Origin of the sequence: Eubacterium sp. 1001713B170207_170306_E7, from assembly GCF_015547515.1 — a bacterium.
GTDB lineage: Bacteria > Bacillota > Clostridia > Eubacteriales > Eubacteriaceae > Eubacterium.
Map to the genome: position 1 here is coordinate 112,280 of NZ_JADMVE010000004.1, position 230,686 is coordinate 342,965.

Annotated in this window: 225 protein-coding genes, 1 tRNA gene, 1 other RNA gene, 1 riboswitch and 1 other annotated feature (2 of these 229 cut by a window edge); of the genes, 50 read left to right on the forward strand and 177 right to left on the reverse strand. The window is 48.9% G+C overall.

The features are described from left to right. The 8 genes from I2B62_RS11105 to I2B62_RS11140 form a co-directional block, all read right to left on the reverse strand. On the reverse strand, positions 1-253 hold the beginning of the coding sequence (locus I2B62_RS11105) for an ABC transporter ATP-binding protein (protein WP_195269153.1). Its footprint begins 1,988 nt before the window's first position; only the first 253 of its 2,241 coding nucleotides appear in the window; the start codon lies at positions 251-253; its stop codon lies off the left edge, out of view. 15 nt (positions 254-268) lie between these two features. Further along, the gene (locus I2B62_RS11110; RefSeq protein WP_243259498.1) at positions 269-784 is read right to left on the reverse strand and encodes a MarR family transcriptional regulator; all 516 of its coding nucleotides are present in this window, start codon (positions 782-784) and stop codon (positions 269-271) included. Positions 785-1,131: 347 nt separating this feature from the next. Then, the gene (locus I2B62_RS11115) at positions 1,132-2,019 is read right to left on the reverse strand and encodes a fructose bisphosphate aldolase (RefSeq protein ID WP_195269154.1); all 888 of its coding nucleotides are present in this window, start codon (positions 2,017-2,019) and stop codon (positions 1,132-1,134) included. A gap of 230 nt (positions 2,020-2,249) precedes the next feature. After that, a complete protein-coding gene (locus I2B62_RS11120) occupies positions 2,250-3,344 on the reverse strand; it encodes a glycerol dehydrogenase (protein ID WP_195269155.1) in 1,095 nt (364 codons plus the stop codon). A 183-nt stretch (positions 3,345-3,527) separates the two neighbouring features. Beyond that, positions 3,528-5,435, reverse strand: a complete 1,908-nt coding sequence (locus I2B62_RS11125; protein ID WP_195269156.1) for a 5'-nucleotidase C-terminal domain-containing protein — start codon at positions 5,433-5,435, stop codon at positions 3,528-3,530. A gap of 128 nt (positions 5,436-5,563) precedes the next feature. Further along, positions 5,564-6,616 carry a BMP family ABC transporter substrate-binding protein gene (locus I2B62_RS11130; protein WP_195269157.1) on the reverse strand — a complete coding sequence of 351 codons (1,053 nt, stop codon included), beginning with the start codon at positions 6,614-6,616 and terminating at the stop codon, positions 5,564-5,566. Next, positions 6,613-7,545, reverse strand: a complete 933-nt coding sequence (gene trxB, locus I2B62_RS11135) for a thioredoxin-disulfide reductase (RefSeq protein WP_195269158.1) — start codon at positions 7,543-7,545, stop codon at positions 6,613-6,615. The genes I2B62_RS11130 and trxB overlap by 4 nt, the downstream gene beginning before the upstream one ends. Continuing rightward, on the reverse strand, positions 7,545-9,260 hold the full coding sequence (locus tag I2B62_RS11140; RefSeq protein ID WP_195269159.1) for a Na/Pi cotransporter family protein: 1,716 nt from the start codon (positions 9,258-9,260) through the stop codon (positions 7,545-7,547). The genes trxB and I2B62_RS11140 overlap by 1 nt, the downstream gene beginning before the upstream one ends. A 188-nt stretch (positions 9,261-9,448) precedes the next feature. On the opposite strand from I2B62_RS11140, the gene I2B62_RS11145 reads away from it, so the two are divergent. Then, entirely contained in the window at positions 9,449-10,834 is a 1,386-nt protein-coding gene (locus I2B62_RS11145; RefSeq protein WP_195269160.1) for a glycine--tRNA ligase, read from the forward strand. Between the two features lie 48 nt (positions 10,835-10,882). Here I2B62_RS11145 and I2B62_RS11150 read toward each other — a convergent pair whose 3' ends face one another. After that, the gene (locus tag I2B62_RS11150; RefSeq protein ID WP_195269161.1) at positions 10,883-11,161 is read right to left on the reverse strand and encodes a TfoX/Sxy family DNA transformation protein; all 279 of its coding nucleotides are present in this window, start codon (positions 11,159-11,161) and stop codon (positions 10,883-10,885) included. 40 nt (positions 11,162-11,201) lie between these two features. Continuing rightward, entirely contained in the window at positions 11,202-12,887 is a 1,686-nt protein-coding gene (locus I2B62_RS11155) for an FAD-dependent oxidoreductase (RefSeq protein WP_195269162.1), read from the reverse strand. Between the two features lie 253 nt (positions 12,888-13,140). Between I2B62_RS11155 and I2B62_RS11160 the strand changes: the two genes are divergently transcribed. The 4 genes from I2B62_RS11160 to I2B62_RS11175 all read left to right on the forward strand — a co-directional run bounded on the left by I2B62_RS11160 (position 13,141) and on the right by I2B62_RS11175 (position 17,705). After that, complete coding sequence (locus I2B62_RS11160) at positions 13,141-13,800, forward strand: response regulator transcription factor (protein WP_195269163.1); 660 nt, start codon at positions 13,141-13,143, stop codon at positions 13,798-13,800. 3 nt (positions 13,801-13,803) lie between these two features. Further along, positions 13,804-14,820 carry a HAMP domain-containing sensor histidine kinase gene (locus I2B62_RS11165; RefSeq protein WP_195269164.1) on the forward strand — a complete coding sequence of 339 codons (1,017 nt, stop codon included), beginning with the start codon at positions 13,804-13,806 and terminating at the stop codon, positions 14,818-14,820. Between the two features lie 103 nt (positions 14,821-14,923). Then, positions 14,924-15,700, forward strand: a complete 777-nt coding sequence (locus tag I2B62_RS11170) for an ABC transporter ATP-binding protein (RefSeq protein WP_195269165.1) — start codon at positions 14,924-14,926, stop codon at positions 15,698-15,700. Then, entirely contained in the window at positions 15,690-17,705 is a 2,016-nt protein-coding gene (locus tag I2B62_RS11175) for an ABC transporter permease (protein ID WP_195269166.1), read from the forward strand. Before I2B62_RS11170 ends, I2B62_RS11175 begins: the two co-directional genes overlap by 11 nt. Positions 17,706-18,021: 316 nt before the next feature. On the opposite strand, the gene I2B62_RS11180 is transcribed toward I2B62_RS11175, so the two are convergent. From I2B62_RS11180 to lepA, 12 genes are all read right to left on the reverse strand, one after another. Beyond that, positions 18,022-18,915 (reverse strand): polyprenyl synthetase family protein, encoded by an 894-nt coding sequence (locus I2B62_RS11180; protein WP_195269167.1) that lies wholly within the window; start codon positions 18,913-18,915, stop codon positions 18,022-18,024. Continuing rightward, complete coding sequence (xseB, locus tag I2B62_RS11185) at positions 18,912-19,133, reverse strand: exodeoxyribonuclease VII small subunit (RefSeq protein WP_195269168.1); 222 nt, start codon at positions 19,131-19,133, stop codon at positions 18,912-18,914. Before xseB ends, I2B62_RS11180 begins: the two co-directional genes overlap by 4 nt. Continuing rightward, positions 19,115-20,335 carry an exodeoxyribonuclease VII large subunit gene (xseA, locus tag I2B62_RS11190; RefSeq protein WP_195269169.1) on the reverse strand — a complete coding sequence of 407 codons (1,221 nt, stop codon included), beginning with the start codon at positions 20,333-20,335 and terminating at the stop codon, positions 19,115-19,117. Before xseA ends, xseB begins: the two co-directional genes overlap by 19 nt. An 11-nt stretch (positions 20,336-20,346) precedes the next feature. Further along, complete coding sequence (locus tag I2B62_RS11195) at positions 20,347-21,306, reverse strand: peptidase M22 (protein ID WP_195269170.1); 960 nt, start codon at positions 21,304-21,306, stop codon at positions 20,347-20,349. Between the two features lie 5 nt (positions 21,307-21,311). After that, positions 21,312-21,758, reverse strand: coding sequence for a transcription antitermination factor NusB (gene nusB, locus I2B62_RS11200; RefSeq protein ID WP_195269171.1), 447 nt, complete (start codon positions 21,756-21,758; stop codon positions 21,312-21,314). A gap of 76 nt (positions 21,759-21,834) precedes the next feature. After that, entirely contained in the window at positions 21,835-22,179 is a 345-nt protein-coding gene (locus tag I2B62_RS11205; RefSeq protein WP_013381753.1) for an Asp23/Gls24 family envelope stress response protein, read from the reverse strand. Positions 22,180-22,191: 12 nt separating this feature from the next. Beyond that, positions 22,192-22,644, reverse strand: coding sequence for a CD1247 N-terminal domain-containing protein (locus tag I2B62_RS11210; RefSeq protein WP_207735997.1), 453 nt, complete (start codon positions 22,642-22,644; stop codon positions 22,192-22,194). 5 nt (positions 22,645-22,649) lie between these two features. Further along, entirely contained in the window at positions 22,650-23,207 is a 558-nt protein-coding gene (gene efp / locus I2B62_RS11215; protein WP_058695353.1) for an elongation factor P, read from the reverse strand. A gap of 106 nt (positions 23,208-23,313) precedes the next feature. Continuing rightward, positions 23,314-24,177, reverse strand: a complete 864-nt coding sequence (prmC, locus tag I2B62_RS11220) for a peptide chain release factor N(5)-glutamine methyltransferase (RefSeq protein ID WP_195269172.1) — start codon at positions 24,175-24,177, stop codon at positions 23,314-23,316. A gap of 58 nt (positions 24,178-24,235) precedes the next feature. Next, positions 24,236-24,442, reverse strand: coding sequence for a 50S ribosomal protein L31 (rpmE, locus tag I2B62_RS11225; RefSeq protein WP_013381757.1), 207 nt, complete (start codon positions 24,440-24,442; stop codon positions 24,236-24,238). A 103-nt stretch (positions 24,443-24,545) separates the two neighbouring features. After that, positions 24,546-26,399 (reverse strand): transcription termination factor Rho, encoded by a 1,854-nt coding sequence (gene rho / locus I2B62_RS11230; RefSeq protein WP_195269173.1) that lies wholly within the window; start codon positions 26,397-26,399, stop codon positions 24,546-24,548. A 182-nt stretch (positions 26,400-26,581) separates the two neighbouring features. After that, the gene (lepA, locus tag I2B62_RS11235) at positions 26,582-28,387 is read right to left on the reverse strand and encodes a translation elongation factor 4 (RefSeq protein ID WP_195269174.1); all 1,806 of its coding nucleotides are present in this window, start codon (positions 28,385-28,387) and stop codon (positions 26,582-26,584) included. 169 nt (positions 28,388-28,556) lie between these two features. Between lepA and rpsT the strand changes: the two genes are divergently transcribed. Beyond that, a complete protein-coding gene (rpsT, locus tag I2B62_RS11240; protein ID WP_195269175.1) occupies positions 28,557-28,823 on the forward strand; it encodes a 30S ribosomal protein S20 in 267 nt (88 codons plus the stop codon). Between the two features lie 133 nt (positions 28,824-28,956). On the opposite strand, the gene holA is transcribed toward rpsT, so the two are convergent. Genes holA through I2B62_RS11255 form a run of 3 tightly spaced genes read right to left on the reverse strand, consistent with a single transcriptional unit; the run spans position 28,957 to position 33,065 of the window. Beyond that, complete coding sequence (holA, locus tag I2B62_RS11245; protein WP_195269176.1) at positions 28,957-29,970, reverse strand: DNA polymerase III subunit delta; 1,014 nt, start codon at positions 29,968-29,970, stop codon at positions 28,957-28,959. A gap of 21 nt (positions 29,971-29,991) precedes the next feature. Then, on the reverse strand, positions 29,992-32,307 hold the full coding sequence (locus I2B62_RS11250) for a DNA internalization-related competence protein ComEC/Rec2 (protein WP_195269177.1): 2,316 nt from the start codon (positions 32,305-32,307) through the stop codon (positions 29,992-29,994). Between the two features lie 47 nt (positions 32,308-32,354). Next, positions 32,355-33,065, reverse strand: a complete 711-nt coding sequence (locus tag I2B62_RS11255) for an MBL fold metallo-hydrolase (RefSeq protein ID WP_195269178.1) — start codon at positions 33,063-33,065, stop codon at positions 32,355-32,357. Positions 33,066-33,212: 147 nt separating this feature from the next. Between I2B62_RS11255 and I2B62_RS11260 the strand changes: the two genes are divergently transcribed. The 3 genes from I2B62_RS11260 to I2B62_RS11270 all read left to right on the forward strand — a co-directional run bounded on the left by I2B62_RS11260 (position 33,213) and on the right by I2B62_RS11270 (position 36,277). After that, positions 33,213-34,451: a patatin-like phospholipase family protein gene (locus I2B62_RS11260; RefSeq protein ID WP_195269179.1), complete on the forward strand. Its 1,239-nt coding sequence runs from the start codon at positions 33,213-33,215 to the stop codon at positions 34,449-34,451. After that, positions 34,445-35,374, forward strand: coding sequence for an alpha/beta hydrolase (locus tag I2B62_RS11265; RefSeq protein WP_195269180.1), 930 nt, complete (start codon positions 34,445-34,447; stop codon positions 35,372-35,374). The genes I2B62_RS11260 and I2B62_RS11265 overlap by 7 nt, the downstream gene beginning before the upstream one ends. Before the next feature lie 126 nt (positions 35,375-35,500). Next, positions 35,501-36,277, forward strand: a complete 777-nt coding sequence (locus I2B62_RS11270) for a class II glutamine amidotransferase (RefSeq protein ID WP_195269181.1) — start codon at positions 35,501-35,503, stop codon at positions 36,275-36,277. 44 nt (positions 36,278-36,321) lie between these two features. Here I2B62_RS11270 and I2B62_RS11275 read toward each other — a convergent pair whose 3' ends face one another. Next, positions 36,322-36,771, reverse strand: coding sequence for a SoxR reducing system RseC family protein (locus I2B62_RS11275; protein ID WP_195269182.1), 450 nt, complete (start codon positions 36,769-36,771; stop codon positions 36,322-36,324). A 63-nt stretch (positions 36,772-36,834) separates the two neighbouring features. Beyond that, entirely contained in the window at positions 36,835-38,610 is a 1,776-nt protein-coding gene (gene aspS / locus I2B62_RS11280) for an aspartate--tRNA ligase (RefSeq protein WP_195269183.1), read from the reverse strand. 208 nt (positions 38,611-38,818) lie between these two features. Between aspS and I2B62_RS11285 the strand changes: the two genes are divergently transcribed. Together I2B62_RS11285 and I2B62_RS11290 are read left to right on the forward strand one after the other, a co-directional pair. Then, positions 38,819-39,475: a Crp/Fnr family transcriptional regulator gene (locus I2B62_RS11285; RefSeq protein ID WP_195269184.1), complete on the forward strand. Its 657-nt coding sequence runs from the start codon at positions 38,819-38,821 to the stop codon at positions 39,473-39,475. Positions 39,476-39,633: 158 nt separating this feature from the next. Beyond that, positions 39,634-41,013 carry a uroporphyrinogen decarboxylase family protein gene (locus I2B62_RS11290; RefSeq protein WP_195269185.1) on the forward strand — a complete coding sequence of 460 codons (1,380 nt, stop codon included), beginning with the start codon at positions 39,634-39,636 and terminating at the stop codon, positions 41,011-41,013. Positions 41,014-41,075: 62 nt separating this feature from the next. Here the strand turns inward: I2B62_RS11290 and I2B62_RS11295 are convergent, their stop codons facing one another. The 34 genes from I2B62_RS11295 to I2B62_RS11460 form a co-directional block, all read right to left on the reverse strand. Next, a complete protein-coding gene (locus tag I2B62_RS11295; protein ID WP_347707817.1) occupies positions 41,076-41,330 on the reverse strand; it encodes a TfoX/Sxy family protein in 255 nt (84 codons plus the stop codon). Further along, positions 41,330-42,148 (reverse strand): nitroreductase family protein, encoded by an 819-nt coding sequence (locus I2B62_RS11300; RefSeq protein ID WP_195269186.1) that lies wholly within the window; start codon positions 42,146-42,148, stop codon positions 41,330-41,332. Before I2B62_RS11300 ends, I2B62_RS11295 begins: the two co-directional genes overlap by 1 nt. A 99-nt stretch (positions 42,149-42,247) precedes the next feature. Then, positions 42,248-42,955 carry a hypothetical protein gene (locus I2B62_RS11305; protein ID WP_195269187.1) on the reverse strand — a complete coding sequence of 236 codons (708 nt, stop codon included), beginning with the start codon at positions 42,953-42,955 and terminating at the stop codon, positions 42,248-42,250. After that, complete coding sequence (locus I2B62_RS11310; RefSeq protein ID WP_195269188.1) at positions 42,952-43,626, reverse strand: ABC transporter permease; 675 nt, start codon at positions 43,624-43,626, stop codon at positions 42,952-42,954. The genes I2B62_RS11305 and I2B62_RS11310 overlap by 4 nt, the downstream gene beginning before the upstream one ends. Then, positions 43,623-44,468 (reverse strand): ABC transporter ATP-binding protein, encoded by an 846-nt coding sequence (locus tag I2B62_RS11315; protein ID WP_195269189.1) that lies wholly within the window; start codon positions 44,466-44,468, stop codon positions 43,623-43,625. Before I2B62_RS11315 ends, I2B62_RS11310 begins: the two co-directional genes overlap by 4 nt. After that, a complete protein-coding gene (locus tag I2B62_RS11320) occupies positions 44,461-45,063 on the reverse strand; it encodes a TetR/AcrR family transcriptional regulator (RefSeq protein WP_195269190.1) in 603 nt (200 codons plus the stop codon). The genes I2B62_RS11315 and I2B62_RS11320 overlap by 8 nt, the downstream gene beginning before the upstream one ends. A gap of 126 nt (positions 45,064-45,189) precedes the next feature. After that, a complete protein-coding gene (locus tag I2B62_RS11325; RefSeq protein ID WP_195269191.1) occupies positions 45,190-45,630 on the reverse strand; it encodes a GNAT family N-acetyltransferase in 441 nt (146 codons plus the stop codon). Between the two features lie 26 nt (positions 45,631-45,656). After that, on the reverse strand, positions 45,657-47,102 hold the full coding sequence (gene hemZ, locus I2B62_RS11330; protein ID WP_195269192.1) for a coproporphyrinogen dehydrogenase HemZ: 1,446 nt from the start codon (positions 47,100-47,102) through the stop codon (positions 45,657-45,659). 3 nt (positions 47,103-47,105) lie between these two features. After that, entirely contained in the window at positions 47,106-47,735 is a 630-nt protein-coding gene (locus tag I2B62_RS11335) for an MBL fold metallo-hydrolase (RefSeq protein ID WP_195269193.1), read from the reverse strand. Positions 47,736-47,745: 10 nt separating this feature from the next. Then, entirely contained in the window at positions 47,746-48,198 is a 453-nt protein-coding gene (gene dtd, locus I2B62_RS11340; RefSeq protein WP_195269194.1) for a D-aminoacyl-tRNA deacylase, read from the reverse strand. A gap of 8 nt (positions 48,199-48,206) precedes the next feature. After that, the gene (locus tag I2B62_RS11345; RefSeq protein ID WP_133967615.1) at positions 48,207-50,384 is read right to left on the reverse strand and encodes a bifunctional (p)ppGpp synthetase/guanosine-3',5'-bis(diphosphate) 3'-pyrophosphohydrolase; all 2,178 of its coding nucleotides are present in this window, start codon (positions 50,382-50,384) and stop codon (positions 48,207-48,209) included. An 84-nt stretch (positions 50,385-50,468) separates the two neighbouring features. Continuing rightward, entirely contained in the window at positions 50,469-50,987 is a 519-nt protein-coding gene (locus I2B62_RS11350; protein WP_195269195.1) for an adenine phosphoribosyltransferase, read from the reverse strand. Between the two features lie 26 nt (positions 50,988-51,013). Continuing rightward, entirely contained in the window at positions 51,014-53,086 is a 2,073-nt protein-coding gene (gene recJ, locus I2B62_RS11355; RefSeq protein ID WP_195269196.1) for a single-stranded-DNA-specific exonuclease RecJ, read from the reverse strand. Between the two features lie 63 nt (positions 53,087-53,149). Further along, positions 53,150-54,094: a protein translocase subunit SecF gene (gene secF / locus I2B62_RS11360; RefSeq protein ID WP_195269197.1), complete on the reverse strand. Its 945-nt coding sequence runs from the start codon at positions 54,092-54,094 to the stop codon at positions 53,150-53,152. A 15-nt stretch (positions 54,095-54,109) separates the two neighbouring features. Next, complete coding sequence (gene secD, locus I2B62_RS11365; RefSeq protein WP_195269198.1) at positions 54,110-55,369, reverse strand: protein translocase subunit SecD; 1,260 nt, start codon at positions 55,367-55,369, stop codon at positions 54,110-54,112. 34 nt (positions 55,370-55,403) lie between these two features. Beyond that, positions 55,404-56,888 (reverse strand): glutamate--tRNA ligase, encoded by a 1,485-nt coding sequence (gltX, locus tag I2B62_RS11370; RefSeq protein ID WP_195269199.1) that lies wholly within the window; start codon positions 56,886-56,888, stop codon positions 55,404-55,406. 69 nt (positions 56,889-56,957) lie between these two features. Continuing rightward, positions 56,958-57,905, reverse strand: coding sequence for a tRNA epoxyqueuosine(34) reductase QueG (gene queG, locus I2B62_RS11375; protein WP_195269200.1), 948 nt, complete (start codon positions 57,903-57,905; stop codon positions 56,958-56,960). Positions 57,906-57,971: 66 nt separating this feature from the next. Continuing rightward, entirely contained in the window at positions 57,972-58,553 is a 582-nt protein-coding gene (gene yihA / locus I2B62_RS11380; protein WP_195269201.1) for a ribosome biogenesis GTP-binding protein YihA/YsxC, read from the reverse strand. Next, the gene (gene lon, locus I2B62_RS11385; RefSeq protein ID WP_195269202.1) at positions 58,550-60,934 is read right to left on the reverse strand and encodes an endopeptidase La; all 2,385 of its coding nucleotides are present in this window, start codon (positions 60,932-60,934) and stop codon (positions 58,550-58,552) included. Before lon ends, yihA begins: the two co-directional genes overlap by 4 nt. Before the next feature lie 86 nt (positions 60,935-61,020). Further along, complete coding sequence (gene clpX / locus I2B62_RS11390; protein ID WP_195269203.1) at positions 61,021-62,286, reverse strand: ATP-dependent Clp protease ATP-binding subunit ClpX; 1,266 nt, start codon at positions 62,284-62,286, stop codon at positions 61,021-61,023. 11 nt (positions 62,287-62,297) lie between these two features. Continuing rightward, positions 62,298-62,879 (reverse strand): ATP-dependent Clp endopeptidase proteolytic subunit ClpP, encoded by a 582-nt coding sequence (clpP, locus tag I2B62_RS11395; RefSeq protein ID WP_195269463.1) that lies wholly within the window; start codon positions 62,877-62,879, stop codon positions 62,298-62,300. 19 nt (positions 62,880-62,898) lie between these two features. Continuing rightward, the gene (gene tig / locus I2B62_RS11400; RefSeq protein WP_195269204.1) at positions 62,899-64,185 is read right to left on the reverse strand and encodes a trigger factor; all 1,287 of its coding nucleotides are present in this window, start codon (positions 64,183-64,185) and stop codon (positions 62,899-62,901) included. A 258-nt stretch (positions 64,186-64,443) separates the two neighbouring features. Continuing rightward, positions 64,444-65,148, reverse strand: a complete 705-nt coding sequence (locus I2B62_RS11405; protein WP_195269205.1) for an ABC transporter ATP-binding protein — start codon at positions 65,146-65,148, stop codon at positions 64,444-64,446. Between the two features lie 10 nt (positions 65,149-65,158). Continuing rightward, complete coding sequence (locus tag I2B62_RS11410) at positions 65,159-65,917, reverse strand: ABC transporter ATP-binding protein (RefSeq protein ID WP_195269206.1); 759 nt, start codon at positions 65,915-65,917, stop codon at positions 65,159-65,161. Then, positions 65,917-66,924: a branched-chain amino acid ABC transporter permease gene (locus I2B62_RS11415; RefSeq protein WP_195269207.1), complete on the reverse strand. Its 1,008-nt coding sequence runs from the start codon at positions 66,922-66,924 to the stop codon at positions 65,917-65,919. Before I2B62_RS11415 ends, I2B62_RS11410 begins: the two co-directional genes overlap by 1 nt. 3 nt (positions 66,925-66,927) lie before the next feature. Then, the gene (locus tag I2B62_RS11420; RefSeq protein WP_038352836.1) at positions 66,928-67,803 is read right to left on the reverse strand and encodes a branched-chain amino acid ABC transporter permease; all 876 of its coding nucleotides are present in this window, start codon (positions 67,801-67,803) and stop codon (positions 66,928-66,930) included. 109 nt (positions 67,804-67,912) lie between these two features. Further along, on the reverse strand, positions 67,913-69,079 hold the full coding sequence (locus tag I2B62_RS11425) for an ABC transporter substrate-binding protein (RefSeq protein ID WP_195269208.1): 1,167 nt from the start codon (positions 69,077-69,079) through the stop codon (positions 67,913-67,915). Positions 69,080-69,176: 97 nt separating this feature from the next. Beyond that, positions 69,177-69,818 (reverse strand): endonuclease III, encoded by a 642-nt coding sequence (gene nth / locus I2B62_RS11430; RefSeq protein ID WP_195269209.1) that lies wholly within the window; start codon positions 69,816-69,818, stop codon positions 69,177-69,179. Further along, on the reverse strand, positions 69,811-70,173 hold the full coding sequence (locus I2B62_RS11435; RefSeq protein WP_195269210.1) for a cupin domain-containing protein: 363 nt from the start codon (positions 70,171-70,173) through the stop codon (positions 69,811-69,813). Before I2B62_RS11435 ends, nth begins: the two co-directional genes overlap by 8 nt. A gap of 13 nt (positions 70,174-70,186) precedes the next feature. After that, a complete protein-coding gene (locus I2B62_RS11440; protein ID WP_195269211.1) occupies positions 70,187-72,364 on the reverse strand; it encodes a transglycosylase domain-containing protein in 2,178 nt (725 codons plus the stop codon). A 15-nt stretch (positions 72,365-72,379) separates the two neighbouring features. Further along, a complete protein-coding gene (locus tag I2B62_RS11445; protein WP_195269212.1) occupies positions 72,380-73,294 on the reverse strand; it encodes an RluA family pseudouridine synthase in 915 nt (304 codons plus the stop codon). Between the two features lie 118 nt (positions 73,295-73,412). Continuing rightward, on the reverse strand, positions 73,413-74,117 hold the full coding sequence (radC, locus tag I2B62_RS11450; RefSeq protein ID WP_195269213.1) for a DNA repair protein RadC: 705 nt from the start codon (positions 74,115-74,117) through the stop codon (positions 73,413-73,415). Between the two features lie 139 nt (positions 74,118-74,256). Continuing rightward, positions 74,257-74,727: a MarR family transcriptional regulator gene (locus tag I2B62_RS11455; RefSeq protein WP_195269214.1), complete on the reverse strand. Its 471-nt coding sequence runs from the start codon at positions 74,725-74,727 to the stop codon at positions 74,257-74,259. A 110-nt stretch (positions 74,728-74,837) separates the two neighbouring features. Further along, positions 74,838-77,348, reverse strand: coding sequence for a YhgE/Pip domain-containing protein (locus I2B62_RS11460; protein WP_195269215.1), 2,511 nt, complete (start codon positions 77,346-77,348; stop codon positions 74,838-74,840). 248 nt (positions 77,349-77,596) lie between these two features. Between I2B62_RS11460 and I2B62_RS11465 the strand changes: the two genes are divergently transcribed. Next, entirely contained in the window at positions 77,597-77,845 is a 249-nt protein-coding gene (locus I2B62_RS11465; RefSeq protein WP_195269216.1) for a hypothetical protein, read from the forward strand. Here the strand turns inward: I2B62_RS11465 and dhaS are convergent. The 6 genes from dhaS to hemW all read right to left on the reverse strand — a co-directional run bounded on the left by dhaS (position 77,842) and on the right by hemW (position 84,626). Beyond that, positions 77,842-78,408 carry a dihydroxyacetone kinase transcriptional activator DhaS gene (gene dhaS, locus I2B62_RS11470; protein WP_195269217.1) on the reverse strand — a complete coding sequence of 189 codons (567 nt, stop codon included), beginning with the start codon at positions 78,406-78,408 and terminating at the stop codon, positions 77,842-77,844. The two genes, I2B62_RS11465 and dhaS, sit on opposite strands and share 4 nt — an antisense overlap. Before the next feature lie 67 nt (positions 78,409-78,475). Then, complete coding sequence (gene dnaJ, locus I2B62_RS11475; RefSeq protein ID WP_195269218.1) at positions 78,476-79,645, reverse strand: molecular chaperone DnaJ; 1,170 nt, start codon at positions 79,643-79,645, stop codon at positions 78,476-78,478. Positions 79,646-79,775: 130 nt separating this feature from the next. Next, entirely contained in the window at positions 79,776-81,611 is a 1,836-nt protein-coding gene (dnaK, locus tag I2B62_RS11480) for a molecular chaperone DnaK (RefSeq protein WP_195269219.1), read from the reverse strand. Positions 81,612-81,716: 105 nt separating this feature from the next. Beyond that, positions 81,717-82,268, reverse strand: a complete 552-nt coding sequence (grpE, locus tag I2B62_RS11485) for a nucleotide exchange factor GrpE (RefSeq protein WP_195269220.1) — start codon at positions 82,266-82,268, stop codon at positions 81,717-81,719. Positions 82,269-82,276: 8 nt separating this feature from the next. After that, the gene (gene hrcA, locus I2B62_RS11490; protein ID WP_195269221.1) at positions 82,277-83,311 is read right to left on the reverse strand and encodes a heat-inducible transcriptional repressor HrcA; all 1,035 of its coding nucleotides are present in this window, start codon (positions 83,309-83,311) and stop codon (positions 82,277-82,279) included. A 175-nt stretch (positions 83,312-83,486) separates the two neighbouring features. After that, positions 83,487-84,626, reverse strand: a complete 1,140-nt coding sequence (gene hemW, locus I2B62_RS11495; protein WP_195269222.1) for a radical SAM family heme chaperone HemW — start codon at positions 84,624-84,626, stop codon at positions 83,487-83,489. A gap of 119 nt (positions 84,627-84,745) precedes the next feature. On the opposite strand from hemW, the gene I2B62_RS11500 reads away from it, so the two are divergent. Further along, the gene (locus tag I2B62_RS11500; protein WP_195269223.1) at positions 84,746-85,714 is read left to right on the forward strand and encodes a tyrosine-protein phosphatase; all 969 of its coding nucleotides are present in this window, start codon (positions 84,746-84,748) and stop codon (positions 85,712-85,714) included. 51 nt (positions 85,715-85,765) lie between these two features. Beyond that, a complete protein-coding gene (locus tag I2B62_RS11505) occupies positions 85,766-86,659 on the forward strand; it encodes a YafY family protein (RefSeq protein WP_195269224.1) in 894 nt (297 codons plus the stop codon). A 17-nt stretch (positions 86,660-86,676) separates the two neighbouring features. On the opposite strand, the gene I2B62_RS11510 is transcribed toward I2B62_RS11505, so the two are convergent. From I2B62_RS11510 to I2B62_RS11575, 14 genes are all read right to left on the reverse strand, one after another. Continuing rightward, positions 86,677-87,321 (reverse strand): sigma-70 family RNA polymerase sigma factor, encoded by a 645-nt coding sequence (locus tag I2B62_RS11510; protein ID WP_195269225.1) that lies wholly within the window; start codon positions 87,319-87,321, stop codon positions 86,677-86,679. Continuing rightward, on the reverse strand, positions 87,305-87,877 hold the full coding sequence (locus tag I2B62_RS11515; protein WP_195269226.1) for a replicative helicase loader/inhibitor: 573 nt from the start codon (positions 87,875-87,877) through the stop codon (positions 87,305-87,307). The genes I2B62_RS11510 and I2B62_RS11515 overlap by 17 nt, the downstream gene beginning before the upstream one ends. After that, positions 87,874-88,338 carry a hypothetical protein gene (locus I2B62_RS11520; protein ID WP_195269227.1) on the reverse strand — a complete coding sequence of 155 codons (465 nt, stop codon included), beginning with the start codon at positions 88,336-88,338 and terminating at the stop codon, positions 87,874-87,876. The genes I2B62_RS11515 and I2B62_RS11520 overlap by 4 nt, the downstream gene beginning before the upstream one ends. Beyond that, positions 88,328-88,858: a hypothetical protein gene (locus I2B62_RS11525; protein ID WP_195269228.1), complete on the reverse strand. Its 531-nt coding sequence runs from the start codon at positions 88,856-88,858 to the stop codon at positions 88,328-88,330. Before I2B62_RS11525 ends, I2B62_RS11520 begins: the two co-directional genes overlap by 11 nt. Next, positions 88,851-89,339, reverse strand: coding sequence for a hypothetical protein (locus I2B62_RS11530; RefSeq protein ID WP_195269229.1), 489 nt, complete (start codon positions 89,337-89,339; stop codon positions 88,851-88,853). The genes I2B62_RS11525 and I2B62_RS11530 overlap by 8 nt, the downstream gene beginning before the upstream one ends. 251 nt (positions 89,340-89,590) lie before the next feature. Continuing rightward, on the reverse strand, positions 89,591-89,896 hold the full coding sequence (locus tag I2B62_RS11535) for a type II toxin-antitoxin system RelE/ParE family toxin (RefSeq protein WP_195269230.1): 306 nt from the start codon (positions 89,894-89,896) through the stop codon (positions 89,591-89,593). Continuing rightward, positions 89,886-90,152: a type II toxin-antitoxin system Phd/YefM family antitoxin gene (locus I2B62_RS11540; RefSeq protein WP_195269231.1), complete on the reverse strand. Its 267-nt coding sequence runs from the start codon at positions 90,150-90,152 to the stop codon at positions 89,886-89,888. Before I2B62_RS11540 ends, I2B62_RS11535 begins: the two co-directional genes overlap by 11 nt. Positions 90,153-90,433: 281 nt before the next feature. Next, a complete protein-coding gene (locus I2B62_RS11545; protein WP_195269232.1) occupies positions 90,434-90,778 on the reverse strand; it encodes a hypothetical protein in 345 nt (114 codons plus the stop codon). Between the two features lie 108 nt (positions 90,779-90,886). Continuing rightward, a complete protein-coding gene (locus tag I2B62_RS11550; RefSeq protein WP_195269233.1) occupies positions 90,887-91,471 on the reverse strand; it encodes an accessory gene regulator B family protein in 585 nt (194 codons plus the stop codon). A gap of 317 nt (positions 91,472-91,788) precedes the next feature. Next, complete coding sequence (locus I2B62_RS11555) at positions 91,789-92,118, reverse strand: hypothetical protein (protein ID WP_195269234.1); 330 nt, start codon at positions 92,116-92,118, stop codon at positions 91,789-91,791. A gap of 94 nt (positions 92,119-92,212) precedes the next feature. Continuing rightward, positions 92,213-92,365: a cyclic lactone autoinducer peptide gene (locus I2B62_RS11560; protein ID WP_195269235.1), complete on the reverse strand. Its 153-nt coding sequence runs from the start codon at positions 92,363-92,365 to the stop codon at positions 92,213-92,215. Between the two features lie 109 nt (positions 92,366-92,474). Further along, positions 92,475-93,782, reverse strand: a complete 1,308-nt coding sequence (locus I2B62_RS11565) for a sensor histidine kinase (protein WP_195269236.1) — start codon at positions 93,780-93,782, stop codon at positions 92,475-92,477. A 1-nt stretch (position 93,783) separates the two neighbouring features. Next, positions 93,784-94,500, reverse strand: coding sequence for a LytTR family DNA-binding domain-containing protein (locus I2B62_RS11570; RefSeq protein WP_195269237.1), 717 nt, complete (start codon positions 94,498-94,500; stop codon positions 93,784-93,786). A gap of 161 nt (positions 94,501-94,661) precedes the next feature. Then, positions 94,662-95,165 (reverse strand): hypothetical protein, encoded by a 504-nt coding sequence (locus I2B62_RS11575; protein ID WP_195269238.1) that lies wholly within the window; start codon positions 95,163-95,165, stop codon positions 94,662-94,664. Between the two features lie 398 nt (positions 95,166-95,563). Here I2B62_RS11575 and I2B62_RS11580 point away from each other — a divergent pair, with 398 nt between their 5' ends. Next, positions 95,564-95,719, forward strand: a complete 156-nt coding sequence (locus I2B62_RS11580) for a DUF4177 domain-containing protein (protein ID WP_195269239.1) — start codon at positions 95,564-95,566, stop codon at positions 95,717-95,719. Positions 95,720-95,965: 246 nt separating this feature from the next. Here the strand turns inward: I2B62_RS11580 and I2B62_RS11585 are convergent, their stop codons facing one another. The 39 genes from I2B62_RS11585 to I2B62_RS11775 all read right to left on the reverse strand — a co-directional run bounded on the left by I2B62_RS11585 (position 95,966) and on the right by I2B62_RS11775 (position 125,500). Next, the gene (locus I2B62_RS11585; protein ID WP_195269240.1) at positions 95,966-96,238 is read right to left on the reverse strand and encodes a hypothetical protein; all 273 of its coding nucleotides are present in this window, start codon (positions 96,236-96,238) and stop codon (positions 95,966-95,968) included. A gap of 23 nt (positions 96,239-96,261) precedes the next feature. Then, on the reverse strand, positions 96,262-96,780 hold the full coding sequence (locus tag I2B62_RS11590; RefSeq protein WP_195269241.1) for a hypothetical protein: 519 nt from the start codon (positions 96,778-96,780) through the stop codon (positions 96,262-96,264). Between the two features lie 25 nt (positions 96,781-96,805). Then, positions 96,806-97,219 (reverse strand): hypothetical protein, encoded by a 414-nt coding sequence (locus I2B62_RS11595; protein WP_195269242.1) that lies wholly within the window; start codon positions 97,217-97,219, stop codon positions 96,806-96,808. Between the two features lie 36 nt (positions 97,220-97,255). Continuing rightward, a complete protein-coding gene (locus I2B62_RS11600) occupies positions 97,256-97,501 on the reverse strand; it encodes a hypothetical protein (protein WP_195269243.1) in 246 nt (81 codons plus the stop codon). Between the two features lie 62 nt (positions 97,502-97,563). Further along, the gene (locus I2B62_RS11605; protein ID WP_195269244.1) at positions 97,564-97,827 is read right to left on the reverse strand and encodes a hypothetical protein; all 264 of its coding nucleotides are present in this window, start codon (positions 97,825-97,827) and stop codon (positions 97,564-97,566) included. Further along, a complete protein-coding gene (locus I2B62_RS11610) occupies positions 97,824-98,195 on the reverse strand; it encodes a hypothetical protein (RefSeq protein WP_195269245.1) in 372 nt (123 codons plus the stop codon). The genes I2B62_RS11605 and I2B62_RS11610 overlap by 4 nt, the downstream gene beginning before the upstream one ends. A gap of 262 nt (positions 98,196-98,457) precedes the next feature. After that, entirely contained in the window at positions 98,458-98,991 is a 534-nt protein-coding gene (locus tag I2B62_RS11615; protein WP_195269246.1) for a hypothetical protein, read from the reverse strand. Between the two features lie 79 nt (positions 98,992-99,070). After that, positions 99,071-99,610, reverse strand: a complete 540-nt coding sequence (locus I2B62_RS11620; protein WP_195269247.1) for a DUF2284 domain-containing protein — start codon at positions 99,608-99,610, stop codon at positions 99,071-99,073. 12 nt (positions 99,611-99,622) lie between these two features. Further along, positions 99,623-100,339: a hypothetical protein gene (locus I2B62_RS11625; protein ID WP_195269248.1), complete on the reverse strand. Its 717-nt coding sequence runs from the start codon at positions 100,337-100,339 to the stop codon at positions 99,623-99,625. After that, positions 100,339-101,670 (reverse strand): hypothetical protein, encoded by a 1,332-nt coding sequence (locus I2B62_RS11630; protein ID WP_195269249.1) that lies wholly within the window; start codon positions 101,668-101,670, stop codon positions 100,339-100,341. Before I2B62_RS11630 ends, I2B62_RS11625 begins: the two co-directional genes overlap by 1 nt. A gap of 2 nt (positions 101,671-101,672) precedes the next feature. Further along, positions 101,673-102,257: a hypothetical protein gene (locus tag I2B62_RS11635; protein WP_195269250.1), complete on the reverse strand. Its 585-nt coding sequence runs from the start codon at positions 102,255-102,257 to the stop codon at positions 101,673-101,675. 1 nt (position 102,258) lies between these two features. Beyond that, positions 102,259-103,710 carry a proline--tRNA ligase gene (gene proS / locus I2B62_RS11640; RefSeq protein ID WP_195269251.1) on the reverse strand — a complete coding sequence of 484 codons (1,452 nt, stop codon included), beginning with the start codon at positions 103,708-103,710 and terminating at the stop codon, positions 102,259-102,261. A 137-nt stretch (positions 103,711-103,847) separates the two neighbouring features. Then, complete coding sequence (gene rplL / locus I2B62_RS11645; protein WP_013381848.1) at positions 103,848-104,228, reverse strand: 50S ribosomal protein L7/L12; 381 nt, start codon at positions 104,226-104,228, stop codon at positions 103,848-103,850. Between the two features lie 95 nt (positions 104,229-104,323). Continuing rightward, entirely contained in the window at positions 104,324-104,851 is a 528-nt protein-coding gene (gene rplJ / locus I2B62_RS11650; RefSeq protein ID WP_058695431.1) for a 50S ribosomal protein L10, read from the reverse strand. A gap of 32 nt (positions 104,852-104,883) precedes the next feature. After that, positions 104,884-105,020 (reverse strand) — a sequence feature (ribosomal protein L10 leader region). A gap of 47 nt (positions 105,021-105,067) precedes the next feature. Then, positions 105,068-105,757: a 50S ribosomal protein L1 gene (gene rplA, locus I2B62_RS11655; RefSeq protein WP_013381850.1), complete on the reverse strand. Its 690-nt coding sequence runs from the start codon at positions 105,755-105,757 to the stop codon at positions 105,068-105,070. Positions 105,758-105,819: 62 nt separating this feature from the next. Beyond that, positions 105,820-106,245 (reverse strand): 50S ribosomal protein L11, encoded by a 426-nt coding sequence (rplK, locus tag I2B62_RS11660; protein WP_038352880.1) that lies wholly within the window; start codon positions 106,243-106,245, stop codon positions 105,820-105,822. 45 nt (positions 106,246-106,290) lie between these two features. Beyond that, on the reverse strand, positions 106,291-106,830 hold the full coding sequence (gene nusG / locus I2B62_RS11665; RefSeq protein WP_195269252.1) for a transcription termination/antitermination protein NusG: 540 nt from the start codon (positions 106,828-106,830) through the stop codon (positions 106,291-106,293). Between the two features lie 15 nt (positions 106,831-106,845). Then, positions 106,846-107,220 carry a preprotein translocase subunit SecE gene (gene secE, locus I2B62_RS11670; RefSeq protein WP_195269253.1) on the reverse strand — a complete coding sequence of 125 codons (375 nt, stop codon included), beginning with the start codon at positions 107,218-107,220 and terminating at the stop codon, positions 106,846-106,848. A gap of 22 nt (positions 107,221-107,242) precedes the next feature. Beyond that, positions 107,243-107,392 (reverse strand): 50S ribosomal protein L33, encoded by a 150-nt coding sequence (gene rpmG, locus I2B62_RS11675; RefSeq protein WP_013381854.1) that lies wholly within the window; start codon positions 107,390-107,392, stop codon positions 107,243-107,245. Positions 107,393-107,595: 203 nt separating this feature from the next. Further along, complete coding sequence (locus I2B62_RS11680; RefSeq protein ID WP_195269254.1) at positions 107,596-108,120, reverse strand: GNAT family N-acetyltransferase; 525 nt, start codon at positions 108,118-108,120, stop codon at positions 107,596-107,598. 11 nt (positions 108,121-108,131) lie between these two features. Then, positions 108,132-108,317, reverse strand: a complete 186-nt coding sequence (locus I2B62_RS11685) for a hypothetical protein (protein WP_195269255.1) — start codon at positions 108,315-108,317, stop codon at positions 108,132-108,134. A gap of 90 nt (positions 108,318-108,407) precedes the next feature. Then, positions 108,408-108,953, reverse strand: coding sequence for a hypothetical protein (locus tag I2B62_RS11690; protein WP_195269256.1), 546 nt, complete (start codon positions 108,951-108,953; stop codon positions 108,408-108,410). A 23-nt stretch (positions 108,954-108,976) separates the two neighbouring features. Beyond that, complete coding sequence (locus I2B62_RS11695; protein WP_195269257.1) at positions 108,977-109,837, reverse strand: NAD(P)-dependent oxidoreductase; 861 nt, start codon at positions 109,835-109,837, stop codon at positions 108,977-108,979. Between the two features lie 84 nt (positions 109,838-109,921). Beyond that, positions 109,922-109,998: transfer RNA gene (locus tag I2B62_RS11700), tRNA-Arg, on the reverse strand. 52 nt (positions 109,999-110,050) lie between these two features. Continuing rightward, positions 110,051-110,806: an AIR synthase related protein gene (locus tag I2B62_RS11705; RefSeq protein ID WP_195269258.1), complete on the reverse strand. Its 756-nt coding sequence runs from the start codon at positions 110,804-110,806 to the stop codon at positions 110,051-110,053. Between the two features lie 47 nt (positions 110,807-110,853). Beyond that, positions 110,854-111,642 carry a M15 family metallopeptidase gene (locus I2B62_RS11710; RefSeq protein ID WP_195269259.1) on the reverse strand — a complete coding sequence of 263 codons (789 nt, stop codon included), beginning with the start codon at positions 111,640-111,642 and terminating at the stop codon, positions 110,854-110,856. Positions 111,643-111,815: 173 nt separating this feature from the next. After that, positions 111,816-112,034, reverse strand: coding sequence for a hypothetical protein (locus tag I2B62_RS11715; RefSeq protein ID WP_195269260.1), 219 nt, complete (start codon positions 112,032-112,034; stop codon positions 111,816-111,818). A 25-nt stretch (positions 112,035-112,059) separates the two neighbouring features. Beyond that, complete coding sequence (locus I2B62_RS11720; RefSeq protein WP_195269261.1) at positions 112,060-112,473, reverse strand: DUF3842 family protein; 414 nt, start codon at positions 112,471-112,473, stop codon at positions 112,060-112,062. A 1-nt stretch (position 112,474) separates the two neighbouring features. Then, complete coding sequence (locus I2B62_RS11725) at positions 112,475-112,675, reverse strand: CooT family nickel-binding protein (RefSeq protein ID WP_013381863.1); 201 nt, start codon at positions 112,673-112,675, stop codon at positions 112,475-112,477. A gap of 164 nt (positions 112,676-112,839) precedes the next feature. After that, positions 112,840-113,232 carry a zinc transporter gene (locus I2B62_RS11730; RefSeq protein ID WP_195269262.1) on the reverse strand — a complete coding sequence of 131 codons (393 nt, stop codon included), beginning with the start codon at positions 113,230-113,232 and terminating at the stop codon, positions 112,840-112,842. A gap of 129 nt (positions 113,233-113,361) precedes the next feature. Then, the gene (gene acsB, locus I2B62_RS11735) at positions 113,362-115,509 is read right to left on the reverse strand and encodes an acetyl-CoA decarbonylase/synthase complex subunit alpha/beta (RefSeq protein WP_195269263.1); all 2,148 of its coding nucleotides are present in this window, start codon (positions 115,507-115,509) and stop codon (positions 113,362-113,364) included. A gap of 62 nt (positions 115,510-115,571) precedes the next feature. Further along, on the reverse strand, positions 115,572-116,354 hold the full coding sequence (locus tag I2B62_RS11740; protein ID WP_195269264.1) for a carbon monoxide dehydrogenase accessory protein CooC: 783 nt from the start codon (positions 116,352-116,354) through the stop codon (positions 115,572-115,574). 38 nt (positions 116,355-116,392) lie between these two features. Continuing rightward, positions 116,393-118,288 (reverse strand): anaerobic carbon-monoxide dehydrogenase catalytic subunit, encoded by a 1,896-nt coding sequence (cooS, locus tag I2B62_RS11745; protein WP_195269265.1) that lies wholly within the window; start codon positions 118,286-118,288, stop codon positions 116,393-116,395. Between the two features lie 204 nt (positions 118,289-118,492). Beyond that, entirely contained in the window at positions 118,493-119,278 is a 786-nt protein-coding gene (gene acsE, locus I2B62_RS11750; protein ID WP_013381869.1) for a carbon monoxide dehydrogenase/acetyl-CoA synthase methytransferase subunit, read from the reverse strand. A 122-nt stretch (positions 119,279-119,400) separates the two neighbouring features. Then, the gene (gene acsC, locus I2B62_RS11755) at positions 119,401-120,747 is read right to left on the reverse strand and encodes an acetyl-CoA decarbonylase/synthase complex subunit gamma (RefSeq protein ID WP_195269266.1); all 1,347 of its coding nucleotides are present in this window, start codon (positions 120,745-120,747) and stop codon (positions 119,401-119,403) included. A gap of 19 nt (positions 120,748-120,766) precedes the next feature. After that, entirely contained in the window at positions 120,767-121,702 is a 936-nt protein-coding gene (gene acsD, locus I2B62_RS11760) for an acetyl-CoA decarbonylase/synthase complex subunit delta (RefSeq protein WP_195269267.1), read from the reverse strand. A 311-nt stretch (positions 121,703-122,013) separates the two neighbouring features. Next, entirely contained in the window at positions 122,014-122,670 is a 657-nt protein-coding gene (locus I2B62_RS11765; protein WP_195269268.1) for a DUF3786 domain-containing protein, read from the reverse strand. Positions 122,671-122,683: 13 nt separating this feature from the next. Then, positions 122,684-124,609 carry a corrinoid activation/regeneration protein AcsV gene (gene acsV, locus I2B62_RS11770; protein WP_195269269.1) on the reverse strand — a complete coding sequence of 642 codons (1,926 nt, stop codon included), beginning with the start codon at positions 124,607-124,609 and terminating at the stop codon, positions 122,684-122,686. 120 nt (positions 124,610-124,729) lie between these two features. Next, positions 124,730-125,500 (reverse strand): AAA family ATPase, encoded by a 771-nt coding sequence (locus I2B62_RS11775; protein ID WP_195269270.1) that lies wholly within the window; start codon positions 125,498-125,500, stop codon positions 124,730-124,732. Between the two features lie 350 nt (positions 125,501-125,850). Here I2B62_RS11775 and cls point away from each other — a divergent pair, with 350 nt between their 5' ends. Next, positions 125,851-127,329 carry a cardiolipin synthase gene (cls, locus tag I2B62_RS11780; protein ID WP_195269271.1) on the forward strand — a complete coding sequence of 493 codons (1,479 nt, stop codon included), beginning with the start codon at positions 125,851-125,853 and terminating at the stop codon, positions 127,327-127,329. Positions 127,330-127,369: 40 nt separating this feature from the next. On the opposite strand, the gene I2B62_RS11785 is transcribed toward cls, so the two are convergent. From I2B62_RS11785 to uvrC, 8 genes are all read right to left on the reverse strand, one after another. Continuing rightward, positions 127,370-128,641, reverse strand: coding sequence for a dicarboxylate/amino acid:cation symporter (locus I2B62_RS11785; RefSeq protein WP_195269272.1), 1,272 nt, complete (start codon positions 128,639-128,641; stop codon positions 127,370-127,372). 13 nt (positions 128,642-128,654) lie between these two features. Beyond that, positions 128,655-129,521, reverse strand: a complete 867-nt coding sequence (gene rfbD, locus I2B62_RS11790) for a dTDP-4-dehydrorhamnose reductase (protein ID WP_195269273.1) — start codon at positions 129,519-129,521, stop codon at positions 128,655-128,657. Positions 129,522-129,558: 37 nt separating this feature from the next. After that, complete coding sequence (gene pepT / locus I2B62_RS11795; protein ID WP_195269274.1) at positions 129,559-130,776, reverse strand: peptidase T; 1,218 nt, start codon at positions 130,774-130,776, stop codon at positions 129,559-129,561. Between the two features lie 102 nt (positions 130,777-130,878). Further along, entirely contained in the window at positions 130,879-131,952 is a 1,074-nt protein-coding gene (gene prfA / locus I2B62_RS11800; RefSeq protein ID WP_195269275.1) for a peptide chain release factor 1, read from the reverse strand. A gap of 29 nt (positions 131,953-131,981) precedes the next feature. Beyond that, positions 131,982-132,842, reverse strand: coding sequence for a DegV family protein (locus I2B62_RS11805; RefSeq protein WP_195269276.1), 861 nt, complete (start codon positions 132,840-132,842; stop codon positions 131,982-131,984). A 146-nt stretch (positions 132,843-132,988) separates the two neighbouring features. Further along, a complete protein-coding gene (locus tag I2B62_RS11810; RefSeq protein ID WP_195269277.1) occupies positions 132,989-133,744 on the reverse strand; it encodes a phosphatase in 756 nt (251 codons plus the stop codon). Further along, complete coding sequence (gene hprK, locus I2B62_RS11815; protein WP_195269278.1) at positions 133,741-134,736, reverse strand: HPr(Ser) kinase/phosphatase; 996 nt, start codon at positions 134,734-134,736, stop codon at positions 133,741-133,743. Before hprK ends, I2B62_RS11810 begins: the two co-directional genes overlap by 4 nt. Continuing rightward, positions 134,733-136,631: an excinuclease ABC subunit UvrC gene (gene uvrC, locus I2B62_RS11820; protein ID WP_195269279.1), complete on the reverse strand. Its 1,899-nt coding sequence runs from the start codon at positions 136,629-136,631 to the stop codon at positions 134,733-134,735. The genes hprK and uvrC overlap by 4 nt, the downstream gene beginning before the upstream one ends. 125 nt (positions 136,632-136,756) lie before the next feature. Here uvrC and I2B62_RS11825 point away from each other — a divergent pair, with 125 nt between their 5' ends. The 3 genes from I2B62_RS11825 (at position 136,757) to I2B62_RS11835 (ending at position 138,967) form a co-directional block, all read left to right on the forward strand. After that, positions 136,757-137,011, forward strand: coding sequence for a hypothetical protein (locus I2B62_RS11825; protein ID WP_038352903.1), 255 nt, complete (start codon positions 136,757-136,759; stop codon positions 137,009-137,011). A gap of 141 nt (positions 137,012-137,152) precedes the next feature. Further along, positions 137,153-137,809: an HAD hydrolase-like protein gene (locus I2B62_RS11830; RefSeq protein ID WP_195269280.1), complete on the forward strand. Its 657-nt coding sequence runs from the start codon at positions 137,153-137,155 to the stop codon at positions 137,807-137,809. A gap of 93 nt (positions 137,810-137,902) precedes the next feature. Then, positions 137,903-138,967 (forward strand): DUF2776 domain-containing protein, encoded by a 1,065-nt coding sequence (locus I2B62_RS11835; protein WP_195269281.1) that lies wholly within the window; start codon positions 137,903-137,905, stop codon positions 138,965-138,967. Positions 138,968-139,063: 96 nt separating this feature from the next. Here I2B62_RS11835 and fsa read toward each other — a convergent pair whose 3' ends face one another. Then, positions 139,064-139,717 carry a fructose-6-phosphate aldolase gene (fsa, locus tag I2B62_RS11840; protein ID WP_195269282.1) on the reverse strand — a complete coding sequence of 218 codons (654 nt, stop codon included), beginning with the start codon at positions 139,715-139,717 and terminating at the stop codon, positions 139,064-139,066. 335 nt (positions 139,718-140,052) lie between these two features. Between fsa and malQ the strand changes: the two genes are divergently transcribed. From malQ to nrdG, 6 genes are all read left to right on the forward strand, one after another. Further along, positions 140,053-141,576, forward strand: a complete 1,524-nt coding sequence (gene malQ / locus I2B62_RS11845) for a 4-alpha-glucanotransferase (RefSeq protein ID WP_195269283.1) — start codon at positions 140,053-140,055, stop codon at positions 141,574-141,576. 115 nt (positions 141,577-141,691) lie between these two features. Next, complete coding sequence (locus I2B62_RS11850) at positions 141,692-143,269, forward strand: ABC transporter substrate-binding protein (protein WP_195269284.1); 1,578 nt, start codon at positions 141,692-141,694, stop codon at positions 143,267-143,269. Between the two features lie 229 nt (positions 143,270-143,498). Then, a complete protein-coding gene (larA, locus tag I2B62_RS11855) occupies positions 143,499-144,773 on the forward strand; it encodes a nickel-dependent lactate racemase (RefSeq protein ID WP_195269285.1) in 1,275 nt (424 codons plus the stop codon). 179 nt (positions 144,774-144,952) lie between these two features. Then, positions 144,953-146,575 (forward strand): hypothetical protein, encoded by a 1,623-nt coding sequence (locus I2B62_RS11860; protein WP_195269286.1) that lies wholly within the window; start codon positions 144,953-144,955, stop codon positions 146,573-146,575. Between the two features lie 298 nt (positions 146,576-146,873). Beyond that, complete coding sequence (locus tag I2B62_RS11865; RefSeq protein ID WP_195269287.1) at positions 146,874-149,198, forward strand: anaerobic ribonucleoside triphosphate reductase; 2,325 nt, start codon at positions 146,874-146,876, stop codon at positions 149,196-149,198. Continuing rightward, positions 149,176-149,640 (forward strand): anaerobic ribonucleoside-triphosphate reductase activating protein, encoded by a 465-nt coding sequence (nrdG, locus tag I2B62_RS11870; RefSeq protein ID WP_195269288.1) that lies wholly within the window; start codon positions 149,176-149,178, stop codon positions 149,638-149,640. Before I2B62_RS11865 ends, nrdG begins: the two co-directional genes overlap by 23 nt. Positions 149,641-149,690: 50 nt before the next feature. Here the strand turns inward: nrdG and cysK are convergent, their stop codons facing one another. Next, positions 149,691-150,623 (reverse strand): cysteine synthase A, encoded by a 933-nt coding sequence (gene cysK / locus I2B62_RS11875; RefSeq protein WP_195269289.1) that lies wholly within the window; start codon positions 150,621-150,623, stop codon positions 149,691-149,693. Positions 150,624-150,848: 225 nt separating this feature from the next. Between cysK and I2B62_RS11880 the strand changes: the two genes are divergently transcribed. Then, positions 150,849-151,982 carry a PLP-dependent aspartate aminotransferase family protein gene (locus tag I2B62_RS11880; RefSeq protein WP_195269290.1) on the forward strand — a complete coding sequence of 378 codons (1,134 nt, stop codon included), beginning with the start codon at positions 150,849-150,851 and terminating at the stop codon, positions 151,980-151,982. 9 nt (positions 151,983-151,991) lie between these two features. Next, positions 151,992-153,167 carry a MalY/PatB family protein gene (locus I2B62_RS11885; RefSeq protein WP_195269291.1) on the forward strand — a complete coding sequence of 392 codons (1,176 nt, stop codon included), beginning with the start codon at positions 151,992-151,994 and terminating at the stop codon, positions 153,165-153,167. Between the two features lie 485 nt (positions 153,168-153,652). On the opposite strand, the gene I2B62_RS11890 is transcribed toward I2B62_RS11885, so the two are convergent. Further along, complete coding sequence (locus I2B62_RS11890; protein ID WP_074616631.1) at positions 153,653-153,946, reverse strand: helix-turn-helix transcriptional regulator; 294 nt, start codon at positions 153,944-153,946, stop codon at positions 153,653-153,655. Between the two features lie 150 nt (positions 153,947-154,096). Between I2B62_RS11890 and I2B62_RS11895 the strand changes: the two genes are divergently transcribed. Together I2B62_RS11895 and I2B62_RS11900 are read left to right on the forward strand one after the other, a co-directional pair. Then, entirely contained in the window at positions 154,097-154,384 is a 288-nt protein-coding gene (locus I2B62_RS11895) for a hypothetical protein (protein WP_195269292.1), read from the forward strand. Between the two features lie 103 nt (positions 154,385-154,487). Further along, positions 154,488-154,946, forward strand: a complete 459-nt coding sequence (locus tag I2B62_RS11900) for an FxLYD domain-containing protein (protein WP_195269293.1) — start codon at positions 154,488-154,490, stop codon at positions 154,944-154,946. A gap of 571 nt (positions 154,947-155,517) precedes the next feature. On the opposite strand, the gene I2B62_RS11905 is transcribed toward I2B62_RS11900, so the two are convergent. Next, positions 155,518-156,096, reverse strand: coding sequence for a recombinase family protein (locus I2B62_RS11905; protein ID WP_195269294.1), 579 nt, complete (start codon positions 156,094-156,096; stop codon positions 155,518-155,520). A 202-nt stretch (positions 156,097-156,298) separates the two neighbouring features. Here I2B62_RS11905 and I2B62_RS11910 point away from each other — a divergent pair, with 202 nt between their 5' ends. Continuing rightward, positions 156,299-157,225 carry a DEAD/DEAH box helicase family protein gene (locus I2B62_RS11910; protein WP_195269295.1) on the forward strand — a complete coding sequence of 309 codons (927 nt, stop codon included), beginning with the start codon at positions 156,299-156,301 and terminating at the stop codon, positions 157,223-157,225. Between the two features lie 1,650 nt (positions 157,226-158,875). Here the strand turns inward: I2B62_RS11910 and I2B62_RS11915 are convergent. Then, positions 158,876-159,172, reverse strand: a complete 297-nt coding sequence (locus I2B62_RS11915; RefSeq protein ID WP_195269296.1) for a helix-turn-helix transcriptional regulator — start codon at positions 159,170-159,172, stop codon at positions 158,876-158,878. Positions 159,173-159,307: 135 nt separating this feature from the next. Between I2B62_RS11915 and I2B62_RS11920 the strand changes: the two genes are divergently transcribed. From I2B62_RS11920 to I2B62_RS11955, 8 genes are all read left to right on the forward strand, one after another. Beyond that, the gene (locus I2B62_RS11920; RefSeq protein ID WP_195269297.1) at positions 159,308-159,787 is read left to right on the forward strand and encodes a hypothetical protein; all 480 of its coding nucleotides are present in this window, start codon (positions 159,308-159,310) and stop codon (positions 159,785-159,787) included. A gap of 38 nt (positions 159,788-159,825) precedes the next feature. Beyond that, a complete protein-coding gene (locus I2B62_RS11925) occupies positions 159,826-160,368 on the forward strand; it encodes a hypothetical protein (protein WP_195269298.1) in 543 nt (180 codons plus the stop codon). A gap of 269 nt (positions 160,369-160,637) precedes the next feature. Further along, on the forward strand, positions 160,638-161,012 hold the full coding sequence (locus tag I2B62_RS11930; RefSeq protein ID WP_195269299.1) for a helix-turn-helix domain-containing protein: 375 nt from the start codon (positions 160,638-160,640) through the stop codon (positions 161,010-161,012). Positions 161,013-161,076: 64 nt separating this feature from the next. Further along, positions 161,077-161,649, forward strand: a complete 573-nt coding sequence (locus tag I2B62_RS11935) for a hypothetical protein (RefSeq protein WP_195269300.1) — start codon at positions 161,077-161,079, stop codon at positions 161,647-161,649. Then, positions 161,622-162,359, forward strand: a complete 738-nt coding sequence (locus tag I2B62_RS11940; protein ID WP_207735998.1) for a site-specific integrase — start codon at positions 161,622-161,624, stop codon at positions 162,357-162,359. Before I2B62_RS11935 ends, I2B62_RS11940 begins: the two co-directional genes overlap by 28 nt. A gap of 111 nt (positions 162,360-162,470) precedes the next feature. Further along, on the forward strand, positions 162,471-164,093 hold the full coding sequence (locus I2B62_RS11945; RefSeq protein ID WP_195269302.1) for a putative manganese-dependent inorganic diphosphatase: 1,623 nt from the start codon (positions 162,471-162,473) through the stop codon (positions 164,091-164,093). Between the two features lie 104 nt (positions 164,094-164,197). Then, complete coding sequence (locus I2B62_RS11950; RefSeq protein WP_195269303.1) at positions 164,198-164,998, forward strand: hypothetical protein; 801 nt, start codon at positions 164,198-164,200, stop codon at positions 164,996-164,998. 140 nt (positions 164,999-165,138) lie between these two features. Then, positions 165,139-165,510 (forward strand): helix-turn-helix domain-containing protein, encoded by a 372-nt coding sequence (locus I2B62_RS11955; RefSeq protein WP_013381903.1) that lies wholly within the window; start codon positions 165,139-165,141, stop codon positions 165,508-165,510. 336 nt (positions 165,511-165,846) lie between these two features. Here I2B62_RS11955 and I2B62_RS11960 read toward each other — a convergent pair whose 3' ends face one another. From I2B62_RS11960 to I2B62_RS12115, 32 genes are all read right to left on the reverse strand, one after another. After that, positions 165,847-168,222: a homocysteine S-methyltransferase family protein gene (locus tag I2B62_RS11960; protein WP_195269305.1), complete on the reverse strand. Its 2,376-nt coding sequence runs from the start codon at positions 168,220-168,222 to the stop codon at positions 165,847-165,849. 10 nt (positions 168,223-168,232) lie between these two features. After that, positions 168,233-168,946 carry a UPF0280 family protein gene (locus tag I2B62_RS11965; protein ID WP_195269306.1) on the reverse strand — a complete coding sequence of 238 codons (714 nt, stop codon included), beginning with the start codon at positions 168,944-168,946 and terminating at the stop codon, positions 168,233-168,235. Positions 168,947-168,950: 4 nt separating this feature from the next. After that, positions 168,951-169,352, reverse strand: a complete 402-nt coding sequence (locus I2B62_RS11970; RefSeq protein WP_195269307.1) for an NIL domain-containing protein — start codon at positions 169,350-169,352, stop codon at positions 168,951-168,953. Continuing rightward, the gene (locus I2B62_RS11975) at positions 169,352-170,512 is read right to left on the reverse strand and encodes a homocysteine biosynthesis protein (RefSeq protein WP_195269308.1); all 1,161 of its coding nucleotides are present in this window, start codon (positions 170,510-170,512) and stop codon (positions 169,352-169,354) included. The genes I2B62_RS11970 and I2B62_RS11975 overlap by 1 nt, the downstream gene beginning before the upstream one ends. 61 nt (positions 170,513-170,573) lie before the next feature. Next, positions 170,574-170,677: riboswitch (SAM riboswitch) on the reverse strand. 187 nt (positions 170,678-170,864) lie between these two features. Next, a protein-coding gene (gene prfB / locus I2B62_RS11980) for a peptide chain release factor 2 (protein ID WP_195269309.1) occupies positions 170,865-171,966 on the reverse strand; the annotation gives its coding sequence in 2 pieces (ribosomal slippage) (positions 170,865-171,890 and positions 171,892-171,966; 1,101 coding nt in all). Positions 171,967-171,984: 18 nt separating this feature from the next. After that, positions 171,985-174,540 carry a preprotein translocase subunit SecA gene (gene secA, locus I2B62_RS11985; protein ID WP_195269310.1) on the reverse strand — a complete coding sequence of 852 codons (2,556 nt, stop codon included), beginning with the start codon at positions 174,538-174,540 and terminating at the stop codon, positions 171,985-171,987. A gap of 149 nt (positions 174,541-174,689) precedes the next feature. Next, positions 174,690-176,414, reverse strand: a complete 1,725-nt coding sequence (locus tag I2B62_RS11990; protein WP_195269311.1) for a DUF5317 family protein — start codon at positions 176,412-176,414, stop codon at positions 174,690-174,692. Positions 176,415-176,562: 148 nt separating this feature from the next. Next, a complete protein-coding gene (raiA, locus tag I2B62_RS11995; protein ID WP_195269312.1) occupies positions 176,563-177,096 on the reverse strand; it encodes a ribosome-associated translation inhibitor RaiA in 534 nt (177 codons plus the stop codon). A gap of 462 nt (positions 177,097-177,558) precedes the next feature. Further along, positions 177,559-177,726: a hypothetical protein gene (locus tag I2B62_RS12000; RefSeq protein WP_158501375.1), complete on the reverse strand. Its 168-nt coding sequence runs from the start codon at positions 177,724-177,726 to the stop codon at positions 177,559-177,561. 228 nt (positions 177,727-177,954) lie between these two features. Continuing rightward, positions 177,955-179,304, reverse strand: coding sequence for a thioether cross-link-forming SCIFF peptide maturase (gene scfB / locus I2B62_RS12005; RefSeq protein ID WP_195269313.1), 1,350 nt, complete (start codon positions 179,302-179,304; stop codon positions 177,955-177,957). 89 nt (positions 179,305-179,393) lie between these two features. After that, positions 179,394-179,534: a six-cysteine ranthipeptide SCIFF gene (gene scfA / locus I2B62_RS12010; RefSeq protein ID WP_013381915.1), complete on the reverse strand. Its 141-nt coding sequence runs from the start codon at positions 179,532-179,534 to the stop codon at positions 179,394-179,396. Between the two features lie 26 nt (positions 179,535-179,560). Continuing rightward, entirely contained in the window at positions 179,561-180,007 is a 447-nt protein-coding gene (gene yajC, locus I2B62_RS12015; protein ID WP_195269314.1) for a preprotein translocase subunit YajC, read from the reverse strand. Between the two features lie 12 nt (positions 180,008-180,019). Further along, positions 180,020-181,135 (reverse strand): tRNA guanosine(34) transglycosylase Tgt, encoded by a 1,116-nt coding sequence (tgt, locus tag I2B62_RS12020; RefSeq protein WP_195269315.1) that lies wholly within the window; start codon positions 181,133-181,135, stop codon positions 180,020-180,022. A gap of 91 nt (positions 181,136-181,226) precedes the next feature. Then, entirely contained in the window at positions 181,227-183,122 is a 1,896-nt protein-coding gene (locus I2B62_RS12025) for an extracellular solute-binding protein (RefSeq protein WP_195269316.1), read from the reverse strand. A gap of 12 nt (positions 183,123-183,134) precedes the next feature. Then, complete coding sequence (locus I2B62_RS12030) at positions 183,135-185,648, reverse strand: response regulator (RefSeq protein WP_347707818.1); 2,514 nt, start codon at positions 185,646-185,648, stop codon at positions 183,135-183,137. Between the two features lie 291 nt (positions 185,649-185,939). Further along, positions 185,940-186,974, reverse strand: a complete 1,035-nt coding sequence (gene queA, locus I2B62_RS12035; RefSeq protein WP_207735999.1) for a tRNA preQ1(34) S-adenosylmethionine ribosyltransferase-isomerase QueA — start codon at positions 186,972-186,974, stop codon at positions 185,940-185,942. A 10-nt stretch (positions 186,975-186,984) separates the two neighbouring features. Further along, positions 186,985-188,013, reverse strand: a complete 1,029-nt coding sequence (ruvB, locus tag I2B62_RS12040; protein ID WP_195269317.1) for a Holliday junction branch migration DNA helicase RuvB — start codon at positions 188,011-188,013, stop codon at positions 186,985-186,987. A 10-nt stretch (positions 188,014-188,023) separates the two neighbouring features. Continuing rightward, positions 188,024-188,635: a Holliday junction branch migration protein RuvA gene (gene ruvA / locus I2B62_RS12045; RefSeq protein ID WP_195269318.1), complete on the reverse strand. Its 612-nt coding sequence runs from the start codon at positions 188,633-188,635 to the stop codon at positions 188,024-188,026. A 102-nt stretch (positions 188,636-188,737) separates the two neighbouring features. Then, a non-coding RNA gene (gene ssrS / locus I2B62_RS12050) (6S RNA) lies at positions 188,738-188,916 on the reverse strand. A 122-nt stretch (positions 188,917-189,038) separates the two neighbouring features. Further along, positions 189,039-190,400: a DNA repair protein RadA gene (gene radA / locus I2B62_RS12055; protein ID WP_195269319.1), complete on the reverse strand. Its 1,362-nt coding sequence runs from the start codon at positions 190,398-190,400 to the stop codon at positions 189,039-189,041. Between the two features lie 10 nt (positions 190,401-190,410). Further along, the gene (locus tag I2B62_RS12060; protein ID WP_243259501.1) at positions 190,411-190,899 is read right to left on the reverse strand and encodes a VanZ family protein; all 489 of its coding nucleotides are present in this window, start codon (positions 190,897-190,899) and stop codon (positions 190,411-190,413) included. Positions 190,900-190,964: 65 nt separating this feature from the next. Then, a complete protein-coding gene (locus I2B62_RS12065; protein WP_195269320.1) occupies positions 190,965-192,014 on the reverse strand; it encodes a PTS sugar transporter subunit IIC in 1,050 nt (349 codons plus the stop codon). 219 nt (positions 192,015-192,233) lie between these two features. Further along, positions 192,234-192,875 carry an acetolactate decarboxylase gene (locus I2B62_RS12070; protein ID WP_195269321.1) on the reverse strand — a complete coding sequence of 214 codons (642 nt, stop codon included), beginning with the start codon at positions 192,873-192,875 and terminating at the stop codon, positions 192,234-192,236. A gap of 7 nt (positions 192,876-192,882) precedes the next feature. Then, positions 192,883-193,803: a CobW family GTP-binding protein gene (locus I2B62_RS12075; RefSeq protein WP_195269322.1), complete on the reverse strand. Its 921-nt coding sequence runs from the start codon at positions 193,801-193,803 to the stop codon at positions 192,883-192,885. Positions 193,804-193,861: 58 nt separating this feature from the next. Further along, positions 193,862-195,211, reverse strand: a complete 1,350-nt coding sequence (locus I2B62_RS12080; RefSeq protein WP_195269323.1) for a uroporphyrinogen decarboxylase family protein — start codon at positions 195,209-195,211, stop codon at positions 193,862-193,864. A 198-nt stretch (positions 195,212-195,409) separates the two neighbouring features. After that, positions 195,410-196,489 carry a GTP-binding protein gene (locus I2B62_RS12085; protein ID WP_195269324.1) on the reverse strand — a complete coding sequence of 360 codons (1,080 nt, stop codon included), beginning with the start codon at positions 196,487-196,489 and terminating at the stop codon, positions 195,410-195,412. A gap of 229 nt (positions 196,490-196,718) precedes the next feature. Further along, a complete protein-coding gene (locus I2B62_RS12090) occupies positions 196,719-197,342 on the reverse strand; it encodes a 5-methyltetrahydrofolate--homocysteine methyltransferase (RefSeq protein ID WP_243259502.1) in 624 nt (207 codons plus the stop codon). Positions 197,343-197,390: 48 nt separating this feature from the next. Beyond that, positions 197,391-197,882 (reverse strand): prolyl-tRNA synthetase associated domain-containing protein, encoded by a 492-nt coding sequence (locus tag I2B62_RS12095; protein WP_195269326.1) that lies wholly within the window; start codon positions 197,880-197,882, stop codon positions 197,391-197,393. 2 nt (positions 197,883-197,884) lie between these two features. Next, positions 197,885-198,772 carry a DMT family transporter gene (locus tag I2B62_RS12100; RefSeq protein WP_195269327.1) on the reverse strand — a complete coding sequence of 296 codons (888 nt, stop codon included), beginning with the start codon at positions 198,770-198,772 and terminating at the stop codon, positions 197,885-197,887. Between the two features lie 38 nt (positions 198,773-198,810). Beyond that, complete coding sequence (locus I2B62_RS12105; protein ID WP_195269328.1) at positions 198,811-200,562, reverse strand: sigma 54-interacting transcriptional regulator; 1,752 nt, start codon at positions 200,560-200,562, stop codon at positions 198,811-198,813. Positions 200,563-200,667: 105 nt separating this feature from the next. After that, positions 200,668-202,329, reverse strand: a complete 1,662-nt coding sequence (locus I2B62_RS12110) for a BCCT family transporter (RefSeq protein ID WP_195269329.1) — start codon at positions 202,327-202,329, stop codon at positions 200,668-200,670. 101 nt (positions 202,330-202,430) lie between these two features. After that, positions 202,431-203,933, reverse strand: a complete 1,503-nt coding sequence (locus I2B62_RS12115; RefSeq protein WP_279354788.1) for a trimethylamine methyltransferase family protein — start codon at positions 203,931-203,933, stop codon at positions 202,431-202,433. A gap of 547 nt (positions 203,934-204,480) precedes the next feature. On the opposite strand from I2B62_RS12115, the gene I2B62_RS12120 reads away from it, so the two are divergent. The 4 genes from I2B62_RS12120 to I2B62_RS12135 all read left to right on the forward strand — a co-directional run bounded on the left by I2B62_RS12120 (position 204,481) and on the right by I2B62_RS12135 (position 209,323). Beyond that, positions 204,481-205,524: an ornithine cyclodeaminase family protein gene (locus I2B62_RS12120; RefSeq protein ID WP_195269331.1), complete on the forward strand. Its 1,044-nt coding sequence runs from the start codon at positions 204,481-204,483 to the stop codon at positions 205,522-205,524. Positions 205,525-205,565: 41 nt separating this feature from the next. Then, positions 205,566-206,186 (forward strand): corrinoid protein, encoded by a 621-nt coding sequence (locus tag I2B62_RS12125; RefSeq protein ID WP_195269332.1) that lies wholly within the window; start codon positions 205,566-205,568, stop codon positions 206,184-206,186. Between the two features lie 66 nt (positions 206,187-206,252). Then, positions 206,253-207,758: a trimethylamine methyltransferase family protein gene (locus I2B62_RS12130; protein ID WP_279354789.1), complete on the forward strand. Its 1,506-nt coding sequence runs from the start codon at positions 206,253-206,255 to the stop codon at positions 207,756-207,758. A 302-nt stretch (positions 207,759-208,060) separates the two neighbouring features. Next, the gene (locus I2B62_RS12135; RefSeq protein WP_195269334.1) at positions 208,061-209,323 is read left to right on the forward strand and encodes a helix-turn-helix domain-containing protein; all 1,263 of its coding nucleotides are present in this window, start codon (positions 208,061-208,063) and stop codon (positions 209,321-209,323) included. A 12-nt stretch (positions 209,324-209,335) separates the two neighbouring features. On the opposite strand, the gene I2B62_RS12140 is transcribed toward I2B62_RS12135, so the two are convergent. Continuing rightward, on the reverse strand, positions 209,336-209,860 hold the full coding sequence (locus I2B62_RS12140) for a hypothetical protein (protein WP_195269335.1): 525 nt from the start codon (positions 209,858-209,860) through the stop codon (positions 209,336-209,338). A gap of 86 nt (positions 209,861-209,946) precedes the next feature. On the opposite strand from I2B62_RS12140, the gene I2B62_RS20520 reads away from it, so the two are divergent. Together I2B62_RS20520 and I2B62_RS20525 are read left to right on the forward strand one after the other, a co-directional pair. Next, positions 209,947-210,204 (forward strand): hypothetical protein, encoded by a 258-nt coding sequence (locus I2B62_RS20520; RefSeq protein WP_243259504.1) that lies wholly within the window; start codon positions 209,947-209,949, stop codon positions 210,202-210,204. Between the two features lie 63 nt (positions 210,205-210,267). Next, the gene (locus tag I2B62_RS20525; RefSeq protein WP_243259506.1) at positions 210,268-210,564 is read left to right on the forward strand and encodes a hypothetical protein; all 297 of its coding nucleotides are present in this window, start codon (positions 210,268-210,270) and stop codon (positions 210,562-210,564) included. 111 nt (positions 210,565-210,675) lie between these two features. On the opposite strand, the gene I2B62_RS12150 is transcribed toward I2B62_RS20525, so the two are convergent. From I2B62_RS12150 to I2B62_RS12185, 8 genes are all read right to left on the reverse strand, one after another. Then, entirely contained in the window at positions 210,676-211,314 is a 639-nt protein-coding gene (locus I2B62_RS12150; protein WP_195269336.1) for a 5-methyltetrahydrofolate--homocysteine methyltransferase, read from the reverse strand. Between the two features lie 28 nt (positions 211,315-211,342). Continuing rightward, positions 211,343-212,227, reverse strand: coding sequence for a DMT family transporter (locus I2B62_RS12155; protein WP_195269337.1), 885 nt, complete (start codon positions 212,225-212,227; stop codon positions 211,343-211,345). Positions 212,228-212,247: 20 nt separating this feature from the next. Continuing rightward, the gene (locus I2B62_RS12160) at positions 212,248-213,036 is read right to left on the reverse strand and encodes an aspartate/glutamate racemase family protein (protein ID WP_195269338.1); all 789 of its coding nucleotides are present in this window, start codon (positions 213,034-213,036) and stop codon (positions 212,248-212,250) included. Further along, positions 213,029-213,457 (reverse strand): DUF126 domain-containing protein, encoded by a 429-nt coding sequence (locus tag I2B62_RS12165; protein ID WP_195269339.1) that lies wholly within the window; start codon positions 213,455-213,457, stop codon positions 213,029-213,031. Before I2B62_RS12165 ends, I2B62_RS12160 begins: the two co-directional genes overlap by 8 nt. After that, a complete protein-coding gene (locus I2B62_RS12170) occupies positions 213,442-214,746 on the reverse strand; it encodes an aconitase X catalytic domain-containing protein (protein WP_207736000.1) in 1,305 nt (434 codons plus the stop codon). Before I2B62_RS12170 ends, I2B62_RS12165 begins: the two co-directional genes overlap by 16 nt. A 123-nt stretch (positions 214,747-214,869) precedes the next feature. Further along, positions 214,870-215,496, reverse strand: coding sequence for a cobalamin-dependent protein (locus I2B62_RS12175; protein ID WP_195269340.1), 627 nt, complete (start codon positions 215,494-215,496; stop codon positions 214,870-214,872). A 38-nt stretch (positions 215,497-215,534) separates the two neighbouring features. Next, on the reverse strand, positions 215,535-216,386 hold the full coding sequence (gene panB, locus I2B62_RS12180) for a 3-methyl-2-oxobutanoate hydroxymethyltransferase (protein ID WP_195269341.1): 852 nt from the start codon (positions 216,384-216,386) through the stop codon (positions 215,535-215,537). A 169-nt stretch (positions 216,387-216,555) separates the two neighbouring features. Continuing rightward, positions 216,556-217,770 carry an NAD/NADP octopine/nopaline dehydrogenase family protein gene (locus I2B62_RS12185; protein WP_195269468.1) on the reverse strand — a complete coding sequence of 405 codons (1,215 nt, stop codon included), beginning with the start codon at positions 217,768-217,770 and terminating at the stop codon, positions 216,556-216,558. Positions 217,771-218,405: 635 nt separating this feature from the next. On the opposite strand from I2B62_RS12185, the gene I2B62_RS12190 reads away from it, so the two are divergent. Further along, a complete protein-coding gene (locus tag I2B62_RS12190) occupies positions 218,406-218,801 on the forward strand; it encodes a 4Fe-4S binding protein (RefSeq protein ID WP_013381949.1) in 396 nt (131 codons plus the stop codon). A gap of 177 nt (positions 218,802-218,978) precedes the next feature. Here the strand turns inward: I2B62_RS12190 and I2B62_RS12195 are convergent, their stop codons facing one another. Then, complete coding sequence (locus I2B62_RS12195; RefSeq protein WP_195269342.1) at positions 218,979-220,382, reverse strand: trimethylamine methyltransferase family protein; 1,404 nt, start codon at positions 220,380-220,382, stop codon at positions 218,979-218,981. A 21-nt stretch (positions 220,383-220,403) separates the two neighbouring features. Beyond that, positions 220,404-222,050: a BCCT family transporter gene (locus I2B62_RS12200; protein ID WP_195269343.1), complete on the reverse strand. Its 1,647-nt coding sequence runs from the start codon at positions 222,048-222,050 to the stop codon at positions 220,404-220,406. Positions 222,051-222,377: 327 nt separating this feature from the next. Between I2B62_RS12200 and I2B62_RS12205 the strand changes: the two genes are divergently transcribed. Then, a complete protein-coding gene (locus I2B62_RS12205; RefSeq protein ID WP_195269344.1) occupies positions 222,378-223,823 on the forward strand; it encodes a sigma 54-interacting transcriptional regulator in 1,446 nt (481 codons plus the stop codon). 113 nt (positions 223,824-223,936) lie between these two features. On the opposite strand, the gene I2B62_RS12210 is transcribed toward I2B62_RS12205, so the two are convergent. Next, positions 223,937-225,583: a BCCT family transporter gene (locus tag I2B62_RS12210; protein ID WP_195269345.1), complete on the reverse strand. Its 1,647-nt coding sequence runs from the start codon at positions 225,581-225,583 to the stop codon at positions 223,937-223,939. Between the two features lie 609 nt (positions 225,584-226,192). Here I2B62_RS12210 and I2B62_RS12215 point away from each other — a divergent pair. The 4 genes from I2B62_RS12215 to I2B62_RS12230 all read left to right on the forward strand — a co-directional run. Continuing rightward, the gene (locus I2B62_RS12215; RefSeq protein ID WP_195269346.1) at positions 226,193-226,972 is read left to right on the forward strand and encodes an aspartate/glutamate racemase family protein; all 780 of its coding nucleotides are present in this window, start codon (positions 226,193-226,195) and stop codon (positions 226,970-226,972) included. A gap of 135 nt (positions 226,973-227,107) precedes the next feature. After that, complete coding sequence (locus tag I2B62_RS12220; RefSeq protein ID WP_243259507.1) at positions 227,108-228,538, forward strand: trimethylamine methyltransferase family protein; 1,431 nt, start codon at positions 227,108-227,110, stop codon at positions 228,536-228,538. Positions 228,539-228,565: 27 nt separating this feature from the next. Beyond that, on the forward strand, positions 228,566-229,981 hold the full coding sequence (locus tag I2B62_RS12225; RefSeq protein WP_195269348.1) for a trimethylamine methyltransferase family protein: 1,416 nt from the start codon (positions 228,566-228,568) through the stop codon (positions 229,979-229,981). 122 nt (positions 229,982-230,103) lie between these two features. Further along, positions 230,104-230,686, forward strand: the 5' portion of a protein-coding gene (locus tag I2B62_RS12230) for a sigma 54-interacting transcriptional regulator (RefSeq protein ID WP_195269349.1). It continues 863 nt past the right edge of the window; the window shows 583 of its 1,446 coding nt (coding positions 1-583); its start codon is at positions 230,104-230,106; its stop codon lies beyond the right edge, outside the window.

Genomic DNA, 230,686 nt, shown 5'->3' on the forward strand with positions numbered 1-230,686 from the left:
CGACCAGCGTGTAGGCGTCTGCCACCTCCGCTTTCTGCTCCTCGGTCATAAAGCGGGTCATAAAGTCATAGCCCTGCGCGCTGATGGCGTCCGGCGCGGCGTGCTCGATCCCATTCTGCTGAATCCCCACATTGACAATGTCGGACATGAAATTTGGCAGGTTCAAATCCGACATGGCCTGGACAAACAGCAGAACAAAAGCCAGCAAAATCGAACCGATATAGGGTTTGAGATACTTTGCTAATTTTGTCATAATTGCTTCCTTTCTTTAATGTCTTACTCCGGTTTCATTGTTTTCGGCATTCAGCCGCTCGATGGTCTCGGAAAACTCATCCATCAGGGCGATGAACTGCCGGGTCTTTTCCTCTCCCATTTCCTCCGTCGTCCGGGTCAGCAGGGTGAGCATAGGCCTCGGCGCGGTTTCCAGCAGAACCCGTCCCGCCTCGGTCACATTGACATAAACCACGCGGCGGTCCTTTTTGGTGGTAATCCGCTCCACATAGCCGGCGTTCTCAAGCGCATTAATCATCTGCGACACCCCCGGCATGGAGCTGTTCGTGGCCTTGCTCAGGGTTGAGATCCGCACCCCTGGCAGCAGGGCCGTTCCACTTTTCAAATGCTCGTGCTCCTGCTCTTTGCAGTGGTTGGCAATGCGCATCAGCATAAAAAACTCGCTTTGGCGCAGGCCGTCCACCCGCTGCTTGCTCATGATGTGCAGTAAATTCTTTTTAACCTGGTTTAAACTGGCCAGAAACGTTTCCCCAAGGCTTTTTTCATGATCCATGACGAACTCCTTCCCATTTGGGAGCCAGACCCTCCGCAGCCACCGGAGCCTCGGCCTCCATTTTTCTTTCGCTATCTTAATTATTACCCAACATAATAGTTAAGTAACTTAAATATTATTATAGCCCTTTTCGCCAGGACTGCAAGAGAAAAATGAAACCCGCAAACGATTTTCATATTTTTTTCATTCCAAACAGGCTGTATCAGGGGCTTTTAAAACCTGTATGCTTTCTTAAATAAAAAAAAGACCAGCTTTTCTGGTCTTGGATGATGAAATCTCCTGAGCCCTGCCAGAATACCAAAAAAGCCGTATCTGAATATTTTCAGATACGGCTTTTTAATACGCTTTTATTGAATGGAGGCCTCGTATATGCTCTTGATGGAGGCTGCCAGCATGGCGTTAAAGGCTTCGTCGCTCTGGTCCGCGCTCAGGCCCTCCGACAGCGCTCTTGAAAAGCTGGCGATAAGGCCCGGGTTCTGGGCCAGCAGGGCGTTTGATTCCTCACGGCTATAGCCGCCGGACAGGGCCACCACGCGCACCACATGCCCATCGGCAATGAGGTCGCTGTAGAAGCCGTTTTCGGATGGCAGGCTCAGCTTGAACATCAGGCGGACACCGCTGTCCAGGGCGTTCAGATGCTCCAGAAGCTCAGCCTTCAGGATTTTTTCAGCCGCTGCCTTGTCCGGGCTCTTGATGTTAACCTCCGGCTCCAGTATGGGCACAAAGCCAGCCGCTGCGATTTTCAGCCCCACCTCAAACTGCTGGTCCACAATCTGTTTGATGCCCACTGGATTGGCAGATTGGATGACCGAGCGCATTTTGGTCCCGAAAATATGGCGTTCGGCCGCGCGCTCAAGCAGGTTTTCCATATCCGGGATGGGCTTCATCAGCTGGACGCCGTCCTTTTCTTCGGCCAGTCCCTTATCAACCTTTAATATCGGCAGGATTCCCTTCTTGTCCCAGAGGTAATCCGCGGTGTAGACACCGTCGATGGTGCGGTCCATGGTCTTTTCAAAGAGAATCGCGCCCAGAATATACTCAGCGGTAAAGGCCGGGCTCTTGATGATCCTTGTGCGCATGGCGTGCACCAGATCAAACATTGCATCGTCGCCGTGGTAGCGGTCCTCGGCGATGCCGTACAGTTTCAGCGCCTTCGGCGTGCTGCCGCCGCTCTGGTCCAGCGCCGCGATAAACCCTTTGCCCTCTGCCATTCTTTCCAGTTGCTCTTGCTTCATTGTATAACCTCCTGATCGGATCGTTGATACCGGTCCTGTTAAATATTGATATTGGGATCAAACCGATCCCACCTCCTTTAGTGTAACCCTTTTCCTCAAAAAGATCAAGTGTTGTTTTTAATCCCGATGGGTTGAATAAGGTCCCGCAAGCGCGCGGGTATCCGGCTGTAGCACCGCCAGGACAGCTAAAAAGCCCCGGCGTAACGCCGGGGCTTTCGCATTTCATCTTCCTAAGCCAGGTATTCCTTACCCAGACTGTCCGCAACCATGATCGCCGCGTATACCGAATCCGCCGTAACCTCAAAAGGCATATTGTGGATGGATTCATCCGGAACCGTGGAGGCCTCAGCCACCGCGCGGATCTTTTCTTCTGTAACATCCTCAACGCCGAGCTCTTTAAGGGTAACCGGCAGTCCCACCGACAGGCAGAATTCCAGCACTTCCTCGATTTCTTCCATGGGCGCGTCCTCCAGCACCAGCTGTACCAGCGTGCCGAAGGCTACCTTTTCGCCGTGATACATATGATGGCATTCCGGCAGCACGGTAAAGCCGTTGTGGATGGCGTGGGCGCCAGCTAAGCCGCCGCTCTCAAAACCGATGCCGCTGAGCAGCGTATTGGCTTCAATGATCTTTTCAAGGGACTTGGTGCAGCAGTTGTTATCCGCTGCCAGCTTGGCCATAAAGCCCTCCTCAATCAGGGTGTCATAGCAGAGCTCCGCCAGATTCTGGGCCGCCATGGTGGTGGTTCCGGCCGCGCAGGTCGAGGCGTTGCTGGCTTCGCAGGCGCGGGCTTCAAAGTAGGTGGCCAGAGCGTCGCCCATGCCGGCAACCACCAGACGTGAGGGTGACTTGGCGATGATATCCGTGTCGACCAGCACCAGGTTCGGGTTTTGTTTTAAGAACAGATAGCTTTCAAACACACCATCCTCGGTGTAGATAACCGACAGGGCGCTGCAGGGCGCGTCGGTGGAGGCAATGGTCGGGACAATCACCACCGGCAGGTCATGGTAGTAGCCAACGGCCTTGATGGTGTCAAAGGTCTTGCCGCCCCCCACGCCAATCACAACGTCAATGCCTTTTTCCTTGCAGATCGCGCCGATCCGGTCGATTTCCTTTTTACAGCATTCGCGGTTAAAGGCTTCATAATCAACCGATACGCCGCTGCCCTCAAAGCTCTTGTCCAGTACCGCCTGGTTACGCTTCAGGCCGCTGTCTGTAATCAGGCAGAGCGCCTTTTTCCCCAATGCGGAAACATACTCTCCTAAACGGTATAATTCGCCGGACCCCTGAACATATTTGCTTGGTGAAATTAAAATCTGAGCCATAATTACCTCCTCATATTTAAAAAATTAGAAAATAAGCTGTTATTATCAGCCCTTCTTTACCTCGTATTATAAAGGATTTTTCTTAATACTTCCACACCGTTTTTCTCAATAACCTTTTTTTACTATTTATCCTCTAATTTTTACAGGTATTTCCCACGCCTGCTTGTAAAACAGGCCCTTCATCTATTTTCCCCGGTTCTGCTGCCGGTAGTCGCTTTCGTGCTTAAACACCGCTGCTGACAGCACCAGCACCGCCAGCGCTGCCACAGCGAAGATGGCCGCCCCGGCCTTGTTCTCAAACACACCCGTCGGAGCGTTCTCGCCCGTTCCGGTAATATTCTGGATGTCTGAGGCGCGGTTCTGCGCTTCCGCCTCTGCCGTCCCGGTCATGGGCTTCTGGTCCTCCTGGGCACCGCTGCCCGGCGTGGCTTCGGGCCCGGCGCCGCCCGCAGCTTTCAGGTTCGCTTCATTCATCAGAGCTGTCCACTCGGCCTTGCCCGAATGGATTGTGATATAGCGGGCCACGGCCTCCTCGGCCGCGCCGTACTCATTGGTCTCAGGCTTGCCTGAGAGCTCAGGGTATTTGGAGGCGTTTGAGGCCACAAACTGGTTGGTGACCACCGTGTAGACAGCGTCAAGATCCAGCGGCGAACCGCCAATGTCCACCGACACCAGCCGGCTGTCCAGCGACTTGGACGGGTCATAGGTGACCTTCATCCCGCCGATCTGCAGGTAGGAGCCGCCGCCGTCCGCAGGCCACTCATGCTTGCCCTCCTGGTAAGCCTTCAGGTTATTCGCCCCCATCTCAAGGGATTTTTCCAGAATACTCCTCAGGTCCGCTCCGCTGATTTTTTTGGTCACCAAATAATTGCCAAAGGGCGAAACCCCGATGATATCTCCCCTGGTGATGTTTCCGGCCGCCACCGACGCGCGGATGCCGCCGCAGTTCTCAAAGGCGACATCGGCCCCCGTGGCCTCGAGATAGGCCGCGGTGACCACCCGTCCCAGGTTGGTCTCGCCGGTGTAGGTCTTGACCGCGCTGCCCTCCAGGGCCACGTCGGTTTTGCCCACCACCTGGCTCAGCACGGGCTTCTGGCGTTCCTCGATGTCCGAGATGGTTTTTGAAACCTGCCAGTCCGACTCATAGGCTACGGCGTCAGCGGCCGGGACGGGACGGCCCACCGTATTGACAATTTTTCCGGTATCCGGATTGTAGAAAATTTTCACAATGCCAGTATTGCTGAAATAAGCGCCCGTCTGGGCAATGAACGTGCCGCCCACCATCTCGTCATACTGGGCGTGAGTGTGCCCGTCGATGATAACATTGATCTCCGGCACGGCCTGGGCGAGGGCCTTGCTGCTCAGCGTACCCTCCTTCTCAGTCATGCCGATATGGGCCAGCGCGATGATGATATCGCATTTTTCATCCTTCTGAAGCTTGTCCACGGTCTTTCTGGCCGCGGCTACCGCGTCCTCAAACCGCACGTCCTTCACGTTTTCCGGCGCTGTGGCGCTGTAAAGATCCGGGTTGATCAGGCCGAAAACCCCAATCTTCACTGAGACCGAGTCCCCGCGCGTCACGGTTTTGGTCATGTAGGGCTCAAAATAGTTCTGCCCGTCCGACGCATTGACCACGTTGGCGTTAATCAGTTTAAAGCCCTGCTGTCCGCCAGCCGGATCGTCCGGTTCCCCGGCTTCCGCGGCTGGCTCCCCGGTGCCCAGTGCTTTGAGCGCTGCCGCGCCGTAATTAAAATCGTGGTTGCCCGGGCACACGGCGTCATAGCCAACCGCCCGCAGCAGCTCCGCGGTGCTCTTGCCCTGCTCCACCGTGGCAAAGGGCATTCCGTGAAAGGTATCGCCCGCGTCCAAAATCAAATCCGCCTGCTCCTCATCCGCGATGGCCTTAACCTTTTCAAAGCCAACGGTGCTGGCGCTGTTTTTATACTGGCCGTGGGTATCATTGGTGTGCACAACCGTCAGCGTGATGGTGCCGTCCGGCGGATGATACGTGTCCTCCTGGGCAAAAGCAGGATTGATGCCGGCCAGGCACAGCATGACCGTCAAAGCAAAAGCAACTATTTTCTGATACATGATCGTCTCCTCGTTATCCAGGTTCCTTATTTTAATCCATTTCAAATATGATTATATTATACCATGCTTTCCCCTTAAAATAAATTTAAAAAGAGATGATGCGGCGTTTCGCCGTATCATCTCTTTTCTCATTCCGCTTCGCTTTCAGCGCTCACGCCAAAGGCGTCCAGCTCCGCCTGGGTTTCAGGCACCCTGATGCTTCCGTCCGCCACTGCCTTCTGCCATGTGTCATAGACGGCCTGAAGCTCTGGGGTAATGTTGCCACCGGCGCTGCCCAGGGTGATGCCCCCGTTGCCCACGCCATACTCGGCGATACCGCCTTTGAAGCTGCCGTCCATCTGCATTTTCGCGGCGTCATAGGCCGCGGTATCAACATTTTTAACCATCGAGCACAAAATCGTCGGCGCGAACTGCGGATAAACGACCGCCTGGTCCTGATCCACACCGATGAACCAGTAGCCCCCAGCTGCGGCGCTTTCGATCACGCCGATATTCGAGCCGCCCGCGAAGCCAAAGACCACCCCGGCGCCCTGGCCGCGCAGCTCTCCTGCCACCTGCCCGGCCCTCTCAGCGTCGTCAAAGCTGCCGACCGTGCCGCTCACCACCGTGTTGCCCGGCGCCACTGCCTTGACCCCGGCCCGGTAGCCGATCTCAGCGCTTTTGACCACTGGAAGGTCCATACCGCCGATAAAGCCCTGAACACCGTCCGTGTCATCGGCCGACGCCGCCAGAACACCCATCAGAAAAGCGCCCCCGGCATTGTCAAAGTTCATCGAGACAAAATTCGCGGGCAGGTCCGTCTCCGCGCTTTTAGGGGTGTCCCCGTCAATCAGCGCGAAGTGGATGTCCGGGTTCTGGGCTGCCGCGGCCAGCAGCTGGTCGCTGTGGCCCGTGACGCCAATGATCATGGCCGGCTTTGCCTGGATCGCCGCCTTGAGGTTGTCCTCATACTGAGCGTCCGTTGCGCTCTGGAGAATCTTGAGGTCATACTTGAGCTCCCGCGCGCCCTTGCGCAGACCGTTGATGATGCTGCTGTTAAAGGAGCCGTCCTCAATGCCGCCCACGCCGGCTGCGAACATGATCACCGGCTCCTCACTGGCTGTTCCGCCGCCCCTGGACTGGCAGCCGCCAAAGCCGAGGGCCAGGGCCAGTATGAGGACCGCTGCGGCCAGCCGTCTCATGACCCGGCCGCCTCCGAGTAATCCTCAATGTATTTGATGGCACTCACCGCCGCGATGGCGCCGTCGCCCGCCGCGGTTACCACCTGGCGCAGGGATTTCCGGCGCACGTCGCCTGCCGCAAAAACCCCCGGGATGTTGGTGTACATGTCCTCATCGGTGATGAGGTAATCCCGTGCGTCCTTTTCCAGGGTGCCAACAAAATACTGGGTGTGTGGAATCTGCCCCACATAGACAAAGACCCCCTGCACCGGAAGCTCGGTCATCGCGCCGTCCTTCACATTTTTGACCACCATGCTCTGCACCAGGCCGTCGCCCTTGATTTCCTCGACCACGCTGTCCCATATAAAATGGATTTTTTCATTTTCCATGGCGCGCTCCTGCAGCACCTTGGCGGCCCGCAGCTTGTCCCGGCGGTGGATCACCGTGACCTTGGAGGCGAATTTGGTCAGGTAGATGGCCTCCTCGATGGCGGTATCGCCACCGCCGACCACAGCGATCTCGAGATTTCTGAAGAAATTGGCGTCACAGGTGGCGCAGTAAGAAACACCCAGTCCGCGGAACTCGAGCTCACCCGGGCAGCCCAGCAGCTTTGGCTGCGCACCAGTCGCCACGATAATCGTCCTGGTCTGGTAAACCGTGCTGCTGGTGGTGACCTCAAAGGTTTGGCCTGTTTTTTCAAAATATTTGAATTCCTCGGTCTGGAACTCAACGCCAAAATTAACACACTGCTCCTTCATCCTCTCGGTGAGGGAAGGACCCGTGGTGTCCGCCGGCGCGCCGGGATAATTTTCGACCTCCCAGCTTGTGGCGATCTGCCCGCCAAGGCCGCCCTTTTCCAGAATCAGGGTACGCATCTGCCCTCTGGCGGCGTAAAGACCGGCAGACAGGCCGGCCGGGCCGCTTCCAATGATAATAATATCGTAAAGCATCAGTAGATTACCTCCTCAATTTTGTTAACGCTGCGCTGCTCCTTCAAGTCCAATATGTCGTTGGCAATATTGGAAGCATGGTCGCCGACGCGTTCAATGTTCGCCAGCAGATCAAGGTAGACCACGCCCGCGTAGGCGTTGCACTGTCCCTTGTTCAGGCGGCGGATATGTTCATTCTTGAGCTTATCGGTCAGCGTATCAATCTGGTCCTCCTCGCTCAGGACCCGTTCGCAGAGGCTTCTGTCCTCTGTCTCAATCATCTGGGTCACATCGCTCAGCGTCCGGTTGGTGTACTCGATGAGGTTTTCCAGATCCGCTGTGGCCACATCGCTCAGTGTAATTTTTTCACGGTTTTTCATTTCGGCCAGCTCGCTGATGTTTTCAGCGTGGTCGCCGATACGTTCGAGGTCGTGGCTCCCCTTCAGGTAGAAAGCCAGACGGTCATTTTCCTGCTCCGACACGTTCATGTTTGAAAGCCTGACGGTAAAGTCCATGATACCATGCTCGAACTCGTCGATCCGCTCCTCGCGCTCGACAATCTTTTCAATCAGCTTTTCATCGCCGGTCATCACCGCGTCGCAGGCGGTTTTAAAGTTTTTCTTTGCCATCTCACTCAGCCGGATAACCTCCTTGCCAACCTGGCCAAGGGCAACCGACGGGTTGTTGAGCAGACGTTCGTCCAGCTGCAGGCCTTTTTCCTCCTCGGCTGTCGGAAACATTTTTTCCAGCAGCGCCACAAAGCGGTCGATAATGGGCAGCAGCACAATGGTGTTGGCCACGTTAAAGAAGGTATGCGACATGGCGATCTGGCGCGCGACATTGGGCAGCACCTGGCCGGTTTCGGTGATGGTGGTTCCGGAAATATTGACAATCAGCTCATAGATCGGATTCACAACCGCAACGGCGTCGATAATACCCAGTACTATCATTACCCAGACCGCGCCGAAAATATTCACGAACAGGTGGATAAAGGCCGCGTTTCTGGCAGCGGTGGACGTGCCGATGCTGGACAGAAGGGCAGTGACACAGGTCCCGATGTTGGTCCCGATCATGATGGGGATACAGATCTGCACCGCGTCTGTTCCGCCCACGCCGGCAAACACGCCGGAGATGGCCAGGGCCTGCAGGAGGCCGAGGGTCGCGCCGGAGCTCTGCATGATCCCGGTGATCACCGTGCCCAGCAGCAGGCCAAAAATCGGGTTTTTGCCGTAGGTGGTCAGCAGCCTTATGAACTCGGGGCTGTCGTTCAGCGGCTCCATGGTCGAGGACATCAGGTTAACGCCAAAGAACAAAATCCCAAAGCCCAGCAGGATACTGCCCAGATCGCGGGCGCTTTTCTTTTTGGCGAACAGGGCCATAAAGGTCCCGACCCCGATAAAGAAGGGTGCGACCGCAGTCACGTTAAAGGCGATGAGCTGGGCCATGACGGTGGTCCCGATGTTGGCCCCCAGAATAATCCCAGCCGCCTGGGTCAGCGTCATCAGCGACGCGTTGACAAAACCAACCACCATAACGGTCGTGGTGCTGGAGCTCTGGACCATAATGGTGACAATGATCCCGCACAGCACCGCCTTGAAGCGGTTGTTCGTCAAAATCTCCAAAAGATGCTTCATCTTATTACCGGCAACAATCTTTAAGCCCTCACTCATGAGATGCATCCCGTAGATAAACATCCCCAGGCCCCCAAAAAGACCAATAAACATCGATAATGTCATACTTTCCTCCACATAAGCATAATCTCGTTTTCTGTACTTTTGCTTAAACACACTTATAGCTATTTTAACACTAAACGTACTATTTTTTAACAACAAATTTACTTTTTCAGAAATTATTTTTAGGCACTGTTTTTTGAGAGAAACTGTGGTAAAATAATAGGATAAACGAAAATTTGTAGGAGGATACTATGTCTGCATTCACAATGAATGAAATTGTCAGCCTGGCAAAAATGAGAGGAATCGTTTTTCCGGGGTCTGAAATTTATGATGGTCTCGCCAACAGCTGGGACTACGGCCCGATCGGGGTCGAAATGAAAAATAATGTAAAAAAAGCCTGGTGGAAGAAATTCGTCCAGGAATCACCTTATAATGTCGGCCTTGACGCCGCGATTCTGATGAATCCTAAAACCTGGGTCGCGTCTGGCCATGTGGGCGGCTTCAACGACCCGCTCATGGACTGCAAGAGCTGCAAAACCCGTTTCCGCGCCGATAAGCTGATCGAGGATTATTTCCACGAAAAGGGCGAGGACACCGTCGTGGACGGCTGGTCCAACGAAAAAATGATGGACTTTATCCGTGAAAACCACATCAAGTGCCCCGAGTGCGGCGCTGAGGATTTTACCGATATCCGCCAGTTTAACCTGATGTTTAAAACCTTCCAGGGCGTTACCGAGGACAGCTCATCCGAGATTTACCTGCGGCCCGAAACTGCCCAGGGTATTTTCGTCAACTTTAAGAATGTACAGCGCACCACCCGCAAAAAGATCCCCTTCGGGATCGGACAGATCGGTAAATCCTTCCGCAACGAGATCACCCCCGGGAACTTCATCTTCAGAACCCGTGAGTTTGAGCAGATGGAGCTTGAGTTCTTCTGCGAGCCTGGCACCGACCTCGAATGGTTTGCCTACTGGAAGGACTTCTGCCGCGACTGGCTGTACGCCCTGGGCATGAAGGAAGAAAACCTCCGCTTCAGAGACCACGAAAAAGAGGAGCTGTCCCACTACTCCAACGCCACCACCGACGTCGAGTTCCTGTTCCCCTTTGGCTGGGGCGAGCTCTGGGGTATCGCAGACCGTACCGACTTCGACCTCACACAGCACCAGAATGTTTCCGGTAAGGATATGCAGTACCAGGATCCGGTAACCAATGAAAAATACCTGCCCTACGTCATCGAGCCCTCCCTGGGCGCTGACCGTATGTTCCTGGCCTTCCTGTGCAACGCCATGGAAAAGGAAACCCTTGAAAACGGCGAGGAACGAAACGTCATGAAGATTCACCCGGCCCTTTCCGCCTACAAGGCCGCAGTGCTTCCGCTATCCAAAAAGCTCAGTGAAAAGGCCACTGAGGTCTACGCCGAGCTGGCCAAGCACTTCATGGTGGATTACGACGAAGCCGGCAGCATCGGCAAGCGCTACCGCCGCCAGGATGAAATCGGCACTCCGCTCTGCATCACCGTCGACTTTGACACCCAGGAGGACAACGCCGTCACCCTGCGTGACCGGGACACCATGGAGCAGATCCGTCTGCCCATCTCCGAGGTGGTGGGTTATATCGAACAGAAAATGGCTTTCTAGCTTTTAAAAAAAAGAGATGATACGGCGTTTCGCCGCATCATCTCTTTTTTAAAGCTCATAGGTCATGTAAAATTCTTCCATATCCTCTCTGGTCGGCTCGTCCAGGGCATATTTTTTTATGTTTCGGATCGCCCCCTCCAGGGCCGCCAGCTTATTGAGGTTCAAATTCTGGACACCGCCCCGTTTAAGACGGAGGAAAGCTTCCTTGCTGCCCAGCTTGCGCAGATCGTCCGGGGTGTTGATTCCCACTTTTTTCAGGTCCTTTTCAAAGCCAAGACCGATGTTTAACATGTCGTGTAATTCTTTAATCTGATCCAGTTCGTTCATTTTTGTTCCTCCATTTATATCATCGATTATTCAAATTTCATTACGCGTCCGGCTGGTATCGGCCATCGCAATAGGTGGCGTAACCGCCGGATAAAAGATAAAGGTTATTATAACCGCAGCCCCGCAAAAGCCGGATCGCCGTATAAGCGCGCTGCCCGGCCAGGCAGTACACATACAGCGGCAGCTCACGTTCCTGGGGCAGCTCATCAAGGCGTTCCCGCAGCGCGTCCAGCTCAATGTTGACCGCGCCGTCGATATGGCCGTTTTCATACTCCTGCGGCGTCGTTACATCCAGCAGAAAACCGCCTTCTGCCACCACACCGTCCACCTCATCCCAGCCAATGGTTTTGTAGATACCCTCGCTGATATTCCCGGCGATGGTGCCGAGAATGTTCACAGGGTCCTTGACTGTGGAATAGGGCGGCGCGTAGCAGAGCTCCAGACAGGCGAGATTCCTAATGGTTGCGCCCAGGCGCATAGCCGTCGAGATCACATCGATCCGTTTGTCGACTCCCTCTTTCCCCACTGCCTGCGCACCGAGGATTTTGAGGGTTTTGGGATCATAGATAAGCTTCAGATCAATGAGCGAGGCTCCGGGATAATAACCTGCGTGGCACAGCCGGTGCGCGTGTACCTCCTGATAAGAAATACCCATTTTTTTAAGACGGGCAACATTATTTCCCGTCACAGCGGCTGTCTGATCAAAAATTTTGAGGATGGAAGTTCCCTGGAGGCCATTGTTGACTGTAGGCAGACCTGCCAGATGGTCCGCGAGCACGCGTCCCTGCCGGCTGGCCGGTCCCGCGTGCGCCGCCGCGTAGGGCTGCTTGTCCACAAAGTTCTGTACCTGGATGGCGTCGCCGATGGCGTAAATGCCGTCCACCGGGGTCAGCAGGTCCGCGTCCAGGGCAGCGTAGGTCTGGGTGGTGACAATGTAGCCGGCCTCGTTGACTCTGAGGCCCGCCCGCCGGGCCAGTCCGCTTTCAGGCTTCACCCCCGTGGTCAGCACTGCCAAATCACACTCCAGCGCACGTCCCGACTCCAGCACCAGGATTCTGCCCTCATTCTCGAAGCGGCTTGCGCCATCCTCCAGAATAATGCCCACGCCGTGGGCATTGAGCGTGCGGTGCAGTATCTGGGCCATTTCAAAATCAAAAGCTCCCAGAAGCTGCCGTCTTTTTTCGACAATGGTCACCGCCAGGCCCAGCCGGCTCAGGTTTTCAGCCATCTCAACGCCCGCGAAGCCGCCGCCGATCACGACTGCGCGCTCAGGGGCGAGGGCTGCGCACGCTTTCTTAAGCGCGTCGGCGTCCCGGACCTCCTTCAGGGTAAAGGCGTTGTCCGCAGCGTCCATTCCCGGCAGCTCCGGCACAGCCGGCCGGGACCCGGGCGAGAGGATCAGCTTGTCATAACGTTCCTCATAGGTCTCGCCCGTCTCCAGGTTTTGTACCAGCACGCTCTTGTTGTCCCGGTTGATGGACAGCACCTCACTGCCACAACGGATATCCAGACGGTAACGCTTCGCAAGCCCTGGGGCTGTCTCGGCAAACAGCGCCTGCCGCCGACCGATAACGTCCCCGATGTAGTACGGAAGGCCGCAGCCAGCATAAGAAATATGCCCGCTCCGCTCAAACAGGATGATCTCATCCTCCTCGCTCAAACGTCTCAGCCTCGCCGCGGCCGAAGCACCGCCGGTCATCCCGCCGATGATCAGTATTTTCTTCATCTAACTTCCTCCTCAGAAGTGCGTTCCCATGTCGAGATTATGACATGGTTATTGAACTTATGACACTTTTATACCCAACTTTACTGCAAATAAAAACAAGTTGCTATTTTTTCATAATATGCACATTATACGTTTAAAAGAAACATCTGTCAATGTGAGCCGCCGCTTTTCCAAAGTAATTGAAAAAAGTTAATGAAACCCGGCCAGTGTTCATGATAAGATAAAAAGACCAATGATCTTAAGGAGGCTTTGTATGAGAATTATGATCATCGAGGATGATCCCAAAATCCGCCGGGAGCTCAGCGAGTTTCTGAGCCGCTATGGCTATGAGCCTGTCCTTCCGGACAGCCTTGACCACATTGTGGAATCCACCCTGGCAGACCTGCCGGACCTCATCCTGCTGGACATCAACCTGCCCGTTTACGACGGGTACTACATCTGCCGCGAAATCCGAAAGCAGTCCGAGGTACCCATCATCATCGTTACCAGCCGGGACAGCGAGTTTGATGAGCTCATGAGCATGAACCTGGGCGCGGACGACTATATTACCAAGCCCTACAACACACAGATCCTTCTGGCGCGCATCGCCTCTGTGCTCAAAAGAGCCAATCCGGCCGGGGGCTCCACCATGACCCATAACGGCCTCACCCTGGACCTCTCCCGCAGCGTGATCCTGTCCGCCGGCGGCGAGACCGAGCTCACAAAGAACGAAGCCGGGATACTGAGGCTGCTGCTGTCCCACAAGAACGAAATCGTCTCCCGCGAGGCCATCATGAACGCCCTCTGGCAGTCCGACGCCTTTGTGGACGACAATACCCTCACGGTTAACATCAACCGCCTGCGCCGCAAGATCGGTGAAATCGGGCTGAAGGACTACCTGGTAACCAAGCGCGGCCAGGGCTATATGGTGTGAGCCATGCGTTTTCTGGATTATGTCAAGGACAAGCTTCTGTTTTTGGCGGTTTCGGCTGTACTGCTGCTCTTTATGGGCTTCAGTCTGGAGCTGCTGCGGGTGGACAGGGGCTCCCGGCTGTACCTCATGCTGGTGCTCGGCTTTGCCCTGGCCCTTATTTTTCTGGCCGAGTATTTCATGAAAGCCCATTTTTACAAGGATGTCTGCCAAAAGCTGGACCGGCTCGACAAAAAATACCTTTTGTCCGAGCTGATCAGCCGGCCCGCCATATACGAGGGCCGTATTCTGTACGACGTCCTGAAAGCGGCCAGCAAGAGCATGAACGACGAGATCGCCGTCTACCGCCACAGCTCAAACGCGTACCGGGAATACATTGAGACCTGGGTGCACGAGGTCAAAACCCCCATCGCCTCCGCCGGGCTCATCATCGAGAACCACCAGAATCCCGTGACGCTCTCCATCGGCGAGGAGATCGACCAGATCGAGGGCTATGTGAACCAGGCCCTCTTTTACTCCCGCAGCAGCGGCGTCGAAAAGGACTACGTGATCAGGCGGACCCTGCTTCAGGACCTGGTAAACCCGGTCCTCCGGAAGACTGCCAAAACCTTTATCAGCCGGAAGATCAGGCTTTCCACCAGCGGGCTGGACCGGACGGTCTTTACCGATCCCAAATGGACTGATTTTATCCTCGGCCAGCTTCTGGACAATGCCTTAAAATACCTGGACGAAAATGCCCAGGCCCCGCCGGAGATCACCATCTCAGCTATGTCCGGCAGCGCGGAGATTATTTTATCCATCACCGACAACGGGATCGGCATCCCGCCGGAGGACATCGACCGGATATTTGATAAGGGCTTCACAGGCAGCAACGGCCGCCAGGGCAGCTCCAAGGCCACCGGGATCGGCCTCTACCTCTGTAAAAAGCTCTGCGGGAAGCTGGGCCTGGGCCTGAGCGTCGAATCCCAGCCCGGCCGCGGCACCACAGCCGCCATTCACTTTCCGGTCCATGAGCAAATGTGACAAAAATGTAAGCTTTCCGTAAGCCATTTCGATGGTTCGCAGCGCGGCATGGCAGTATACTATAACCATCAAAGCAAAGCCAAGTGCTTGAAGGAGGTTCCTTATGGAAAAAACAGCACCGATCCTGTCGGTACAGCATATCGAAAAATATTATGGAAACAACGGCAATATCACCAAGGCCGTGGACGACATCAGCTTCGATGTCCTCAAGGGCGAATACATTGGAATCATGGGCGCCTCGGGCAGCGGCAAAACCACACTGCTCAACTGCGTATCCACCATCGACTCCGTGACCGCGGGCCACATTCTTATCCAGGACCGGGACATCACCGAGCTGCGCTCACGCCAGCTCTCAAAGTTCCGCCGCGAGCAGCTGGGCTTTATCTTCCAGGATTTCAACCTGTTAGATACTCTCAACGCCTACGAGAACATCGCCCTGGCCCTGACGATCCTCAGGGTTCCGGCCGCCACCATCGACAAGCGGGTGCGCAGCGTTGCCAAACGCCTGCAGATCACCGATATTCTGGAAAAATATCCCTACCAGATCTCCGGCGGGCAGAAGCAGCGGGTTGCCAGCGCCCGGGCCATCATCACCAAGCCGGCGCTCATTCTGGCCGACGAGCCCACCGGCGCGCTGGATTCCAAATCCGCCCGCATGCTGCTCGAGGCCTTTGACACCCTCAACGAACAGCTCCATGCCACCATCCTCATGGTCACCCACGACGCCTTTACCGCCAGCTACTGCAAGCGTATCCTCTTTATAAAGGACGGCAAAATCTTCAATGAGCTTGTCCGCGGCGACGACAGCCGCAAGGTGTTCTTCAAGCGTATCATTGACGTGGTCAGCCTTCTGGGAGGAGGGAACAGCGATGTACTCTAAACTGGCTTTCCGCAATGTACGGCGCAGCGTCCGGGACTACACCATCTATTTCCTGACCCTCACCTTTGGCGTGTGTGTGTTCTATGTCTTTAACGCCATCGAGTCCCAGCAGGCCATGATGAGCATCAGCACAAGCGACGAGCAGGCCCTCCAGAGCCTGACCATGATCATGAGCTACGTCTCGGTGTTCATCTCGGTTATCCTGGGCTTCCTGATCCTCTATGCCAATAAGTTTCTGATCAAGCGGCGGAAAAAGGAACTGGGCGTCTATATGACCCTGGGCATGGACAAAAGCAAAATGTCCTGGATTTTGATGCTCGAAACGCTCCTAATCGGCATTGTCTCTCTGACGGTGGGGCTGTTTCTGGGCTTTCTGCTCTCCGAGGGCCTGGCCGTGGTAACGGCCAAAATGTTTGAGGCCGCCTTTACCGAGTTCAAATTTGTGTTTTCGCCTGCTGCCTGCGGCAAGACCGTGCTCTATTTCAGCCTGATTTTTGTCATGGTCATGCTGTTCAACAGCCTGTCCATCTCGAAGTACAAGCTCATCGACCTGCTGAGCGCCGACAAGAAAAACGAAACCTTTAAAATCAAAAAGCTCTGGCACTCAGTGGTGATCTTCATCGCCGCCCTCATCCTGATCGGCGCCGCTTATTACCTGATCATCGACAACGGTCTCATGAACATCAACGCTCAGTTTGCGGCCGCGCTGGTCTGCGGCTCCGTCGGGACACTGCTGTTCTTCATGTCCCTGTCCGGCTTCCTGCTGCGTCTGGTTCAGTCCAACAAAAAGCTGTACTTGCGGGGGCTCAATATGTTTGTGCTCCGCCAGCTCAACAGCAAAATCAACACCACCTTTATTTCCATGACCGTTATCTGTATCATGCTGCTGTTTACCATCGGCACCCTGTCCAGCGGTATCAGTCTGGCCGATGTGCTCACAAGCTCGGCAGAAAAGACAACGCCTTTTGACGCCACCATCACCAGCGGTCCGGAAAACCCCGCCCTGGAGGACGAGCCCATCTATGAGGACATCGCGGCGGCGCTGGCCGCCCAGGGCGTCGACCTGAGCCGCTTCGCCCGCGAAACCAGCCAGATCATCTACCGCAGCAGCGACGTGCCCAACGCCGTCCTGTTTGAGTACTCGACAGAGGGAATTAAAAACATGCTGACCGGAGAGGCCTTCGAGCGTTTTAAACAATTCCCCATTTCGGTCGTTTCACTGTCCGACTTCAACGCCCAGATGGCCCTGCTCGGCAGGGATCCCATCACCCTGGAGGACGGCCAGTTCCGGCTCTTTTACGACATGCCTCAGGTTACCCCGTCGGTTGACTCCTTCCTTGAGCAAAACGGAAAGGTCATTCTCAATGGCACAGCCCTTGAAAGCGCCGGCCCGGCCCTTGACTGTACCATCGGCACCAGCTTCGCGTTCAGCAACAGCGGTACCTTCGTCGTAAACGACGAGCTGGCCCAAGGCCTGCCCTTTTACAGCGCGCAGCTCAACATAAATTATAAAGAGCCCGCCGCCGCTTCGAGCGAAGCCTTAATGCAGTACGATGGGCTGCTGACCCCGCAGAACGGTTTCTTTACCATCACCAAAGAAGACATGTACGCCCAGGGCACCACCATGAAAATCACCACCTCCTATGTGGGGATTTACGTCGGCATTATTTTCCTGATCGCCAGCGCCGCCATCCTGGCGCTTCAGCAGCTGTCCGAGGCCTCGGACAACACCGAGCGCTACGCCCTGCTCCGCAAGATCGGGGCCGACGACAAAATGATCCGCCACGCCCTGTTCATCCAGATTGCCATCTACTTCCTGATGCCCCTGGCCCTCGCCATCATTCACGCCATTGTGGGCCTCAAGGTCGCTAACGACTTTATTGCCTTCTTCGGCCATGTCAATGTCGCGGGCAACACCAGCGTCACCGCGCTGATCCTGGTGCTTATCTACGGCGGCTATTTCCTGGCCACCTATTTCGGCAGCAAAAATATGATTAAGGCTTAAACGCAAAAAGAGATGATGCGGCGAAACACCGTATCATCTCTTTGCGTATCCGAAAATCTTAAGGGACGAAGCCTTTTACCTAAGGAAGAAAAGGTTGTCCTGCGGGCACTGTCCCTGAAACTGTATCTTCTTCACAAAAGCTTATGTGATCTTTCGTGAATGTCCGGCTGAACCGGCAAATCCCCACGGTTCCCGGCCGTTTACAAAAGCGCCTGGACACCTTTTCTTATCTGGATAAAAGGCGCAGTCCCGGACAGTGTCACACCTTTGACAGCCTGAGAGATGATGCGGCGAAACACCGCATCATCTCTTTTTATCAGTTTTCCCTCTGGCAGATGTATTTCGCCATCTCCTCTAAAAATGAGGTGTCGTGGTCAATGGTTGCCAGCGCGTCCAGCGCGCCGTTTTCCAGCTCGCGGATTTTTTCCTGTGAAGAGGCCATGCCGTAGAGCGAGACAAAGGTCGATTTGTGGTTCTTTTCATCGCTGCCAATGGGTTTTCCCAGGGTCTTTTCATCTCCGGTCACATCCAAAATGTCGTCGACAATCTGGAAAGCCAGGCCGATTTTTTCGCTGTAGGTTTCCAGCGCGTCCCGCTCCTCGCCCGTAACCTTCGCGACAAACCCGCCACAGAGCACAGCCGCCTTCAGCAGCGCGCCCGTCTTATGCGCGTGAATGTAGTACATCTTTTCCTCATTAATGGCCTCATTCTCGCTGAGAATATCACCCGTCTGTCCGCCGATCATGCCGTTTACGCCCGACGAATGGGCCAGATAGCTGAGGGCACGGGTGTAGTGAAAGGTTTTGGACGGGTCCACTGGAATACCCGCGATGGCGGTTTCCATGGCGTAGTTCAAAAGCGCGTCCCCTGCCAGGATCGCCATATTTTCACCGTAAACCTTGTGGTTGGTGGGCTTTCCACGGCGCAGGTCATCGTTGTCCATGGCCGGCAGGTCGTCGTGGATCAATGAGTAGGTGTGAATCATCTCAATGGCACAGGCCAGCGGCTTGGCGTCCGCCGGGTCGCCCCCCAGGCACCGGCAGGTTTCCTTCATCAGAATCGGCCTTAAACGCTTGCCCCCCGCGAAAAGACTGTATTTCATGGCGCTGACAATAATGTCCGGCGTATCAAATTTCCGGTCAAAGCAGGCGAGCAGCTCGTGGTCCGTTTCCTTTACTTTTTCCGACAGGATTTCTTTAAATGGTCTCATTCCTCTATCTCTCCTTCATAAGGCGTCTCCTGGTTATCGGCTGTCAGAATCATGACTTTTTCCTCAATGCCGTCCAGGTCGCTGCCGCATTCCTTTACCAGCTTCATGCCCTCCTCAAAAAGGGCCAGTGATTTCTCAAGATCTAGATCATTCTGCTCCAGGGCTTCCGCAATGGTCTCGAGCCGCGTAATTTTTGTTTTTAACTTTTTGGTTGCCATTCAGGCTCCTCCTTTATCACAGAAACGATGACCTCGCCATCGTGAAATTTAAGTCTCATGGTTCCGGCGGCCTCCGCCCCCGAAGCCGAACGGACCAGACGGCCGTCCTTATCCTCGGCCAGAACATAGCCGCGCTTCAGCACATTGGCCGGGTTCAGAGCGTCCAGCCGCAGAGCGGCCGATTCCAGCTTGCCGCGCTGACGCTCGATTTCCAGCCGCATACTCCGCTGCAGGCGGTCCTGAAGCGCATCCAGGTACAGGCGGGTATCCGCCACCTGGCTTTCCGGCCCGCTTCTCAGGAGACGGGCAGCCGCCTGCGCCAGAGACGCGCGGCTGCTTTCAATGTGGCGGTTCATGGCCCGCAGCAGCCGGGATTCCAGCTGGGTCAGCGCTCCTGCCCACTCCAACAGGTTCTCGGCCACCAGCTCCCCGGCCACCGATGGTGTGGGCGCGCGCAGATCCGCCACAAAATCAGCGATGGTAAAATCGGTTTCATGCCCTACCGCAGAGATGATCGAAATCTGTGATGCATGCACCGCCTCACCCACCATTTCCTCATTAAAGGCCCACAGGTCCTCCATGGATCCGCCGCCGCGGCCGATGATGATCACGTCCACACTGCCGAGATGGTTAAAGGTCTCGATTCCTCTGGCAATGCCCTCGGCCGCGCCGTCTCCCTGCACCAGCGTCGGGTAGATGACAATGTGGATCTGAGGATTCCGCCGCCGGATAACCGAGATCATGTCCCGGACCGCCGCCCCGGTGGGCGAGGTGACAATCCCAACCCGGTGGATATACTCCGGCAGCGGCTTTTTCTGACTGGCGTCCAGCCAGCCTAGCGCCTCATATTTCGCCTTGAGCTGCTCAAAGGCCTTGTACAGCGCCCCGACTCCCTGAGGCTCCATGGAGCGGACATAAATCTGATACTGCCCGTTGCGTTCAAAAACTGAAATTCCACCCTTAATGGTGATCTTCATGCCCTCCTCCGGCCGGAATTTCAGGTTTTGGACATGGTTTCGGAACATCACACAGGCAATGCGGCTCTGGCTGTCCTTTAATGAAAAGTACACATGGCCCGAGGAATGGAACTTCAGATTGGAGATCTCTCCCTCGACCATCAGGTTTTTCAGCACGCTGTTTCCATCCAGCATGGTTTTGATAAAATGATTGACTTCTGTAACGCTAAGCGCTCGGGTAATCATAGGAACCCCCTTTATGTCATGGTTTCAATGCCCAGCAGCGCGTTCCCGGCAGCGTTGTCGGTGGCGTAGCAGGGCTGTGTAAAGTGCAGGCGCAGACGCTTGCGGTCAAGCTCTTTTTCGATAAGCGCCCGGATGATCTGGTTCGACATCACCCCGCCGGAGAACAGAACATCCTGCGCTCCGTAGACCGCCGCCGCCCGGGCAATAGCCTTTGACAGCGTTTTGGCAATACAGCGGTGCAGCCCATAGGCCACCTCCGCCGGCGGAACGCCCGCGTCCAGCAGCGCGGCCGCTTTGTTTTCCTGTCCCGAGAAATGAAAATCTGTTTTTTCAACCCTGGACGGAATAACGCAGTCGTGCGCCACGGCCTCCCGCGCCAGCTGCTCCAGCGCCCGGCCCGCCGGAAAGGCGTAGCCCAGCCGCACCCCCACCCGGTCAATGAGCTGTCCGGCGTTCAAATCAAGGGTTGCGCCCACTATTTTACAGTCATACCCGCTTTTTTTGGTATCTACCAGCAAGATCTCTGAAGTGCCACCGGAAAAATGCGTGGCCAAAAGCGGAAAGCGTAAGGCCTCCGGCTTTGCGCCGCTGCCGTAAATGGCGCTGCGGATATGGTTTTCCTGATGGCTCACCGCCAGGGTGGGCACACCAAACAGGCTGCCGATGGTCTTTCCGCAGCCGATACCCGCGCGAAAAACCGGCATGTAGGAATCCTCCAGGGGCCGCGGCCGGTCCGAGTAGCACACCACCTGCAGCCTCTCCCGCAGCCTCAGATGTTCAGGCAGCTTCTCAAAAAGCGCCGGCAGGTTTTTAACGTGCTGGTACAGGGCCTCTGACTGGCGCAGGCCGCGCTCACCGGGCTTTACCTGAAGCAGGATTCCCGCCTCGTAAACCACGTCTCCGGCGGCGTCCGCCACCGCGATGGAGGTCGTGTAGTTACTGGTGTCAATTCCCAGAGCTAAACCGTCCATGCGCGTCAGTCCTTTGATAGCTCATCTGCGTGTTCAACCGCCACCTTATTGAGAATGCCGTTGATGTAGGTTTTGCTTTCCTCCGAGGCGTACTTCTTGGCCAGCTCTACCGCCTCGTTTATAGCGACCTCCTTGGGTACCTTGGTGTACAGAAGCTCGGTCACGCCCAGGCGCAGAATCGCCTTCTCCATTTTGGGCACACGGCTGAAATCCCAGGTTTCCTTTAAATGGTCGGCAATCAGCGTATCAATGGCCGGCTGGTTTTCGATGGCCGCGTCGATAACCTTTCTTGCGTAGCCGCCTGTCATGCCCGCCACTTCATCCTCAGGGTCACCCTGTCCTGCCAGCTCAAAGAAATTTTTGAGACTGGTGTCCAGCTCCGCGTCTTCAGCGTGAAAGTCAATTTGAAAAATCCCGCGCAGGGCCAGCTCTCTCTCTTCTTTTCGATTCATTTTTCGACTCATAGTTACCTCTATCTTACAGTATAAAAGGCCGCAAGAATACTCTCACAGCCTTTTCAATGCTCTTTTAATATTTTCCGCTGCCTTCTACGTGAACGTTCACCTGCGCCACCTGATTGCCGGTCATGATCTCAACCGATTCCTTGACCTTGATCTGGGTTTTTCTGGCGATCTGGGGAATATCAATTCCCAGTTCTGTGATCACATGCACGTCGATATGGTAGCCATCCTCCTGGCGCACAACCTTTACGCCCTTTGAAACAGCGGAAGGATAGATCATATCCAGGATTTCATCAGACATACGCATAAACATTTTGTCGATGCCGTCCACCCCCAACGCGGCCAGGTTCGCAATGGAACAGACCATTTCGTTCGAGATTTCCTGAGGGTTTAATTTTTGGTTTTCATCCATTTTCCACACCACCTATTCGTGATGATGTCCGCACTGACACCCTTCGCCATGGGTTAACTCCTCAACGACTTTTTCTTCAAGATGAAACTGCTCGCCGCACTCAGGGCAGAACACCTCATCATCGTCAAAGGACTGGAAATCGGTTATATAGACCGTTCCGCATTTTGGACAGATCACTTCGTAATAGTCGTCGTCTTCGTCAATGTCCGCATCGTCAAAATCATACGAATCAGCCCAGTCCTCATCCAGAATAAATTCCTCAAGCTCGGTCAGGTCATCATCAATCATTTCTGTGTAATCTTCCAGCTCATCCTGAGCCTCTGCCAGACCCTCCAGCGCGTCGGTCATATCGCCCAACACGTCGATAATCCGGTCAAGCACCTTGCCTTCCTTGGTTGTAAGATCTAACTCAAGGCCTTCTACCAGGCCCTCAATAAAGGCGACCTTTTCACGGATATATTTCATATGTATTATACACGTTCCATGTATTCACCAGTTCTGGTGTCCACACGGATCGTATCTCCTTCTTCTACAAATAACGGAACGGTGATAACCGCGCCGGTTTCCAGTGTTGCCGGTTTATTGGCGCCTGTAGCGGTATCGCCCTTAAAGCCCGGTTCTGTTTTTGTGATCAACAGTTCAACAAAGTTCGGAGCCGCCACTGAGAAAGCCTCGCCCTTGAAGAAACGGATGGTCGCATTGTCGTTTTCCTTTAAGAACTTCAGCGCGTCCTCTACCTGATCGTAGTTCAGCGGAATCTGTTCATAGGTTTCAAGATCCATAAAGTAGTACAGCTCGCCGTCTGCGTATAAATACTGCATTTCCTTTGTATCAATATGGGCCTTCGGGAATTTTTCAGTCGGGTTGAATGTTTTTTCAACCACTGCCCCTGTCAGCACATTTCTGATTTTAGTACGGACGAAAGCAGCGCCCTTGCCTGGTTTTACATGCTGGAACTCCACAATCATGAAAACACTTCCGTCCATTTCAAAGGTTACGCCCTTTTTAAATTCACCTGCTGATATCATCTATAAAATACCTCCAAATATTAAATCCTGTTTCTTAGTCGTATAGCTTCTTTTATTCTATCATAAAAGTTTTTGGACTTCAAATTCAACTTCAATTTTTTTGTTTTTATTCTTTCCAGGCGGCCACACCGCGCACTGCGCCCGTCAGGTCCGGGATCATCTCAACGCCGCCAAAGCCCTGCTCCACCAGGAGCTCCGCGACCCTGGCCTCCTGGCCGTTGCCAACCTCCAGCACCACGGCGCCGCCCTTTCTTAAAAAGCGACCGGCCTCCCGCGCGATGCGTTCATAGACAGCGTATCCGTCCGCGCCGCCCGAAAGCGCCAGCACCGGCTCGTAATCGGCAATATCCCGCTGCAGCGTCGGGATAATCCGGTCGGGAATATAGGGCGGGTTGGACACAATCAAGTCAAAAGGTTCCTCTGAGAGAAGCTCCTCAAAAAGATCGCTCTCAACCATGTTAATGTCCGAAAAGCCCAAATTCCGGGCGTTTTCCGCCGCTACCCTCAGGGCCTTTCCAGAAATATCACTCAGTGTGAGCGCCGCGTCCGAAACAAAGTATTTCAGCGAAAGCCCAATGGCGCCGCTGCCTGTACACAGGTCCAGCACACACGGGTGCCCGGTGTCCTTCCGTATCCGTGGGATGATTTTTTCAATCACCGTCTCTACCAGCGATTCCGTATCCGGTCTGGGAATAAGCACATCCGGCGAAACCTGAAAAGACAGTCCCATAAATTCCTTTTTTCCGATAATGTAAGCCACCGGCTCAAGCCGGGCCCGCCGCTCAATACACTCGCGGTACTCCGCGGCCGCCTCAGGGCTTACCGCCCTTTCCGGATCGCTGTAAAAGAGAATACGGGGACAGTCCAGCACCCATGACAGCAGCACCTCTGCATCCAGTCTTGGGGTTTCGCTGCCGCACTGCGCGAGCCTTGTGCGCCCCACTTCTATGAGTTCTTTAATAGTATTCATCCTGTTTTTCACAATAAAAAAGTCGGTTACCAGGAAACCGGAAACCGACCTTCATTCATTATTCGCCTTTTTTGCCGTATTTTCTGTTGAATCGTTCTACACGGCCACCTGTATCTACTAATTTCTGTTTACCAGTAAAGAAAGGATGGCAAGCTGAACAGATTTCAACCTTCAGTTCCGGTTTGACAGAACCTGTTTCAAATGTATTACCACATGCGCATTTAACAACGGATTTACCGTATTCTGGGTGGATACCTTTTTTCATCGAATTCACCTCATTTCGTTCTCGTATTTATATATATTGATACATATATTTTTTTCAACTAAGTTAGTATAACAGATTCTCTCAAGAAACGCAAGTCATTTTGTCAGGATTTAGACTTCTGCAGGATCTTTTTAAGAAAATCATCGTTATCCGTGGTGCGTTCAAGCGTATTGATGATTTTGTCTGTCAGCTGCACCGGGCTGTTGCCTGCGTACAGCTTGCGGATCTGATAGCTGACCTTCAGCTCATCCGGCGTCAGCAGCTTTTCCTCGCGCCGTGTCCCGGATTTGTTCAGGTTGATGGCCGGGAATATCCGGCGTTCGGCCAGCTCGCGCTCAAGGTGCAGCTCCATATTGCCCGTGCCCTTGAACTCCTCAAAAATAATATCGTCCATCCGGCTTCCGGTGTCCACCAGCGCGGTTGCCAGTATGGTCAGGCTGCCGCCCCCCTCGATGTTTCGGGCCGATCCAAAAAACTTTTTCGGAAAATACAGCGATTCGGGATCAAGGCCGCCGGTCAGGGTTCTGCCCGAAGGCTCGACCACCAGGTTATTGCCCCGGGTCAGGCGCGTCAGGCTGTCCACCAGCACCACCACGTCCTTGCCCTGCTCGACCAGTCTTTTACCGCGTTCCAGAACAATTTCCGCAACCCGGATATGGTTTTCGGGCGGCTGGTCAAAGGTGGAATAGGCAATATCCGCGTCGATGGAGCGCTTCATGTCGGTTACTTCTTCTGGCCGCTCGTCGACCAGCATGATGATCAGCTCAATCTCCGGATGGTTGGCGCGGATCCCCAGGGCAATTTCCTTGAGCAGCGTTGTTTTACCGGCCTTTGGCGGCGCGACAATCATACCTCTCTGCCCCTTGCCCATGGGTGAGAAAATATCAATGATACGGGTCGATACAATGTCCCTGTCGGTTTCAAGGGTAATGCGTTCCTCCGGAAACACAGGCGTCAGACGCTCGAACCGGGGGCGGCTCGCGATCTTCTCGGGAATATCGCCGTTGACGGTCTCGACGTAGAGCAGCGCGTCGAATTTCTCGCCCTCGTTAGGCATACGGATCTTACCCACGATCTTATCCCCGGTTCTCAGGTTAAAACGGCGTATCTGATTAGGTGCGACATAGATATCATTATCGCCCGAGGTATAATTGTTCATCCTCAGAAAGCCAAAGCCGTCGGAATTTAAGTCTAAAATCCCCTCCTGAGAATTTTTAAAGCGGTCAAGGTTCTTTTTGTCGTCAGCATAGAGCATGCTGTTGATTTTATTGATAATATCCGAGGTCTGAGTTCCATTGACCATCTCTAAAAACAGCATGGCCGCGTACTTCTCGCCCGGCTTGGCTTTGCGCACCTTACCGCCGACAATATCGCCTGTTTCCAGCTTGAATTTCTGAATCTGGGAACCCGACACGTAGACCCATTCCTGCTGGGATTTCATTTCCGGAGTCTTGATAAAGCCAAAGCCCTCGGGCAGTACCTCCAGCGGCCCGGCCATTTCGATACTGTCCTCAATGTTGTCCTTGATTTTTGCGTAGCGGTGGTTATTGTAACCGCCATGGCTGTTGTGGTGCTGCTTTTCCACAGGCTGGGGCAGAGCGCTGCGCTCCTGTTTGGATTTATCCACCAGGGCCCGGTCGTTGGTTTTGGCCTCATGCCTTTCCTTCCCCGCTGTTTTCCCCTCGTTCTTTTTATCCGCAGCCTTCCGTTCGCCCTGCTTTTTATCACTGGCCTTCTGCGTTTTGCTCCCGGTCTTTTCCGTATCGGCCGTCTTTGATACCGCCGCTTCCTTTTGGGGCTTTTCCGCCTTTTTAACCGCTTCCTCTTTCTGCCCGGCGGCTGTGATCATATCAATGAGCTCCTGTTTTTTCTTCTTGCTCAGTCCGCTAAAGCCCAAGCCCTCCGCTTCCTTGCGCAGGTCTGCCACGGTCAGCTTTTCAAGATTTGTCGTGTCCAATAGATTCCTCCAGAATGTAAAATTTGATTGCAAAACTTATAAATGTAGATTTAAAAGTAAAGATAAATAGTTATAATTACTAATTTTAGCACATCTGGCGAAAAAAAACAATAAAAATAAAAACCGCCGTCAAAGCCGTAAAAACCGGCTTTGTAACAGCGGTACAATCTTTTTGCCATCGCCTATGAATCCAGTTTCAGCACTGCCATAAAGGCCTCCTGCGGCACCTCTACGCTGCCCACTTGGCGCATACGCTTTTTCCCCTCCTTCTGCTTTTCGAGCAGCTTGCGCTTACGGCTGATGTCCCCGCCGTAGCACTTGGCCAGAACGTCCTTGCGCAGGGCGCTGATGGTCTCGCGCGCGATAATCTTGTTGCCGATGGCCGCCTGGATGGGAATTTCAAACATCTGCCTCGGGATGGATTCTTTGAGCTTCTTGGTGATGGCCCGTCCCCGGCCCACAGCCTTTTCCTCATGCACAATAAAAGACAGGGCGTCTACCAGCTCGCCGTTTAACAGAATATCCAGCTTCACCAGCTTGGCCGGACGGTATTCCCTGATCTCGTAATCCAGCGACGCGTAGCCACGGGTTCTTGACTTGAGAGCGTCAAAGAAATCGTAGATAATTTCGTTGAGCGGCAGCTCATAATGCAGGGACACACGCGTTTCCTCGATGTAATCCATATTGATGTAGGTTCCCCGCCGTTCCTGGCAGAGCTCCATCACCGCGCCCAGATACTCAGACGGCACCATGATTGTCGCGTCGACGATCGGCTCCTCCATGGTGTCAATCTCAACCGGGTCTGGCAGGTTGGTGGGGTTGTCCACCCAAAGCTCTGTGCCGTCGGTTTTAATGACCTTGTAGATAACGCTGGGCGCTGTGGTCACCAGGTCCAGGTTAAATTCCCGTTCCAGCCGCTCCTGGATAATTTCCATATGCAGAAGCCCTAAAAATCCACACCGGAACCCAAAGCCAAGGGCGATGGAGGTCTCCGCCTCATACAGCAGCGATGCGTCATTAAGCTGCAGCTTGGCAAGAGCTTCCTTCAAATCCTCGTAGCGCGCGCCATCCGCGGGGTAGATCCCGCAGAACACCATCGAGGTCACCTTTTTATAGCCCGGAAGCGGCTCGGCCGCCGGGCGGTCCGCCGCGGTGATGGTATCGCCGACACGGGTATCCCGGACGTTTTTAATGCCGGCGTTCACATAGCCGACATCACCAGCGGACAGCTCGTCCACGGGCAGCAGACCCTTGGCGAAAATACCGACCTCATCCACCTCAAAGTCCTTGCCGATGGCCATCATCCGGATCTTCATCCCTGCCCTGATTTTCCCCTGGACGACCCGCACCGAGGCGATCACCCCGCGGTACTGGTCGTAGTAGGAGTCAAAAATCAAGGCCTGGAGCGGCTCGGCCGCATCGCCCTGCGGCGCCGGAACCTCATGCACAATGGCTTCCAGCACGTCCTCAATGTTGATACCGGCCTTGGCTGAGATCAGCGGGGCGTTCTCCGCGTCCAGACCAATAACATTCTCAATTTCAGCTTTCACCTCATCGGGACGGGCGCTGGCCAGGTCGATTTTGTTGATCACCGGCACCACCTCCAGATCGTTGTCCAATGCCAGATAGACGTTGGCGATGGTCTGGGCCTCGATCCCCTGGGAGGCGTCCACCACCAGAATGGCCCCCTCGCAGGCGGCCAGGCTTCTGGAAACCTCGTAGTTAAAATCCACATGGCCCGGGGTGTCGATGAGATTCAAAATATACTCCTCACCGTCCTTCGCGTTGTAAATAAGCCGTACTGCCTGCAGTTTGATGGTGATCCCGCGTTCTCTTTCAATATCCATATTGTCGAGAATCTGGTCCTCCATATCCCTCTTGCTCAAAAGTCCCGTTTCCTCGATCAAACGGTCCGCCAGGGTTGATTTACCGTGGTCGATATGGGCAATAATCGAAAAGTTTCGGGTTCTTTCCTGTCTTGTTAACAAAGTAATTCCTCCAATGTGTAAGTCTATTCGATAAAACACGCCAAGTGTTCATTATTTTTGTGCTACAGATTATTCTATCAAGAAAAAATTTTTTTGTCACGTTTTTTGTTGTAAATTTATTTTCAATGTGTTACAATCAATACGTTATAAATAAATGAGGAGGTACTCCATGGCTAACATTAAATCAGCTATTAAGAGAGCTAAAACAAATGAAAAGGCAAGATTGCGCAACAAGGCGGTAAAAACAAATTTAAAGACATCCATCAAAAAATTTGACGCTGCGGTTGCAGAAGGCGATCAGGCCAAAGCAGAAGAAGCTTTTCGTTTAGCAGTTAAAAAACTGGATATGGCCGTTACTAAACACGTCATCCACAAAAACGCTGCTTCCAGAAAGAAAAGCACTTTAGCAAGAACCTTAAACGGAATGACCGAATAACCTCATTGTTTATATATTCCCAAATTTAAACCCGTGTCTCAAGGGTGGGCGCACAGTTGTTAGTGCGCTTTTTTTATTTTTTGAAGGGTGAAGGAGATGATGCGGCGAAACGCCGCATCATCTCCTTCATGCCCTACAGCTTAAGCACAAACCACTCCAGGCCAAACTCGGGATCGATCTGTCCAGTTTTCATTTTGAGGTCCAGCTCCGCCGCCTCAATCATGGTGCGCTTAAGACCTGCCACCCGGTAGCGGCGGCCGTTCTGCAGGACCTTTTTGACCACAAAGGGGGCCAGCTTGGCTTCCTTGGCGATGGTGTCCGGGGACATACGTTTTTCCGAGAGCAGCTTGACCATCAGCATAATGCGGATCTGTCTCAGCAGGAGCCCGAAAACGCCGAAGGGGCCTTCTCCCTCAAGGTAAAACTGGTTGAGCATCTTAAGGGCCGCACCCTTATTGCCCCCCATGGCGTAATCCACCATCTTAAACACATTGTCCTCAACGGACTTGGGCATAACGGTTTCCACGTCCTCCAGGGTAATGGTATCGCGCCCGCCTGCGTAATCAATGATTTTGTTCAGCTCATTGTCGACCATTTCCATATTTTTATTGTCATTTTCAAGGTACAGGGTATCCATGACAAACTGCTCCACCACCCGCTGGCTTGTCCGCTTGCCCGCCAGCTTAAGCCGGCGGCCGATCCATTTTTCCAGGTCAATTTTGTTCAGCTTGTCATAGTCCACAATCGCGCCCTGGTCCTTGAGGGTCTTGTAAATTTTCTTGCGCTTGTCCGGGCTGCTGTCACACAGAATAAGCACCGTGCTGTCGGATGGCCTTTTGATGTATTTATTCAGCGCCTCCACTGTTTTCTTATCACTCGTTTTGGTCAGTCCCGTACTCTCCCGGACAATGACCACCCGCTTCTCACTCATAAGCGGCAGGGTCTCACACACAGACAGAATCTCCGTAATGTCCGGGCTTTTGTCCTCAAACACCGCCAGGTTCAGCTGCTCCAGCCCGGGCGCGATCATGGTCTCTACCAGCGTGTGCTCAACCATTCCCCCGATGTATTGCTCCGGACCCGCAAAAAGGTACACCGGGCGCACCTGCTTTTGCTTTATGGCCTTCATTAATTCCTGATATTTCATGGCAACCTCTTATCCATTCTTTTAATCTTTATCGATACAGCTTCGTATTTTCAGGTTCTCTCCGTCCGTCCATACCTCCACTGCACCGTTTTTATCTGTTCTTTTGCAGACAGCCCCAACGGCTCCGATATTTTCCAGCACTTCGTCTGTCGGGTGTCCAAAACTATTATAACGGCCAACCGAGATTACAGCAAGGGATGGATTAAGCTTTTTTAAAAACTCCGGCGATGTGGAAAAACGGCTGCCGTGATGCCCTACCTTCAGCACATCGGTTTCAGGCAGGTTCCGGACAACCGCCTGCTCCACCGGAAAGCCTGCGTCTCCCGTAAACAGGAAGGAACGGCTTCCGTAGCGCAGGCGCAGCAGCATCGACGCGTCATTCTGCTCCTCGTCAGCCAGCGCCTCCCTTTTGCTTTCCGGCCAGAGCACCTCAAAGGCCAGGCCATCGCCGCTTTCCAAAGTGCTGCCCTTTGACAGGACCTGGACCGGAATTTTATTCTGGCTTAAGAGCGCCTCATTGTTATATTTGCTGGAGACATAAATCTGACCAACCGGAATTTCTGCGAGAAGCTCCTCAATCCCCTGGGCGTGGTCCGCGTGGTTGTGTGAGATAAAAACCCCGTCAATCCGCCGGATATTTTTGGCGTACAGCACCGGCAGCAGGACACTCTCAGAAATAGGCGTTCGTTCTCTCTGCGGTGCGTCGCCATAAGTTTCGTAACCACCGCCGTCAATGAGGTAAACGCCGCCCGCCGGGGTCTCAACGAGCGCACTGTCCCCCTGGCCCACGTCCAAAAAGGTCACGCGCAGGGGCTGCCGGGCCACCGACGCGCCTAAAATAACCAGAAGCAGCAGCGGCAAAGAGACGCCGACAAAATACCGGGCTGTTTTTTTGTTTAAGTTGAAATATCCAGCAAGCAGAAAGGCGGCGAGCGCCAGCAGCAAAAGCTCAGCCAGCGTCAGCGCTCCCCGATGCAGCGCCAGCCAGCTGAATTTTGAAAAAAGACCGGTCAAAAACAAAACACCGTCCGCCAAAAAGGCCGCCGGAAGACAGATCAGCCTGCCCGCCGCCGGAAACAGCGCCGCAAGAGGCACCCCGGCCAAAGCCAGAACCAGCAAAAGTCCCACCAGCGGTACAATCAATAAATTAGAGATCAAAGCTACCAGATTCAGGGTATGAAAATGGTACAGGCTGGCCGGCATGGTCCCCAGAGTCGCGCAGAAGGTTAAAATCAGGCTGGACGCCACCGCCCCCGGCGCTTTAATCCGACGCCCGTATTCGTACATCAGCGGTCTGTAGAACAAAATAATGGCCAGCACAGCGGAAAAGGAAAGCTGAAACCCTGCCATAAAGAGCTGGGCCGGCTGCAGCAGCAAAATGACAATACCCGCCAGACATAATCCGTTTAAGGCGTCATAGGTTTCCGCCATGCCCCTGCCGCCCACCAGCGCCAGGCACATCAGCGCCGCCCGGATGACCGACGGGCTGAAGCCTGTCAGCGTGATGTAAAACAGCAGACAGACCGCCAGAACAGGCAAATGGTAACGCCGCCGCACACCAATCAGAGTCAGAAGCCCAAGCACCAGCGCGTACACATAGCCCACATGCAGGCCGGATATGGCCAGTACATGCGAAACACCCGCATCCCGGAAGGATGCCTTAGCCTCATCCTCCATGGCGCTGTCCCCCAACAGAATTCCCCTGATCAGGCCGCTCTGGGCTGGCGTAAAGAACTGGTCACAAACGGCTGCCAGACACTGTTTCACGCTGTAAACGGCGTATACAGGGCTGGCAGAGCCGGGCGCCACTGTTACATTCTCTCCGTTTTTCAGATAGACCTGTCCGTCAATACCCTTTGCCTTTAAATAGAGCGCATAGTCAAAGCCGCCCGGATTCCGTCTTCCCGCCGGCTCACTGATCTCACCCTTAAAGCTTAAAACAGCTCCCGGGGCATCGTCCATGCCGCCCTGTGCCACAGTCACCATCACCTTTCCGGAAACAGGCGTGTGGTCAATTTCCTGAAGCTTCAGCACAAAACGGGTTTTCTCTCCCTCCCGGGACGGAACACTGTCCACAAGGCCCACCATTGATACCGGACGCTCAAGGTAATCCTCAAAGGGGCTCCCGCCGTCTAATACCGGAACCGCAGCGGCACAGCCCAGCAGGTAAACCACCAGTACCAGCCCCACGCTCACCGGCTTTACTTTTTTAAAGACCAGGGGCAAAGGCAGCAGCACGACTGGCAAAAGGGCATAAAGAAAAAGGGGCGCCCCAAAACCAGCCAGCAGGATTGCGCAGCACAGAGCTGCAAGCGCGTAAATCAGCGGTCGTTTCATTTGGGCCCCCTCTTGTTTTTATTGGTTCTGCCAAAAGCAGCTATTGATCAGATCGTAAAGTTTGCCATGATCTCAGCCTTGGAAAGCCGTCCGTTAAAACGACCGTTTCCGATTTCATAATAGCGCTGCGGCGAAATCTCAGGGCTGAAATGCGTGAGAATAAGCCGGCGGACCCCGGCGTTGTTCGCATTCTGAATGGCTTTCTCCATGGACAGGTGTATGGCGGAGTCCACATCATCCAGAAAGGCGGAGTCACACAGCAGCACATCCACGCCCTTGCTGAATTCCTCCAGCGCCTGGCACATGGCCGTATCGCCAGTATACATGAACGTGGATTTTCCGTCATAGGCCTTAATCGCAAAATCCTTAAGCGGGTGGCGCATTTCCATAAAGCTAAAGGACATACTGCCGATTTCCAGCTTCAAATCCTCCGTGATGGGCGTGATGTCAAAAGCATTTTTGTATGCCAGACGGTCAAACTCCTTATCGGGGCTGTCCGGAGCGTAAAGCGGAATGGTCATTCCCCGCATCTCAAGGGCATAACGCAGCACAAACAGATCCGAAATGTGGTCAGGATGGAGGTGCGAGCAGACCACTGCGGTAATATCCTCAATGTCACAGATGGTTCTAAGGTTGGCCAGTGTGCCGTTGCCCATGTCCAGCACGACCTTGGCATCTCCGTTTTCGAGTAAATAGCCCGAGCAGGCGCCGCCTGCCTTTGGGTAGGGTCCTGTATTGCCTAATACGGTTAATTTCATTTCAAAAAACCTCCAGTTTTTCGTTGATTAAAGTTCATTTTAATGGTTAAATGATATAGTGATACAGTTATTATACACCATATTTACAGATTATCCCACGATAATCCAATCTTTTTAAATACACTGACATCAAAACGGAGGTTCAGCATGAATAAACCAGGCTTGGTCTTATCTGGCGGCGGAAGCCGCGGCTCCTATCAAATCGGGGCTTATCGGGCATTGAGAGATAACGGTATTGAAATCTGCGCGGTTGTAGGCACCTCCATCGGGGCCATCAACGGCGCCTATATTGCCCAGGGCGATCTGGATCTGGCCTGCGATGTCTGGGAGCACATAGATTACCACACTGTCTTTGCCGAAACCAGGGGGCTGTTAATGGATGTGGAGCCTCTGCGGGCGCTCTTAAACGAGACCATTGATGAAGACGCTGTAAGGCGCTCCCCCATCCGCTATGGCCTTACCACCTACAATTTGAGCGATATGAAAATGGAGTACCTTTTTATTGAGGATATCCCAAAGGGGAAGCTGGTAGACTTTATTATGGCCAGCTCCAATGTCCCCATTTTTAAACGAGTGGTAATCGACAATAAGCGCTATCTGGACGGCGGCGTTTACGATCCGCTTCCCCGCAAAATGCTCTACGATACCGGCTGCCATAACATGATCACGGTCATGATCGACATCAACCCCATCAGCGCCTCAGACCGTGTGAAATACGAAAGTCTCGACGAGCTCCGCATTACCCACTCCGCCGACCTCGGCCACTTTCTGAGCGTGGATCCGGCGGTGATCCGGCAGAATTACGACATGGGCTATTATGACGCCCTGCGTGCCCTGAGTCACTATGAGGGCGGCTACTATTACCTTATTCCTAAAAATTACCGGTCGGTGCCTCTGGCCCGGGCCTTTAACAAAAAAGATATCCGCCCTCTGATACAGGACCAGACAGCCCGTTCCATCCTCAAGGGCGGCATGACCCTTCGGCGGCTGTTCGTTCACCTCACCCTGACCCGCTATTGGAAGTCTGCCTATGCCATGACCTGGAACGAGCTTTTCACAGCCTGTGCCGAGCTTACAGGGGAGCTCTTATCCATTCCCAGGTACAATGCCCTTACGCTTTACGAGCTTATTAAACAAATACTCAACAGCACAGATTTTATCGAAGCCTCTGACAGCTACCAGAAGCATGACCACGCGTCGCTGGGTGAGCTGATTTTCACAGGCCAGACTGACTTTATACGAAAAGAGTACGTATCCGTAGCCCTTGCCGAAAACCACCCGGCGATTACAGCCCTGCTGCCAGCGCTGATTCTGGCAGTGCCCGACGTGGTCATTGCCGCCCTCTTTTTAAAAGTCATTAAAAACAGAAGGAGAACACAATGCTAAAACTTGATCCCAAATATTTTGAAGCGACCGACGGCGCCCGGATCTACTACTACAGTACTCCGCGCAATCTGGATACCAGAGCCGCCCTCATAATTGTTCACGGAATGGCCGAGCACGCCGTCCGTTATATCGAATTTGCCGATTTTCTCTACCGCCGCGGCATCATCGTCTATGCCATTGACCAACGCGGCCACGGCATGACCGGCACCTTTGACGGTACCCTGGGTTATTTTGACGACGTAGACGGCTGGCAGCGCATCACCGAGGACGTCCATGATCTGACCGACCGCGTGCGTGAGGAAAATCCCGATCTGCCACTGTTTATTCTCGGACACAGCATGGGCTCTGTCGTTACACGCACCTGCCTCATTGACTTCGGCGGTCTGTTTAAAGGCGGTATCATTGTCGGAACTACCATGGGCGTCAGCAAAGCTGTTCGGTCCTTCGGTAAAGCCCTTGCCAAAGCAGAGATCGCCAAATATGGCCCGACGCATCCCTCCGAGCTGCTGACCAAAATGTCCTTTGGCGGCTACAATAAAAAATTCGCTCCCAACCGAACCGAGTACGACTGGCTATCCGTCAACGCCCAGAATGTGGACGCCTATCTGAAAGACCCGCTGTGCGGCTTTACCTGTACCTCGGCCTTTTTCTATGACCTCTTTACCGGTCTGGATTACACCAACGATCCGCGCAATATTTTCAGAATGCCCGCTGATCTGCCCATTTACCTGCTTTCCGGCGGCAGCGACCCGGTCAGCAGCATGGGCAAGGAGGTTCGCGCGCTGTATCAGCGTTTCAAAAAAGCCGATATGAAAGATGTCTCCATGACACTGTACCCCGGAAAGCGCCACGAAATCCTGAACGAAACGAACCGCCGGGAGGTTTATCAGGACATTCTGAGCTTTATACAAAAACATTTTTAAGAGGCTTTGGCCTCTTTTTTATTGCCTTCAGGCAGAGCGCCTTGACTTTTTCATCCCTTTACATTATAATACATATTAATCATATTTATTTTGTATGATTAATATGTATTCAGAAAGGAAAATACCATGTGCGAACTCTATGGAATGACCGGCGACACCCCTGTGCGTGCTAACAGCATGCTTAAGGAATTTTACGCCCACAGCCCCAGACACCCCCATGGGTGGGGAATCCGCTATTTTGACAAGGACGGTGATGCCTCCATGTGTAAAGAAGCTGTCAGTGCGCACAGCAGTCTGGTTCTGCCGCAGCTCCTGAGTCATGAGATCAAGGCCTCTGCTCTTATCGCCCACATCCGCTTTGCCACCATCGGGTCCATTGCCGAGCACAACAGCCATCCCTTTATCACCCGGGATAATACCGGCCGTGAGTGGACACTGGCCCATAACGGCAACATCTATTCCGGTATGGAGCTGCTGCCTTATCTGGATACGCAGGCTGGTGAAACCGACAGCGAGCGCGTGCTGCTTTATCTGACCAACGCCATAAATGAGGCCGCCAGCAAGGCCTCCCGCCCTTTGGACGCAGTTCAGCGGGCAGCTCTGCTTGAGAAAAAGCTTGCCGCCATTGCCAAACGCAACAAGCTTAATCTGCTTATCTACGACGGTGAAACCTATTACGTGCATACCAATATCATCGATACCCTTTATTCCAGCCGGGGGGACGGTCATATCTGCTTCTCCACCCATCCCCTTTCCAAAAACGGCTACCACTGGCAGAAGGTTCCGCTGGCCCGGCTTTTTGCCTATAAGGGCAGCCAGCTTATCTACGCCGGGCAAAGCCACGGTCATATTTTTAAACCTGCCAAGCTTCCAGAACACGACTCCGGAAGCTTTGTAATATAAAAAAGCCTCCCGGGCTTTATACCCGGAAGGCTTTGATTATTTTTCTATTCCACGGTCGGCGGCAGTTCCTGTGCCTCGACCTCGATCTCTGTGATCACCGGCTCATATTTTGAATTAAACTTACCCTTTTTATCAAAAACCCGGATAACCAGGTAGGCGATAACCGTCAGCAGTATACCGGTGAAAAAAGGCACAAGCACCAGATCCAGGGTCAGGGCAAGAGCGGCAAAGTACCCCGCCGCACAGCCTGCAACAAAGGCAATAAGCGGAATCCCATACATGATGGAGGTGGCCTTGATAACATTGGCAAACTCCATTTCCACCGATACTGTATCGCCCACCTGGGCACCGGCCGCATTCCGGGCAGTGGCTTCCATGGTCATTTTTTCCTTACCGACCTGGCAGGCTCCACAGTCACCGCAGGCGGCGTGGCGTTTAATCAGGACCTTTGCATTTTTCCCCTTTAATTCTTCGACGATTCCAATTTCTTTCATCGCAGTTCACTTCCTTAATGGTTGCTTTTTTCCTTTTATACCCTGTCCGGCATTCTTAAAACCCTACAGTATTTCGTCGATGCTGATTCCCAGATCAATGAGCTGATCAAGCTGGGCTTCCGCCGGTGCGTCAGTCATCAGGCAGCTGTGGTTTTGTGTTTTCGGGAAAGCGATAACGTCGCGGATATTATCAATATCCATGAGCATCATGATAAGACGGTCAAGGCCAAAGGCCAGTCCGCCGTGCGGTGGTGTTCCATATTTCAGGGCCTCCAGCAGGAATCCAAACTGCTTCCAGGCGTCCTCCATGGTAAAGCCAAGGGCTTTGAACATTTTCTCCTGCACATCCTGATTATGGATACGGATGGAGCCGCCGCCCAGCTCAACGCCATTTACAACCATGTCGTATGCATCGGCGTGTACCTGGGACGGGTCTGTTTCCAGAAGCGGCAGGTCCTTATCCAGCGGGGCTGTAAATGGATGGTGCTTGGCCATATAGCGGCCCGCTTCCGCATCGTACTCAAGCAGTGGGAAGTCGATAACCCAGAGGAAGTTAAACTTGCCGCTCAAATCAAATTCGAGCTTCTTAGCCAACTCCAAACGCAGCTGTCCGAGAGCTGTACAGACAATCTCATCGGTATCGGCTACAATAAAGATCATATCGCCGGGTTCTGCGTCCATCCGTTCAAAGATAGCGTTCTTTTCAGCTTCAGAAATAAACTTGAGGATCGGCGATTTCATTTCGCCGTCAGATACATCGATCCAGGCCAGACCCTTTGCCTTGTAAATCGCTGCAAATTTTTCGAGATTTTTGATGGTCTTTTTGCTGAGCTTGCCCTGGGCGTCCTTGGCGTTAATGGCACGGACAGAGCCGCCCTTTTTAACGGCGCCTGAGAATACCTTGAACTCGCTGTTTTCAACAATATCGGAAATATTGGTCAGTTCCATGCCAAAGCGTGTATCCGGCTTGTCTGAGCCAAAGCGGTCCATTGCTTCCTGATAGGTCATACGGATAAACGGTGTTTCCAGCTCAACGCCGCGGATTTCTCTGAAGATTTTAGCGATCATGTTTTCCATGATGGGCAGGATATCGTCTTTGGTGATAAACGACATTTCCATATCGATCTGGGTAAATTCCGGCTGGCGGTCCTGACGGAGGTCCTCGTCACGGAAGCATTTCGCAACCTGATAGTAACGGTCAACGCCGGAGATCATCAGGATCTGTTTAAAAAGCTGCGGGCTCTGTGGCAGGCCAAAGAATTTTCCCTTCTGTACACGAGAAGGCACCAGGAAATCGCGGGCGCCCTCCGGCGTCGGCTTGCCCAAAATCGGTGTCTCAATTTCCAGAAAACCTTCGTCGTTTAAGAAGTTGCGGGCAATGCTTGCAACCTGGGCTCTTGTTTTTAACATCTTCTGATTTTTAGGCTTGCGAAGGTCTAAATAACGGTATTTCAGCCGTACGGCTTCATTGCTTTTGTCGTCGTCTTCTACGTAAATCGGCGGTGTATCGGCCGTATCGAGTATGGTCAGGCTTTTAACCATGACTTCAATCTCACCGGTTGCCATTTTGGGGTTCACGTTTTCCGCATCGCGGTTAACAACTTCCCCTTCAATACAGAGCACATACTCGTTGCGTACCTTTTCGGCTTGGGCAAAGGCTTCAGCGCTGACTTCCTCGTTGACAACCAGCTGCACCTTGCCGCTGCGGTCCCTCAGATCAATAAAGAGCACGCCTCCAAGGTTTCTTCTGGTGTCTGTCCAGCCGCATAATTTAACGGTCTGGCCTACAAATTCCGTATTCAGTTCGCCGCAGAGGGCGTTTCTATAGGTGGTTTTCATCTTTCCTCCTGTTATGTTATCTATGCGTATTTTAACTTTTTCATATCTTATTATTATATAAAAGGCGTCCCCTTTATGTCAAGTGGCTGGGCGCTTTTTCTGGGCTTTATCCAATAACTTTACATAAAGCAGTTCAGGCGCAGTATTAAGCAATTATGAACAAAAACATGATATACTAACTTAAATCAGAATTAGAGAGGAACTTTCAATGCACCTGCAATATTATTTCGGCAACGATTTTAAGCCGTTTGAGGACTATCTTTCGTCCATTGAGCACACTGTTTTTGAATGTAAAAAGGATACGCCGCTCAGCGGCGTGGGCGCGCCACTGGATAAGGAATACTACGTGCTGGATGGAATGATCCGCACCTCCTTTCTCCACGAAAGCGGTCATATCAAGGCGTTTGCTTTTTATGGTCCCTACACCTTCGCGCCGCTTTACTACCCGGGGGATTATAAAATTGAAAGCTCTCTAATCTTTACAGCTGCTACAGAGCTCAAGGCCCTGGCCTTTGACCGCAAGCTTTTAGGACACTATCTTAACAAAAATCCCGAGCTGAATCAGGCCATGTACGACGCCTATATGCGGCTGGTTGTGCTGCTGATCGAGGACAATATCAACCAGCTCTTTTCAACCGGACTTGAGAAAATCGCGCATTTCCTGTACAGTGCTGTTGTCAACAGCGACGATCCGGTCGTTCTGATCTCCCAGGATGATCTCGCCAGCTTTGTAGGTATGAACCGGGCCAACGTGGCAAAATACCTGAAGCAGCTGCGTGAGGAAGGGATCATTGAAACCGCCAGAAACCGAATCATCGTAAAAAACATCAAAAAGCTACAGGAACGCGGCCCATATACGGGCTAATTCTTTTATTTTTCCTTAAAATTTTATTATTTTAATATTTTATAGGGCTGTTATGTCTTTTAAAAGATATACAGTCTTTTTTATTGTGCTATAATCGGCTTATATTTGAAATCGTTACAGGCCTGTTTTTCAAAGCAACAAAAGAGAGGTGTTTTTCAATGAGTGATAATAAGAAATTACAAGAAAACCGGATTAAAAATTTCCACGATTTTTATAACAACCGAATTCCCGATCATGTACCCACCGGCTATATGATTTCTCACTATCTGGTAGCAGAATACGGCGGACAAAACCTTTTCGACTATCAGTATGATTATGGGCGCCTGCGCGAGCCTGCCCTGGCATTGGAGAAACGAATTATCTCAGATGTAACTCCGATCCTCCCGTGCAGCCAGGTTCTTAACCGTCCGGCAGAATTTTACCAGATCCTGGGCTCTCAGTCTTTTGTGATGGGAAAGAACGGTGTTGTCCAGCATCCTGAAGTTGTCGGCATGCAGCCTGACGAGTACCGTGCCCTGATCGACGATCCCTTTACCTTTTTAATGGAGACGGTTATTCCCCGCCAGTATAAAAATCTTGATCCCGCAGATGGATTCAAAACCGCCGCGACGATTATGAAGGCTCAGTCAAGCCTTAACAAATCAATCGACGCCTCACTGCCCTGGTTTATGGAAATGACCGAACAGGGCGGCCACTATCCCGGCGCTCCGGCCGGTTCCTCGGGCATGACAGAGGCTCCCTTTGATTTTATCGCCGACCAGCTCAGAAGCTTCAGCGGTGTGAGTATGGATATACGCCGCCACCGCAGTGAGCTTAAGGAAGCCTGTGAGGCGCTTCTGCCAGTGCTGTTTGAGTGGGGCCGCCCACCGGTTCCAAACGCCGAAGGCTCCGTCTTTATTCCGCTGCATATGCCAACCTTTATGCGCGAAAAGGATTTCCTTGACCTGTGGCTGCCGACCTTTAAAACCATGATCGAGCAGTACGCCGCCCTTGGCGTACGGTGTAATATTTTCTGTGAGGATGACTGGACACGCTATCTGGATGTTCTGCAGGATTTCCCTGCCGGGACACAGATATGGTTTGAGTTCGGCGATCCTCAGCTGATTAAGGATAAGCTGGGCGATAAGATGATTATCCAGGGGCTTTTCCCTGTTTCAGCTCTTCGTGGCACCAAGGAGGAGGTCGTGAGCAAAGCCAGAGAGCTGCTCGACATCATGATGCCTGGCGGCGGCTACTACTTCCACTTTGACAAAAACCCATTCCTCCTGAACGAAGTCAACATTGATAACTGGGCTGCCTTATCCGAAACGGTTGCGCAATATGGTGTCTATAAAAACGCTGGCGAAGCCTGCGGCACCCCGCTGAACGCAGAGGGCTTTGTCTTTGATCCGGCTAATTTCAGACCGATCGAGTCTAAATACCTGACCACCTGGGAAGCTTTTAAAGCCGAAAACCCACTGGTTCCTGAGATTGCCAGAGGGAACCTGTCACAGCTTAACAACGAGCTGATCAATTTCTTTATGTACCTTCTCGTCTGAGACGGCAAAGCGCCGCGAAACTCTGTTTCGCGGCGCTTGTTATTTTCTATATAGCGAAGGCTCTACAGGCTGTTAAACCAATCCTTAAGCTCCTGTTTCACTTCATCGGGTAAATCATATTTCCGAACGCCCTGAATCGCACCCTCCAGTCCCATAAGCTTATGCAGACAGGAGCCAGGATCGTTCTGCTTTAATTTTAGAAAGGCCTCTCTGGTCCCAGCTTCCCGCAGCTTCTCCGGGGTATCAATCCCGACTGCCTCCAGCTCTCTGGCCACCACTTTTCCAATGTTTGGCAGCTTCTCCAGTTGTGACATCATTACACTTCCTTTCTTATCCAGGACATGGTATAAAATCCATTGTCGGGCGTATGCTCAACGGCATCCGGTATTACTTCCAGCGCTCCGTCAAGGCCAAGTTCCTGACAGGCCAGATCGAAATGGCACAGGGCAATGCCCATGTCAATGCGGTTCAGGCTGCGCGGCGCCAGGCGGTAAAAGTGTGCGCCCTCAGGCGTGACAAGTACCTTCCAGGGCTGACAGTTTCTTGAGGATGGCGCCAGGCGCACCATCTCCAGCGGTACGCCAAAATCACCTGCGCTCTTCTGGGTGAGCGGAATGTTCCAGTTGTCTGTAAAAAAGATGGTCTCAAAGGGTTTCCGGGAGCGCTGTTTTGTCACCCGGCTCATGGTTTTGGATACCATGGACGGCTTGGCTGAGGCCTGGCCGACCGGGGATACGATGGGCAGCATTTCATCGGCCCTCAGCTGAACAGCATCGGCAAAGGCGCCCTTGTTAAAGGTTCCGCCAATCCAGCAGGTACCCAGCCCCAGCTGTGTGCTTTTAAGCACGACCTTCTCAAAGGCGTAGCCCAGGGCCTCCTCCGCAAAATCGCTCCGGTCACAGCACACGGCAAAAAAAGCCTGTGCATTTTTAATGACTCCATAGGTGCCTAACCGATGACTTCCGGGGTATTCACCGGTTTTAATTAACTCTACTCTTATTCGTGCATCAAAGGGATGCTCAATATGCCGCAGATAATCCTGAAGCTGTCCCTCTGCTGCGTGGTGCATGGGACGCTTGCTGTAGCTGCGTATCGAACGGCGGACTTTCATCGCCTCTATTACCGATTTTTTCATCCTTACCACCTCTCCCTGGCATCCGTGTTTGATATGATACCAAGTGTTGCTCTTAGAATACCACCAACCGGGAAAAATTTCAAGTTTTAGCCCCATGCGCTAAGTCAGCTTTAATGCAAAACGACGCCACAAGGCCCAAAAACAAAGGACGGATGTGACAATGAATAAGAGAAAGGGATAAATGTCCGGTGCCACGGCCCACTGGGCAATCCAGAAGGATGGCAGCAGGCTAAAAAAATACTTCTCGTTTCCCTTAAGCACAAAGGGAACCACCATCCCAAACAAAATCAGGCCTGACAGCTTGCTGATCGCCATCCCCTCCACCTTGTTGGAGGCCAGGCTGACAATCAGCATGGCTGCCAGCATTCCCAGAATTGCGGACTGCAAAGCCATACCGGCCATTAACAGAACTGAATCCACAGCCAGTCTGAAAACCGCCAGCACAAAGAAGGAGGCCAGAGCAGAAAGTGCCGCGGGAAAAACCAGCCGTGAAGCCAGATAGCCCTTTTTACCAATCGGCGTGACACAGAGGTAAGTGCTCATATGGCTGTCGGCCTCGCTCAGAATAACCATGGCGGATACAAAGCACAGCATATAAGGCGTAACACTGGAAAGAAACAGATCCATCAGCAGATAATAGGGCTTAAGACCGAAGCCAAACCATTGTATCAGCAGCGGCTCCATCGCCGGAAGGCCGAAGCGGAAAAAAATGCCGCAGAACAGCGGCGCCGCACATACCAGAATCAGCATCCGATCTGCCGCAATCTGACGAATAAAGCAGGAAAACGAACGGCTCAGTGCTCTCATAGCGTTACACCCCCAAGGCTTTTCGTCATCTTGATATAAGCCGCCCTTGCCATAACAAAGGCAGCTGCCAGCCATAGCAGCAGACTGAGGGCCGTCCAATCTGGATTGCCGCTTATGAGCTGGTAAACAGCCACACCCGGATGCAGACCCAGCATCCGGGGCCGGTAACCGGTCCCCCACAAAACCGCTGGGCCCAAAATCAGGAGCTCAATGGGCACGGTCAGCACGATAAACTGGTTGAGCGTTGAAATCCTGGTTGCTGCCGTCAGCCCTACCATACTAAAAAGCATCGCACCGGTAAATGTGCCGATGCATAAAAGCGGCAGGCTCGGACTGCCTCCCACCATACCCAGCACAGCTGCGGTCAGGGTGCCGATCAGAGACAGTGATACCACTTTTGAGAAGATGTATTCCTCTGGCCGCACGGGCGAAACCGTCAGAGATTCCAGTACCCGCTGGCTCCTTTCCAGAAGAATGACAGCACCCATAAAGAACAGCCCCAGCGCCGCCGGGTCTGAAAAGATAATTAACGCAGTGCCGGCCTCCCGCCAGTCTGGCGGCAGTACGGACAACACACCGGCATAGATCACTGTCAGAATCAGGTACAGCGCGTAGAATCCATATTTCCACTGCTGTCGGATGTCTCCCCTCAGCAGGCCCACGATTCTCATTGCAGCGCCCTCCCTGTCATTTCTATGAAAATATCGTTGAGTGTCGGTTCGCTGCTGTGGATAGACAACAGGCGGTTGCTTCTGATCAGTCCCGCCAATAAAGAATCGTCTGACAGAGCATCCAGAGGACAGTCCGCACTTTTTTCACCGCCGTCCATATAGGTGTAGGTGACCCTGGCGGCGCCCTTTGACATGATCAGGCGGTGGGGCGTGTCCACTGCTTTCATTTCACCATCGACAATAAAGGCGACCCGGTCACAGAGCTCTGTGGCATCCTGCATATTATGGGTGGTCAGAATAATGGCTTTGCCCTGACTGCGCTGTGCTTTAATCATCTCCTTCATATGGCTGCTGCTTACAGGATCCAGGCCGCTTGTGGGCTCGTCTAAAAACAGAATATCCGGATTGTGCCGGATCGCTTTGACAAAATTAAGCCGGGATTTCATTCCCTTGGAATAAGCCGACACTTTCTTACTCCCATCCTTTTCCAGGCCAACGCATTCTAAAAGCTCCTTAATTGGCAGCAGGGGGCCTTTATAAAGAGATCCAAAAAATTCAAGGTTTTCACGTCCGGTCATTTTTTCATAGAAGCTCGGAAATTCAAAATCCACGCCAATCTGCTCATAAAAGCTGTTGTTATGCTCCCTTACCTCTTTCCCGTTGACCACAGCACTGCCGCCATAGCCGGGCAGCACCCCCGTCAGTATTTTCTGTAAAGTACTTTTTCCCGCGCCAGACGGACCTAAAAATCCAAATATTTCCCCTCGGCCAACCTCAAAGCGGATTGACTTGATAAATGGCTTATGGGTGTAGCTGAAGCTTAAATTTTCTACCTTAATCATTTTTCACCTCAAAAAGTTGGAGCGCCACGCCGCGCAGCAGTGTTTTCATAACGTCGTCAAATATCGGAGAACCAATCTCCCTTTTATGCAGAATCAATAAAAATACTGCTCTTAAGGCGCCGCTGAAAACCTCAAGGGTTTTCCCCTCCATGCCGGGCAGCATTGCTGTCAGCTGTTCGACGCTGAAATCGTCCTGGGCGTGGTGCTCTTCCACCACCTCATCGGGCAGCTTGCGCATGAGCAGTTCCAGGTCTCCATTTGCGATCATCGGCATGAGAATGCTTTCATCTGTCATTTTGTAAAATCTGAAGAGCAGTTCTGTCAGAGCCTCCGGGGTCATATCGCCCTTCAGCGCTTCCACTGCCGTTAAAACCTCTGTGTGTATCGTGTCATGGAATTCCTTCATCACCTCGAAAAAAAGCATTTCCTTCGAGGGGTAAAACAGGTAAAAGGTTCCCTTTGGGATATTGACCCGGCGCACCAGCTCATCGACAGACGTCTTGCGCATTCCAAACTGCCTGATACATAACCCCGCCTCCTCGCGGAGTCTACGGCGGATATAAGCCCGCTCCTGCTCTGAATAAGCCTTCGGCATTTTTATCTCCTTTTTATTTATTTGACTATTTTAATTTTATTAGTCAAATAATAACACGCATTGCATATTCTGTCAAGAAAATAAAAAAACGACCTGCCGTTTGTCTGCCGGCAGGTCGTATCATCTCTACAGCTCTTTGTGCATCATCAGCCATTCATCTACATCGGAATAGCCGAGATTTTTATAAAACTCATGGGTTTCCGGCGCTCTCAGGGTCATTAAAATGATTTCCTCAACACCGTTCTTTTTTACATGTTCGGTCATTTCAGCCAGGAGCCTTGTGCCTATTCCTTTGCCTTTGTGTCTGACATCAACGCAGAACTCCTTAATCTGAAAGGCCATTCTGGTATCTTCGTACTCATAGTCCCCCAGAATCATTCCGACCATGTACTCATGTTCATCAATGGCTACCATTGCGCTAGCGCTGTTGTTTGAGAGCATCAGCTCCAGGCGTTTTTCGGCACGTTCGGGTGTCCACTTGTCCTTCCAGGGCGGTGTGCTGAAGGCTCTGGCAAAAAGCTTTGAGGCTTCCTTTAAATGTTTTTCTGTCATTTCAATAAAAATCATATTCTTCACTTCCATTTTTAATTGTGTTATACCCTTTCATCGAAAAAAGCTTCATACTGCGCCATCTTTTTTCCCACAATCTCTTCGGTGCGTTCGTTGTAGGTCTTAACATCCTTCACAGTAAAAATCCGGTCAAAACGGTCGATTTCCGGTATATAGAGCTTTCCCGAGGAGCCTGCGCCAATACCAATAATGGACTGTTTCTCTGCCATCATCAGGATATTGTAAATACCTTCCCTGCTCTCCAGACAGTAGCCGATATTCTCGCCGTTACCCTGGGTATATTTTTGCCGGTACAGATAATAGGGATGATACCCTCTTTCCCCCAGCTCTTCCCGGACGTTGGTGCAGAAGGCCCGTGAATAAAGATTTTCAACCTGCCGGCCGGTGGCTGTTTTAATGGCAGAGCCCTTTTTCACAGCCAGACAGTGCACAGTGATGTTTTCGGGTTTTAAGGCAATAACCTGGTCTAACGAGCGCATAAAGGCTTCCTCGCTTTCGTGGTTCAGGCCTAAAATCAAATCCATATTTACACTTTCAAACCCCACCTGGCGGATGGCGTCATAGGTCTCTAAAATGGCCTGCGGCGGGTAGTTCCGGTTAACCGCAGCCAATGTGTCCGCGTTCATGGTCTGGGGATTAAGGCAGACTCTGTCCACACCGTGGGCCTTGAGTATTTCCAGCTTACGGAGACTGGTGGTCTCAGGCCGTCCGGCTTCAAAGGTGTATTCCCTGAGGCGGCTCAGGTCCAGCGACTCATCAAGAGCGGCCAGCAGATTTTCCAGCTGCTCCTCATCCAAAATCGAAGGGGTTCCTCCGCCAATATACAGCGTATCGGCCACAATGCCCTTATCCTTGAGAAAACGGCCGGTACGGCGGACCTCATACAGCAGATTTTTTAAATATTCAGCCACAATGGTTCGTTTTTTATCCGCCACCGTTGAGATAAAGGAGCAGTAAGCACATTTGGCAATACAAAGAGGAATCCCTAAGTATACGCTCACTTTCTGCTGGCTGAGAGGATAAATAATATCCATCTCTCCCTGCGCGATGCCTGTTATCAGCTCAATTTTCTCTTCTGAGGCCTGATATTTTTCCATCAGGCTCTGCTGCACCTGCTCAGGCTTTTGTCCTGCCTTCAGCAGGTTATGGGCCATTTTGACCGGTTTGATACCGGTCATGGTTCCCCAGTCCAGAGTATGTCCAAATAATTCACATAGAAATAGATAAAGAAACCCTTTGAAGGATTGCTTATCCAGGGGTTTCTTTTCATAATCGTATTCTTTTTGCAGAATGGTTTCGCCTTTTTCCACAGCGGTGAGCACCAAACTCATGTCATTTAAATCCACGTCAATCCGGTCCTCCAGGGCCTCGTTAAACACGACGGGAACCTCAGGCCTGAACTGCTGGTACAGCTCGAAGCAGGGATATTCGTAAAGGCGGTCTGCCAGGGTAAAGCTTAGCTTTTCCAAGGGCTAACCTCTGGCAATAAAAGGATTACGCGCTCTCTCGTAGGCGATATCGGTATTTTCACCATGGCCCGGCAGCACGGTCATTTCGTCGTCATAGGTCATGAGCCGGCTCAGAGACTTCATCATATCCTCATAGCTGCCTCCCGGAAAATCGGTCCGGCCGATGGAGCCCTCAAACAGCGTATCTCCAGAAAAAATCACATCCTCGCCCACAAAGCAGCAACTGCCAACAGTATGGCCCGGTGTGTGGATCGTGGTCAGTTTTAGCTCCGGGCTGATTTCCACTTCGTCACCGTCCTTTAGCAGTACGTCTGCCGGCCCCGGAGTCAGGGGCCGCCCCATCATAGTGGACAGGTTTTTACCTGCAGAGGTCAGGGTATCGGCGTCATCCGCGTAGATATAAACCTTGGCGCCCGTCTGGGCCTTTGTTTTTTCCAGGCCGCCGATGTGGTCAAAATGACCGTGGGTCAGCAGGATTTTTCCTACCTTCAGACCGTGCTTTTCCACAGTCTCCATAATACGGTCGTCCTCAAAGCCCGGGTCGATAATAACGGCGTCCTTGGTGTCTTCATCCCAGGCGATATAGCAGTTGGACGCCATTGGCCCAACCATTAATTTTACTATTTTCATCATATTTTTTCTCCTAAAACTGTTTTTCGCTGTCTAACAGAAGCGTTACCGGACCGTCATTGATAATGGATACTTCCATCTCTGCCTGAAACACTCCGGTTTCTATTTTGACGACCGGTTCCTTCCTCAGCTTTTCCAGAAAGAGCTCGTATTTTTCCTTTGCCGCGTCCACAGGACCGCTTTTGGAAAAGCTTGGCCTGCGTCCTTTACGGCAGTCCCCGTAAAGGGTAAACTGCGAAACCACCAGCAGCTCGCCGCCCACGTCCAGCAGGGAAAGGTTCATCTTTCCCGCTTCATCCTCAAATACACGCAGGTTAACGGTCTTCTGGATGATGTAGTCCATGTCCTTTTCTGTGTCGTCTTCCTTTATACCCAACAAGAGGTTAAAGCCACGGCCAATGGATCCGATCACCTGGTCCCCAACCTTGACTTCTGATGCTTTTACACGTTGAATAACTGCTCTCATGTTCGCTCCTATACACGGTGAATGCTGATAATTTCCGGTATTTTATTCAAGTTTTTTATGAGAAGATTGAGTTCTCTCCTTGTCTTGACCTCAAAGGTCGCGGAGAAATAGTCAAACTCGCCCTTTTCATTCCTGGCGGTTAAGGCAGTGAGTGGGATATTCATCTCAAGGAAAATCTTGGAAATCTCAATGAGCAGTCCCTGTTTCTCGCGGGCCTTAATCTGTATTTCGGCTGTAAAGCTGCCGCCAATGCCAAATTTGTTCCACTCAACGTCGACAATGCGGCTGGGGTCTGTCATTCCCAGCACGTTGGGACAATCGGTCCGGTGGACGGAAATTCCCCGGCCAACGGTGATATAGCCCACAATTTTATCTCCCGGTACTGGGTTGCAGCATTTTGAAAAACGCACGTCGATTTCGTTGTGTCCCGCCACAATAACACTGCTGTTGGATTTCTTAAGCTTGGCGGTCTTTTTAATAACCACTTCTTCCTCGGGCTCTGGAAACTCTTTGGGGAAAAGCAACCGCATTTTTTGCAGAACGGTTCCTATTTTCACGCCACTGTAGCCAATGGCAGCATAAAAGTCGCTGAGGGTCTTATAACCCATTTTATCGCTGACCACTTCCAGCTCGCTCGTGCTCAGAAGCTTTGTATCCTGGAGGCCTTCGCGCTTGATTTCGCGCTCGAGCATGGTCTTGCCCTTGGCGATGTTTTCTTCTTTTTCTTCCTTCTTAAAATACTGCCGTATTTTATTCCGGGCGTGGGCACTCTTGGTAAAGTTCAGCCAGTCCCGGCTTGGGCCGTTGGAGTTTTTTGAGGTCATAATCTCCACAATGTCCCCATTGTTCAGGGTGTAATTGAGGGGAACGATCTTCCCGTTGACCTTGGCCCCGACGCAGGAGTTCCCGACATCGCTGTGGATACGGTAGGCAAAATCCAGGGGGCAGGAGCCCATTGGCAGCTCAACCACCTTGCCCTGGGGCGTAAACACATAAACCTCCTCGTTGAGCAGGTCGACCTTGATGGTTTCCACCAGGTCATTGGCGTTGTCCAGCTCCTTCTGCCACTCAAGAATCTGGCGGAGCCAGGACATTTTATTTTCATACCGGAGCTCCTTGTTGTTACTGTCGGTAATACCTTCTTTGTATTTCCAGTGCGCGGCAATCCCGTACTCTGCTGTCTCGTGCATTTCCTTGGTCCGGATCTGGATCTCGAAAGGATCCCCGTTTGGCCCGATGACCGTGGTATGGATCGACTGGTACATATTGGGCTTGGGCATTGCAATGTAGTCCTTAAAACGTCCGGGAATGGGCTTCCACTGGGTGTGGACAATGCCCAGAACGCCGTAACAGTCCTTTACACTGTCCACAATCACACGCACGGCAATGAGGTCATAGATCTCGTCAAAGTTTCGGTTCTGAGCCTTCATCTTCCTGTAAATGGAATAAAAATGCTTGGACCGGCCATAAATTTTAGCCTCGATGCCCACCTCATCAATCTTTTTCTCCAAAATCTTAATGACCTTGTTGATGTATTCCTCTCGGGACTGCTTTTTCATCTTGACCTTTTTAACAAGGTCATAATAGCCGTCTGGATCCAGATATTTCAGAGCAAGGTCCTCAAGCTCTGCCTTAATGGTCTGTATCCCCAGGCGGTTGGCAATGGGCGCGTATATGTCCAGCGTTTCTCTGGATTTTTCAATCTGCTTGGACTCCTTCATATACTCCAGAGTCCGCATATTGTGCAGACGGTCGACGAGCTTGATCAGGATAACACGGATATCCTTAGACATGGCAAGAACCATTTTACGGAGGTTCTCGGCCTGGCTTTCTTCCTTTGACTGATACTCAATCTTACCGATTTTGGTAACGCCCTCAACCAGGTCTGCTACCTGTTCGTTGAACATTTCTTTGATATCGTCATAAGTATATGAGGTATCCTCGATCACATCGTGCAGAATGGCAGCAACTATGGTTTCCGTATCCATTTTATACTCTGCTAAAATATACGCAACCGAAACAGGGTGAATGATGTAGGCTTCGCCTGACAGGCGCTTCTGGTCCTTATGGGCCCCGTCTGCCAGATGATATGCTTTCAGGATCATCTCAGTGTCTGCGTCCGGATTGTTCTTTTTCACAAGTTCGATTAAACTATCAATTTTATGTTCTATTGCTTCGTTTGCCATGGTTCTGCCCACCTTTATTTCTATAAGTGCCTACACTGGATAGAGAATGACCGAAGCTAAAAAGCCCCGGCCATTCTCAGTGTTTTATACCGGATACTGTACTAAGCTGGATACAAAATAATCCTTGAGATTTTCCCGACCCTTCAGCTCCGTCAGTTCTATTAAAAACAGTGCGCCGCAGACCTCGCCGCCGAGCTTTTCTACCAGGTCGATGGCCGCCTTCATGGTCCCGCCGGTTGCCAGCAGGTCGTCAATGATAACCACACGGTCCCCGGGCTTGATAGCGCTTTTCTGAATTTCGACGGTATTGGTGCCGTATTCAAGGTCGTATTCCTCTGCTACCACCTCGCCTGGCAGCTTGCCGGGCTTACGCACCGGAACCAGTCCAACGTTCAGGAGATAGGCCAGCGGCGTCCCAAAAATGTAGCCCCTTGCCTCTGGAATACAGACCAGGTTGACGTCCAGCGCCCTGGCAATTTTGTGAAATTCGTCAATGACAAATCTAAATGCCTCCGGGTCGCGGATCAGACTGTTAATGTCCTTAAAACTGATTCCTTCCTTTGGAAAACCTTCAAAAATATCGATTTTGCTCTTAATATCCATTTCGTATCCTTCTCTTTTCTTATTAATCATTCATAATCAAGATATGTTCTTAATTTTACCATTAACGGCGCCTTTTGAATATCCTTTTTTCCATTTGACGCAAGAATTTCACAAAAAACCACGCCCTTTTTAAGCCTGAAACGGATAAGCTCAGACTCCTGAAGAATATTCAGACCTGCCAGCAGCTTAAAGACATTGAGCGTCTCAAATTTCCGAACAATCTGATCGACTGCGGCTCCCTTTAATTGCACCTGGCGCATCAGGGTGTAGATCAGCTTCAGGTCTTCCCGGGTAAGGTTCATGGCTTCCCGGTCAAGCGCTGTCAGTCCAAGCTCCGGCAGTTCTGCCGCCGGCGCGTTTTTAATCTGCTCAATCAGGTTGTAGGCAGACTGGTTATGGTAAAAAGGCGACCGTTTAATATCTTTTAATAATAATTGTACGCTTTTTTTGTCTCGAAAGCAATTAATTTCTGGTTTACATAGGATAGAAAATTGACCGTCGGTTCCATTGTCCAGAGCCGCCCCCATTCCAAAGCCCACACAGCGGTAGGGTGGTATGGAGAACATGAGGTGTGTTTTGTCACTCCCCATTTTCCGGGCGTCCTGGGGCTTCAGGCCTTCCATCAAAAATACCGGACCGGGGTTGCCTACGCCATAGGGTTCAAACTGGTCAAGCTCCTCGACCAGTGTTTCGCTCACCTCGTCAATTTCCATAACGCCGTCGTAATACATTGTTTTGGTCAGAAGGCGGCTGACGCCCTTTTCCGCAGCATAGGCATTGACCTTTTCTGCAAAGGCCGGAATATCCTCCGCCAGAATGCTCAGCCCGGCCGCCTGTTCGTGGCCGCCAAAGCTGGGGAAAAACTCAGAACAGCTCTGGAGCGCCTCAAAAATATTAAAGCCCTCCACACTCCGGCAGGAGCCCTTGCCCATTCCCTCTTCATCGATCCCGATGACAACAACAGGGTGGTACCAGCTCTCCTGAAGCTTGCTGGCCACAATACCAATGACACCGGGATGCCAGCCGTCGCCGGCCACGACCATAATCCCCTGCGCATCAAGGTGCTGCTCCTCGACCTGTGCTTTAGCCAGTTCTAAAATTTCCTGCTCAATGTCCTGCCGTTTCCGGTTTTCCTGGCTCAGATATGACGCGATTTCTGCCGCCTGGGCTTCGTCCTGTGTCAGGTAAAGCTCAACCACCTTGCCCGCTTCGCCCAGACGCCCTGCCGCATTAATCTTTGGCGCAATAACAAAACCGATATTTCCGGCGTTGACCCGTTTGACCTCACTGACCTCGATCAGCGCGCGGATTCCAGGATTGACCGGGTGGGTGTTCAGGTAATCAATTCCCAGGGATGCAATGATACGGTTCTCGCTCCTCAGCGGAACAATATCCGCCACAGTGGCAATGGCCGCACATTCGATATACTCCTGCAGGTCTGTATCCAGCCCCAGCACGCGGTCCAGTGCCATTACCATTTTCAGCGCCACCCCAGCGCCGCAGAGCTCGGAAAAGGGATAGGCAGAATCCTCACGCTTTGCGTCCACAACAGCCAGGGCATTAGGGACATCCCCCTGACACTCGTGGTGGTCGGTTATGATCACATCTATGCCCTTACCGTTGCAGAAATCCACCTGTTCGTGGGCAGCGATACCGTTATCCACACTCACGATCAGGCTGGCTCCGTCCTCAATCACTGCCTGAAGCGCCGGAATATTCATTCCGTAGCCCTCCTCCAGACGGTTGGGAATCCGGTAAAAAGCTGTGATGCCAATGGCTTTAAAATAGCGCATCAGGATGGATACGGCCGTGGTTCCGTCTGCGTCGTAATCGCCGTAGATACAGACCTTTTCACCCTGCTCTCTGGCCTCCAGAAGCCGGTCGACGGCCTTCTGCATATCCGGCAGCCCAAAGGGATCATAAAAATCCGAAAAATCCGGATCCAGATAGGCCATTGCCTTATCGGCAGTATCGTATCCACGCTTAACCAGCAGTCTGGCCGACAGGGGCGTCAGACCGCATTCCTCCATCAGCTCGCCGATGGCCTCTGGGTCTGCTTCTGTTTTACTTTTTCGTTCTTTCCAAATTGTATTTACCATATGCTTCCTCTATACAAAGAAACCGGCTGCTCAACCGTGCAGCCGGCTCCTGGTTTCTCACTTTTATACCTGCGGCTGTTTATTTCTACCCTTATTGGTATTTGAAACCGCTTTTTTCTTATTCTTTTTATTGCTCTTAGAGTTGGGGAACCGTCTCTGAAACTGTACCCACAGCGGGCTGGCTACAAAAATTGATGAGTAGCAGCCGCTGACAATCCCGACGATTAACGGCAGGGCAAAGCTTCTGATGGCATCGACACCAAAGATATACAGGGCCAGAATGGCCAGCAGTGTCGTTACAACCGTGTTGATGCTTCGCTTCAGGGTCTGCGAAATACTCACATTAACCAGCTCGTCAATGTCACGCATACCGATCCGGGTTTCATTTTCACGGATACGGTCAAACACTACGATGGTATCGTTGATGGAATACCCCAGAATGGTCAGAATAGCCGCAATAAAGGGCGCGTTGACCTGAATCTGGAACAGGGCGTAAACCCCGATAACAATGGTAATATCGTAGATCAGGGCAATTACCGCGGACAGGCCGAAATAGAACTCGAACCGGAAGGTAATATAGATCAGCATGAGCAGAACGGCTACCGCGGAAGCGATGACCGCGTTGCGCGCGGTTTCTGAACCAACGGTGGCTGTGACCGTGTCAACGGAGATCAGGTCACTGTCCTCAAGACTGTATTTGTCCTTAAACTGATTAAACAGCTCCTTGCGCTGATCGGTGTCCAGGCTTTCCTTGGTACTGATAACAATACGGTCCTGTCCATCGCCGGCGTAGGTGATTTCCGCGCTTTTGTCGTACTGATCCGTAATCTGGCGCGCATCGTCGGTATTGAACTGTGTGTGCAGGTCAATAGTGACAATGGTACCGCCCACAAAGTCGATCCCGAAATTCAAGCCTCTTACAAGCATGGAACCTACGCTGATAAGAACCAGAACGATTGCGATGCTGAACCAGATTTTACTTTTTTCAACTAGTTTTAATGTCTTCATCCTTCTGCTCCTCCCTTAGATTCCATAGAACTTACCGCTGCCAAACAGATGCGTACCAATGACGAGCTTGGTCAGATGCTTGGTAATGACAACTGCGGTCAGTAAGCTCACGATAATACCGAGAATCAGCGTTACAGCAAAGCCCTGAACGCTGCCGCTGCCCATAAAGAACAGTACAAAGCCTGCGATGAGCGTCGTGACGTTGGAGTCAATAATGGTGCCCATGGCCCGCTTAAAGCCCGCGTCAATGGCAGCATTGATGGATTTTCCGGAGCGTGACTCGTCTTTAATACGTTCAAAGATAATAACATTGGCATCGACAGCCATACCCACGGAAAGAATTATCCCAGCAATCCCTGGCAGGGTCAGCGTGACATTGGCAAAAACCATCAGGATTAAGTCAAGCATGATATAAACAATCAGGGCCATGTCGGCGATAAAGCCAAGGCCTCTGTACATAATAAGCATAAATACCAGAACAGCCGCGATACCGATGGCGCCGGCGATCAGACTCTGGTTCAGGGAATCCTGCCCAAGGGTCGGCCCGATAGTAGTAACTTCAATGGGGCTCAGCTTAACTGGAAGCGCGCCGCCGCGGATGAGCTCAGCCAGATTTCCGGCCTCTTCCATATCCGCCATTCCCTCGATCACTGCCTCGCCATTGGTAATGGCCACATTGACCTTGGGACTGCTGATAACCTCGTCATCCAGCTTGATGGATATCTGCTGGTTCAGGTACTTCTGTGTCGCGTCGGCAAAAAGCTGGGTGCCCTCGTCGTTAAATTTCAGGGTAACCACTGCTTCTTCCAGGCCGCTGCTCGTTTTCTGCTGAACAGCTTTGGAATCCACAACGTCCTTACCGGTCAGAATGACCTCGCCGTCCGGACCCACAAATTCCAGCTGAGCGGTTTTACCGATCATATCCAGAGCCTGCTGCTGGTCCTGTACTGAGGGGATGGACACTCGGATACGGTCCTCACCCTGTTTTGAAACCTGGGCTTCGCTAACGCCCATGGAATCCACACGTTTTTTTATGGCAGCGACGGTACTGTCCATTTTTTCAGACGTAATACCGCTGTCGTCTGTCGCTTCAGCTTGAAGCACGACATTGACCCCGCCGGTCAAATCCAGTCCATAATGTACATGGTCCCCGATTTTTCCAATGTCATAAATCCCCACGCTGATGCCATGAAACAGCGTGTAGCCGCAAAACGCAAGAATTGCAATAAAAATAACCAGTGTGATGGTCTTTTTAGTATTAACCTTTTCTTTCACACACTTTCCTCCTCTACTTAACCATTCGTCGTTTCTAATGGATCATGCTGCGCATTCTCTCAAGGCGCAGTAACAGCTCTTCCTTGCCCAGTACATCCATAATCAGTGTCAAATCCGGGCCGTGCATCTCTCCGGTCAGCATGATACGGGTAGGCATGTAAAGCATTTTCCCTTTAATTTTTTCTGCTTTGTGTTCCTTCTGGATTTCCTTCAAGATCGCTTTGGCCCGTTCGGTATCCACCACGTCGCTTTCTGTGATTTTTTCGACCAGGGCGTTAAAAAGCACCGGAACCGTTTCTTCCTTTAAGATATCAAGGCTTTCCGGGTCTGTAATCTCAAAGCCGCGGTCAAAGAGCATTTTTGTCTCCTCGGGCACCTGCGCAAAATAGCTGAGACGCTCACGCATGAGCTCGCCAACCTTTTCCAGCCACGGCATGCGGCTCTCAACATCCGCCTGAGTGATGTAGCCAGCCTCCAGCAGGTATGGGATCATACGTCCGGTCAGTTCCCCGATGGGCAGCTCCTTAATATAGTGGGCGTTCATCCAGTCCAGCTTTGCCCGGTCAAACACTGCGCCGGATTTATTGATTCTGGACAGGTCAAAGGCTTCAATCAGTTCATCCATTGAGAAAATTTCCTGCTCGTTCTCAGGGCTCCAGCCCAAAAGGGCCAGGAAGTTGATCAGAGCCTCAGGCAGATAGCCTTTTTTCAGGAAATCCCCGACGGATACGTCGCCCTGGCGTTTGCTGAGCTTTTTATGATCGTCGTTCAGGATATTGGACAGGTGGACGTACTGAGGCTGTTCCCAGCCGAAGCATTCGTACAGATACACATGCTTGGGTGTGGAGGGAAGCCACTCCTCGCCGCGGATAACATGGGTAATGCCCATGAGGTGGTCGTCGATGACAACGGCGAAATGGTAGGTTGGAAAACCGTCGGTTTTAATCAATACCTGGTCGTCCAGATCGTTGGTGTTAATCTCAATTCTGCCGCGGACTGCATCGTCAAAGGCGACGACATGGTCTTCCGGCAGCTTCAGGCGGATAACATAGGGTTCACCCGCTGCGACACGCGCTTCCACTTCCTCTTTTGGCAGATTGCGGCAATGTCCGTCATAGCGCGGTGTCTCGCCGGCTGCCTTCTGCTTTTCGCGCACCTCGTCCAAACGCTCCTTGGTACAGAAGCAGTAATAGGCCTGGCCGTTTTCCAGCAGCTGGTCGATATACTTTTTATAAATATCCAGACGTTCGGACTGGATATACGGGCCGCAGCCGCCCTTTTGCACAATTTTACCGTCCTCCTCAAAAAGCCCTTCGTCCGGTACCACACCGGTTACCATCAGGGCGTTGAGCAGATTCTCCACCGCCCCTTCTTCGTAGCGGGTACGGTCCGTATCTTCAAGGCGCAGTAAAAACTGTCCATTATTCTTTTTGGCAAACAAATAATTGTATAAGGCGGTTCGCAAGCTGCCCACATGCACATTGCCAGTGGGGCTTGGAGCAAAACGATCTCTAATCATTCAATTCTCCTTCTAAACTGATATCGATAATCAAGGTTCTATAATTATTACACGCTAACTATTATAGCATTAATTCTTGTCTTTAGCATGATTTTTTCGGTTATTTTTAATAATTCTTGCATTTCGGGCAAGGATTTCCCGACCGCGCCAGGCGGCCGCTGTTTTTCCAAACTGCTTTTCAAAATCCTCCGCACTGACTGCTTCGGTATCCTCCAGTGACGGATAAACACTTTCCAGTTTTATTCCGGGCCAGCCCGCCCTGCCTTCCAGGCTTTTTTTGTTCCAGGGACAGGCCCGCTGGCAGTCGTCACAGCCGTACAAATAAACCGTGCCCAGAAGCTTTTCTTCATCTGCCGAAAGCTTTTTCTTTTGGGTCAGATAGGATACGCACCGCTCTGGCTCCAGCGTATAGCCTTCTCCCAGAGCCTGGTTCGGGCAGGCCAAAAGACAGCGGCGGCAGGAACCGCAGCGGCTTTCCAATGGTTGGACAGGCTCAAAGTCGATGGGACTGTTTACCAGTATCTGTCCGATGAAAAAGAAGCTGCCGTATTGTGGATTGATCAGCGTGTTATTTTTTCCAAAAAAGCCCAGTCCTGCCCGCCAGGCCGTTGCCCTGTCCAAAAGCCGGCTGTTGTCCACATAGCAGCGGTAGTCAAGCGACGGAGCGCTTTCCTTCAGCCGCGCCATCAGGCCGTGCATTTTTTCTGTGACCCTCTCATGATAATCCTGTCCCCAGGCGACCGCCGCTAGCTTTCCACGGGCCGGACTCTCCCCGGGCTCCGGCAGCTCCGCGCAGTAAGGCAGACCGATAACGATGATTCCCTCTACCTCTGGAAAGGCCTGAGCGTAGTCAATACGCTTGGCTGGCGGCGTGCGCTCAAAGCTTGTGAGCCTTCCCTGTTCCCTGCGCTTTTCGAGCGGCTCCAGCCACTCTGTCAGGGGGTTCGGCTCTGCAAAGCCGATCATTTTAATTCCGGCCGCTCTGGCGGCTTGTCTGATTTCCTCTTCCTTCAGCATCTTTTTCCTCCGGCAGCTAAAATAAAAAGCAGGCTTATGTTCTGCAAGCCTGCTTTTACTTAAAATTTAAAGCCGTTCTTCAATTACTTCCCAGGCTTCTTCTTTACCCAGCTTAGTAGCTGCTGAAAACAGAATAACATCACTCCGTTTTCTTGGCCGCAGGGTATTAAAAATATTGTCCACAGCCTTTTTCTGGCGTACCTTTGAAATCTTGTCGGCCTTTGTCGCAATGATAACCGGATCAAGGCCGTAATAGGTCAGCCAGTCGTACATGAGACGGTCATCCTCTGTGGGCTCGTGGCGGCTGTCTACCAGCAGCAGTACCAGCACCATGTTCTCACGCTTCTGCAGGTATTCCTCAATCATAACGCCCCATTTTTCGCGTTCCTTTTTAGAAACCTTGGCGTAGCCATAGCCTGGCATGTCCACAAAATAAAAGGCTTCGTTGATCTTATAGAAGTTCATCGTCTGGGTCTTTCCAGGCTGGGAGCTGGTACGGGCCAGCCCCTTTCTCTGGATCAGTGTGTTAATAAAGGAGGATTTGCCGACATTGGAGCGCCCCAGCAGGACGATCTCGGGCAGTTTATCCTCGGGATATTGGGCTTGCTGGACCGCGCTGATGACGATCTCGGCTTGGGTTACTTTCATTTAAGCTCCTCGAATACAATTTTTGTAACTTCTTCCATTTTGCTGACCGGGTGGATATTGAGGGCATCCAGCACCATATCCGGCACTTCCTCAAGATCCTTCTGGTTTTCCTTCGGCAGGATAATTTCCTTGATGCCTGCGCGGTGCGCGGCGGTCAGCTTTTCACGCAGTCCGCCGATGGGCAGTACGCGGCCTCTCAGGGTAATCTCACCTGTCATGGCCAGATTCTGCGGTACCGGCTTGCCGGTAAGGGCAGAGATCAGCGCTGTGGTCATGGTAATCCCTGCGGATGGACCATCCTTTGGCACTGCACCTTCGGGCACATGGAGATGAATATCGTTCTTTTCGTAAAAATCCTCGGCAATGCCCAGCTCTGATATTTTGGAACGGATATAGCTGATGGCGGCCTTGGCAGATTCCTGCATAACGTCGCCAAGCTGACCAGTGATCACAATCTTGCCGGTCCCCTTGACAACGACCACTTCAATCTGAAGGGTTTCGCCGCCCACAGAAGTCCAGGCAAGCCCGTTGACCAGGCCCACCTCCTTGACATTGTTCATGGTGTCAAAGGAGTAACGTTCCATGCCCAAGAACTTGTCCAGATTCTTCTGCGTAACAGAGACGCTCTGCTTGCCGTTTTCCACAATTTCCTTGGCGGCCACACGGCACACACGGGCAATCTGGCGTTCCAGCTCACGGACACCGGACTCACGGGTATAATAGCTGATAATATTCTGTAAGGCTTTCTGGCTGATCTTGCAGCTGCTGGCCTTTAAGCCGTGGATTTCCAGCTGCTTTGGAATCAGGTAGCGTTTGGCGATTTCCAGTTTTTCTGTTTCCACATAGCCGTTGACCTCGATAATTTCCATACGGTCGAGCAATGGTCTCGGAATGGTGGAGAGGGAGTTGGCTGTGGTCAGGAACATGACATGAGACAAATCAAAGGGAAGCTCCAGATAATTGTCCGTAAAGGTACTGTTCTGTTCCGGGTCCAAAACCTCCAGAAGCGCTGACGCCGGGTCCCCTCGGAAATCCTGGCTGAGCTTGTCAATTTCGTCCAGCAGGAACAGTGGATTCATGGCCTCTGCTTGTTTCAAATGATAAATAATCCGTCCCGGAATCGCGCCCACATAGGTTCTGCGGTGTCCGCGGATTTCCGCCTCATCCCGCATGCCGCCTAAGGACATGCGCACATAGGGGCGGTTCAGCGCCCGCGCAATGGACTTGGCGATGGAGGTTTTACCAACCCCCGGCGGTCCCACCAGACACAGGATCGGTGATTTTAAAGATTTTGACAGCTGAAGCACTGAAATGTATTCCAGAATACGCTCCTTGACCTTTTCCAGCGCGTAATGGTCGTGATCGAGAATTTTTCTCGCTTCCACCACGTTGAGGGTTTCCTCTGTCATAATATTCCAGGGCAGATCGAGAACCCACTCGATATAGCTTTCAATTACGCCTGCCTCCGATGAGCCTGCCGGGATTTTATTCAGCCGGTTAATCTCATTGGTGACCTTTTCCCGGACCTCGTCGCTGACGTCCATCGCTGCCAGGCGTTCACGGTAATCCTCGATCTCGTCGATGACATCGCCCTCGCCGAGCTCTTCCTGGATAACCTTGATCTGTTCCCTGAGCACATACTCACGCTGGTTTTTATCCAGCTCAGATTTTACCTTCGCGTCAATATTCTGTTCGATCCGCAGCATTTCCAGCTCGCTGACCAGCACCTCGTAGGTGATCATCAGGCGTTTTTCCACATCAGTTTCCTGCAGAATACGCTGGGCGTCCTTGCTTTCCAGCACCAAGTTGGCGCAGATCAGGTCAATGAGATTGTCCGGATTATCCACAAGATCCAACGAGGCCAGCAGGTCTGTGGCCATCTTCCGGGTCATAGTCATATAGGTCGCAAAGGCCGAACGGATCATACGGATCAGCGCCTGATTTTCTTTGGTGTCGTAGTAAATGCTCTGAACCGGCTCGTAGAGCACTTCAAAAAAGGGCTCGTACTGAATATACTCGATAATTTTCGCCCTTTCCTGGACCTCTACGAGAATTCTGGTGAGGTTGTCCGGCATTTTAAGCATCTGCTTAACCTTAGCCACACAGCCAACACTGTAGATATCTTCCGGTTCCGGGTCTTCGATTTTTATATCCTTCTGCTCGGTCAGAAATACAATCTGATCCCTTGTCATGGCTGTCTCAAGGGCCTGAATGGATTTGTCCCGGCCGATATCGAAATGAACCACCATTCCCGGAAACACGCTCATACCGCGCATGGGAATCATGGGCAGACCCTTCTGCTCATCCTTAATATCTTCGGACAGGCCGACTGGGTTTTGGATATGATTATTTAAAGTCATTTCATCATTCTCAATGTTCATTTTATTGCTCCTTTCTAAGAGATAAAAGGGGATGTCTTTCAGTTATAAAAAAAGCAATCCCATAAGATTGCTTTTTTACAGGTATTCTAAGATACACTGGTCGTCTTTTCTTCGCTGGCTTTCGGCTGTGTTTCCACTACGGGCGCTTCCAGCTGTTCGACCACATCTTTCGTGATAATAACCTTTGACACGCCTTCCTCAGAAGGAATGTCAAACATAATGTCTGTCATGATATTTTCAATAATACCACGGAGGCCTCTGGCGCCGGTACCATTTTGCAGGGCTTTTTCGGCAATGGCCTTTAAAGCATCTTTTTCAAATTCCAGCGTTACGCCTTCGATTTCAAACATCTTTTTGTACTGCTTGACCAGGGCGTTTTTAGGTTCGGTCAGGATATTGATCAAGGCCTCTTCGTCTAAATTCTGAAGGGTGGCAATGACCGGGATACGGCCGATAAACTCAGGAATGAGGCCGTATTTCAGCAGATCCTGAGGTTCGATATTGTCGAGAAGCACCTCTTTGGCTTTTTCGTCAGTGGTTTTAATGGTTGCACTGAAGCCCATGGAGCCCTTTTCCATTCTCCGCTCAATGACCCCGTCCATGCCGTCAAAGGCACCGCCGCAGATAAAGAGAATGTTGGAGGTATCCAGCTGAATAAATTCCTGATGCGGGTGTTTTCTGCCGCCCTGGGGGGGCACATTGGCAACGGTTCCCTCGAGAATTTTCAGCAGGGCCTGCTGCACACCCTCGCCGCTGACGTCGCGGGTGATGGACGGGTTGTCGCTTTTTCGGGAGATCTTATCAATTTCATCAATATAGATGATCCCCTTCTGAGCGCGTTCAACGTCCATATCGGCTGCCTGAAGCAGCTTGAGCAGGATATTTTCAACATCTTCGCCTACATAGCCGGCTTCTGTCAGAGAGGTGGCATCCGCAATGGCAAAGGGTACATCCAGCACCCGCGCCAGTGTCTGGGCCAGCAGGGTCTTGCCAGAGCCTGTAGGTCCGATTAAAATAATATTGCTTTTCTGTAATTCGACATCATCATCAGCGTCCAGCATGGCGTTAATACGCTTGTAGTGATTGTAAACCGCTACGGCCAACGAACGCTTTGCCCGATGCTGGGAGATAACATATTCGTCAAGCATTGCTTTAATCTCACGGGGCGTCGGTACATTTTCAAAATCAATTTCCTTTGGCACGTAGTCATTGGCAATGATTTCTTCACACAGGGCCACACATTCATCACAAATGTAGACGCCTGGTCCTGCAACCATCCGCTTTACCTGAGACTGGCTCTTTCCGCAGAAAGAACAGCAAACCTGTTTGATTCCATCTTTTTCGTTTGACATATTAATTCCTCTTATCTGGAACTGACGATTTGATCGATCAGACCATATTCTAACGCTTCCTCAGCGGACATAAAATTGTCGCGGTCAGTATCCCTTGCGATAACGTCAATGGGCTGGCCGGTTTTATCACTGAGAATTTCATTGAGCTTTTCACGCGTTTTAATCAAACGTTTGGCATATATTTCCACATCGACACTCTGGCCCTGGGCGCCGCCCAGAGGCTGATGGATCATGATCTCACTGTTTGGCAGCGCCCTGCGCTTGCCTTTGGCACCGGCCGCCAGCAAAAAAGCGCCCATGGATGCCGCCATGCCCACACACATGGTGGAGACATCGCATTTGATAAAGTTCATGGTATCGTAAATGGCAAACCCGGAGCTGATTGAACCGCCCGGGCTGTTAATATACATCTCAATATCTTTGTCTGGATTATCCGCTTCTAAAAAGATTAACTGTGCTACGATCAGACTGGATGTTGTATCATTTATTTCCCCGTCAAGGAAAATAATCCGTTCTTTCAGCAAACGTGAATAAATGTCAAAAGAACGTTCCCCCCGTCCCGTCTGTTCAATAACCATAGGGACAAGATTCATATTCATTGTTATACCCCTATTATTTAACCTGTGCGGCGTCGACTAAGAAATCGATGGCTTTTCTGCGTTTGATATCGGTCTTCATGTAACCTTCCATCGTTTCGTTCACTGTCTTTTTAAATTCTTCAAAATCCTGCTGCATGGAAGCGGCATATCGTTTGATTTCTTCTTCCATTTCTTCTTCTGTTGGCTCCAGCTTTTCAGCTTCGGCAATTTCAGTTAAAACAAAATCTGCTTTGATATTGCGTTCAACATCTTCTTTCATGCTTTCTCTGAACTGTTCAACCGTTGAGCCCATGTAGCCCAGATAATCTTTCAGGCTCAGGCCCTGGCCGCTTAACTGACGGTCATATGTATCCAGGGTTCGGTCCAGCTCTTCTACAACCATCAGGTATGGAATGTCAATTTCTGCATTCTGAACCGCAAAGTCAATGACCTTGTTTTCCGCGTTTCTGCGCAGTTCTGTTGTTTTCTGTTCTTTTAATCTTTCAGCAACACTGACTTTCAGCTCGTCCAGGGTATCAAATTCACTGACATCTTTTGCAAATTCGTCGTCAATTTCCGGCAGCTCTTTAACCTGTACTTCTTTAACAGTTGTCTTGAATACAGCGTCCTTACCGGCAACATCTTCCTGCTGGTAGTCTTCCGGGAAACTAACCTTTACATCAATTTCTTCGCCGGCTTTTGTGCCTATCAGCTGATCCTCAAAGCCTGGGATAAAGACATTGCTGCCCAGCTCCAGTGTATAGCCTTTGCTTGCGCCGCCGTCAAACGGCACGCCGTCAATGCTTCCAACAAAATCAATGATTACTGTATCGCCTTTTTTGGCTTCAGTGTTTTCGTCAGTGATAATGCGGGCGTTCATACCCGCCATACGGGTGAGCTCTGCATCGATATCTTCGTCGGTAATAACCGCTTCAAGGGATTCAATTTCCGCGCCCTTGTATTCACCGAGCGTCGCAGCTGGTTTCAGGCCGATATTTACAATAAATACCGCGCCGTCTTCGCTGGCTTCCTTAACTTCCTGTAATTCCGGACGGGTTACAGGTTCAAGCTTCAATTCGTCCAGCGCGTCTTTGTATGCGTCCGGGAAAGCGAAATCAATGGCGTCTTCATAAAATACGCCTTTGCCATAGTGTGCTTCAATGAGTTTTCTGGGCGCTTTGCCCTTTCTGAAACCCTGAATGGTGAAATGTTTTTTATTCTTGTTGTAAGACTGTTTAATTGCTTTTTGAAAGTCTTCAGCTGATACTGTAATCTCAACTGATACTATATTTTTTTCATTACTTAATTCTTTTGCGCTCATATTATCCTCCACATAGCTCTAATTATAAACATTCTCAATTTCCTAAGTATAACATAGGAATTATGCCATATCAAGCGTAGAAACGCTTTGTTTTAAAAATTTTCGGCTTTTATAACGCATTTTTAAGGTAGACTTCAAGATTTCAGGCCTGAATTGCAAAAAATCAGGCCCAAGTTGCCGATTTTGCCTGTCATATAAAAACCCCGGGATTAATAATCCCGGGATTCGATGGTGAATTACTATTTTAATCAGGCTCTGTCAGCCGCCCAGATATGCGGTGCGTACCTCGTCGTTGGCCAGCAGCTCTTCTGACGTTCCGTGCAGTTTGATTTTACCGGTTTCCAGCACATAGCCGCGGTTGGCGATCCGCAGGGCTTTGTTGGCGTTCTGCTCGACCAGCAGAATAGTGGTTCCGGCGCTGTTGATGGTCTGGATCATACTGAAAATCTCATCGACCAGAATCGGGGCAAGCCCCATGGACGGTTCGTCCAGAAGCAGAAGCTTCGGTCTTGTCATCAGCGCCCGGCCAATGGCCAGCATCTGCTGCTCGCCGCCGCTCAGGGTGCCGGCGATCTGCTTGGAACGCTCCTTCAGACGTGGGAAATAGTTAAAGACCATTTCCATATCCTGCGCGATCTCCCGCTTGTCCTTCCGGATAAAAGCGCCCATTACGAGATTCTCGTACACAGTCATTTCTGCAAAGACCTGACGGCCTTCGGGTACATGGGCGATGCCTAGATCTGGAATCTGGTAAGGTTTTACCTTGCTGATGTCTTCTCCCTGAAAGGAGATAATCCCCTTTTCCGCCCTCAGCAGCCCCGACACGGTCTGAAGGGTGGTGGTTTTACCCGCGCCGTTGGCGCCGATCAGGGTGACAATCTCACCGTCGTTCACCTCAAAGGTAATGCCCTTGATGGCGTGGATTTTTCCATAATATACATTAAGATCTTTTACTTTTAACATCAAACCCCTCCTAGTCTCCGAGATAAGCCCGGATTACATCAGGATTGTTTTTTATCTCGTCCGGTGTTCCCTCTGCAATGGTACGGCCATAGTCGACCACCACAATCCGCTCGCAGATCCCCATGACCAGTTTCATATCGTGCTCGATCAAAAGAACGGTAATATTAAACTTATTCCGGATAAAATGGATGGTTTCCATCAGCTCTTCGGTCTCGTTGGGGTTCATCCCCGCTGCCGGCTCATCCAGCATCAGAACCTTTGGGTCCGATGCCAGAGCCCTTGCAATTTCAAGCTTACGCTGCTGGCCATAGGGCAGGTTTTTTGCCTTGGTCTGTTCGTATTCGCCCATGTCAAAAATTTCAAGAAGCTTTTTACATTCCTCATAGGCCCTTTGCTCTTCCTTCCAGAATTTTCTGGTACGGAAAAGGCCCTGGGCCAGATTGTAATTGACAAAATTGTGGTAGGCGATTTCGACATTTTCGATGGCGGTCAGGTCCTTAAACAGGCGGATGTTCTGAAAGGTACGGGCCGCGCCCATTTTAACCACTTCGTGAGGCGATTTTCCCACAATGCTCTTGCCCTCAATGCTGATGTTTCCCTCGGTCGGCACATAGACGCCGGTAAGGGTATTAAAGATCGTGGTCTTTCCTGCGCCGTTCGGGCCGATCAGCCCGACCAGCTCATTGGAACCCAGGGTGAGATTAAATTTATCGACAGCGGTCAGACCGCCAAAACGCATGGTTACATCCTTCGCTTCAAGAATTGGCATTATGCGTCACCTCCATCCACTGAATTCTTTGTTGTATTCTTTCGGTTTTTCAGGTTTTCAAAGAACCGCGTGAGCGAGAACTCGTAACGCCCCAGCATGCCCTGGGGTCTGAAAATCATCATAATGATCAGCGCCAGTGAGTAGACCAGCAGCCGGTATTCTGAGAACTGACGCAGAAGCTCCGGCAGAACGGTCAGCACAATGGCAGAAAGAATGGAGCCGGTCACACTGCCCAGTCCGCCCAGTACGACAATAACAAATATTTCAATCGAAAACATGAACTGGAACTTATTCGGATCCAGATAGCCCTGGTAGTGCGCGTAAAGGGAGCCGCCGATACCTGCAAAAAACGAGGAGATGGTAAAGGCCATGACCTTGTACTTGGTGGTCGGAATTCCGGCGGCTTCGGAGGCAATCTCATCCTCACGAATGGACATAATGGCCCGGCCGAACTTGGAGCGTCCCAGTGTAAAGATCAGCAGAATCACTACGATCATAATCCAGTAAACATAGCCGAGGGTCGCAATACGGGGAATCCCCTTCAGGCCCTGGGCGCCGCCGGTCGGCTGGAAGTTTACAAAGAAAATACGGATAATTTCGGCAAAGCCGATGGTCACAATCCCGAGGTAGTCCCCGCGGAGACGCAGGCTCGGTGTCCCGATCACAATCCCGACAATCCCTGCGGCAACCCCGCCGGCCAGCGAGGCGATGATCAGCACCAGAAGCGCGGGCAGCGAATCGTTCCCGTTTGTGATGGCAATGGACACACTAGCAGCGGTATAGGCCCCAATGGCCATAAAGCCCGCGTGGCCCAGGGCCATTTCGCCCAGGAAGCCTGCGACAATATTTAAGCTTGTCGCCATAATGATCATAATACAGGTCAGAATGACAATCCCGCCAAAATAGTTGGTAACAACCTTAAAGGTTACAAGCGAGTAAATCACTGCAAAGATTACGATCATTGAGATTGCGTTGACAATGTACGATTTTTTCAGTTCTTTGGTCATGTCTTACACCTTCTCTCTCGTATTCTTGCCGAGGATACCGGTCGGCTTAAACAGAAGCACAACGATCAGCACTAAAAAGACAATGGCGTCTGCCCAGGTCGATGAAATGTAGGCTTTGGTCATGGTTTCAATCATCCCGATGATAAAGCCGCCCAGCATGGCGCCCGGCACACTGCCGATACCGCCCAGTACCGCGGCCACAAAGGCCTTGAGTCCAGGCATGGTGCCCATAGTCGGCGCAATATTCAGATAGGCGGTACTGTATAAAATCCCGCCCAAGGCGCCTAAGGCAGAGCCGATTAAAAATGTCAGTGAAATAGTTCTATTCACATTAATTCCCATTAAAATAGCGGCATTCTGATTTTCTGAAACGGCGCGCATGGCGCGGCCCTGTTTCGTTTTCTGTATAAATAATTCCAATAAGATCATAAAAAGCACAGAAAGACCAATAGTAATTAATGTAATAGAATTAATTTCCAGACCTCCCACATGGAATACTACCTGCGGAAAAATCTTTGGCATAACCTTTGGATCTGCTCCAAAGATCATGAGTGCCAGGTTCTGTAAAAACATACTTACGCCAATGGCTGTAATGAGTGCGGATAATCTCGGCGCGTTTCTCAATGGCCGGTAAGCGATAAATTCAATGACTACACCCATCACCGCGGTTAAAATCATTGAAAATGCAATAACCGCCCAGAAGGGCCAGTTCAGTGTCGTAGCGGCAATAAACGCAAAATAGGCTCCAAACATCATGATCTCGCCGTGGGCGAAGTTGATGAGCTTAAGGATCCCGTAAACCAACGTATAACCGATGGCGATCAATGCGTATATACTGCCTGAATTCAGTCCGTTAATGAACTGCTGCAAAAATACCACAAGCCGTTACCTCCCTTTCAAATATTTTAATTCACCATATTGTATAAACAGATATAGAAGAGCCGAGGCTCTTCTATATCTGTTATTTTAATCCATTTGTAATTTCGATTTAGTTGTCACCCTGTACAGTGGTCACAAATTTCAATTCGCCATTATCAACCTGAATGATTGTAATGTCCTTACCCTTTGGATTACCTTGTTCATCAAATGTGAAATGACCGGTTACACCGTCAAAATCAATTTTCTGCAGTGCGTCAACAACTGCCTGAGAGTCTGTGCTGCCTGCATTTTTGATCGCTTCAGCCATAACGTTCATGCCATCGTAGCCTAAGGCTGCGAAGGAGTTGGCTGCTTCACTGTATTTGTCCTTGTAGGAGTTGATAAAGCTCTGTACTGCTTCCTTCGGGGAATCTGCAGCATAGTGGTTTGCAAAGTACTGGCCCTGTGCAGCGTCAGCGTAGTCGACCTGAACGCTGTCCCAGCCGTCGCCGCCGACAAATTTAGCGGTAATGCCCATTTCTTTGGCTTTCTGCATAATCGGACCAGCTACGTTGTAGTAGTCAGGAATATAGACGACTTCTGGGTTCAGCTCTTTGATTTTGGTCAGCTGAGCGCTGAAGTCTTTATCTTTATCTGCGTAGGATTCGCTGCCGACAACCTTGCCGCCCTTGGCTTCAAAGGTCGTTTTAAAAGCGTCCGCTAACCCCTGGGAATAAGCGCTGCCTGAGTTTACCAGCATCGCGGCTGTTTTAGCGCCCAAGCCGCCGTTTTCAGTGCTCACTGCAAAATTCGCACCAGCGTTGCCCTGATATTCATCAAGGTAGCATACGCGGAAGCTGTTTGGAGCGTCAGCGGTAACGTCCGCCGCAGTGGAGGTCGGGGTTAAGATTGGCATATTGTCATCCTTAGCCATTTCTTTGATTGCCATGCTTTCGCCGGTCAGTACGGAGCCGACAATGGCGACAACGCCGTCCTGGTCGCGCAGACGATTGTACGCGTTGACTGCTTCGGTGGAGTCACCCTTAGTATCGTAGGAAACGACTTCGACCTTTTTGCCGTCGATGCCGCCGTTTTCATTGATCTGTTCTGCGGCCAGCTCGATCCCGTTTTTAGCTGCCACACCATACATTGCGGTGTCGCCGGTGTATGGGCCTAAAGCACCGATCTTGATGGTATCTCCACTGCTTCCGCTTCCGGATGAGCTGCAGCCAGCAAAGGCGAAAACGGATACACACATAACGCCAACCATTAGAGCACTCATGATTTTTTTCTTCATTTTCTCTTCCTCCTGAAAAAATAATTTTAAACTTTTACTCATTTTAATATATCCCGGAGAAAATATCAAGGAATATCTGGGTTTTGTATACAATTTTTTATTTTTTCTTGTTCCGTTTTTTGTAATCGTCACAGTAAGGATTGATCGCGCAGCTCTCACACTTGGGGTTTCTGGCCGTACACAGCCGCCTTCCGTGCCAAATCAGCCAGTGGTGCGCCCGGGACCAGTAGTCCCTGGGAATATTTTTCATCAGCTCTTTTTCGACCTGGAGCACATTATTGCCTTTTGCCAGGCCAATGCGCCGTGACACCCTGAACACATGTGTATCCACCGCGATGGCCGGCACATCAAAAGCGTTGCTCATAACCACATTGGCGGTTTTCCGGCCAACGCCCGGAAGCTTCGTGAGCTCCTCCATGGTCTCGGGCACAATGCCATTGTGCTCCTCGAGAAGCATGTGGCAGGTCAGCAGAATGTTTTTAGCCTTGGTATTGGACAAGCCGCAGGATTTGATTTTTTCGCGCAGCTCTCCCTCATTTAGGGTCAGCAGCTTCTCCGGCGTATTGTACTCCTTGAACAGCTCGCTGGTCACAATATTTACCCGCACATCGGTACACTGGGCCGACAGCATGGTTGCAATCAGCAATTCAAAAGGGCTGGTAAAATCCAGCCCGCATTTTTCTGTGCCGTAGAGCCTCTCGAGCTCCTCCAGCACCTTTTTTCGATTTTCTTTATTCATGCTTCTCGTCTCCGTAAAGGATCAGTGCCATCATTTCCAGATTAACGGCTCCGGTATTTTCGACCGCGTGGGCGCTCCCGTGTCCTGTTACCAGAACGTCCCCGGGATTCAAAATCCGTTTTACACTGTTGTCTGTCACCTGGGCCTGACCGCTCAGCACATAAAATATTTCCTTTTCGTTCACATGCTCATGACTACCGATGGAGCACCCTGGCTCCACGGTAATCTGCGCATACAATCTTCCCTTGTCGCAGAGAACGTCCTGATCCACAACATGCTTGATGTGGATCGTTCCGTTTCCTCCGCGCATTTCTAACTTATCATCAATGGTATGTTCTTCATTTTTGATCAGCATTTTGTTCCCTCGATTATTCTTCCTCAGTGGAAGGCGTTGACGGTTCACTGGGTTCTTCCGGTTCTACAGGCGTTTCCGGTTCGTCTGTGTTGTTATTATTATTATTGACACTGGGCGTTGTCGGTACAGGGGTTGCCTCAACCGTTGCTTCGGGTGTCGGAACCGGGGTAGCTGCCGGTGTCGGAGTGGTTATGGGTGTTGTGTCAGTAGATTCTTCCGGTGTGGCGAACTCGGAAACCAGGTCATTATTGATGAGTGACCGGACATAGGTGCCATAGATACCTGCCGGGATATAACTCCCTGTGCCGACCGGTTCATGCTCAAGGTTGCCGACCCATACCGAGGTGGTAATGTTCCCGGTCATACCGGTGAACCATAAATCCTCTTCGTTGTCCGTCGTCCCGGTTTTACCCGCTGTCGGGTAAGCCTGGGCCGCGCGTCCGCCGGTACCGCTGGTGACAACCTGCTGCAGGATGCCCCACATGGAGCTGGCAGTATCTTCAGACATAACCTTTCTGGAGGTCAGGCCAAGCTGGCTCTTGTCAAAGACCTGCTTGCCGTTGGTCTGTTCAATCTTAACAATTTTGTACGGTTCGTTATAAACACCACCGTCGTTAAAGCAGTTAAAAGCAGCTGCCATTTCGATGGGCTTGATTCCTTCTGTGAGGCCGCCGAGGGCACTGGCCAGGTTGTAGTCGTCCGCGCCGTCGTCCCGGTCTCCGGGATTGACAAAGGTGGTGATTCCCAGTGTTTTCATCCAGTCCATGGCATTTTCAATACCAAAGGTATTAAAGACCTTAACCGCTGGAATATTCAGAGAATTGACGAGAGCCTGGGTAATGGTGACATTGCCGCTGTAGCCGCCGCCGTAGTTCTTCGGTGAATAGCCGCCAATGTTGATGGGTTCGTCCTTAATGGTCGAAGAAGGAGAGAACACACCCTTTTCAATGGCGCCGCTGTAGTAGAGCGGTTTGATATTGGAACCGGGCTGTCTCGGTGAGTCGGCCATATCAATATCGGTATTTCCTGCGTAATAGCCCAGAACCGCACCGTCCTTATCGACGGTGACAATGGAACCGGTATCCCCGCTTTCCTGGCTGAAGCCAGCATTGTCGAGGCCATTTTCCATGGCGGAAATGGCTGCGTCCTGATAGCCTGTGTTGATGGTAGTGTAGACACGGTAGCCGCCGTTCGCAATGTTTTCACGAATCTGCTTGATGGCTTCTTCCTCGTCCACGCCTTTTTGCTTCATCACGCTCGGAGCCATGGCTTCGGCGTATTCCTGAAGAGCGGCGCTGATAAAGGAGCCGTAGCCCTCCCGAATATCATCGTTGGTCTGTTCTTCGGACCAGGGCATAATGGTGATTTCCGTTGCGGTTGCCTGGTCGGCCTGTTCCTGGGTAATGTAGCCTTCTTTTACCATACGGGCGAGCACCTGGGCCTGACGGTTTTTAGCGGCCTCAAAGTTGGCGTTCGGCGCGTAAGCGGACGGCGCCTGGGGCAGGCCTGCCAGCATGGCGCATTCGGCCAGATTCAGGTCGGAGACATTTTTGCCGAAATAAGTCTGGGCGGCTGCCTGCACACCGTAGGAGGCGGAACCAAAGTAATATTCATTCAGGTACATTTCAAGGATCTGATCCTTGGTGTATTTTTCCTCCAGCTGTCTTGAAATGGAGATTTCCTTCATTTTACGGTTGACAGAGTCCATAAAGCCGGGCTCTGCAACATCAAGATCCCACAATACTCTGGCGAGCTGCTGGGTAATGGTACTGGCGCCCTGGCCTGTACTGTTGCCGCTGAACACATTGGAGACCAGTGAACGCATGATCCCGTAGTAGTCTACCCCGCTATGTGTATAAAAACGGGAGTCTTCGGTTGCGATCAGGCCGTTCTGCAGATCCTTTGGAATCTGGTCCAGCGACACGTAGGTCCTGTTCTCGGCTGCCATTTCGGCAATGACCTGATTATCTGAGGAGAAAATCTGTGTTTTTTCCTTCTGCTGGTAAGTAAAATCTGAAATATCCTGTCGGTTGGCCGCGTAGACTGAAAAGCCTGTCACGACGCCGGCAACAAGCAGAACCGCCAGTACAATCAGGACGATCTTCCACGTTGCCATTCTTTTCTTTTTCTTTTTCGGCAGCCCTTTTCTGGACGCCTTGGGAGCAATTTTCTTTGCTTCTTCTTTACTCATAATTCCACCTTCTTTTTATTCTTTCCTCAATGCTTCTTGAAGTGTTGTTAAATCTTCAGTTAATCCTGCGGAAAGTTCCAACTCACCGCTTTTGGGTAAGGTTAAGTTTAACTTTGCAGCGTGCAGGGCCTGTCGGGCCATGCCATAGCTCGGATTCCCATCATGATTGTACAGACTGTCGCCAATGATGGGGCAGCCAATATATTTTAAATGGACTCTGATCTGGTGGGTGCGTCCGGTTTCCAGCACCAGCTCCACCATGGCAGCGTCCCTGTAGCTTTCCAGTACTTTGAAATGCGTGACCGATTCCTTGCCATTTTCCATGACAATTCGCTCCAGACTGTCCTCAGACGGACGGCCAATGGGCACGCGGATACAACCCTCCTTCTCCTTTGGAACATGGTTCACAAAGGCGATATAGGTCTTTTTAACCACGTCGGTCTTCATTCGCGATTGGATATAATGATGCACATATTTATTTTTCGCGATCACGACAAGGCCGGTGGTGTCCCGGTCCAGCCGGTTGACAAAGCGGATTTTTCCGGGAGTACCTCTCTGCTCCCAGTACCAGGCCACACGGTTGGCCAGGGTATCCAGCTGGTGGCTTTTGGTGGGATGGGTCACACAGTCCGCATCCTTGTTGACCACAAGCACCTCGTCATCTTCATAGACAATATCTAAAGGTCCTCTGACGGCCTCGATGTCAAACCGTTCCTCCGGAAAGGCAATGACCACCTGGTCTCCTTTGCGCACCGGATCCGTCAGCCAGCAGTCCCTGCCGTTGAGGGTAATGCTGCCGTTCCGCTTGAGCTGCCTGAGCAGCCGGCTGGAATAGTCATAATGGTTGGTCAACATGTCCTTCAAAGAACCACTTTTTACATCTCCTACTATATAATGATATACAAATTGTCCCTCCTCGGGCATAATCATTACATCACCTCTTCCAATCATTCACAATCTCAACTATTTATTTTATTGTAAAATAAGAAAATAATCAATCTAATTTTAACACAAATTCATAAATAATGCCAAAAAACATAAAAGAACCTTAGATATAGCCGGATTCTTTAAAGCTGAAATAATCCGCTCCGCCGATCACCACATGATCGAGGACCGGAATGCCGAGCAGCTCACCGGATTCCTGCAGCCGTTTGGTCATGGCCCTGTCCTCCGCGCTTGGCTTCGGGTCGCCAGACGGGTGGTTGTGGGCCAGAATCACCGCAGCGGCATGCTGCCGGATGGCCTTGACAAAAACCTCTCTCGGATGCACCAGAGACGCGTTGATGGTCCCGATGGAAATGGTCTCGGTCTTAATGACCTTGTTCTTATTGTCCAGCAGCAGGATCATAAAATGTTCCTGCTTCAGGTAACGCAGCTCTTCTGTCAGCAGCGCGGCCGCATCCCCCGGAGAGCCGATTCTCGGCTGCTCGGGCGGAGGGGTGTTCACACGCCGTCCAAGCTCGATGGCTGCCTTAATCTGGCAGGCCTTTGCGGGGCCAATGCCCTTGAGCAGCTCATTGCGGTCGAGCTCTTCAATGCTCATGCCGAAAAAGGCCGACAGGTCGTTGTCAAAGGCCCTCAGAATACGCTGGCCCAGCTCCACCGCTGTCGCGTCCTGGCATCCTGTCTGAATGATAATGCCGATGAGCTCCGCATTACTGAGACTATGGACGCCGTGTTTTATCAGCTTTTCGCGGGGACGCTCATCTTTCGGCATCTCCCGGATTGCCATATGGTCAGTATTTTCGGCCATAGGTCACCTCCTCGCACGGTTCTCTTTATTCTAACAGATTTCAAATTGCCTTTCCTAAATAAATTCCTAACTTTATGTAATGTTTTGTAACTGAATAATAAACAAAACATTAAAAAAGCCCCAAAAGGGGCTTTTCCGCTTATTTTTCTTTCAAATCCTCCAGCTGTCCGTTAAAAAAGGAAGTAAGCTGTTTTAAAGCAATTATTAAGTTTTCCAACCCCTCCTCTGTCAGAACCTCACCGACATTTGAAACCATATTCTCATGGAATATCCGGTGGTGCATCTCGGCCCGCATGCCTTTCTCTGTTAAATAGATCCGTACCACACGGCGGTCCTTCTCGGAACGCCTGCGGGACAGGTACTCTTTTTTGACCAACACATTCACCGCTGTGGTCAGGGCGCCGACTGTGATCCCAACCTTTGCGGCTATTTCCGTCATCGTGTTTTTTTTGTCTCTCTGTAAAATACTGACTGCTTCGATGATATGTAATTCCTTGACAGAAAGATTCTCAATGCTGCTTTTTAAAAGGGTTTGTTCTTCCAACGACAGGATTCTATTGAAGGTATCGACAAAAAAGGTGTTCAAAGTATCTCTTTGTTCATCATTCATGATTGACCTCTTAAATCTTGTATCTTTTTAAATTCATTTTATGTTAAAAGTATCCAAATGTCAATAAAAATGCAAGGGCCGCAGCAAATTTCAGCTGCGGCCTTAAATATTTATGATTGTTCTGTTATTTGCGAGGTCCTGCGCGCCTGTGCCTTATTCTGGAAATAGGTAAACAAAACCGTAAGGGCCATGAACACAATCAGGATACCGATAAGCACCAGACTGTTCTGATCCACTCCCATGGTACCGGTGCCGCTGATCGCGTCCTTAAAAAGCCCGACGGAATAGGTCATGGGCATAAAGGGATACAGAATATTGAAAAACTTCGGTACTGTCTCCATCGGGAAAGTCCCTCCGCAGGAGGTCAGCTGAAGAATCAGCAGTGCTATGGCCAGGAATTTTCCCACATCCTTTAAAAAGACAACCAGGAACTGGACAATGGCGATAAAGACCATGGATACCAGGCAGCAGGCCAGGTAAAAGGCCAGCAGGTGGTTAATCTGAAGTCCCAGGCCAAACTGGAGCACCGCCGCCAGAAGCACTGCCTGCATGAGCCCGATCGCCAGGTAGGAAAAGCTCCGGATAACGCGCTTTTCCGAGCGTCTGGACAGCAGCACGAATTTTTCGTCCGCGTCCAGGTAGATACCAAAGAAAATAATGAGTGCGCCCACCCATAAGGATAAGGAGAGAAAGTAAGGCGCGAAGGCGGTTCCGTAGTTTGGCACCGGGTCGATGGCATCGGTATTCACATTGACCGGGTCGGCCGCGTAGCTGTCCAAGCCGTTCAGGGGCTTGAGCTGGTCCCGGACCTCAGTCAGGTTGTCATCCACGCCTGTCTTGGCGGTCTGCAGGCCGTCCTTAAGCTGGACGGAGCCATCCCGCAGCTTGACAACACCGGATCCGAGCTCCTGGGCGCCGCCCACAAGGGTAGTGGTTCCGCTGTTCAGCGCTGACGCGCCGGAATCCAGGGCCTGAGCTCCGGCGTTTACCTGATCAACCCCGGCACCTGCCTGGGCGGTACCGTCCGCCAGAGCTCCTGCGCCGTCACTGACCTGCCCGGCGGCCGCGTTAACCCTGCCCGCTCCTGCGTCAAGGCTTTGCGCGCCGCTGTCGGCCTGGCTGGCCCCGGCGGCCACCTTGTTGGCCCCGCTGTCCAGTGTATCGGCACCGCCGACCAGCTGTCCTGTCGCAGCGTCGAGGCCGTCCATTCCCTGCTGAAGGCTGCTGGTGCCGTCGGCCAGATTTTGAGAGCCGGCCTGGGCGGTCTGGGCTCCGGCAATGAGGGCCGGAATCCCCTGCTGCGGATCGTTAAGGGCGGTCTGTCCCTCTTTAATCTCGGCAGAAAGGGTATCGAGGCCTTCGCCCACTGCTTTGCCGCCCGCCTGTAAGGCTGCGGTCTGGTCCGGATCTGTCGCCGCTGCCTGATCGTAAAGCGCTTTAAAATATGGATTATTCAGCAAGTCCGGGTCACTTTGGGCTGCCGCCACAATACCACCGACCAGCTGGCCGGAGTTTGAGATGAGCTGGTCCACACCGTCCTGATAGCCGCTAAAGCCGGTTTGCAGCTGCCCGACGCCGCTGTCCAGAGCGGTCATGCTACTGTTCACCTTCTGGCTCAGCAGGTTCAGGCCGCCGGAAAGCTGGGTAATCCCATCGCTCAGTGAGGCTGCGCCTGCTGCCACCTGGTCTGCGCCGGATTTAGCCTTCTGTTCGCCCTGCTGGTATTCCCGGACCTTGGAGCTGAACGCACCGGTCCCGGCGGCCAGGTCACCCGCTCCCTGGTTTAACGCGCCGGTGCCGCCTGCCAGGGCAGAGGCGCCGTCGGCCAGATCAGCCGTGCCGTTTTTCAGTGCTGCTGTCCCGTTCGCCAGTGTGTCCGCGCCCTCCTGAAGGCTCTGGGCGCCCTGGGCCAAGCTGCTGGTACCGTCCGCCAGGGCAGACGCGCCCTGGGCCAGAGCGGCTGCTCCGTCGTTCAGGTCTGCCGCCCCGTTTAAAAGCGTGCCGGTGCCATCGGCCAGAGTACCGGTGCCGTCGCTCAGTGTGTCCGCGCCGTCCTTCAACTGTCCAAGACCATCCTGAAGGGTTTCCAGCTGGCCGGGCACCTCGTAAAGCTTACCGCTGAGCTGGGCCACCAGCTCCTTATCCACGCTGGCCTGGGTTGATTTTTCAACCTCCAGCACTGCCTTGCTGAGGATCTGGCTGGCCAGATAATTCCGTTTTTCGTTGGGAGAATAGTAGATTTCTGCCTCGCGTTTATTCTGGGTACCGGCAGAGGCGATGTCTGAGGAGAAATTTTCCGGTATCCGGATCAGGGCATAGTACTGGCTGCCCTCGGTTCCCTTAACGGCATCGTCCTCATCGGTCAACACGAATTTAAGGGTGCCGTCCTCTTCCAGCTTGTCACACATTTCCTTCCCGAGGTTCCGGGACTTGCCGTCAATGACTGCGCCTTTGTCCTGGTTAACCACGGCCACCGGCAGGGTATCCAGCCTGGAGTACGGATCCCAGAAGGCGTCCAGATAGAAGAAACTGTACATAAGGGGAATGATGATTACGCCCAGGATAACGATCCAGGGCATCCACTTTTTAAAAAATGATTTTTCTGACCTTTGCTGTTCCATTTGTTTTGATTGCTTCCTTTCTACCGCGATAATGGGTTCTTGGCGTTGGTTCTTTACATAATGTGAAAGTATACCAAAGGATATACCCTCTGTAACCCGACAAACACCAGCCATTGTCCTGTTTTCTGACAAAATAAAAAATCTGTCAGGTAGTCTGACAGATCCGGGTTTTTGTCTATACTCAACCAGTCCGCTGGCTGATATGCTTAAAGCAGGTATCAATCCGCCCAAAACGAAAGGAGCAGACCATGAAATCTCTGGAAATCCGATTAAAAAACGCGGTGCTGGATGTAAAGCTTGACCATATCCTGAGAGGCATCGCCAAATCACCGGAACGCTGCGCCCGCAGCCTCGTGGATCTTGGAAAAAGCATTTCCCCAAAAGAGCTGACCCGAATCGAGTCCAGGCTGCTCTACAGCGAGTTTTTAAAGCTGTGCGCCTCCTCGGATATCGAGGGGACGAAAAAGAATTTCTTCCGGCATTTTATCACGCGTTAGAGCGCGTTTAAGAAACGCTTTACCGCCAGATTTTTACTGTCCAGCACCAGATTTTCAAAACGCTCCCTCAAGAATTCCGGGCTTTCCCGCATTCCCTCCTGCGCCCAGGCAACAATGATCCCCACTGTTCCGTAGGAAAAAAACGAAGCGATAAAATCCATATCCTCAGGTTTGATTTCCCTGCCGCCGCTGAGGTTTCCGATGATCTCCTTAAACAGCTCCTTGGCCACTGAAAAAAGGTAGGCCTCAAACTCCTTCTGGCCCGAGGCTTTAAAGGCATTAATGTAGAAATAGTCCTCTTTTTTCATCTGTGTCAGCATCCTGTAAATGCGGGAGCTCCAGTTTTCAAAGGTCAGATCCTCTGTCATGACAGAAATCGCCTCGTTGTAATAAATCCAGTCCAGCAGCTCATACTTGTCCTGAAAATGGTAGTAAAAGGTCTGCCGGTTCAGCCCGCAGCTTTTGGCAATATCCGAAATGGTAATCTTATCAAAGCTTTTAACACGCATTAAGCCCTTAAAGCCATCCGCGATGGCCTGCTTTGTGATCAGTGATTCTGACATGATTTTTTCCTCCCTTATGCTGAAAAAAACCGGTGCTGCAAAGGCAAGCACCGGTTTTTTAAAAATTCTATTGAAAGGCATTTTTTACCTTGGACCAGAATTTTTTACCTTCCTGGTGATTGTCGTTGCCTGTTTCTTTGTCAAAAGCTTTCAATAATTCTTTTTGTTTCTTATTCAGTTTGCGCGGTACCTCGACCCTGACGGTAATGTACTGGTCGCCGCGTCCGCGTCCGTTGACGTTCGGCACACCTTTGCCCTTGAGCCTGAAGACCTTGCCGGTCTGGGTGCCTTCTGGCACCTTGAGCTTAACCTTGCCGTCCACAGTCGGTACGACCAGCTCAGCGCCCAGGGCGGCCTGCGCAAAGGTCACAGGGATTTCCAGATAAACGTCGTCTTCCTCACGCTTGAAGATCGGGTCTTCCTTCACGCTGATATAAACGAAAAGGTCGCCCTTTCCGCCGCCGCGCGCGCCGGTGTTGCCCTCGCCGCGAAGCGGGAGAATGGAGCCGTTGTCCACACCTGCCGGAATCTTGATATTGATGGTCCGTTCCTTTTCCTGGATACCGGAGCCATGACAGGTATGACACGGGTCGTCGATGATTTCACCCTCGCCGTGGCACTTGTCGCAGACCGTGGTCTGCTGGATGGTGCCAAAGGGGGTCTGCTGACGGATATAAATCTGTCCGGAGCCACCGCACTTGTCACAGGTATGGGCTTCACTGCCCGGTTCCGCGCCGGAGCCGTGGCAGGTCGGACATTCTTCCTGACGCTTGATTTTAATCTTCTTCTCGGTTCCAAAAACGGCTTCCTTAAATGAAAGATTGATATTAATCTTCATATCCGAGCCGCGGCTTGGACCGCGGCGTCCGCCGCCGCCTCCTCCAAAACCGCCGAAGCCGCCAAAACCGCCGCCTCCGCCGAAGGAGCTGAAAATATCGCTGAAAATATCCTCAAAGCCGCCTCCGCCGAAGCCGCCGTAAGAGCCGCCGCCTCCGCCGCCAAAGCCGCCTTCCATGCCCGCGTGACCATACTGGTCATAGGTCGCACGCTTGGTTTCGTCGCTTAAGACTTCGTAGGCTTCGTTGGCTTCCTTGAATTTTTCTTCAGCCTCTTTATCGCCCGGGTTCTTATCCGGGTGATATTTCATGGCCATCTTACGATAGGCCTTTTTTATTTCATCTGCGCTGGCGCTTTTTTCAACGCCCAGCACCTCGTAGTAATCTCTTTTTTCACTCATGCTTCTATTCACCTCGCCTCATATTGTAACCTAAAAGGCCCAGTCTGTAAAGAATCATTATTAAAGATGGCAGCCATTACAGCTGCCATCTCCTAAAGTCTATCTTATTGTCGGGCTCACAGTGAAGGGCTTACTTGTCGTCATCGCTGACTTCTTCGTATTCAGCTTCTACAACATCATCGTCGCCCTTCTGGTCAGCGGACTGTTCTTCGGCAGTCTGCTGCTGAGCGGTCTGTTCGTACATTTTCTGAGCGATCGGATATAAAGCTTCGTTTAATTCTTCGATGGCTTTATTGATAGCTTCAACGTCTTCGCCTTCACCTGCGGTTTTTAACTTATCGATGGCAGCGTTAACCTTGCTCTTTTCGTCGTCGCTGATCTTGCCTTCCATGTCCTTCAGAGACTGTTCTGCCTGGTAAGCGGTGGAGTCTGCGTTGTTCTTGGCTTCGATCAGGTCTTTTGCCTTTTTATCTTCGGCTGCGTGCTGTTCAGCTTCTTTTACAGCCTTGTCAATGTCGTCTTCACTCATGTTGGTGGTGGATTTGATCACAACATTCTGAGATTTACCGGTGCCTAAATCCTTGGCGGATACGTTAACGATACCGTTGGCGTCAATGTCAAAGGTTACTTCGATCTGTGGAATACCACGTCTTGCAGCCGGGATACCGGTTAACTGGAAACGTCCCAGTGTCTTGTTGCCAGAGGCCATTTCACGTTCACCCTGTAATACATGGATGTCTACAGCGGTCTGGTTGTCGGCAGCGGTAGAGAATACCTGGCTCTTCTTGGTCGGGATGGTGGTGTTGCGTTCGATCAGTTTTGTGAACACGCCGCCAAGGGTTTCGATGCCTAAGGAAAGCGGAGTAACGTCGAGTAACAGAACATCGTTGACTTCGCCGGCCAGTACACCACCCTGGATGGCTGCTCCGATGGCAACACATTCGTCAGGGTTAATTCCCTTGTAGGCTTCTTCTCCAGTTAAGTTCTTAACCGCATCCTGGACTGCCGGGATTCTTGTGGAACCACCAACCAGGATAACCTTGTTCAGTTCGTTTTTGCCCAGGCCTGCGTCGCCCATTGCTTTGGAGACAGGTCCTTCGGTTTCTCTTACAAGACCAGAGGTTAATTCGTCGAATTTCGCTCTTGTCAGGGAGAGTTCAAGATGCTGCGGGCCTTCTGCGGTCGCAGTGATGAACGGCAGGTTAATGTCTGATTTCATAACGCTGGAAAGTTCGATTTTAGCTTTTTCAGCTGCTTCTTTCAAACGCTGTAACGCCATTTTATCAGATTTCAGGTCGATGCCGTGGGATTTTTTGAATTCATCTGCCATCCAGTCGATGATCTTGTCATCAAAGTCGTCGCCGCCCAGGTTGTTGTTCCCGTTGGTCGCCTTAACTTCAAAAACGCCGTCGCCTAATTCCAGGATGGATACGTCGAAGGTACCGCCGCCAAGGTCATAAACCATGATTTTCTGGTTGTCTGCCTTGTCCAGGCCATAGGCCAGTGAAGCTGCGGTTGGTTCGTTGATGATACGCAGTACGTCTAAACCGGCAATCTTACCGGCGTCCTTGGTTGCCTGTCTCTGAGCGTCGCTGAAATAAGCCGGTACCGTGATAACTGCCTTGGTTACAGTTTCGCCAAGGTAGGCTTCTGCGTCTGATTTTAATTTCTGCAGGATCATCGCAGAGATTTCCTGTGGTGTGTAGCTCTTATCGTCAATGTTTACCTTATAGTCGGTGCCCATGTGTCTCTTGATGGAAGCGACTGTGCGGTCCGGATTGGTAACAGCCTGGCGTTTAGCCACCTGGCCGACCAGTCTTTCACCGTCTTTTGTAAACGCGACGACGGACGGGGTTGTACGGTTCCCTTCTGCATTTGGGATAACAACCGGTTCGCCACCTTCTAAAACAGCTACACAAGAGTTTGTAGTACCTAAGTCAATACCAATAATTTTTTCTTTACCCATAATATATGTCCTCCTAATGATTCGAAAGTTTGTTTTCTAGATTTAAATGCCGGCCGGATGACCGGACTTTGCGTCGATTCCAAAACGCCGACGCCGGACGTTTTTTTACTTCTGGTTAACCTTAACCATCGCTGGTCTTATGACCTTATCCTTAAAAGTATAGCCCTTCTGGAAAACCTCCAGAACAATCTGGTCCTCTTTTTCAGGATCCTCGCCAACGGCTACGCCGTGGTGGAAGTTCGGATCAAAGGCTGTGCCCACGCAGTCAATTTCCTGCAGGCCCTCCTCGTTCAGAACACTGATCAGCTGCTTGAAAACCATCTGGACGCCCTCGCGGTATTTGTCCGTGCTTTCGTCGTCGGCCGCTGCCTCGGCGCGGTCCAGGTTGTCAAGCACCGGCAAAAGCTTTGTGACAAAGCCTTCGAGTGCAAACTGGTAAATGTCGGTCTTTTCCTTCTGGGTTCTTTTTTTATAATTCTCAAAATCCGCCTGAAGGCGCATGAGCCGTTCCATGGCCGCTTCCTCTGCCTTGGCCGCCTCGTTTACCGATTTTTCAACCTCTTCTTCTGCGGTTTGTTCCTCCGCTGCCTGTTCCTCCGTAGCTTCTTCCTCAATGGTTTCGTCTACGTTTTGTTCCATCTTTTCTTCCTTAGCCATTTAACCACCTATTTCATTAATAATTTTGTTAAGTTTGTGTTCAGTTCATTTCTTATATAATCAAGAACCGAGGAGACATTGTCATAATTCATTCTCGTCGGCCCTATGACCCCAAAAGCGCCTACGGTCTTTCCTTCCAGCTCGTAGGTTGTCGTAATAATACTGAATTCCTTCAGATTCTCATTATCATTTTCATCCCCGATACTGATATTGATCACCTGACTGGTGTCGTCACTGGAGAGTATGCCCGCCAGCAGCGGTTTCTCCTCGATCACATTAACCAGGTGACGGATTTTTTCCACATCACTGAATTCAGGATAATTAAAGAGATTGGTCAGACCCATGGAATGAATGTCTGAGGCCTCCTCCATCAAAGTATCCCTTAATACCGGAAGAATTTCCCGGAGTAAATTGCTTTCATCCGGAGACAATTCCTGAATCTGGTCCACCAGCTCCATATTAATTTCCTGAAAGGAAATATTTTTAAGGAAACTGTTTAAGACATTGCTCAGCTTCAGGGCTAAAGCCGTGTCAATTTCCTGCGAAAGGGTCATTTCAATATTTTTTGCCATGCCTTCGTAGGTGACCACAATGAGTAAAACCCGTTCCTTTATTAAAGGAACAATCTGTACATGCTTGCAGTTAAAGCAGGAAACCCGCGGCGACAGCACGACAGAGGTATAATTGGTCAGCTGGGAGAGCACCTTTGCCGTATGGTTCATGGTGTTATCCAGCTCCCTTGTTATTTTTAGATACCCATTATGGATGTCATTTCTCACAACCTTAGCTAATTTTTGGATTTGCATGATCTCATCGACATAATAGCGATAAGCCAGCTGAGTCGGAATTCTTCCTGATGAGGTGTGCGGCTGCATTAAAAAGCCCAGGTCTTCGAGATCAGCCATTTCGTTCCGGATGGTCGCAGGGCTGATGCCAAGGTTATAACGCTTTGACAAGGTCCGGGACCCTACCGGTTCGGCGGTATTGATGTAATCCTTAATGATTACCTCCAATATCTTCTTCTTTCTCTCTTTCAAGTCCATTTTGTTCACCTCTTTATTAGCACTCGTTACTTGTGAGTGCTAATATCTTGACTATAATATACCACCAGGCCTGTACTTTGTCAATAGATTTCTATAAGATAAATGTCAAGTTTTTAAGATTTAAACATTATTTAAGCAAGGAAACCTTGGCGGTCCTCCGCTGCACTCAACGCACTTACACAAAGGCCATAAACACCTGGTTTGCCAGGTCCTGTCCCCTTCGGGTAAGGCGGATCACCGGGCCCTCACGCGTGAGGAGCCCCGCCTCGACAAGGCCTCCGATTTCCTCAAAATCCTCAAAAAAGCTGCTGCCAAACAGCTTTTGATAATCCGCGTCGTCCACGCCATACATGCGCCGCAGGCCCAGAAACATAAAATCGCCTTTTTTCTCCTGTAGGTCCAGGGTGTGGGCCTCGAGCACCGGGGGCTTGCCCTGCTCGGCCAAGGCGCAGTAGTCCTGCATATCCATCACGTTGGTGCGGCGCTCTCCCCGATAATAGGAAGCCGCGCCCAGCCCAAAGCCCACATAGGGCTTCATCACCCAGTACCGGCTGTTATGACGGCTTTCCCAGCCCTTTCGCGCGAAATTCGATATTTCGTACTGCTCAAAGCCCCTGGCGGCCAGGCCGTCGATGATGGCGTGCTGCATCTGCCGCTCCAGCGCCTCGTCCGGCAGCGCCAGCCTTCCCTGGCGGTACAGGGCGTCAAAGGCAGTCCCCTCCTCGATTTTCAGGCTGTAGCAGGAAATATGCCTGATGGGCGCAAGGGCCGTCAGGCACGCGATATCCGCTTGTACATCCGCCAGCGTCTGGCCTGGCAGGCCAAACATCAGATCGGCCGAGATATTCTCAAAGCCCGCGCGGTCCAGCAGCGCAAGGGATTCCTCAAAATCGGCGTAGGTATGGATACGCCCCAGGGCCTTAAGCCCCTGGTCGCTCGTGGTCTGAAGCCCCATGCTCACGCGGTTGATGCCCATATCACGGTAAGCCCGGCATTTTTCACTCGTTAACGTTCCGGGGTTAACCTCAATGGTAGCCTCCACCGCCTCCCCGGACAGGACAAAGCACTGCCCGACAGCCTCCATGACCTGCCCGATATACCGGGGCGCCACACTGGAGGGCGTGCCTCCGCCAAAATAAACCGTGTCCGCAGACAGCCTGCCCTGCCGGGCCCCAAAGGCCCTTATCTCTAGGCAGACCGCATCGAAATACCGGGCCACCGCCTCCGGACCGCAGCCGGCCCAGGAGGCAAAATCACAGTACTGGCATTTCTGCACGCAGAAGGGAACGTGCACATAAATTCCGACATTTTCCATTAAAACGCTCCTTTTTATAAAATATGGCGAAAAAACAAATTGTCACCGGGACAAATTTAAGTCTTTATGTTACAATATATTCTATATAATAAAGTATAAAGAGTCAAAGGAGTGAACATATGAAAAAATTTGTAGGCATTGGGGCGCTCATTGCCGCGGCTGCCGCAGTCCCATATCTGATTCATAAAAAACGCCAGAAAAAGCTTCAGGCCGAAGATGCCACCCAGCACGAGAGCCTCCCGCTCCCACAGAAAAAGCCCTGGGAAACCGACTTTAAAGACGAAGACCACCTGATCTTCTGCGACGAGTCCAACCTGGGCAAGCGGCTGATCCAGCTGGAAAATTCCATCAATATCCGCGATATCGGCGGCTATACCGGCCTGGACGGACGCAAGACCAAATGGCGCAAGGTGATCCGCAGCGAAGAGCTGGGCCACCTTTCCGATAAGGATGTAGAGTACTTTGAAGAGCTTGGCCTCAAGCATGTCTATGACTTCAGGGACGCCCCCAAGGCCAAGGCCCTGCCGGACAAGCTGCCCTCCACCGCGGACTACAAAAACATTCCAGTCCTCAAAAATATCCCCTTCAGCCACAACGAGATCGACTTCCGGGCGCCGGACGGCATTGACCAGTTCATGCGCAAAATCTACCGCTACCAGGTCGAAAACGCCGCCCCGCTGTACGCCGAGATCCTTAAGGTCATGACTGACCCGGATCAGTACCCCATCCTGTACCACTGCACCAACGGCAAGGACCGCACCGGCTTTATGACCGCGCTGATCCTGCTGATCTGCGGCGTACCGGAGCAGACCATTATCTCAGATTATTCCCTGACTAACCTGACCTTCGACGAAGCCTTCGAAGTCCTCGGCACCATTATGGCCGATGAGATGGACGAAGCCAAAGGCGTCTCCAAGGATCAGCTCAAGGATTTCTTTGGCGTCAAGCCCGAATGGCTGAAAATCCAGTTGAATTACATCAAGGAAAACTACGAAAATGTCGACGACTACCTGCTCGACAAAACCGATCTGACCAAAGAAGACCTGGACAAAATCCGCGAAAACATGCTGGAAGCGCCAAACGCGTAAAAAGACAAAGAGGACGGCCCTGTGCCGTCCCTTTTATATTGGAGAAATATTATGCAGACCCACCGCCTGTTTGAAATCATCTACCTGCTCTTAGACCAAGGGCAGATGACCGCCAGCCAGCTGGCCGCCCACTTTGAGGTCTCCGTCCGCACCATTTACCGGGACATCGACCGCCTGAGCCTGAGCGGAGTGCCCATCTATACCAACGTGGGCAAAAACGGCGGCATCGCCCTGATGGACGGCTACACCCTGGACAAATCCATCCTCAGCGACGCCGAGCAGAGCGAAATCCTCACGGCCCTCCAGACCCTCCAGGCTGTCGAATACCCAGACCCAGACGGCCTGATCACCAAGCTGGGAACCTTTTTCAAAAAAAACCAGCAGAACTGGATCGAGGTAGACTTTACGGGCTGGGGCGGCTCCATACAGGACCGGGAGCGCTCAGAGGAGCTCAAAAACGCCATCCTCACCCGGCACACCATCCGTTTTTCCTACTGGGGCGCCGACGGAACCAAAAGCGAGCGCACCGCAGACCCCATCAAGCTGCTGTTTAAGGGGCACAACTGGTACCTTCAGGCCTACTGCCATACACGGCAGGATTACCGCGTGTTTAAGCTGTTCCGGATCCGGGACCTGCAGGTGCTGGAGGCCGCCTTTGACCCCTACCCCACAGTTCCCTTTACCGAAAACGCCCAAATCGTCATGACCCCGCTTCACTTTACCATCCTCAAAAACCGGGCCTACCGCGTCTATGACGAGTTCGCAGAGGCCCAGGTTCTCCCGCTGCCCGGGGGCGATTTTGACATCCATACCTGCCTGCCCGTGGACAACTGGCTGGTGGGCTACCTCCTTTCCTTTGGCGGCGACCTGATCCTTCATTCCCCCGAGACGCTGCGCGCCTCACTGCGGGCCGAGCTTGAAAAAGCCCTGGCCCACTACACCTGACAGCACCTGCTTTCCCGCTACAGCTGTTTCAGATACGCCTCCTCCCCGAGCAGCTCCCGCTTCACCCTGTCCATCGCCCGGCTGCACTGGTACTGGACAGTGGAGCGGTTCTGCCCTCTTTCCAAAGCGATCTCGGCGTAGCTGATCCCCTCCATAAAATGCCGGCAGACGTCCTCATAGGTTTCCTGAACCATCTGTTTTCGCATCACCGCCAGCACCTTTTGGGCCATACAGCCCCTGATGGCCTGATCCTCTGTATTGCAGGCGGCCGGGAACCAGTCGATTTTCCAGCAGTCCTCCTCTCCGTCTTCCCCGGCCACCTTTTCATCCAGCGAACAGGCAAACCGCTTTCTCTCAAGCCCAATCCGCCAAATCCGGTTTAAAATCATAAACCGCAGGCGGTTTTTCAGGTAATGCCTGAAATAGACATGCCGGTAATTGACCACATCGAAATCCTCGATGGCCTCCAGGATCTGCAGGCAGGCCTCCTGGCACATTTCCACCCGCTCCTCCTTATGATAGAAGGAACGGTAAACCATGCTGTAAGCCATGGGCTTAAAGAGGTTAACCACTGCCAGCTTCATGGCCTTATCGCCCTTCTGGGCCATTTCGATAAAGCTCAGGATCTCAGCCTGATTATCCTGCTCAGTCACCCTGCCCATGACCGCTGCTCCCATCCGCGGGCAACAGGTCTTTGTGCTCTGCCAGCTCCCCGACCAAATGCCGCACATTTTCCGGCAGCTCCTCCAGGGCGCGCTGCCGTCCCCGGCAGGCCCGGTAGCTGCGCATAAAATTGGACTGGATAACCGAATGGAAGGTTCCCGCATCCATCAGAGCCCACTCCCGCAGGCTGGCCGGAGAGCCTACAATGCCGCGGATGTCCTCCGGCAGCTTCTCGAACTCCTCCTTGGCATACCAGGCCGAGTTCTTAACCGCCCCCGACAGCCGCTGCCAGGCCTCCATCTCCGAGAGCTCCGGCGCTGTGGTAAAAAGCCTCAGCTTGTCCAGCACCATGCCCACCGAGGGCGGAAAGCCCTTTCGGTCACTGGCGATAAAGGCCCGCACCGCGCCGGATACCAGCGGGTACTCATAGTCTTCAAGCATCCCCTGCCAGAGGCTGACCACGGTTTTCAGGTCCTCCTCGGACTGGTTGCTGTAATAGTAGGGATAGGCTGCCTTGATCACAGCCATAATTTTCAACGTTTCATTTCGGTTCACATTTCCTCCTCATTATTTAACATTTTTAAAAAAGGGTTCGTGGTTTCCTTTTGTCTCTTTTTGTCTGGTTTGTTTTGTTTATAGAATGCCGCGCTGCTGCCCGAACTGCCGGCCGCAGAACCGCCCCCACTGCTGCCCGCAGTGCCGCGCACCTCACGGACACGCCCAGAGACGGGGTGCATGTGGTATTTTGCCGGAATCTCCCCCGAGGCTCCCGGCACAAAATCAATGAGCCCCCTTTCCTTAAGCACCCTTCGGGCACCGAGGATACCGTTGTCCGACAGCCCCGAGAAAGCCCGCAGCGTCATATTCGGCGCGGTAAACCAGCTCTTCCAGCCACAGACACAGAGATTGTTGACCATCATGAGCCCGTGCCACAGGGATATCCGCCCAGAGGCCAGAGGCCTCAGCAGCAGATAATCCCGCATGGCGTTGAGCTCCGTCATGTAGTTAAGCCCCACGCTCCACCTGCTCCAGCATTTCCTCAAGCTTCTTGCAGCGGCGGTGCAGCTCAATATACGCGCGGGCCAGTGTCCCGGCCTCACAGCCGCATTCCTCGGCGGGGACCGGTTCCCTGCCCTCCTCATAGTGGTAAAGGACAGAGGTCCTGGCGCTCACCTTGTGAAGCATTTCCAGGGCGCTCACCTTTTGCTTAAACAGCTCCGCGGCCCATTCCAGCTTTTTCCTGTCCTTCATGAGCGGCAGCAGCACCTGCAGGCCGCGCAGGTTCACCATCCACATATGGCGGTGCCTTCCCCCGTAATACACCCGGCGCTTGCACTTGTCCTCCAGAGCCACCAGCGCGGCTATCTTGCTGGCCGAGGCGTATCCGAGCAGAGGCAGGATCGGGCTCAGCGCCAGCCATACTACCGGCTCTCCGCCGTAATTCATGGGCGGTTCAATGACCGCCGGTATGGCCTCAAGGCCCTGCAGCCAGATGTAATCATAACAGGTGGTGTCTGTAATGGTAAATCTATGCATAGCATTGTTTCCCCCAGGCCACAGCCTTTTCTTCCAGAAACTCAAGCGTAGCGGCCACACTCTCCGAATCCGCTTCCTCATCCAGCAGCTCTGCCAGACGGCGGATCCCCGCGATATCCGTTGTTGGCAGAAAATCGATCAGCTCCAGCTTGTGGGGCGCCGCCGCGATGCGCACAACCACGCCCAGCTCATCGTAGTGATCCGAGATAAAAGCGTCAATATCTTCTCGCTTTCCCATAAGCGCCGCCACCTCCCGGATATTGAAGTAGGGTGTGCCTTCCTTGCCATACACCACGGTTACCGGCTTCTCCGGCGCCCGGCCCACAAACACCGTGCGGTCATAATATGTCATTAATAATTTTTCATTGTTCATCTGCAAATCTATGAGCTCCATACAGAACAGCTGATCCAGCGTCGTAATAACCGGCTGATCCTTCAGCTCCTCCGGTTTGACAATACTCATGTTTATTTTTCGATTCATTTAATTGTTCCTTTCGGAACACCGGTGTTCTTTGTTTTTCAAGCTTGTAGGTGTATTATACCGGGCCCGGCCCGCCGCCGCAAACCGCGGGTTGGCCGGGTAATCCGTCAAAAAAGAGTAATATATGGCTTTTTATAAGGGTTTTTCGGGTATTATTTTGCACTTTTTCCATAAAAGCGCACCGACCCCTTTAAAACAAAAAATAAAAAAAACAGAAAGCCAAAGCTTTCTGCCAGATGTGGTTTCGTTATCTAATAGAATAATTTTGTATATTCCGTTTGGGTGTCCGCAATATGGTAAATAAAAACAGTATCCCCGATCAATCGGTAAATCGCAACCTGCTTTTTACAGATCACCATACGGTATCCTCTCTCATTCAGCCATCTATCTGGCGTCAAAGATCCCGAGTTTGGAAAGATCTCTAAACGTTCGAGGACATCCAAAATATGGTCTGCTACGCTAACGGCTATCTCCTCATTAAACTGAACCGTATAATAATCTTCTATTTTTTTTAAATCTTCCCAGGCTGTCGGCAGAATTCTCACTTTATACATCATTTATTCTCTTACGCAGCTGCTCTCTTGCCTCAGACAGGCTTAATGCTTTTTCTCCATTTAAACGTTCCTCTTCTGCCTGCAGCACCCGGGCCCGTAACTCCAAAATTTGTTCTCTTTTTTCAAAGGCGTCAATGCTCATCAAAACCATGTCCCCTTCGCCGTTCTTAGTAATATAAATTGGTTCTTTTGTTTCTTTGGCAAGACTTGAAATTTTCGCATAATCATTTCTAAGTGTGGCCGATGCTTTAATAATCATTTTTACACCCTCCTGTATCTTTTTTACGATATAATTATATCTTTATTTTTATATATTGTAAAGCGCTTTTTCCATAATATCCTCTGAACCCTTTATTCAGAACTCGCTTCCCGAGTACCGATCACAATAATAACTTGCTTTTTCATCTTTTCCCAAGCGCGGCCGCCAGCCGCTTCCCCTCCTCCAGCTTGCGCCTTATGGTGGCGTCCCGGTGCAGATGGCGCACGATCATACCGTTTTTAAGCTCCAGGCATTTCGCCTCCTTTACAGGCCCGGGGCCGTTAATTAATTAAATCCAAATTTACCCAGCTGTAGGCATACTTCTCCCCGGCTTTGGTCGATTTGGTCTTAATCTGGACAAAGGTGCATCCCGGACCGCGGTACATGGGCAGCAGCTGGCTGCCCGGCAGAAGTGCCCGGGCCGCCTTTTCCGCCGCCGCGGTGCTCACGATGTCCCATTCCTCCAGCCATTTTATAAGGGTGGCCTTACTCCGGTAGAATTCCAGCCCCCGCCAGTCCTCAAACCATACCCGCAGGCCGTGGCCTGCCTCCGGGTCTGTAAAAACCTCCACCCAGGCAATCCGGGTCTTTTCCTGAAGCACTGCGTACAAATCTTTTTTATTCATAATAACTCCTTCTCTCTTTATTTAGAGCAAAAAAATAACAGAAAGCAGAAGCTCTCTGTTGGCGGGTGTCAAGCATTATCCCAGTTTCAATATTTAATTAAAGCAAGCCTAAGCCTGCCTCCTTTTTCCATACAGCGCCGCCAGCGACGACAGCGCAACCGTCAGAAGCCCCAGGGCCGCTCCGGCAGGCGCCGCGTTCCCGGGCGCCAGGTACCAGCCCGTCATGATCAGGGCCGTTAATATCACCACAGTCAGCTTTGCCAGACGGCTCAGGCGCGCACGCTCCGCCCCGGTCAGCGGCTTATTCTCATGGGCCACCGGCGCTGTGAGCACAATGACCGGCACGCCCAGGACAAGCGCCCCCAGAATAACCGGCAGGTAGTAAAGCGGCGGCAGAAAGGTGATCACTGCCAGAAACACCGAAAAAATGACCGTAAAGCTCAGGATACAGAAAAAATGTGAGGACGCGTGGTACCCTCCCGCAGACTGCCGGAGCACCAGAAAGGTGAGGACAAAGCCCACGCCCCCGGCTACCTGACCGGTGAGGCCAATCAAAAGCACCACCACCGCCAGATTGATAACCGCAGACAGCAGGAGCTCAAAGCTGTAAATATAGACCTCCCGGTCCTCAGCGTCAATGATGCGGTGGTGAATGAAGATGGACGTTAGTTTTTGGGATAGGTTGTGGATCATGGGGGATCTCCTATTTTATAATATTTAATGCCAGAAATTCTGCTTCAGCTTTTCCAGGTCCGTATCAAAGCAATCCGATAATTCCTGATATTCTTCCACATCCAGCAAGGGTTTCCAGTCTATGAGCCGGGTTTCGCCTTTTTTGATAGACTAGATGATTTGCCAGGGAGTATGGTTGTTGTAAACTTTACTCATCTAATTTAAAAGTTCTTTCTGTTTTTTATTTCATCGTGTAAACAAGAGCAGATAGCATAGTTATAATGCTATCTGCTTTAAACAAAACACTTATTTATTCTGTCTTACAAAAATTCTTTAACTCAAGCGCTTCCTACTAGATTTCCACCATACAACACGGCAATATTATTGCCAGTAGTTACAGTTCTGATTAATTTAAGCCATCCTGAAACATAAGCTCCACCATACCATCCTTCTCTATAAAGACTAGTAGGAATATAGTCTCCTACAGAATAGTTCATCCATTCTTCATGATATACAGTAACAGCGATTCTTGGTTGTATCTCTCCAGTTTGTATTGTTGTTGTTTCTTCATTGGTTACTTTTTCATTTGCGAAAGCCGGCATCATTAGCGTCGTCATAATCAATAAAACAGCCACCAAAGAAACTGACAGTTTCTTACTTAGTTTCATTGTTTTTTCCTTTCTTATCATATTTTTTATATTTTTCCGTATATTATTTACTTCCCATTGGTATCACCCCTCTATCAAGTTATACATTTGAAACTTATTTTTTATATTTCGCCATTCTTTCCGGTTCTTTTGGCTGGTAGAATCCAAAACAAGCTGCAGCATTAGATGTAAAAATCCCCATTTCTAAAGCCAAAAATACAAACAAAGGACCAAACCGTATCAATGCTTTTTTTACTTTACTTTTCATTTTTACTACCTCTTTTCAAATTTCTATAAAAAAACTATCTTTAAATTAGGATAATTTAAAGATAGCATGATTTCGTTTTCTTATAAAGAGGGTTCGCAGAATTGACGGTTTATATCGCAGAATCAACAGAGTCTTTAAGGTTTAAATTGATCATCAGATAAAACCAGCCGTTTTTAACCTCATAATCCATCGTCCCATCATATTGTTTTGTTAACTGATATATTGTTTTAAGACCAAAGCCATGGTTCACCTGATCTTTTTTCGTTGTAATCAACCCATCTGAATCTTTGACTGGTTCTTTATCAATAGTATTTTTTATGTCGAGCAAAAGCATCCCCCCTGTTTTACGTAAGCTTAATATGATTTCCCCCTGTCCACAAGGCATTTTCTCACATGCCTCTAATGCATTATCCAATGCGTTTCCTAAAATAATACACAAATCCATCTCATCAACAAGTAACTCTTTTGGTAAAGAAATTTTCATATCAAACTGTATATTTTTTTCAAGAGCTTTAGTCTTTTTAACATTAACAACAGCATCAATTGCAGGATAGCCAGTACTGTAAGTAAGTTGTTTTATTGTGTGTATTTGCCTATCAACATATTGTCTAGCGGCATTTACATCTCCTATATCCAAATATCCTGAAAGTGCAATAAAAGCATTTTTCAAATCATGACGTATTTTTCTCATCTCTTCATTTGAGGATTCTAAACTCTGATAATAAGTACGTTGATTTTCGATTTGCTGCTTCAAAAAAAACTCCTTCAGGTTCTGTTCTTCAAGCTCTTCCTCCTTTTCAAAAAAGATAAATGAATAGATATTCCCAATAAAAAGGCCCGCAATCCCAATTAAACACATCATTATACTAAAAGGATTTTCCATATCACTAAAGCTGAGTAATTGATACAATAAAACAATACTAGCCAAAGGAAGTACTAAAAGATAAATAGTTTTTTTGATAAATAGTTTACTAAAATCTGTTTTGTTACGAACGTACACAAAACTCACAAAACATAAAATTAAAAACTTTGTTAAAAGATTGCCCATTAACATTAATTCAGCAGTAAAGCGAATCGTTTCGATATTTTCGCCACTTAAGAACATCAGTATGTATATAGCCAGTACATCACACAAAGCCATGACCACGCAGAAAACCAGCGTCGCAACTAAACTGATCTTTACAGGAACACGATAAATAAAAAACATCAAAATACAGGCTGCTGCAGTAAATGAAATTAAAAGCAGTGGATTTTTCACAAAGACAAGAGAAATCAAAATCCAAAGGCTTACCAGCGTGACTTCAAGCACAATCCAGCGCCGTTTAATCTTTTTCTCCCGTGAAAAGGCACGTACCCAATAATAAATCAAAACCGCCTCAAACACGGCCGCAAAGATTTGTACCCATATCTCCTTCATATCAAATGCCTACTTTGCTTTGATAGTCTAAATGAGCTTTTTTTGCTTCATTTTTATATTTTCTGCTGACCGGCAGCGGTTCTTCCCGATCTTTTAAAAACACCTTATCACTGAGGAACTTTTTAATATACTGCATATTAATGAGATAGCTCTGATGGATACGGATAAATCCATGGGCGGCGAGCCGCTTTTCTTCTTCATTCAGCTTGCCGACAATTTTATAATCTTTATCCTTTGTATGGATAATCACACTCCATCTTTGGGATTCTAAATAAATGAGCGCTGTTATTGGAACACTCATTCTGACACTGTTATACTCAAAATTATATTTTTGTTTTTTTAGAACATACTGTGCCAGCGCCCTGTCTATTTCCTCATGAAAAAAGGAATCATCTAAAGGCTTTTTCAGATATTGAAAAGCATCTAACCGAAACGCATGGGAAACATAGGCATCATGCGAGGTCACATAGATTAACAGAGTCTCCTCAAACACTGTTTTTAAACGGGCTCCGAGGGTAATTCCGTCCATATCCGGCATCTCAATATCCAGAAAGACCAGATCAAAAGGCCTTTTTTCTGCCGATTGTAAAAGCGCCTGTCCTCTTTCAAAAAATAAAATCTCCGGTTTAAACTTTTTATCCTTAAAATAATCCTCAAGCCGTTTTTTCAAGTCCTGTCTGAAATAGACTTCATCATCACACACACCAATTCGGAACATTTTTATGGCCTCCTCTCTCCGTCCAGCGATTTATGCTTTATTTTATTATAACATTTTCAACTTATAAAAGATATCGATATATTTTTTAAACACATTAAAAAAGACAGAAAGCCTTTACTTCCTGTCTTTTTTGACGATTCACCTGCTATTCAAACTAGCGTTTATGTCACTTTCTCAAAATAAACCCGCACTCTGTTATCCTCTGGCACAAGCTCGGCGCGATCCATATGGTATTCGATTCCCTGATCCTTAACCGATTCATTTAATGCTGACAGATCACTCTCCATTTTTTCTTTACATTCATCCCACGATTCATAGTATTTTAGAATATATACATCTTTGTTGACGCTTCTGTATGTGGCATCAACCTTTGAATCGGAGCTTGGCGCACCGTCTGTATAGCGTATGTCTGTTAGAACGATTTCTGCTTTATCCGGGTCCACAAGCGCGTTCATTGTCTCCAGATCCTTTTGGTATTCCGACCGGAACGCCTTGATATTGTCGTACTGTTTAAAAATCGCGTTCTGATTGTTCTCTACCTGTTCTTCCATGGTTTTTTCCACTTTGTTTTCCTTCTGCTCATCTTTTTTATTCAGCGTGCATCCTGACAACGGCAAAGACAAAACAAGCAATGCCAGCATTGCTGCGAACAATTTCTTTTTCATTTTTTCTCCCTTCTTTCGGGTTTTATCCCTAAAAATCTCGGGCACTCCCAAGCTTACTTTTTTAGATTAGACCTCTCCTTTTATTTTATCAAATATAACATGTTTTTACATGCTGTAAAAGATCCTTCGCAAAATTAACACTCTATCTCACAATATTGACCAAAATATTATCTTTTCAAACGGCTTTATTTCCGCTCAACCACATCCACATCCTTAATGAAGAAAAATCCTGCAAAGTATCTCAAATCAAAGTCTATTGACAGGGCTTTTTCCTTTCTGTTTGTGGCGGACGACAGGATAAAAGGGGAGGTTTATCATGCAACATTCAAGGAATACTATTGCATTCACCTCCCATGTACTGTATAATTAAAGCAAAATTTAGAATAGGAGGTAGTCTTTTGTACGAATACAAAGTTTTAACCTTAAGTGTTAAGGAAAGTGAAAAAACCTATAATCAACTTGCTAAAGAAGGCTGGCGAGTGGTTTCTGTAATATCGAATCTTGCCAAAGGAATGGGCGTTATCGCAACATTGGAAAGAACAATCAAAGAATAAAATCATATAAAATTAGTATAGTATTACAAAGCGGTTAGCCTTTTATTGATTAACCGCTTTGCATTGCTAAAAAGGACACTTTATTTGGTGTTCCAATTTATTTTATAGTCCTTAAATATAGCATTTATATGGATAATCGTTTTTTTGATATCAAATTTTGATAACCTAATTGATCAACCAACGCCTAATCGTTAAACCAACCCTCTATCCGCATCCCCCTTTCTAAAATTATTTTTCTCCTCTTTACTAACTTAGCTTTTCCTCTATTCTCCTGCAAAGAAAATGCCCGGCCATCACAATGACAAAAAACAAAACCACCGGAATAAAAAACTGAAAGAACACCACAAAGCCCGGCTGCCCCTTAAGGCCCATCCCGGTCACGCCAAAAAGCGCCTCATTAATTTGGTAAAGGGGCTTGCGGAGCCAGTGGAACAGCTGGTAGTTAATCATTATATCCACTGCAATAATGGCGCTGTAAACCACCCAGCTGATCCCTTTTCCGATTTTATCTCTTTCCATATGCCGCCTCCCTGCTCATCGCTTTAACTCTTTCCATCCACCTTTTCATAATAGGCCCGGACATTCTCCTGCTCTGGCACAAGCTCTGCGATGGTGGGCTTATAGGTGACGCCCTGATCCCTCACGCTCTCATTCAGGGCTGCCAGGTCGCTTTCTTTTAATGCGCCGTATTCTTCAAAAGAGTCGTAATACTTCAGCACATATTTATCTTTATCAATCATTTTGTAAGTTGCTTTTACTTTTGATGTATTTTTTGTCGCGGTCTGCAGATTCTCGTATTCAAGATTAGTCAGCACAATGTCGTATTTCTTTGGGTCCACCAGGCCGTTCATGGTTCTCAGGTCATTCTGATACACGGCTCTGAAGGCCTTGATATTATCGTATTCCTTAAAAATAGTGCTTCTGTTATTCTGAACCTGCTCCTCAATGCTCCTCTCGGACAGAGGGATTTCCTCGCTCTTATCTTCCTCTGCCGAGCAGCCAAAAAGGGATAAACAGCAGACAGACAACAACACAAGCACTGCCAATCGTTTCTTTTTCATTTTTTACCTCTCATCTCTTTAAACTCTACAGGGCTTTGGCTTTCTTCCAAAGGCTCTCTGCCAGAAGAAACAGGTAATAGCCCATCACCAAAAGGGATATGATCGTAAATGACGGCACCCGGACAAAGAACAGCAGCTTCACACCCAGTCCGCCCAAGCCAGTGTAATAGACCATCCAAAATACAATGGGAACCACGAAATTGACAGCGATTATTCCTTTTGCCCACTTTGTGCCATACACATTTTGGGGAATGGTATGCAGGCCTGCCAGCAGGATTCCAATAACAGGGTACAGCAACAGGGTAAAAATAAAAAGAAAATTTCCATAGGCCGGCATGGTGGCGCTCGGCCTGTAATACTCATACCAGTGCACAGTTACCAGTGCTAAAATGATATACGGCACTGCTGCCAGGTAGACGAAATATATTTTATTTTTCATGACGCTCCTCCAGACTAAAGCACGGTTCCCATTTTCCTACCACTTATAAAAACACGTCATCTGGTCCACAAAAAAGTGGTTGATAATGACCTGATTCTGGCCTACCTTAAAATGAAAGAATTTTTGCAGTTCATAAATATAAGGGAGGGTATTCCTGTCGGGTTTAAAATAAATGACTGAGGCAACCTCGTCGGGCATGTTTTCTCTCAGCCGTTCCCGGTATTCTGAAAAAAATTCTTCTGCGTAAGCTTTTGCCGGTTTGGATAATTTCTGGTACTGCATACGAGCATCTCCTTTCATATTTAAAAACACTTTTTGAGAGCGCGGTATTTTACACCCAGGGCTCAGGGTTCTTCGGACTTTTTCTTTTCGAGGTCCCACCGGTAGAACAGATAGATGAGCACCGTCACATTGATGGCAAGGGTCCAGGCTGGCACCATTTCCATTCCTCCCAGGTAACCCAGATACGCCACCGCGCTATTGCCTGTGACGCTGGACAGGGTCATAAAAATAAGGTTTGAGGCCGTACCAACCATAAAATGTAAATAGTAGGCGATCAGCGGCGACAGCGCGCAGAGGATCATCCCGTTTCGCATATACTTTTTCACGGCTGCTCCCCCTTTCTCAGGCTTATAACGAGCAAATACAGATAGTAACCAAAGAGCAAAAAAGAAACCGGATAAAAATAGCGGACGTCAAAGAAAACAAAAATCCGGAGGAAGCCCAGCAGAAAGAACCCCAGCAGAACGGCCAGATTGACAATAATGATGATTCGGGCACTTTTCTGGCGATAGGTGCTTTGGGAAATATCCATCAGGCAAGCGATCGCCAGGCCGCAGAAAATAAAAAGAATGTATTCCAGAAAGTAAAAGCTGTTCAGCGTGACGGCTGCGTACAGCTTCACATTCCAGTTGCAGATAACCAGGAGCAAAACAAAATACGGAATCAGCGCAATGCGGACAAGATCGGCTTTCATTTCGGTTTCCTTTCTGCCTTTTCAGGCCTTAAAAAACTTTTCCTTCAGTTTCAGTGTCCGTTTTTTGAGGACAACTGAAATCAAAATAAAGGCAAATTTGAATGAACACGTTTAAAATCAACGATAGCGCAACCGGTATTTAATTTATCTCCATTATATCACCTTTATCTTTGAAAAGATATAAGTAAAAAATGCAAATTTTTGTACTAAAAAACCACCGCCGGTTTTAAATAAAACCGGACGGCGGCTTGGGTTTTGCCTTTTATTCATAAATCTGGAGCAGCATGGGCACAAACAATATGCCCACGTCCCAGGGCTCATGGGCGATCCAGCTCAGCGGGATGCTTGACAGCAGCGCCTTCTGGGGCTTGGTCATGGACGGGTCGTGAATAATGCTTTCCAGGCTGTTTAATACCATTTTACACTCAACCTGCTTTTCCTCGGGCAGCTCTGACAGCATATTGTCAAAGCCGTCCCAGGCTGTGCCGTAGTCGGTCTCCCGGGTCAGCTCCGGGTCGGCGCCCTGAGTCTCGAAGGCGGCGGGATAAAGGATGTTATCCTCCCGGGCACTGCCCTCTGCCAGACGGCCCAGACCGGTATAGCGTCTGGTTTTCCGCTTCAGGAGCTGAAGAACCATCTCGTATGAGGCTGCTTTGGCTTCGCCGGTTTCAATGATCGAGAGGTCTGCGTATTTTTTTAGTAGTTCTGAATACGTGTTTTCCGAGTAATCTTCCAGATATCTGGCAAAAATACATTGCAGTATGTCCTGATAGACTGCTTTTTCCTGTGGCTGCATGTCCGGTTCCTCCTTGATTAGAACTGTTTCTATTATACAATGGTTTTACCCATTTCTCAAGCGGAACGGCCATCGGTGCCTAAAGATTGTATAAAACCAGGGAAAAGTAGGTCACAAGGTTCTGGCCGCAGTCGTAGCTCATTCCCTGCTGAGCTGCCATCTGCATGATCATGATGCCGTGGCTCTCGATGGTTTTAAAGGCCCGCTCGGGGTGGCGGCAGGGCGCGTCCGGGTAGGTGCAGTGCTCACAGGGGATACAGCCAGTGGACAGAATGAGGGGATTTTCGGTTTCGCGCCGGAAGATTTCGGCGATCTCGAAGGTGATGGCCTCATGGTCGCCTCTGGCCTCGACACAGGCCTTGAGGTCGAAGGAATCCGCAACCTCGGTTACGGTTGAGAAGAGAAAGGCATGGGTGTAGGCCTGGCACCCGGCAATGCAGTCCTCAATGCTGCCGATCACCGGCGGACAGACCCAGCGCCTGCCGTACATACCGCAGTCGTTCATCTCGCAGATGGTGCGCACGTCCTGGGTAAAGATGATATCCCTTACCGGGAAAAAGGCGTAGTCGTAAAGGGGCATTTCCCGGAGCTGTTCTTCAATTTTCGCTTGCTTGGTCACTTTCCGCCTCCTCTATACATGCAGCTTTTTCTTCAGGTATGCCTTGGTGCGGTCGGGCACCCCGTGGTATATGCCCATGAGCAGGGCGATAATACAGATGCCGGACACTGCGACGATCAGGGACCAGCCAAAGCGCAGATACCCCAAAAGGTTGTAGGATACCACTCCGTCGATTCCCAGGTTCAGGACAATGGTAAAGGCGATCAGAACAGTGGGCACATAGATGAACTGGTTGCGGTGCCGGTTCTTTTGGTAGATGAGCCCGAAGATTACCAGGTCGATGCACAAAATGGTCGCAATGGGGATCACATAGCTTGTGAACCAGTCGCCAGAGCCGCCGATGACCTGATAAATGCCATGACACAGCAGCAAAGTGGTGGCATAACAGCCAATCACGTTGATCCAGACAGGCAGGTAATTAAAGCAGAACAGAAAATAGAAAACCATTGCCACATCGGACATGATAATGATCTTCATCAGCGACGGGTTCAGCGGAAAGAACAAAAACAGAACCAGCGATATGAGGAATACCGCAGCCGCGATAATTTCCAGCGAATAAAAAATCTGGTTTTTCTTTTCCAAATGATCCTCTGGATAGGTATTGACAGCCAGGGGATAACGCTTTTCGCCTTTTGGTTCACCGCCGATATCGGGGATCGGAAAATCGCACAGCGGGCAGTTTTTGACGTTGTTATCCACCTCGACGCCGCATTTTGGACAATAAGCCATCAGGCATCCTCCCTTTCAACTTCGTAATAATTGATCTGGTTTCCCTCAATCCGGACCGGGATTCCCAGCTTTCGCAGCTTTCTGAAAAAAATCCGCTCGATGTCTTTTTCTCCGGTGGTCTTTCCAAAGGAGATGCAGAGCCTGCCGTTATAGCTGGCCATGACGATTTTCAGCTTGTTCCCGGCGCTGGGCGGCGGAAAGCTCTCGAAGGCAGTTATCTTGTCCCGGACCTCCTCGGGCATCCAGATGTTGCCCAGGTTGCTGACAGAGCTGGTGTAGCTCCTCTCGCCGTAGCGCTTGTACACAATGGGCATGATCACACGCTTTACCCACAGGGGGATCACGCGCAGCACCATGAGCTCTTCGTTCCGCACATTTCTGGAAACGTAGCGGTTAATGTTTTTCTGGTTGATGTACAGGCCCATATACCCTTTAATCAGGTCGATAATCTCTTCCAGGCTGTAAACGCCCAGCTGCATGTCAATGGCCGGATTCAGGCTGATAAAGAAATTCCGCAGGGTTTTAGACGGAAAGAAGGACCGCAGGTCCACGGGCACGTTGATGGCAATGCTGGCCTTGGTATAGCCCGACCTTGCGCGTTTCTTTTTTTCCAGGCCCAGAATATAATCCTGGATGCTCTCAAAATAAAGGGCGGTGATAAACTGTGTCAGCGTGCACTTGTGGGCTCTGGACTGCGCCAGTACATCCGCCACGGGCACAATGCCGGTGAGCAGCAGGTACTGGCCCTTATCCAGCAGTCCAAAGGGAAAGTGGTAGGCTTTCTCGCCCTTTTCCGGCGGCGGCACCTTTTTTTCATAATATTTCTTAAAGGCGTCCTCGTATTCCTCGGGATTGACGGGGCTGTGAATGTCGATGATGTCGCCCAGATCCTTACAGACAATGCCGTCCTTTTCTTTAAAATATTCTAATATAAGCGGCTTTAAAAAAGCTAAACCGCCGTAGCCGTCGCAGATGGAATGGCTCATTTCCAGATGGATGTAACGGCCGTAGTACAGAATGCGGAAGGGAAAAACGCCCTTTCGCTGTTTAATGGTTTTGCAGGGATAGTGGGATTCCTTTTCAACCAGGGGGCGATTTTCGGAATGGTCGTAGTAATACCAGAAAAAGCCCCGGCGCAGCGTGACGTTAAAGTACGGAAAGCGCACCATCACGTTGTCCAGAGCTTTTTGCAGGGCGCCGGGGTCCACGGTCTCGGTGAGCCCCACCGTCATACGAAACACGGTCGATACCCTGGAGGACGCAATGGAGGAGTACAGGGTTCCCGCATTGTCCAGCTTGTACCAGCCCTTTCTAGGTTGCCGGTCTGCCATTGTCAGCTGCCGACGATCAGGCCGTAGGCAGTACGGCTTGGCTTTGGAACACCGGCCTCTGATATGCTGAGCCCTGCCCCGCCGGTTTCCTTTGAAAATATTTTAAAAATCTGGATGCCCTGCTGCAGATCCCAGCCCTTTTCGCCCGGGAACAGCTCGGTACTTTCTTCCATTTTAAACTCGTCCCGGATAGCGGACAGCATGGCCTCTCTGGCCGCCGCGCAGCTGAAGTTGCACAGCTCCATGGTAATGTACTGGTCCAGCACTTTTTTGCGGTCGACGCAGAAGGCTTCGATCTCCGGCCCACAGGATACAATGTTGGGGAACACAAAGCTTTCCCGCTTCAGAATTTCCAGGATTTCTTTGCTCTTAAAGGCCAGCCCGTCGATGGTAAACACATCGCTGTCCACCATCTGGATTTCGGCCCGCTTGTACATGGCCACAGGTCGGATGTAAGGGCTGGCGGTTTCGATGATCTCGAATATCCGCTTTGAGCGCTTCGACTCCTTTTCCATGCGGATGTGCATGAAAAAGGCGTCGACGTCGAGTTCAAAGGGGATGTCCTTTATGACTCTTGCTCTGTTCATTTTAGTAGGCGCGGGCGAAATAAGCCATCTTCTTCGCTGGTTTGCCACAGCAGACGCACTTGCCCTCACCGATGACTTCCTGCTCATCATCGAAGGGAACACAGCGCACACTGGCGCCGGTTTCGTCCTTGATCTTGTCCTCGCAGGCGCGGTCCTCGCACCACATGGCCTTGATAAAGCCCGGGTTTTCCTTAAGGTTATTCTTGAATTCGTCCATATCCACTGCGGTGGAGGTTTTTTCCTCGCGCATCTTGAGGGCGCGGTCGAACAGGTTCTGCTGAATTTCGTCCAGCAGGGTGCGTACTGCTTCGGTTATGTCGTCCAGGGCGACCTGTACCTTTTCGCCGGTATCGCGGCGGGCCAGAACACACTGGCCGTTTTCGATGTCGCGTGGTCCGATTTCCAGACGGATCGGCACACCCTTCATTTCCCATTGGTTAAACTTCCAGCCTGGGGAGTTGCTGTCGCTGTCGTCCAGCTCGACGCGGAATTCTGCGCCTAAAATGCCCTTGAGCTCATAGGCTTTATCCAGAACGCCTTCCTTATGCTGGGCAACAGGGATAATAACCAGCTGGGTCGGCGCGATGCGCGGCGGCAGCACCAGGCCGTTGTCGTCGCCGTGTACCATAATGATCCCACCGATCAGACGGGTGGATACGCCCCAGGAGGTGTGGTATGGGTAGGCCTGTTCGTTGTTTCTGTCCAGATAGGTGATGTCAAAAGCCTTGGTGAAGTGCTGTCCAAGGTTGTGGGAGGTTCCGGACTGCAGAGCCTGCCCGTCATGCATCAGGGCTTCCATGGTATAGGTCGCGGCAGCGCCGGCAAATTTTTCCTTTTCGCTCTTCTGGCCCACGACAACGGGAATGGCCATAATGTCCTCGGCCACTTCACGGTAGATGTTTAACATCTGCATGGTTTCTTCCTGGGCTTCCTCGGGTGTTTCATGCAGGGTGTGGCCTTCCTGCCATAAGAACTCGGAGGTTCTCAGGAAGGGTCTGGTGGTTTTTTCCCAGCGCACTACAGAGCACCACTGGTTGTATAAGAACGGCAGCTGTCTGTAGGAATGCAGCCACTTGGCGTACATGCTGCAAATGATGGTTTCGGAGGTCGGGCGCACGCAGAGGGGCTCTGCCAGCTCTTTGTCGCCGCCTTTTGTCACCCAGGCGACCTCGGGCGCAAAGCCCTCGACGTGTTCGGCTTCTTTTTTCAGCAGGCTTTCCGGAATCAGCAGCGGAAAGTACATGTTCTGATGGCCGGTAGCCTTAAAGCGTTCGTCATAGGCCTTCTGAATATTTTCCCAGATGGCGTAGCCGTAAGGGCGGATAACCATAAAGCCCTTGACTGGGGAGTAATCGACCAGCTCGGTCTTGGAGATAACATCTGTATACCATTGTGGAAAATCGACTTCCATTGGTGTGATTTCTTTTACCTGATTATTTTGTTTTTTACCCATTGTAAAATCCTTTCGTATTCAAAACTCACATAAAGCTATTATAACACAAGTAGCGTGGCTTAAAAATGCAGAAATTAAAAAAAGTGCCATGGAACAGGCCCATCGCACTTTGTTTTTTGTGTTTGATAAAAGTTAAATTATTTAACTTCTACGCTACCGCCAACTTCTTCAATTTTAGCTTTGATTTCGTCAGCTTCTTCTTTGGTAACGCCTTCTTTAAGCGGCTTTGGAGCTTCGTCAACAACTGCTTTTGCTTCTTTTAAGCCTAAGCCTGTTAATTCACGAACAACTTTGATAACTTTGATTTTCTGGTCGCCAGCAGCAGCTAAAACAACGTCGAATTCAGTTTTTTCTTCAGCAGCCGGAGCAGCGCCACCAGCAGCAGGAGCAGCAGCTACAGCTACAGGAGCAGCAGCGCTTACGCCAAATTCTTCTTCTAAAGCTTTTACTAATTCAGATAATTCTAATACGGTTAAACCTTTTACGTCTTCAATTAACTGTGTTACTTTTTCACTCATTGTAATATCCTCCAAAATTGTTTAATTATTTTTTAATTTAATTTTTGTACCGATTCTATATCAAGCATCCGGTACTTATGCTGTCAGCGCTGTGCTTACGCTTCGGCGCCTTTCTGTTCTGCGATCGCGTTTAAAGCGACCACTAAACCCTTGAGGTTTGCGTTCAATACATTTGCGAAGCCTGAGATTGGTGCGTTTAAGCCGCCAAGGACTTTTGCAACCAATACTTCGCGCGGCGGTAATTCGGCTAATTCCTTAACGCCAGCTACGTCTAAAACCTTACCTTCCACAACACCTGCTTTAATTTCCAAAGCCTTGTGTGCTGCTGCAAAGTCGTTGATCAGTTTAGCCGGAGCGACTGGATCGTCTTCACAGAATGCGATGGCGGTTGGTCCAACCAAAACATCCAGTAAGCCTTCTACGCCTGCTTCTTTCGCTGCAAAACGCATCATAGAGTTTTTATAAACTTTATAATCGATGTTGTTTTCTCTGGCTTTTTTTCTTAATTCGGTCACTTCTTCTACGTTTAAGCCACGGTAGTCAACAACGACTGTACCCTGTGCATTTTTCATTTTATCGGCAATTTCCTGCACGATCGCCTGTTTTGCTTCAATATTTGGCATATTCTTTTCTGCACCTCCTTACGATGTGAATTTTAGTCATATAAAAAGCTCTCTCCACGCAGGTGAAGAGAGCTTATATCATCATGTATATAATGCTCGTGTCTCTTCAGCCTCGGCAGGATATTTAAACCGCAGTCCCTGCTGTCTATGGATGAACGTTTTTATAACTTTTTTACAACATCAAATATTGTATCATTAGTCTGTTTTTATGTCAAGTCAGATTTTTGCTGTATTAATTTTTACACCAGGGCTCATTGTGCTTGCAACGGTCACACTTCTGAAGTACTGGCCTTTTGCAGCGGCTGGTTTTGCTTTCTTGATGGTTTCCAGAAGGGTTGTCATGTTCTGCATGAGCTGTTCTTCTGTAAAGGAAGCCTTACCGATGATTACGTGGATAATGTTTGTTTTATCCAGACGGTATTCAACTTTACCAGCTTTGGTATCCTGGACAGCTTTTGCGATATCCATGGTTACTGTACCGGATTTCGGGTTTGGCATTAAGCCCTTTGGACCTAAAACACGACCTAAACGACCGACCTTGCCCATCATATCCGGGGTAGCAATCATAACATCGAAATCAAACCAATTTTCTTTTTGGATTTTATCAATAATTTCATCTTCGCCAAAGAAATCTGCACCGGCTTCTTCCGCTTCTTTCAGCTTGTCACCCTTGGCGACAACTAAAACTTTTACGGTGTTACCAGTACCATTTGGCAGTACGATGGCGCCACGAACCTGCTGGTCCGCATGACGGGAGTCAACGCCGAGCTTGATGTGCATTTCAATACTTTCATCAAAGTTAGCGGTCGCCATTTTTTTTACCTGAGCCACTGCGGCATCAAGGTCAAACAGTTCAGCTTTATCAAAACTTTTTAAATTGTCCTGATATTTCTTTCCTCGTTTCATATTTCCTCCTTGTGGTTTTAGCGGTTTCCCTCCCACTTAAGGTGTTTCTACCTTCTGAATTCTTATTCTTCTACAGTGATACCCATGCTGCGCGCTGTACCAGCGATCATTCTCATTGCTGATTCAACATTGGCTGCATTCAGGTCAGGCATTTTTAAGGTTGCGATTTCGCGGACCTGGTCCTGAGAAATTTTTGCAACTTTAGTTTTGTTTGGTACGCCGGAAGCTTTATCAATCCCTGCTGCCTTTTTGAGTAAAACGGCTGCCGGTGGAGTTTTTGTGATAAATGTGAAGGAATGATCCTGATATACGGTAATTACTACCGGAATAATCATACCTGCTTCATTTGCTGTTTTAGCGTTAAATTCTTTACAGAATCCCATGATATTAACACCATGCTGACCCAGAGCCGGACCAACTGGTGGAGCTGGAGTAGCTTTACCTGCAGGAATCTGTAACTTGATGAGACCAATTACTTTCTTTGCCATGCTAACACCTCCTTCATTTTTTCATAATTGAAGAATAGTTTTCCCTTAAGTGTTCTTAATTTTTTGTATTTGTTCAAATTCCAGTTCGGTTGGAGTTTCCCGTCCAAACATGGAAATATTGACCTTAACTTTTGATTTTTCCAGATTTATCTCTTCGATAATTCCGGTAAAACCTTCAAATGGTCCATCCACAACATTGACTTCATCACCGACCTCAAGGTCGATCTGAACAGCCTGCTGCCGGATACCCATGTTTTTTAATTCGGCTTTGGTTAATGGAACGGGCTTGGAGGCCGGGCCGACAAAGCCGGTTACACCACGCGTATTACGTACAACGTACCAGGAATCATCGGTCATAAACATCTTGACCATGACGTAACCCGGGAAGAGCTTCTTCTCTCTTACGACGCGCTTGCCGTCCTTTGTTTCGACAACTTCCTGTACAGGAACCTGTACTTCGAGGATCTGATCCTCCATATGTCTGTTTTCGACCGTTGCTTCAATACTTGCCTTTACCTTGTTCTCATATCCTGAGTAGGTATGGGCAACGTACCATTCTGCCTGGCCACTGTTTTCATATTCCATGATTATCCCTCAGTACTATTTAAGTCCAATTAGTAGAGCGGCCAATGCACCAAGACCTGAATCAATAACCCAAATCAAAAATGTAAAGATTGCGACAAAGCCGGCTACGAAGCCAGAGCTTTTTGCCAGCTCTTCTTTTGTCAGCCAGTTAACTTTTTTAAGTTCGGAGAAAACGCCCTTAACAAAGTCAAGCATGCGGACAAAGATATTCGGCTTTTTCTTTTTGTCAGATTTCTTGGTATTCTTTTTATCTTTACTGTCAGTGCTCTTTTTGTCATCCTTGGCAACACTCGTCTTTTTTGATTCAGCTACCTGTGTCTTTTGGATATTATCATTTTTTGTGTTTGTGTTTTTTGTGGTTTTAGACTTTTTTTTCGTCTTAGCTGCCATGATTAATTCCTCTTTGCCAATCCTATTTCGTTTCTTTATGCAGTGTATGCTTTTTACAGAACTTGCAATATTTTTTTTCTTCTAAACGATCCGGATTGTTCTTTTTATTTTTCATTGTATCGTAGTTTCTTTGTTTACATTCCGTACATGCCAAAGTTACTTTAACTCTCAATTACAGCACCTCCTACATCCTTTATTATATACACGAATAACATCATATAGACACACGTTTCCTATTTTCATGGTCACCAGTATAGAATAGCATAAAACGGTGGCCCATGTCAATAAAACAATAAAAAAAGGCGTAACGCCTTTCACATCAAAACACTATAAGCTATTATAGCAGAATTATCCTGAAGAATCAAGCGGTAATTGTCAAAGTTTTAGGCCCATCTGGTAACAGTCGGTGGTCCGCCCGTCAATCTCCACAATTTCCGGAAATGTCCCCCAGATTTTGAAGCCGTATTTGGCGGCCAGGCGCTGTGAGCCCAAGTTATCGGCAAAAATAACCGCCATCAGGTTTTTAAGGCCCCGCTTTCTGCTCTCGCGGATTACGTGCTCCATCAGGCTTGAGCCGATGCCGCTGCTCCGGAACTCGGGCGCGATATAATAGCTGATCTCACAGGCATGCTTAAAGCCCTCCCGGCCCGACCGGTAAGCGGTCACGGCCATCCAGCCGGCCACAATGCCGCTCTTTTCGGCCACGTAAATGGGGTGTATGCCGTCGCTGTGCTCTTTAAACCAGCCTCTGCGGCTCTCCATGGTTACCGGGGTCAAAAGCGCTGTGACACGCCTTTCCAGAATAGCCACATTCAGAATATCCAGAATTCTCTGATAATCCTTCTCCTCTGCCAGGCGCACCGCGATGCGCTTTTCAGCCGTTTCCAACGTTCTTGTCAATAACAGATCTCCTATTTTCTTCCGATTTTATTTTTATAGGCAATAAAAACTGTCACGGCAAACAGGATCAGTACAAACCCGATTGTCGTAATCACAGGTGACAGGACAATGCCCAGCAGGGCGATAATCACCGGCGCCACCAAAACGGCCACCAGCGCCAGTACGGCAATAATGATGTATTTTTTAAATTCATCCACAAGCTTTCACCCCTTCACCAATGAGTCGACTTATTTTAGCACAATCCACCTGTGCCTGCAATGCAGAATTTGTTATATTTTTGTGTGCCTTCAGCGCGGTATATCCTGCTTGAGCACGACCTGAAAGCCCGCGTCCTCTTTTCCCTTTTCAACGCTGTATACCCCGGTCCAGCTGCCGCTGCGGCCGTCAAAAAATTTATACACGTAACCCGGGTTTAATATTTCCAGCACACTGATCAGGACATTGATCACCTGGACAGCGCTGCGGATATTCTCGCCGTGGACCGCGGCGCCCTTCTGCTCCTGGGCCAGCTCAAAGGCGTAGGCGGACAGGTGGTGGTTCAGAAGCTGCAAAATGCGGTCGGCCTGGGCCTGGTCCATGCCCGCATCCGGGCTCAGCTCATAGGAAAGCTCCAGCGGGTGCGCGTTGTAATCCTGGAAAAAACTCAGCATGGCACCGGCGCTCTGCAGCCGTCCCTCCAGAAAGCCTCTCTGATAATTCAGATCCGCCAGCTCCACGGCGTCCGGGTTTCCGGACATGGCCTGGTTGATCTTTTCAATTTCTTGTTTGCAGATCTTGTAGGTCCGCTCCAGCTGCTTGGTTTCATTTTTCAGCTTCTCATCCCTGATTCTCATGTTTTACCTCAAATTCAATGGTTTTACTGCTCGTAATATTTAATAAGGGCCTGGGTTCCCAGATCACCATAGCCTTCTTTTTCAAGGCTCTCGTACATTTCCAGCACCTTGCTCAGCACCTCCAGATGCGCGGAGGCCTCCTCGGCTTCCTCTCTGGCAATTCTCATATCCTTGATATAGTGCTTCACAAAAAAGCCGGGCGCAAAGTCGTCTTTCAGGATTCTCGGCGCGGTATTGCTCATCTGAAAGCTTCCGGCCGCCCCTGCGCTGATACTGTTGAGCATGGTCTGTTCGTCCAGCCCCACGGCCTTCGCGTAGGCCAGGGCTTCGCAGACGCCGGATACAGCCCCCGCGATGGCGATCTGGTTGGCCATTTTGGTGTGCTGGCCTGCGCCCGGGCCGCCCTCGTAAATAATGTTGGTTCCCATGGCTTCAAAGACTGGCAGGCAGCTTTTGAACACGGCTTCGTCACCGCCGGCCATAATGGACAGGGTTCCCTTCTCAGCGCCCACGTCGCCGCCAGACACCGGCGCGTCCAGGGCCGCGATGCCGCGGCTGGCAGCGGCTTCATAAATGCGTTTGGAAAGCTTGGGGCTGGTGGTGGTCATGTCGATGAGTACCGCGCCCTCCCGGGCGTTCTCGATAATACCTGTACTGCCGAAATAGACTTCCTCCACATCCTTGGGGTAGCCCACAATGGTAATCACTACGTCCTTATCTGCCGCGCAGTCTGCCACACTGCCGCACCAATGGGCCCCCTCCCGCACCACAGCGTCTGCTTTAGCCTTTGTGCGGTTATAAACCGAAACCTCATAGCCCTTTTTCATGAGGTTTCTGACCATGGACTGGCCCATAACGCCGATTCCGATAAATCCAATCTTCATTTTAATTTCTCCTTATAATAAAGTGAATCCCGATATAAAAACCCCGACAAGCTCTGCTTTCGGGGCTGTTTCAACTAAATTAAGTGGCGTCCCTAAGAGGATTCGAACCTCCGGCACGCGGTTTAGGAAACCGCTGCTCTATCCTACTGAGCTATAGGGACGCGTTTTTTCTATACTATTATAATAATCTTCTCTGAAAAAAGCAAGATTAATTTAACGAAGATTGGTTTTTACAAAGCATCCCAGCTCTGCCACCTGCTTTCCGGTATAATTTTCAAGCTGAGAAACCATGTCCGCGGGTACGGTGGCCACACAGCAGGAGGCCGGACCGCCAGACTGTCCGATGTCAAAGGGAAGGCAGTCCTTCCATTCAAAGCTCAGGCCGTTGTCCTCCGCGATTTTTAAAACCTCGTAGGCGATGCCCTTTGAGCCCACCGGCACCATTTCCAGAAGCCCGGAAATTTTTCGGATGGCTGTAAAATCCGGGAGCTGCAAGGCCAGGTGCAGCTGCTTTGAAAAGTCGTCGCCGTACAGCGGCTTTCCGAAAAGCACTGCCTTATCACCCGGCTTTGTGATCCGGTATTTCACCTGGTCCTCCCGGACAAGGCCGATCACGGTAATGCCCGCCCCGGTCTGGACTGTGGGCATATTGTCCTCGCAGCTTCCAGTCAGAGCGATCTCATAGTCCGGAAGCTCAGCGATGGCTTTTTTGATGCCGTTGATCATGCGTTTTCCGGTGGGGTCTGTCTCCACGGCCAGGCCATCCGAAATGGCAATGGGCGCGGCCCCGAGGGCCAGCAGCTCGCCCAGGGCCACCTTGACGGTTTCATAGGCTGTCAGCTCCGGCGGTACCCTGACCACATCCATGGCCTTATCGCCGATGGCGCCAATGGAATCGCAGGTAATGACAATGGCTTCTTTTGTGTCTTTATAGATCAGGGTACAGTCTCTGATTTTTTCTACACGCATTCTTTCCCTCCTGAAATCGAAACGAGGATGTGCGTTTCGGCACATCCTCAGTTTGTCTGTCCTAAATATTCCTCAAAGGTTTCATTTTTGCTGTGTATCTCTTTTGCCGCGTCTGCGCCCACATAGCGGATATGCCAGGGCTCATAGGAATAACCGGTAATATCGGTCTTTCCCTCCGGAAAACGGATAATAAAGCCGTAATTCTGTGCGTTGTCGGCAATCCACTGGCCTTCAGGCGTATCGGCAAAGCTTTCCTGCAGATCCATTCCCATGGCCTCGCAGGTCACGTCCATGCAGAGTCCGGTCTGGTGCTCGCTCTGGCCTGCCCTGGCGCTGACCAGATTGGCCTGCTCTTCGCCGTAGGCGGCAACGTTCTCTTCAAACAGATCCTTCTGCATGCTGTAGGAGCGGTAGCCGGAGGCGCAGTATAAGGTCACGCCGTCGTTATCCGCAGCTTCAAAAAGCTTGACCAGCGCATCAGACGCCTGCTGGCGGAGCTGTGTCTCACGGCTTCCTCTCAGGGGAACCGTCACTAAATCCGAGGGCTCGTAGTCTGAGGGCAGCTCATGGGTTTTATTGACCAGAACCTGAATGTCTCCCAGATTAGCAGGGTCAACCGTCGGCGCTGCCGGCGTCGGTGATGCTGAAGGAGTCGGCGTCGCGGCCTGGGCCGTTGCGGTCGGCTCAGGCGTTGCCTGCGGTTCGTCTTTTTTGGTAAACAGACCGATGATTTTTCCCATCACTGTAAAAAAACCAACGATGACAAAGAGCAATAAAAGCAGCATAACGATCAATGAGATTAAAAATCGTTTTGGATTTTTAATTTTTAGCGACATTCCTTCAGCCTCCTGTATCAAGATATCTCTATTATAACCGATTACTCTTTAATTATCAAAAGAAAAAATAGGACCGCTTAAAATTAAGCGGCCCTATCCGGAAAACAAAAAAAGACATGGTTAATAAACCTTGCCTTCAAGCAAATATTCTCAATTTATTTTATTGTCTGCTCTCAGCTTTCCTGAAACTTGATTTTGGCTTCCATCAGCTTTCTGGCTGCCTGCTGCATTTTGTCAATCGCCTGGTCTATTTCGCCGGCGACCTCAGGTCTGACCTCCGCCATTTTTTCGGACCATTCACGATAGCCCTCCACATGCTCACCGTTGTGATTAATCCAATGTACCAGTAATACCTGAAAAACTTCAGCGTCCTTTTCGGATAATTTTTCCATTTCAGTCACCTTCTAAGTATCTGTATTAAAGATTCAGCTCTTTTTTAATCAGCGCAACGGCTTCACGGATCTGCAATAACAGTGGTTTTTCCTCAAGGGAGACAATGTAATTATTTTCCGGTAGAATCGGAATATAAATCTTGATGGCTTCGCTGGCATTGACTGCCTCCACCATCCGCGTTGTCACCTCACCCATCATTTCATTGGGCATTGTCATGGCAATGGAGCCGATAATCACGTCGGCTTTTCCCGCGTTTACCACGATGGCATTTTCACCGGTCGCCCCCTTGTTGGCACCCTTTTTGAGCATCGCCGCTGTCGCCAGGGCATTTGTCCCCAGACCGTATACTTCAATATAAGGTGGGATTTCCTCTTTCAGGATACCAACAATCCGGGAGCCGATGCCGCCGCCCATTCCGTCCAACACAACAATATTCATCTTATACCGCTGCGTCCTCGATCAGAATCTTGTGGTTCAATAATTTCACTTCTTTTAAACGTCCGTTGACAATTTTAGTGCCTCCTAAAAGGTCCGAAAGTGTCAGGCTTCCGTCATTGTTCGGCACAATGTCGATGACATAGTCCATAATTTTTTCTTCTTCGCCTTTTTTATTCACTAAATATGCTGAAGATTCGCACATAACAAACATCTCCTTTCAATTTTGAAAATTAGATTTTCGTTCGGGTATCCGGATGGATAATAAGAGCCCCGGATACCGGAGTTAATCATCTTTTGCAATCTTAGTATATAATGTTCAGCCCGATTTATCAAGCCATTTTATGGCAATAAGGGGCATAAACAGCTCTATTTAATCAAAGCCTTTTTGGCTTCCATTAAATGCTCGTCGGCCTGGCCGATCAGGGCAATGGCTTCTTCAATGGCTTTTGACACCTCGGTCTTGCCCACTGCGTTCATTTTATCCACCCAGTTTTTATATTCCTTGGCGTGTTCCTGGTTATGATCTGCCCAGTGGTCCAGCAAAAGACCTAAAATTTCGATATCCTTGCCTTCGCCCTCGTGGGTATGTCCGTGATCGTGGTCATGGTCGTGTCCATGCTCGTGGTCATGAGGATGGGTATGTGTGTGGGTGTGCTCATGTTCGTGTGCCGCGTCGTGGCTGTGCCCATGATCGTGATCGTGGCTACCGTCGTGCGGGTGGCTGTGTGTATGTGTATGTTCGTGGCTGTGTTCGCTCATAATAATCCCTCCATGCTTCTTATAATTTAATTATAACCTTTTTCCTTAATTTTGTCTTGCTCTTTTAGAAATATTCTTATTTAGAAAAAGAAAGCAGGACGGCAACGTCCTGCTTTCAAGCAAGTTTTATTACATAATTGGATCCATTTCCAGTGCTGGATGGCCTTTTTCTGTTAAGAATTCTAATACTGCTTCGGAGTCAACAGCGATTGTTTCGTCACAAACCATGTCTGTGAAGTTTTCAATACCGTATAATTCCTGTACAGATTTGTTTAATCTTTCTGCAACATCATCTTTCAGTTCCTTAGGCATCCATACGATTCTTTCGATACCGCCTTCAGCAGCCATGAATTTTTTGGAAGCAATGAAGTGACGGCCGTGGCCCATAAAGCCAGGAGTCTGAACCCCACCACCTGTCATGGAAGCTAATTCACCGAAGGTCATACCGGTTGGTGTCATGCCGCCGAATTCACGGTTAACAATAACAACACCGTTGGCTTCTGGCATAATACCGCAGATACATTCGAAGCAGCCGCAGGAAGTCATTGGATCTTCTAAGATTGAGTACAGTGTAACTTTTTCAACTGCACCCTGAGAGCACTTCGCTACAACTTCATTAACTTCATCCCAAGCGCCTAAGCGTTCGTCGATAACACCATTCTTTTCGATTGGCTGAGAAGGACCGGTTGGGTCAAGTTCCTTGGTAGCTTTGGAGTCTAACCAGGAAACCGCACCGCAGAGGCCTAAACGTTCAGGTGTTACAACACAGACATGAGAAGGAGCGAAGGACTGGCACAGTGTACAGGTGTAGAATACATCGACACTTTCATCTGTCAGAGAGTTCAGTCTGTCGTCACGTACGTTGTAGATTGGTTTAACCAGTTCTTCTTCAAGACGTACAACATCTTCTTCTTTGGTATAGATGGTAATTTCAACTTTATCGACAACCTTGCCAAATTCATCTAACATCTTCGCGTAAACTACTTCACCGATGTGGCGCAGTCTGAAGCCAGCGTCAAACGCTTCTTTGGTTAAACGAACCCAGGCAATATTTCTCTGGCCTACGTGCATTGCGCCTTCGATGTAGTTTAAGAAGTAGTGTAATCTTCTTTCAAGTACAGATTCGAAGTCTGTCTGCATTGCTTTACCAGCAACCTTGATTTCCAGGCCAAGTGGGATACGGACAACGTCAACGCCGTCAAACTGTGGATCGTCGATATCCGGTCCGATAACGGTAATCTTATGATCTTCGATATCGCCCAGTTCAACAGTGTGAACGAGTTCCCAGGCTTTTGTTCTGTTTCCGCCGAATTCAGCTTTCATGTTGTCTTTACGGACACGTTCGCCTTCGAAAGCGGAGGATACAGATACAGGACAGTCAATTTCGGTAACCTTGATCTTGATGCCGCGGGCTTCAAGAGAGGTAGCGTCTGTCTTTGACAGGTCTGGCTGGTTTAACAGCAGGGTAGGAACTTCGTTGATGTAGGTTTCTGTGATTGCCGGGAAGCCCATGTCAATTGCGCAGGCGCCAGCAGCGATGATCTTGTCATCCCAATCGCCGAATACATTAACAAATGCGAAGACACGGTCTCTTGTGTAGATTCTGTGTTTTTCCCATTCGCCGGCAGGGGTGTTACCGAACATGATCGAAGCACGTACAGCAACAGATACAACGTTGATAACATCTTCGATTTCGTAACCGCATGGGATAACGCGAAGGTCAACGCCCATTTTGATCTTCTGGTCTCTGGCCTGGTCGATACATTTACCGACGAGGTATGTCTGAAGACCTTTATTCTGATAAGATTTGATTGTTTTTGCTAACTGTTCAGGATCCTTGTGTTCACCGATAATAACAGCAACACCAGGGATATCCTGAGTAACCAGGGCAACACCGAAGGAACGGACAACCGCATCGGTTAATGCGCCGTCTACCCATTCTTCGTGTGGGTTTCCGTCTAAGTATTTGCAGGCCTGGATAATTTCACATAACATTGCAGCGGCAACACCGGCTTCTAATGCGTCGGCCAGCATGTTTGTGCGGTTGATGTGTTCTTTTGCCATTTCAATACCGCGTTCCAGATCGCCTACTGTCAATAATTTTTCGCCTGTGATCGCGTAAATTGTAGCTAAGCCATAAGCGGTATCCGGCAGCTTGGCTTCTGCGTCTCTGCCTTTTTCTTCAATGGCCTTTGCAACATCTTTTTCAGCACGTTCAAGATATTTAGCAGTACCACTGTAAATTATATCAAAAAGATTATAAGTCTTATGTTCCATGTGATTTTCTTCCTCCGTATTTATATTTCAATATAAAGTTATGAATGTTTTAGGTGAATGGACTATTGATTATTTTTCACAGTCGCTTCGATTTTTTCCCCAAGAGCTGCAATTTTTTCTCTGGTTTCAGGAACATCGTACGGTGATTTATTGTTTCTGTCTGAACCGGAAATCTGATCGCTGTAATCTAAGAAACCAAAAATATTTTCCGCTCCGATCCGTTCATTTAAGAAGTCAATATCTTCCGGTTTGCGAATTTTATTACCAATGGCATAAACGTGTTTAACACCGATGTCACCAGCCAGCTTGCTGATTCGTTTAAAGGTCTGGATGCTTCGGATACCCGGCTCGACGACAACGATAAACGCGTCGACCGCTGACGCGGTTCCACGGCCGAGATGTTCAATCCCTGCTTCCATATCCATGATGACAATGTCCTTTTGGTATAAAACCAAATGTGTCGTCAGCATTTTCAACAATACATGTTCCGGGCAGACGCATCCGCCTCCGCCGGTATCGACTGTTCCCATTGTTAAGAGCTTAACGCCGTTAAACTCTCGGCAAAATTTTTCAGGAATATCCGCAACTTCCGGATTCATTGTAAAAAAGGCGCCGTAGGTTCCCTTTTTTGCGTTTGTCCGCTCTTCGGCCAAGTCTTTCATTTCGGAAATAGGTGTGATGCTGTCAATCATTTCTTCGCTCATACCCAGTGCCAGGCCTAGATTTGCATCGGGGTCAGCATCAACGGCTAATACGTTAAAACCTTTATCGGCATAGTAACGGCTGAGGCAGGCTGTAATTGTCGTTTTCCCAACGCCGCCTTTTCCAGTTAATGCTATTTTCATTTTATCACCTGTCCATTCTTAAAAATTATTCAGTATAATTAAATTCCCAGTTTTGTTCTCTTGTCTTCAATATCGGCCATGATTAATTCAGCAGCCTTAACTGGATCTGATTCAAAGACATAAGCAGCGCCAGTCCATTCCTTAACACCTTCGGTCATCAGCTTCATGAAGTTTTCACTTCCGGAAACATAAGGCATAACACCAAGATAAGTATTTAAACCACTTGATACTACATAAGATGCGATGGCAACAGCCTTTTCAGACATGTATTCAGGTGCGGCACCAACTACCGGCAATTCAGCGATATCAACGCCTCTTTCATTCGCTACTAATGTAACCAGGTGAAGGATACGGCTGATATCAACACAGGAACCCATATGTAATACTGGAGGAATATTTGCTCTTTCGCAGGCTTCTTTTAAACCACGGCCGCAAAGTTCTTTTGCTTCCAGTTTTAAAAGACCAGCTTTAGCAGCAGCCTGAGCTGCACAACCAGTAACAACGCAGATAACGTCGTTTTTAATTAATTCTTTCATCAATGTGATGTGGGCATAGTCATGTTCGACCTTTGGATTGTTACAACCAACAATACCGGCAGCGCCTCTTAAAACGCCGGCCCAGACTAAGTCGCCTAAAGGTTTAACGGTACCTGTCACGTCGGTCTGAGAGTTAACAACACGGTCTAAAGCGCCGATGGTTGTTTCTACAGAATAACCAACAATGGTTTCAGATTTCAGTTCTGGTACGTCAACTTTGGAAGCGTCTCTGTTTTTGAAGTTCATTACAGCTGTTTTGATCACTTCTTCAGCACAGCTCAATGGATCTTCTTCATTAAATTCAATATACATGTCTCCGGCAATTTTTGCTTTTGGAGATGTACTGATAAAACGTGTATGGTAGCTCTTAGCTAATTTTGGCAGTGCAGGGAAGATACACTGAACGTCTACAACAGCAACTTCAACGGCGCCTGTGATAATGGCCATTTCCTGCTGGTAGAAGTTACCGGCGATCTTAATCCCGTGACGCATGGTCATTTCATTACCGGTACAGCACATACCGACAACGTTGATGCCCTTAGCGCCCTGTTCTTTTGCCATTTCAAGCAGTTCTGGGTTTTTAGATGCAACTGCGATCATTTCAGCCAGGTTCGGATCATGTCCGTGGAGCATGATATTTACCTGTTCAGGATCAATAACACCTAAGTTGGATTCAGAAGCTCTTTCCTTTGGAATACCGTACATGATATCGGAGAATTCGGTACCGATCATGGAACCGCCCCAGCCATCAGACATACTTGTTCTTAAAGAACGTCTTAAAATGGATTCAGGATCACTTGCGCAACCCATATGGGTGGAGTGCATTAAGGTAACAACTTCCTGGTCAATGGCTCTGGGCGCGATGTTTTCTCTGTCCCAGATTTCCTGACGGGATTTTGGCGCTCTCTTTAAGAAATTCTGTGTTCCGAAAGGTTTACCAAATTCCATCAGTGCTTTTTCGGCCAGTTCGTGAGCCAGAGCATAGGTTTCTTTGGTGTCTGTGTCTTCCAGACCCCATTCGGCAGCGATTCTTCTCAGCTTGCCTTCTTCTCTGATTTTGAAAGGACCATCTTCAGAAGAATGGTACATGGCATGTACGATATCACGCGCATGGTCAGAGTGGGCAGATGTACCACCACAGCACATTCTCGCAAAGTTTCTGGCAACGATGGTGTCTCTGTCCGCACCACAGATACCTCTCTGAGCGCCTTTATCTGGTGACGGGCTTACACGGCAGGGACCCATAACGCAGATACGGCAGCAGATACCGCCTTCACCAAAACCACACTGGGTTTTTAAGGCAGCTTTTCTGTCCCACATGGTTTCAGCGCCATCTTTTTGAGCTTTTTCGATTAAAGCTTCAGCTATAACATCAAATTCTAACAATTCATTGCTCATATTTAATTTACCTCTCCTAGTAATTTACTCACATTGCAGCAGCTTTGTAAAAATTTCTACTTTACAAAAACACTTTATTATTGTAGAATAATAAAAGCGGCAACGCAAATCAGTCATTTATTCAATATGGGCTCCTAAAGCAACGTTTCTTTCATTTTTCAGAATGAGCGTTACTTTAGGGGCTTGTTTTTTTATTAACTTCTCTTAGAATTCCAGAACGGAGTCTGCGTATAAGATATTATTTTTGATAATATCACAGGCTACAACAGTTTCCATTAAGCGTTTGTCGCAAGGATTAATGATTGCGCTGGATAAACCGCAGCACATTGCCATTGCCATCATTGCGCTGTCGAGTAATGGTCTGATGTGTTTTGGAGCACCGTTGGAAACATTACTTAAACCACAAGTTGTCAGCAGACCCATGTCTGTGATCATCTTAACGGCTTCAAGCATTTCTTCCTGTTTGTCCTGCATACCCTTGATAACAAGTGCCAGTGGGTCAAACAGCATATCGGTTGGTTCCATGCCATGTTCCATCCCTCTTTCAAGGAGTTCAGAACAGTAAGCGATACGTTCGTCATTGTCAGAAGGTACACCTTCTTTAGAGCATAAGCAGATGCAGGCAGCATCGTTGGCAGCAGCTAAATCCAGGTAACCGATACGGTCGCCGGCATCAGCGGAGTTAACGAGTGGCTTGCCTTTTTCACGGTTATAAACCTGAATACCCGCTTCGATCGCTTTCATGTTAGCGGTGTCGAGTGCCAATGGAACATTGTCAAAGTTTTCCTGTAACAATTTAACGCCCCACTGCATTAATTCTTCACCGTCTTTTTCAGCAGGTCCGATATTCAGATCCAGGTAATCTGCACCAGCGTCCAACTGTTCTTTTGCTCTCTGCAGGATTGGTTCAGGATTACGTGTTTCAAATGCTTCGCGCATTGCTGGAGAAATACAGTGAATTCTTTCACCGATAACCATAAATTTTGCCATAATGTTTCCCCTTTCGGATTATAAAATATTTTTGGATAACCCGCAGCCGGGAGCCCCCGCTGCCAGCTGCGGAAAAGTTTCAATTCGTATGAATGACAGAGATTCGCCGTTCAGCGCAGAGCTTAGGCAATACCCATTAAATCACGTAAGAATTTCGGGATCTGCATTGCTTCTGTCGGTCCGACAATAACTTCCCAGTCTGGAAGCGCTTCAGCAACGTCGCCCTGTAATACAGCAACCTTACCTGGTAAGATAAGTTTTCTGCATTTTGTCTTGTCAGCAATGCCGCTTTCCTTGATGAAATCAGAGATAACGGAAGCACCGAATTTACCGGCAGCCCAGGCTGTAAGAACAGAGTAACCGCCAGCATCTGGAATAGCCAGGTAAGCAGGAACCTTAGAGCGTTCGATTTCGCCGGAAACTACGAAGTAGGACAGCGCGAAGTCAACGGTAACCAGTACAGGTGCGTTGTCGTCAGCTTTATTGAATTCGTAGATGGTCGGTTCGACACGCATTGGTTTCTGAGGATCGGTAAAGATGTTTTGTCTTAAGCCGAACAGCGGCAGAGCCTGTTTGAAATCCATATCGCTCATTACGATGATGGAGCCATAGCGCAGAACAAAAGCAGAAGCTAAGGCAACTTCCATCTGTTCGCAGCAGGCAAGCTTGTTAACAAATACAACTGAAGGATAGCCGAAGGTTCTGTCATCGCCCTTCAGAGTGTTGGTACGGATGGTTACAGCGTTGTTGTAAGCTTCTTTGACAGAGCTGTCGCCAACGTTCAGAACCAGGTTCTTGTAGCCAGCGGCTTCAATTTTTTCAACAACGTCATGTAATTCTTCGATTGAACCGGCAGAAACGCCCAGTACAACGTCAGCAGCTTTGGCAACTTCTACCATCGCGTCGGCGTTTGCAGGGGTAGCGCCCATTAAGATACCCTTAGCAGCCTTGATTGCTTCAGCGGCTTCCTTAGCCACATCAACATCTTCTACAACTGCCATTGGCACACGGCCCAGTTCGATCACTTTAGCGATCAGGTCTAAGAATTTAGCCTTGTCAGCAGCATAACGTACAGAAGCGACTTCTACACACATTAATTCGCCGATACGGTCATATTTAACAGCTTCTAAATGCGCTACCTTCTTGGCGATTTCATCGTCAGAATCGGCATCTGAGAATTCAACTGCGAATAAAGCCTTGCTGACATAAGTTTTTTCATGTCTGAATAATACGGTTTCGCCGCCCAGAGCACATTCTGTGTCGCCGGTTCCGATCTTGATTGTTTTCATCGGAGGAGCGGTAGCTTCAGATAACTGAGCTTTAGCTTCGTCTGTAATATACGGGCATTTGTCAATTTCTGCAGCGCCAGCGGCTACTTTCATTGAGAATGCCATACATGTAGGGAATCCACATTCCTTACAGTTTTTCTTAGGAGTCAGTTTAAAAATATCTAAACCTTTTACTGCCATTTTTTTGCGCCTACCTTTCCTAACCTACTAACTCTTTGATAAAGTTTTTAATCACTTTAGCTGATTCCGGATGTTTAACAATAACAGCGTTTGAGCCGCCGATTAAGCAAGAAGCTGCAGTGGAAACTTCCATAGCGATACCACGTTCTTCCTGATTTCCCCATTCAGGAGCTTCTTCTTCAGTGAATACGGCTTCTTTTACGCCCCAGGCTTCGTCGCCGACATTGGTCATGATTGGCATCTGCAGGTCGGTATCGTTCTGGCCTAAAGCAGCTAAACGGATACGGTCCATTGTAGAAGCAACATATTCAAAACCATAGCCAACAGCCGCGGTTCCAACATCCATGATGATGTTTCCGCCGTCAACACCTAACTGTGTCAACAGGATATTTAACTGTTTTGCAAGGTTGATATCAACAGCAGACTGGCCGGATACTTTGTGGCCGTCAGCATTACCTGCTACGCCAACAGATTTGTAGTTATCTTCAACAGCTGAGAATAAAACAGCGTTTTTGCCAGACAGCGCCTGAGAAACCTTAACCAGTAAATCACCGTCTTTTTCAGCGTTGTTGCAGCCGGCAATAACCAGCGGAAGATCGACAGCCGCTTCGACAGCTTTAGCGATCTCAACACATTCTTCAGATGATTTGTTAGCGCCGTTAGGATCGGCACTGATTAATTTTAACGCAATAAACTGTGCGTCTGTATTGTCCTGTACATATTTTGCCCATGCTGCAGGATCCTTTACGACATCACCGTAAGCGTCAACCAGACATTTTTCCCAATCTTCTGGGTAACTGTCTAAAATTTCGACACCAACAACCGGTGCGTTTCCTTCACCACTTAAAAATGGTAATCCTTTTTCTCCTCCGAGGGTAATCGCTGCATCTCCAACACCAATTACACACTCATTGATCTTGCCACTAAACTTTTGTTCTGCTTTTTTGAATGGCATTTCCTCGTTACCTCCTAACTCGTTCTTGTTAGTATTTTTTTATATTTCAAAGCCCGGAATCGTTTTGTGAACATGACAAATTCCGGTTGCTTTAAAATTTCAATTGAAAATAAACCGGTGTACACAGACTTGTATATATAAGTATACACATATACTACTATCTTGTTATAAGTTTGTCAAACATTTTTCGACCAAAAACAAAAATTTACCCGTCTTTCTAAAGCTTTTAATTCGCAGTTATTTAGTAGGTTTAAATGATTTCATGAAACCCCTGAAAACGTCCCCGTAAATAAATGCGTTATTACTATATTTTACAGGTTTTCCTCCGCTTTTGCCAGCCGTTTCAGAGCCGGGATAAAAATATCTCCCATGACCGCCAGGTCCTCGGCGTCAAAGCCTGAGGTGATATTGCTGTCGAACAGAATCTGTGCTTCCGGCGGGAACTCATCGTCCCCCAGCCAGAGAATCACGGTCAGATACATGTTGTTGATAAACTCAAACCGGTAGGATAAATCCCCATGCTTTTTGGGCTCCGCGTTCAGCTTTTCCATGGCCCGCTTCAGACCTTCGACGTCGTAGTTGAAGGTAAAGGCAAAGCGCTTAAGGCAGCGGCCCTCAAAGCTTTTAAAATAGTGGTTCCCCCCCGAAATATCCCGGTATGCGATGGTGGTGCCCATGGGCGGTACGCCCTGGGCGTTAAGCAGATAACGCAGGATCATGGTCATAGGCTTGTAATCGTCAAAGGCGCTTCCGTCTTTTAAAAGCACGTCGCCTTCAGGGTATTTCACTCTGTACACCTCACCCATCAGCGTTACAGTAAACATCTGTGTTTCGGGGTCATAGGGACAGGTGGACCGCTCCGCCATCTCCAGCGGGTCCTTATCTTTTATCAGATTTTTATAATGATCATAGGGCAGCTTGTCTTTTCGCTTTTCTTCGATGGCTGCTTCTATTTCAGAATTTAGCATTGGTTACCTCTGTCTATTTTTGCAGGCTTGGGAACAGGCTCATATCCGTATGCGGGATAAAGCAGGCCGATATGAAGGCGTCCATATAAGCAGGGTGAACACTGAGCTCCATATAAGTCATATTCTGTCCAATTTCTGCGATTTTTTCTTTTCCCTCAGCCAGTGTCAGGGCCAGATAGCACCCCTGCATTGAGCTGTTTCCAATATAGTAGTACTTGTCAACCGGGATATCCGGGAGCATTCCCAAAGCAATGGCGTTTTCGATGCCGAGATTGCTGCCGATTCCTCCGGCCACATACACATTTTCAAGCACCTCAATCGGCATATCCATGCTTTCCATCAGGGTGTGGATGGCTGAGAACACAGCCCCCTTTGCCTTGATAAAGCTGTCGATGTCAATCTCTGTGATGTAGATATCCTTGGCACTGCCGTCCAGCTCCTTTGAGCAGACAAAGTAGCGCCCAATGTCGTATTCGTCAAAGGCGATCCGCGGATTGCCGATATCCTTGCTGATACGGCCCTTGCCATCAATAATGCCGGTCCGCTTCATCTCGCAGATAAGGTCGATGATACCGGAACCGCAGACGCCTACCGGCGCTTCTCCGCCAATGGTTGAAAAACTCGCCTTTAATGTGGCGTCGTCAATTTTGACTTCTTCAATGGCGCCTGGAACCGCGCGGGTCCCGCAGCTGATTTCTCCGCCTTCAAAGGCCGGGCCTGCTGAGCAGGCGCAGGTCATCATAAAGTCCTTATTGCCAAAGACGATCTCGCCGTTGGTCCCAAGGTCCACCAGCATGGTAAATTCTTCCTGAAGCCAAACCGGAACAGCGAATACGCCAGCGGTAATATCGCCCCCAACATAGCTTGCCACCGATGGCGCCAGGTAGACCCGGCCCTCGGGATTGATGCGGATACCGATTTCCGTGCTCTTCATTTCAGGAATCGTATTGACACCGGGAATAAAGGGCTCCCGTCTCAGATGATCTGGATTGATTCCCAGCAGCAGATGGGTCATGGTCGTGTTGCCGGCCGCGCACATCTCATAGATGTCATCTGTGGTAATCCCGGCGGACTGAACCATCTGGCCGATCAGCGGATTGATGGTTTCCTCAATAATCGCGTCCCGCAGCTTTCTCAGGCCGCCGGGCTTTTCGGTATAAACAATCCGGTTGATGACATCGCCGCCGTATTTAACCTGAGCATTTCCCATGGAGGCCTTGGAAACAATTTCGTTGGTATCCATATTGACCAGACAGGCCGAAACAGACGTTGTGCCGATGTCCAGGGCCACCCCGTAGAGAGCGCAGGTACATTCCAGACAGGAACGCACATCCATGATCTCAGCAATATCGCCGCGCTTCAGGTAGACGACCTTAATCTTAAAGTTATTTTCCCTGAACGCGTCCGGGAATTTCCTGAGAACGTCCAGGCTTACCTGAATATCGGCATAGCCCAGAGTCTGGCGGAAATAACGCTTCAGCCGGTCCTCATCCGCGAGATTGTCGTCGTTGGTAGGCTCTGGCAGCTCGATAATCTCACAGCACAGGCGGTTGGAATCCGTCATCCCCATCTTTAGCATCTTTTTCCGCACATAGCGGATGTTTTTGCTCTCATTTTCAGACAGGTCCGTAATCTGCATTTCATTCTGGAAAGCCGAGGCCAGATCCGGCACATTCACCTCGATGTCCTCAACAATTTCAGAGCTGCAGGCCAGCACCCAGCCGTCGGCAATTTCCTCATCCGTCAGGCGGGTCAGTGACAAGGCGGCTACCTTGCCCTTTGTAATCTGAACCTTGCACTTCCCGCAGGTTCCACTGCCGTTGCACGGTGTGTCGATCATAATTCCGGCTTTCCGCGCCGCTTCCAGGAGATTTTCTCTTTGTCCCGCTAAAAACTCTACCTGCCGTTTCCCCTTAACGACAAACACTACTTTATGCATACACGCCTCCTTGTTCTGTTAACCTTTGCAAAATAGTCATATGCATGATCTTATTTCAAAGCAGAAGCCGCCACTCCTCTTCGGCGGCTTCTGCCAGTGCACTTAATCAAGAAACCAGAACTACTTGATTTCCAGCTTATCAATGATTTCACGGACCGCCTTACGCGCTGCTGAGTCCTCTGGAAGGGTCACGAGCGGCTTGCCGTATGCGTCGTATTCAAACACCTGCTGGTCCATCGGGATAACGCCCAGAAGATCCAGCCCCTGCTTTTCAATTTCTTCCGCGGTGCCTTCGTTGAGTTCCCCGTTTGGCGCACGGTTGACAATCAGCTTGATCACTGGAATCCGTAGGTTCAGCTCCTCAGCCAGATCACGGATTCTGGCAACAGCCTGAATCCCGCGGCGTGAACAGTCGCTGACTAAAAGCAAAATATCCATTCTTCCCATGGTACCGCGGCTGATGTGCTCCATCCCTGCCTCGTTGTCCATGATGACATAGTTATAGTTTTCGGATAAACGGCCAACCTGTGTTTTTAAAAGGCCGTTGACAAAGCAATAGCAGCCTTCGCCCTGGCTGCGGCCCATGACCAGTAAATCGTAGCCGTTCCCTTCAGAAACAGCCTGGTTCAGGCGCAGTGTCAGAAAATCCCCCTTGGTCATTCCCGGCGGCAGCTGATTGCCGTCCATTTCTGCGTGGTTGACCTCTTCCTTAATGTGTCCGATGGTCATTTCGACCTCTTCACCCAAAACTTCGTTCAGGTTGGCATTTGAGTCGGCGTCCACCGCCAGAATCGGTCCCTTGCCCTGTTCTACCAAATATGAAACCAGCATACCTGTAAAGGTTGTTTTTCCAACACCGCCCTTACCGGCTACTGCAATATTAAAAGCCATAATACGCTCCTCCTTAATTGAAATTTCAATTTCACCCAGCCTGTTCCACAGGCTTTTTAAAGCGTGAACTGATGGATCGTTATTTTTTTAACAAGTAAAAATCTTAAACTTGTATATATAGGTATTAACATGCCTATCATAACATATTGAGAACCATAACACAATGTAATATTTTGTCCTGTAAAGCCGGGCTTAAGGCTGTGTTGTTCTACAAAAAGAACAAATTAACACCTGCTTTTCCCGCCAAAAGCATCCAGACAAAAATACTTTTATTATCGCCTTTTAACATCTTGTAAAAAGTGCTGTATATGGTATACTTTCAGTATCATTACAGCCATCAGGAGAATCATATGACTTTTTCTTTTTTTACCCTCGCCAGCCCTTTCTCGGTTTTTGTGTTTATTGTGAATATCCTGTTCAGCTTCACGATTATCTTTCTCGAGCGCAAAACACCGCAGAGCACCTATGCCTGGCTGTTGTTTTTATGGATTATTCCAGTTTTGGGATTTGTGTTTTACCTTTTCTTTTCCCAGAACCTGACAAAGCGCAAAATCTACCGTTATAACACGCCGGAGAACGAGCAGTATCAGCTCCTGCTGCGCCGGCAGAAAAAAGCCCTGGTCGACCGCCAGCGGATCGCAAAAAACAAAACCATCGCAAAAAAATACCATTACAACATCGAGTACCACCTCAATGTCAGCCACGCCCTTTACACCGACAATAACAGCATCGACATTTTTACCGACGGACACGATAAGTTTGACGCCCTGTTTGAAGCCATCGAAAACGCCCGCTCCACCATTCATATCGAGTATTATATCATTAAATATGACGGTCTCGGCCGGAAATTTATGGAGCTGCTCACCAAAAAGGCCCGGGAGGGTGTGGAGGTCCGTCTTCTCTTTGACGAAATGGGCGGGCGCTACATTCCCAGGAGCGCTTTAAAGGAGCTTGAGGCCGCTGGCGGCCAGTACGGCATTTTCTTTCCCTCCCGGCTTCGCTTTATCAACCTCCGCCTGAACTACCGCGATCACCGGAAAATCGTCATTATCGACGGCAAAACCGGTTTTATCGGCGGCTTTAACGTTGGCGACGAGTACCTGGGACTCAAGAAAAAAATGGGCTACTGGCGGGACACCCACCTCAGAATCGAGGGCTACGCCGCCTACGAGCTCCAGATGCGCTTTTTCCTCGACTGGCGCACCAGCGGCAACAAGGCCAGGCTCAACATCAACTCCGAAAATATCCACCGCTATTTCCCCTATATGGAAAACTGTGAGGGCTCAGGCATTCAGATTGTTTCAAGCGGCCCCGACGACCCTAATCAGGTCATTAAGCAGGGCTTTATCCGGATGATCACCAACGCTGAAAAATACATTTTAATCCAGAGTCCCTATTTCGTTACAGACGAAAGCATCATGGAGGCCCTGAAGATCGCCCTGTTGTCCGGTATCGACGTACGGATCATGATCCCCAACAAGCCGGATCATGTCTTTATTTACTGGGCCACCCTCTCCTATGTGGGCGAGCTCATAAAATACGGCGCCAGGGTTTACATTTACGACAACGGCTTTCTCCATGCCAAGGTTCTGGTGGTGGACGACCAGATTGCCGCTGTTGGCTCCTGTAATTTTGATATTCGGAGCTTCAGCCTCAATTTTGAAACCAATGCCTTCATCTATGATCCGGAAATTGCTGTCAAACTGCGCGATATTTTCTACCGGGATATTGAAAAATGTATTTATTATGATACCCAGGCTTACGAAAAGCGCAGCCGCATCATTAAGGTCAAGGAATCCATCTCCCGCCTTTTTGCGCCGCTGCTGTAAAAAAACAGGATGTACCGCTTGATTCGGCACATCCTGTTTTTTATTTTTTGCGGTAAAAGACTTCCCGGTTCACCGCCTTATCCTGAGACGCGACAATCGTCGTACAAACCGCGTCGCCCGTAATGTTCACCGCTGTTCTGGCCATATCCAGAATACGGTCGATCCCCATAATCAGGGCAATGCCCTCAATGGGCAGCCCGATGGAATTAAAGACCATGGACAGGGTTACCAGCCCGACTCCCGGCACACCCGCTGTGCCGATGGAGGCCAGGGTGGCCGTCGCAATAACCGTCACATAATCCGGTATCCCCAGCGGAATCCCAAAGGCCTGGGCTGCAAAGACAACGGCTACCCCCTGCATAATGGCCGTACCATCCATGTTTATGGTCGCCCCAAGGGGAATGGTAAAGGAGGAAATTTTGCGCGACACGCCCATCTCCCGCTCCAGCGTTTCTATGGACAGCGGAATGGTCGCATTGGACGTTGCCGTCGAAAAGGCAAAGCCCATAACGGGCAAAAACTTTTTAATAAAGGTGATGGGGCTGAGACCGGTAAAGCCCTTGAGCATTCCCTGGTAAACCACAAAGCACTGGATGCCAAGGGCCAGAAAAACAGCCAGCATGTATTTGAGCATTGGCAGAAACGCATTAAAGCCGATTCCCGCAAAGGTTTTTGCAATCAGGCAGAAAACACCAACTGGTGCCACCTTCATGACCATTGTGGTCATTTCCATCATGACGTCGTTAAACTGGGAAAAGAAATTGGAGACAAGGTCTGCCTTTTCCCCAAGCTTAGCCAGAATAATACCAATCAGCAGCGCAAAGACAATGACCTGAAGCATATTTCCTTCGGCCAGACCCTGAATAGGATTTTTCGGGATAATATTCAGCAGCGTGTCTGCAAAGCTCGTCTTTTCCACCACTCCCGTTTCTGCCTGCTGAATCGAAGAAATATCCAGCCCCAGGCCGGGGTTGATCAGGCTTGCAATGGCAATGGCCAGCGTAACAGCCACAGCAGTGGTGAAAATATAAAAGCCAATGGTCTTGACCCCCACCTTGCCAAGGGTCTGGGTATCTCCAATGGCGGAGCTGCCGCAGATCAGCGAGCAGAACACCAGCGGAACGACAAGCATCTGCATAAGGCGGAGAAAGCCGTTTCCAAGCACGTAAAAAATACCGTTGATAACAACCGTATCCTTAATATAACCGCCGGGAACCAGATAGTGGAGCAGTATTCCTGTAACGGCTCCTGCCAGCAGCGCGATAAAAATCCAGGTTGTCAGGCCAGGCTTTTTTCCTTTATTTTTCTTCATACACGTCCTCCTGTCATAGGGTGTCCCGCTTCAGCGTTTCCATAAAATCGCGGATGGCGTCTTCCCACCGCGGCATCTGGTATACTTCCGTCATGTACATCATCATATTTTCCAGCACAGTATAGCTGGGATATGGAAAAAACTGGCTGGTCATTTTTGAGACGGTTGCGTCGATCGGCACATCCTCCATACCCGCCAGGCGCAGGATTTCCTTGGCAAAATAAAACCGGCTGCACACGCCCTCGCAGGCAGCGTGGAAGACGCCGTACTCCCTTGATGAAAGCAGGCGGACAATAAATTTTGCCAGCTCTGCCGCACTCGTCGGCGAGCTTACCTGATCGTTCGGAACCTGGAAGGGCTCACCCTTTCTGGCCATCTCCAGAACCCAGAACACAAAATTATTGCCGGTTCGTCCATAGATCCACGAGCTCCTGATCACCAGATGGCGGGGGTTCAGCTCCCGCACAAAGCTTTCGCCCGCCAGCTTGGACTTGCCATATACCGTTACCGGCTTTGGTGTGTCGAACTCCGTATAGGTGCGCTGGCCCATCCCTCCAAAGACATCGTCAGTGGATATCTGTATAATCTTTGCCCCGATTTTCCGCGACGCAATGCTCAGGTTCCGCGCGCCAAGGGCGTTGGCCTTGTACGCCTGAACCGGCTCATCCTCACAGGCTCTGACATCGGTCATCGCTGCGCAGTTAATGACCACATCCGGACGGTTTATGTCTGCGTACTGCATCACTGCGTCCAGGTCTGTAATATCCACATCCCTGTCCGTTGTCAGAATATCTCTGGCCTCATCCTCAAGGGTTCTGTAAAGGGTATGGCCCAGCTGCCCCTCTGCTCCGGTAATCCATATACGATCATTTTCTAACATCGCCACCGCTCCTTTTCGCAATTTTATTTTGGGTTTCCTAACTGTAAATTTCCACCAGACGTTTCAAAAGTGCGACCACTTTTTCCATGGACTGTACCGGAATGTACTCAAAACGCCCGTGAAAATTGTGTCCGCCTGTGCAGATATTCGGGCACGGCAGTCCCATATAGGAGAGACGCGCGCCGTCGGTGCCGCCTCTGATGGCCGTCACTTTAGGTTTTATACCCACATCCTCCATGGCTTTCTCAACATTATGAACCAAATGGATATGGGGTTCAATTTTTTCCTTCATGTTATAATAGGAGTCGGAAAGAAGGTACTCAAAGCTTCCCACGCCATACAGTTCATTGAGATAATCACAGATTTTCACAGCCCGTTCCTTGCGCTTCTCAAATTTTTGCCGGTCGTGGTCACGGATAATATAGGTCATCTCAGCCTTTTCCACACTTCCCTCAAACTGGTCCAGGTGATAAAAACCCTCATAGCCCTCTGTGTGCTCAGGTGTCTCACAGGCTGGCAGCATTTTCTGAAATTCCATTCCCATGAGCAGTGCGTTTTTCATTTTGTTTTTAGCGCTTCCGGGATGGGTGCTGACCCCGTTAACTGTCAACCGCAAACTGGCCGCGTTAAAGTTCTCATATTCCAGCTCACCCAGCTCGCCGCCGTCCACGGTGTACGCAAAGTCTGCGCCAAAGCCCTCCACATCAAAGTAATCAACGCCCCGGCCGACCTCCTCGTCCGGCGTAAAGGCAATTTTTATGGCCCCGTGGGGCACTGTGTGGTGCACGAGGTAGTCGCAGAGCGTCATGATCTCAGCCACCCCCGCCTTATCGTCTGCGCCCAGAAGGGTGGTGCCGTCTGTCACGATAATATCCTGGCCCTTGTAGCTCAGGATTTCCGGATAATCCTCTGTCTTAAGGACGATATTTTGCGCTTCATTCAGTAAAATATCGCCTCCGTCATAATTCTCGACAATTCTGGGCCTGACATTTTTCCCGCTCACTGCGCTGGAGGTGTCCATATGTGCGATCAGCCCGATGGCGGGCAGCTCCTGGTCCGTTGTAGCTGGAATGGCTGCGTAAACATAGCCATAGCGGTCCATGCGCGCGTCCTCTACGCCCATTTCCTTCAGCTCCTCCACCAGCACCGCTGCCAGATTCTTCTGTTTTTCGCTGCTTGGAAAGCTGTCCGCGTCCGGCACGGACTCTGTATCCACCTGGACATATTTTAAAAACCGGTCTGTTACTGTGTTCATTTTTCCTCCTGTAATTAAAAAAGGCATCACATAAGAGATGCCTTTAAATGCCAAAATCTGAGAGACGGAGCCATTTACCGCAGCGCCTCTGTTCCGCTGCCTTTATTCACCCTGCTGCTTCAGCTTTTCTGCCTGGTCACTGGTAATCAGGGCATCGACCATCTCGTCAATTTCACCATCGAGAAAAACCTCCAGCTGGTAAACCGTCATACCGATACGGTGGTCGGTCACACGGCCCTGCGGGAAGTTATAGGTACGGATACGCTCACTTCGGTCACCGGTGCCCACCTGGCTTTTACGGTTTTCGGCAATTTCGCTCTGCTGCTTCTGCATCTCAATTTCAAAAAGGCGGGCCTTCAGAACCTTCATGGCCTTTTCTTTATTTTTCAGCTGGGATTTTTCATCCTGACAGGTAACGACCATCCCTGTGGGCTCGTGGGTAATACGAACCGCGGAGTCGGTGGTGTTTACACACTGTCCGCCGTTTCCGGAGGAACGGTAAACGTCGATTCTCAGGTCATTGGGATTGATGTCGATCTCGACATCCTCAGCTTCCGGCAGCACAGCGACTGTGGCGGTGGAGGTATGGATACGCCCGCCGGACTCCGTACTCGGAATACGCTGGACGCGGTGAACCCCGCTTTCGTATTTCAGACGGCTGTAAGCCCCGCGGCCTTCGATGGAAAAGGTGATTTCCTTAATCCCGCCGATATCCGGGATATTGGAGTTCATAATCTCTGATTTCCAGCCCTGGCGTTCCGCGTAGCGGGTAAACATTCTGAAAAGGTCTCCGGCAAACAGGGCGGCTTCGCTTCCGCCCGCGCCTGCGCGGATCTCAACAATAACGTTTTTGTCATCGTTGGGGTCCTTTGGCAGCAGCAGAACCTTCAGCTCGTCCTCGAGGGCGGCCTTCTTTTCGGTCAGCTCGTCCAGCTCAGCCTTGCACATTTCTTCAAAGTCCTTGTCAATGCTTTTGTCGGACAGCATTTCCTTGCTTTCCTCAATGCCCTCAAGGGCTTTTTTATATTCATTATAACGGTTGATAATCGGTTCGATATGGGCATGCTCCTTCATGAGCTTCTGCCACTGTGCCTGATCGGCGATAATATCAGGGTCTGCTATTTTTTCATTGAGCTCCTGATATTTACTTGATAAAAAATCTAACTTTTCTAACATGCTATTTTTCTGTTTCTCCTCTATTACGCTTATTTCACTTCATCGAAGAAAAATACGGCCAGTGTTCCCGGGCCCGAGTGGGTACCGATAATGGGCGCCAGCGGCATAATTTTAAAATTGTCGGTCTTGAACTGCCTGCTGGCAAGCTTCACAAAGCTTTCAACCAGAGGCATATTATCCGCGTGGGTGATGTAGATGGTCTGTTCGTCCAGCTTGTCGCCCTTTTCTCCGATGTATTCCACCATTTTTTTCAGAAGCTTTTTCTCGCCCCGCGCCTTGTCAAGCTGTCGCAGCTCACCATTTTCGTCAACGTCCAGCAGGGGGCTGATCTTGAGCATGTTTCCGACAATGGCGGTTCCCTTGTTCAGGCGTCCGCCGCGGTACAGGTACTCCAGATCGGTCACTGTGAAAACATGACGGATATGCGCCGCATAATAGCGGCTCAGCTTTACCAGCTCTTCCATACTGGCCCCGTTCTGTGCCGCTTCGGCTACCTCACGCACAATCAGGCCGAGGCCTCCCGTTACCGCCTTGGTGTCAAGCACCTCGATATCCGCGTCCGGATACTTTTCCAGCACATCCCGCTTTGCCAGCATCGCCGCCTGGTAGGTACCGGACAGGCCGCTTGAAAAGCTGAGGTAGATAAAGGGCTCGGACGCCTCCGCCAGCTCGGTGAACCGTTTCACAAAATCCGCATAGGGAATCTGCGAGGTCTTGTAATGGACGCCGCGGCGCATTTTGCCGTAGAGCACCTCGGGCGTGATCTCGATCCCGTCCAGGTAGGTTTTTTCACCCTCAACGACGTATAAGGGCATCAGCTCAACATCATATTTCTCCAGCGTTTCCACCGGCATGTCGCAGGCCGAATCGGTTAATATTTTTATACTCATTGCTTTCCTCTCTGCATTATTTTAATTTACCACTGCAACTGTCAACGCTGCCCGCAGTTTTATGATACAAGGTATCCGTTTTGCGGGCAGCGGCAGATTCTCTTTATATTCTCAATTTATTATTGTAACATAAAAACAGTGTTTTGTTAAAATAAATCTTCTGCATCTTTTCTGGGATCAGCAAAAAGCCTGCGCCCCTTGGCCTCGAGGTAATCGGTCAGGCGCTTCGTATCCAGATTAATGATCAGCTCGTCCGGGAAATCCGCCTCGTCCAACGCCTTGTCTGCATAGGGAAAATAACCAATGTCGGTACAGAAATGGGTGTCGGTTCCCAGGATAACCGGAATATCCAGCTCCTTGCAGCGCTTGGCGATGGCCACACAGTTTGGCTTGGAACCGTGCCGGATAAAAAATGAGCCGTTATTGATCTCAATGAGGGTATCCTTCCGCTTCGCCTCCTGCAGAATCGCCTCATAGTCAAGCTCATAGCTCGGATTGCCAAGATGGCAGATAAAATCCACCAGCGGATTGTTAATGGCGCCGAGAACCGCCGAGGTGTTGTCTGCCTTTGAGCCCGGCGCGATACAGGGCTCATGCAGAGATGCGGAGACAATCTCGAGACGCCCCGCAATTCGCTCAGACACATCAATGGTGCCGTCCTTGTCCATAATATTGGATTCCATTCCCTTCAGCACCTTCACGTTATTGATCACCGGCGGAATGACCCGGTAGTTGGCAAAAAACATTTCGCCGGGGGATCCGGGAATCTCTGGCCCGTGCTCTGTCAGGCAGAACATTTCAAGCCCTCTTCTCGACGCTGCTTCAACCAGTTCCATCAATGTGCAGTAGGCATGGCCGCAGGCCAGTGTATGTGTATGTCCGTCGAGTACGTATTTTCTCACTTCTGTTCCTCCTTAAGCGCTTTCTGCTTTTCTTTTTCTTCCTGTTTTTTACGCGCTTCCGCAACCTCTTCATTGTGCTTCGCGACCTTGTCGCAGAAAATCTGGGCCGAACGGAATCCCAGAGCCTTCATACGGTTGTTGATCGCAGCGGTTTCAATGATTACGGCCAGGTTTCGGCCTCCCGAAACCGGGATGGTTACCAGCGGCACCTCGATCCCGAGGATATCCTGGGTTTCTTCATCCAGGCCAAGGCGGTCGTAGGGAGAGGTTTCGTCCCAGTTTTCAAGCCTGATGACCATGTCCACCTCTACCGCCTGCTTAACCGCCTTTGCGCCGTACAGGGTTCTCACATCAATAATGCCAATGCCCCGAACCTCCATATAATACCGCAGCATTTCAGGCGCTGTGCCGCTCAGCACACGGTCCTGATGGTTGCTGACCTCCACCACGTCGTCGGCGATCAGGGTGCTGCCCCGCTTCACAAGCTCAAGGGCTGTCTCGCTTTTGCCGATACCGCTGGGCCCTGTGATCAGAACGCCCACACCGTGGACCTCCACCAGAACACCGTGCATACTGATCATCGGCGCAGTTTTGCGGTCAATATAGTCAATTAAATGGTAAAAGAAAATAGAGGTTTTTTCCTTGCTTCTGAGCAGAATACGCCCGTGCTTTTTAGCGGCCGCCTCAAAAATCTCGGCCTCCGGCAGATCCCAGCAGATAATCACACATGGAAAATCATAGGAAAAAAAGTCGTCGATGCGTTTTTCCCGCAACTTGGGGTCAAGGCTCAGCAGGTAGGAGGTCTCAACCTTCCCGATAATCTGGATACGCTTGGCGTCAAAATATTCATAGTAGCCGTGAAGCTGAAGCCCTGGCCGGTTCAGCCCGCTGTCGTAAAGGTCAAACTCGTCGACCGGGCTGTAAATTTCCTCAAGATTCAGATCCTTACAAAATTCCCCAAGATTCATACATCCTAAAGATTCTTCGTTCATTTATTCTCTCTCTTTTCTTCAGATTTTGTTTTATGCTTTTCATCATTGAAATAGTCAAAAACCGCCTGGGCTGTTTTATCGCTCATCCCCGGCAGTGTTTTAAGCTCCTCCAATGTTGTTTTCTTCAAATTATTAAGGCTGCCGTAATGCCGCATCAGCAGCTCCCGGCGCTTCTTTCCAATACCCGGAATTTCCTCCAGCCGGGATTCCAGCATTCCCTTTTTACGCAGTGTCTGGTGATACCCCAGAGCGTAGCGGTGAACCTCCTCCGATATATCGCTCAGAAAGGTGCACAGCGGTGTGGATTTCTTCAGCGGATATTCCTCATCCTTGTAGATGATTCCCCGAATTCTGTGGTGGTCGTCCTTTACCATGCCGCAGACCTCGATATGAACGTCCGGGTACATCTGTAAAATGCTCCGGACCGCGTCGACATGGGTCTTTCCGCCGTCGATACAGAACACATCCGGGAAGGGCAGAAAGCTGCTTTTCTTAGGGTCTTTCCCCTCCTTCTGCTCCTTGATCCCCCGCTCAATGCGCCGGAAAATCATTTCCTGCATACTAGCGTAGTCATTCTGTCCGTCCACTGATTTTATTTTAAACCGCCGGTAGGCTTTTTTGTCGGGCCTGCCCCCCTGGAATACCACCATACCGCCCACATTGTCGGTGCCGCTGATATTTGAAATATCATAGGCCTCGATTTTTTCGGGTGTATGGTCCATTCTGAGCAGATCCTTGAAAGCGTCCAGCCGGCTCTTTTTCTTTTCTTCCTTCTGGCGTTTTTCAAGCTCATACTGCTTGAGGGTGAGCTCCGCATTTTCTTCTACCATCCGCGTCATTTTTGACTTCTGTCCCTTTTGGGGCTTGGTCAGGATTACCTTTGCGCCGCGCAGCTCGGCCAGCCACTGGGCAATGGTGTCCTCCTCATCCTTAAGCAGAGGCGCGCCCAGAATAATTTCCCTGGGAATAAAGGGCTTTGAGGAGTAGTACTGCTTGACAAAGGTTGTCATAATATCCTCCGGAGTGGATTCCTCCACACCCTCGAGAAAGGTGTGATCCCTGCCCAGCATTTTACCGTCGCGGACGTTAAAGACCTGGACACAGGCCAGATCATCGTCCTTCGCAAAAGCGATAATATCCTGATCCTGCTGGTTGCTGACGATAATTTTCTGTTTTTCCACAATATGCTGAATACCGTAAATCTGATCTCTCAGCTTCGCGGCCAGCTCGTAATCCATATTCTGGGAGGCCTCGTTCATTTTTTCCTCAAGGGTCGAGACCAGCTCCTTATCCTTTCCGTTGAGAATGGAGAGGATATCGCTGATATAGGCCATGTATTCTTCCTTTGGCACATTGCCCTGACAGGGGGCGCAGCATTGGCCGATATAATAGTTGAGGCAGGGCCGTCCGCTCTTTTCCCCAAAGGCCACCTTTCGGTTGCAGCGCCGCAGGGGGTACAGCTTCCCGATGGCCTCAATGGTTTTCTTTACCGCAAAGCTGCTGGTAAAGGGGCCGAAATATTTGCCGCCGTCCTTTTTGTGCTCCCTGGTCATAATGACCTTGGGGTACTCATCCTCCAGCGTAACCTTGACGTAGGGATAGCTTTTATCATCCTTTAACAGGATATTGTATTTGGGCCGGTGCTCCTTGATCAGGTTGCACTCCAGAATCAGGGCTTCCAGCTCGCTGTCCACCACAATGGTCTCAATATCACAGATATGGGATACCAGCGTGACGGTTTTGGGCGTCAGGTTTTTGGAATTTTGGAAATACTGCCGGAGGCGGTTCCTCAGATTGATGGCCTTTCCGACATATATAATATCACCCGCGGCGTTCTTCATCAGGTAAACACCGGGATTTTGCGGGATGTCTTTTAGTTTATTGCGATCGTACATGTCTATTCCTGAATTTTTTTAAGATTTTTCTACTTTTTGCCAAGAAATACTTTTATTTTTCATACCATTTGGTATAATCTATCTATAAATAATGCAGTTACTTATACACGAAAGGATGTGTTCCTATGTTTGAAACAGTTATAATCGATGGTCAGAACACCATTTTGTCAAACGGCAGCTTCGAAGTTAAGATCATTCCTAAAATATACGGCGGCTACACCTTAACCAAGACAGTCAAGGATGATCCGCTTGATATCATTGAAATCCGGGATATCCGCCTGCCGCTCTCTGAAAAAGAAATCATCCGGGAAGCCAAGGCCCTTTTAAGACAGAGCTATGATTCCGTAGACTTTAACAATTATAACATACAAACCATTTAAACAATACCCGGCAGGGTTAATTTTTAAAATCTGAAAACGTCACAGGCCGCTGCACTCAGGTGTAACGGTCTTTTATTGTCATTGCGCCCTTTCTTTTTACTATGGTATAATTAAGCATCCCATAAGATAAGGAGTTCATTTATGAAAGATTACGCTGCGATTATTTTCGATTTGGACGGCACGCTGCTCGATACCTCCCAAGGTATTTACAACGCTGTCCGCGCCACTGAGAAGATCATGCATTTTACACCGGTCGATGACGCGGTCCTTCCCGAGTATGTCGGCCCGCCGACCCTCTTCTCCTATAAAAAGCACTATGACATCGACGATGACACCGCCAAGAAGGCTGTTGTCCACCACCGTAAATACCAGAGCGAACAGGGCGTAAGGGAAGCGCGGCCCTACGACGGCATGGCTGACCTGCTCGCAATGCTGAAGGAGTCCGGTCATAAGCTGGGCGTTGCCACCCTCAAGCGCCAGGATATTACAGAGGCGACGCTGGCGGCCGCCGGGATGCTAAACTGCTTTGATTCCGTCAGAGGCATTGACATGGCAGAGTCCCTGACCAAGTCTGATATCATCAACCTGGTACTCGAAGATCTCCAAATCCAGCCAGAAAACGCGGTTCTCATCGGCGACAGCGCCTATGACGCCATCGGCGCCGCCCAGAGCGAGGTGGATTTTATCGGCGTTGAGTACGGCTTTGGCTTTAAAAACGCTCAGGAAATCGAGGCCTACCACCCTGTTTTTATCGCCTATTTCGTCGATGATCTCATCCGTTTTTTTGACCGCTGCTAGCACCTTAAGGTTTTTGATAAAAAAAGATACTCAGCTCCTCTAAAGGGTATATAAGTTACCGGCATTCAACTTTATCCTTTGGAGGTTTTTATTATGAATTATTTTATGAGTATCTTTTTCAGGCTCATTCCCCTTTTAATGGGGGCAATCTGTTTTAGCTACGGCATCTATGTCACTACCCTCGGAACCGCTCTGGGTTCCAGCTATCTGGTGGCCGGCCATGTGCTGATCTCACTGACTGCCATCTGTATCGCGCTGTACTGCACAGCCGCTACTATTATCCGCCAGCTCATCAACCGGTACAATAACTTTTTTAAATGGTTTTTACCCATTCTCGGTTATACTGTCAGCCTGTTTACGGTCGGCATGGGAATCTATTACTGGAATCTTCATACCATTAACACTGCTTACTTTGTTTCTGGCAACATTATCTTCGGCGTTGGCCTGATCGCGTGCTGCGTCACCACTGTGGCCACCTCCTCTACCCGTTTTCTTTTTATCCCGGCCAACTCAAACAAGCTGCAGCCCGGCGACAAGCCTCAGGGCGCTTTCAGTGAAAACGCAGCGAAAATCCTCATTGCCATTCCGGCATTCTGCGCCCTCGTAGGACTGATCCGCAGCATCGTGCTGATTTCGGCTGGTTTGAACTCTGAATACTTTGTCGCCGGCCATGTTCTCTTTGGCACCTCCCTTGTCTGCGCCAGCCTGATCGCGCTGGTCGCTTCGGTAGTCCGTCAGATACAGAATACCTTCACCGACAAAGAGCGTTGGAAATGGACAATTTTTGTTTTAATTCTGGGCTCCATCAACGTTATTCTGGGCATTGGCATTCTGCTGGTTCAAAAAACGCCGGCATGGATCGCTCCGGGCTGGGTTCTGATCGGTCTTGGGTTTATCTGCTACAGCATCTCCAGCAAGGTCATTCTCCTCGCCTCTGTCTGGCGTCAGACCTTCTCGCTGGCCAAGCGTATTCCGCTGATCCCGATCATCACCACGCTCTTCTGTCTCTTTACTGCGGCCTTCCTCTTTGAGGCAGAGCTCTTCAACTCGGCCTTCTTTGTTCCGGCCCGCGTCATGATCGGCCTCGGCGCCGTCTGCTTTACGCTTTACTCCATTGTTTCGATTCTGGAATCCGGCACCTCCGGCTCCAGCGAATAACCGGAAATAACGTATATTAAGAAAAACCCGGCTGAATGCTCAGCCGGGTTTTTCTTAATATGAGGTTAATATTAAAATTTAAAATGGGGTCGTAATTTATTCTCCGAAAGCAGCTCGATAGTCTGCCTGGAATTTTTCAATTCCCTGATCCGTTAAAGGATGCTTGGTCATCTGCATGATAACGCTAAAGGGCACGGTCGCAATATCCGCGCCGGCTCTCGCACAGTCGATCACATGGATTGGGTTGCGGACGCTGGCAGAGATGATTTCCGCGTCAATTCCCTGAATATCAAAAATTTCCGCGATGGTTTCAATCAGATCCACGCCCGGTGTGGAGATGTCATCCAGACGGCCCAGGAAGGGGGAAACATAAGCGGCGCCGGCTCTCGCTGCCAGCAATGCCTGCGCGGCGGTAAAGATCAATGTGACATTAACCTTGATTCCTTCGGCGGACAATGCCTTAGTAGCCTTCAGGCCTTCTGCTGTCATCGGAATTTTGACAACCATATTTTTATGAATTTTAGCAATTTCCCGGCCTTCAGCGATCATTGTCTCAGCGTCTGTGGTGGTTGCCTTAACCTCGCCGCTGATGGGTCCGTCCACAATTGAAGCAATTTCTGCGATAACTTCATTGAAATCACGGCCTTCTTTGGCAATCAGGGAAGGATTGGTTGTAACACCGCAGATAACACCCATATCATTTGCATTTTTAATATCTTCTACATTAGCAGTATCCAGGAAAAATTTCATTTTAAGCCTCCATTTTTTACTTGAATTTCAAAATAATCAGTATGGTACATTTTATTAAGTAAGCAAATTATTTTTACATAATTAAAAATAATTATATCTTTATAACAAAACAACCCTGTCTATACATACAGTATATAATGATATTAAGCCATTGTCAAGGCATTTAAGTATTTAATTTCACTTTTTAAATCATTTTTATTTATGTAAAAATAATGGTTTTATGATTTCTTTTGCCCATCCAAAAAATCATCGTGCAAACATTTACAAGTATTGACTGGTATGATAAACTATTAAAGTCTCAAATACTTATATTATTTAAAATGAGAGGATTTATCATGACCTTTAAACGATCAAGCGGTATTTTAATGCATATTTCGTCCCTTCCCGGTAAGTACGGTATCGGGACCTTTGGCAAAGAGGCCTGCTCTTTCATCAATCTTTTAAATAAAATGGGCTTTACCTACTGGCAGACCCTTCCTCTTGGCCCGGTAGACAAATGCCATTCGCCCTATAAAAGCCCCTCTGCCTTTGCGGGCAATCCCTTTTTTATCGATCCCGAAATCCTGGCGGAACAGGGGCTGCTGACCCAGGACGAGCTGAATGCCAGCGAATACAGCCAGCCCTACAGCGCTGCCTACGAATGGCTTGATGAAACCCGTCCCGGTCTTTTTCGGAAGGCTTACAGCCGCATTGATGATCAGATAAGAGCTGACATCAGGGCTTTCGAGGATGAGGAACGCCACTGGCTTCCCGATTACGCGCTCTATATGACTCTGAAAGAACGGTTTGACGGGCAGGACTGGTACCAATGGGAGGATGTGGGGCTCCGGGACCACCACACCGAGGCTCTGAACGAAGCCCGGGAAGCTTACGCTGAAGAAATCCTGTTTCATGAGTTCCTGCAGTACGAATTCACGAAACAGTGGAATGCTGTAAAGTGCTGCGCCAACGACCACGGCATCCAGATCATCGGCGATATGCCCATCTACGTCTCTCTGGAAAGCTCAGATGTCTGGGCACACCGGGATCTCTTTGATCTCGATTCCGAGGGCCGCCCAAACCATGTTGCCGGAGTCCCGCCCGATTATTTCTGCTGCGACGGCCAGCTGTGGGGCAATCCCCTCTATAACTGGCCGGCCATGAAGACCTCTGCTTACAAATGGTGGATCGACCGCATCGGCCGCTCCCTCGAAATCTACGACGCTGTCAGGATCGACCATTTCAGAGCTTTCTCTGCCTATTGGGCGGTCGCAGGCACCGCCAAAACCGCGCGTAACGGCAGGTGGCTTGACGGTCCGGGCATGGATTTCTTCAACGCGGTTTTTAATGCCTTCGATTTTAAGGAGCCGCGCATCATTGCCGAAGACCTCGGCGTCATGGACGAGGGCGTCATGAATCTTCTTGAGAAAACCGGTTTTCCCGGTATGCGTATATTGCAGTTTGGCTTTATTGAAGACGGTAATAACCATCATTTGCCGCATAATTATGTGGAAAACAGCATTGCCTATACCGGTACCCACGACAATAACACCCTGCTCGGCTTCCTGTGGGAGCTCCCCCCTTATAAACGCGACTATGCTTTAAAATACGTCAATTACGCCTGCAGCGGCAGCGAATGGCAGGAAGGCGGTCCTCAAAGCCCGTCCTGCCGCCACTTTATCCGCTGCCTGTGGCAAAGCTGCGCCAGCCTCGCGGTTCTGCCGATTCAGGACCTCTGTGGTTTTGGCGGGGACACGAAAATGAACTGCCCGGGCTGCGCCGACGGCAACTGGAGTTTCCGCATTACCCACGATGCTCTGGATACCATTGATACCTCCTGGATGCGCTCAATGAATGAAATATACAAACGCATCCCCTGATTCAATCCCTCGACAAAGAGCAGATTTTATGGTAAAATCGTTATCATACAGGGCGTGAATTGAGCATTTTCACCTTCTGTAAACAGTTTTCAATATTTTATAGAGGAGAGAGAATATGAAAAGTATGAAAAAACTGGCTGCCTTACTGTTGGTTTTAGCGCTTGTCTTTACCGTAGCGGGATGCGGCGACAAAGGTGCTTCAAGCAGCAGCGATAGCGGCAATACCCTGCGTGTTGTCATGCAGGACCCCAATGTTCCGATCGACACCAACATGGGTACTCAGGCTTACCTGATCATGGTATCCGACCAGGCCTGTGAGACACTGATCGGCCTGAACAACGATACGACACTGGACCCACAGCTGCTCAAGCAGATGCCGACCGTTTCCGACGATGGCCTGACTTACAGCTTTGAGCTCAAAGACGGCGTTAAATTCCACAACGGCGAAACTCTGAAAGCTTCTGATGTCAAGTATTCCTATGAACGCCTGATTACACAGGGCCTCATGGGCTCACTGTTCGATCAGGTTGTTGGCTTTAAAGCCCTTGAAGACGGCACCGCCGACTCACTGGAAGGCTTTAAAATCAAGGACGACACCCATTTCGACATCGTTCTTCAGCAGCCCTACGCACCTTTTGAAGCAGCCTTATCTGCTCCGTACGCTGTTATCTTCCCGGAAAAAGCCTGCGAAGAAGCCGGCGGAGACTGGGGACGTACGGTGCTCTACGGAACCGGCCCATTCAAGATGACCTCCTACACAGCAGGCCAGGGCATTGAAATGGCACGCTTCGACGAATATCACGGCGATAAAACAAAGCTCGATGGTATCAGCTTTAAGTTCGTAAACGACCTGAACACTCAGGTTATGGAATTCCAGAAAGGCAACTGCGATTTCGTCATGCTGGATACCGGACAATACGAAACCGTCACAAGCAACGACGCTGTCAAAGACAAAATGCACAGCTTCAACCCGATCGGCCTTGTCTACTTAAGCCCGAACAACGAAATGCTTACCGACCCGAAAGTGAAGGAAGCACTGTCCTACGCGGTAGACCGTGAAGCCCTGTGCAACGAACTGTTATCCGGCGCCGCTACCCCGGCCAAGAGCTTTATTCCTAAGGGACTGCTCGGATACAACGATTCCCTTCCAGAATATGAACATAATCCGGAAAAAGCAAAACAATTACTGGCAGAAGCCGGTTATCCGGACGGCATCACCATTCCTGTTGTTGGCTCAACCAATTATCAGACACTGATCAAGGTAGCCACTGCCATTCAGGATCAGGCCAAGGAGGCCGGGATCAACATCGAGCTGTCTCAGGTTGACCATGCTGGCTACAACGACATGAACAAGAGCGGCTCCCTGAACCTGACAGTCAGCAACTGGTATACCGACTATGTTGACCCGGACGGCATGATTTACCAGCGTATGTCTGCCACCACCACCCAGCAGGTATCCAACAAGTACAACAATGCAGAATTCAACGACCTCATCAACCAGGCACGTCAGACAAAGGACGAAAGCAAACGCCAGGAACTGTATGAAAAAGCTGACGAAATTCTGACACATAAGGACTATGGCGCAATTCCACTGTACAATGACACCATGTTTTACCTGTTAGGCGACAATGTTAAAAACTTCGAGGTTACCAGCATCTACCGTTACCATTTCTATGATGCCGAACTTCAATAAAAATGCTCAGAAAGCTCCGCAGCCGCGGAGCTTTTTTCTTTTCAAGATCATACGATCGCACCATGATGCGCAGTGTTTTTTTAAATTCTTTTTGAAAACGGTTTTTTTATCCTTGACTTTTTCTGGAAAGCGTACTACAATAAGCTCATAACTGGTAAGACCACTTACCAATAATTTTGACCGAATTTATACTTACATCATGCTAAATCATTTAAACTGGAGGATCACTATGATTTCAAAAATTCCCTATGGCAATACAGAGTTAACCCTGGAGCTCCCCGACCAGCAGGTCGCCGGCGTACTAAATTCCAATATCAGCGACCTGCAGAGCGATCAAACTGAGGACGCGATTGTTAAGGCCGCAATGGCAAAGCATTTGGGCAGCGCTTCCCTGAAGGCGCTGGCAAAGGATAAAAAAACAGCGGTTATCATTATCAGCGACCATACAAGGCCTGTCCCAAGCAGACATATTATTCCATTTATGCTTGAAGAGATGCGTGAGGGCAACCCGGACATTGATATCACACTGCTGGTCGCCACAGGCTTTCACCGCGGCACAACAAAGGAAGAGCTGGTTTCAAAGCTGGGACAGAAAACTGTCGATGAGGAAAAAATCGTAGTGCATGATTCTTCCAACGCCGAAGAAAATGTTAAAATCGGTGTTCTCCCCTCCGGAGCGGACCTGATCATCAACCGGCTTGCCGCAGAAGCGGACCTGCTTGTCTCAGAAGGCTTCATTGAGCCGCACTTCTTCGCGGGCTTTTCAGGCGGCCGTAAGAGCGTGCTGCCCGGCGTTTCTGACCGCGTGACAGTCCTGGGCAATCACTGCAGCCAGTTCATCGCGAGCCCCTATGCGCGCACCGGAATTTTGGAGAATAATCCGATTCATACCGATATGAAGTCCGCCGCAGAGCAGGCAGGCCTCCAGTATATCGTCAATGTGATTATTGACGAGGACAAACGCGTTGTCATGGCCTTTGCGGGCGATCCCTTTATCGCCCATGAGGCAGGGTGCGAATTCTTAAAACAATACTGCCGCGTCAAAGCTGTTCCGGCGGATGTTGTCATCACAGGCAACGGCGGAGCACCCCTGGATCAAAATATGTACCAGTGTGTCAAAAGCATGACCGCTGCCGAAGCCTCCGCCGGGGAGGACGGCGTTATCATTCTCTGCGCCGAATGCCTGGACGGTACGGGCGGCGATGGCTTTTACCACGCCATGCGGGACTGCGAATCCGCCAGAGCGCTCTTTGAAAACATCATGACCATTCCGCAGGACCAGACTCAGCCCGACCAGTGGGAATACCAGATTCTCGCGCGTATTCTCTCCAAACACACGGTTCTGTATGTCACACGGCCGGAAATGAAGGAGATTGTAACCGAAATGAAAATGACCTACGCGCCGGATCTCGATACCGCCGTCAAAATGGCAAAGGAAATCAAGGGCGAAAACGCCAGCTTTACCGTTATTCCAAACGGAATTGCCGTTATCGTTGAACAATAGCTCATTATCTGCCTCTCTAATATCAATATACGAAAAAGGCGTCCTTCCGGATGCCTTTTTTGTGCATTTCTCAACAAACAAGGTGCTTTTCATGGATAAGTTGTTCACTCCCGGGCAATTTTGTGGTATAATAGATCCGATTGGCAATTTGACAATATTCGAATGCACAAGGAGGGCTTATGAAGACCCAGAAAACCTTATTATTGATATTATTGTGCCTGCTCTTTACCGCTGTACCGGTAGGGGCCCAGGCACCTGAAAATACGGCCGACAGCGCCGAAACCCTAACCTCCGCAGTCAGTGCGCTTAACGAAACCGGAGGCACAATCCACGTTACAAAGGATATTATTCTCGGAACAGACAGCAGCATCGGAGGCTTTGAGCCCGACAGCAACATTACCCTGGAACTCGGCGGGAATACGCTCTATATCCAAAACGACTGGTCTTTTAAAAATATAACGATCAACGGGCAGCACACTTTGATCTCGCTCGAAAACGGCGCGGGCCTTCAGCTCAGCCACACTGCCCTGTCCGCTGCCGCGGAAAACAGCGCGGCGGTCAAAATCACCGGAAACAGCAGCCTGTCGGCCGAAGCTTCAAGAATTGAAGCGGCCGGCGCCAACGCCTCTGGCATCAGCGCTTCGGACTCAGCCGATCTGAGCCTTGACACAACTGTCGTTAAGGCCACTGGCAGCTGCAGTACCGCCATTCATACAAACGGCACTCTGGATGCCTTTTTCAGTGAGATTACTGCCGAAGGAACCGGAGCCACTGCCGCCGACGCCCCTGAGGTGTTTTTGAACACAAGCGTGGCCTCCCCGGAGATAGAAAGTGCAGTCGTGGCAGATACCAACATTGTCCCCAAAAACACAGGGTATTATTACACAGAGCTGAATGCTCTGAACGGTCTACCTGACCGTATGGGCTTTAAAATCACAAACAAGGCCAGCGGCGATGTTCGTTACACTCCATTGCTGCCGGTCTGCTGGAACACAGACACAGCCGATATCACAAAGGCCGGTATTTATTCGCTCGGCTACGAGCTCTGTCCCGGCAGCTTTACCCCGGCCGGCGCTTCTGCTCTGCTGGAAGGCCAGAGCCAACAGCTCGTTGTCATTGATCCCGAAAAGCCATTTATTTATTACGATGCTCCCGTAAGTCAAGACACCGGGAGCTACAGCCTGCTCCTCCGTTTCCACCAGCCAATCCAAAGCTTTGGCACCCCAACACTTTGGGTGGAAAGGGATAGCAGCGGCACATGGGAAATCTGGCCGGCAGAAAAGCTGACGACAGCGGCCTCCAACCAGTACAGTCTTGCCGGACTGGAAGCCGGTCACAGCTATGTTTTCCAGCTTGAGGCCAAAAATGGCAGTATCACCGGCGATTCCAACGCCATCCGGGTCACCCTTGATCAAAACGGAAATCCCGTCGTTACGCAGAGTGACGTGGAACACAGCAGTGATCAGGCGGCAGCAGTGCCGACATCGGCCCCAAAAGTGTCTGCCGAAAAAGAATCTGCAGTCCCCATTGTTTCAAGCCCGGGTGAAAATGTTAAAACCGGCACCATGGAAAGCCTGAAGTCTGAATCAACCCTTTACCTCCAGGAAATGGGAAACGCCTTAAAGACGGTTTCCAGTTATCTGAACGGTACCACCCCTGTCTCCGAAAATGTTGACACCGGCATTATAAAGAACAACGTAAAGGACGGATTACCCGCCGCAGCGGCTCTCTGCCTGACCTTGCTCTGCGCGGTTACCATGCTGCTTGTCAGGAAGGAAGCATCTGATACAAAGAACGATTAGCCCGGGCACGGAGCCCCGGTTTTAAGCTTGCTAAAAACAAAAATGTAGCGGTACACGCTGAAACGGCGTGTACCGCTTTTTATGTCTGACAGCATTTTTCATCTGTAAAATTTTGTTCTCTTTTATGCTTATTCATTAAAAATTTTTGTGCACATTTTTTATCCACAGGCCTCAGCCCCCTCATTCCCTCATTTTAATCATTTTCACAAAATATTGTCCACAAATTGACAGAGGACACAATATATAGTATGATTTTTGATGTAACCTACACTAACTAAGCATCCGGAGGAATGATGTAATGATCGACACTATTATAAAAAGAAACGGGTCTGTGGCGCCTTTCGACCCTCATAAAATCAGCAATGCCATTTATAAGGCCAACATCTCTGTAAGCGGCGAATCCATGACCGAAAAGCACATTGAGTTTCTGACCAATGTGGTTACCACAGCGGCTGAGCCTTTGGGCCGCCCGTCGGTGGAGCAGATACAGGATATTGTGGAGGAGACGCTGATCAAGGCTGATTACGCCAAAACCGCCAAGGCCTATATTCTGTACCGCGCCGAGCACGCTAAAACGCGTCAGGCTGAGAGCGATTTGATGGAAATCTATAAGGATTTAACCTTCCGCTACGCTGAGGACGCGGACCTGAAACGGGAAAACGCCAATATCGACTCGGATACGGCAATGGGAACCATGCTCAAATATGGTTCTGAGGGGTCAAAATATTTTATTGATCATTATATTCTCCCGCGGGAAATCGCGGATGCGCACACCTCCGGTGATATTCATATTCACGATAAAGACTTCTATATGCTGACAGAAACCTGCTGTCAGATTGACCTGATCAAGCTCTTTAAGGACGGTTTCTCAACGGGGCACGGCTATCTGCGCGAGCCAAATGACATCCGCAGCTACTCTGCCCTGGCCTGCATTGCCATTCAGGCAAACCAGAATGAAATGCACGGCGGACAGAGCATTCCAAACTTCGACTACGCCATGGCGCCAGGCATTGTCAAAACCTTCAGCAAGCTGTACCGCAAGGCCCTGATTAACGACCTCAGCGTCTGCTCTGGCCACGACCGCGAAGCCGTTGCCGATATGGCCGCCTCTGCCTTTGAAAAAATCGGCGCTCCGGTCACCATGGATACCCAGGAGGCCTTTGGCCGGGAGCTGGCCGCATTTTTTACCGGGTCTTCTTTTGATGCCCCGATCATTGAAAAAATACACAAGCTAGCCTGTCAGACCGCCCTGCGCGAGGCTGAGGAAGCCACCTATCAGGCAATGGAGGCCTTTATTCATAATCTGAATACCATGAACTCCCGGGCCGGCGCACAGGTTCCCTTCTCCTCTGTAAATTACGGAACCGACACCTCCGCCGAGGGACGTATGGTGGTCAGAAATCTGCTGAAAGCCACAATGTCCGGACTGGGCAATGGAGAGACCCCCATTTTTCCGGTTCAGATTTTCAAGGTAAAGGAGGGCGTCAACTATAACGAGGCCGATCCCAATTACGATCTTTTTAAGCTGGCCATCGAAACCTCCTCCATGCGTCTTTTCCCAAACTTCAGCTTTTTGGATGCTCCATTTAACCTGCAGTATTACAAAGAAGGCGATTATAATACAGAGGTGGCTTACATGGGCTGCCGTACCCGGGTTATGGGCAATCATTTCGACCCTGAAAATGAAATCACCTGCGGACGGGGCAACTTGAGCTTTACCTCCATCAATTTACCCAGGATTGCCCTGGAGTCTGAGAGAAGCCTCGATACCTTCTATAAGCTTCTGGATGAGCGCCTCGCTCTGGTTACGACCCAGCTGCTGCACCGCTTTAAAATACAGGCCGCCAAGCGCGGCAGAAATTATCCCTTCCTGATGGGACAGGGGGTTTGGATCAACTCGGAAACCCTTGGCCGGGACGACCGGGTCGAGGATGTTTTAAAGCACGGGACCCTCAGCGTCGGCTTCATCGGACTCGCCGAGACGCTCAAGGCCCTTACTGGCATGCACCACGGCGAAAGCGCAGAGAGCCAGGCCCTCGGACTTCAGATAATTGGACATATGCGCCGTATGATGGACAGCGAATCCGAAAAGACCGGCTTGAACTTTACCCTGCTCGCCACACCGGCTGAAGGACTGAGCGGCCGTTTTGTCGCCATTGACCGCGAAAAGTTCGGGACTGTGCCCGGCGTTACCGACCGGGAGTTCTATACCAACTCCTTCCATGTTCCGGTCTATTATCCCATTCAGGCCTATCAGAAAATCCAGCTGGAGGCGCCCTATCATGAGTACACCAACGCCGGACACATCAGCTATGTCGAGCTGGACGGAAACGCCAGCGCGAACCTTTCGGCCTTTGAAAAAATTGTCCGCTGCATGAAGGAAGCCGGTATTGGCTATGGCTCCATCAACCATCCCGTGGACCGCGACCCGGTTTGCGGCTACAACGGCATCATCGGCGAGGAATGTCCAAACTGCCACCGGCACGAGGGGGACGGAAACCCTGATTTTGAGCGTATCCGCCGTATCACCGGCTACCTGGTAGGCACCACGGACCGCTGGAACAACGCGAAGCGGGCCGAGGAGAAAGCGAGGGTGAAGCATGGCATTTCTGCAAATCAATAACTGTATCCAGGAATCCATTGTCGACGGTCCAGGGCTCCGTTTCGTTATTTTTACCCAGGGCTGCCCGCACCGCTGCCCTGGCTGCCATAATCCCCAGACACATCAGAGGACAGGAGGCACTTTTGTGGAAACAGAAATGCTGTTCTCACAAATAATGGAGAATCCGCTGCTCCAGGGCGTTACCTTCAGCGGCGGAGAACCTTTTTTGCAGCCAGCACCTCTGGCCGATCTGGCTCAGAAGCTCCACAGCAACGGGCTGGATGTGGTAACCTACACAGGCTATACGCTTGAAAAGCTGAAAGCCATGAAGGATAAAGGCATCGACGCGCTGCTCCGGGAAACGGACCTGCTCATCGACGGGCCGTTCCAGTTTGAAAAGCGCGATCTGACCCTTCCCTTTCGCGGAAGCCGCAACCAGCGTGTTATTGAATTACGGCATTAAAAAACAGGTGTGTACGCATTTTTGGTACACACCTGTTTTTTTATTTCAGATTATTCTTCAAACAGAGCGGTTGACAGGTAACGTTCTCCCGTATCCGGCAGCAGAACAACAATATTCTTTCCTTTATTTTCAGGACGCTTTGCAAGCTGCGCCGCCGCCCAGAGGGCCGCACTCGAAGAAATACCGACCAGCAGGCCTTCCTCCCTTGCTATCTCACGCCCTGTGGCAAAAGCGTCCTCATTATCGACCCGGATGATTTCATCATAGACACCTGTGTTCAGTGTATCCGGTACAAAGCCTGCACCGATCCCCTGAATCTTATGCGGACCGGCCTTTCCTTCTGACAGCACCGGGGACCCCGTTGGTTCCACAGCGATGACCTTTAAATCCGGATTTTTAGATTTCAGGTATTCACCTACCCCGGTAATGGTGCCGCCTGTACCGATGCCCGCTACGAAATAATCCACTTTTCCATCTGTATCTTCCCAGATTTCAGGGCCGGTTGTCGCCCGGTGGACTGCCGGGTTCGCAGGATTAACAAACTGTCCCGGAATAAAGGCGCCGGGAGTTTCCTTTGCCAGCGCTTCAGCCTTTGCCATAGCGCCCTTCATGCCAGCCGCGCCGTCGGTCAGCACCAGCTCTGCCCCGTAGGCTTTTAAGAGCTTTCTGCGTTCCACACTCATGGTTTCAGGCATTGTCAGGATCACACGGTAGCCTCTGGCAGCGGCGACGCTTGCCAGGCCAATCCCGGTATTGCCGCTTGTCGGTTCAATAATAACGGAGCCTTCCTTCAGCAGTCCCTTTGCTTCAGCGTCATCAATCATCGCCTTTGCAATACGGTCCTTTACGCTTCCCGCTGGATTAAAGTATTCGAGCTTCGCCAGCACTGTGGCGTCCAGCGCATTTTTCTTTTCATAATTGCTGAGCTCCAGAAGGGGGGTTCTTCCGATTAATTCCGTTAGACTCTTATAAATTTTAGCCATTTTGTTTTCCTCCGTTTAACTTTATTTTATTTTATGTTTTTCATATATGATTACTATGCTTTTATTATATGCCTGGATTCCACTTCTGTCAAGCGCTTTTAAAAAATAATTCATATTTTTCATATATGTTTTAAAAAGTCATTGACTTTTCAGCCTTTTCATACTATGATTATAAAAACATATTTACCCGCTATGTCTTATATCATTTATAAAGCAGATTTCCCTATGAACATTAATACCCTCTGTATTCACGGTTCTAACGTTTATCACAACGATACCGGCGCCGTTTCTGTCCCTATTTTTCAAAACGCCACCTTTGCCCACCCTGGCGTCGGGCAGAGCACCGGCTACGACTATTCGCGCATTCAAAACCCGACCCGGGAGCACCTTGAAGAAACCCTCGCCAATCTGGAGCGCGGGACCGACGCCCTGGCCTTTTCTTCCGGCATGGCCGCCATTACGGCCCTTTTCGAGCTGTTTAAAAGCGGCGACCACATCATTATCTCCGATGACCTCTACGGCGGCTCACACCGGCTGTTTAACAGCATTTCCTCTAACCACGGGCTGCTCTTCACCCCTGTGAACACTTCGGAACCCGCGGCGGTTAAAAGCGCTGTCACGACCTCCACCCGGGCTGTTTTCATCGAAACACCGACCAATCCCATGATGAAGGTGACCGATATAAAAGCAATGGCCGAAATCGCAAAGGCTCACGGCCTTTTACTGCTGATGGACAATACCTTTCTGACCCCCTGTTATTTAAACCCGCTGGTGCTTGGCGCAGATGTGGTCGTGCACAGCGGCACAAAGTACTTATCTGGACATAACGATACACTTGCCGGCTTCCTTGTTACCGGAAATGAAGCTTTATCCCAGCGCCTCCGCTTTATTTACGGAACCACAGGCGCCTGTCTTTCTCCTTTTGACAGCTGGCTAGTGCTTCGGGGTATAAAAACTTTAGCCATACGTATGGACAGACAGCAGCAAAATGCGTTAGAATTATCTGAGTGGCTCTCACACCACGCCCGGATTAAGAAAGTCTTTTATGTTGGTCTTCCGGACCACCCGGACTACGCGCTTTCCCAAAAGCAGGCCAGAGGCTTCGGCGCAATGATTTCCTTTAAGGTTGATTCGCCCCAGACAGCGGTAAACGTGCTGGAACGCGTTTCCCTCATTCTGTATGCCGAAAGCCTGGGCGGCGTTGAATCTCTGATCACCTATCCGATGCTTCAGACCCATGCCGACGTGCCTGAAGACATCCGGAAATCCCTCGGTATTGACGATTGTCTGCTGCGTTTGTCTGTGGGGCTGGAAGATATTAATGATCTCATTGCCGATCTCGATCAGGCACTGAAATAGGAGGAAGTTATGTCTTATAATTTTGATGAAATCGTGGACCGGAGAAACACCGGCTCCATCAAGTATGATTTTGCCACGGAGCGGGGCATGCCTGAGGATATCCTTCCTCTGTGGGTAGCCGATATGGATTTCAAGACGCCCCAGCCCGTCGCCGACGCTCTGGTCAAAGCCAGCGCCCACGGCATTTATGGTTATTCCGATGTAAAGTCTGATTACTTCGACACGCTGCATACCTGGTACAGCAGCCGTTTTGGCTGGGAGCCGGAGGCCTCCTGGCTGGTCAAAACCCCTGGCGTTGTCTACGCCATCGCTACGGCTGTGCGCGGCCTGACCGAAAAGGGTGACGCAGTACTGATCCAGCGGCCAGTCTACTATCCCTTTACACGTTGTATTGAGGTTAATGAACGGCAATTGGTAAACAGTCCGCTGGTTTACAGCGATGGCCGTTATACCATTGATTTTGAAGATTTTGAGCAGAAGATTATCGACAATGACGTCAGGCTTTTTATTCTCTGCAGCCCACATAATCCTGTTGGCCGCGTCTGGACAAAAGACGAGCTGAGGCGCATGGGAGATATCTGCCTTGCCCATCATGTGACCATTGTCTCAGACGAAATCCATGCGGATTTTGTATATGAAGGACAGACCCACACCATTTTTGCCAGCATTAAGCCTGAGTTTGCCGACATCAGCCTGACCTGCACAGCTCCCAGCAAAACCTTTAATCTGGCCGGGCTTCAGGCCTCCAATATTTTTATACCCAACCGCACACTGCGCCACGCCTTTAAGGCCGAAATGGAGCGCTCCGGCTTCAGCCAGGTGGGCCTTATGGGCCTGGTTGCCTGCCAGGCCGCCTATGCCCACGGCGCAGAATGGCTGGAAGCCCTGAAGCGGTATCTCACTGCGAATTTAGCCTTTATCCGTGATTTCCTGAGGGAAAATTTACCGCAGGTAAAACTTGTCGAACCGGAGGGGACCTATCTTGTATGGCTCGATTTCAAAGCGCTTGGCCTGTCTGAGGATGCGCTGGAGGACCTGATGGTCAACAAGGCCAGGCTGTGGCTGGACCGGGGCGCCATGTTCGGCCCAGAGGGCGAAGGCTTTGAACGCTTTAATATCGCCTGTCCAAAAGCGACCCTGGAAAAGGCCTTTTCCCGCCTCGAAGCTGCCATAAACACGCTGTAAATCTGAGGGACAGAAGCGAAAGCTTTTGCCCTTTTTTATTACCTGGCTTAAATATTCCTTTTAACCCAACCCCTGTAGCAGAAGCTTAATTTCCTGCGTCTTATAACCTGATACCCTTTACAGCGATTATTGATGGATTTTTCCTTCTTATTATGATAGTATTACAAAATTCTATCACGTCAAAAACATTAAGAATCATGTGGAAACATTAAAAAACAACAAAAAGCACTGGAAGCCGCTTAAATAAACGGTTTTAGCGATTTCTTTTTTTAAAAAGGCGAAATTTCTTGCTCGCTGTTTTTAAGTATTTTGTTAGATTTTTTGTTAGAAAATTAGAAAACCTGTTAGAAAATTAATTTACTCACAATTCACTTGTAATCAAAAAGCTACCCTATACAATAATTTTGATAAGGTAGCTTTTAATTTAGGTATGAGATACTATTTTTTATCTTGATTTAAATCTATTTTGTAAGACTCACTTTTTATCAATTGTTTTCTTTGTCTTTTAAACACTTTAACATTCTTAATATAACTTCTTTTTCATTATTAGATAGGTCAGAGATATCTATTGTCTCTTTAGATTCCAACCCCATTAGGTAATCTAGAGAGACACCGTAAAGTTCTTTGAGCTGTAGCGCGTTTTTTAATGTTGGGACGCTTAAGCCAGATTCCCATTGTGATATATTTGACCGTGATAAATTAAGCTTTTTTGCAATCTCATTTTGAGTATATCCCGCTTGCTCTCGTAGTTCCTTTATTCTAATTCCCGGTGTTATCATGGCATAACCTCACTTTTGATTTAGTTTAACTCACATTCAAGATAAGCGCCTTATTTTATATGTCTATTAACTAACTTTAAAGTCTACTTTACTGTACAATCAATTTAAAACATGTTAAAATGTTTTAAAAGATAACAGGAGGAAAAAGAAATGGAAGCAAGCAAAAAGAAAACAATTGCTATTGTTATTTTAGTTGTTTTAGTTGTATTTGGTATTATGTTTGGCGCTAAAGAGTTTGGGCAAAAACAAAACGCGCAATCTATTGCCGCCAATAAAGCTACTATAGATAAAGCGGTAGAAAGTAGCAATATAGCTAAAGAATCTAAAGAACTATTCGAAAAATATAAAGCGCTAGGCGAAAAATATGAGACATGTATAAAGGAATTAGAGGATAAGATAAATCGTGGCGAAGCAATAACAGCCGAAGAAGAAGCATAGTATAACCAACTGAAAAAAGAATATGACGAGCTAAATAGGCAAAGTGAAGAATATGATAAAAAAAAGGAAGAGTTTAATAAAAAATATGAAACGGAGTAAAGAAATGAAAAAGAAAACTATTGTATTATTAGTTGTAATTACTAGTGTTTTCTTTCTAGCGGGTTGTGGAAATAGTAACCCTACTGCTAAAACAAAAGAAATGCAGAACATTGAATTAGTTGGACAAGAAGTTATAAGCCATGATACTTTTGGTTATTGGAATACCTCTTTTACCATGAAAAATAATACAGATAGCCCTGTAAACACTATATGTGTAATTCTTAACGAGTTAGACAAAGATGGTAATATAATTGGGACTACATACCCGCTTGACCCATCAATTGTGGAACCGGGACAAACTGTAAAAGTGAAGTGCACACATAAAGACGATACAGGAATAGCAAGTGTAAAAGCCGTAGAAGTTCATTATCAAAAAGGAACCCAAAAACCTTCTGAAGATATCGGCAGTGAAAATTATAGAGAATTTTATTTACAAGACACGGAACCACTACCACTTCAATAGTGACATATATCCGATTTATCTTCTAAGGCTTATTTTTTAATGAGCCATTATTAATTTTGAAAAACTTATAAGATTTTTTTGTTAAAAATCACCATTTATGCTATAATTTTTAATTGTAGAGGACATCACTTCTACGGCACCGGACGGTTCAAATAAGCCCCACTAGAAAAGGGGTACGCCCATGAGAGTAATTATAATATGGCTACTTATAGACATAGTGTTACTACTCTGGAATCATGCAGCTCACAAAAACGATGATGATAAATAAAAAAACCGCTCCATAGCCTGAGAAACTAGAGCGGTTCAAACCATAAACCTGGGGAGAACCGTTTTCGGTGTCCCCTACGTCTTTTTTATATTATACCACTTTTTTTAAAATTTAACAAGATAATCATGCGGCGGCCGGATCAGGCCGCCTTTCTTTTTGTTTAATTACTTTTATTTAAAGCGCCAAAACCTCTATTTTATTATGTTTTAGGCTGTTTTAAATCGGCAACAATTTCATACAGGCGAGATAATTTAAATCAGGATATAAATGTACCCCTAAAAATTTTTATCGCCTAATTGGCCTTTAAAAAGGGCTAAAATAGCAAGATTTCTTCGCCCTGATTAGCGTACTCTTGCTTATTCCGGTCATTTTCTCTACCTGAGAATACGAATTATTCTTTAAGAGAGATAAGGCGTGTTCAAGCTGCTGCTTGCTGTACTTCTTTGGCCGTCCCTCTTTAAAATCAGGATTATTTTTTGCTATAGCCTTTCCCTCTTGTGTTCTTTCAACAATCATATCCCTCTCAAATTCTGCGAAGGCAAAAAAAATATTTCTGATTAAGTTGCTTGTGGGGGTATTGTCCATCGTACCAATATTTAAAATATTAACCTTTATTCCTTTGCTAATTAAGCTGTTAACTAATTCGCTACCCTGGCTCATGCTCCGGGCTATTCTATCAAGTTTGGTAACAATAAGTGTATCCCCTTTTTTTATTTCTGCTAATAACTTACTCAATTCTGGCCGTTCTTTTTTAGTTCCCGTGAAGCTGTCTTTATAAATGACCTGAGCGCCATTATCCTTAAGTTGGCGCTCCTGACTCTCTAAACTATTTCCGTCTTTGGCCTGGCCTTTTGTGCTTACTCTGGCATATCCGTAAATCATTGTTTTTTCTCCCTTGATTTTGACTATAAGTTATGACACCGCTCAATGCCTTTATTATACGTCATTTTTAAATCGGTGTCAATACTCAAAAAGTTTTGAATATGATAATATATTTTCTTTAATATATCGGCGCTTTGTTGGAGCTATAGAATATGTTACAATAATACTTAAAATTAAGATTTTAACAAAGGGGTATAGCACCATGATTAATATAATAGACTCGCACTGCGGAAGCGGTAAAAGCCAAAGCATGATAGCACTAATAAACGAAGCGCTAGGGGAAGAAAAATTTATATATGTTACCCCATTTTTAAAAGAATGTGAGCGGATTAGAAAGAGCTGTACAGGGAAAAACTTTAGAGAACCAAACGTAAAAGCAGGCAAGGGTAGCAAACAAAGGCACTGGCAAGAACTAATCATAAATAATAACAATATTGTCTGCACACATTCGCTTTTTTCGCTGATTACACGAGAAACCATTGACTTATTAAAAGAGCGCCAATACACGTTAATTTTAGATGAAGTTCTGGACGTTGTCGAAAAATACGATATTTTGGACGGTGAAGACCTTACAAACGATGAAAAAAGACTCTATAGCGACCTTGATATTAAAAGTTTTATAAACGCCGGACAGATAAGCATTGCAGAAAATGGTATGCTAGAAATTCCGGGAGATTGTACATTTTTTATCAGATACAGAACTTTTGAAGATGATATAAAAAAACAGTGCCTTTATTTAAATTTAAAAAAAGAAAATAACAGTCCCGTTAAGGTATTTCCACCCATTATTTTTAATGGGGATTTATTTAAGGATATTTACATCCTTACCTATCAGTTTAAATACCAAAAGCTATTTTACTACTTCCAATTTTTTAATATTGAGTATGAGCAGTATTACGCCACCAAAGACACAAATGGTAATTTTATCGTTCATCCCGCCACCGATGAAAACGGAGAGGGCTTAAATGACGATTTCATGAGCCAGGATAGAGAATGGCGGGAATCTATTAGGCATTATATACACGTCCACCAGGACAGCGGCAAAGTAAAATATAACAAGTTAGGCAATGACTATTATGCTTTAAGCGCCAACTGGTATAAAGAGAATCTAGACAAAAAAGCTTTGTAGAACTCTCCTTAAATTTAAATTCTTTTTTTAGGAAAACCCCCGCCAAGAAACGAATGTAGACATGTTTTAAAGCCTACCAACAAAAACCAAACAAGTTTAAAAAAACTTTAAAAGACCAGGGAAAATCTGATAATAATATTAATTTGGGCAAGGACTGTGACAACTTTGTATCGGTTAATGCTAAAGCAACCAACGAATATGACCACAAAACGCACCTCGCTTATCTCGTCAACCGCTTCTATGACCCTATTATTACTAATTTTTTTAATCTTAAAGGTATCTCTTTAAAAAAAGAGAATATAGAACATTTGGCGCTATCAGACCTTATACAGTGGGTCTGGCGTTCTGCTATCAGAAAGTCTGAACCTGAAGATATTTATCTTTATATTCCTTCATTACGCATGCGCCAATTATTCTGTGACTGGCTCTATTGTGAAGCGTTTAGTGATAATTGATGTTTTTTGAAATTTTTTGACAATATTTTTATATGTAGAACGTTTTTTTAAAAACTCTACATTATTGTAAATTTACATTCATAAAATGGCTTATTTAGGTCGTTTCAACTTATTGCCTGTAAAGAAAGACTATAAAAACTCTACATAAGTACCATGATTTAATGGTAATAGAACATTTGAACCATAGCTTCATATCCCTTATTTAGGCCATTTAATGGCCTTTTTTTATTTTTAATATATAATATTATTTTTATTTATACACCAACTACCAATATGAATACTCTTTTAAAAATTATAAAGATATATTGAGATTAATTGTATTTTTAGGATTATATAATATCTAAAAAACAGATAAACATCTTATAATTATATATCTATTTAAAGTAAATTATATAAAGTTATTAAATTCTGTCATGTTATGTTGCCATTATAAAAAAATATAACTAAATTTAAAATTAAATCCTCAGCTAACGACTGGCGCACCTTTTCAAATTTCAACTTACTTTATTTTTGATATTGGCGTTATGCACTTCTATTCCAGCGCCAACAACGAGATTTATTATTAAATTTACACAGAAAAAACTAGGATTTTATTTCTATAGAAAGTATACTATAATTTAAGATTATGGCGCTTGTGTATTCTGATGTTCATAACAACATAGTGGTGCGATGTTAAAGGGCGATGAACCAAAGAGGTTAAGTGCAAAGCGTTTGTTTGAGACAAATTAAAGACGCTTTTCGCATAGCGGAAAGTGGATTTAATTTAAGAGGCGAAAACAATAAGCGCCAACAACCAAAATTTTCCATTTGGTTCATTAACCTTTAACCTTGTAGCACCTTAGCCATAAATCTCCGTATCCTTTCCCCAACTAAAACCGCATAAATGCAATTCTCCGATTTAGTGCCCCAAGGTATAATTATGGCACTTTTACACAAATAATCTGAGAATGGCTGTTTGTATATAGTTCAGAATGGTCACTCTTAAATATATATATAAGAGAGAAGCGTTTTAACGCAAGTAAATGAGGGTTTTACAGTGTAATTGTGTAAAAAAATTCGTTTTTTATACAAAAATTTTCTTTTTAGTCTTATATTTAAAATTTCTTTTTACCTACGATTTATTGTTAATATTAACACCTGTTTTTTTAAGTGTTTTCTATACGTTTAATCACTTTATCCAGCGAAAGTATCATATCTATTCTTTAACCGTTTCTAAATATCCTACCATCTGGCGTACAAATTGGCGCTGCTTAGCTGTTAAATGGCCTATATCTAGGCTATTTTCCTGCTTAATACCTGCCAGGTAGTCAATGCTTATATGAAATTCAGCCGCCATTCTATATAGGACTGCCAATGTAGGTACATTTAACCCTATCTCATAGGCGTGTACGGCCGACTTTGTAACCTCTAATCTCTTACCAAATTCCGTTAAACTCAGTCCATTTTCTTCTCTTAGTGCTCTAATTCTATCAGCCATACTATTTTTATCCATTTGTGTAAACTCCTTTTTAAGGTAAATTTACATTAACGAGTGTGTATATTCATTATATGTATGAGTATATTAATATCCTATAGTAAACTTGTAATGCACGATTAATAATGCTATAATCATCAAAAAGAGGAAAAAATGAGTGTAATACAGTCTATTAAACAATCTCTTTTGGCGGTCGGTCTTGCTGCTCCACGTTCTACAGTAGAATATACTAGAACACCCAATTTCAAAGCATTTTTGACTGCCAACTCTAAATTTAAAGACCTAATCTTTAACGTTCTGGCGCTTGATGTTTATTTTTTCTGGAAATTAAATGACCTGGAATACCGAAAAAAGTTTATTTTTAGGTGTATAGAAATAAGAAATTGCTTTAAAATTTTCTTGCTTGCTCAATCACGTGCAACAGACTGCCATCAAAGAAGCTTAAAAATAGAGCAGTTACTTTTAAAATATGCTAATTTTATCTATGCCGCCATGACCGCTTATATAGATATGGCACACCAAAATAATTTAAAAAGTAGAGCGTCAGCAATACACAAAGCCGGGTACTTCTTTAGCCTGGCGGCCAAAACGATAAAAGAAGCCCGGTATCTGCTACCTGATAGCATGCTATAAAGCATTTTATATAAAAACAAAAAGGAGAGGTATCAAAAATGAAAAAAAGAACTTTAGTTGAAATTGCTTGCGGTATTGTAGTGCTTTTTATCTTAATAGCACTCATAAATCAAATGTATCCCCGGGATAAAAGAGAGTTAATCCCAGATAGTGCAATTGGTTTTATTTCAACCGATTATGCTAAAGATTATGTGCAAAATGTGACCGATTTAATGGAAGATGTACGTGTTTTAGGATTTATTAGTAATGAGGGGGTTACAGATATTACACGCAATACAGATAAAAAGCAAGAAAAACTTGACGCCTATGAAAGGAGTATCGATAGCTTTTTAAATGGCTATAAATCAGATAAAAATCAAGAATCCAACGCTTTATTCAATAAACTTGTCGAATTAGGAGAGCTAGGAAAAAGGGCTATTGCTGAAATGAGAGTTGTTTATAATACGCAAGCAAGTGATGAAGATAGAATTCAAAGCGCTGGAAACGTAAGGGATATCTATGACGCTGAATTTGTTCCACTGGACAGAGAGCTAGCCAATTATGTTAATATTGTTAATGACAAATATCAATTTGAGAATTAAAAAATCTTTGTATCTTTTTTACATCTATTTTATCACCAACATAAAAATATCTTTACTGTGCTAATTCTAAATAAAAAGAGGTAAACCCAAAATTGTGGTTCACCTCTTTTATTTTTCAAAAAAACACTCTTGATTTTTATATTGGAGTATGATACTATTTTATCGTAAAAATAGCCTATTATACATTAATATTATACACCTCTTTAAAATTTTGTCAAGTATATTTTTAAAAAAAATTAAATTTAATTTTAAGATATAAGGAGTGCATTATGGAGAAACTCAGCGTAGCCTTTTTTCCAAAAACAACTAATTCATTTTTCAATAAAAATCTGTTAAAGATTCCTATGGATAGTTGTCTTAATTCGTTTAAAGAAATTTTAAATGGTACAACATCCGACCATAAAGAATCATCGCATTCATCACAAAACAGTGCGTCAACTTATGATTTTTTAATAAAAAAACTAGACGAAACAAATAGCGCAACATTAACACCCAAAGAGGCCGCCCAACTTCTTAATGTGGATGTCAGAACAGTGAGAAAACACTTAAAGAATGGAACTTTAAAAGGCTTAAAGGTAAGCGAAAGATGTTGGCGTATTGCCAAAGATGATTTTTTAATCTATTTAAAAAAAGCAACAGCTTGAATAGTTTGCAATTAATATGATACTATTAGCTTACAAGTGATTGTGAGCTAATAAGGAGGTAAATATGAACAGCCCACAAAACTATGAATTTTCTCTTGTATGTAAAAAGAACAAAGATGGCTCGCCTAAAAAAAATGCAAAATGGATTTTACATTTTAAATGGCAAGACAAATCTAAATCGGCCGGATACTACCACAAGGAATATACCCTTAATAAAAAAAATTGTGGTATTGATTTTTGGGTAAAATCCAAAAATACTAAGGATTTAGATAAAGAAAAATCAAAGCTTCAGTCTAACTCTAACTATATTAGTGCAGTAACAAATGTGTTTAAAATTTTCGAAAAGGATAATTTGATTATAAATAAAAATATCACTTTATTGAATTGTGCTAATTCTTGGCTAAATAATAAAAATAATATTAACGAAAAAACTCGTAGCCGTTATAAGAATATAATAGATGTGAATATTAAAGGCTTTTTTGGGGATAAAAAAAAGATAAAAGATGTGACCTCTTACGAGTTAGAAGCTTTCCACGCAGAACTTTATAAACAAGGTAAAGCTAAAGGAACGGTTAAAATTATAATGAAATTAACTAAATCTATTTTTGGGTGGGCTTTTGTCCTAAACAAAAAATAATTGTTGAGAATCCATTTGAAGCATGTGAATTTCAGGTTCCTTATTCCAAAAAACACGAAAACCCGATTCATGATTTTTTAAGACCAGATGAAGTGAATGAAGTGTACAAAATACTTGAAGGTCACTATCTTTACCCAATGGTTAAAATCTCAATCCTCACCGGACTTCGTCGTGGTGAACTATTAGGCTTAAGATGGCAAGATATAAATTTCGAAAAAAAAATAATCAATGTATCTTTTCAATTAAGCGAAAATGAAGGTAAACTTGTCTTTTCTAATAATTTAAAGTCAAGCAGCGCTAAACGAGAAATTCCGATTAATGATGAATTGATTGCTGTTTTTAGGTCACTAAAAGCAGACCAAAGTAAAAATAAATTATTCTTTGGTAATGATTATTATTGTTGTGAACACGACTTGGTTTTTCTTCACAAAGATGGAAAACCCTATATCCCGCGTAGTGTCACACAAGCATTCTCAAACAAACTGAAAAAGAATAATTTTAGACATCTTAAATGGCATGATTTAAGGCATACTTTTTGCTCTATTTTGGCAAATACTAAAATCAACGGGGTGCCAAAATACAATATAAGTAGAATTCAATATTATATGGGTCACGGAAGTTATATTACCACTGCTAATATTTATAATCATGTGTTAATCAAAGATGATTGCCCGGCCGATGATATTGAACGTCAATATCAAGCTGCTTAAATTATGTTAGAAAATCGTTAGAAAAACATTCTTTTATACTTGCAACCCTTTAAATATAGCCATTTTTCAAGGAGTATGATAGAATTACAAAAAAAGGAGAGAATTTGAAACATGGCTCAAGCTATTTATGTTTTTGGACATCAAAATCCCGACACGGATTCCATCTGCGCTTCGCTTTCCTACGCCTACCTGAAACAGGCCATTGGAAATGAAAACGTGGTGGCATGCCGCCTCGGTAATATCAATAAAGAGACAAAATATGTACTGGATTATTTTAACGTGGAGCCGCCAAAGCTGATCAAGAGCGTCAAGCCCCAGGTTTCGGATCTTCATTTCAACAATTTTTCAATGGCCACTGAGCAGGATTCTGTGCTGAAGACCATGAATCAGATTATTTCAAATCCCGGCCGTTCTCTGCCCGTGGTCGACGCTGACAAAAAGCTTCTGGGCATTATCTCCCTGCCGGACATCATTCAGGCCTACACCGATCCCTATGTCGAGTCCATTCTCAAGGACACCAAGACGCCTTACAAAAATATCATTGAGATTCTGGACGCCCGGATCATCGGCGATATTCCCTATGCGTGTGTCACCGGTAATGTCTACACCAACACCGAGCTGGTTGCCGGCCAGAAGCTCAACGCTGAGGACTTTGTCGTCACAGCCCTCAATGACGGCTCCCTTGGAAAGGCCTTTGAGACAGGCGCGGAAAATATCATCATCTCCAACACCCCCATCGGCAAATTACCGCCGATTCCTGAAAGCTACAAGGGACTGGTCTTCCTCTCCAACCACTCTCCCTTTGAGGTTATCCGTCTTTTAACCCAGGTAATCCCCATTACCAACTTTGTAAAGCGCGAGAACCTGGAATACTTTGTCACCTATGAAACCATCGACGATGTCAAGGAAAATATGCTGACCTCAAATCATACGCGCTTTCCGGTTGTCTCTGAGGACGGGATGGTCCTTGCCTCCATTACCAAAAGTAATCTGCTGGACTACAACCGCAAGCAGGTCATTCTCGTTGATCACAACGAACGCGGGCAGTCCATCCGCGGCGTGGAGGAAGCCGAAATTATCGAGGTTATCGACCACCATCGCGTGGCTGAAATCCAGACCGCCACACCGCTCTATCTGCGGATTGAACCAGTGGGCTGCACCTGCACCATTGTGGCCAAGATGTACCATGAGCGGAACATCCCCATTCCGCGCCCCATGGCTGGTGTGATGCTTTCTGCCATTATCTCAGACACGCTGCTGTTCCACTCCCCTACCTGCACCGAAACCGACCGGAAAATCGCGGAGGAGCTGGCCGATATCGCCGGGGTTGATCTGAAAGCCTATGGCGAAAACATGCTGGTCGCCGGCAGCAATCTGGCAGATATGTCGCCGAAGGATATCTTATCCGCGGACCGCAAGCGCTTTACCATGGGAGATTACAAGGTTATGGTATCCCAAATTAACACGGGGGACTTTAAGGGTATGTTCAAACAGCTCCGGCCTGTATTATCAGAAATGGAAAAGGCGTGTGCCGATGAGGGCTTTGACCTGGCGGTTCTGATGGTAACCGATATTATCATGGGGGGAAGTGAGATCCTGGTGGCCGGAAAATCCAGAAAACTGGCTGAAGCTGCCTTTGGAATTGGCGAAAATGACATCAGCAAATTCTTCCCTGGTGTTTATTCCCGAAAAAAACAGGTGGTTCCGCCGCTCATGAACGCTTCGGCTTTATAATTTAATAAATCTTAACAAAAGAGAAGGAGTTTCATTCTTTCTCTTTTCTTTTGTTTATATTTACTCTATAATGGTATAAAGAATTAAGATGAAAGGAGACCTGCATGCAACGAATTAAACAAAATATGATTTGTATCTTGATTCTCACCTTTGCATGTCTGCTTTTGCTTTCAGGATGCAGTAAAAAGGAACTTGTCAACAACAGCATCACCGGAGAAATTCTCAACTCTGAAAAATCCGAAGCACTGGTTGACGGTACCTATACCGCCATATCCAAGTATTACGACCCCAGAGGCTACGGCCAGAAAATAACCGCCACTGTGCATAAGGGCATTATCACAAAGGTTACCTATGAGGAAACCAACGCACAGGGCACAAACCGCTTGTCGGTTCCCGCGCCAAAAGAAGGCTGGACTGAAACAGATTTAAGCCTCGGCACCATTTACTCAAAGCTTTATACGAGCTTTATCGAAAAACAGAATCCCTCGGTCGATACGGTTACCGGTGCTACTCAGACAACGGAAAACTTTAAAAGCCTGGCTGCTTCTGTCTTTGCCGACTGCAAAACCGGAGATACCAGCCCGAAGGTGATCAATGATTTTGTCTGGACCTATACAGCCGAAAGCCCGGCAGAGGACGCCTTGGGTTATAAAGGCAAGCTTTCAATAACCTTTGATGATGATACTATCACTCAGGTTGTTTATGATGAATACAAAGACAATAATCTTAAATCATCCAATGTGCTGATGAAGCAGTTTTTCGCAGCGCTGACAAAGGAAACCATGCAGAAGCAAACCCTGGCGCCAGTGACTGTCGACCCGGTTAACAATCCTCTGGAAGCCACTAAATACAATGAGTTGCTTCAGATTATTGCTAATCAGAGAGCCCCCTTTGGAACGGTATAAAAAAGAATAGATGTAAAATCTCAATGGTTTGGCATAATTCCTTTTTGACTTGACAAAAATGCAACAAACATATATACTTGAATAAACTGGTTATGATCACTGCGTCAAAAACTAACATATTTATTAGAGAAGGTGGAAAAATGGAGAATAATACATTTGGTTCACGTCTTAAAGCTTTAAGACTGTCTAAAAATCTGACTCAGGAAAAATTCGCAAACATTTTTTATCTTAACAAAAGTTCAATTTCTAAATATGAAAAAGATAAAAATTTGCCCGAAAATCAATTATTAATTAAAATCGCTGACTTTTTTGATGTATCTGTTGATTATTTATTATGTAGAACATCCCAGCAGAAATTATTGCCAAGTAATCCAAAACCAATGAGTGGTGAAGAATTTTTAAGCTCTTATGTTTTCTCTGAAGAAGAAACCGAAGCTTTCGCAGCTTATTTTTCGTTCCCAGACGACTTGAAAAAAGAAGTTTTAGACTATATTCGTTTTAAACAACAATAATTCATAGCTTGGGAACCTCTCACTTTCCAGGTCATCAGTAAAAGGCCCATAAAAAATCCGCTGCCAAGGCAAGGCAGCGGGTTTATTTTTTTATTAAACGATCAATTTATACCAGTAACGAAATAAATATGCCTAAGAAGCTAATCATTCCGATACCCAACAATTTGTCATATTTCATTACGGTCACCTGTCTTTCACTGTTTTTTAACTTACTGTTATTATACCCGATACATGTATCAAGCCTACAACCATAAAGCTAAAATTTTTATGAATTAAGTAAACATAATGAAATCGCTTGTATCATTTTAATCGCGAATTGTTACAATCTTTACAAATCTACTTTTCAAAGATTCCCTGGGCAATATTGACGCCGGCTTTTGCATCCTTACCGTAATAGTCTGCGCCGATATCTGCCGCGTACTCAGCGTTAAGCACCGCGCCGCCGACCATCACTGCCGTTTCTGGACACCGCTCATGGAGCTGGCTTACTGTTTCTGCCATGTTCTTGACCGTTGTTGTCATCAGCGCGCTCAGCCCGACCAGAAGGATGTTTTCCTTTTGGACTGTCTCGATAATCTTCTCAGTCCCAACATCCTTGCCCAGATCCAGTATCTCATAGCCGTAATTTTCCAGTATAACCTTCAGAATATTTTTTCCGATGTCGTGGACATCTCCTGAGACAGTCGCCAGTACAATCCGCCCCTTTATGATCTGCTCCTCGGCGCTGAGATGCTGCTTGATGATCTCAAAAGATTTCTGAACCGCCTCTGCGGCAAAGATAAGGTTTGGCAGAAAGGCTTCTCCTGTCTCAAACGCTTCCCCCACAATATCCAGTCCAGGGATCAGATAGTCATTGACAACGGCCATTGGCTCCTGGGTTTTCAGAAGTGCTTCCGTCGCAGCCGCCGCTTCATCCTTCATTCCCTCGACCACCATTGTTTTAAGATCCGGCAGTGCGCCCCCTTTTTTCTCAGGCGCCGGGGCTGACTCCCGGGTTTTATATTTTGTGACATATTCGATACAGCTCTTGTCATGGCTCCACAGCCCTCTGAAGGCGGCTACTGCGTCCATCATTCCCTGATCCGAGGGATTCATGATCGGGGTGTTCAGTCCTGCGGTAAGGGCCATGGTCAGAAAGGTCCGGTTCATGAGCTCACGGTTTGGCAGGCCAAAGGAAATATTACTGACGCCAAGCACTGTTGGCACCTGCAACCCGGTACGGATCAGCTCCAAGGCTTTGATGGTTTCCCTCACCTGCTCCTGCTGGGCCGAAGCTGTCAAAACCAGACAGTCAAGCAGCATGTTCTTTTTGGGAACGCCCATAGACTCCGCCCTTTGAATGATTCGCTGTCCGATGGCCAGGCGTTCCCCGGCTTTTTCGGGAATGCCCTTCTCATCCATGGTCAGGCCAAGAACACAGGCTCCGTATTTTCTGGCAATGGGCAGTATCCGCTCCATTGAGCCCTGCTCACCATTTACAGAGTTAATAATCGGCTTTCCGTTATACTGGCGCAGCACTGCCTCGATAACCTCCGGGTCTGAGGAATCAATCTGCAGCGGCAGGTCAACCAGGTTGCTGACAGCCTCGACCGCTTTCAACATCATTTCCTTTTCATCAATGTCCGGCAGTCCCAGATTAATGTCAAGAACATGAGCGCCCTCTTTTTTCTGCTCAAGCGCCAGTTTTTTTACCAGAGAGAGCTCTCCGCGGCGGAGCTCCTCCTTTAAGGCCGCATTGGTGGTCGGATTAATGCTCTCTCCGATTATGCGGATATCCTGCCCCAGCGCCACTGTCCTTGTTCCAGTCGCCACAAGGGTCATGCTCTGCTCCGGCGACAGGGTCTGACGGTCTGGAAGCGGCAGCGCTGCTGTTGCCGCGATGGTCTTTTGAATGTATTCCGGCGTTGTTCCGCAGCAGCCGCCCAGCACTGCCGCGCCTTTTCGCGCGATTTCCGCCATATACGCGGCGAATTCATCCGCTGTTATATCATAGAAGGTATTTCCGTTTAACACCCACGGAAGGCCCGCATTGGGCTGAACAACCACAGGCACCGACGCGTATTTCAGCAGAGTCTCGATTACCGGCATCATTTTATCCGGGCCGGTCGAGCAGTTAATACCGATGGCATCTGCGCCCAGAGCTTCGAGAATGGTGACAACGGTCAGGGGATCGGAGCCTGTCAGGGTGCGCCCGTTTTCCTCAAAGGTCATTGAGGCGATTACCGGCAGGTCACTGTGTTCTCTGGCGGCCAGAAGCGCTGCCTTCATTTCATAGATATCGGTCACGGTTTCGATCAGCAGGACATCTGCCCCTGCCGCTGCCCCGATGTCTACCATCTCCGAAAAATAACCATAGGCTTCGTCAAAGCTGATTTCTCCGAGGGAACCGATCAAAGCGCCCAGAGGCCCGATATCCAGGGCCACATAGCCTGGATTCAGCTCCCTTGCCAGCTCCACCGCAGCTGTAATAATTTCTCTCTGGTCGTACCCGGTTCCCTTCAGCTTATAGCCGTTCGCACCAAAGGTACAGGTGGTGATAATGTCTGATCCGGCTTCGATATAAGCTCTGTAAATGTCCTGAATGATCTCAGGGCGTGTCAGTGTCAGGGCCTCGGGCACAGGACCGATATTTTCAAGCTTTGCCTGAAGCAGGCTGCCCATGGCGCCGTCAAGATAAAGTCTTTTTATTGTTAATGCTTCTGTAAATTTCATAGTCCTCACTTTAGTCCAATTCAATTTCTCCCCATGCGCCCATCCGGTTATCGACAATGATCAGCACGCCCCTGATACCGCCGACGCCTTTAATCCAGTCGATGGCGCCGGCGATATCTTCATGGGTTTTTACCCGGTTTCCCAGAGCCGTAGCCGCGGCATCTGCCAGATAGACATCCTGGCTGATAACGGTGGCCGCGTCAGCCTTTCCAAAGCTGAACGAATGCCCGATGGTGCCAGAGGAAGTACAGATTCCCAGAGGATGGGATGCCGGCTGCAGCCTTAAGGCCAGATCTTTGAAGGCAGAACGGCCCGCATCAATGGCGACCCGCCGGACCTTATCGGTTTTTATAAATAAGTCACCGCCATTTTCGACGATGACTTCTCTGCTCTGTTTTAACAGCTTCGCTCCAACACTTGCTGAGACCGCTCCCGCCACCGCGGCCATAGGGCCGACGCCCACGGCTGCTGACGCTGTTTTCATCCGTTTTATCATGGCTGGGTCATGCGGTAAAACCGGCACCGGCTCAAGCGATGTTAGAAATTCAGGGTTCTTCTTGCCATAATCCTCCAGTATTTTCCGGGTTTCGTGCACCTGACGCCGCATCGAATCGGTCTGATCTGTTTCCGACGCAATCAGAAGATCGGTCTCATATTCCACAACGCGGTAATAGACCAGGCCGTCAGCCTGCATTTTATCCCGGTAAACACGTTTTTCGTACATGGTCTCAGATAAGGGTATGGATCGCGCGGACCGGGCAGGCTTTTATACAAAGCGCACACTCCAGGCATTTTTCCGGATGGTAGGCCAGTACCCAGTTTTCATCCATTTCCAAAGCGCCTACCACACAGGCGGCCGTACAGGCGCCGCAGTCCACACAGCGGTCCTTATCCACCTCAATGACGGAAAGAACATCCTTGACGTCCACGCCGCTTTTCTTGATAAAGCTGATTCCCTTCTCGATGTTATCCTCTGAGCCAGAAACCTCAAAAAGCAGGGTGCCGTTCACATCGTCATCGACAAAGGCCTTTAAAATGTTCAGCTGTAAGTCATAATCCCGGATCAGCTGGCTCGCGATTGGTTTTCCAGTCGCCTCTTTCGGGAAATTCAGCACAATTTTCTTAACCATTATTTGTTACCCCCTTCTTTGATCTTCAGGCTGTTGAGCGTATTGTCGACAGGGAATTTCATGACTGGCTCCTGAAGGAAAAACTCGCCCTTTTTAATCCAGCCTGTCAGCTCATCGGCGATCTCTCTTGCCCTTGTAAGGCTGGAGAGCGGCGAGGTCCGGATCTTTCTCCCTTCGATCTCGACAGAACCGCTGCGCAGCTCTGCATAGCTGACTTTTTTAATCACCGCCCGGTCCTTATCGCTGTAATCTATAATGTTTGTATGAAGCTCTGCGTCTGTTACCGACACAAATTTCATCATCTCTTCATCTAAAACAGGAATCGGAATCCCGATTCCCACAAACATGGAAACCCCGTAGCGTTCAAAGACAGCGGGCTGAATGTACTTCGTGCTCATTTCACGCATTTCACCCATAACTGCCAGTGTTCCTGCTCCGCCCAGCGGATAGCCCTTTTCGTCTCTCGCGCAGCCGGAATTAAACTGAGTCCCCATCCAGGAGACATAGCCCTGAGTTCCAGCCAGGAAAATGCGCGTGCCCATGCCAATGGTCTTGTACAGCGGATCGTTCAGCAGCGGGCTAAGGGCGCCGGCAGTGCTGTAGGTGATGTTACCCATATTGGGGTGCAGAATTCCCATATACGTGTAGATACGCTTTTTTGAGGTGTTGATGGCCGCATTATAGTTCTGATAACAGTTTCTGGGGTTATACAGGTAGGCTTCGTTCATATCCTTCAGCCCGACCCAGGTGTCGATTTCTTTTCTCGGATAACAGTCTGTTCCCGGCGAGGTGGCGTGGAGACGCACTTCCTTTCCGTCGATCAGATCACAGATAACGTGCGCGCCGCCGTATTCCGCGCCTTTATCTGAGGACGGCTGTGTCGCTCCGATATAGGTATCGACTGCGGCCAGTCCGCCGTAGGCTTCGACATTGTTCAGCTCGATTTCTGCCATGCGGATCGGTGGATCGGCGTGACCAAAATTTAAAAAGGCACCGGACGAACACATTGGTCCAAAGGTAGCCGTTGTGACAACATCGACATATTCTGCTGCTTCCTTTGTTCCGCGTTCCTTAACAATATCAATAACTTCTTCGGCTGTGACAATGACGGCCTCGCCTCTGGCGATTTTCTCATTAATTTCCTGATAGGTTTTTGCCATGTTTACTCCTTCTCTTTCTATAAAAAAACTCATTTTCACCAAATGAAAATGAGTCTGCTTTAGATTATCTTTCATTTCATGAAAAGAAATGCTGGATTTGGCACCACACTTACGCAGGTTGCCGGGCTTCATGGGGCCAGTTCCCTCTACCACTCTTGATAATTCGATTATTCAGTTGTACGCTGTATACTAGTATAGCAAAAAACAAATTTAATTGCAATCGTGATTTACAATTCATTTCGGGTATTTTTGATCGCAGCGGCCGCCCGCTGGAAAAAATGCAGGTATACGCCAAAACGGCGTATACCATACTACAGGGCATTTTCAGCACTTTATTTATCGCGTTTCTGTCCTACTGCTGAGAAGCGGTCTGCTGGAGATAGGCGTTCATAAACTGGTCCAGGTCACCGTCCATGACCGACTGGATATTGCCCACCTCCACATTGGTGCGGTGGTCCTTAACCATATTGTAGGGGTGGAACACATAGGAACGGATCTGTGATCCCCAGGCAATCTGGCTGTAATCTCCTACGACATCGTCCAGCTTTTCTTTCTGTTCCTGCTCCATGATTTCTACCAGCTTACCCTTGAGCATGTTCATCGCAACCTCTTTATTCTGGTGCTGAGAGCGCTCATTCTGACACTGCACGACAACCCCGGTCGGAATATGGGTAATCCGGATCGCTGATGAGGTTTTATTGACGTGCTGGCCGCCGGCACCGCTTGCGCGGTAGGTATCTACGCGGATATCATCCGGGTTGATTTCGATTTCCACACTGTCATCGACCTCCGGTGTAACATCCAGAGACGCAAAGGACGTGTGACGGCGTCCTGAAGAATCAAAGGGGGAGATACGCACCAGGCGGTGCACCCCTCTCTCGGTTTTCAGGTAGCCGTAGGCGTTTATGCCTTCGATAAGAAGCGTGGCACTTTTGATGCCCGCAACATCCCCAGGCTGTAAATCAAGAGATTTAACCTTAAAGCCCTTGCGCTCCGCCCAGCGGGTGTACATTCTGAGCAGCATTTCTGCCCAGTCCTGGGACTCGGTGCCGCCGGCTCCCGGGTGCAGTGAAATAATGGCGTTATTGCTGTCATACTCACCGGACAGAAGGGTTTCGAGCTTGAACTTTTCAAGCTCTTTCCCGAAAGCTTCAATGGTATCCGGGAGCTCGTCCATTTCTTCACCCTCGTCGATCAGTTCAAACATGACGAGGATATCGTCGAGGTTATCCTTGAGCTTATCGTACTCACCCTTTTTCTGGCGAAGGATTTTCAGCTCCTTCAGAACCTTCTGGGCCTTTTGCTGATCACTCCAGAACTCTGGTGATTCGGTCTGGGCATTCAGCGTCTCTATTTTCTCACTGACGGCTGGTAAGTCAAAGTGAATCCCTCAAATCCGTCAGTTCTTTTTCCTTTTCATTGATACTCTGTCTGCATTCATAGAGATCAATCATGACATCACATCCTTACTTTTATAAATTTGCGCCGCAGCATTTTTTATACTTCTTGCCGCTGCCGCAGGGGCAGGGATCATTCCGGCCTACCTTTTTGGTTTTGGCTGCTGCGGGCCGGCCTTCAATTTCATTTTCATTGGTTTTAACCTCATCCATGTTGACGTTGCGCTGCGGCTGCGGCGCTCTCTGGATTTTAATATTGTAGAGGTATTTGACCGTGTCTTCCTGGATTCTTAAAATCATATCCTCAAACATGGCAAAGCCCTCTTTGGTATATTCCTTAACCGGGTCATTCTGACCGTAGGCGCGCAGGCCAATCCCCTGCTTGAGCTGTTCCATATTGTCGATGTGTTCCATCCAGGCTGCGTCCACGCTTCTCAGAAGAATTGCGCGTTCCAGCTCCTGCATGTTGGCATCGCCCAGTGTTTTTTGTTTTTCTTCATAGTTGCTGCGGCAATACTGGAGAATGGCTTCCCTGAGTTCGTCGCGGCTTTCCGGTTCCCTGGGCAGATTCAGGGTCGCTCCCTCGGCTACCAGTGTTTTCTCAAAGTAATTATTCAGACCTTCGAGATCCCAGCTGTCGTAATAGTCACCGCCGTTGGTGTACATTTCCACATAGCTGTCAACCATATCCTCGGTCATTTTCCAGATCTGCTCATGCATGTTCTGGCCGTCGATAACCTGCTGACGCTGGTCATAGATAATTTCTCTCTGACGGTTCATGACATTATCATACTGGAGAACATTCTTACGGATGTCAAAGTTACGGGCTTCCACGCGTTTCTGGGCGCTTTCGATGCCCTTGGTCAGCATTTTGTTTTCAATGGGGGTATCTTCGTCAAGGCCGATGCTCTCAACCATGTTCTGAATTCTTTCAGAACCGAAAATACGCATCAGGTCATCCTCCAGTGAAACGAAAAACTGTGAGGAGCCCGGGTCGCCCTGACGGCCGGAACGGCCGCGCAGCTGATTGTCAATACGGCGGCTCTCATGGCGCTCCGTACCGATAATGTGCAGTCCGCCCAGCTCCTGAACGCCTTCTCCGAGGACGATATCCGTACCACGGCCCGCCATATTGGTGGAAATGGTGACAGCGTCCATCTGCCCGGCATTTGAGACAATCTCGGCTTCACGCTCCAGATATTTCGCGTTCAGGACATTATGCTTAATGCCTTCCCGCTTGAGGTATTTGCTCAGCAGCTCTGATTTTTCAATGGAGATTGTCCCGATCAGAATCGGCTGCCCGGTGGCATGGCGCTGCTTGACCTCTTCCGCCACTGCTTTGAATTTCCCCTCTTCACTTTTGTAAACAAGGTCGTTCATATCGTTGCGGACCATTGGTTTGTTGGTTGGAATGGTCACAACGTTCAGGTTGTATATGGTATTGAACTCTTCTTCCTCGGTCTTTGCCGTACCGGTCATACCGGAGAGCTTGTTGAACATTCTGAAGTAGTTCTGGAAGGTAATGGTCGCCAGCGTTTTTGACTCGCGGTTGACCTTTACGTGTTCCTTGGCTTCGATGGCCTGGTGAAGGCCGTTGGAGTAACGGCGGCCCGGCATCAGACGGCCTGTAAATTCATCGACGATGATGATCTCGCCGTCCTTTACAACATAGTCGCGGTCCTTAAACATCAGAGCATTGGCGTGCAGAGCCTGGTTGATGTTGTGGGAAATTTCCATATTATCCACATCTGCCAGATTATCCAGGCCAAAATATTTTTCAGCCTTTTCCACACCCTTTTCGGTCAGCATAACGGATTTTGCCTTTTCATCCTTGCTGTAATCACCCTTTTCCTCAATGGGGCGGTCATCTTCCTTTTCGTCGCCGTCCCAGGTATCTTCCTTGAGACGCTTGACAAACATGTCCGCCTGCTCATACAGCTTGGTGCTCTTGTCACCGCTGCCTGAGATGATCAGCGGGGTTCTGGCCTCGTCAATGAGCACGGAGTCCACTTCATCGATAATGGCGTAATTGAGCACGCGCTGTACCTGCTGGGCCTTCTGCGACGCCATATTGTCACGCAGGTAGTCAAACCCAAATTCGTTGTTGGTCCCGTAGGTAATGTCCGCGTTGTAAGCCTCGATTTTTTCATCAAAGCTCAGGCCGTGAACCACCAGGCCGACCTTTAAGCCTAAAAACTCATGAACCTTGCCCATCCACTGGCTGTCACGCGTGGCCAAGTAATCATTGACGGTTACAATATAAACACCCTTTTCCTCGAGGGCATTCAAATAAGCCGGCAGGGTAGACACAAGGGTTTTCCCTTCACCGGTTTTCATTTCCGCGATATTCCCTTCGTGAAGGACCATACCGCCAAGCAGCTGGACCGGGAAATGCTTCATGCCGATTGAGCGGTAAGCTGCCTCACGGACCGTGGCAAAGGCTTCGACCAGAATATCGTCCAAGGTCTCTCCGTTTGCCAGCCGCTCCTTTAACAGAACAGTCTGATTTTTTAATTCATTATCCGACATGGCGCTGTACTGGTCATCCAATGCCAGAATCTTATCTACTTTTTTTTGCAGTCTTTTGATGTCTTTTTTATTGACATCAAATATTCCATCTAAAAACCCCAAAGTATTCACTCCTTACAGTTATATAAAAATTATTTAATTCGATATTAAGCACACTTACAGAACAGTATAACATATTTTGTCCATTATACCAAAAAAACTTAAAAGGGATTGAAGTTTTTTAACCTCAATCCCTGCATTTTAATTATTTTTTAATCTTTTTTCTTGCGCCAGAACACAACGTCCTTGCCGTCGACATTCAGCTTAACACGTTCATATCCGGCTCTTTCGCGTTCCTCATCCGGATCGGCCGCGCTGGCTTTCACTTCGGCACTGGCTGTCTGAGGCGCTGCCGCTGTCGGCTGCGGAGCGGCTGTTACAGCCACTGGTGCTGCCGGTTCTTCAATCGGCGGTGTAATCACCGGTTCCGCGGGCTTCTGAACTGCGGCGGCTGCCTGCTGAGCCGCAATGGTCTGTGCCTGAAGCTCTTCAGCTGTAATCTGACGGTGGACAGGCTGGGCTTCGGTTACTGCCTGGGCCTTCGCTACAGCGGCTGCGCGGGCCACTGCCTTTTCCGCCGCGACCTTTTCGCGTTCTGCCTTAAATGGTTCCTTGACGTCAACGTATCTGGTACGGCGGCGTTTACGGGCACGGACACGTTCCTGTTCCTGATTAACCTGCTGCCAGATACTGAGCATATCGTCTTCTGTACGTTCTTCTTTTTCTGTATTGATCATAGTTGCTCCATATTCCGGATTGCTGACAATCTTATCATCCTCCACAACAAACGGTGTCTTTTCCTCAACAACCACTGGCTGCGGCTGTGGAACCGGCTCAATATTGATCACAGGTTCCTGGATAACAACGCGCTGTTCCGGGGCTTTTTCCTCCGGTTTTTCCTCAGTTTTAATTTCTTCCTGTTCCTTTTCAAAGGCAAGCTTGCCCTTTTCCTTTTCAGCATAAAACGATTGGGTAAAGAAACCGGAAACCGGTCCTGTATCTTCATCTGAAAAATCTTCTTTTACTTCAGTTGGCTCATAGGTTCCAATATCCTTGATGGCCGTAAACACTTTTGTATCCTGGCCAGAGTCATACTCATCCAAAATGGACTTGCCCATGCTGGCGTCTCCGCCATTGTTCTGAATCTCAGCAATGGTTTCCGGCGTCAGCTTTGGAATAACATCGGTCATGCTCTCAAAGGAGTCCTCGAGGTTTTCAATCGGATCCTCTTCAAAATCTTCTTCCGGGTAGTAGTCGTCATTTTCGTCATCATAATCGTCAAAAAAGTCGTCTTCGTCATCTTCGTCCGGCGGCAGAATATAATCTTCCTCGCCGATCGGTTCGTCCTTATTAAAGACAGAATCTGCCGGAATGCGGTTCATGGCATACTGTACCCAGCCGATAAGGCCAGCAAAAACAACGGCACTGCCGATACTGAAACCGCCGATGCTACCGATATACTGCATAAAGCCGCCGACAAACGGAATGGGCACATTAACCCCCAGCACCCAGAGCCCGGTCTGCTGCATTACCGCGTACACCGCATTGGTTCCCTCATTAATGCTGGTGGCAAAGGCCGAGGTCTCCGGAAGCGATTCCACAATTTTTGCCGCCACCGGCATCTTGCCGCCATTGATAAAGGTGACAATAAAATTCGCCGTGATACCCACAGCCATCATAATGGTCCAGAAATCATCCAGGTTAAAGACCAGCGTGACCAAAATTAAAATGTAGCTGATAAAATTAACCACTGGTAAGAACGCATCAACCGCTTCGATACCGCCAGTATAATAATACAGATGGAGTCCAAACTGCAAAATAATTCCGATAATTCCCAAAGGCAGCAAGGAGATCTTCTTCGCTTTGAAGCCTTTAAAGCTCCCGCCTCTGATAAAGCCAATGATTAGTCCTAGTATAATTGCTATTAGTACAAACATAACTTCCCTACCCTCTGTATTTATTGTGAAAAGTAAACACGCATTCTAATGACATTATATTACATCTATTTTAAATCAAAAGATTTATTATGTCAAACAAAAACACCCGTTAAATACTACTTCTTAACGGGTGTTAGGGTTTATTTCACTAGAAAATCGGCTCGATCAGGCCATAGTTTCCGTCTTTTCTCATGTAAACAACGTTAACATCCTCAGTTTCTGCGTTTAAAAATACAAAGAAATCATGTCCCAAAAGCTCCATCTGCATGGTCGCTTCATCGACGGACATTGGCTTAACGGCAAATTTCTTTGTGCGCACAACCTTTGGCGGATGCTCTTCGTAATCTTCCATTGGTTCGAGACCTTCCAGATTATATTTCAATGCTTCTTCAGCGTAACGTTTTTGCAGTTTTGTTTTATGTTTTCTTAACTGGCTTTCCAGTTTGTCAACTACAGCTTCAATGGACCCGGCCATATCTTCGCTTTTTTCTTCAGCTCTTAAAATCGTTTTACCCATTGGAATGGTTATTTCCAGCATCTGGAAGTTCTTTTCCTTGCTGAAAGTCGCATACACTTCTGTCTCCTGCCCAAAGTAGCGGTCAAACTTTTCGAACTTTTTCCTGAGTGCTTCTTTTAAACCTTCTGATACATGCATGTTTTTTCCGTAAATTGTGAATTTCATAATGATAACTCCTTTCAAAAGGTCACTGTACCAACACATTAAAACGATTAACAAGAACCGTCATCTGCACTGGTGATGGCAATATTATACCATAACTTACGCCAAAATGCACATACAAATTGTTACAATAATGTAACAGGGAGGCATAAAGCCTCCCTGTTGTCCCGCCTGACCTGGTTTTTTCCCCCACACTCGCCAGCTGGGAGTTTAGCTCAAGGTTTATATCACAACTCCTCCTCTCGGCTTAACGCCGGCTGGTCTTACATCTAGGCCGCACTATGATCAGCTCTCCGCTTTTAGAGAGCCTTACGTGGATCGCTTCGCCTGCGACTGGCATCGACTTTCAACCACAAACACGGGACCACTTCATTATAAAGAAACCTTTAAGGCCTGTCAAGCATACAAAAAATAAAGAAACAGGCACGCTTAAGCTGTACCTGCTCGGATAACCTATTTAATTTTTCATTTTAATTCTTCAACGTCATCAATGGACAGACCTGTGATTTTCGCTATCTCTGCAACCGGATAATCACGATCAATCATGGTGCTCGCAATTTTCAAGCGAACATCAGCTTCGCTATCATTTCCCATACCAGGCATGGTGTGGTCAACTACAGTTCGGTACAACATCTGATTATCTCCTTTCAGCTTTCGCTCGTATTTCGTCTGCTTTTCCACAGCGATTAGATTGGTAATTCCTATTTACGAAACACATTATATCCATCTCTGATTTTTTTTCAAGTGTTTAACGCTTTCAAAAATAGAACTCTTAAGTTTTCTCTGTTGATATTGTCTTGCTTTATAAAAAAACCTCCATCAAATGGGATGGAGGTTTTTTGTTACTCAACTATTTTATTGTCAGACATTTCCCTCAAGGATGTTGATCATAATGGCATTTTCGACCCGGCGGCGCTCGATTTCACAGGCGACATCGTAGGGTTCCATGACCGTGTGGTTGAAATTGTAAGCATTGGCGTGACAGCCCCCCCCGCAGAAATATTTACACCAGCAGTTCTGGCATTTTTCCTTTTGCAGAAGGTTCGCCTTTCCAAATTCTTCCTTAATTTCCGGATGCTGAATGCCCTCGTCCACAGTGCCCATCTTGAATTCCTCGCTGCCGACAAACTGATGGCAGGGGTAAATATCCCCTTCCGGCGTCACCGCCACATAGTCACGGCCGGCTCCGCAGCCAGATAATCGCTTGTAGACACACGGACCGTTGCTCAGGTCGATGTTAAAATGGAAAAAATTGTAGTCCAGGCCTTTCTCATGGCGGTTCAGGTAATCCAGGGCCAGCTTATCGTATTCTGCCAGAATCTGATCAACATCTTCCCTTAAAATAGCATAATCGTGCTCTTCCTCTGCGACGACAGGCTCTACAGAGATACTCTTAAAGCCCTGCTCGGCCAGAAAGTTTACATCCTCGCCAAAATCAAGATTGTGCTTGGTGTAGGTGCCGCGGACATAATAGTCCTTTTTGCCTTCGCGCATGGCCGCCATTTTTTTGATTTTATCAATGATGATATCAAAGGAGCCCTTATCGTTCACGGTGCGCCGCATATTGTCATTCACGCATTTTCGTCCATCAAGGCTCAAAACAACATTATCCATATTTTCGTCGATATAAGCCATGTTTTCGTCGTCTAAAAGCACACCGTTGGTCGTGACGGTAAACTTGAATTTTTTGTGGTGACTTTCTTCTTTGCTCCTGGCATAGTCCACCAGCTCTCTGACCACATCAAAATTCATGAGCGGCTCGCCGCCAAAAAAGTCAACCTCCAGGTTCTGGCGTCCCTTTGACTGCTCGACAATAAAATCAATGGCTTTCTTCCCAACCTCCAGAGGCATCAGAAGCTTTTCGCCGTTAAAATCGCCCTGGGACGCAAAGCAGTAGTTACACTTCAGATTGCAGTCATGGGCGACGTGGAGGCAAAGCGCCTTGATCAGATCATGGTTTTGATAGACATTGGGGTCATAGTCGCTTTCAGTAAAAAGCAGCTTCTGCTCCTCAAGCATTTCGAGTTCCAGGATAACCTCCAGAAGCTCCTCCTCCGGATATTTGTTTTTCAGTTTCTCAACAATCTGGTCCCGGCTCATTTCCTTATAATGGTCGAGAACCGCATCGGTCATCTCATCCACTGTCAGCACCGTACCGCTGTTGACATCCAAAACAATGTAGAGACCGTTCAGGTAAAACTTATGTATCATTATTATCTTCTTTCTTATCTTTCTTTTCTACAGATTTTATGCAAAGAAAAAGCAGTAAACACTGTTACTGCTTTTTCGCAAACTCATAATTATTTAGATTGTTTACACTGCTGGTTTCCTACGGTGCAGGAAGTTTTGCAGGCAGACTGGCAGGAAGTCTGGCATTCGCCGCAGCCTTTGTTTTTAACGTCAGCTAAAGTCCCTTTTTTAACGATTGTGATGTGTTTCATCTCATTCACGCTCCTTATGCAGTTTTTTATTTTTTGTCTTCGTCGACCTCTTCGCCGACCTCAACATTTTCATCTGTCACATCTTCAAATTCAGCGTCCTCTACGGGGCTGTCATTGTAATCCTGAGTATCCTGAGTTTCTTCTTCAATGGTTTCAGGTTCTGAAACAGCTTCGGTTGTTTCTTCCTCGGTATCGTCCTCTGTTTCTTCACGCTTGATTACCTTTGAAACAGCGCTTTTCACGATCATCGCCTTATGGAAGTCCGGGAGCATTTCGAGGACGATATTTTCATCATCGATCGCATAAATTATCCCGTAAAAACCGCCAATTGTCAAAATTTCATCCCCTGGCTTCATGTTATCACGCATTGACTGTATTTCTTTTTTCTGCTTATTCTGTGGACGCATAATAAAGAAATAGAAGAAAACTACGAGCAGAATCAGCGGGAGAAATGTCATTAAACCACCTTGCATTTTTAATTCTCCTTAATTTTCTATTCCGTATTTTTGAAAAAAACTATCCTTGAACGCCTGCAGGTTATCTTCCATTATAGCGTTCCGTACTTTTTCCATAAGCTTAAGTGTAAAGTATAAATTGTGATATGTCAATAACCTTGCACCCAAAATTTCATTACATTTTACCAAATGGCGTAAGTAAGCTCTTGTATAATTTCGACAAACGAAACAATCACATTCCGGGTCCAGCGGCGTAAAATCTTCCTTGTAGGTCGCGTTGCGCACCACCACTTTCCCCTGGCTGGTCATGGCGGTTCCGTTTCTGGCGATACGGGTCTGGAGCACACAGTCGAACATGTCAATGCCGCGGACCACACCCTCTAAAAGTGCGTCCACAGAGCCAACGCCCATGAGGTAACGGGGCTTGTCCGCAGGCAGAAGCGGAACCGTTGCGTCCAGAATCCGGTACATGGTATCCTTAGACTCTCCAACACTCAGACCGCCGATGGAATAGCCGGGAAAATCAATTTCTGTCAGGCCTTTTACACTCTCTGCCCGCAGGTCCTCATACATGCCGCCCTGCACAATGCCAAAAAGCGCCTGGTCGTCCGGACGCTTGTGCGCGTCCTTGCAGCGCTTCGCCCAGCGCGTTGTCATTTCCATGGATTTTTTAGTGTACTCATAATCCGCGTCTGCCGGAGCGCACTCGTCAAAACACATGATAATGTCCGCTCCGATGGTGTTTTGCATATCAATGGATTTTTCCGGAGACATAAAGTGCCGGGAGCCATCTAAATGTGAACAAAACTCCACACCCTCCTCCGTAATTTTTCTTAAATCATTTAAGGAAAAAACCTGGAAGCCGCCGCTGTCTGTGAGGATCGGCCGGTCCCAGTTCATAAATTTATGAAGCCCTCCGGCCTTCTCCATAATCTCCTGTCCCGGCCGCAGGTAAAGGTGATAGGTGTTGCCGAGAATGATATTGGCGTCCATTTCCTTCAAATCCTCGCTGGTCATGGACTTAACCGTCGCCTGTGTTCCAACCGGCATAAAAATCGGCGTGTTGATGACGCCGTGGTTTGTATGGATCTTACCAAGGCGGGCCCCGGTGTGCTTATCTTCTTTGATTAATTCGTATCTGAACATTTCGTTTTTCTCCTAAATAAAATCTAGCGTCTTCAAAAAATGAGCAGCACAGGGGATGCTTCCCATACACGGGCCTTAATGGGCCGTCTGCTCACTGAAAACGGACACGCCCCGTATCTGGCGTCACGGTCTGTTCCTTTGAAATATAGTCGGAAAATGCATCTGTCATTGAGCGCTCAGACACCTCTGAATCAGACAGGTACGCCTCCGGTAAAGCGCCCTCCAAAAAGGCAACCGTATAGACAGTCTCCGGGTCCAGCGCTTTTCCATCGCCCATCTTGACTTCGGTCGCACGAGCTCCGGCTTCGCCATCCAGATCATAGCGGAGAGTAAGGCCGGAAACGGCATAAGGATGGAAGCCACTGGTATGGCCCGCTGCCTGCTCCTCCGTCGAGGCTGCGCCGTAATCCAAAAGCTCTAGAAGCTGCGCGCCGGTTAAGGCTGTACGGCCGCATAATGGCGATTTACCCATCTGGGGTTGTGCGATCCGGGTCACATCATCTGCCGTGACCGCTCCCTCATAGAGCTTTGAGCGGGTCCCGGCCACCGGATCATAACAATTTGGTTCAGACATGCCAATCAGCGCAATCTCCGCACCCGTGGCACTCCGCAGTGCATCTGCTTTCAGCTGCCCTGTCTGCAGAACCGTAAAGCTGGCCGAGGCCTGACCGATGGCCTGTTCCTCGGGGACGCCCTCCTCCAGAAGTGTCTGGCATTTTTCCAGAACAGCATCGCTGGTGGTTTCACCACGGATAAAAGCCGCAATCTCTGTTTCCAGGACCGTCGTAAACATGTCATAGGTAGGCCGCATGACATAATGCCCGCTTTCTACCTGCGTTCTGATTCCATCATATGCGGGATCATCCGGCAGCGTGGCGCCGCGTGTTGTCGCAACCATGCCCAGTTCGTCCGCCATGAGCGCCTGCTGCCCCTCGTCCGAGGCCACAAACTCCAGAATTTGCATCGCCGCCTCCAGCTTTTTCTCATTTCCAGGCTGCCGGAGCTCTTGATTAGCGCCAAAATAGTAGCCCGCGTTCAGAAGCCAGCCGTGTCCGTCTGTCATGCTGAAATGCGGCATAAAGCGGTACTCGTCTGTCCCGCCCTCGTTAAGCTGGTTTAATGTCGTGACAGCTCCCGGTGTGATGGCTGCCTGCCGACTGGACATTCGCGCCATCCGGATCTTGTTGGTAACCTCCATATCCTCTGTACGCACTATCCCGGCATCGATCAAACGCTGTAAATTCTGAAAAGAAACCTTCATCGGATCCAGAGAAACGGCTTGGCCCGCGGTCAGCTGATTGTGCCAGGTCTGCCCTTCTACTGTGGTAAGCGTGTCCAGAGCTGAGAGGGCACAGTAATTATAAATCTGATAACTCTGGATACTGGTGTCATTGAGAACATACTGGTATCCGCGTATCCCGGTCTGGTCGATGGTTTGACTGAGCTCGAGAAGCTCCTCGTAGTTTTTGGGGACACTCCAGCCCTTTTCGTCAAAAAGCGTTTTATTATAGATATTGCAGTTTAAATTAAGCGGACCGGGAAGCAGATAAATATGCCCCTCGCTGTCCATTTGCAGCGCATTGGAATTATAATTTGCCGGAAAGGGCTGGGTGGACAGATCCATCAGCTGCCCGGTCAGGTCCGCCTTGGGGATCAGTCCGGCGATTATCATGACCAGGTCACCCAAGTCCTGGTTGTCGACCCGGGCAATATGCTCATTAATGCGAAACTCGCCCATATAGCTGTCCTGTACAAGCCGGATATTGGGAAATTTGGCTTCTACGGCGGCAGCAAAATGATCCAGGCCTGCACTGGCGGTTATGGTGATAACCTCCTGATCCGCCCTGCCCTCCAAATCGACGCCTAAAAAATTTTCATCCTCCGCAGTGGCCGCTGTTCGTCCATCGCACCCGCTCAGAATCGTGATAAAAAGCAGCATTAAAACCGCTATGAGTCCTCGTGTGACTCGGTATTTTAGGATTTTCATTTCAAACCTCATTTATCGCAGATATTTTTGGATTTCCTTTAACATTGCCGGGACATTCAGAGGCTTCGCCAGATGACTGTTCATTCCGGCTTTCTTCACTGCCTCGATATCCTCGGCAAAAGCGTCGGCAGTTACCGCGAAAATAGGAATCTCCCTGGCGTCCTTCCGGTCAAGCTGTCGAATGGCTCTTGTGGCCTCGTAACCGTCCATCACTGGCATTTGAATATCCATAAGAATCAGGTCGTAATGGCCGGGCTCAGAGCGCATAAAGGCTTCCACGGCTTTCTGTCCGTTCTGTGCCGTTTCCACACAGGCTCCCAGATCCTCCAGTACCGTAGCGGCGATCTCGCTGTTGATTTCATTGTCTTCTGCCAGCAGAATCCGCCGCCCAGACAGGCTGAAGGGCTCAGCGGCGGACGCGGATGTCTCCTCGTCCACCTGCAAGACATATTTTTGTATGCAGTGGTACAGTGTTGATTTAAAGAATGGTTTTTGAATAAAACCAGTCACGCCAGCCTCGCCAGCTTTAGCTTCTATGCTGAACCAATCGTACGCACTGACAATTAAAATGGGAATATCTTCGCAGATCTGGTCCCGGATCGCCCGGGCAGCTCCGACGCCGTCAAGCCCCGGCATCTTCCAGTCCAGGAAGATTGCCCGGTAATCCTCTCCAGCGGCATGGGCCGCGGCGGCCATCTGTACGGCGGTTTCTCCGTCAGGCGCCGTATCTACACTCACGCCCAGCTCCCGCAAAAACTGCGCCGCAGACCTGCAGGTATCCTGATCATCGTCCGCCAGCAGTACCTTCATGGGAGGCAGGCTGAGCACCTCGGGGTCCTCTGCTACCTGAAGATCCAAATCGACGGTGAATACGCTTCCCTGATTCGGTTCACTTTCCACATTGATGGTTCCTCCCATCATGGTGACGATCATTTTGGTGATTGCCATCCCCAGTCCGCTGCCCTGAATCTTATCCACCCGGCTGTCCCGTTCACGGGAGAAGGAGTCGAACAGGTGCGTTAAAAATTCCGGTGACATTCCTATCCCGTTATCGGAAACCTGGAATACAAAATGGGCGTATCCCTCCTGTTCCGATGGGGCTTCTGTCACTTCCAGACAAATCCTGCCGCCCTCCGGCGTAAACTTAAGGGCGTTGCCCAGCAGGTTAATGAGCACCTGATTGAGGCGCAGTCCATCAAAATTCAGAATTTCGTGCTTCAGGTTATGCACTCGGATGTTAAAATCCTGATTCTTTTGCAGTACTGTCGGCTGCGTGATACTGACCACATTTTCCATGACCTCAACCAGTGAACCGGTGCTGTTGCTCAGCGTCATTTTTCCGCTTTCAATTTTGGACATATCCAGGATATCGTTAATCAGATTCACCAGAAGACGACCGGACAGAGTGATCTTTCTCAGGCAGTCGGCAACGGTTTCCGACTCGTTGATATGATCGGTAGCAATTTTTGCCATGCCAGTAATGGCGTTCATAGGCGTTCGGATATCATGGGACATGTTGGAGAGAAACTGGCTTTTTGCCAGGTTCGCACTTTCCGCAGCAATGCGGGCCTGTTCCTCGGCTCGAAGAATTTTTCTGGTGGTAACCGTCTGAAACAGAATAAAAACCGCCACAACAAGCCCTCCGACCAGGGCCAAACAGAAGAAGGTGAGGACAGAGGTCAGCTTGATACGGCCGCTGACCACATCCACGGGCACCAGCATAACGAGCTGCCAGTCGTCTACGCCGACCGGCGTGTGGTTCAGGTAATAGTCCCTGCCATCCAGGCTCATGGTCATGAGCGGCCGGTTTTCCATGCCGATGGATTCACGCAGTTCTTTGGCTGAACCCATCTGAAAACTGGCGTCTTCTCCGAGACTGTTAAACAAATTATACCCCGAGATAAGCCCTTCCTGCTCGGAGCGGAACAGGACAACCCCATCCTCATGGACGATATACAGCGAAGCGCTGTTGTTGAAGGCTTCAATTTCCAGAATATCAAAAATATTCTCACTGTTATATGTAACTCCGATGGCACAAAACGTTTTATCCTCGTAGCGAAGCTCCTGAATAGGCGCCAGGAAGATGAGCTTGTGCGTATCTTCAAAAATCACATTATCTAAAATGACCGGCTCCTGCTCTGTCAGGAGATTTTCTGTCACGTTCTCCTGTGATAAAAGAGAAAAATGGTTTTCAACATCGTAATACATTGCATTTTCATCTACAAGGCATAAGCTGTCGAAGCCCCAATCCTCCCGCTGCTCCTGAATCCTGCTGTTAAATTCTCCTATATCCTTGGAAGACGATTCCAGATAGCTGCTGTACAGCATATCCAGCAGCCGCCACTGATTCTGAGTCTGTTTATTAAGAGAAGCCGCCATCTGCTGGGATACTTCATTCAGATGCTCAGAACTCTCTGTGTACATCGCCTGACGAATCATGATAAAATAGGAAATTAATATTACAATGATAATGATAAAAATTGGGATTACTATCAGACGGAATTTCATTCCCACCTTTTGTTTCACTGCCGCTACCCCCGTTCCTGTTATCCAGAAACAAATCACAGCTTTTGCCTGAGCCGTGAAAAATCAGTTTAACGCCGCCTTTTGGCGCCGCCTCATATCCTGATAAAACCTCTGCTCACCCAATAAACATTGCAACTGGAAAAACGCGCAGTGCAGAGGCATTTCCCTCTGCGCTGCCTTTCTGTATATTCATAATAGAAGACTTCCTTCGGAAAGTCAACAAAACCCGTTAAAATATTTTATGCCTTTTCAATCTCTAAAGAAGCATTAATTACAACTTTTTGCATTTTTTCACTCAATAAACATGGCGTCACCAAAGCTGAAAAAGCGGTAACGCGCGTCAATCGCGTGCTGATAAGCCTTCAAAACAGCCTCACGGTTGTAAAAAGAGGACACCAGCATCAGAAGTGTAGACTCCGGCAGGTGAAAATTCGTGATCAGCGCGTCAACCACCTGCCATTTGTAGCCGGGATAGATAAAAATATCCGTCGATCCCTCACAGGCCTGGACTTTTCCACCAAAACGGGCGGCGGCGCTCTCCAGTGTCCGGACCGATGTCGTGCCGACGGCGATCACCCTTCCACCCTTTTTCCGGGTCTGCTCAATCATCGCCGCTGTTTCCGCGGGCACCTGATAGGTTTCCTCATGCATATGATGATCCAGTATATTGTCGCATTTTACAGGGCGGAAGGTTCCGATTCCGACATGCAGCGTGACCTCTGCGGTCTTCACGCCTTTTTGGTGGAGCGCGTCAAGCAGCTCCTCCGTAAAATGCAGGCCGGCGGTCGGGGCTGCGGCTGAGCCTGTACGCTTGGCGTAAACTGTCTGGTAGCGGTCCTGATCCTCCAAAACCTCATGGATATAGGGCGGCAGCGGCATGGTTCCCAGCTCTCCGATAATCTCCTCGAAAATACCGTCATACTCAAACTCAATGGTTCTGAGCCCGCCCTCAATTTTATCCTTAATCTGACCCCTGAGCTTATCCCCAAAGACCAGCCGCGTGCCAGGCATTGCCTTCTTTCCCGGCTTTACCATGGTTTCCCATGTCTTATCATCCAGGCGTTTGAGCAGCAGCAGCTCAACCTTGCCCCCGGTTTCCTCTTTTTTGCCAAAAATCCGGGCAGGCAGCACCTTTGTATTATTCATAACCAACAGATCATCCTCGGTCAGATAATCAATGATATCATGGAAATGGCGGTCCTCAATGGTTCCCTCCGAGCGGTTAAGCACCATCAGCCTCGATGCGTCCCTTTTCGCTTCCGGCGTCTGGGCAATAAGCGCCTCAGGCAGGTCGTAATAAAAATCCTTTGTCGTTAATGTATCCAAATTTATTCCTCTATTCTAAATCCAATTTTACCTGTTCCTGCATCACTGCCGGCTCAAGGCCCAGATGTCTGTAGCCGCCTGACGTGATCACGCGGCCTCTCGGCGTCCTTGCCAGATAGCCGAGCTGTATCAGATAAGGCTCGTAAACTTCCTCGATGGTGTTGCGCTCCTCGCCGATGGCGGCCGCCAGTGTGTCGATGCCCACCGGACCGCCGTCGAATTTCTCAACGATGGTGGTCAACATGATCCGGTCAATCTCATCCAGGCCCTTGGCGTCCACTTCAAAGAGCTCCAGCGCTGTTCTGGCGGTTTCCAGGTCAATGATGCCCTTTCCCTCGATCTCGGCAAAGTCCCGCACCCTTTTTAACAGGCGGTTGGCAATACGCGGCGTTCCCCGCGAGCGCACGGACAGCTCCTGTGCGCCCTTTTCGTCCAGATTAATGGCCAGTATCTCAGCCGACCGGCTGATAATGGTCGCCAGCTCATCCTGATTGTAGAGCTCAAGCCGCTGAACCACACCAAAACGGTCCCGCAGCGGAGCGGTCAGTAATCCGGCACGTGTTGTAGCGCCAACCAGTGTGAACTTCGGCAGGTCCAGACGAATGGATTTCGCGCTCGGCCCTTTTCCGATAATGATGTCCAGCACAAAGTCCTCCATGGCCGGATAGAGCACCTCCTCCACACTTCGCTGCAGCCTGTGAATTTCGTCAATAAACAGGACATCCCCTTCCTTAAGGCTGGTGAGGATGGCGGCCAGGTCTCCGGGCTTCTCAATGGCCGGCCCCGAAGTCGTCTTTATATTGGTTCCCATTTCCTGGGCAATAATGTTGGCCAGAGTGGTCTTCCCAAGCCCTGGCGGTCCATAGAGGAGAACATGGTCCAGGGGCTCGTTCCGTTTCTGGGCTGCCTGGATAAAGATCCCCATCTGCCGCTTAACACGGTCCTGTCCAATATAATCCTCCAGGCGCTGGGGCCTCAGGGTCCTCTCAATATCAATATCGGTTTCGGTAAAACCGCTTGTCACTATACGATCCTTCATTCTTAGTCACCTACCGTCCAAGAGGATTCGCCGACATCAGCGCATTTTTGAGAATCTCTTCAATGCCCATTCCCGGCTGAATAATTTTTTCAACAAGTTCCGAAGCCTCGCTGTAGCCATAGCCCAGCCCCAGCAGCCCGTTAACCGCTTCATTAAAGAGATTGTCCGCTTCTCTGAGGTTTTCGATGGCGCCCGGTTCTGCCGAATCCGCAGAAGCAAAATTCTTATATTTGTCCTTCAGCTCCAGAATGATTCGATTGGCTGTCTTCTGGCCGATTCCCGGCGCCCGCGAGATGGCCTTGGCGTCCTCGTTCACAATATAGCGGATCAGCTCGTCCCTGGTAAACTGTGACAGCAGCCCCATCGCCGCTTTTGGCCCGATGCCGGAAATGGTAATGATGGTCCTGAAAATCTCACGCTCCTCCTTTGAGGAAAAGCCGTAGAGGGTCACATCGTCCTCTTTAAAAGCCGGATGGATATAGACTTTTACTTCCTTGTGTAATTTGGGAAGCTCAGACATCGTGTTTGCGGAAACATTAATCCGGTACCCCATTCCCTGATGGTCCACAACGATGTAGTCTGACGCCTGCTCTTCATAATTGCCTTTTATATATTCAAACACGTCAAGCCTCCTGTTTTTTCGTATTGGTTTATTGTATCAATTCAGTCCTCTTAATTCAAGAACCTTTATTCGGTCAGCACATAAAAAAAGCACCCGAAGGTGCTAAATCCCGAATATGCCGTCCACCATTTTTGACGCCTAGCGGATGCTAGGTGGGTGCCCTGTCTCTAAGGGTCTGTTTTCCACTCAAAGGAGGCTTAACATTGCATAGAGAACATCCGGACTCCCTGAAAATAAGTGTAGGTTCAAAAATGAGGTTGTAACGAACATCTCAGGATTAATTTCATTATAGCTGTAATGATTAGAATTGAAAAGGATAAATTTTTGTAAAGAGATTGCTAAAAAAGACTACAAAAACTGTTTGACAGTATCTTAATTTCAGCATTTCCGTTTTACAGCATTCCTATTTCAATATATTTAAGGCCTTGGATATATTATCGACCGGCAGCAGCTCAAGGCCTGGATTCTCAAGCCCACGGGCATTTCCTTTTGGCATAATGCACCGCTTAAAGCCAAGCTTTGCACCTTCCTTAAGACGCTTTTCAATGTGCTGGATATTTCGAACCTCGCCTGTCAGGCCGACCTCGCCGATGATCATCATATCCTCTGGAATTTCAAAATTCCTGAAGCTTGAGTACAGCACAGACACGACTGCCAGGTCAAGAGCCGGTTCATCTATTTTCATACCCCCAACCACATTGATATAAGCATCGAGATTCTGAAGCTGTAATCCCAGACGCTTTTCCATAATGGCTAAAAGCAGCACCATGCGGTTATAGTCCATTCCGGTAGCCATACGTCTTGGGTTGCCGAAGCTTGTCTGGGACACAAGCCCCTGAAGCTCGATCAGCAGCGGGCGGGTTCCCTCCATGCAGGGCACGACCACAGAGCCGCAGGTGTTTTTAGGGCGGCTCGAGAGCATCATTTCCGAGGGGTTTGCCACCTCGTGCAGGCCGTCCTGAGCCATCTCAAAAATGCCGATCTCATTGGTAGAGCCGAAACGGTTTTTAACCCCTCTGAGTATGCGGTAGGTGTGATATTTCTCGCCCTCAAAATACAGAACTGTATCTACCATGTGTTCTAACACGCGGGGCCCCGCAATGTTGCCTTCCTTGGTCACATGCCCCACCAGGATCATCGAGATATTATCCTTTTTGGCGATCTGCATGAGTGCGTTGGCGTTCTCCCGGATCTGGCTGACACTTCCGGGGGCAGAGGTAATCGTAGGGCTGTACATTGTCTGGATCGAGTCAATAATGACCAGATCCGGCTTTTCGTTGAGAATGGTATCCACAATATAAGGAACATTGATCTCGGAGAGAAAAAAGATATTCCGGGATTTCACCTTCATCCGGACCGCCCGCATTTTAAGCTGCTGCTCAGACTCTTCACCTGAGATGTACAGGATTTTAAGCCCCTGGCTTCCGAGATTTTCCGTTGTCTGCAGCAGGATGGTCGACTTCCCGATCCCGGGGTCCCCGCCCAGCAGGATGACGCCTCCCGGCACAATACCGCCGCCGAGGACGCGGTCCAGCTCCTTATTTTTTGTTTTAAAGCGATCCTCTTTCTGAGGGATAATTTCTTCAATCCGCTTGGGTTTGGTGTATACTGCCCGCTCAAGGGTATTCTTCTTCCCCTGCTCGGTGGGCATATCCAGCTCCTCCACAAAGGAATTCCACTCGCCGCATTCGGTGCAGCGCCCCATCCATTTAGGGGTGGTGTAGCCACAGTTCTGGCACACAAATTTCTTTTTTATTTTTGCCATAGGCCCTCCGTCATTCAATCCATTTATAGATCAGGTAACCGATCATACCGCCGATAAAGTTAAGGATCAGATCATCCACATCCGCACTGCGGCTTGACAGAAAGGCAAATTGCAGCAGTTCGATCAACGCGGTGGTTCCGACCGTCACAATCAGTATATGGGGAAAGCTCACCCGTTTTTTTCTGCAAAGCGGGTACAACAACCCCAACGGGATAAAAAGCGCAATGTTTCCTGCCAGATTCCGGAAGGAGTAGGTAAAGGTGTTGTACAGAATACTCACCGCATCGCTCGGCCTGGTGGCTAAAAATTCCCAGTTTATTATCCCGCCGTGCACAATATCATAGACATAATTATCAATATTGGTAAGCGGCAGCAGATTGTAGCTGGACTCATAGGCAATGTTGGATGTGGGCAGCAGCGTGACCATTGCCAGAAAACCTATATAAAACACAAATACAACCCGCAGTAAAAAGCGCCTTCGCGCATCTTTTGTCATCATGCTGCTCCATTCTTAAGCGTTAACGGAACTCATTATAACGCTAAAACCTTAATGATGCCAGTGGTTTATAAATCTAATTTCATATCCCCGGCTTTTATCCATCCGGCTCTGGCACAGAGCTTATAGAAAACCATGGTCACAGCTGCCGGCAAAATGATTTGAAGCAGGGCAATGCCAAGCACAATCTGGACCATTGGCTGTCCGGCCTCTGTCATGGCCATGACTGTGCCGATCTGCCCCACAAGGCCGCAGGTGCCCATTCCGGCAGCGACTGGCGTGTTCTGCATCTGGAAAACCGTGGTGGCCAGAGGTCCCAGCACTGCCGAAGCCGCCGTGGGCGGTATCCATATACGCCAGTTTTTAATGATATTGGGCACCTGAATCATTGAAGTACCAAGCCCCTGGGCCGCCAGGCCGCCGATCCCGTTTTCCTTATAGCTCTGGACCGCAAAGCCAACCATCTGACAACAGCAGCCCACTGTGGCCGCCCCGGCGGCTATGCCGGAGAGGTTCAGCATGATGCACAGGGCCGCGCTGGAAATCGGCAGGGTGAGCACTGCCCCCACGATCACCGAGATGACAATCCCCATGATAACGGGCTGCTGCTCGGTGGCCCACATGATCACATTTCCCAGAGCCGTCATAAAAGCGCCGATCGGCGGGCCAACCACCACGGCGACAATTGAGCCGACGAGCATGGTCACAAAGGGCGTTACTAAAATATCCACCTTTGTCTCTCCTGAAACCGCCTTGCCAAACTCAGCACCGATGACCGCGGCGATCAGAGCGCCGGCCGGCCCGCCCTGGGCATTGCCCAGAAAACCGGCCACGGTGATGGAAAACAGAACAAGCGGCGGCGCATTGAGCCCGAAGGCGACCGCCACCGCAATGGCGGGCCCTGTCATAGCCTGGGCTGCCGGCCACAAGGTCTCGCTTAAAAAGGGAATGTGAAATAATATTCCCACCTGATTCAGGATACTGCCCATGAGCAGCGTTCCGAACAGGCCAAAGGCCATGTATTTCAGCGCGTCGATCAGATAGCGCTGGGCAGAAAACTCAATATCCTTTTTCCTGAGAAAATCCCGCACATTTTCATACTTCGGTTCTTTTTTCATTTTTCCTCCAACCTGTAATTCGATTTTATCTGTTTCACACAGGCAAAACAAAAGGACACAATCTGTATTCTGTCTGCTGTGTCAAAAAATAAAAATACCGAGTAAGACCCGATATTTTTATTTTTAAGCAATAAACTAAAATACATTATTGTATCCTTATAATTTAAAACTTTTTATATTTTATTATTATAGCATGTTTTCAAAAAAATTTCAAGCGACTCAGCGATGATCAATCTCTTTAATCTGACTACAGATTTTAAAGCTGCCGGCCAGCCTGTGGCCGCTCACCTGATTTACATGGCCTCCCCATTTTTGATCCTTTGATAAAAAATGAAAATGCCAGCCCACAAAGTTTTTTCCATCGGCCCACTCAGGACAGCGGACGCCCACCAGCGTGCCATCAACCGCCTTAAGCGTCACACATTTCTGACGTCCCACAATCACGTCCAGCGCCTCGTAGGGTTTTTGGACTGGCCAGACACTGTGGATCTCGATTGTTTTAAAGCGGCCGTCCAAACGTCCGATAAAGCAGCGCTCATGAATCTGGGCTTTCAGCTGCTCATCCAGCAGACGGCAGAGATCATCCATGTCTGTGAATCCGCCCAGATCAAAGTGCGTATCCGGTATAAAATCCGAGACCGTGGCAAAGGGCGTCCGCTCATTTTCACCGGCTCTCCGGGCGCGGCAGTCGCCGTCTGCCTGGTAGGGCACCCCGTCCAGAACAATCATTTCTCCATCCAGTGCATGATAGGTTCCAAATCCGATATCGCCGTGCTCGAGGAGCATCCTGACCGTTCCGCAGCCGTCAAAGCCGCGGTTTTTAAAGGCCTCAAAGGTTGAAAACTGATAAATGGTACTCATATTATTCCTACCTGAATTCCATGGGAACATCGCCTAAAAACTTTTTCCAGGCGGCCAGCACTTCGCTGATAATCTTAATGCCGATCGAGGAGATGATGACTATTTCTGTCTGCTCGAGGCTAGTTTTCCAGGGATTCATCACCGCGAACTCATTGACACAGCTGACCTCAAAATCACCGGCGTTGGTTTTTACAAAGCCTTTAATCCGGTAGGCGTGTTTTTTGATGTCGTGCAGGAAAGCGCCGAATTTCTGATAATCCAAAGGCGCATCGACACGCAGAACGCTTGTCTTTGGACGGGATTCCCAGGTGTTGGTGGTCTCAACCGGAGCTGGCTGTTCTCCGTTCATTTCGGCGAGAACTGCTTCCATGGAAACCTCGCAGAAGGCGGCCCTGTATATCTTGGTACGGCCGTTTACTTCCCTGATCTTTTCCTCAATCTGGTTCAGCCTGTCCTCGCTCTGTAAATCTGTTTTATTGATAATGACCGCATTGCTGTAAACCAGCTGCTTATGCAGCGCCGGAATCAAATCGTATTGCTCCAGAAAATACAAGCCGTCCACAATGCAGATCGCGCCAAGGTAATCATAGGCTTTTCCGCTGATTGAGGTCACTGTCTCCAAAATGGTTCCCATATTTGAGGGATCGGCTACACCGGAGGACTCCACAAAAACATACTCTAAATCGTAATCCAGAAAGCCTACCAGTCCTTTAATATAATTTTCCTTTAAACAGGCACAGAAAACAGAACCGCCTGTCAACTCAAGCAAATCAAAATCATCGCCTTTAATGAGCTCTCCGTCAATGCTTTTTTCTCCGAACTCATTCATTAAAACCCCAATTTTGACATCCTTAAAGCTTTTTAGCAAATTTGTTAAAAAGGTCGTTTTACCAGATCCTAAAAAACCGGTTAAAAGTACTAGCTTCATTTTTCCCTCCACTGAAAACAGGGTGGGTAACCTGAGGCACCCACCCTGGTGTTGTTTTTTATAAGTATTTTTTCACTTCATCTACAATTTCCTGACGGCTTGGGATGATGGAAGACCATACCAGCTGTCCGTTGATGTAAATGGATGGGAGATGCTGTACGCCCATCTTCTGCGTACGCGCAATATCCTCTTTAATACAGTATTTATAAACGGCAATATCAATGTCGTCGCCGAATTCTTCCTTGGCCAGCATAGCGGCTTTTTCCATATAAGTACAGGCAGCGCACTGAACCGGGTCAAGGGTAAAGACTTCGATGAAAGGCTTATCCAGATTTTCATAATCCGGCAGATCTACATCGCCAAGGGTATCGACCGCTTCGTAATTCTTGACCATTTCGCGGACTTCCTCGGTGTGTTTAACCGCCTGAACACACGCGATGGTGTTTTCCATGGGCACGCTGTAAGGCATGTCGCAGCCCGGGCTTACGATGAGGTTGTGATGATCAATGTTGTCCAACATATCGACAACGTATTTCATATTATCCTGCTGTGTCCCGAAAAGCATGGTTGTTGTAAGCGGAATGTTCCCGCCGATCGCGATGTTGTACTGGTCGGTAATCTTCTTGGCTTCATTGATATTGACATTTTCGTCAATGGAAACGCCGTCCGGCTCGGTCCGGCACATTACATCCATCTGAATGGTCGCATCGCCGCAGACAAAGAAACAGCCAAGAGCGCCCTTGCTGCGAATATAGTCAAAGGCCACCTTGAATTGATCCATAAACAGCTCTTCAATGGATTTCGGTGAAATCTGGCTGATGATCGGGTCGACCAGAGCGATAACATCCATTCCTGCTTCCACGTAATAGTCGGTCATGGCGTTGCAGACTTCGGTACAGAAAGCGACCAGCTCTTTGACGTAATCGGGATACATAATAATATCCATGAAGAATTCACTTCCGCGGATATGTGAAGCCAGGGTGACCGGGCCGCAGATCAGGCCATATAAAGCCGTGTCGTCGCCTACAGCTTCTTTCACCCGGCGCATAACATCCAGCACCATTGGGATACGGCCATCGGTTTTCTTAGGAATCTTGCATTTGCACGGTACCTTGAGTTCGCCGGCAAAGGGGTGGCTCATAACAGAAGGCGGATTATCCTCTGCCCACAGCAGCTCGCAGCCCAAAATTTCAGCTTCGATCTGTAAGTCAAAAATGATCGGCATCCCGTCCGGTGTATATAATTTATGAACCTCCATCAATGATTCATATAATTTATCGCCGTCTGTCAAAACTTCTCTGGCTGTATAGCCTTTTAAGGAACCTGCGTGCACGCCGCTGAACGGAACAAACGGCACACCGTCTGTCTGTTCGTGTCTCAATGTTTTTAATAAAAGTTCTTTACCCATTTTTTCCTCCAAAATTGTTTTGTTCATCATGCTTCATTTGTTTTATCTTGTGTTAAGTATATAATTTTAAAGGAAAATATGATTGTAGGTGACTTTGTTTTTTTGGGAAATTCTCCACGAAAAAGAGGCCGAAGCCGCATATGTATACGAAATCAGCCTGTTTTTTTGGTAGATTTTCCCTGTTTTTTGGTAAAGGCTTTACATCCGGTAGGTCGGGTCCGGGAACCCTGGCCGGAAAGCCTCGATGACCAGATTTTCAGCGTTGAAGCCAAGACTTTCGGCCAGCGCTCCAACCTTTTCACTGGTGTGTTTTTCAAGCAGCTTTGGGTCGACCGCCGCTCTCAGGTTAATGGTCAGCTGCCCCTTTGTCATTTCCTGTCCGAGGGACTGGTCCAGCTCTACCGGCTGGCGGACACCGACACAGCTCAGCTTTGAGGCGCCCTTATCCGTATCCAGATAAAGCTTCAGATGGCCGATCTCGCCGCCTTCTTTTATCACGGCTTCCTTCAGTGCCTCGCCCAGCGCGCTCATGAGCTCGTCGCCGTTCACAGCGTTTCTGGCATTGATTTCAGCCTTGGCGTTCAGCCAGCCCATTTCGGCTTCTGCGTTGCCGTAGGTTTCATAGACCACATCCATTTTCTTTGCGTTGGCAGCCGCAATATCCGCAGAAAGAACCGCCAGAAGCCAGGTTTCCACTCCTTTTCCCTCTCTTGCGGAAATTTCCATCACGCGGCTTTCAGGGTATTTTTCATTTAAATAGCCCACCAGCTTTTCTTTTTCGTCAGCGTCGAGGGTATCGACCTTGTTTAAAATGATAAAGTCTGCTTCCTCCATCTGCTTGTCCATGATGTAATAAACGCCTTCCGAAAAGGCTTCGGTATTATTATCCATAAAATCCTTCAGGCGTCCAGGCTCTACCAGAACAGAAAGCGGCAGCACCTCCAGCGCGCCGGCTTTTCCCTCTTTGGAAGGCTTCATAATCGTCGAAACCAAATCCGTACAACTGCCAACCGGCTCTGCCAGAATATAATCTTCCTGACGCATTTCGTCCACGCGTTCTGCGAAGCCTGGATAATTACAGCAGAAGCAGCTTCCTGTCAGCTCTGTAACTTCAAGATCATGATTTTCAACATATTGGGTATCTACCAGATAATCGGTCTGGTCATTGGTAATGAGCCCCACGGTATTTCCTATTTTTTTAAGTGTTTTTGCCACTTCAATCATTGCCGTTGTTTTTCCGGCGCCTAAAAATCCGCCGATCACCATAAGCTTTGCCATATCAATCACTTACTCCTCTGTCAGAATAAAACATTTATTGTACTTAATCTAATAAATGTTTTATTCAATTATATAGCCTTTTCCAGATCATGCCTTGTAAATTATTATTTTATTTAGGTAGATTTTTGACAAATTGAACGGTTTTGGTTGGTTATACAACAAAAAAAGCCCGGTTTTTGGGCTTTTCAGGTATATCAGCGGTACACGCTGTTTTGGCGTATACACCGCATCACGCCGGACGCTTTTCTGTTTTCCGGAACGCACAGTCCGTATTTGAGCAGAGACGGCAGTCATGGTCTACCCCGGAGGTGCAGATTTCCTGGTCAGCTCCATAGACATATCCCAGGGTTTTTATGGGATTGTACATGTACCCCTCCGTGATATCCACGGCCAGCTGGCGGCGGCCGTCCACCGCCTCCAGTATCGCTTTCTGAAAATGGATTGGAATCAGCCGGTCATCCGGGGCGAAACGGACCGTCAGGCCATACCCCTTACGGGCGCAGACGTCCTCTTTGATAATCTGATAAAAATCATTTGACAGATCAAATAAAACCTGATCGGCAATGCTGTCAATCATCAGGCCTTTCAGATAATCCTTTTCCATAAAATAGGCAGTGCAGCGTTCGCTGATCCCCGGCCCCAGCGTGACCATACTGCATACCAGATGGCTGAGCCCTGTCAGCTCTCTGTGGATCGACGGGCCCATTTCATTTGGAATGAGCTTATAAACCCCACACGGTTCAATGAGTCCGGGAAGTTCCTCGGCCAGTTCATCATAGGCCCTTTCATATTCATTATAATTCCAGAGCTCCTTGCGGATATGCATCTGCTCAAACAGTTTTTCCTGATTCATGCGGACTGGTATTCCTCTATAGCATCCCATCTTTCCTCACAATCCTTTTTATATGCTGACCCGCTCCACCGGGTTGCCGCAGGCTGCCAGAAACTGCTTCAGACCTTCCGCACTGAAGTGCACTGTGGCCGTATTGACATTTGGGTGGAAATTCACAAATTCCTCGTCCAGGACATCCTCATCAATATAGACCTCTACCTCATGGTTCTGATCATTAATAATGCCAAAAACAGAGACCGCGCCGGTGGTGACGCCCAGATATTTGAGCAGCCGTTCCTCAGAGGCAAAGCTCAGATTGCTGACACCGATCTGCTTTCCAAAGGCTTTGATATTCATCTGCTTGGACTCCTCCAGAATAACCAGAATGTGCCGGTTTCCTTTTTTGTTGCGCAGTAAAAGGTTCTTGCAGTGCGCGCCCTTCACATCATCCATATATTGCTCCAGCTCTTCGCAGGTATAAACCGGCGGATGCTCGATCACCTGATATTGCACACCAAGCTTGTCCAAAAAATCATATACTTTTTTTGCTTCATTTTCCATTTTTATTCCCTCTTTCTGATTTTTTTCTTTCTGAGATAGCCCTCAAAAGCAATCAGCAAAATAACCGCCAGCATCATCAGGCTCCCCAGAAGACTATAGGCTGTCAGCGGCTCCTGAAAAACGGCAACGCCGCACAAAAGCGCAACTACCGGCTCAAGCACACAGATCATCGCCGCATAGGTGGGGCCGATGGTGTGGATGGCAACCGTCGAAAAGCCGATACCAATAATGGACAGCGCAGCCACCCCCAACATCGACATGTAAACCGCTGATCCGAGATTAACAAGGTGAAGTTCTCCCTTGATCAGGCCCCAGGTGCCAAACACAAGCACTACCACCAGCGCCAGATAAAAAAGCAGATTGACCGGGTCCAGGTCTTTGATACTGCTCTCGCTGACGCTGACCATATAAAAGCCAAAGGCCGCGCCGGATAAAAGGGCGATCAGCAGCCCAACAATGTTTACGGTAAAGTTAAATTCCATGAGAAAGGCAATTCCCAGGCAGGTCAGAAACAGGGCCGCCGCCTTTACCCAGGTCATTTTTTCCCTGTAAAAGACCACCATAAAAAGCGCGACAAAAAGCGGATACGAAAAATGAATCATGGTCGCCTGGCTCATCGGCATAAAAATATAGGACTCCGCCAAAAGAAAAATTGCCCCGCCGTAGCCGATAACGCCGTATATCAACAAATCTTTGATCTGTTTTCCGGAAGGCCTCACAAGTTTTTTTCTGATTACCAGATAAGTGCCGGCCACCATGAAAATAATCATAAACCGGCTGACCAGTATGGTGTCGCTGTTTACGGACAGATTGACCAGATTCTTGGTGAAAAGTGAGATAAAGCCATAGGCCGCCGCGCCGATAACCGCAATGATAATCCCTTTAAACATCTTACTCCCCTTACTTTCCTGAACACCCCTCCACGGCTCTATTTTAAATTGTATTTTTTGAGCTTATAGTACAGCTTCTGCCGGCTCATGCCCATCTGCTTGGCAGTTTTTGCGATGTTTCCGCCGTTTTTTGTCAGGCTTTCGATTATAAACTCTTTCTCTTTTTCCTTTAATTCCTCAAAAATATTCTGTCCCTTGTCGACCGAAACCGAAGTCCTTATTTCACCACGCTGCTCTGGCTGTCCCTCATAGTTTCCAATTTTGTCCTCACCCAAAATATATTTGGGCAGGTGCCGTATACCGATACAGGTTTCGTCCGGGTCGATGACGTTCATGGCCGACTCTAAAAGGTGCCTGAGCTGCCGCACATTGCCCGGCCAGCTGTAATTATCAAAAAGCTGCTGAACCTCTGAATCGACCCCGACAATTTTCTTATCAAATTGTCGATTGTACATCTCGATAAAATACTTTGTCAACAGGCTCACATCATCCAAGCGCATCCGCAGCGACGGAATCACGATATAGACCACCGCCAGCCGGTAAAAAAGGTCGCTTCTGAAATTATTGTCCTGAATGGCCTGGGCAGGGTTTTCGTTGCAGCTTGAAATGATGCGCGCACTCACATGAATCATTTTATTTGAGCCCAGGCGCGTGACTGTCCGCTCCTCCAGAACCCTTAAAAGCTTTGACTGGAGAAACAGGGACATGGAGTTGATCTCGTCCAGAAAAATGGTGCCGCCGTCCGCCTCCTCAAAGAGGCCGGGCTTATCCGTGGCCCCGGTAAAGGAGCCCTTGGTTGTCCCGAACAGCAGACCCTCCAGCAGGGATTCCGGTATGGCCGCGCAGTTGATGGCAAGAAAGGGTTTGTCCCGCCGCGAGCTGTAGGCATGGATACTCTGGGCAAACATTTCCTTCCCAGTTCCTGTTTCGCCGATAATTAGAATATTGGAGTCGGTCTGGGCTGCCTGCTTGGCAGATTGTATGCTTTTTGCGAGCTCGGGGTTCACCGTAATAATGCTGTCAAAGGTATAACGTGTCTGCTTGGATTCATAATTGGGCTGGGTGGTGATACTCTTGATTTTCTCAGGATTCACCTGCTCCTTTTCGAGGGTCTGGAGAATGCCATTGTAATCCCGCACGATGGCGGCTGACCCGAAAAGTTTTCCATGATAAAAAAGCGGGATAACCGAAGTGACACAATCCACAAAGGTTCCTGCCTTGGTATAATAGCCCTGTCTCACATTCTCGATGGGTTTTTGCGTTTTCAGTACCTTCAACAGCAGACTGGATTCATAATCCAGCGCATAGATGTCCATGGCGTGCTTGCCGATGACTTCTGACGGCTCATAGTGGTCGATTTTTCCCTGGGCCTCATTGTAAATGATCATTTTTCCATCCTGGTTAACCGCGTGGACCCCATCCTTGCTGAACTGGACAATGGTTTCCAAAAGGCTCATCCGGGCATTCTCCAGTCCGACCACCTCAAAAATCCAGATATTAACCGCTGTTTCCGCATCAAAGGACATCCTTTTAAACCGGACATTTACCTGATTTTTATCCAGATCATAAAAATATTCAGAATCCTCATCGATGCCGTATTTTAAGAGCAGCTCCTCAAGGTGAAATTCCAGCCCCTCGCTGGTATTCAAATGAAAAATTTCTAAAAAACGGTCATTGACTTTGACAATTTTCCCAAACGGGTCTGTTATTATCAGGCCCTTGTATCTCAAATTAATAAAGTCGATGAATTCTTGTATTTTATCATTCATTTTTGTATCTGTTTCCGTCATTATCAATACCTCCTTTAGAAACCGTTTAAAAACTAAGCCGCTTTGATTATTATAACATTCTAAAAATCGGATAAAAGGGGCGAACGTGTCCGCCCCTTTTATTGATCACTCAATTTTTTCAACACTATTTCCATCAGCCTCTGTCTCAGCCGCCGCAATTCTTTCCAGCCGTTCTTTCTCATCTGTATCATAGACCGATAAATCCCCTTTACTGTAGATATCATACTCGTCAAGGCGCTTCATCGATTTGAAGTACGAGGCCATCATAAAGACCATAATCACGCAGAGGGGCAGGCCGCACACAATAACCGAGGTCTGCAGAGCATCGGTTCCCCCAGAAATCAACAGCGTGTATGCCGCCAAAGCCATGATGGCGCCCCAGAAAATACTGACAATTCTCGGAGGGCTTGCCTCACCGGTCTCATCCTTAAATTCTTTGAGCGTCATGGCTGAAATGGACATGGTCATGGATTCTGCCAGTGTTACAAAGGATAAAATGACGATGAGCAGAGCGATAACGTTCATAAACTTGCTCCACGGCAGCTGATTAAAGAATGCGTACAAGGCCATATCTGAGCCTACCTGTTCGACAACTTCCCCGATATTTGTTCCAAAGAATTTTTCAAGAATAATGCTGCCGCCGCCAAATACGCCAAACCAGACAAAGGAGAACACGACCGGCGCGATCAGATTAACCGTGACAAATTCCCGGATTGTCCGGCCGTAGGCCAGCTTGACCAGAAACAGGCCGATCAGCGGCGCAAAGACCATCCACCAGGTATTGAAGAACACGTTGTTTGCCCCTACCCAGCCGGTTCTGGCGATGGGATCAAGGAACAGTGATAGATTGACAAATTCATTGAAGTACTGGCCGATAGCGGTAATGGTCAGCTCGGTGACGCCGATGGGATCGACTACAATAAATGAAAAGATTAAAACAAAGAAATACAGAACAGTATTCAGGTTACTGATATAGGTGATCCCCTTGTGCAGGCCTGAAATACTGGAGGCTGTGTAGAACACAGTCATGATGGCGATGATAATCAGCCAGTTGACCATATTGCTCTCAAAGCCGACAATCGTGTCCAGTCCACGGGCGATCTGCAGCGTCGCGAATCCCAGTGATGTGGCGATCCCGCCGATGATGGCAAAAATAGCAACGGCATCGATAAAATTACCAATACCGCCATAGGTCTTTTTACCCAGAAGCGGGTACAGCGACGTACAGACACGGTAACGTTTTTTTGCATTGTAGATCAAAAACACCACGCAAAGGCCTGCGGTTGTGTAGATGGCATAGGGATGCAGGCACCAGTGCAGGAAGGTATACTTCAGAGAGTTCAAAATCGCTCCGGAGGACAGGGGCTCTACCCCCAGAAATGCCGGTGGATTATAAACAAAGCTGATGGGCTCATAAACGCCATAGTAGTTGATGCCAACAGCGATCCCCGAGGTCAGGGCGATGGCAAACCAAACAGGTTTGCTTATTTTCGGTTTGGCGTCAGGTCCTCCCAGCTTGATTTTACCATACTTGCTGAAACCGGCCCACAGGCAGAAGATAACCATAAAGAAAGCGGCCGGCGTAATAAACCAAGAGAAGTATTTAAGAACAAAATTCAACGCTGCGTTGGCGCCGTTGGCAAAGGCCTGCGGTGCAATACAGCCAAAAGCTACAAAAATAACAAGGGCGATTCCCGATGAAAAGAATACCCACTTATTCACAATATCAAAGAATCCCTTTTTTTCTGTTGTTTGCTGCTTATCCATTTTTCCCCTCACTTTCATAATTCATTTTATGCCACAAGGAACATTATAGAGGAATTAAGGCAGACTGTCATCTGCCTTAATTCAAGCGATACACCTTTTTCTTAATTATACTTAGCGATTAAAGCTTTCAGGATATCGTCGCAGTCTTTGCTGACATCTTCGGGGATGGTTTTAGGCTGGTGGTTTTCGAGAATATCTCTGACCTTCGCGTTGGCAAGATCCTTAAGCTCTGGTTTGCCGTCTGCTTCCCAGTTGGTGTATACTTTGCGGTTAAACAGCTGCGGCAGCCACCATTCGGTTTTGAACTTATCAAAGGTCTGGCGTTCGGCCAGGAAGTTCCCGCCTGGTCCCACATTCTTGATGATATTGACAGCCAGGGATTCGTCGGTCACTTCAATGCCGCGGATCATCTGCTTGGTCTGTCCGATGATTTCATCTGCGATCACGAGGGCTTCCATGGAGGTCAGCAGGCCGGATTCCATGTACCCGACATCGTGGATCAGATTGCCGCCATAAAGGGCGGACATCAGGATACTGGTCGCCTGGTCAATGCCATGCTGCTGGTCGAGACATTTGGAGTCTGAGCAGCCAGCCGTTGTAAATACCGGAAGGTTATAGAACTGAGACATCTTGCTCAAGCCGCCCTGCAGCAGGTTGAATTCCGGTGAGCTGTAGGTAATCTGCATTGACGACATATCCACACAGGTACAGACACCGCCCATGATATAAGGCGCGCCTTCCTTGATCAGCTGGTTGATTACCAGACCGGACAGGGATTCGGCCAGCTCGACTACCATGGTGCCTGCCAGTGTAACCGGAGCGGTCATACCGGCCTGGGCAGCAGAGGTATAGACCGCTGGCAGCCCGTGCTCAGCCATGGTCATCATAACATCCAGACCTTCATTTTCGTGAATCAGCGGGGTGATCGGTTCAGAATAAACCGAGAAGAACGGATATTTTTCAAGCTCTTCCAGACTGCCGCGAACCTTGGCCCCCATGTCGATCATTGCCTGAACATTGCTGCGGTTGTACGCCCAGTGTAAAATCGGTTTTGGTGAGTTTTCAAACATTGCCTTAAAGCAGTACACGTCCAGCACATTGGTTTCAACACCTTCAATGGTTCCAAAGTCCATCAGATAGTCAATGTTCGGAAGGGCATCCATGACCTTGACAGCCTTGCAGGTATCTTCATACTGAGGAATTTTCCGCTCTCCGGTGTAAGGGTCCAGCGTGTTGATAACGGTTGGTCCAGGACCGTAATAAAAGCGCTTGCCGCCAAGAATCATTTTGGATTCCATATCCTGTGCGTAGAGCGTTACCTGGGATGGTGCGGACTGGATCGCGCTCTCAACCATTGCAGCAGGGAAACGAACGCGTCTGCCGTCCACAAACGCACCGGCCTTTTTAAGAATTTCAAGGGCTTTGTCATTATAAACATCAACGCCGACTTCTTTTAATACCTCCAAAATTGCCTGATGAATCATTGCGCACTGATCATCGTTAAAAACTTCAATACCTAATTGTTGTCTGCTGGTGTAGTTGCATAAGTTATCCATCGTTTTCTCCTTTTTCTCTTGATCAACAAATGCGATCGTTGTTAACATAAACCTTTTGGTGTGTTGTTAATGCAAGACCCGTGCCATATTCGTAAAACGCATCAAAAAACCAGTGATTTCAACCCGGTTTAATAGTTTTGCAACCTTTATATACAAAAGCCTGCCGTCTGCCGCAAAATTTTGTTTCAGTTTTTTAAGAAAAATCTTTGGATGAAAACGTATTAAATTATTTGAATAAAAAACGTCGGATTTGTCAAAAATTGTCAAAAAGGTTTTGACATTTTTTACACTCGAAAAAATGGTTAAAAAAATAACGAACAAACGCCGAGAGGTTCCCTGATTTTGTCAAAAAATGTCAAAATTATTATTATTTGTCAAAAAAACGTCCGGTTTTAAGACGTTGTTTTTGGTCTCGGACCCTTCTGTAGTTTTTCCTTAATGCTTTTCTGGAAATCTTTTTTGCTGATATTTATTAGGAAGCAAAAGTTTAAGGCACCTTGTTTTTACGAAAAAAAGAAATCTTGGCACGAGTATTGCATCTCTTAGCCAGCAAACATAAACTTTTTTAATCTATCAACTTTTGGAGGGAAGATATATGAATTTTGATCACGCTTATTTTGAACAAGACAGAGAAAACATCGCAAAGAAGCTGGACCTTGGCAAGGAAGTCATTTACCTGACAAAACCAGAATGCGAAAACATCGGTCTCACCCGCGATGACATTCTGGAGATTACCAGAAAAACCTTAATCGCCCATGGAAAAAAAGAATTTGAGATGCCTGCAAAAATCGGTGTCCATCCCTGGACAGAAGTCTTTTTCCATGCAATGCCCGCCTATGTACCGGAGCAAAGAGCCGTTGGGTGCAAGTGGATCGAGTGCTACCCCAACAACCCCAAGAAGTACAATCTTCCGCAGACCACTGGTCTTTTTATACTAAACGATGTGCTTTCCGGCGTGCCTGTCGCAGTCATGGACTGCACCTGGATCACAGCCATGCGTACGCCGGCTGTAACGGTTCTGGCCGCCGCCGCCCTTCACCCCGACGCCGAAACCTTTGGAATGTTCGGCTGCGGCGTGCAGGGGATCGAGCATGTGCGCTATGTCACCCGAACACTCAAAAACCTGAAAAAAATTTATGTATATGATGTCGTAGAAGCCGCTGCGGATAACCTGATTAAAATCGTTCAGCCCGAAATCGACGTTGAAATTATCAAGGCCGCCTCGCCTCAGGAAATCGCCGAAAAATGCGAAGTCATGAGCTCAGCTACCATCATTCTGAAGGATCCTTTATGCGTTGTCAAGGATGAGTGGATCTCAGCTGGCCAGACCATTGTGCCCTGCGACATGAACACCTTCTTTGATCTCAAAACACAATACCGCGCCGATAAATACATTGTCGACAGTGTCGACGAGCACGAGCTCTTCGCGGAAATGGGCTACTTCCCGGCAGACAAGGGTCTTCCGAAGGTTTACTGCCAGACGGGCGAAATTCTCGCCGGCTTAACCGAAGGCCGCACTGCTAAGGATGAACTGATCGTGTGCAGCAACATCGGGATGTCTGTCTGTGACGTAACGGTTGCCCGGGCCATCTTCGACATTGCCCTCGAAAAGGGACTCGGCCAGAAGCTTGCCCTGTAAAAGCATTCTTTTATAAAATTTAAAAAAGTGAGGAAAAAATTATGAGTAACTATGCAATGATCAGCGATTATGTTGTAAACGGAAATGAAAACGGCGTTGTCAATGAAGTTAACGCCGCATTATCCGCCAATGCTGCGCCTCTTGAAATCATCAATGACGGCCTGCTGACCGGTATGAATGTTGTCGGTGAAAGGTTTGCCAACGGCGAAATGTTTGTTCCCGAGGTTTTAATGGCTGCACGTGCCATGAACGCCGGCATGGACATTGTCAAGCCGCTTTTGGCAGACGGCGACGTCACCTCCCTGGGAACGGTAGTCATCGGCACCGTTAAGGGCGACCTCCACGACATCGGCAAAAACCTGGTGGTCATGATGCTTGAAAGCGCCGGGTTCAAGGTTGTAAACCTCGGGGTCGACGCCAAGAAGGAAGCTTTCATCGAAGCCGCCAAGGAAAACGACGCGGATATCGTAGCCATGTCCGCCATGCTGACCACCACCATGACCTATATGGATGAAATAATTAAATCCTGTAAGGACGCCGGAATCGACGCCAGATATATGATCGGCGGCGCTCCGGTAACACCTGCCTACGCCGAAAAAATCAGCGCGATCTACACCGCTGACGCCTCGACTGCTGCCGAAAAGGCCAAGGCGCTGGTTTAGGGGTCACTGAGCCCCGCGGTTCCCGCCCCCTGATAGAATAAACCTGCCCGTCGATGCGGCCGCCCTTTGAATACCGTTGCATCCGAAAATTCAAGAATACCGGAGGAATCCACAATGTATATTGATCGAAAATTTTATGAAAATTATATCTCTACCCGCGATGTTGAACTTCTGCATGAATACACCCTTAAAGTTTTAAAAGAAGTGGGTGTCTCCTTCAATTGCGAAGAAGCATTGGATATTTTCAAAAGACACGGCGCAACGGTCGAGGGCAGCATCGTTAAATTCGACGAAGCCTTTCTGAACGCTGCGCTGGAGACGGTTCCCAAAACCTTTACCATTCACACAGACAGTGGTGAAACACCCATCGGCGAACCCTTCCGGCCAAAAACAGTCGGCTGTTATGGTCCATCCAAGTTCCTGTTCGAGGACAACACCTACCGTGTGGCCCAGATGGCAGACATGATTAAGTTTCTGAAACTCATGGACACCAGCGACGTGACCGATTTTGTCAACAACGCCGCGTTTGACACGCCGGATCTGGACAAAAGCCAGGAGGATTTTTACCTGCCCCAGGTCGCCATGTGTCTGAAGTATTCCAAAAAGCCGACCTACGGTAATGTGGCCAACAGCCTGAACACCCGCGGCAAGACTCTGAAAGAAGCGGCACGGGCCATTGCCCGCCTCTACAAAGAATTTTACGACATCTGGGATGCGCCCGTCCTCTTAACCAACGCATGTGCCCTCTCGCCCCTTGGTTATTCCTACGAGGTACTGGATAACATTATCGGCCTGTCCGAGGAAGGCCAGCCTGTCACCATTATCACCTGTTCCATGACAAACATGACTGCCCCGGCAGCACTGCTTGGAACCGTGATCCAGAACAACGCGACCATCCTGGCCGGCATTGTGCTGACCCAGCTCATTAAGCCTGGTGTCCCGGTTATCTACGGCTCTGTCTCCAGTGCCACAGATATGCGTGAGGTCGCCCTGGCCATCGGCGCGCCCGAGGCGCAGCTGATCCAGATGTCTTCCCTGGCGCTGGCCCGCTATTACCAGATCCCTGTGCGCGTCGGTGTTGCCGGAACAGATGCCATGAAGCCTGATTACCAGGCCGGAGCCGAGACCTTCATGAATCTTATGACTACCTATCTCGGCAAAGCAGATTTCATTCTGCACCACGCCGGTATCCTCCAGTCCTATGCCCTCGGGAGCTATGAAAAATTCGTGATGGACGAGGAAGTCAACCGGATTCTTCTCAGGCTGAACCGCGGTATTGACATCAGCGATACAAAGGCCGAAAAGGTCTTTGCGGAGATCAAAAAAGCCGGACCACTTGGCAATTACCTGTCCGGCAGAACACCAAAGGAATACCGGCAGGAGCATTATCTGACCCAGCTCTTTAACCGCGCCGCCGGAGACCCCCAGCCCATCGTCGACAAAATCGGCGATCTGCGCGAACGGGCGGTGAAGGAAATTGAAGACCGGGTTGAAAGCTATACCCTGCCTGATTTAACACAGACCCAAAAACAACTTTTAAACAAATTTTTACCTGAATCTGAAAAATTCTAAAACCTCAGAAAAATCCCTCTTTTTAAAACCGGTGTGCATCCCCAGACGCATGCCGGTTTGTTTTTTAGTTGAATTTAAAACTCTAAATAAAAAGCAATTATTTTTATTTCTTATCTTTTCGGCCTGATTTTAATTTTGTAATAAATCCTTCGTTGTTTTTTCCATTTTATAAATTTTTTGATAGATTCACGCGTTTTAGCGGAAATTTATGGTATTTTTCAACAAAACTTTTGTAGATATTTTTAAAATATGATATAATAAAAGATAATAAACGCAGAAAGGACAGGGAGGACAACAATTCCATGAAAGCAACTATTTTTAGAGAAGACCACCAGCTTAACCTCGAGGTCATCGAGGATATTCTCACCTCGTTTTACTACGCGACAGATGTGCCCGTAACCTTGTATGACCAGAGCACTCAGCCGCTGGGCACTTACTTTGAGGATAAAAAAATCTGCCCGTACTTTAGCCAGTCCGACACAGAGTCCAGCCTTTGTCCAAATGCGCTGCACTTTGCCGCGACCTGGGCGCACCGGCTTGGCGAGCCCTATATATTTGTCTGTCCCTCAGGTTTTGTCAACATTGCCATCGCCATCCTGGACGGCCAGCAGTTTGCCGGGTCTGTCATTGCCGGCCCCATTGCCATGGGCACCATTGAGGAGAGCACCATCCGCGACATGTTCACCATCCACCAGGCCTCCCCCGAGGTGCTCTACAACACCACACTCTTTATCCGAAACATGAAAATCTTCACGCCCTCCCAGGTCAATCATCTGGCCAAGCTTTTAAACGCGGCCATCCTGAGCCTTTACCCCAACACAGAAGCTTATGAAAAGCTGAGCTCTGAATACCACGACCAATCCGAAATCGGAGAGCGCATCCACGAGCATAAAAAGAACAACATCCCGCTGGTCTATCCCTATGAAAAGGAACAGGACCTCGTGCGGCAGGTAAAGGAGGGCGACCATGAGGGCGCCCAGGTTACCCTGAAATTTTTAGTCAACGAGATTCTGCTGATCGAGGGCGGCAATCTGGAGGTCATCAAGGCAAGAATTCTGGAGCTTGTCACCATTCTCTCCCGCGCTTCGGTAGAGGGCGGCGCTTCCCTTGAAAAAATCTTCGGCCTGAACCTTGACCTGATCACTGAGCTCAACAAAATTGACAGCATCCAGGTGCTCAGCTCATGGACGGTCAAAATCATTGACCATTTTACCAAAAATATTTTTAACAACATTTATTCCGGAGACTCCTACCTGATCAACCAGGCCATTGAGCACACAAGGGCCAACTATATGAATAAGATCACGCTCCAGAAGCTGGCAGACTATCTGCATGTTTCAGATTCCTATCTGTCCAAGCTGTTTAAAGAAGAAACCGGCATCAGCTTTACCCAGTACCTGAACGAAATCCGGATTAACCGGAGCAAGGAGCTTCTGCAGAACACCAAAATGAGCATTGTCGAGGTTGCGCTTTTCGTCGGCTATGAGGATCAGAGCTATTTTACAAAGGTTTTTAAAAAAATGACCGGCATTACCCCAAAGAAATACCGGTCCGGGAAAAAATAAAGAAAGAAACGTTTAAGCCACTCCTCCGAGTGGCTTTATCTGAAAGCTGTCCAGCGCCTCATTGACCGCATCCAGATCAAAGACGCGCTGCTCCACACAGTAACGGATAATGAGGTCAAAGGTTTCGCTGCTTGACAGGGCATAGCCCGCCTCGGATAAGAGGGCCTCCAGCTCGTCCAGATCAGCTTCCAGAGCAATCCCCAGCGCAATGACGGTGGCCTTTGACGGGTGGTAATCCGGATCGCTCCTTATTTTTGAGAACAGCCGGCGGTCAATGCCCGCTTTATGGTAAACCACCTTGTCCGAAAGCCCGCGCGCATCAATCATTTCAAAGAGCCGCCCGGTGAAGCCCGGCCCCTTATGCTTTTCGATGTAGTCCCCCAGGTTCGCGTTTTCCTCAGAGTAAAACACTTCCAGGTTACGCGCGCAGACCGCGGCCATCTCTTTCTGCTTTTTCACCGCCGCTGCACCCACGGTTATGGTCTGCGCCCTTTTGACAAAGACTTTGAGATCGGATAAAAAATCTGAAGACAGCATGACACACCTCCGATGTCGCCTGCCAGGCGACCTTTTTTCTTTTAAAGATGTTATTATCATATCATAAAAAGAAAGGAGCCGTCATCATGAAACCAAATTTGACAGAAATCATTTTTTTACTGGACCGCAGCGGGTCAATGGCAGGACTGGAGGCTGATACCATTGGCGGATACAACCAATTTTTAAGAGAGCAGTCAAAAAAAGCCGGGGAGCTGCGTGTTACCACTGTTCTTTTCGACCATGAGTACGAATGCCTGTACCAGAGCGCCATGCCCCAGGACGCTGTGCTTACAGAGGGGCAGTACTTTGTCCGGGGCTGCACAGCCCTCTATGACGCGGTGTGAAAAGCCGTCACCGATACCGGCCGGCGGCTTGCGGACACGCCCGAGCGCGCCCGTCCCTCCAAGGTGATTGTCGTCATTACAACCGACGGCTATGAAAATGCCAGCAAAGCCTATACACATCCGCAAATTCAGAATATGATCCTGCACCAACAGGAAAAATACAGCTGGGAATTTCTGTTCTTCGGCGCAAACATTGATGTGGCCAATGTCGCTGAAACCATCGGCGTCCAGGCTGACAGGGCTTTTTCCTATGAAGCCGACAGCCTAGGCGTCTGCAAAATGATGGAATGCGCCTGCGATGTGGTTTCGACCCTCAGAGATACGCCCTCCTGCCAAAATGACGCTGAGACAAATTCGTGACTTCAAACGAAAATTTTCGATCAAATTAAAAAAGCCCGAAATCCGGGCTTTTTTAATTTGTTTTATCGGTATACGTTGAAACAGCGTATACTGCTTTTGCTTTACTGAACCTCATGCCGACCGGAATTCGCAGCCGTAATTTGTGCACAGGCTGCAGTCGTGATCCTTCTCCGCGATCTGTATGTTTTTGTCCGCGCCGTACACATACCCCATGGTTTTCAGGGGATTGTACATAAAGCCCTCTGTCACAGAAACGCCCAGCAACTTGCCGCCGTCTGTTTCGTCCAGGATCAGCTTCTGGTTTTGAATGGGAATGATGTAGTCGTCCGGTTGATACCGCACGGTCAGCGCGTAGCCCTTGTTTTCAAAAACATCCTCGCGGATTACAGGGTAAAAATCATCGGACAGGTTAAAGAGCAGCTGGTCGGCGATGGAGTCGATCATCAGCCCTTTAAGATAATCCTTTTCCGCAAAATAGGCGGTACAGCGGTCGCTGATTCCACGCCCCAGCGAGACCATGGCGTACACAAAATGGCTGACCTCACAGAGGCCCTTGTGCATGGGCTCACGGTCCCCGGCTTTTTTCAGAATATAAATACCTCTGGCATCCACCAGTTTGGGGATCTCCTCTGCCAGCTCGTTATAGGCCGACAAAAATTCTTCGTAGTTTGGCTGTGTCTCGTAGATATGCATCCGTTTAAACACAATATCCCGTTCCATGCGGATGGGAATACGATAAACCTTTTCCATTTTCACACCTCCTGCTTGTTATTATAACTCATTTTTCGGCTGCGACCAATACCTCCTCTGTGTTTTCACGGGTGATGAAAATCACAGAGAGCGTCATCAGTATGGAACCAATCCAGGTATTCATATTATAGGGATCGCCAAAAATCAGAATCCCCAGGATCAGGGAGACCACCGCCTCAAAGGAGATGATCAGCGAGGTTTTTGTCGAGCCGATGCATTTGATGGAATAAGCAATGGCCCCCAGCACAAACACCGTCACCGCCCCGATAGAGGCTCCCATCAGAAGCTGCGGCCCGTCAACTGCCAGAAACTGCGGCGTACCCGCGAGAACGCCCTGTATAAAAAAGAAAATACAGCTGAAGCCCGACAGGTAAAAAACAATCACCAGATTATCCAGCGATTTGACACTGCTCTTCTGAATCCCCACCAGATAGATGGCATAGGCCAGACCCGAGCCGATGGCCAGCATGCTGCCAAAATTGAAAAGCTCCAGGCTGAAATTCATCAGGCAGAAAATCCCGAGAACAGCCAGCGATAATGACACTGCTTTTATTTTTGTCAGCTTCTCCTTAAAAAGCAGGGTCATAATGACCAGCACAAACAGCGGATAGGTAAAGTACAGCATGGTCGCCAGCCCCATGGGCAGGAAATTAAAGGAGGTGGCCAGCAGAAAGGTAGAGCCGCCATAGCCCGCCACGGTCAGCAGCACCAGCGTTAAGAGCTGCCGGAGATTAATCCGGCAGTTCTGTTTTTTAATGATGAACCAGCCTCCTGTAAGGATAAACACAAACAGAAAGCGGTAAAAGAGCACCTCGACGGAGGTCATGCCTGTGTTCATCATCCATTTTGTGAGCACCAGAATTCCGCCGCAGCTGAAAGCGGCGCTGATCGACGCGATTATTCCCAATGACATAGCGGCATCACTTCCATTTTCTACATAAAGCCATAATAGGGCTTTTGGGCGACCGCATTGTGAACAAAGTTGATCATTGTGATAAAGTCGAACACCGGCAGGTTAAATTCTGCCTGAATGGCAGCGGAATAAGGCGGCATATCGCTGCATTCCAAAAGAATCGCGCCCACATCGTCGTTTTCATCTAAAATTTCACGCACCAGTCCCTTGAGCTCCTCACGCACTGCGGCGTTGTCAAAATGGCCGCGGCGTTCCATGAATGCCGAGAATTCCGGAAGCTTACCGGCGGATTTAATCACACACCGGTTGAAAATCTCCTCCGAGACATTGCATTCTGCGAACAGTTCCTTGGTCAGGTTCTTGCCGTCCGCGCACAGAACACCGATTTTCTGGCTGCTCTTAAGCCCCGCGGCGATCCATGACGCCTGAATGACACTGGACAGGTAAACCGGAATATCCAGCGCCTCAGCTACCTTTTTCTGGAAATGCCCGAAATAACCGCAGGCGCCGCAGATCGCCCGGCAGCCCTCGCGTTCAAGCTGTCTGGCTGTTTTGATGAGCTCTGGCAAAAGACTTTCGTCTCCGCTGTGCATTCTGTTCTGGTCTGCGCCCGGCACCCAGGCATGGCGCACCGGGTAGCTGTAGGTGCTGGCATTGACCACATTTCCGGGAAGCAGGGGATAGTGAACGTCCAGCAGCATGATGCCGACCGTATAGCCCGCTACCCATTGTCCCTCTGTCACATAAAAGTGCTGATCCAGATCTTCCTTGTCCCCCAGATAACCATAGTTGCGTACAATTTTATCCATTCGCTTCTTCTCCTGATTCCAAAATCTCAATATAACCCTCGTCGCCGTTCACCAAAACATAATCGCCTGTTTTTACAAGCTCAAAGACGTTTTCTTCCAGATCGGTGACGGTTGGCACACCGGTAACCACGGCTGCCACACCAGTACGGGAATCAATTTTCGGAAAAACCATACCCGCCGGCGCCTTGCCGCTCATTTTAGCCGCATGGAAATGGCAGGACCAGCCATTAGAGCCCTTTCCGCCCGAAATAATCAAAATTGATCCGATGATGCTTTTGCCCTCAAAGGGATGTCCGATCTCCATGATCAGACCGGTTTCCTCATCGATTCCGGACCAGCCTTGAATGGTTTCCTCGCTCACCATGGCCAGGCCTTTGGCAATGCCGCCGATGGCGCTGCGTCCCTTTATTTTTCTTCCCATTGCTTAACCTCCCAATATCCGCGGACTGCACTTTCAAGACAGTCCTCAAGGCTTCCGTAAAAGACCTCCGCTTCAGTGCCCGGCGCGATGTAATGGGCCTGCTTGGCAGAGTCGAAACCCACTGTTTTTGTGCCCTCCGGCATCTTTCCGCTGGTCAGCGGGCAGCTGCTGGTCAGCATAATGGCGCCGGCATCCTCAATGGTTTTCGTGTAACCGCAGCGGTCAGCGGTTTCCCGGATCGGCGGCGCTGTCCATACCTGTAAAACCGTATGGTCCGCAACCCTTTTTCCCTTCAGAAGCCCTGCGATTTTGCGAAGCTCTTCAATGCTGTAGTGCGGGCAGCCCAGACTGATATAGTCAATGGGGTGTTTCCCTGCTTTGTGGCCGTTCAGAATGACGCAGGATTCCTTCAAATCCTCATCGGTAATCTCAATCACCGCCTGGGGTTCCTGTCCGCCGAGGGCCATGTCCAGCGTTACGGCTTCCGGTGAAATGCCGACGAGATGGCACATTTCGGGTCCGGCTGTGGTCGCCATGGCGGCAAAGAAATATTTGACATTAAAAATATTTGGCCGGTCCTGGAGTCCGTTGACTACAGGAATGGCATGGGTCGGCAGCTTTCTGCCAATGGAATAACCCAGAAGGTCCCAGTCCATGCTGGATTTTATCCGGCATTTCACATTGAATACATGGGTGCCCTTGCGGTTTTCCATGATATGGTTGCCCCACTTTGGCGTGCGGCCGCAGGCGGCTGCCCAGAATCCTGCCTCGAGCCCGTCGGAGTTGCCGCAGGCGCCCCATAGCGAGTTCATCAGCGTTACCGCGTGGGACTCACTGCTGACATAATGCTCTCCCCTAAGCGGGATAAAGCCGCACATATACGGGACACAGGTCCCGACCATATTGACGCCGCGGTCTCTGTAATAATCCAGATATTCCTGGTTTTTCTCACCCTCGGCAGCGCTCACCCCCATCTCGGCGTAGCGGGTGCTGTCCATGGGGCCGCAGTCGGACTGACAATAGCATACGTAGTCGTCCTTTGGCATTTTTTCAGAAGTGCAGAACTGCATCTGCGCAACCGTCTCTTCAATGTCATCGCTTCCAGCCGCGCTCAGATAATCGTGGGCTCCGCAGAAAACATGGGCCATCGTCACTTCACACAGTTCCTCTGCGCCCAGCACATTGGCGTATTCCACGACCTTTTTCATCGCCTGCTGTTTGAGCGTTCCGTGAACGCCGTCCAGCATTTCCTGTTCATATTCGGTCAGCTTGACCATTTCTTTTTCCATCCCTCATTCTATGTCAGAATGCCTTTCCATTTTTACTAGTTAAAAAGCCCTTTGGATTGTGACCAACGATCCAAAGGGCTATTATATATTTTTAGAAGGGTATATAACGAATCAGTTTTTATTTTAAGCAGTAACCATCTGTTTAGCGGTTTCGACAGCCTGAGAGGCTTCGGCAGCGTAGGTTGCGCCGATTTTTTCGCTGAATACAGGGGTTAACGGAGCTCCGCCTACCAGGTAGCAGGCATCAACACCAGCGTCTTTGCATCCGTTGATAATTTCTTCCATAACCGTCATGGTGGTGGTTAACATTGCGGACATGGCAACAATATTGGCATTGTTTTCTTTCGCAGCAGCGATAAAATCTTCCGGCTTAGCGTCAACACCGAGGTCAACAATTTTGAAGCCAGCGCTTTCCAGCATCATAACAACCAGGTTTTTACCAATGTCATGGAGGTCGCCCTTAACGGTTCCGATAACAATGGTTCCCAGTGTCGGAAGATCCGTGTCGGCGATCAGCGGTTTAACAATCGCCATACCAGCGTTCATGGCGCGTGCTGCCATTAAGACTTCGGGTACGAACATTTCGCCGTTTTTAAATTTTTCGCCGACAACGTTCATACCGCTTAATAATCCATCGTTGATAATCGCAACTGGATCTGCCTTGTCAGCAACCATGGCGTTGACTGCTTCTACAACGCCGCCTTCGTTACCGGCTACAACCAGTTCCCCAAGATTTGCTAAAGTACTCATATTTTTCTCCTATTTTTCTTAATCAATTTCCCAATGATTTAGATTTCTTTTAATAATTTTTCGAGTTCGGCTGCTTCTTCATCAGCAATCACATAGGCGTGTTTGGAGTCATCCGGGAAAGCACCGCTTCTGACTTCTTCACAGTATGCTGTAAAGCCTTTTAACAGTTCGCCGCCAACATCGGCATATTTCTTAACGAATTTTGGTGTAAAGTCATCATAGTAGCCTACCATGTCTGCGTAGATCAAAAGCTGGCCGTCTGTGTAGGAGCCTGCGCCAATACCCAGTACCGGAATGCTTAATTTTTCAGTAATGGCTTTACCAACAACTGCCGGAACACCTTCAACCAAGATAAAGGCTGCGCCTGCTTCTTCAATTTTGATGGCCTGTTTAACCAGCTCGATGGCAGCGTCTGCGCTCTTGCCCTGAGCCTTGTAGCCGCCCATCTGAGCAGCGAACTGAGGTGTCAGACCAATATGTCCCATGACTAAAATACCAACGTCAGCGATGGCTTTAATTCTTTCACATACAGAGTCGGTGCCACCTTCTAATTTGATGGCGTCTACCAGAGATTCCTTGGTGAAACGGCCGGCATTGAAAACAGCTTCTTCATCTGAAATCTGATAAGACATATAAGGCATGTCCCCAACAATAAAGGTGTTTGGCGCGCCGCGTCTTACAGCGGAGCAGTGTGCGATCATGTCGTCCATGGTTACAGGATAGGTGGTTTCGTGGCCCAGGGTAACCATACCCAGAGAGTCCCCTACCAGAATCATGTCAACGCCTGCACGTTCTTCATATTTAGCGGTCAGATAATCATAGCCTGTCAGATAAACGATCTTTTCGCCATCAGCGGCCATTCTTCTAAAATCGATAATACTTCTTTTCACGATAGTCTCCTTTTACTTTTTGAGTTTCACAACTTTCCCAAAGCTCTCAAAATTTTCCGGTATATAACATTTCTTTTTATTCTTTTCAAAAACAAGAGGGGGCCGGACAGCCGAAGCTGTCCGGTATGCTAATTAAGGGTTATTTATAATGTAAAGTTAATGAGGAAATTTATTTTTCGCCTGTTCTTAAGTAGGTATTTAATTCTTCAACAGACATGCCGTCAATACCCAGGTATTCTAAGGTATAGCCGTTTTCGGTTAAGTCTTTGCCGTGGATAGCGTTAGCCAGGTTGATCATAGAGTCAACAACTGGTGTGTCTACGCCTAATACATCACCTAACTGCTGGTATACATAGCAGCCAACCGGGATATCTTCAGTGATGTAACGGTTATTCATGTCGAAGGGGCCGGTGCCGTACTGGATTGGATCCTGTTTGTCGAATGGAATTAAGTAATCAAGTCCCATGTATTCCTGGCCAAGAACATTTTCACGTGAGAAGAAGTGTTCTTTTTCATATGGCTGGATGCCAACGCCCAATTTTGCAGCTAAGTCACATTCTTCTTCATAGAAGGTGTACTGTACCTGAGAAATGGATGGGCAGTAAGCGTGAGAGTAGATGGAGAACTTATATTTGTCTTCGCCGAAGATGGTTCCGAAGTTTTCCATTGTGGATACACCAAGGATTGCGCCTGGGCAGTGGAGTACTGGGTTTACATTTGAGAAACCAGTATCTAATACAGTATCGCCTGCTACTGCGCCGTCGCCATTGGTTACAGCGTCCATAGATGGTAAGTATTTGGAGCTTTCGATGAAGGCTTCTGTATCTGTTGCCGGCATTGCAGCACCACGAAGGGTGATTGCACGGTAGTATACTCTGATTTTATGTGTGATAACGCCACCAGGCATATCAACACGGCTGCCGTAGGTAGAAGAAGACCAGCCGCCGATGATAACTTTTGCGGTGCAGCCAGCTTCACGCATCATTTTGCGTAAGATTAAAGAACCATAGTTATCTGGGAAGATGTGGATAACCTGTCCGTCTTCCAGACATGGGATTAATTTTTCAAAGAAAGGTTTGTGACCGAAGGTAGGTGTTGCAACAACGATGATGCCTGCGCCCTTAACTGCTTCTGCTACATCAGTTGTTACCTTTTCCATTTTAGCAAAGCCTTCACGTTCAAAGCCGTACAGGTTGCACTGTTCGCCGTAGAATTTGATCCCGACTCTTTCAACATTCTTTAATGTTTTTTCTGCGAAGGGCATCATGTCGCAAATTCTTACCTTTGCGCCGCCTAAAGCACAGTCCCCTGCAATCGCTTTACCAACACCGCCAGCGCCCAACACCGCGATTGGTTTGTCTTTTAAATAACTCATATCTGCCATTGTTTTCATTCTCCTTTTTTGTTCCTTTGGATTTTCTTTTACTTTTTTAATTTGTGTGATGCCATTATATAACGCAATATGCGTGCCAAAATAAAAGAAGCTCCAAAAGATTTTTATTTTTTTGTAAAAAGCCTGTTTTAGCCGTTTTCCGGGCACTCTCCCCAGATCAAAGGATTTTTACCAAAAATTAAAACCGCAAATTTTTTTGCTCTTTTTGATGAATTTCGGCTTTTTTTTCACAAAAACCTTTGTTTTACGGCGATTTAAAGCCATTTCAAAAAACGTGTAATCGGTTTTTGCACATGCATATTTTTTTGCATCACCTGTCAGCTTTTGGAAATTGACCAAAAACAGACCCCTTATTTTTCGGTAAAAAGCACTAAAAAGGACGCTTATTTTATTAAAAATCCGAAAAAGCCAGTCTTTTCTCATTGCGATTTATTTGATAGAGTAAAATTTAGCCTTCTTTTTGGACTGCATCGGACCGATCCGGCCAAAAAAGACGCCAAAATATGGAATGATTTATGGTTGACAATCGAAATCATTCTCGTTAAAATTAAGGTAGAACAAATATTGGGGAACGGATCCTTTGTAGGCTGCAATCTCAAAGATCCGAGAGAAGGAGTATCATCATTATGAAAAAACTTAAAGTAACCGATCAGTCGCTCTGCATGAACTGTCTGGCCTGCGAATGGGCCTGTTCAACCGCTTTCTATAAAGACAGAGCGTATGGTCATGATTTATCCTGTATTAAGGTTGACGTAAAAGATAACGGCGACCTGAAAACCAAGGTCTGTGTGCAGTGCGGCAAATGTGCCAAAAACTGCGAAGCCGGCGCGATCTCCCAGAATCCTAAGGGCGTCTACATGATCAACAAAAAGCTTTGCACAAACTGCGGCAAATGCGTTGAGGTTTGTCCTTTCGGTCTCATTGTCAAAGCTGAAGATAAAGACAGCCCGTCCAAATGTATTGCCTGCGGCATCTGCGCTAAAGCATGCCCGATGGATATCCTGGAAATTGTCGAAAGCTAAGAACGCTTTCTTTTAAAAAGTCAAATTCGATCCATAAAAACGCTGTTTTCTTTTATTGAAAACGGCGTTTTTAATTGCCAGAAAACAAAAAAGAAGACCGTGGGTGTCCGGTCTTCTCTGTACTAGTCATATTGAGGGAGTCAATTATTTCTAGCATCGTTTAGGCAAACAAGTTTTTCAGTCTGCATTCCACTCCTGCGGAATGTATTTTTCTAATATTTTTTTCTGGAAGTCGGCTAATTCAGGGAGTTTATAATGGCCGATTCGTTCTTCTACCATGTCAGCGGCCAATGACTCGACGCTTTTCGCGCCGTCCTTCAGCCAGTTTTGTGTCGTTTCCCGGTTCGCCAGCTTCGGCAGCATGAACTCTTCCCGGTAAATCTTCGGTGTCCGTTTGTTGATATAGCTTCCGCCTGGTCCGGCCTTGGCAATTTCCTCAACCATCATATGCTTGTCATCCACTTCAAAGCCCTTAAACTGGCGCTTGATGCTCATGGCTGTCTCTTCATCCAGGACCAGCTTCTCAAAGCTGATGGTGTTGTAGGTATCCAAAATGCCGCAGGCATGGATGATAAAGTCAATGCCCGCTCCGTAGGTTGCAAAGAGGTTCATGGCCGTTTCCTTGCCGGCCTGGTAATCCACGGCTTTGGCGTCTGTGAGCCCGCCGCCGGCCCGTACCGGCAGATGGTAATAATTGGCAATCTCCTTGGCATAGTAAACAAACAGTGGTGTCTCGGCGCCGCCGATGGCCATGGAGATCACCTTCAGGTCGCCGCTTACGGCAGGGAGTCCGTAAACGACCGGGGTGCCCGGGTTCACCAGCTGTGCCAGCGTAATGCCGGCCAGCACACCGGCATTGTTGGACACCACGGTTCCGGCGATGCTCGGCGGCAGCGTGACGCCCGGAAAACCGCCCTCGGCCACAACAACAGCCTGTCCGGCCCTGGCGTAGGCGATGAGCGCCTCGCACATGGCCGTGCTGATGCCCAGAGGCGACATCACATTGATCAGTCCGGCCACCAGCGGCGTCTGGTCATGGACATCATAGAAGTCCTGAACCATCCGGATACTCATCTCGGCTGCCTCTTTCCCATCAACCATGCCCATGACCGGCTTGGTATGGTATTTTAAAGCAGTGGCCATCTGGTAGCCGCGGCGGATATCCCTTGGTACGGCCACCGGCTCCATTACATTCGGATTTCCGGCATCCAGCACCGTGCTGCTCTCATGCAGCTTTGTCACATCCACGAGGTCCTGAGGCACAATATCCTCAATCTTTCCTTTTTTCAGGCGGTAGATCGGCCCGTAACACGGAACCGACACGCTGCTGCCATCTCCGATGACAACGCTTTTCTCACGCCCTTTCCACTCAAACTGGGACGGCGCAGCCGCCAGAGCCTTTTCAAGCATATCCGCTTCAATAAAAACGGTATTGCCGCTTACCCTGGCGCCATGCTCCTTGAAAATGCGAAGCGCCTCCTCTTCATGAAAATTCACACCGACATTTTTCAGAACATCCAGCGTCGCTTCATGAATTTTGTCAAGCTCTTCCTTTTCTGCAAAATTAAATCTTAATCTCATTTTCTCATTCCACCTAGTCCATTAAATATTTTCAGTCTTTTCTTTTTTGGCTGTGCGCAGCGCTTTTTTAGCCGCAAGCGCTTTTGCCTTTTCTTCCATAATATACCTTCTGCTGTTAATCTTCTGCAGATCAATGGTTCCTTCCATTTCTTCCTGCTTCAATGACTTGACCATTGAAATAATCATCAGAACCATCACAATCATAATGACAATCGACGCCACAACCGAAGACAGCTGCAGACTCTGGATCTGTCCTTTACCGACAAGAATCATGGTAATGGCCAGCGCGGCGATCGAAATCGCCCAAACCGCTCTTAACGGTTTAGAAGGTGTTGTCGGATTCTGGTCTTCCTTGGTCGATACCTGAGCACAGACATATGAGAAAGAGTCAACCGTTGTTGCCAGGAACAGGAAGATTAAAATCAGGAACAGCACTGCCAGAATCTGTCCGAGGGGCAGATGCGACAGCATGGTGAAGACTACCGACTGGGTGCCCATGTCATTCATGGAAGCTACCAGCCCCAGATTCTGGAACATTTCCTGGAAAATGGCGGTACCGCCAAAGGTTGCAAACCACAGCCAGGTGGCGATCGGCGCTGCGCCCAAGTGAACCAGTACGATTTCTTTCAGGGTACGTCCGCGTGAGATGTCCGCTACAAAAAGGCCGGTTGACGGTGCGGAAGCGATCCACCACGCCCAGTAGAAAATAGTCCAGCCCTGGGCAAAGCCCGTCTGGTCAATACTGTCCGTCCATAAGGCCATCGGGAAAAAGTTTCCGATCATGTCGCCCAGAGAGCTGCTCATAGTATTTAAAATAAAAGCGGTCGGTCCAACAATAAAGACAACGACACAGACAAGAATACAGAGCGGAATGTTCAGATTACTGAGAATCTTGATCCCCTTGTCAATCCCGCTGACCGCACTCGTGGTAAATAAGGCAGCCCAGGCGATGGCGATAATGATGTAGGTCAGGTTGTTTTCCGGAATCCCGAAAAGTGAGAACAGCCCAGACGCCAGCTGAAGGATACCAAGCCCTGTGGCTGTGGTAACGCCGCCGACAACACCATATACCAGAAAACCGTCAAGAATACGGAAGCCCCTAGTCTTTACCTTATCGCCAAAGATCGGTTCCAGCACACGGCTGAAAAACGGCGGCATTCCTTTTCTGAACATAAAGTAACCCATGGTAACCCCAACGACCATGTAAATGGCCCATGGAACCCAGCCCCAGTGGAAAAATGCCTGTGCCAGCGCTCTCACAGCGGATTCCGCTGTATTCGGCTCCATGCCCATCGGCGGTGTCTGTAAAAAGCTCAGGGGCTCAGCCGCTCCCCAGAATACCAAGCCAACGCCATAGCCGCAGGCAATGATCATGGCAAACCATGAGAAGAAGGAATGCTGCGGTTTCTCATCATCCTTCCCTATCTTTACATTCCGGTAAGGTCCAAAGGCCAGCCAGAGACAGAAGCCCAGGAACACCAGTCCCAGCATCAGGTAAACCCAGCCAAAGCCATTGGTCAGGAAATTAAAAATAACACTAATCGCGTCTCCCATTCCTGTCGGGTCAATTAAGGCCCAGGCCATCAGAGCGGCCAGGATGGAAAGCGCTGGCAGGGCAACCCACCAGTCAATCTGCTTCAGCCAACTTACTTTTTTCTTTTCGTCCATTTTTTCTCTCCTCTTACAAAATTTTCATCTGCGATACCGCCTCGTGTCCCCCCTTCAGCGGTAATTGCCAGCAGAATGAATCTCGATTTTATATAAAGCAAGATCAATGCCAAAACAGAAATGGCTTAAAACAGCCATTTCTAAGGGTTTCATAAAATGCACCGCATATTTTTTATGCGGCTTTTATACCCTCCTTTTCTTAAAAGTCCCTTAATCTGCAAAGAAACAGGGCGTGCAAAATAATTTTGCCAGCATAATTTTTTTGCGCGTCGCATCAATTTGGTATGAATATTGCATTAAATATAAGGATAAGATTGGAGTGATTTTATGAAAAAAAACAAAAAATTTTATCTCGACCCGGAAACCATTAAGGTTTTTGAGGTGGTGGAGGATATCGCCATCAATATCATTGACGACGGTGGACGCTTTGTCTGCTTTTCCCAGGGCAGCGAGCTCCTGGACGCCATGAAGCGTGAGGATGTTATCGGAAAGCATGTACTGGAGGTCTACCAGTTTTATGACGGCGAGGTCTCACCCGCGTTGAGAGTGTTAAAAAACGGCGAACCCTTAAAGGATTTTAACATTCGGTATATGAATGCCGACGGAATGGCCGTCGATGCCATCAGCAGCGCCTATCCGATCTTTGACAAAGCCGGAAAAGAGATCATCGGCTCGATGTGTATCTACAGAGATAAATCGGATTATATCTACCTGTCCCAAAAGCTGGCGCAGCTGGAGGAAAAGCTGCGGAAACAGGAAAAAAAGAACAACGGCACCCGCTACCAGATCTCCGATATTTCCGGCGTGTCTGAAAGTATCCGCGACTGCACCCAGCAGGCAGAGCTGGCCGCCAATATCTCCGCGCCAGTGCTCATCTACGGCGAAACCGGAACCGGCAAGGAGGTTTTCGCCCAGAGCATTCACAATGCCAGCAGCCGGAGCAACGCGCCCTTTGTTGCCATTAACTGTTCCGCCATTCCCGAGACACTGCTCGAGAGCACCCTCTTTGGCACCGTGAAGGGCGCTTACACAGGCGCCGGCGACACCAAGGGGCTCTTTGAGGCGGCAGAGAATGGGACTGTTTTTTTAGACGAGATCAATTCCATGGATCTGATGCTCCAATCCAAAATTCTGCGCATTCTGGAAACCGGCACCTACCGGCGCGTGGGAAGCACCACCGAGCTGACCACCAACGCCCAGATTATCAGCGCCATGAACGAGCATCCGCAGTCCGCCATCGAGCAGGGGCGTATCCGCTCCGACCTGTACTACCGGCTCGCAACCCTGACCATTGCCCTGCCGCCGCTCAGGGCGCGCCGGGAGGATATTATCCCCCTGGCCCTCTCCTTCCTGAACTCTGAGTCCGCCGCCATGGGGAAAAAGCTCTATGACTTTTCCGAGGACAGCCGGGCTTTTCTCTACAATTATGACTGGCCCGGCAATGTCCGCGAGCTCAAGCATATCATTGTCCGCGCCATTCTGCTCTCGCCCTACAACAGCAATGTCATTACCTCCGATTTCCTTCCATCGGATCTGAAAAAAAGCACTGCCGGGCGCACTTTCTTAGACACGGACACCTGGCGCCCGGCCAGTCAGGATTCCCTCAGGAGCCTGACTGAAGCCTTTGAGCGGAAGGTTATCCTCCAGGTGCTCGCCGCCCATAACTACAATATCACCAAAAGCGCCGAAGCCCTGGGGATGGTAAGGCAGAGTCTCCAGTACAAAATGCGGACCCTCGGCATAAAAAACAGCCGTCAGCATCCGGCGGAATAAAAAAACATAAAAATAAAGCAGCCGGGAGACTGCTTTATTTTTTACTTTGGAAGTTTTTCGATGTATGTAATCAACCGGAGTGGTCATGAAACCGGTTATTACCAAGTTATTTTTTATTCAGAGTCAGCCTTTTTCTTGAAAAACCGGCTCTTTTTACTAGAAGCTGCAAGCTCTGCTTCTTCTGCTTCGGCAGCCTTGAGCTGACGATCCAGATCTGCCGCATAGGTGATTTCGTCCTGTTTGTACTTGCCAGACAGGAAGTACCTCAGGAACCCGATAATCATGAGTACCTCTATAAAGAGCATTGGATAGCCCGCAATGGTTTTAACAATTTTTATGCCATTGATTCCGCCGGTTACGACGAAGAGAACGGATACAGCACCGATTAAGATACCCCAGAATACCTTGATTGGAAGCGGTGCTTCCTTAACATCAGAAGTCTGCTGTCTCAGGGACATCTGCGAAATCGTTGAGGTCATGGAGTCGGCCAGCGTTATAAACGACAAGGCAACCAGAATCAGCATAATCACACGGATAATCATCGTGCCTGGAACAAATTCAAACAATTTCATCATAAATGCTTCAGCACCGCTGGCATTGTAGAATTCCATTAAGTCATAGATGCCTGTCAGCTGAATGTTGATGGCGAATCCGCCAAAGATACCAAACCAGATCAGTGCGAAAACTGAAGGCAGGATAACATTAACGGTGATGAACTGACGGATGGTACGGCCATAGGACATTTTTACCAGGAACAAGCCAACGATCGGCCCAAAGGACAGCCAGTCCGTCATCCAGTATAAATCCCACCACTGCGGCCACATTTCAGAATCGGCAACAGCTGTAACAACAGGTTCCGTGTAAGATGTTAATGCAATGATATTGTTAATGTAATAACCGCTGGCTTCTACAGTCAGGTTACAGATATACTGTACAGGCCCGCAGACAAACATGAAGATCATAAGCGCGATAAAGATCCACGCATTTTTATCAGACAGCCACTGAATCCCTTTGTCAAGGCCGGTGGCGCTTGAAATGGTATATGAAATAATAATGACAACCGCAATCGCAGTCCAAACCATTGGTCCAGGTGTGATGCCGAATACGAAATCCAGGCCTGCACCAATTTGCAGAAGGCCGTAGCCTAAAGAACCGGCAACACCGCCGACGATAGCGAATAAAACAAGACCATCAATGATATCATTGGTTTTTTCACCAAAATTTTTACCATTTTTCCAATATACCAGACCGGAGCTGGAAGCGTAATCCTTACCCATGTTCCAGTAAGCGTAACCGCAGCAGATCGCTGCAACCGCGTAAATGGAGTATGGCTGGAATGCCCAGTGCTGGAAGGATTTTGCCATGGCCCAGATAATGGCTGCATAGCTGCCCGGTTCAACACCAGCGGATGCCGGCGGCGTAAAGGAAATGGTCAGAGGTTCAACAGCCCCCCAGAATACAATCCCGGTACCGATACCGGCACACAGTGAGATTGCCCACCAGTTCCATGTACTGTATTTTGGCTTAGCATTCGGTCCCCCAAACTTGGTGCTGCCAATTGGATGCACATATAAGAATACCAGGAATCCCAAGAACAACAGGATGCCAAGCGCTACTAACCAACCACCGCTGTGCATGAGTTCCAGGAAAAAAGCGGTCATCGTGTCCGCAAAGTTCGGATCCGTAGCACCCAGGATCAAAACAGCGCCCATTAAAACGATAGGAATACCTACAGTTATCAGTCGGACTTTCTTAAACATAATACTTCTCCCTCTTTTTTAGATTTTCGAATACGATAAGCCTTACCTTTAACCAGACCATTACCCTATTATATTGATGGTAACCTTTTAAACTTCCATTGACAATCGAGTGTTTCTCACCCTATACTAGGGCAACGGGCTGGTTTTGGGAAAAGCCTATCATTTAGCGAATGACTATGCAATTATATATTGCAAGGTTCATGCCAATTCGTAAATCCTATTTTTTCTCCTATTTAAGCTAAATTAAAGGGTTTTTCGTGAAAACGGCTTCTTTAGGTGGTGCAAATTTTTATGCGCCCCGATTTTGCAATGCTTTTCAAACCCTTTATTTAAGGGAGTTTCAAACATTATTGTAATTATTTTTTGCATGTAATCCTTTTTTGCGTTTTTTTGACGTTTTTTTTCCTTAAAATTGCTGAATTTTTTTAAGATTTTTTATTTCTTTTTATTTCTTCCTTTTAATAAGCAGGTTCTATTCTAAAAATTCACAAAAAAAATCTTTTCAAATTTCCTCCCAGATGCAGTCAAATTTGGCACAAAGCTTGCATTAAATAACAGCAACAAGTAAACAGGCAAACATCAACATTTAAATTCAGGGAGGAATAAAAAATGCAAAGAGATTTAGCCATCAATTACATGACCACACGGAAAAATCATACCTGCTATGGTATGGGGATTGGTATTATGGTACTGGACGACGCTTATCCAGGATTCCCGGGAGACGTCCGCAACGCCAGCGCATGGGGCTTCCCCATTCAGTATGAAATCGCAAAGGGTGTCGACAATTACACACTCGTTTGGGAACAGGATAAAACCCCCTGCCGCGAACCGATTGTACAGGCTGCCAAAAATTTGGAAAGAATGGGCTGCCGTGCCGTTGCAGCAGAATGCGGATACTTCGCATATTTCCAGCAGGATGTCGCTGCCGCTGTTGATATTCCGGTATTTATGTCCAGCCTGCTGCAAGTGCCTTTCATTCAGCAGCTGATCGGACCGAAAAACGCGGTTGGCATCATCTGTGCTCAGAAACGTTTCCTGACCGATACTCACCTTGAAAAGGTTGGCATTGACTTAAACAGCAACTTCCACATCGCAGGCGCTCAGGACGAATATGGCTGTCCTCAGTTTGATACCCTCTGGGATCACGAAAAACGTCCTGAAGTTCCGGAAAGCTACTATGCCGAATCCGAAAAGGACATGATCCGCATTGCCAAGGAATTCATCGCAAAAAATCCTGACATTAAGGCCATTATGTTAGAATGTACAGGTATGCAGCCATTCGCAAGAGCCATTCAGCGCGAAGTGGACATGCCGGTATTCTCCTGGGGAACACTGCTTGACTATGCATGGTCCTGCGTTGCCCATCGCGACTACTACGGACATATTTAATTAAAATATATGTCAGCAATTAATGGTTTGTGTGGGAGTTCTCTGCGAGCTCCCCACAATCTTCTTAATTGCTGTATTTACTGCCTTCTGTTAAAACGATTGAAACCATTAATTGCTATGAAAAGAGGAAAACATATGAGATCTTATGAAAAATATATTTCAAAAGAAGATGTTCAGAAAATCCATGAGACTTCTTTAAAGGTATTATCTGAAGTCGGGGTTATCTTTGAACATCCAGAAATTATTGAACTGTTTAAAAGTCACGGCGCCCGTGTAGACGGCAACACCGTTTATATGGATGAAAAGCTGGTCATGGACGCACTGTCCACCGCACCCGCATCCTTTACTGTTGAAAACTCAAAGGGCAACCATACCTTTGGCGGCGGCGCACGCGTGCTCATGCCGGCTGTCGGCAGCATCTACCGCTTGGAATCCGGTAAAATCCATAAGATGACCAACGATGAAACCGTTGATCTCTTTAAAATTTCCGATACCAGTGATGTCATTGACTGTAACTACTTCAATGTTTTCCTGGAAGATAAACAGCTGTCCATGGAAGAACGGATCTACAGCCCCGTTGCCATGGTTTTAAAATATTCCCATAAAACTGGGCTTCACCTTATGCCAAACACCTTCCCGATCCAGGGAGATATCCGCGAACCTTTCAAAAAAGGGCTTGAACTGATCAGCCAGTTTGAAGGCCGCGCAGATGTTTACAATAATATCGTACACGTCAATTCTTTGTCCCCCCTTTGTTTTGACCACGATCCACTTGTAAAATTCCTGGTTGGGACTGAAATGAACCAGCCGCTGTGGTTCTCACCATGCGCGATGCCGGTTCTCACCGGGCCGCCATCCGTTGCAGGACTTCTGGCAATGTCTAATGCCGAAGTTGTTGCCGGTATGGTCATGGCACAGCTGGCCCGCCCGGGTATCCCTGTCGTATACGGACAGACCTCTGCCTCCACCAATTTAAGAGAAATTCAGCTCTCCATCGGCGCGCCGGAAACCGCTCTGATTTCCTACGCGACTGCCGGTCTGGCTGATTTCTACAATGTACCCTTCCGTACAGGCGGCGGCTTGAGTGACGCCAAGGATTTCGACGCCCAAACCGGCTATGAATCCGACATGATGATCCGCTCTACCTTAGATGCTGGCCCTGACCTTGTACTGCATTCCTGCGGTATCCTCGGCAGCTTCAACATCACCAGCTTTGAAAAATTCTTAATGGACGAAGATGTCTACCGCATGAACAGACGTCTGCTTTCCGGCATCGAAGTCAACGAGGACACACTCTGCTTCGACACCATCAAAAAGGTTGGTCCGAGAGGCAACTACCTCCAAGGCCGTACACCAAAGATGTTCCGCAAGGAATTTTTCACACCAAAATACTTCAATAAGGAAGACCCGAACCAGTGGCAGCAGAATGGCAACAAGCCGGTTGTCGACACGCTTACACAGGCTGTTAACGAACGCCTTGAATCCTACTGCCCACCGGAAATCACTAAAGAACAGGAAGATATGCTCAACCAGTATATCCCTGAAAAATATAGAGATCACATCTAAACTTTCGTTTTACAGGAGGAGAATAAAATGGAAACCACAAAAAGAAATATTGATTTTGGCGTATTAAATAAAGAAAAGATTGAAACCATTCACGAAAAGAGCTTAGAGCTTCTGTCCGATTTTGGTATGCGCGTAGCCGGCGACCGCACATTGGAAGCCTTAAAAGCATATGGCTGCGAGGTAGACGGCAACATGGTTAAATTCCCAAAAGCCGTTGTTGAAAAAGCCTTAAACACGATCCCCAAAGAATTAACCTTATACAATCGTGACGGCAGCCCAAGCATGGTCATCAACAGCAAAAACAACGTTTATTTCGGTACCCACTCCGATCAGCTTGAATACCTGGACTACAAAACCAACAAGGCCCGCACCTTCATGAAGGCCGATACCAAAACCATGTGCACCCTTGCCAGCGCACTGGAAAACATCAGCTTTGTCTTATCCGTTGGTATGAGCGGCGACGTTGACCCGGCGGTTCAGTCCCAGGTTACCTTCATCGAAACCGTTAAGAACTTTGACAAAACCATCAACTTCTCAACCAACGACATCGAATCCTTACAGGAAATCATTGACATCGCAGCTGTAGTGGCCGGCGGTCACAAGGAACTGGCTGAAAAACCTTTTATCTTTAACTATTGTGAACCGATCCCACCGATGACTCACCCCATCGAAAGTACTGAAAAACTCTTCATCAGCGCAACCAACAAGATTCCAGTTGTCTACATGCCATACTGCATGATGGGCGGTACTGCTCCGATCACCATCGCGGGCGCCCTGACACAGAACAATGCTGAAATCCTGGCGGGCGTTGTTATCACACAGGCTGTCAACGAAGGCGCACCGATGATTTACGGCTCCATGCCGACTGTCTTTGACATGAAAACCACGGTTGGCTCCTACGGCGCTCCAGAATTCCACCTGTCTGTCGCTGCCGCTTCTGAACTGGCTGACTACTACCAGCTTCCGTTCTTCGGCACAGCTGGCTGCTCTGACGCCAAAACCGTTGACCCACAGTCTGTTTCTGAAATCCAGATGGAACTCTTCTCTACCATTATGAGCAAAGCCAACATCGTTCATGATATCGGCGTTCTGGATCACTGCAACAGCGTTGCGCCTGCAATGGTTGTTCTGGCCAATGAAATGATCAACCAGCTGAGCGCTTACTCTAAGGGTGTTGAAGTCAATGACGAAACCCTGGCCATGGATGTCATCAAACAGGTCGGCCACGGCGGACATTACCTCAACGAAATGCATACCCTGTCTAACTTCAGAAGCGTATGGTATCCAGAATTCTACGACCGCAAAATGGTTAACCCGGATGAATCTGAAATCATGAGCCAGGTTACCGCCAAGATTGACAACATTCTGGAAACACACGAAGTCCCGGCATTAGAACCAGAAGTATTAAAACAAATCGAAGAAATCGAAAAGAAATATATCTAATCCCCTTATTAATAACATATTTGATTTTTGGGCAGTCTCATTTTGGGACTGCCCTCTACCCATTTTTTGAAATGTGTGCTATGCTTATGGTATAAGCGTCTGAAAAAGGAGGCGACCGAGGCTTGAAAAGCAAAGAAGACACCATTATAGAAGCTCTGGAGCGTGACAGTCTTCCCGTAAAGGCGATCGAACGCATTGAAGATGTCTGTATTCACGTTGTTGATAATACCGGCAAGATTGTCTGTTATTCCAAGGGCTGTGAAAAGATTGAGAACATGAAGCGCGAGGACGTTATCGGCAAGGATGCCACCAAGCTCTACAACTACATTGAAAACGAGTCCATGCAGCATTATGTTTTAAAGACCGGCAAAAAAGTCCAGGACGTCCATGTTAAGTATGAATCGCCCTCGGGCAAGCTGGCCGATGTCATCAGCAGTACCTATCCGGTATTTTCAACCGACGGCCAGAAAAATGTAGAGGCGGCCATCTGCATTTACCGGGACCTTTCGGATTATATGCACATGGCAAAAACCATTGACAAGCTGCAGAATGACCTTAAGAACCAGCAGCTTAAGGACAACGGTACCCAGTTTACCTTTAAGGATGTAGTGGGCTCCAGCGTGGCAACGCTGGAATGTGTGCGGCAGGGTAAAATCGCCGCCCAGACCAATGCCCCCATCCTTCTCGCCGGCCCAACCGGCACCG

Coding starts and splice junctions, on each gene's coding strand:
- queG (WP_195269200.1), bottom strand. CDS start 57,905: ATGCTGAAGGAAGAGGAAATCAGACAAGCCGCCAGAGCGGCCGGAATT.
- I2B62_RS11170 (WP_195269165.1), top strand. CDS start 14,924: ATGGAAAAAACAGCACCGATCCTGTCGGTACAGCATATCGAAAAATAT.
- I2B62_RS11550 (WP_195269233.1), bottom strand. CDS start 91,471: ATGATCCACAACCTATCCCAAAAACTAACGTCCATCTTCATTCACCAC.
- I2B62_RS11255 (WP_195269178.1), bottom strand. CDS start 33,065: ATGAAATTAACCGTATTAGGCAATACAGGACCCTACCCAAAGGCAGGC.
- I2B62_RS11180 (WP_195269167.1), bottom strand. CDS start 18,915: ATGAGACCATTTAAAGAAATCCTGTCGGAAAAAGTAAAGGAAACGGAC.
- I2B62_RS11615 (WP_195269246.1), bottom strand. CDS start 98,991: ATGCAGCCACAGGAAAAAGCAGTCTATCAGGACATACTGCAATGTATT.
- I2B62_RS11500 (WP_195269223.1), top strand. CDS start 84,746: ATGAAAAAATTTGTAGGCATTGGGGCGCTCATTGCCGCGGCTGCCGCA.
- I2B62_RS11120 (WP_195269155.1), bottom strand. CDS start 3,344: ATGGCTCAGATTTTAATTTCACCAAGCAAATATGTTCAGGGGTCCGGC.
- I2B62_RS11460 (WP_195269215.1), bottom strand. CDS start 77,348: ATGGAACAGCAAAGGTCAGAAAAATCATTTTTTAAAAAGTGGATGCCC.
- I2B62_RS11715 (WP_195269260.1), bottom strand. CDS start 112,034: ATGGAAAAATTATCCGAAAAGGACGCTGAAGTTTTTCAGGTATTACTG.
- acsC (WP_195269266.1), bottom strand. CDS start 120,747: ATGGCAGTAAAAGGTTTAGATATTTTTAAACTGACTCCTAAGAAAAAC.
- I2B62_RS11250 (WP_195269177.1), bottom strand. CDS start 32,307: ATGAAACGACCGCTGATTTACGCGCTTGCAGCTCTGTGCTGCGCAATC.
- tgt (WP_195269315.1), bottom strand. CDS start 181,135: ATGTTCAGATACGAATTAATCAAAGAAGATAAGCACACCGGGGCCCGC.
- dtd (WP_195269194.1), bottom strand. CDS start 48,198: ATGAGAGCAGTTATTCAACGTGTAAAAGCATCAGAAGTCAAGGTTGGG.
- I2B62_RS11125 (WP_195269156.1), bottom strand. CDS start 5,435: ATGTATCAGAAAATAGTTGCTTTTGCTTTGACGGTCATGCTGTGCCTG.
- I2B62_RS11575 (WP_195269238.1), bottom strand. CDS start 95,165: ATGAAAAAGAAATTGTTCGCAGCAATGCTGGCATTGCTTGTTTTGTCT.
- I2B62_RS12110 (WP_195269329.1), bottom strand. CDS start 202,329: ATGGATAAGCAGCAAACAACAGAAAAAAAGGGATTCTTTGATATTGTG.
- I2B62_RS11110 (WP_243259498.1), bottom strand. CDS start 784: ATGGATCATGAAAAAAGCCTTGGGGAAACGTTTCTGGCCAGTTTAAAC.
- I2B62_RS11410 (WP_195269206.1), bottom strand. CDS start 65,917: ATGCCAATTCTTGAAGCGAAGGATGTAACCATGCGTTTTGGCGGTCTG.
- I2B62_RS11635 (WP_195269250.1), bottom strand. CDS start 102,257: ATGAACAGAGCAAGAGTCATAAAGGACATCCCCTTTGAACTCGACGTC.
- I2B62_RS11895 (WP_195269292.1), top strand. CDS start 154,097: ATGGAAGCAAGCAAAAAGAAAACAATTGCTATTGTTATTTTAGTTGTT.
- I2B62_RS12190 (WP_013381949.1), top strand. CDS start 218,406: ATGAAAAAACTTAAAGTAACCGATCAGTCGCTCTGCATGAACTGTCTG.
- I2B62_RS12215 (WP_195269346.1), top strand. CDS start 226,193: ATGCAAAGAGATTTAGCCATCAATTACATGACCACACGGAAAAATCAT.
- I2B62_RS11600 (WP_195269243.1), bottom strand. CDS start 97,501: ATGCAGTACCAGAAATTATCCAAACCGGCAAAAGCTTACGCAGAAGAA.
- nusG (WP_195269252.1), bottom strand. CDS start 106,830: ATGGAATATGAAAACAGTGGCCAGGCAGAATGGTACGTTGCCCATACC.
- I2B62_RS11720 (WP_195269261.1), bottom strand. CDS start 112,473: ATGAATATTGTTGTGTTGGACGGAATGGGCGGCGGCATCGGCTCCCGG.
- I2B62_RS12170 (WP_207736000.1), bottom strand. CDS start 214,746: ATGGAAAAAGAAATGGTCAAGCTGACCGAATATGAACAGGAAATGCTG.
- prmC (WP_195269172.1), bottom strand. CDS start 24,177: ATGAATACTATTAAAGAACTCATAGAAGTGGGGCGCACAAGGCTCGCG.
- I2B62_RS11805 (WP_195269276.1), bottom strand. CDS start 132,842: ATGAGTATAAAAATATTAACCGATTCGGCCTGCGACATGCCGGTGGAA.
- lon (WP_195269202.1), bottom strand. CDS start 60,934: ATGAACATTGAGAATGATGAAATGACTTTAAATAATCATATCCAAAAC.
- I2B62_RS11585 (WP_195269240.1), bottom strand. CDS start 96,238: ATGGAAAGAGATAAAATCGGAAAAGGGATCAGCTGGGTGGTTTACAGC.
- I2B62_RS11210 (WP_207735997.1), bottom strand. CDS start 22,644: ATGAAATATATCCGTGAAAAGGTCGCCTTTATTGAGGGCCTGGTAGAA.
- I2B62_RS11165 (WP_195269164.1), top strand. CDS start 13,804: ATGCGTTTTCTGGATTATGTCAAGGACAAGCTTCTGTTTTTGGCGGTT.
- cysK (WP_195269289.1), bottom strand. CDS start 150,623: ATGGCTAAAATTTATAAGAGTCTAACGGAATTAATCGGAAGAACCCCC.
- I2B62_RS12105 (WP_195269328.1), bottom strand. CDS start 200,562: ATGACGGAAACAGATACAAAAATGAATGATAAAATACAAGAATTCATC.
- hprK (WP_195269278.1), bottom strand. CDS start 134,736: ATGAACGAAGAATCTTTAGGATGTATGAATCTTGGGGAATTTTGTAAG.
- I2B62_RS12100 (WP_195269327.1), bottom strand. CDS start 198,772: ATGTTTAAAGGGATTATCATTGCGGTTATCGGCGCGGCGGCCTATGGC.
- I2B62_RS11570 (WP_195269237.1), bottom strand. CDS start 94,500: ATGTTCCGAATTGGTGTGTGTGATGATGAAGTCTATTTCAGACAGGAC.
- I2B62_RS12120 (WP_195269331.1), top strand. CDS start 204,481: ATGAATTTTGATCACGCTTATTTTGAACAAGACAGAGAAAACATCGCA.
- I2B62_RS11275 (WP_195269182.1), bottom strand. CDS start 36,771: ATGAAAGAAATTGGAATCGTCGAAGAATTAAAGGGGAAAAATGCAAAG.
- I2B62_RS11555 (WP_195269234.1), bottom strand. CDS start 92,118: ATGAAACTAAGTAAGAAACTGTCAGTTTCTTTGGTGGCTGTTTTATTG.
- I2B62_RS11695 (WP_195269257.1), bottom strand. CDS start 109,837: ATGAAGATTGGATTTATCGGAATCGGCGTTATGGGCCAGTCCATGGTC.
- I2B62_RS11595 (WP_195269242.1), bottom strand. CDS start 97,219: ATGAAAAATAAAATATATTTCGTCTACCTGGCAGCAGTGCCGTATATC.
- I2B62_RS11920 (WP_195269297.1), top strand. CDS start 159,308: ATGAGTGTAATACAGTCTATTAAACAATCTCTTTTGGCGGTCGGTCTT.
- rplJ (WP_058695431.1), bottom strand. CDS start 104,851: ATGCCAAATATTGAAGCAAAACAGGCGATCGTGCAGGAAATTGCCGAT.
- clpX (WP_195269203.1), bottom strand. CDS start 62,286: ATGTCAAACGAAAAAGATGGAATCAAACAGGTTTGCTGTTCTTTCTGC.
- I2B62_RS11835 (WP_195269281.1), top strand. CDS start 137,903: ATGAATTATTTTATGAGTATCTTTTTCAGGCTCATTCCCCTTTTAATG.
- I2B62_RS11325 (WP_195269191.1), bottom strand. CDS start 45,630: ATGATTTTTATTGAAATGACAGAAAAACATTTAAAGGAAGCCTCAAAG.
- larA (WP_195269285.1), top strand. CDS start 143,499: ATGATTTCAAAAATTCCCTATGGCAATACAGAGTTAACCCTGGAGCTC.
- I2B62_RS11270 (WP_195269181.1), top strand. CDS start 35,501: ATGTGCGAACTCTATGGAATGACCGGCGACACCCCTGTGCGTGCTAAC.
- I2B62_RS12125 (WP_195269332.1), top strand. CDS start 205,566: ATGAGTAACTATGCAATGATCAGCGATTATGTTGTAAACGGAAATGAA.
- I2B62_RS12175 (WP_195269340.1), bottom strand. CDS start 215,496: ATGAGTACTTTAGCAAATCTTGGGGAACTGGTTGTAGCCGGTAACGAA.
- pepT (WP_195269274.1), bottom strand. CDS start 130,776: ATGAACACAGTAACAGACCGGTTTTTAAAATATGTCCAGGTGGATACA.
- I2B62_RS11740 (WP_195269264.1), bottom strand. CDS start 116,354: ATGAAAATAGCATTAACTGGAAAAGGCGGCGTTGGGAAAACGACAATT.
- I2B62_RS12195 (WP_195269342.1), bottom strand. CDS start 220,382: ATGAGATTAAGATTTAATTTTGCAGAAAAGGAAGAGCTTGACAAAATT.
- I2B62_RS11775 (WP_195269270.1), bottom strand. CDS start 125,500: ATGGCTTTTAATATTGCAGTAGCCGGTAAGGGCGGTGTTGGAAAAACA.
- secF (WP_195269197.1), bottom strand. CDS start 54,094: ATGAAGACATTAAAACTAGTTGAAAAAAGTAAAATCTGGTTCAGCATC.
- I2B62_RS12200 (WP_195269343.1), bottom strand. CDS start 222,050: ATGGACGAAAAGAAAAAAGTAAGTTGGCTGAAGCAGATTGACTGGTGG.
- uvrC (WP_195269279.1), bottom strand. CDS start 136,631: ATGTACGATCGCAATAAACTAAAAGACATCCCGCAAAATCCCGGTGTT.
- I2B62_RS11905 (WP_195269294.1), bottom strand. CDS start 156,096: ATGATTTACGGATATGCCAGAGTAAGCACAAAAGGCCAGGCCAAAGAC.
- I2B62_RS11625 (WP_195269248.1), bottom strand. CDS start 100,339: ATGGCTTATTGTCCAAAATGCGGCGTCGAGGTGGATAACAACGTCAAA.
- I2B62_RS12165 (WP_195269339.1), bottom strand. CDS start 213,457: ATGGGAAGAAAAATAAAGGGACGCAGCGCCATCGGCGGCATTGCCAAA.
- I2B62_RS11140 (WP_195269159.1), bottom strand. CDS start 9,260: ATGACATTATCGATGTTTATTGGTCTTTTTGGGGGCCTGGGGATGTTT.
- nusB (WP_195269171.1), bottom strand. CDS start 21,758: ATGAATCGAAAAGAAGAGAGAGAGCTGGCCCTGCGCGGGATTTTTCAA.
- I2B62_RS11565 (WP_195269236.1), bottom strand. CDS start 93,782: ATGAAGGAGATATGGGTACAAATCTTTGCGGCCGTGTTTGAGGCGGTT.
- I2B62_RS12085 (WP_195269324.1), bottom strand. CDS start 196,489: ATGGCAAAGCTTATGGTGATCGGCGGATTTTTAGGCGCCGGAAAAACA.
- I2B62_RS11320 (WP_195269190.1), bottom strand. CDS start 45,063: ATGCCGAAGGCTTATTCAGAGCAGGAGCGGGCTTATATCCGCCGTAGA.
- I2B62_RS11730 (WP_195269262.1), bottom strand. CDS start 113,232: ATGAGCGAACACAGCCACGAACATACACATACACACAGCCACCCGCAC.
- nth (WP_195269209.1), bottom strand. CDS start 69,818: ATGAATAAAGAAAATCGAAAAAAGGTGCTGGAGGAGCTCGAGAGGCTC.
- I2B62_RS11950 (WP_195269303.1), top strand. CDS start 164,198: ATGCAACGAATTAAACAAAATATGATTTGTATCTTGATTCTCACCTTT.
- prfA (WP_195269275.1), bottom strand. CDS start 131,952: ATGTTAGAAAAGTTAGATTTTTTATCAAGTAAATATCAGGAGCTCAAT.
- trxB (WP_195269158.1), bottom strand. CDS start 7,545: ATGCTTTACGATATTATTATCATTGGAAGCGGCCCGGCCGGCCTGTCT.
- acsV (WP_195269269.1), bottom strand. CDS start 124,609: ATGCATAAAGTAGTGTTTGTCGTTAAGGGGAAACGGCAGGTAGAGTTT.
- I2B62_RS12185 (WP_195269468.1), bottom strand. CDS start 217,770: ATGGCAGATATGAGTTATTTAAAAGACAAACCAATCGCGGTGTTGGGC.
- I2B62_RS11545 (WP_195269232.1), bottom strand. CDS start 90,778: ATGAATAAAAAAGATTTGTACGCAGTGCTTCAGGAAAAGACCCGGATT.
- recJ (WP_195269196.1), bottom strand. CDS start 53,086: ATGGTAAATACAATTTGGAAAGAACGAAAAAGTAAAACAGAAGCAGAC.
- I2B62_RS11925 (WP_195269298.1), top strand. CDS start 159,826: ATGAAAAAAAGAACTTTAGTTGAAATTGCTTGCGGTATTGTAGTGCTT.
- I2B62_RS11265 (WP_195269180.1), top strand. CDS start 34,445: ATGCTAAAACTTGATCCCAAATATTTTGAAGCGACCGACGGCGCCCGG.
- acsD (WP_195269267.1), bottom strand. CDS start 121,702: ATGCCATTCAAAAAAGCAGAACAAAAGTTTAGTGGCAAGATCAATGAG.
- I2B62_RS11300 (WP_195269186.1), bottom strand. CDS start 42,148: ATGAAAAAATCGGTAATAGAGGCGATGAAAGTCCGCCGTTCGATACGC.
- I2B62_RS11315 (WP_195269189.1), bottom strand. CDS start 44,468: ATGATTAAGGTAGAAAATTTAAGCTTCAGCTACACCCATAAGCCATTT.
- I2B62_RS11535 (WP_195269230.1), bottom strand. CDS start 89,896: ATGATGTATAAAGTGAGAATTCTGCCGACAGCCTGGGAAGATTTAAAA.
- I2B62_RS11425 (WP_195269208.1), bottom strand. CDS start 69,079: ATGAAGAAAAAAATCATGAGTGCTCTAATGGTTGGCGTTATGTGTGTA.
- I2B62_RS12135 (WP_195269334.1), top strand. CDS start 208,061: ATGAAAGCAACTATTTTTAGAGAAGACCACCAGCTTAACCTCGAGGTC.
- I2B62_RS12150 (WP_195269336.1), bottom strand. CDS start 211,314: ATGGAAAAGGTTTATCGTATTCCCATCCGCATGGAACGGGATATTGTG.
- rplL (WP_013381848.1), bottom strand. CDS start 104,228: ATGAGTGAAAAAGTAACACAGTTAATTGAAGACGTAAAAGGTTTAACC.
- I2B62_RS11785 (WP_195269272.1), bottom strand. CDS start 128,641: ATGAAGAAAAATAAAGGAAAAAAGCCTGGCCTGACAACCTGGATTTTT.
- holA (WP_195269176.1), bottom strand. CDS start 29,970: ATGAAATATCAGGAATTAATGAAGGCCATAAAGCAAAAGCAGGTGCGC.
- proS (WP_195269251.1), bottom strand. CDS start 103,710: ATGGGTAAAAAACAAAATAATCAGGTAAAAGAAATCACACCAATGGAA.
- aspS (WP_195269183.1), bottom strand. CDS start 38,610: ATGAAAACCACCTATAGAAACGCCCTCTGCGGCGAACTGAATACGGAA.
- I2B62_RS11305 (WP_195269187.1), bottom strand. CDS start 42,955: ATGAGAGCACTGAGCCGTTCGTTTTCCTGCTTTATTCGTCAGATTGCG.
- I2B62_RS11195 (WP_195269170.1), bottom strand. CDS start 21,306: ATGGACGGTTTAGCTCTGGGAATTGACACCAGTAACTACACGACCTCC.
- I2B62_RS11345 (WP_133967615.1), bottom strand. CDS start 50,384: ATGGCAAACGAAGCAATAGAACATAAAATTGATAGTTTAATCGAACTT.
- I2B62_RS11530 (WP_195269229.1), bottom strand. CDS start 89,339: ATGAATCGAAAAATAAACATGAGTATTGTCAAACCGGAGGAGCTGAAG.
- I2B62_RS11435 (WP_195269210.1), bottom strand. CDS start 70,173: ATGCTGATCAAAAATGAAGAACATACCATTGATGATAAGTTAGAAATG.
- I2B62_RS11850 (WP_195269284.1), top strand. CDS start 141,692: ATGAAAAGTATGAAAAAACTGGCTGCCTTACTGTTGGTTTTAGCGCTT.
- I2B62_RS11630 (WP_195269249.1), bottom strand. CDS start 101,670: ATGGCAGACCGGCAACCTAGAAAGGGCTGGTACAAGCTGGACAATGCG.
- raiA (WP_195269312.1), bottom strand. CDS start 177,096: ATGAAATTCACAATTTACGGAAAAAACATGCATGTATCAGAAGGTTTA.
- I2B62_RS11765 (WP_195269268.1), bottom strand. CDS start 122,670: ATGCTAAATTCTGAAATAGAAGCAGCCATCGAAGAAAAGCGAAAAGAC.
- dhaS (WP_195269217.1), bottom strand. CDS start 78,408: ATGTCAGAATCACTGATCACAAAGCAGGCCATCGCGGATGGCTTTAAG.
- malQ (WP_195269283.1), top strand. CDS start 140,053: ATGACCTTTAAACGATCAAGCGGTATTTTAATGCATATTTCGTCCCTT.
- xseA (WP_195269169.1), bottom strand. CDS start 20,335: ATGATTACCCGAGCGCTTAGCGTTACAGAAGTCAATCATTTTATCAAA.
- I2B62_RS11445 (WP_195269212.1), bottom strand. CDS start 73,294: ATGATTATGCCCGAGGAGGGACAATTTGTATATCATTATATAGTAGGA.
- I2B62_RS11970 (WP_195269307.1), bottom strand. CDS start 169,352: ATGGTTAAGAAAATTGTGCTGAATTTCCCGAAAGAGGCGACTGGAAAA.
- I2B62_RS11260 (WP_195269179.1), top strand. CDS start 33,213: ATGAATAAACCAGGCTTGGTCTTATCTGGCGGCGGAAGCCGCGGCTCC.
- I2B62_RS12075 (WP_195269322.1), bottom strand. CDS start 193,803: ATGAAGCTAGTACTTTTAACCGGTTTTTTAGGATCTGGTAAAACGACC.
- I2B62_RS12220 (WP_243259507.1), top strand. CDS start 227,108: ATGAGATCTTATGAAAAATATATTTCAAAAGAAGATGTTCAGAAAATC.
- scfB (WP_195269313.1), bottom strand. CDS start 179,304: ATGATACATAAGTTTTACCTGAACGGTCTCTACATTGTTTTGGATGTC.
- I2B62_RS11455 (WP_195269214.1), bottom strand. CDS start 74,727: ATGAATGATGAACAAAGAGATACTTTGAACACCTTTTTTGTCGATACC.
- I2B62_RS11295 (WP_347707817.1), bottom strand. CDS start 41,330: ATGATGTCACAACTGGAGAAGCTGCCAAACATTGGAAAAGTGGTGGCC.
- I2B62_RS12060 (WP_243259501.1), bottom strand. CDS start 190,899: ATGATGACAAAAGATGCGCGAAGGCGCTTTTTACTGCGGGTTGTATTT.
- I2B62_RS11860 (WP_195269286.1), top strand. CDS start 144,953: ATGAAGACCCAGAAAACCTTATTATTGATATTATTGTGCCTGCTCTTT.
- I2B62_RS11130 (WP_195269157.1), bottom strand. CDS start 6,616: ATGAGACGGCTGGCCGCAGCGGTCCTCATACTGGCCCTGGCCCTCGGC.
- grpE (WP_195269220.1), bottom strand. CDS start 82,268: ATGGCTAAGGAAGAAAAGATGGAACAAAACGTAGACGAAACCATTGAG.
- cls (WP_195269271.1), top strand. CDS start 125,851: ATGACTTTTTCTTTTTTTACCCTCGCCAGCCCTTTCTCGGTTTTTGTG.
- yajC (WP_195269314.1), bottom strand. CDS start 180,007: ATGCAAGGTGGTTTAATGACATTTCTCCCGCTGATTCTGCTCGTAGTT.
- rplK (WP_038352880.1), bottom strand. CDS start 106,245: ATGGCAAAGAAAGTAATTGGTCTCATCAAGTTACAGATTCCTGCAGGT.
- rpsT (WP_195269175.1), top strand. CDS start 28,557: ATGGCTAACATTAAATCAGCTATTAAGAGAGCTAAAACAAATGAAAAG.
- scfA (WP_013381915.1), bottom strand. CDS start 179,534: ATGAAACACATCACAATCGTTAAAAAAGGGACTTTAGCTGACGTTAAA.
- I2B62_RS12140 (WP_195269335.1), bottom strand. CDS start 209,860: ATGCTGTCTTCAGATTTTTTATCCGATCTCAAAGTCTTTGTCAAAAGG.
- I2B62_RS11560 (WP_195269235.1), bottom strand. CDS start 92,365: ATGAAAAGTAAAGTAAAAAAAGCATTGATACGGTTTGGTCCTTTGTTT.
- I2B62_RS11975 (WP_195269308.1), bottom strand. CDS start 170,512: ATGGCAAAAACCTATCAGGAAATTAATGAGAAAATCGCCAGAGGCGAG.
- I2B62_RS12160 (WP_195269338.1), bottom strand. CDS start 213,036: ATGGATAAAATTGTACGCAACTATGGTTATCTGGGGGACAAGGAAGAT.
- I2B62_RS11945 (WP_195269302.1), top strand. CDS start 162,471: ATGGCTCAAGCTATTTATGTTTTTGGACATCAAAATCCCGACACGGAT.
- I2B62_RS11285 (WP_195269184.1), top strand. CDS start 38,819: ATGCACCTGCAATATTATTTCGGCAACGATTTTAAGCCGTTTGAGGAC.
- xseB (WP_195269168.1), bottom strand. CDS start 19,133: ATGGCAACCAAAAAGTTAAAAACAAAAATTACGCGGCTCGAGACCATT.
- I2B62_RS11710 (WP_195269259.1), bottom strand. CDS start 111,642: ATGTCGCTAAAAATTAAAAATCCAAAACGATTTTTAATCTCATTGATC.
- cooS (WP_195269265.1), bottom strand. CDS start 118,288: ATGAGCAATGAATTGTTAGAATTTGATGTTATAGCTGAAGCTTTAATC.
- ruvB (WP_195269317.1), bottom strand. CDS start 188,013: ATGAAGGATCGTATAGTGACAAGCGGTTTTACCGAAACCGATATTGAT.
- I2B62_RS11290 (WP_195269185.1), top strand. CDS start 39,634: ATGAGTGATAATAAGAAATTACAAGAAAACCGGATTAAAAATTTCCAC.
- I2B62_RS11900 (WP_195269293.1), top strand. CDS start 154,488: ATGAAAAAGAAAACTATTGTATTATTAGTTGTAATTACTAGTGTTTTC.
- I2B62_RS11525 (WP_195269228.1), bottom strand. CDS start 88,858: ATGCATAGATTTACCATTACAGACACCACCTGTTATGATTACATCTGG.
- I2B62_RS11935 (WP_195269300.1), top strand. CDS start 161,077: ATGAACAGCCCACAAAACTATGAATTTTCTCTTGTATGTAAAAAGAAC.
- I2B62_RS11865 (WP_195269287.1), top strand. CDS start 146,874: ATGATCGACACTATTATAAAAAGAAACGGGTCTGTGGCGCCTTTCGAC.
- rpmE (WP_013381757.1), bottom strand. CDS start 24,442: ATGAAAAAAGGTATCCACCCAGAATACGGTAAATCCGTTGTTAAATGC.
- I2B62_RS11465 (WP_195269216.1), top strand. CDS start 77,597: ATGAAATCTCTGGAAATCCGATTAAAAAACGCGGTGCTGGATGTAAAG.
- I2B62_RS11690 (WP_195269256.1), bottom strand. CDS start 108,953: ATGAGAATCAGGGATGAGAAGCTGAAAAATGAAACCAAGCAGCTGGAG.
- I2B62_RS12225 (WP_195269348.1), top strand. CDS start 228,566: ATGGAAACCACAAAAAGAAATATTGATTTTGGCGTATTAAATAAAGAA.
- I2B62_RS12025 (WP_195269316.1), bottom strand. CDS start 183,122: ATGAAAATCCTAAAATACCGAGTCACACGAGGACTCATAGCGGTTTTA.
- I2B62_RS12090 (WP_243259502.1), bottom strand. CDS start 197,342: ATGAATCAGGAAAAACTGTTTGAGCAGATGCATATCCGCAAGGAGCTC.
- I2B62_RS11960 (WP_195269305.1), bottom strand. CDS start 168,222: ATGAAATTTACAGAAGCATTAACAATAAAAAGACTTTATCTTGACGGC.
- clpP (WP_195269463.1), bottom strand. CDS start 62,879: ATGAATCTTGTCCCTATGGTTATTGAACAGACGGGACGGGGGGAACGT.
- I2B62_RS12080 (WP_195269323.1), bottom strand. CDS start 195,211: ATGGGTAAAGAACTTTTATTAAAAACATTGAGACACGAACAGACAGAC.
- nrdG (WP_195269288.1), top strand. CDS start 149,176: ATGGCATTTCTGCAAATCAATAACTGTATCCAGGAATCCATTGTCGAC.
- rfbD (WP_195269273.1), bottom strand. CDS start 129,521: ATGTTAGAAAATGATCGTATATGGATTACCGGAGCAGAGGGGCAGCTG.
- I2B62_RS11160 (WP_195269163.1), top strand. CDS start 13,141: ATGAGAATTATGATCATCGAGGATGATCCCAAAATCCGCCGGGAGCTC.
- secE (WP_195269253.1), bottom strand. CDS start 107,220: ATGGCAGCTAAGACGAAAAAAAAGTCTAAAACCACAAAAAACACAAAC.
- I2B62_RS12115 (WP_279354788.1), bottom strand. CDS start 203,933: ATGTTAACAACGATCGCATTTGTTGATCAAGAGAAAAAGGAGAAAACG.
- hrcA (WP_195269221.1), bottom strand. CDS start 83,311: ATGGACTTGAAAGAGAGAAAGAAGAAGATATTGGAGGTAATCATTAAG.
- I2B62_RS11115 (WP_195269154.1), bottom strand. CDS start 2,019: ATGAAGCAAGAGCAACTGGAAAGAATGGCAGAGGGCAAAGGGTTTATC.
- gltX (WP_195269199.1), bottom strand. CDS start 56,888: ATGATTAGAGATCGTTTTGCTCCAAGCCCCACTGGCAATGTGCATGTG.
- yihA (WP_195269201.1), bottom strand. CDS start 58,553: ATGAAAGTAACCCAAGCCGAGATCGTCATCAGCGCGGTCCAGCAAGCC.
- tig (WP_195269204.1), bottom strand. CDS start 64,185: ATGAGCGCAAAAGAATTAAGTAATGAAAAAAATATAGTATCAGTTGAG.
- I2B62_RS11610 (WP_195269245.1), bottom strand. CDS start 98,195: ATGAAAGCCGATCTTGTCCGCATTGCGCTGATTCCGTATTTTGTTTTG.
- radC (WP_195269213.1), bottom strand. CDS start 74,117: ATGGCCGAAAATACTGACCATATGGCAATCCGGGAGATGCCGAAAGAT.
- I2B62_RS11155 (WP_195269162.1), bottom strand. CDS start 12,887: ATGAAGAAAATACTGATCATCGGCGGGATGACCGGCGGTGCTTCGGCC.
- I2B62_RS11150 (WP_195269161.1), bottom strand. CDS start 11,161: ATGAACGAACTGGATCAGATTAAAGAATTACACGACATGTTAAACATC.
- I2B62_RS11335 (WP_195269193.1), bottom strand. CDS start 47,735: ATGATGAAAATAGTAAAATTAATGGTTGGGCCAATGGCGTCCAACTGC.
- I2B62_RS12070 (WP_195269321.1), bottom strand. CDS start 192,875: ATGAGTACCATTTATCAGTTTTCAACCTTTGAGGCCTTTAAAAACCGC.
- I2B62_RS11990 (WP_195269311.1), bottom strand. CDS start 176,414: ATGTTTGTACTAATAGCAATTATACTAGGACTAATCATTGGCTTTATC.
- I2B62_RS11915 (WP_195269296.1), bottom strand. CDS start 159,172: ATGGATAAAAATAGTATGGCTGATAGAATTAGAGCACTAAGAGAAGAA.
- I2B62_RS11890 (WP_074616631.1), bottom strand. CDS start 153,946: ATGATAACACCGGGAATTAGAATAAAGGAACTACGAGAGCAAGCGGGA.
- rplA (WP_013381850.1), bottom strand. CDS start 105,757: ATGAAACGAGGAAAGAAATATCAGGACAATTTAAAAAGTTTTGATAAA.
- acsE (WP_013381869.1), bottom strand. CDS start 119,278: ATGGCAAAATTTATGGTTATCGGTGAAAGAATTCACTGTATTTCTCCA.
- I2B62_RS11955 (WP_013381903.1), top strand. CDS start 165,139: ATGGAGAATAATACATTTGGTTCACGTCTTAAAGCTTTAAGACTGTCT.
- I2B62_RS11825 (WP_038352903.1), top strand. CDS start 136,757: ATGTTTGAAACAGTTATAATCGATGGTCAGAACACCATTTTGTCAAAC.
- I2B62_RS11350 (WP_195269195.1), bottom strand. CDS start 50,987: ATGGATATTAAGAGCAAAATCGATATTTTTGAAGGTTTTCCAAAGGAA.
- I2B62_RS11540 (WP_195269231.1), bottom strand. CDS start 90,152: ATGATTATTAAAGCATCGGCCACACTTAGAAATGATTATGCGAAAATT.
- I2B62_RS11405 (WP_195269205.1), bottom strand. CDS start 65,148: ATGTTAAAAGTAAAAGATCTTAATGTATATTATGGAAAAATCCACGCC.
- I2B62_RS11705 (WP_195269258.1), bottom strand. CDS start 110,806: ATGCGTGTAGAAAAAATCAGAGACTGTACCCTGATCTATAAAGACACA.
- hemW (WP_195269222.1), bottom strand. CDS start 84,626: ATGGAAAATGTCGGAATTTATGTGCACGTTCCCTTCTGCGTGCAGAAA.
- I2B62_RS12205 (WP_195269344.1), top strand. CDS start 222,378: ATGAAAAAAAACAAAAAATTTTATCTCGACCCGGAAACCATTAAGGTT.
- I2B62_RS11440 (WP_195269211.1), bottom strand. CDS start 72,364: ATGAGTAAAGAAGAAGCAAAGAAAATTGCTCCCAAGGCGTCCAGAAAA.
- I2B62_RS11145 (WP_195269160.1), top strand. CDS start 9,449: ATGTCTGCATTCACAATGAATGAAATTGTCAGCCTGGCAAAAATGAGA.
- I2B62_RS12155 (WP_195269337.1), bottom strand. CDS start 212,227: ATGTCATTGGGAATAATCGCGTCGATCAGCGCCGCTTTCAGCTGCGGC.
- I2B62_RS11880 (WP_195269290.1), top strand. CDS start 150,849: ATGAACATTAATACCCTCTGTATTCACGGTTCTAACGTTTATCACAAC.
- I2B62_RS12210 (WP_195269345.1), bottom strand. CDS start 225,583: ATGTTTAAGAAAGTCCGACTGATAACTGTAGGTATTCCTATCGTTTTA.
- I2B62_RS11885 (WP_195269291.1), top strand. CDS start 151,992: ATGTCTTATAATTTTGATGAAATCGTGGACCGGAGAAACACCGGCTCC.
- dnaK (WP_195269219.1), bottom strand. CDS start 81,611: ATGGGTAAAGAAAAAATTATTGGTATTGACTTAGGTACTACAAACTCT.
- acsB (WP_195269263.1), bottom strand. CDS start 115,509: ATGGAACATAAGACTTATAATCTTTTTGATATAATTTACAGTGGTACT.
- I2B62_RS12095 (WP_195269326.1), bottom strand. CDS start 197,882: ATGGAAAATGAAGCAAAAAAAGTATATGATTTTTTGGACAAGCTTGGT.
- I2B62_RS11965 (WP_195269306.1), bottom strand. CDS start 168,946: ATGTACGAAAAACGTGTTTACCGGGATAAAATGCAGGCTGACGGCCTG.
- I2B62_RS11930 (WP_195269299.1), top strand. CDS start 160,638: ATGGAGAAACTCAGCGTAGCCTTTTTTCCAAAAACAACTAATTCATTT.
- I2B62_RS11830 (WP_195269280.1), top strand. CDS start 137,153: ATGAAAGATTACGCTGCGATTATTTTCGATTTGGACGGCACGCTGCTC.
- I2B62_RS12065 (WP_195269320.1), bottom strand. CDS start 192,014: ATGAAAAAAGAACCGAAGTATGAAAATGTGCGGGATTTTCTCAGGAAA.
- I2B62_RS11175 (WP_195269166.1), top strand. CDS start 15,690: ATGTACTCTAAACTGGCTTTCCGCAATGTACGGCGCAGCGTCCGGGAC.
- dnaJ (WP_195269218.1), bottom strand. CDS start 79,645: ATGAGTGAAAAAAGAGATTACTACGAGGTGCTGGGCGTTGAAAAAAGC.
- I2B62_RS11910 (WP_195269295.1), top strand. CDS start 156,299: ATGATTAATATAATAGACTCGCACTGCGGAAGCGGTAAAAGCCAAAGC.
- efp (WP_058695353.1), bottom strand. CDS start 23,207: ATGATATCAGCAGGTGAATTTAAAAAGGGCGTAACCTTTGAAATGGAC.
- I2B62_RS11505 (WP_195269224.1), top strand. CDS start 85,766: ATGCAGACCCACCGCCTGTTTGAAATCATCTACCTGCTCTTAGACCAA.
- fsa (WP_195269282.1), bottom strand. CDS start 139,717: ATGAAATTTTTCCTGGATACTGCTAATGTAGAAGATATTAAAAATGCA.
- I2B62_RS12000 (WP_158501375.1), bottom strand. CDS start 177,726: ATGTTGTACCGAACTGTAGTTGACCACACCATGCCTGGTATGGGAAAT.
- I2B62_RS11725 (WP_013381863.1), bottom strand. CDS start 112,675: ATGTGCGAATCTTCAGCATATTTAGTGAATAAAAAAGGCGAAGAAGAA.
- I2B62_RS11205 (WP_013381753.1), bottom strand. CDS start 22,179: ATGGATGAAAACCAAAAATTAAACCCTCAGGAAATCTCGAACGAAATG.
- I2B62_RS11510 (WP_195269225.1), bottom strand. CDS start 87,321: ATGGGCAGGGTGACTGAGCAGGATAATCAGGCTGAGATCCTGAGCTTT.
- I2B62_RS11415 (WP_195269207.1), bottom strand. CDS start 66,924: ATGACCAAAGAACTGAAAAAATCGTACATTGTCAACGCAATCTCAATG.
- I2B62_RS11590 (WP_195269241.1), bottom strand. CDS start 96,780: ATGAAAAAGAAACGATTGGCAGTGCTTGTGTTGTTGTCTGTCTGCTGT.
- radA (WP_195269319.1), bottom strand. CDS start 190,400: ATGGCAAAAATAAAAAAGAAATTTGTGTGCCAGAACTGTGGCTACACC.
- I2B62_RS20520 (WP_243259504.1), top strand. CDS start 209,947: ATGAAACCAAATTTGACAGAAATCATTTTTTTACTGGACCGCAGCGGG.
- I2B62_RS11310 (WP_195269188.1), bottom strand. CDS start 43,626: ATGAGAATCGTGGGCCTGCTGAGGGGAGACATCCGACAGCAGTGGAAA.